This window comes from Nocardia violaceofusca NBRC 14427 (assembly GCF_963869435.1).
Classification (GTDB): Bacteria; Actinomycetota; Actinomycetes; order Mycobacteriales; family Mycobacteriaceae; genus Nocardia; species Nocardia aobensis.
Genome location: NZ_CAWMPM010000005.1, coordinates 115344 through 346029 on the forward strand (window position 1 = coordinate 115344; position 230686 = coordinate 346029).

General features: G+C 67.5%; 192 protein-coding genes and 4 tRNA genes (2 of these 196 only partly in view). 97 read left to right on the forward strand and 99 right to left on the reverse strand.

Going from position 1 to position 230686, the window contains the following annotated elements; translation table 11 throughout:
• Nucleotides 1–632: the 3' portion of a DUF8020 domain-containing protein gene (locus AC5592_RS05235; RefSeq protein WP_036497045.1), read on the forward strand. It extends 79 nt beyond the left edge of the window; the window shows 632 of its 711 coding nt (coding positions 80–711); its start codon lies off the left edge, out of view; the stop codon is at nt 630–632.
• A gap of 101 nt (nt 633–733) precedes the next feature.
• Here AC5592_RS05235 and AC5592_RS05240 read toward each other — a convergent pair whose 3' ends face one another.
• Nucleotides 734–1765: an alpha/beta hydrolase gene (locus AC5592_RS05240; RefSeq protein ID WP_083870509.1), complete on the reverse strand. Its 1032-nt coding sequence runs from the start codon at nt 1763–1765 to the stop codon at nt 734–736.
• Between the two features lie 229 nt (nt 1766–1994).
• Here AC5592_RS05240 and rfbA point away from each other — a divergent pair, with 229 nt between their 5' ends.
• Together rfbA and AC5592_RS05250 are read left to right on the forward strand one after the other, a co-directional pair.
• Nucleotides 1995–2885 carry a glucose-1-phosphate thymidylyltransferase RfbA gene (gene rfbA, locus AC5592_RS05245; protein ID WP_036497044.1) on the forward strand — a complete coding sequence of 297 codons (891 nt, stop codon included), beginning with the start codon at nt 1995–1997 and terminating at the stop codon, nt 2883–2885.
• Nucleotide 2886: 1 nt separating this feature from the next.
• The gene (locus AC5592_RS05250; protein WP_036497043.1) at nt 2887–3444 is read left to right on the forward strand and encodes a dTDP-4-dehydrorhamnose 3,5-epimerase family protein; all 558 of its coding nucleotides are present in this window, start codon (nt 2887–2889) and stop codon (nt 3442–3444) included.
• A gap of 63 nt (nt 3445–3507) precedes the next feature.
• Here AC5592_RS05250 and AC5592_RS05255 read toward each other — a convergent pair whose 3' ends face one another.
• Nucleotides 3508–4974, reverse strand: coding sequence for an MFS transporter (locus AC5592_RS05255; protein WP_036497042.1), 1467 nt, complete (start codon nt 4972–4974; stop codon nt 3508–3510).
• Nucleotides 4975–5177: 203 nt separating this feature from the next.
• Between AC5592_RS05255 and AC5592_RS05260 the strand changes: the two genes are divergently transcribed.
• The gene (locus AC5592_RS05260) at nt 5178–5564 is read left to right on the forward strand and encodes a MarR family winged helix-turn-helix transcriptional regulator (protein ID WP_036497041.1); all 387 of its coding nucleotides are present in this window, start codon (nt 5178–5180) and stop codon (nt 5562–5564) included.
• Between the two features lie 88 nt (nt 5565–5652).
• On the opposite strand, the gene AC5592_RS05265 is transcribed toward AC5592_RS05260, so the two are convergent.
• Nucleotides 5653–6525: a helix-turn-helix domain-containing protein gene (locus AC5592_RS05265; protein WP_036497040.1), complete on the reverse strand. Its 873-nt coding sequence runs from the start codon at nt 6523–6525 to the stop codon at nt 5653–5655.
• Nucleotides 6526–6647: 122 nt separating this feature from the next.
• A complete protein-coding gene (locus AC5592_RS05270) occupies nt 6648–7319 on the reverse strand; it encodes a DUF4282 domain-containing protein (protein ID WP_036497038.1) in 672 nt (223 codons plus the stop codon).
• A gap of 367 nt (nt 7320–7686) precedes the next feature.
• Here AC5592_RS05270 and AC5592_RS05275 point away from each other — a divergent pair, with 367 nt between their 5' ends.
• The 3 genes from AC5592_RS05275 (at nt 7687) to AC5592_RS05285 (ending at nt 11275) form a co-directional block, all read left to right on the forward strand.
• Nucleotides 7687–8169: a hypothetical protein gene (locus tag AC5592_RS05275; protein ID WP_036497109.1), complete on the forward strand. Its 483-nt coding sequence runs from the start codon at nt 7687–7689 to the stop codon at nt 8167–8169.
• Nucleotides 8170–8279: 110 nt separating this feature from the next.
• Nucleotides 8280–10493: a molybdopterin-dependent oxidoreductase gene (locus AC5592_RS05280; protein ID WP_063063594.1), complete on the forward strand. Its 2214-nt coding sequence runs from the start codon at nt 8280–8282 to the stop codon at nt 10491–10493.
• A 164-nt stretch (nt 10494–10657) separates the two neighbouring features.
• Nucleotides 10658–11275 carry a pyridoxamine 5'-phosphate oxidase family protein gene (locus AC5592_RS05285; protein WP_063063595.1) on the forward strand — a complete coding sequence of 206 codons (618 nt, stop codon included), beginning with the start codon at nt 10658–10660 and terminating at the stop codon, nt 11273–11275.
• Here the strand turns inward: AC5592_RS05285 and AC5592_RS05290 are convergent.
• On the reverse strand, nt 11262–11744 hold the full coding sequence (locus AC5592_RS05290; RefSeq protein ID WP_083870507.1) for a GtrA family protein: 483 nt from the start codon (nt 11742–11744) through the stop codon (nt 11262–11264). The two genes, AC5592_RS05285 and AC5592_RS05290, sit on opposite strands and share 14 nt — an antisense overlap.
• A gap of 215 nt (nt 11745–11959) precedes the next feature.
• Between AC5592_RS05290 and dprE1 the strand changes: the two genes are divergently transcribed.
• From dprE1 to AC5592_RS05320, 6 genes are all read left to right on the forward strand, one after another.
• Entirely contained in the window at nt 11960–13450 is a 1491-nt protein-coding gene (gene dprE1, locus AC5592_RS05295; RefSeq protein ID WP_167331943.1) for a decaprenylphosphoryl-beta-D-ribose oxidase, read from the forward strand.
• Nucleotides 13447–14208, forward strand: a complete 762-nt coding sequence (gene dprE2, locus AC5592_RS05300) for a decaprenylphospho-beta-D-erythro-pentofuranosid-2-ulose 2-reductase (protein WP_036497032.1) — start codon at nt 13447–13449, stop codon at nt 14206–14208. The genes dprE1 and dprE2 overlap by 4 nt, the downstream gene beginning before the upstream one ends.
• 270 nt (nt 14209–14478) lie before the next feature.
• Entirely contained in the window at nt 14479–16347 is a 1869-nt protein-coding gene (locus AC5592_RS05305) for a galactan 5-O-arabinofuranosyltransferase (protein WP_442789557.1), read from the forward strand.
• A gap of 49 nt (nt 16348–16396) precedes the next feature.
• Nucleotides 16397–18364: a DUF6541 family protein gene (locus AC5592_RS05310; RefSeq protein ID WP_371507103.1), complete on the forward strand. Its 1968-nt coding sequence runs from the start codon at nt 16397–16399 to the stop codon at nt 18362–18364.
• An 85-nt stretch (nt 18365–18449) separates the two neighbouring features.
• Complete coding sequence (locus AC5592_RS05315; RefSeq protein WP_063063597.1) at nt 18450–21701, forward strand: arabinosyltransferase domain-containing protein; 3252 nt, start codon at nt 18450–18452, stop codon at nt 21699–21701.
• Nucleotides 21702–21756: 55 nt separating this feature from the next.
• Nucleotides 21757–25128, forward strand: a complete 3372-nt coding sequence (locus AC5592_RS05320) for an arabinosyltransferase domain-containing protein (RefSeq protein WP_084506354.1) — start codon at nt 21757–21759, stop codon at nt 25126–25128.
• Between the two features lie 89 nt (nt 25129–25217).
• Here the strand turns inward: AC5592_RS05320 and AC5592_RS05325 are convergent, their stop codons facing one another.
• The 19 genes from AC5592_RS05325 to AC5592_RS05415 all read right to left on the reverse strand — a co-directional run bounded on the left by AC5592_RS05325 (nt 25218) and on the right by AC5592_RS05415 (nt 53202).
• A complete protein-coding gene (locus tag AC5592_RS05325; RefSeq protein WP_036497026.1) occupies nt 25218–25418 on the reverse strand; it encodes a DUF5988 family protein in 201 nt (66 codons plus the stop codon).
• Nucleotides 25419–25591: 173 nt separating this feature from the next.
• Complete coding sequence (locus AC5592_RS05330) at nt 25592–27136, reverse strand: acyl-CoA carboxylase subunit beta (RefSeq protein ID WP_036497025.1); 1545 nt, start codon at nt 27134–27136, stop codon at nt 25592–25594.
• On the reverse strand, nt 27133–32454 hold the full coding sequence (gene pks13 / locus AC5592_RS05335) for a polyketide synthase Pks13 (protein WP_084506356.1): 5322 nt from the start codon (nt 32452–32454) through the stop codon (nt 27133–27135). Before pks13 ends, AC5592_RS05330 begins: the two co-directional genes overlap by 4 nt.
• Before the next feature lie 244 nt (nt 32455–32698).
• Nucleotides 32699–34621, reverse strand: coding sequence for a long-chain-fatty-acid--AMP ligase FadD32 (gene fadD32, locus AC5592_RS05340; protein WP_036497023.1), 1923 nt, complete (start codon nt 34619–34621; stop codon nt 32699–32701).
• A 242-nt stretch (nt 34622–34863) separates the two neighbouring features.
• On the reverse strand, nt 34864–35898 hold the full coding sequence (locus AC5592_RS05345; RefSeq protein WP_036497022.1) for an LLM class F420-dependent oxidoreductase: 1035 nt from the start codon (nt 35896–35898) through the stop codon (nt 34864–34866).
• Nucleotides 35899–36036: 138 nt separating this feature from the next.
• Complete coding sequence (locus AC5592_RS05350) at nt 36037–37029, reverse strand: cutinase family protein (protein ID WP_051024089.1); 993 nt, start codon at nt 37027–37029, stop codon at nt 36037–36039.
• Entirely contained in the window at nt 37026–37574 is a 549-nt protein-coding gene (locus AC5592_RS05355; protein WP_051024088.1) for a DUF732 domain-containing protein, read from the reverse strand. The genes AC5592_RS05350 and AC5592_RS05355 overlap by 4 nt, the downstream gene beginning before the upstream one ends.
• 143 nt (nt 37575–37717) lie before the next feature.
• Nucleotides 37718–39526 (reverse strand): alpha/beta hydrolase-fold protein, encoded by a 1809-nt coding sequence (locus AC5592_RS05360; RefSeq protein ID WP_063063599.1) that lies wholly within the window; start codon nt 39524–39526, stop codon nt 37718–37720.
• 233 nt (nt 39527–39759) lie between these two features.
• Nucleotides 39760–40689, reverse strand: a complete 930-nt coding sequence (locus tag AC5592_RS05365) for an alpha/beta hydrolase (protein ID WP_036497019.1) — start codon at nt 40687–40689, stop codon at nt 39760–39762.
• Nucleotides 40690–41180: 491 nt separating this feature from the next.
• The gene (locus AC5592_RS05370; RefSeq protein WP_036497018.1) at nt 41181–42191 is read right to left on the reverse strand and encodes an alpha/beta hydrolase; all 1011 of its coding nucleotides are present in this window, start codon (nt 42189–42191) and stop codon (nt 41181–41183) included.
• A 362-nt stretch (nt 42192–42553) separates the two neighbouring features.
• Complete coding sequence (locus AC5592_RS05375) at nt 42554–43564, reverse strand: alpha/beta hydrolase (protein WP_036497017.1); 1011 nt, start codon at nt 43562–43564, stop codon at nt 42554–42556.
• 282 nt (nt 43565–43846) lie between these two features.
• Nucleotides 43847–45805 (reverse strand): arabinofuranosyltransferase AftB family protein, encoded by a 1959-nt coding sequence (locus AC5592_RS05380; protein WP_063063600.1) that lies wholly within the window; start codon nt 45803–45805, stop codon nt 43847–43849.
• A 4-nt stretch (nt 45806–45809) separates the two neighbouring features.
• On the reverse strand, nt 45810–46757 hold the full coding sequence (locus AC5592_RS05385; RefSeq protein ID WP_036497014.1) for a decaprenyl-phosphate phosphoribosyltransferase: 948 nt from the start codon (nt 46755–46757) through the stop codon (nt 45810–45812).
• Nucleotide 46758: 1 nt separating this feature from the next.
• A complete protein-coding gene (locus tag AC5592_RS05390; RefSeq protein WP_036497096.1) occupies nt 46759–47292 on the reverse strand; it encodes a phosphatase PAP2 family protein in 534 nt (177 codons plus the stop codon).
• 62 nt (nt 47293–47354) lie between these two features.
• Nucleotides 47355–49310: a glycosyltransferase gene (locus tag AC5592_RS05395; RefSeq protein ID WP_036497013.1), complete on the reverse strand. Its 1956-nt coding sequence runs from the start codon at nt 49308–49310 to the stop codon at nt 47355–47357.
• 37 nt (nt 49311–49347) lie between these two features.
• Nucleotides 49348–50550, reverse strand: a complete 1203-nt coding sequence (glf, locus tag AC5592_RS05400) for a UDP-galactopyranose mutase (protein ID WP_036497012.1) — start codon at nt 50548–50550, stop codon at nt 49348–49350.
• Between the two features lie 258 nt (nt 50551–50808).
• Nucleotides 50809–51411, reverse strand: a complete 603-nt coding sequence (locus tag AC5592_RS05405) for a hypothetical protein (protein WP_051024086.1) — start codon at nt 51409–51411, stop codon at nt 50809–50811.
• Between the two features lie 177 nt (nt 51412–51588).
• Nucleotides 51589–52224 carry an NAD(P)-dependent oxidoreductase gene (locus tag AC5592_RS05410; protein WP_063063601.1) on the reverse strand — a complete coding sequence of 212 codons (636 nt, stop codon included), beginning with the start codon at nt 52222–52224 and terminating at the stop codon, nt 51589–51591.
• Nucleotides 52225–52230: 6 nt separating this feature from the next.
• Nucleotides 52231–53202, reverse strand: a complete 972-nt coding sequence (locus AC5592_RS05415; RefSeq protein ID WP_051024085.1) for an EamA family transporter — start codon at nt 53200–53202, stop codon at nt 52231–52233.
• Between the two features lie 108 nt (nt 53203–53310).
• On the opposite strand from AC5592_RS05415, the gene AC5592_RS05420 reads away from it, so the two are divergent.
• Complete coding sequence (locus AC5592_RS05420; RefSeq protein WP_063063602.1) at nt 53311–53811, forward strand: MarR family winged helix-turn-helix transcriptional regulator; 501 nt, start codon at nt 53311–53313, stop codon at nt 53809–53811.
• A 94-nt stretch (nt 53812–53905) separates the two neighbouring features.
• Here AC5592_RS05420 and AC5592_RS05425 read toward each other — a convergent pair whose 3' ends face one another.
• Complete coding sequence (locus AC5592_RS05425) at nt 53906–55450, reverse strand: SpoIID/LytB domain-containing protein (protein WP_063063603.1); 1545 nt, start codon at nt 55448–55450, stop codon at nt 53906–53908.
• Nucleotides 55451–55759: 309 nt separating this feature from the next.
• Between AC5592_RS05425 and AC5592_RS05430 the strand changes: the two genes are divergently transcribed.
• Nucleotides 55760–57988, forward strand: coding sequence for an N-acetylmuramoyl-L-alanine amidase (locus AC5592_RS05430; protein WP_063063604.1), 2229 nt, complete (start codon nt 55760–55762; stop codon nt 57986–57988).
• 128 nt (nt 57989–58116) lie between these two features.
• On the opposite strand, the gene AC5592_RS05435 is transcribed toward AC5592_RS05430, so the two are convergent.
• Nucleotides 58117–58920: a Cof-type HAD-IIB family hydrolase gene (locus AC5592_RS05435; protein WP_086007165.1), complete on the reverse strand. Its 804-nt coding sequence runs from the start codon at nt 58918–58920 to the stop codon at nt 58117–58119.
• Nucleotides 58921–59092: 172 nt separating this feature from the next.
• On the opposite strand from AC5592_RS05435, the gene AC5592_RS05440 reads away from it, so the two are divergent.
• The 6 genes from AC5592_RS05440 to AC5592_RS05465 are packed head-to-tail and all read left to right on the forward strand — an operon-like array spanning nt 59093 to nt 67013.
• Nucleotides 59093–60070, forward strand: a complete 978-nt coding sequence (locus AC5592_RS05440; protein WP_036497008.1) for an ABC transporter permease — start codon at nt 59093–59095, stop codon at nt 60068–60070.
• 13 nt (nt 60071–60083) lie between these two features.
• Nucleotides 60084–61088 carry an ABC transporter permease gene (locus tag AC5592_RS05445; RefSeq protein WP_051024094.1) on the forward strand — a complete coding sequence of 335 codons (1005 nt, stop codon included), beginning with the start codon at nt 60084–60086 and terminating at the stop codon, nt 61086–61088.
• Entirely contained in the window at nt 61085–62971 is a 1887-nt protein-coding gene (locus AC5592_RS05450; protein WP_051024082.1) for an ABC transporter ATP-binding protein, read from the forward strand. Before AC5592_RS05445 ends, AC5592_RS05450 begins: the two co-directional genes overlap by 4 nt.
• 9 nt (nt 62972–62980) lie before the next feature.
• Nucleotides 62981–64657, forward strand: coding sequence for an ABC transporter family substrate-binding protein (locus AC5592_RS05455; RefSeq protein WP_063063605.1), 1677 nt, complete (start codon nt 62981–62983; stop codon nt 64655–64657).
• 32 nt (nt 64658–64689) lie between these two features.
• Complete coding sequence (locus AC5592_RS05460; RefSeq protein WP_063063606.1) at nt 64690–66360, forward strand: ABC transporter family substrate-binding protein; 1671 nt, start codon at nt 64690–64692, stop codon at nt 66358–66360.
• On the forward strand, nt 66357–67013 hold the full coding sequence (locus tag AC5592_RS05465) for a hypothetical protein (protein ID WP_157163310.1): 657 nt from the start codon (nt 66357–66359) through the stop codon (nt 67011–67013). The genes AC5592_RS05460 and AC5592_RS05465 overlap by 4 nt, the downstream gene beginning before the upstream one ends.
• A 70-nt stretch (nt 67014–67083) precedes the next feature.
• On the opposite strand, the gene AC5592_RS05470 is transcribed toward AC5592_RS05465, so the two are convergent.
• Together AC5592_RS05470 and AC5592_RS05475 are read right to left on the reverse strand one after the other, a co-directional pair.
• Entirely contained in the window at nt 67084–67839 is a 756-nt protein-coding gene (locus AC5592_RS05470; protein ID WP_063063607.1) for a lysophospholipid acyltransferase family protein, read from the reverse strand.
• 37 nt (nt 67840–67876) lie between these two features.
• On the reverse strand, nt 67877–68665 hold the full coding sequence (locus AC5592_RS05475; protein ID WP_063063608.1) for a lysophospholipid acyltransferase family protein: 789 nt from the start codon (nt 68663–68665) through the stop codon (nt 67877–67879).
• Between the two features lie 123 nt (nt 68666–68788).
• Between AC5592_RS05475 and AC5592_RS05480 the strand changes: the two genes are divergently transcribed.
• Nucleotides 68789–69706, forward strand: a complete 918-nt coding sequence (locus AC5592_RS05480) for a hypothetical protein (RefSeq protein WP_063063609.1) — start codon at nt 68789–68791, stop codon at nt 69704–69706.
• 83 nt (nt 69707–69789) lie between these two features.
• Here AC5592_RS05480 and AC5592_RS05485 read toward each other — a convergent pair whose 3' ends face one another.
• Entirely contained in the window at nt 69790–70416 is a 627-nt protein-coding gene (locus AC5592_RS05485; protein WP_084506359.1) for a hypothetical protein, read from the reverse strand.
• 194 nt (nt 70417–70610) lie between these two features.
• Here AC5592_RS05485 and AC5592_RS05490 point away from each other — a divergent pair, with 194 nt between their 5' ends.
• Nucleotides 70611–72167, forward strand: coding sequence for a Rieske 2Fe-2S domain-containing protein (locus AC5592_RS05490; RefSeq protein WP_063063611.1), 1557 nt, complete (start codon nt 70611–70613; stop codon nt 72165–72167).
• A gap of 86 nt (nt 72168–72253) precedes the next feature.
• On the opposite strand, the gene AC5592_RS05495 is transcribed toward AC5592_RS05490, so the two are convergent.
• Entirely contained in the window at nt 72254–73075 is an 822-nt protein-coding gene (locus AC5592_RS05495; RefSeq protein ID WP_063063691.1) for an SDR family NAD(P)-dependent oxidoreductase, read from the reverse strand.
• 116 nt (nt 73076–73191) lie between these two features.
• Here AC5592_RS05495 and AC5592_RS05500 point away from each other — a divergent pair, with 116 nt between their 5' ends.
• Complete coding sequence (locus tag AC5592_RS05500) at nt 73192–73794, forward strand: TetR/AcrR family transcriptional regulator (protein ID WP_232329204.1); 603 nt, start codon at nt 73192–73194, stop codon at nt 73792–73794.
• A gap of 46 nt (nt 73795–73840) precedes the next feature.
• On the opposite strand, the gene AC5592_RS05505 is transcribed toward AC5592_RS05500, so the two are convergent.
• The 3 genes from AC5592_RS05505 to serS all read right to left on the reverse strand — a co-directional run bounded on the left by AC5592_RS05505 (nt 73841) and on the right by serS (nt 78110).
• Nucleotides 73841–74815, reverse strand: a complete 975-nt coding sequence (locus AC5592_RS05505; protein ID WP_036496993.1) for a DMT family transporter — start codon at nt 74813–74815, stop codon at nt 73841–73843.
• Nucleotides 74816–74866: 51 nt separating this feature from the next.
• The gene (locus tag AC5592_RS05510; protein WP_232329205.1) at nt 74867–76738 is read right to left on the reverse strand and encodes a putative bifunctional diguanylate cyclase/phosphodiesterase; all 1872 of its coding nucleotides are present in this window, start codon (nt 76736–76738) and stop codon (nt 74867–74869) included.
• A 109-nt stretch (nt 76739–76847) separates the two neighbouring features.
• Nucleotides 76848–78110 (reverse strand): serine--tRNA ligase, encoded by a 1263-nt coding sequence (gene serS / locus AC5592_RS05515; RefSeq protein ID WP_063063614.1) that lies wholly within the window; start codon nt 78108–78110, stop codon nt 76848–76850.
• 105 nt (nt 78111–78215) lie between these two features.
• Between serS and AC5592_RS05520 the strand changes: the two genes are divergently transcribed.
• The 5 genes from AC5592_RS05520 (at nt 78216) to AC5592_RS05540 (ending at nt 82294) form a co-directional block, all read left to right on the forward strand.
• Nucleotides 78216–79373: a septum formation family protein gene (locus AC5592_RS05520; RefSeq protein ID WP_371507109.1), complete on the forward strand. Its 1158-nt coding sequence runs from the start codon at nt 78216–78218 to the stop codon at nt 79371–79373.
• A gap of 4 nt (nt 79374–79377) precedes the next feature.
• Entirely contained in the window at nt 79378–79731 is a 354-nt protein-coding gene (locus AC5592_RS05525; protein ID WP_063063615.1) for a metallopeptidase family protein, read from the forward strand.
• A 198-nt stretch (nt 79732–79929) separates the two neighbouring features.
• Nucleotides 79930–80241 (forward strand): PE family protein, encoded by a 312-nt coding sequence (locus tag AC5592_RS05530; RefSeq protein WP_036496990.1) that lies wholly within the window; start codon nt 79930–79932, stop codon nt 80239–80241.
• A 43-nt stretch (nt 80242–80284) separates the two neighbouring features.
• Nucleotides 80285–81460, forward strand: coding sequence for a PPE domain-containing protein (locus AC5592_RS05535; protein WP_036496989.1), 1176 nt, complete (start codon nt 80285–80287; stop codon nt 81458–81460).
• A complete protein-coding gene (locus AC5592_RS05540) occupies nt 81461–82294 on the forward strand; it encodes an ESX secretion-associated protein EspG (RefSeq protein WP_051024078.1) in 834 nt (277 codons plus the stop codon).
• Here the strand turns inward: AC5592_RS05540 and AC5592_RS05545 are convergent.
• The 3 genes from AC5592_RS05545 to AC5592_RS05555 all read right to left on the reverse strand — a co-directional run bounded on the left by AC5592_RS05545 (nt 82291) and on the right by AC5592_RS05555 (nt 84413).
• On the reverse strand, nt 82291–82992 hold the full coding sequence (locus AC5592_RS05545) for a histidine phosphatase family protein (RefSeq protein ID WP_051024077.1): 702 nt from the start codon (nt 82990–82992) through the stop codon (nt 82291–82293). The two genes, AC5592_RS05540 and AC5592_RS05545, sit on opposite strands and share 4 nt — an antisense overlap.
• On the reverse strand, nt 82989–83909 hold the full coding sequence (gene pheA, locus AC5592_RS05550; RefSeq protein ID WP_036496988.1) for a prephenate dehydratase: 921 nt from the start codon (nt 83907–83909) through the stop codon (nt 82989–82991). Before pheA ends, AC5592_RS05545 begins: the two co-directional genes overlap by 4 nt.
• A gap of 84 nt (nt 83910–83993) precedes the next feature.
• Nucleotides 83994–84413 (reverse strand): hypothetical protein, encoded by a 420-nt coding sequence (locus tag AC5592_RS05555; protein WP_063063616.1) that lies wholly within the window; start codon nt 84411–84413, stop codon nt 83994–83996.
• A 97-nt stretch (nt 84414–84510) separates the two neighbouring features.
• Here AC5592_RS05555 and AC5592_RS05560 point away from each other — a divergent pair, with 97 nt between their 5' ends.
• From AC5592_RS05560 to AC5592_RS05580, 5 genes are all read left to right on the forward strand, one after another.
• The gene (locus tag AC5592_RS05560; RefSeq protein WP_063063617.1) at nt 84511–85284 is read left to right on the forward strand and encodes a DUF2470 domain-containing protein; all 774 of its coding nucleotides are present in this window, start codon (nt 84511–84513) and stop codon (nt 85282–85284) included.
• A 58-nt stretch (nt 85285–85342) separates the two neighbouring features.
• The gene (locus AC5592_RS05565; RefSeq protein WP_036496985.1) at nt 85343–86137 is read left to right on the forward strand and encodes a CPBP family intramembrane glutamic endopeptidase; all 795 of its coding nucleotides are present in this window, start codon (nt 85343–85345) and stop codon (nt 86135–86137) included.
• 91 nt (nt 86138–86228) lie between these two features.
• A complete protein-coding gene (locus tag AC5592_RS05570) occupies nt 86229–87653 on the forward strand; it encodes an LCP family protein (RefSeq protein WP_232329206.1) in 1425 nt (474 codons plus the stop codon).
• 9 nt (nt 87654–87662) lie between these two features.
• On the forward strand, nt 87663–88202 hold the full coding sequence (locus tag AC5592_RS05575; protein WP_036496968.1) for a ferritin: 540 nt from the start codon (nt 87663–87665) through the stop codon (nt 88200–88202).
• A 152-nt stretch (nt 88203–88354) separates the two neighbouring features.
• On the forward strand, nt 88355–88903 hold the full coding sequence (locus AC5592_RS05580; RefSeq protein WP_036496967.1) for a ferritin: 549 nt from the start codon (nt 88355–88357) through the stop codon (nt 88901–88903).
• A gap of 93 nt (nt 88904–88996) precedes the next feature.
• Here AC5592_RS05580 and AC5592_RS05585 read toward each other — a convergent pair whose 3' ends face one another.
• The 4 genes from AC5592_RS05585 to AC5592_RS05600 form a co-directional block, all read right to left on the reverse strand.
• Nucleotides 88997–89923 carry a DUF5926 family protein gene (locus tag AC5592_RS05585; protein ID WP_063063618.1) on the reverse strand — a complete coding sequence of 309 codons (927 nt, stop codon included), beginning with the start codon at nt 89921–89923 and terminating at the stop codon, nt 88997–88999.
• A gap of 124 nt (nt 89924–90047) precedes the next feature.
• A complete protein-coding gene (locus AC5592_RS05590; RefSeq protein ID WP_036496965.1) occupies nt 90048–90815 on the reverse strand; it encodes a glycerophosphodiester phosphodiesterase in 768 nt (255 codons plus the stop codon).
• Entirely contained in the window at nt 90812–91909 is a 1098-nt protein-coding gene (locus tag AC5592_RS05595) for a DUF4328 domain-containing protein (RefSeq protein WP_232329207.1), read from the reverse strand. The genes AC5592_RS05590 and AC5592_RS05595 overlap by 4 nt, the downstream gene beginning before the upstream one ends.
• Nucleotides 91910–91981: 72 nt before the next feature.
• Nucleotides 91982–92365, reverse strand: a complete 384-nt coding sequence (locus AC5592_RS05600; RefSeq protein ID WP_232329208.1) for a rhodanese-like domain-containing protein — start codon at nt 92363–92365, stop codon at nt 91982–91984.
• Nucleotides 92366–92815: 450 nt separating this feature from the next.
• On the opposite strand from AC5592_RS05600, the gene AC5592_RS05605 reads away from it, so the two are divergent.
• From AC5592_RS05605 to AC5592_RS05620, 4 genes are all read left to right on the forward strand, one after another.
• Nucleotides 92816–93424 (forward strand): hypothetical protein, encoded by a 609-nt coding sequence (locus AC5592_RS05605; RefSeq protein ID WP_036496964.1) that lies wholly within the window; start codon nt 92816–92818, stop codon nt 93422–93424.
• Nucleotides 93425–93682: 258 nt separating this feature from the next.
• The gene (locus AC5592_RS05610) at nt 93683–94306 is read left to right on the forward strand and encodes a superoxide dismutase (protein ID WP_036496963.1); all 624 of its coding nucleotides are present in this window, start codon (nt 93683–93685) and stop codon (nt 94304–94306) included.
• 203 nt (nt 94307–94509) lie between these two features.
• Nucleotides 94510–95037 carry a hypothetical protein gene (locus AC5592_RS05615; protein WP_036496962.1) on the forward strand — a complete coding sequence of 176 codons (528 nt, stop codon included), beginning with the start codon at nt 94510–94512 and terminating at the stop codon, nt 95035–95037.
• Between the two features lie 356 nt (nt 95038–95393).
• The gene (locus tag AC5592_RS05620) at nt 95394–96113 is read left to right on the forward strand and encodes a TMEM165/GDT1 family protein (RefSeq protein ID WP_232329209.1); all 720 of its coding nucleotides are present in this window, start codon (nt 95394–95396) and stop codon (nt 96111–96113) included.
• 23 nt (nt 96114–96136) lie between these two features.
• Here the strand turns inward: AC5592_RS05620 and AC5592_RS05625 are convergent, their stop codons facing one another.
• Complete coding sequence (locus tag AC5592_RS05625) at nt 96137–97126, reverse strand: helix-turn-helix transcriptional regulator (protein WP_036496961.1); 990 nt, start codon at nt 97124–97126, stop codon at nt 96137–96139.
• A 61-nt stretch (nt 97127–97187) separates the two neighbouring features.
• Here AC5592_RS05625 and AC5592_RS05630 point away from each other — a divergent pair, with 61 nt between their 5' ends.
• Together AC5592_RS05630 and AC5592_RS05635 are read left to right on the forward strand one after the other, a co-directional pair.
• Entirely contained in the window at nt 97188–97757 is a 570-nt protein-coding gene (locus AC5592_RS05630; RefSeq protein ID WP_063063619.1) for a DinB family protein, read from the forward strand.
• Nucleotides 97757–98194: a VOC family protein gene (locus tag AC5592_RS05635; RefSeq protein ID WP_036496959.1), complete on the forward strand. Its 438-nt coding sequence runs from the start codon at nt 97757–97759 to the stop codon at nt 98192–98194. Before AC5592_RS05630 ends, AC5592_RS05635 begins: the two co-directional genes overlap by 1 nt.
• An 18-nt stretch (nt 98195–98212) precedes the next feature.
• Here the strand turns inward: AC5592_RS05635 and AC5592_RS05640 are convergent, their stop codons facing one another.
• Nucleotides 98213–98905 carry a TetR/AcrR family transcriptional regulator gene (locus tag AC5592_RS05640; protein ID WP_051024072.1) on the reverse strand — a complete coding sequence of 231 codons (693 nt, stop codon included), beginning with the start codon at nt 98903–98905 and terminating at the stop codon, nt 98213–98215.
• A gap of 186 nt (nt 98906–99091) precedes the next feature.
• Here AC5592_RS05640 and AC5592_RS05645 point away from each other — a divergent pair, with 186 nt between their 5' ends.
• Nucleotides 99092–99859, forward strand: a complete 768-nt coding sequence (locus AC5592_RS05645; RefSeq protein WP_036496958.1) for an SDR family NAD(P)-dependent oxidoreductase — start codon at nt 99092–99094, stop codon at nt 99857–99859.
• Nucleotides 99860–100122: 263 nt separating this feature from the next.
• A complete protein-coding gene (locus AC5592_RS05650) occupies nt 100123–101400 on the forward strand; it encodes a lipase family protein (protein ID WP_083870496.1) in 1278 nt (425 codons plus the stop codon).
• A gap of 98 nt (nt 101401–101498) precedes the next feature.
• Here AC5592_RS05650 and htpG read toward each other — a convergent pair whose 3' ends face one another.
• Together htpG and AC5592_RS05660 are read right to left on the reverse strand one after the other, a co-directional pair.
• Nucleotides 101499–103481, reverse strand: coding sequence for a molecular chaperone HtpG (gene htpG / locus AC5592_RS05655; RefSeq protein ID WP_036496957.1), 1983 nt, complete (start codon nt 103479–103481; stop codon nt 101499–101501).
• The gene (locus tag AC5592_RS05660; protein ID WP_084506410.1) at nt 103478–105196 is read right to left on the reverse strand and encodes a TM0106 family RecB-like putative nuclease; all 1719 of its coding nucleotides are present in this window, start codon (nt 105194–105196) and stop codon (nt 103478–103480) included. Before AC5592_RS05660 ends, htpG begins: the two co-directional genes overlap by 4 nt.
• Before the next feature lie 393 nt (nt 105197–105589).
• Here AC5592_RS05660 and AC5592_RS05665 point away from each other — a divergent pair, with 393 nt between their 5' ends.
• From AC5592_RS05665 to rraA, 7 genes are all read left to right on the forward strand, one after another.
• Nucleotides 105590–106231, forward strand: a complete 642-nt coding sequence (locus tag AC5592_RS05665; protein ID WP_063063620.1) for a DUF6474 family protein — start codon at nt 105590–105592, stop codon at nt 106229–106231.
• Nucleotides 106232–106244: 13 nt separating this feature from the next.
• Nucleotides 106245–106850 (forward strand): hypothetical protein, encoded by a 606-nt coding sequence (locus AC5592_RS05670; protein ID WP_051024071.1) that lies wholly within the window; start codon nt 106245–106247, stop codon nt 106848–106850.
• A 75-nt stretch (nt 106851–106925) separates the two neighbouring features.
• On the forward strand, nt 106926–107582 hold the full coding sequence (locus tag AC5592_RS05675; RefSeq protein WP_062994898.1) for a YcnI family copper-binding membrane protein: 657 nt from the start codon (nt 106926–106928) through the stop codon (nt 107580–107582).
• Nucleotides 107579–108133, forward strand: coding sequence for a copper resistance CopC family protein (locus AC5592_RS05680; protein WP_083870495.1), 555 nt, complete (start codon nt 107579–107581; stop codon nt 108131–108133). Before AC5592_RS05675 ends, AC5592_RS05680 begins: the two co-directional genes overlap by 4 nt.
• Nucleotides 108130–109071, forward strand: a complete 942-nt coding sequence (locus tag AC5592_RS05685; RefSeq protein WP_036496953.1) for a CopD family protein — start codon at nt 108130–108132, stop codon at nt 109069–109071. Before AC5592_RS05680 ends, AC5592_RS05685 begins: the two co-directional genes overlap by 4 nt.
• Before the next feature lie 90 nt (nt 109072–109161).
• Nucleotides 109162–109620 (forward strand): SRPBCC family protein, encoded by a 459-nt coding sequence (locus tag AC5592_RS05690; protein ID WP_036496952.1) that lies wholly within the window; start codon nt 109162–109164, stop codon nt 109618–109620.
• Nucleotides 109621–109692: 72 nt separating this feature from the next.
• Nucleotides 109693–110178, forward strand: coding sequence for a ribonuclease E activity regulator RraA (gene rraA / locus AC5592_RS05695; RefSeq protein WP_036496951.1), 486 nt, complete (start codon nt 109693–109695; stop codon nt 110176–110178).
• Between the two features lie 34 nt (nt 110179–110212).
• Here the strand turns inward: rraA and AC5592_RS05700 are convergent, their stop codons facing one another.
• Nucleotides 110213–110434: an RNA-binding S4 domain-containing protein gene (locus tag AC5592_RS05700; RefSeq protein ID WP_030516732.1), complete on the reverse strand. Its 222-nt coding sequence runs from the start codon at nt 110432–110434 to the stop codon at nt 110213–110215.
• Nucleotides 110435–110590: 156 nt separating this feature from the next.
• Between AC5592_RS05700 and lysX the strand changes: the two genes are divergently transcribed.
• From lysX to AC5592_RS05720, 4 genes are all read left to right on the forward strand, one after another.
• Nucleotides 110591–113926 (forward strand): bifunctional lysylphosphatidylglycerol synthetase/lysine--tRNA ligase LysX, encoded by a 3336-nt coding sequence (gene lysX / locus AC5592_RS05705; protein ID WP_036496975.1) that lies wholly within the window; start codon nt 110591–110593, stop codon nt 113924–113926.
• 69 nt (nt 113927–113995) lie between these two features.
• Entirely contained in the window at nt 113996–114625 is a 630-nt protein-coding gene (locus AC5592_RS05710; protein WP_036496950.1) for a histidine phosphatase family protein, read from the forward strand.
• Nucleotides 114626–114748: 123 nt separating this feature from the next.
• The gene (locus AC5592_RS05715; protein WP_232329210.1) at nt 114749–115027 is read left to right on the forward strand and encodes a hypothetical protein; all 279 of its coding nucleotides are present in this window, start codon (nt 114749–114751) and stop codon (nt 115025–115027) included.
• A gap of 241 nt (nt 115028–115268) precedes the next feature.
• Nucleotides 115269–115571, forward strand: a complete 303-nt coding sequence (locus AC5592_RS05720; RefSeq protein ID WP_063063622.1) for a hypothetical protein — start codon at nt 115269–115271, stop codon at nt 115569–115571.
• A 63-nt stretch (nt 115572–115634) separates the two neighbouring features.
• On the opposite strand, the gene AC5592_RS05725 is transcribed toward AC5592_RS05720, so the two are convergent.
• The 4 genes from AC5592_RS05725 to aroQ form a co-directional block, all read right to left on the reverse strand.
• Nucleotides 115635–116558, reverse strand: coding sequence for a cutinase family protein (locus AC5592_RS05725; protein ID WP_083870494.1), 924 nt, complete (start codon nt 116556–116558; stop codon nt 115635–115637).
• A 348-nt stretch (nt 116559–116906) separates the two neighbouring features.
• Complete coding sequence (locus AC5592_RS05730) at nt 116907–118376, reverse strand: glutamate synthase subunit beta (protein ID WP_036496947.1); 1470 nt, start codon at nt 118374–118376, stop codon at nt 116907–116909.
• 59 nt (nt 118377–118435) lie between these two features.
• On the reverse strand, nt 118436–123124 hold the full coding sequence (gltB, locus tag AC5592_RS05735) for a glutamate synthase large subunit (RefSeq protein ID WP_063063623.1): 4689 nt from the start codon (nt 123122–123124) through the stop codon (nt 118436–118438).
• Between the two features lie 719 nt (nt 123125–123843).
• Nucleotides 123844–124602 (reverse strand): gamma subclass chorismate mutase AroQ, encoded by a 759-nt coding sequence (aroQ, locus tag AC5592_RS05740; protein WP_198163772.1) that lies wholly within the window; start codon nt 124600–124602, stop codon nt 123844–123846.
• A 282-nt stretch (nt 124603–124884) separates the two neighbouring features.
• Between aroQ and AC5592_RS05745 the strand changes: the two genes are divergently transcribed.
• The 5 genes from AC5592_RS05745 to AC5592_RS05765 all read left to right on the forward strand — a co-directional run bounded on the left by AC5592_RS05745 (nt 124885) and on the right by AC5592_RS05765 (nt 131262).
• Nucleotides 124885–126873 (forward strand): DUF4407 domain-containing protein, encoded by a 1989-nt coding sequence (locus AC5592_RS05745; RefSeq protein WP_157121604.1) that lies wholly within the window; start codon nt 124885–124887, stop codon nt 126871–126873.
• A gap of 155 nt (nt 126874–127028) precedes the next feature.
• Entirely contained in the window at nt 127029–127937 is a 909-nt protein-coding gene (locus AC5592_RS05750) for a hypothetical protein (protein ID WP_232329211.1), read from the forward strand.
• Entirely contained in the window at nt 127934–128971 is a 1038-nt protein-coding gene (locus AC5592_RS05755; protein WP_063063626.1) for a DUF4129 domain-containing protein, read from the forward strand. Before AC5592_RS05750 ends, AC5592_RS05755 begins: the two co-directional genes overlap by 4 nt.
• A 10-nt stretch (nt 128972–128981) precedes the next feature.
• Entirely contained in the window at nt 128982–129965 is a 984-nt protein-coding gene (locus AC5592_RS05760) for an AAA family ATPase (protein WP_063063627.1), read from the forward strand.
• 4 nt (nt 129966–129969) lie between these two features.
• A complete protein-coding gene (locus tag AC5592_RS05765) occupies nt 129970–131262 on the forward strand; it encodes a DUF58 domain-containing protein (RefSeq protein WP_063063628.1) in 1293 nt (430 codons plus the stop codon).
• A 4-nt stretch (nt 131263–131266) separates the two neighbouring features.
• Here AC5592_RS05765 and AC5592_RS05770 read toward each other — a convergent pair whose 3' ends face one another.
• Nucleotides 131267–132097, reverse strand: coding sequence for an RDD family protein (locus tag AC5592_RS05770; protein WP_063920248.1), 831 nt, complete (start codon nt 132095–132097; stop codon nt 131267–131269).
• Nucleotides 132098–132175: 78 nt separating this feature from the next.
• Here AC5592_RS05770 and AC5592_RS05775 point away from each other — a divergent pair, with 78 nt between their 5' ends.
• Nucleotides 132176–133168 (forward strand): stage II sporulation protein M, encoded by a 993-nt coding sequence (locus AC5592_RS05775; RefSeq protein ID WP_063063629.1) that lies wholly within the window; start codon nt 132176–132178, stop codon nt 133166–133168.
• 711 nt (nt 133169–133879) lie between these two features.
• A complete protein-coding gene (locus AC5592_RS05780; protein ID WP_036496941.1) occupies nt 133880–134218 on the forward strand; it encodes a GNAT family N-acetyltransferase in 339 nt (112 codons plus the stop codon).
• 28 nt (nt 134219–134246) lie between these two features.
• Here AC5592_RS05780 and AC5592_RS05785 read toward each other — a convergent pair whose 3' ends face one another.
• On the reverse strand, nt 134247–134870 hold the full coding sequence (locus tag AC5592_RS05785; RefSeq protein WP_051024067.1) for a TetR/AcrR family transcriptional regulator: 624 nt from the start codon (nt 134868–134870) through the stop codon (nt 134247–134249).
• A 78-nt stretch (nt 134871–134948) separates the two neighbouring features.
• Here AC5592_RS05785 and AC5592_RS05790 point away from each other — a divergent pair, with 78 nt between their 5' ends.
• Complete coding sequence (locus AC5592_RS05790; RefSeq protein ID WP_036496940.1) at nt 134949–135956, forward strand: GlxA family transcriptional regulator; 1008 nt, start codon at nt 134949–134951, stop codon at nt 135954–135956.
• Between the two features lie 109 nt (nt 135957–136065).
• The gene (locus AC5592_RS05795; RefSeq protein WP_036496939.1) at nt 136066–137031 is read left to right on the forward strand and encodes an alpha/beta hydrolase; all 966 of its coding nucleotides are present in this window, start codon (nt 136066–136068) and stop codon (nt 137029–137031) included.
• Nucleotides 137032–137085: 54 nt separating this feature from the next.
• On the opposite strand, the gene AC5592_RS05800 is transcribed toward AC5592_RS05795, so the two are convergent.
• A tRNA-Leu gene (locus tag AC5592_RS05800) sits at nt 137086–137168 on the reverse strand.
• A gap of 279 nt (nt 137169–137447) precedes the next feature.
• Between AC5592_RS05800 and AC5592_RS05805 the strand changes: the two genes are divergently transcribed.
• The 7 genes from AC5592_RS05805 (at nt 137448) to pknB (ending at nt 147461) form a co-directional block, all read left to right on the forward strand.
• Nucleotides 137448–138899 carry an FHA domain-containing protein gene (locus AC5592_RS05805; protein ID WP_063063630.1) on the forward strand — a complete coding sequence of 484 codons (1452 nt, stop codon included), beginning with the start codon at nt 137448–137450 and terminating at the stop codon, nt 138897–138899.
• A gap of 186 nt (nt 138900–139085) precedes the next feature.
• Entirely contained in the window at nt 139086–139553 is a 468-nt protein-coding gene (locus tag AC5592_RS05810; protein WP_030516711.1) for an FHA domain-containing protein FhaB/FipA, read from the forward strand.
• Nucleotides 139550–141034 carry a PP2C family protein-serine/threonine phosphatase gene (locus tag AC5592_RS05815; RefSeq protein WP_063063631.1) on the forward strand — a complete coding sequence of 495 codons (1485 nt, stop codon included), beginning with the start codon at nt 139550–139552 and terminating at the stop codon, nt 141032–141034. Before AC5592_RS05810 ends, AC5592_RS05815 begins: the two co-directional genes overlap by 4 nt.
• On the forward strand, nt 141034–142518 hold the full coding sequence (locus AC5592_RS05820) for an FtsW/RodA/SpoVE family cell cycle protein (protein WP_036496933.1): 1485 nt from the start codon (nt 141034–141036) through the stop codon (nt 142516–142518). The genes AC5592_RS05815 and AC5592_RS05820 overlap by 1 nt, the downstream gene beginning before the upstream one ends.
• Nucleotides 142515–143981, forward strand: a complete 1467-nt coding sequence (locus AC5592_RS05825; RefSeq protein WP_036496932.1) for a peptidoglycan D,D-transpeptidase FtsI family protein — start codon at nt 142515–142517, stop codon at nt 143979–143981. Before AC5592_RS05820 ends, AC5592_RS05825 begins: the two co-directional genes overlap by 4 nt.
• Nucleotides 143982–144063: 82 nt before the next feature.
• Entirely contained in the window at nt 144064–145563 is a 1500-nt protein-coding gene (locus tag AC5592_RS05830) for a protein kinase domain-containing protein (protein WP_036496931.1), read from the forward strand.
• Nucleotides 145560–147461, forward strand: coding sequence for a Stk1 family PASTA domain-containing Ser/Thr kinase (pknB, locus tag AC5592_RS05835; RefSeq protein ID WP_036496930.1), 1902 nt, complete (start codon nt 145560–145562; stop codon nt 147459–147461). The genes AC5592_RS05830 and pknB overlap by 4 nt, the downstream gene beginning before the upstream one ends.
• Before the next feature lie 13 nt (nt 147462–147474).
• Here the strand turns inward: pknB and AC5592_RS05840 are convergent, their stop codons facing one another.
• From AC5592_RS05840 to AC5592_RS05850, 3 genes are all read right to left on the reverse strand, one after another.
• Entirely contained in the window at nt 147475–147981 is a 507-nt protein-coding gene (locus AC5592_RS05840) for a deaminase (RefSeq protein ID WP_232329212.1), read from the reverse strand.
• Nucleotides 147978–148691 (reverse strand): RibD family protein, encoded by a 714-nt coding sequence (locus AC5592_RS05845; RefSeq protein WP_036496929.1) that lies wholly within the window; start codon nt 148689–148691, stop codon nt 147978–147980. Before AC5592_RS05845 ends, AC5592_RS05840 begins: the two co-directional genes overlap by 4 nt.
• 95 nt (nt 148692–148786) lie before the next feature.
• Nucleotides 148787–149425, reverse strand: coding sequence for an aminodeoxychorismate/anthranilate synthase component II (locus AC5592_RS05850; protein ID WP_036496928.1), 639 nt, complete (start codon nt 149423–149425; stop codon nt 148787–148789).
• Between the two features lie 82 nt (nt 149426–149507).
• On the opposite strand from AC5592_RS05850, the gene crgA reads away from it, so the two are divergent.
• Complete coding sequence (gene crgA, locus AC5592_RS05855) at nt 149508–149771, forward strand: cell division protein CrgA (protein WP_030516702.1); 264 nt, start codon at nt 149508–149510, stop codon at nt 149769–149771.
• A gap of 166 nt (nt 149772–149937) precedes the next feature.
• Complete coding sequence (locus tag AC5592_RS05860) at nt 149938–150456, forward strand: PH domain-containing protein (protein ID WP_084506370.1); 519 nt, start codon at nt 149938–149940, stop codon at nt 150454–150456.
• A gap of 21 nt (nt 150457–150477) precedes the next feature.
• Here the strand turns inward: AC5592_RS05860 and AC5592_RS05865 are convergent, their stop codons facing one another.
• The 7 genes from AC5592_RS05865 to AC5592_RS05895 all read right to left on the reverse strand — a co-directional run bounded on the left by AC5592_RS05865 (nt 150478) and on the right by AC5592_RS05895 (nt 156222).
• Complete coding sequence (locus AC5592_RS05865; RefSeq protein WP_084506372.1) at nt 150478–151347, reverse strand: rhomboid family intramembrane serine protease; 870 nt, start codon at nt 151345–151347, stop codon at nt 150478–150480.
• 14 nt (nt 151348–151361) lie between these two features.
• The gene (locus tag AC5592_RS05870; RefSeq protein WP_036496926.1) at nt 151362–151889 is read right to left on the reverse strand and encodes a peptidylprolyl isomerase; all 528 of its coding nucleotides are present in this window, start codon (nt 151887–151889) and stop codon (nt 151362–151364) included.
• Between the two features lie 45 nt (nt 151890–151934).
• Nucleotides 151935–152153 carry a hypothetical protein gene (locus AC5592_RS05875; protein ID WP_063063633.1) on the reverse strand — a complete coding sequence of 73 codons (219 nt, stop codon included), beginning with the start codon at nt 152151–152153 and terminating at the stop codon, nt 151935–151937.
• Nucleotides 152154–152206: 53 nt separating this feature from the next.
• Complete coding sequence (locus tag AC5592_RS05880) at nt 152207–153049, reverse strand: ABC transporter permease (RefSeq protein WP_051024065.1); 843 nt, start codon at nt 153047–153049, stop codon at nt 152207–152209.
• Nucleotides 153046–154050, reverse strand: a complete 1005-nt coding sequence (locus AC5592_RS05885; protein WP_036496923.1) for a daunorubicin resistance protein DrrA family ABC transporter ATP-binding protein — start codon at nt 154048–154050, stop codon at nt 153046–153048. Before AC5592_RS05885 ends, AC5592_RS05880 begins: the two co-directional genes overlap by 4 nt.
• A 676-nt stretch (nt 154051–154726) precedes the next feature.
• Complete coding sequence (locus AC5592_RS05890) at nt 154727–155734, reverse strand: adenylate/guanylate cyclase domain-containing protein (RefSeq protein ID WP_036496922.1); 1008 nt, start codon at nt 155732–155734, stop codon at nt 154727–154729.
• Between the two features lie 74 nt (nt 155735–155808).
• Nucleotides 155809–156222: a DUF7144 family membrane protein gene (locus AC5592_RS05895; RefSeq protein WP_036496921.1), complete on the reverse strand. Its 414-nt coding sequence runs from the start codon at nt 156220–156222 to the stop codon at nt 155809–155811.
• A 206-nt stretch (nt 156223–156428) separates the two neighbouring features.
• Between AC5592_RS05895 and AC5592_RS05900 the strand changes: the two genes are divergently transcribed.
• Nucleotides 156429–156659 carry a DUF8691 family protein gene (locus AC5592_RS05900; RefSeq protein ID WP_036496920.1) on the forward strand — a complete coding sequence of 77 codons (231 nt, stop codon included), beginning with the start codon at nt 156429–156431 and terminating at the stop codon, nt 156657–156659.
• Nucleotides 156660–156671: 12 nt separating this feature from the next.
• On the opposite strand, the gene AC5592_RS05905 is transcribed toward AC5592_RS05900, so the two are convergent.
• The gene (locus AC5592_RS05905) at nt 156672–157784 is read right to left on the reverse strand and encodes an AI-2E family transporter (protein ID WP_036496919.1); all 1113 of its coding nucleotides are present in this window, start codon (nt 157782–157784) and stop codon (nt 156672–156674) included.
• Between the two features lie 316 nt (nt 157785–158100).
• On the opposite strand from AC5592_RS05905, the gene AC5592_RS05910 reads away from it, so the two are divergent.
• The gene (locus tag AC5592_RS05910) at nt 158101–160662 is read left to right on the forward strand and encodes a winged helix-turn-helix domain-containing protein (protein WP_063063634.1); all 2562 of its coding nucleotides are present in this window, start codon (nt 158101–158103) and stop codon (nt 160660–160662) included.
• Here AC5592_RS05910 and AC5592_RS05915 read toward each other — a convergent pair.
• The 5 genes from AC5592_RS05915 to AC5592_RS05935 all read right to left on the reverse strand — a co-directional run bounded on the left by AC5592_RS05915 (nt 160596) and on the right by AC5592_RS05935 (nt 167634).
• Complete coding sequence (locus AC5592_RS05915) at nt 160596–161729, reverse strand: alpha/beta fold hydrolase (RefSeq protein ID WP_063920260.1); 1134 nt, start codon at nt 161727–161729, stop codon at nt 160596–160598. The genes AC5592_RS05910 and AC5592_RS05915 overlap by 67 nt on opposite strands.
• A gap of 158 nt (nt 161730–161887) precedes the next feature.
• Entirely contained in the window at nt 161888–163450 is a 1563-nt protein-coding gene (locus tag AC5592_RS05920) for an FAD-dependent monooxygenase (protein ID WP_157121606.1), read from the reverse strand.
• 66 nt (nt 163451–163516) lie between these two features.
• Nucleotides 163517–164581 (reverse strand): lipocalin-like domain-containing protein, encoded by a 1065-nt coding sequence (locus AC5592_RS05925; RefSeq protein ID WP_063063635.1) that lies wholly within the window; start codon nt 164579–164581, stop codon nt 163517–163519.
• Entirely contained in the window at nt 164578–165834 is a 1257-nt protein-coding gene (locus tag AC5592_RS05930) for an oxygenase MpaB family protein (RefSeq protein WP_063063698.1), read from the reverse strand. Before AC5592_RS05930 ends, AC5592_RS05925 begins: the two co-directional genes overlap by 4 nt.
• 6 nt (nt 165835–165840) lie before the next feature.
• Nucleotides 165841–167634 (reverse strand): multicopper oxidase family protein, encoded by a 1794-nt coding sequence (locus AC5592_RS05935; RefSeq protein ID WP_036507666.1) that lies wholly within the window; start codon nt 167632–167634, stop codon nt 165841–165843.
• Between the two features lie 178 nt (nt 167635–167812).
• Here AC5592_RS05935 and AC5592_RS05940 point away from each other — a divergent pair, with 178 nt between their 5' ends.
• Nucleotides 167813–168466, forward strand: a complete 654-nt coding sequence (locus AC5592_RS05940; protein ID WP_063920249.1) for a TetR/AcrR family transcriptional regulator — start codon at nt 167813–167815, stop codon at nt 168464–168466.
• Between the two features lie 67 nt (nt 168467–168533).
• Here the strand turns inward: AC5592_RS05940 and AC5592_RS05945 are convergent.
• From AC5592_RS05945 to dnaA, 11 genes are all read right to left on the reverse strand, one after another.
• A tRNA-Ala gene (locus AC5592_RS05945) sits at nt 168534–168606 on the reverse strand.
• A gap of 16 nt (nt 168607–168622) precedes the next feature.
• Nucleotides 168623–168730 carry a DLW-39 family protein gene (locus AC5592_RS05950; protein WP_210743954.1) on the reverse strand — a complete coding sequence of 36 codons (108 nt, stop codon included), beginning with the start codon at nt 168728–168730 and terminating at the stop codon, nt 168623–168625.
• Nucleotides 168731–168803: 73 nt separating this feature from the next.
• Nucleotides 168804–168876 (reverse strand) — tRNA-Ala (locus AC5592_RS05955).
• 33 nt (nt 168877–168909) lie between these two features.
• Nucleotides 168910–168983 (reverse strand) — tRNA-Ile (locus AC5592_RS05960).
• Nucleotides 168984–169129: 146 nt separating this feature from the next.
• Nucleotides 169130–170101: a DUF3566 domain-containing protein gene (locus tag AC5592_RS05965; protein ID WP_036496915.1), complete on the reverse strand. Its 972-nt coding sequence runs from the start codon at nt 170099–170101 to the stop codon at nt 169130–169132.
• Between the two features lie 79 nt (nt 170102–170180).
• Nucleotides 170181–172679: a DNA gyrase subunit A gene (gene gyrA / locus AC5592_RS05970; protein WP_063008844.1), complete on the reverse strand. Its 2499-nt coding sequence runs from the start codon at nt 172677–172679 to the stop codon at nt 170181–170183.
• A 61-nt stretch (nt 172680–172740) separates the two neighbouring features.
• Nucleotides 172741–174789 carry a DNA topoisomerase (ATP-hydrolyzing) subunit B gene (gene gyrB / locus AC5592_RS05975; RefSeq protein ID WP_036496910.1) on the reverse strand — a complete coding sequence of 683 codons (2049 nt, stop codon included), beginning with the start codon at nt 174787–174789 and terminating at the stop codon, nt 172741–172743.
• A 392-nt stretch (nt 174790–175181) separates the two neighbouring features.
• Entirely contained in the window at nt 175182–175754 is a 573-nt protein-coding gene (locus AC5592_RS05980) for a DUF721 family protein (RefSeq protein WP_051025307.1), read from the reverse strand.
• A 111-nt stretch (nt 175755–175865) separates the two neighbouring features.
• The gene (recF, locus tag AC5592_RS05985) at nt 175866–177101 is read right to left on the reverse strand and encodes a DNA replication/repair protein RecF (protein ID WP_063063636.1); all 1236 of its coding nucleotides are present in this window, start codon (nt 177099–177101) and stop codon (nt 175866–175868) included.
• Between the two features lie 166 nt (nt 177102–177267).
• Entirely contained in the window at nt 177268–178437 is a 1170-nt protein-coding gene (gene dnaN / locus AC5592_RS05990) for a DNA polymerase III subunit beta (protein WP_036507438.1), read from the reverse strand.
• An 828-nt stretch (nt 178438–179265) separates the two neighbouring features.
• The gene (gene dnaA, locus AC5592_RS05995) at nt 179266–181314 is read right to left on the reverse strand and encodes a chromosomal replication initiator protein DnaA (protein ID WP_036507436.1); all 2049 of its coding nucleotides are present in this window, start codon (nt 181312–181314) and stop codon (nt 179266–179268) included.
• Nucleotides 181315–181884: 570 nt separating this feature from the next.
• On the opposite strand from dnaA, the gene rpmH reads away from it, so the two are divergent.
• The 9 genes from rpmH to AC5592_RS06040 all read left to right on the forward strand — a co-directional run bounded on the left by rpmH (nt 181885) and on the right by AC5592_RS06040 (nt 188776).
• Nucleotides 181885–182028 (forward strand): 50S ribosomal protein L34, encoded by a 144-nt coding sequence (gene rpmH / locus AC5592_RS06000; protein ID WP_006550910.1) that lies wholly within the window; start codon nt 181885–181887, stop codon nt 182026–182028.
• A gap of 85 nt (nt 182029–182113) precedes the next feature.
• Nucleotides 182114–182554 (forward strand): ribonuclease P protein component, encoded by a 441-nt coding sequence (rnpA, locus tag AC5592_RS06005; protein ID WP_083871367.1) that lies wholly within the window; start codon nt 182114–182116, stop codon nt 182552–182554.
• Nucleotides 182551–182916 (forward strand): membrane protein insertion efficiency factor YidD, encoded by a 366-nt coding sequence (gene yidD, locus AC5592_RS06010; protein ID WP_036507433.1) that lies wholly within the window; start codon nt 182551–182553, stop codon nt 182914–182916. The genes rnpA and yidD overlap by 4 nt, the downstream gene beginning before the upstream one ends.
• A 4-nt stretch (nt 182917–182920) precedes the next feature.
• On the forward strand, nt 182921–184075 hold the full coding sequence (gene yidC / locus AC5592_RS06015) for a membrane protein insertase YidC (protein WP_036507432.1): 1155 nt from the start codon (nt 182921–182923) through the stop codon (nt 184073–184075).
• A 43-nt stretch (nt 184076–184118) separates the two neighbouring features.
• A complete protein-coding gene (locus AC5592_RS06020; RefSeq protein ID WP_063063637.1) occupies nt 184119–184691 on the forward strand; it encodes a Jag family protein in 573 nt (190 codons plus the stop codon).
• Nucleotides 184692–184778: 87 nt separating this feature from the next.
• On the forward strand, nt 184779–185525 hold the full coding sequence (rsmG, locus tag AC5592_RS06025; protein ID WP_084506377.1) for a 16S rRNA (guanine(527)-N(7))-methyltransferase RsmG: 747 nt from the start codon (nt 184779–184781) through the stop codon (nt 185523–185525).
• A gap of 307 nt (nt 185526–185832) precedes the next feature.
• Complete coding sequence (locus AC5592_RS06030) at nt 185833–186834, forward strand: ParA family protein (RefSeq protein ID WP_232329231.1); 1002 nt, start codon at nt 185833–185835, stop codon at nt 186832–186834.
• Between the two features lie 4 nt (nt 186835–186838).
• Complete coding sequence (locus tag AC5592_RS06035; RefSeq protein ID WP_036507430.1) at nt 186839–187843, forward strand: ParB/RepB/Spo0J family partition protein; 1005 nt, start codon at nt 186839–186841, stop codon at nt 187841–187843.
• Nucleotides 187844–188035: 192 nt separating this feature from the next.
• The gene (locus tag AC5592_RS06040; RefSeq protein WP_036507428.1) at nt 188036–188776 is read left to right on the forward strand and encodes a hypothetical protein; all 741 of its coding nucleotides are present in this window, start codon (nt 188036–188038) and stop codon (nt 188774–188776) included.
• An 83-nt stretch (nt 188777–188859) separates the two neighbouring features.
• Here the strand turns inward: AC5592_RS06040 and AC5592_RS06045 are convergent, their stop codons facing one another.
• The 8 genes from AC5592_RS06045 to AC5592_RS06080 all read right to left on the reverse strand — a co-directional run bounded on the left by AC5592_RS06045 (nt 188860) and on the right by AC5592_RS06080 (nt 201700).
• A complete protein-coding gene (locus AC5592_RS06045) occupies nt 188860–190056 on the reverse strand; it encodes an N-acetylmuramoyl-L-alanine amidase (protein ID WP_036507426.1) in 1197 nt (398 codons plus the stop codon).
• A 238-nt stretch (nt 190057–190294) separates the two neighbouring features.
• Nucleotides 190295–190624: a thioredoxin gene (gene trxA / locus AC5592_RS06050; RefSeq protein ID WP_030514055.1), complete on the reverse strand. Its 330-nt coding sequence runs from the start codon at nt 190622–190624 to the stop codon at nt 190295–190297.
• A gap of 55 nt (nt 190625–190679) precedes the next feature.
• A complete protein-coding gene (trxB, locus tag AC5592_RS06055) occupies nt 190680–191666 on the reverse strand; it encodes a thioredoxin-disulfide reductase (protein WP_036507424.1) in 987 nt (328 codons plus the stop codon).
• Between the two features lie 141 nt (nt 191667–191807).
• A complete protein-coding gene (locus tag AC5592_RS06060) occupies nt 191808–192707 on the reverse strand; it encodes an RsmA family anti-sigma factor (RefSeq protein ID WP_157121608.1) in 900 nt (299 codons plus the stop codon).
• Nucleotides 192708–192888: 181 nt separating this feature from the next.
• A complete protein-coding gene (gene sigM, locus AC5592_RS06065) occupies nt 192889–193452 on the reverse strand; it encodes an RNA polymerase sigma factor SigM (RefSeq protein ID WP_063063701.1) in 564 nt (187 codons plus the stop codon).
• A 272-nt stretch (nt 193453–193724) separates the two neighbouring features.
• Nucleotides 193725–197651: a murein biosynthesis integral membrane protein MurJ gene (gene murJ, locus AC5592_RS06070; protein WP_232329213.1), complete on the reverse strand. Its 3927-nt coding sequence runs from the start codon at nt 197649–197651 to the stop codon at nt 193725–193727.
• Between the two features lie 954 nt (nt 197652–198605).
• The gene (locus tag AC5592_RS06075; RefSeq protein WP_063063640.1) at nt 198606–201167 is read right to left on the reverse strand and encodes a DUF6049 family protein; all 2562 of its coding nucleotides are present in this window, start codon (nt 201165–201167) and stop codon (nt 198606–198608) included.
• Nucleotides 201164–201700, reverse strand: coding sequence for an NUDIX hydrolase (locus AC5592_RS06080; protein ID WP_064923396.1), 537 nt, complete (start codon nt 201698–201700; stop codon nt 201164–201166). The genes AC5592_RS06075 and AC5592_RS06080 overlap by 4 nt, the downstream gene beginning before the upstream one ends.
• Nucleotides 201701–201883: 183 nt before the next feature.
• On the opposite strand from AC5592_RS06080, the gene AC5592_RS06085 reads away from it, so the two are divergent.
• Entirely contained in the window at nt 201884–203332 is a 1449-nt protein-coding gene (locus tag AC5592_RS06085) for a CCA tRNA nucleotidyltransferase (RefSeq protein ID WP_036507449.1), read from the forward strand.
• 33 nt (nt 203333–203365) lie between these two features.
• Here AC5592_RS06085 and AC5592_RS06090 read toward each other — a convergent pair whose 3' ends face one another.
• The 3 genes from AC5592_RS06090 to AC5592_RS06100 form a co-directional block, all read right to left on the reverse strand.
• The gene (locus tag AC5592_RS06090; protein WP_063063641.1) at nt 203366–204181 is read right to left on the reverse strand and encodes a hypothetical protein; all 816 of its coding nucleotides are present in this window, start codon (nt 204179–204181) and stop codon (nt 203366–203368) included.
• Nucleotides 204182–204263: 82 nt separating this feature from the next.
• Nucleotides 204264–205865, reverse strand: a complete 1602-nt coding sequence (locus tag AC5592_RS06095) for a DUF4185 domain-containing protein (RefSeq protein ID WP_232329232.1) — start codon at nt 205863–205865, stop codon at nt 204264–204266.
• A gap of 217 nt (nt 205866–206082) precedes the next feature.
• On the reverse strand, nt 206083–207450 hold the full coding sequence (locus AC5592_RS06100; protein ID WP_051025306.1) for an MFS transporter: 1368 nt from the start codon (nt 207448–207450) through the stop codon (nt 206083–206085).
• A 95-nt stretch (nt 207451–207545) separates the two neighbouring features.
• On the opposite strand from AC5592_RS06100, the gene AC5592_RS06105 reads away from it, so the two are divergent.
• Together AC5592_RS06105 and AC5592_RS06110 are read left to right on the forward strand one after the other, a co-directional pair.
• Entirely contained in the window at nt 207546–208346 is an 801-nt protein-coding gene (locus tag AC5592_RS06105; protein WP_036507411.1) for a pirin family protein, read from the forward strand.
• Nucleotides 208347–208397: 51 nt separating this feature from the next.
• Entirely contained in the window at nt 208398–209003 is a 606-nt protein-coding gene (locus AC5592_RS06110) for a DUF4190 domain-containing protein (RefSeq protein ID WP_036507407.1), read from the forward strand.
• Between the two features lie 10 nt (nt 209004–209013).
• On the opposite strand, the gene AC5592_RS06115 is transcribed toward AC5592_RS06110, so the two are convergent.
• Nucleotides 209014–209529 carry a hypothetical protein gene (locus tag AC5592_RS06115; RefSeq protein ID WP_036507404.1) on the reverse strand — a complete coding sequence of 172 codons (516 nt, stop codon included), beginning with the start codon at nt 209527–209529 and terminating at the stop codon, nt 209014–209016.
• A 117-nt stretch (nt 209530–209646) separates the two neighbouring features.
• Here AC5592_RS06115 and AC5592_RS06120 point away from each other — a divergent pair, with 117 nt between their 5' ends.
• Genes AC5592_RS06120 through AC5592_RS06130 form a run of 3 tightly spaced genes read left to right on the forward strand, consistent with a single transcriptional unit; the run spans nt 209647 to nt 212926 of the window.
• Nucleotides 209647–210495 (forward strand): DUF5753 domain-containing protein, encoded by an 849-nt coding sequence (locus tag AC5592_RS06120; RefSeq protein WP_036507401.1) that lies wholly within the window; start codon nt 209647–209649, stop codon nt 210493–210495.
• Between the two features lie 10 nt (nt 210496–210505).
• A complete protein-coding gene (locus AC5592_RS06125; RefSeq protein WP_036507398.1) occupies nt 210506–210895 on the forward strand; it encodes a DUF397 domain-containing protein in 390 nt (129 codons plus the stop codon).
• Complete coding sequence (locus AC5592_RS06130; RefSeq protein ID WP_167332013.1) at nt 210896–212926, forward strand: M13 family metallopeptidase; 2031 nt, start codon at nt 210896–210898, stop codon at nt 212924–212926. It abuts the gene before it with no gap.
• Here the strand turns inward: AC5592_RS06130 and AC5592_RS06135 are convergent, their stop codons facing one another.
• The 8 genes from AC5592_RS06135 to AC5592_RS06170 form a co-directional block, all read right to left on the reverse strand.
• Nucleotides 212927–214246 (reverse strand): ABC transporter substrate-binding protein, encoded by a 1320-nt coding sequence (locus AC5592_RS06135; protein WP_232329214.1) that lies wholly within the window; start codon nt 214244–214246, stop codon nt 212927–212929.
• 19 nt (nt 214247–214265) lie between these two features.
• Complete coding sequence (locus tag AC5592_RS06140) at nt 214266–215138, reverse strand: carbohydrate ABC transporter permease (RefSeq protein ID WP_063063642.1); 873 nt, start codon at nt 215136–215138, stop codon at nt 214266–214268.
• Complete coding sequence (locus tag AC5592_RS06145; protein ID WP_371507118.1) at nt 215135–216100, reverse strand: carbohydrate ABC transporter permease; 966 nt, start codon at nt 216098–216100, stop codon at nt 215135–215137. The genes AC5592_RS06140 and AC5592_RS06145 overlap by 4 nt, the downstream gene beginning before the upstream one ends.
• 199 nt (nt 216101–216299) lie before the next feature.
• Complete coding sequence (locus AC5592_RS06150; protein ID WP_036507388.1) at nt 216300–217199, reverse strand: L,D-transpeptidase; 900 nt, start codon at nt 217197–217199, stop codon at nt 216300–216302.
• A 352-nt stretch (nt 217200–217551) separates the two neighbouring features.
• Nucleotides 217552–218955, reverse strand: a complete 1404-nt coding sequence (locus AC5592_RS06155) for a cytochrome P450 (RefSeq protein ID WP_083871361.1) — start codon at nt 218953–218955, stop codon at nt 217552–217554.
• A gap of 53 nt (nt 218956–219008) precedes the next feature.
• Nucleotides 219009–220175: a serine hydrolase domain-containing protein gene (locus AC5592_RS06160; protein WP_086007321.1), complete on the reverse strand. Its 1167-nt coding sequence runs from the start codon at nt 220173–220175 to the stop codon at nt 219009–219011.
• A 163-nt stretch (nt 220176–220338) separates the two neighbouring features.
• Entirely contained in the window at nt 220339–220860 is a 522-nt protein-coding gene (locus tag AC5592_RS06165; RefSeq protein ID WP_036507382.1) for a DUF6764 family protein, read from the reverse strand.
• Between the two features lie 163 nt (nt 220861–221023).
• A complete protein-coding gene (locus tag AC5592_RS06170) occupies nt 221024–221695 on the reverse strand; it encodes a chymotrypsin family serine protease (protein ID WP_036507365.1) in 672 nt (223 codons plus the stop codon).
• Between the two features lie 541 nt (nt 221696–222236).
• On the opposite strand from AC5592_RS06170, the gene AC5592_RS06175 reads away from it, so the two are divergent.
• The 8 genes in view from AC5592_RS06175 to AC5592_RS06210 are tightly spaced (at most 10 nt apart) and all read left to right on the forward strand, a layout consistent with a single transcriptional unit that may run on beyond the window.
• Nucleotides 222237–223055: an MlaE family ABC transporter permease gene (locus tag AC5592_RS06175; protein WP_030514080.1), complete on the forward strand. Its 819-nt coding sequence runs from the start codon at nt 222237–222239 to the stop codon at nt 223053–223055.
• A 4-nt stretch (nt 223056–223059) separates the two neighbouring features.
• The gene (locus AC5592_RS06180; RefSeq protein WP_030514081.1) at nt 223060–223923 is read left to right on the forward strand and encodes an ABC transporter permease; all 864 of its coding nucleotides are present in this window, start codon (nt 223060–223062) and stop codon (nt 223921–223923) included.
• A 10-nt stretch (nt 223924–223933) separates the two neighbouring features.
• The gene (locus AC5592_RS06185; protein WP_063063643.1) at nt 223934–225436 is read left to right on the forward strand and encodes an MlaD family protein; all 1503 of its coding nucleotides are present in this window, start codon (nt 223934–223936) and stop codon (nt 225434–225436) included.
• Nucleotides 225436–226467: an MCE family protein gene (locus tag AC5592_RS06190; RefSeq protein WP_036507359.1), complete on the forward strand. Its 1032-nt coding sequence runs from the start codon at nt 225436–225438 to the stop codon at nt 226465–226467. Before AC5592_RS06185 ends, AC5592_RS06190 begins: the two co-directional genes overlap by 1 nt.
• Nucleotides 226464–227471: an MCE family protein gene (locus tag AC5592_RS06195; protein WP_036507355.1), complete on the forward strand. Its 1008-nt coding sequence runs from the start codon at nt 226464–226466 to the stop codon at nt 227469–227471. Before AC5592_RS06190 ends, AC5592_RS06195 begins: the two co-directional genes overlap by 4 nt.
• A complete protein-coding gene (locus tag AC5592_RS06200; RefSeq protein ID WP_063063644.1) occupies nt 227468–228556 on the forward strand; it encodes an MCE family protein in 1089 nt (362 codons plus the stop codon). Before AC5592_RS06195 ends, AC5592_RS06200 begins: the two co-directional genes overlap by 4 nt.
• Nucleotides 228553–229647 (forward strand): MCE family protein, encoded by a 1095-nt coding sequence (locus tag AC5592_RS06205; protein ID WP_036507349.1) that lies wholly within the window; start codon nt 228553–228555, stop codon nt 229645–229647. The genes AC5592_RS06200 and AC5592_RS06205 overlap by 4 nt, the downstream gene beginning before the upstream one ends.
• Nucleotides 229644–230686, forward strand: partial view of an MlaD family protein gene (locus AC5592_RS06210; RefSeq protein WP_036507346.1) — the 5' portion only. It continues 127 nt past the right edge of the window; the window shows 1043 of its 1170 coding nt (coding positions 1–1043); its start codon is at nt 229644–229646; the stop codon falls past the right edge of the window. The genes AC5592_RS06205 and AC5592_RS06210 overlap by 4 nt, the downstream gene beginning before the upstream one ends.

The window sequence follows — 230686 nt, forward strand, 5'->3', positions numbered from 1 at the left end:
ACCCCGCCGCCCCCGCGGCGCCCGAAAGCGTCTACTACAAGGCCGAAGTCGTCGACAACGACAAAGCCGTCATCAAGACCGACGGTGGCTCGATCGTCAACGAAGACGGCATGCTGAAGATCAAGGCCGCCAACGGCACCGTGCTCGCCGGCACCCCGCTGAACTTCCGGGTCGACGACTTCGAGTTCCCGATCGCCGCCGACATCTCCGGCAACACCGCCACCCTGACCCCTCAGTTCGACGAGCAGCACGCGGTCTACAAGCCGGTCGCGCTGCCGTTCGAGGAGTCGGCTCCGTGGAAGACCCCCTACGACCGTGAGGTCGCGGCCTTCACTCGCCTGAAGGACACCATCTCCACCGGCGCCACCATCGGCACCCTGGTCGGTGGTATCGGCGGCGCGGCCATCGGCTGCATCGCGGGCGCTGCCCTCGGTGTCGTCGCCACCGGTGCGCTGGCCACCCTGTTCGGCCTCGGCCCGCTCGGCGGCTGCATCGCCGGTGCCGCCGCTGTCGGCTTCCTGGGTGTACTCGCCGGCCAGATCTTCGTGACCGCTCCGGTCGCGATCGGCGCCGCGATCCAGTACTGGGCCACCACGACCGCGCCGTTCAACCCGCCGGCGCCGGCCAAGTAATTCCGCAGGCTGCCCGTACCCCTGAGCGGGCGGATCCCTCGGATCAGAGACAGTGCCCCGCCCACCGTTCGGTGGGCGGGGCACTGTCGTTTCGCCTCTTGTCAGGCGGTCTGCGCGGTCTCTTCCGGCTCGACCCGCGCCCGCACGAATCGCGCCACCCGGGCCAGGGCGGCGCGGCTCTCCGGCATATTCGGCAGGATGCTCATGAAGGCGTGGACCTGCCCGCGCCACAGCTCCAGCGAATTCGGCACGCCTGCCGCGGTGAGCCGGCGGGCCATCAATTCGCTGTCGCAGCGCAGCAATTCGTCCTCACCGACGATCAGCAGCGCCGGCGGCAGGCCGGTGAGCGATCCGTTCACAGGCGACAAGGCCGGGTCGAGCGGCCGCTCCGCCTCGGCCCCGTAACGCACCATCTGCCGCACCGCCGCCATCGGGATGTAGGCGTCGCGACCGACGTTCATGTACTCGCCCTTGAGCCGGTAATCGAGATCCAGCAGCGGCGACAGGCCGACCAGGCCGGCCGGGCCGGGCAGCCCGGCCTGCGCCGCCCGCAACGCGGTGGCGAAGGTGAGGAAACCGCCCGCCGAATCTCCGGCGAACACGATGCGTGCCGGATCGGCGCCGTGCCGCAGGAGCCAGCGATAGGCCGTGAGGCAGTCCTCGACCGATCCGGCGATATTCGTCCCGGGCAGCTGCCGATAGTCCACGTTCACCACCGGCAGCCCCGTACGGCGGGCCAGGCTGGCCGCCACCGGCCGATGCGAGTCCAGTCCGCACAGGAAGAAGCCGCCGCCGTGCATGTACATCACGGCGCCGTCGCGCAGGGATCGCCGGGCGCCGGCCGGGCGGATGATCTCCATCCGGAAGCCGCTCATCCGCACCTGTTCGCGTTCCACGCCCCGCACCTGCGGCCGTAGCGCCGCCAGCCGGTCGATCAGGACTCGCGCGACGGGCATGGTCATCGGAGTGATCGGATAGCGCCGGATGACGGGGCCGACCACGCCCCGGCAGGTCAGCAGCACCGCCTGCGAATGCAGACTCGCACGGTCCGGGTTCACCACCACCGGCTCCACGACAACACCGGGTTCGAGCCCCGGCCGGAATTCGGCCTCGCCGATGGGAATCGCCGTCATCGCGCACCTACCTGCCACTCGGCGCCGAGTGACCGGCCACCGGCAGATTCGGTAGCGGAGGTGTCGGCGCTGACATCTCACACACTGGTGTTTCAGAACACCACGGATATGTGACCTACGCAATACTTGATCGCCCGACCAGGGTCCGGCGAAACCATCGTGACCATTTCGCGGTCTACTCGGAACCTCATCGAGCCCGAGCGGGCGGAAGCTGGCAGACTTGCGTCACATGCGCGGAATCATTCTGGCCGGGGGCACCGGGTCCCGGCTGCACCCGATCACGCGCGGGGTCAGCAAGCAACTGGTCCCGGTGTACGACAAGCCGATGGTCTACTACCCGCTCTCCACGCTGATGCTGGCGGGCATTCGCGACATCCTGGTGATCACCACCCCCGAAGACGCCGGGGCCTTCCGCCGGCTGCTCGGCGACGGCACCCAGTTCGGTCTGGCGATCGACTACGTGGTGCAACCCGAACCCGACGGCCTGGCCCGGGCCTTCGTGCTCGGCGCCGACCACATCGGCGGCGAATGCGCGGCGCTGGTGCTCGGCGACAACATATTTCACGGTCCCGGTCTCGGCACACGGTTGCGGCGCTTCGACGGCCTCGACGGCGGCGCGGTCTTCGCCTATCGGGTGTCCGATCCCTCCGCCTACGGTGTGATCGAATTCGACCGGGGTAGAGCCGTTTCCATCGAGGAGAAGCCGAAGCTCCCGCGGTCCAACTACGCCATTCCCGGCCTGTACTTCTACGACAACGACGTCGTCGAGATCGCCCGGGGCCTGCGGCCGTCCGCGCGCGGCGAATACGAGATCACCGATATCAACCGCACCTATCTGGAACAGGGGCGGTTGCAGGTCGAAACCCTCGCGCGCGGCACCGCCTGGCTCGATACCGGAACCTTCGACTCGCTGCTGGACGCCGCCAACTACGTGCGCACCATCGAAGAACGACAGGGCCTCAAGATCGGCGTGCCCGAGGAGGTGGCCTGGCGGATGGGCTTCATCGACGACGAACAGCTGTGTCGGCTGGCCGAGCCGCTGGTGCGCTCCGGGTACGGGACCTACCTGCTGGACCTGCTGAATCGCGGGCGCGACGATCGCTACGGACAGGACGGTTGACATGCGGATTCGAGAACTGGCGGTCCCCGGTGCGTGGGAGTTCACGCCGGAGTTGCGCGGCGACGAGCGCGGCGTCTTCGCCGAGACGTTCAAGGCCTCGGAATTCGAGAAGGCGACCGGACGGCCCTTGGATCTGCTGCAGATGAACACCTCCACCTCGGCGGCCGGCGTTCTGCGCGGCATCCACTACACCGAGAATCCGCCCGGCCAGGCCAAATACGTCACCTGCATGCGCGGCGCCTTCCTGGATGTCGTGGTGGATCTGCGCCGTGACTCCCCCACCTTCGGCCGCTGGGACAGCGTGGTGATCGACGACGTCACGCGCCGCTCGGTCTTCGTCTCCGAGGGGCTCGGTCATGCGCTGCTGTCGCTGGCCGACGATTCCACCGTCACCTATCTCTGCTCGCTCGAATACTCCCCCGAATTCGACCGGGACCTCGACGCCTTCGATCCGGATCTCGGAATCGACTGGCCCACCGCCGGTTCCGACGGCAGTCCGCTGACCTTCATCCGCTCGCCGAAGGATGCGGCCGCGCCGCGCCTGCGTGAACTTCGCTGAGGACCGCGCGGACGCCACGCCCGGCTCGAACGGATGAGCCGGGCGTGGCGTTCGGGACGGATCTCAGGCCGCCGCGAGTTCCGGTGCCTGTTCGGTGTCCTCGACCTCCTGCGGCTTCTTGCGGGTGGGCAGGAAGTGGGTGAAGGCGATGAGGGCGCCGATGATCGCCGCGATACCCGCGAAGATCAGGCCGGGACGGTAGCTGTCGAGTACCGCCTGCGGTGAATTACCGTGCGGGCCCGAGGAAATCAGCGCGGTGGTGATGGCTAGGACGATCGCCGCGCCGACCTGCATCGAGGTCTGCAGCACACCGGCCGCCAGGCCCTGTTCCTCGTCCTCGATGCCGTTGGTGGCCTGAATGTTGATGGCCGGGAAGCCGATCCATCCGATACCGATCAGCAGCACCGCGGGCAGGATCACCGCGACGTAGGACGGAGCGGTATCGATCCGCAGGAACAGCAGGTAGCCGATCGCCATGACGGTGGTGGTGACCGCGATGATCGGGCCGGTGCCGAAGCGGTCCACCAACTTGTCGGAGAACACCGACGACAGCGCCACCAGTACACCCACCGGCAGCAGCGCCATCGCCAGGGTCAGCGGCGACCAGCCCAGGCTGTCCTGCAGGTACAGAGTGACGATGAACTGCCAGCTGAAGTAGGAACCCGCCACCGCGACGATCACCAGACTGGCCCGCACCAGCGTGGCCTTGCGGAGGATGCCCAGGCGGATCAGCGGATGCCGCACCCGCTTCTCCACCGCGACGAACGCGGCGAACAGGACGAGGACGGCCGCGAACGAGCCCACGGTGCGCGCCGAACCCCAGCCGGCCTGCGGTGCGGACACCACGGTGTAGACGAGCAGCAGCATGGCGGAGGTGGAGAACAGCGCACCCAGCAGATCGTGTCCGCCCTCGGCGGTGTCACCCTTGTCCTTCGGCACCAGGATCGCCGCGGAGATCAGGGCCGCCAGCGCGATCGGCACCGGCAGCAGGAAGGTCCAGCGCCAGCCGAAACCGGTCATCAGGCCACCGAAGACCAGGCCCATGGAGTAGCCGCCGGCACCGAAGACGGTGTAGATGGACAGCGCCTTGTTGCGCGCCGGCCCCTCGGCGAAGTTCGTGGTGATGATCGACAGCCCGGTCGGCGCGGTGAAGGCGGCCGCCAGACCCTTGACGAAGCGGGTCGCGATCAGCAGCGGCCCGGAGCTGACCAGCCCGCCCGCCAGCGAGGCGACCGCGAAGACCGCCAGTGCGATGAGGAAGACCTTGCGCCGTCCCAGCAGATCGGCAGTGCGGCCGCCGAGCAGCAGCAGGCCGCCGTAACCGAGGACGTATCCACTGACCAGCCACTGCAGGGTCGAGGTTTCGAGATGGAGTTCGGTACCGATGGACGGCAGCGCGACGCCGACCATCGAGACGTCGAGGCCGTCCAGGAACAGCACGATGCACAGCGTGATGAGCATGCCCCAGAGCCGGATCGGCCACCGAGTGTCGGCCGCCGAGGCGGCCGGAAGTGTTGCTGTGGAAGTCATGACGCGGAACATTACATGCGTGCGCATCTAATGCACAAGCATTTAATGTGGTTGCATGAAACGGACGCAGACACTAGGATGGCGACATGACAAAGGCGTCGACAGCGTTTCCGGCGCATTCGACGGACGCGGTAGCACCGGACACGGCGCTATCCGCAGGTCTGCCGTCCGTAGCGCCGAGTGATACCGACACCGGCTGCCCTGTGCCGGCCGTCCGGAACGACGGGCCGGGCGGCCTGGTCGGCGAGTGGCGCGATCTACTCGCCCGCCATGCCGCTGTGTCCTGTGCGCTGGAGAAGGATCTGCAGCGTGAACACCACATCGGCCTCAGCGAGTTCGAGACGCTGGATCGCCTGGTCGACGCCTCGTGTGACAGCTACCGGATGAGCGATCTGGCGCACGACATCCACCTGAGCCAGAGCGCGCTGTCCCGTACGGTGGCACGACTGGAGCGCGACGGACTGGTCGATCGCACCCTGTGCACCGAGGACCGCCGCGCGATCTACGTCTGCCTCACCGACAAGGGCCGCGCGGTCCACACCGCCGCCGTCCCGACACACCGCGACGTCCTGGAACGCACTCTGCACTGAACCCGGCCGCACTGAATCCGGCCGCACCGAATCGGGCCGCACCGAACCCGGCCGCACCGAATCCGGCCGCACCGAATCCGGCCGAGCGTCACGCAGCGGCGATGGCCTCGTCCAGGGCCGCTCGCCCGTCCACCGAAGCGGCGCGAATATTCGCGAATGCGCCCCGATAACGGTCGATATCGGAATTTTTGTCGAAAAAGGTGGAACCGGCGAAAGTTTCGACATACACCACCGGCGGCTCGGTGGTTTCCGCACCGGCTTCGCCGAATTCCAGCAGGACGAATCGCCCGGAATCCAGACCCTCGTGGTAACCGGAATCGTTGGGCACCAGGCGAATATCGATGTTCGGACACTCGCACATCCGGCGCAGATGATCCAGTTGCCCCGCGATCACGGCCGGATCACCGATCCGCCGCCACAGCAGCGATTCGGCGATGATCGCCACCAACCGCACCGGATCCGGCGTGCGGGTGAGCAGACGCTGCCGCTGCCTGCGGACCTCGATCCGGCGCTCGACCTCGCCCGGGCTCAGATTCGGCCGGGCCGCGGTCAGCAGTGCGCGGGTGTAGTCCTCGGTCTGCAGCAGGCCCGGCACGAATTCGTTCTCGAAGGTGGAGATCTGAGTCGCGGCCTCTTCCAGGCCGATGTACACGTCGAAACCCTCCGCGATCACATCACCGTAGGGAGCCCACCACCCCCGGGCCTTGGTTTCGCGGGCGAGCGCGGTGAGAGGTTCCAGCTCGGCCTCGGGCGCGCCGTAGATCTTGCACATGGCTTCCACGTCGAGGCTGCGCAGGGAGGTCTGACCGGTCTCGATCCGCCAGATCTTGGCCTCCGACCATTCCAGCCGGCGGGCGGCCACCCGGGTCGTCATCCGCGCGCGATTACGCAGGTCACGCAGCCGGCGGCCCAATTGCCGCCGCGGCATGGTCGAACCGGTGATCCCCTGCGGTGAAGCCATTTTCCCCCCTCGGCAGAAACCTTCGCGGGCATCGGCACTCGCTCGGACACCCCCGAACGGATTGTCGCACAACAGAACAGCCCCCGACAGCCGCGCCGATCGACCGGGGCGCGCAGATCCTTCTACCTGCGCGGCGGACGTTTGCGGAACCGCCAGAATTGCACGGCGCGAACATCTTCCGAGAGCTGGTTCACCGGCTCGGCGACGTCGGACAGCGCGCGGAAGAGATCGTCGGCGAGGGTGTTGATGTGCTCCACCCGGGTCGCCAGCCGCGAGGCGTTGACCAGGAATTCCAGCACCAACCGCACCGACGCCGCGATGGTCAGGCCGAGGGGTATCGCCACCACGACCGCGAAGATCACCCCCAGCAGTGCGGACACCTGCCACAGCACCACGACCAGGACCAGCGGGATGCCGATCGCGAAGGCCAGCCCCAGGAGATAGGCCAGCGGCAGCAGCGTGCGCGTGGCCGATGTGCGGAACTGCACATCCAGCAAGGCGCGGGCGGCCGCACCACACCAGGCACGGAAGGCGCCGGGACTCCGGAACGGTTCGGGCCGCTCGTCCTCCGCGGTCTCCTCCGGTGACCAGCGGCGTCGGGCGGAGTCCTTCCACGCGAGCCAGCGGGACTCCACGGCGTAGTCGGCCTCGCCGTCTTCGCCGGAGCGGTCGTCGACTTCGTCGCGTCCGGTCGATTCGGGCGTCTCGTCCCTATCCCGCGGGCCCCCAGCGGAATCGCGCGCGGCCCCGGTCTCGGAATCCCGGTTCCTGGGTCGCTGCGGGTCTTCGCTCATGATTCGAATCCTCTCCCGGCACAGCGGAAGCGAGCAATCTCCGGGCGGGCTCGAATCCCATCGGTCACATGCGACTCATGTCACACTTTCTCCCCATTTCTTCCCAGCGAGCTGCCAGGGAATCAACAGCGGCAACGCATTCGATTCACAGCGACGCGCACAAAGGTGGTAGTCGTAGCAGTTCACAACGGCGGGGTACGGCGCTCCGAAAGGTTCATAGCCACCGGCGATCACCGCCCGCCCGTGTGACGTATCCGACCATCACGAAGAAATTTCCACCAAGTTGTAACACCGCCGGTAGCGCGGCCCGATACGTCCCATGAACACCGACGCAGGACCCAGATCTACCCGGGGAATGGAGAACACAGTGCGTACAGCGTTTCCGACTTCCGTCCACGCGGCGACGTTGGCCGCTACCGCGCAGGACTACATCCAGCGCGGGTGGACGGTCGCTGAAACGGCCAACGGCATCTGCCTGATCACCGATGCGAATGTTTCGGGTATCGAGGTCGCCGGCGAACTGGCCGCGAACGTGCGCCGATTCCTGCGGGCCAACAACCTGTCCGGACCGGTGATCGAGATCCCGGGCGCCGAGCGCCGCGAGATCCACCTGGTGACCGGACTCGCCAAGGCCGCGATGGCGCTCGAGGCGCTGCGCGCGGCCGGCGCGATCGTCTACACCGACGGTGCGGGCATCCCGCTGCCGCCCACCCAGCTCTCGGCCGGCGAGGCCTGCTGGGGTGTAGCGCCGACCGAGGCCCGCTGGCTGCCGCCGGTCGTCGCGATCGCCGCGGCCGTGCGTTCGGCGAACTCCGGCCGCAAGCCGCAGGTCGCTCGCATCGCCAGCTGAATCGACCATCCGCGAAGCCGCGAGAACGACAGTGTTCTCGCGGTTTCGCGGTTTTCGTGCATTTCGGATGAATCGCGGCGCGACGACCGACCGCCGACGATGATGGATCCATGACGCGCGTCACCGCAGAAGCCCGGACCACCTACCGCACCTGCCCGCTGTGCGAGGCCGTCTGCGGACTCGAGATCACCCTGGACGCCCACGACCGGGTGACGCGTGTGCGCGGCGATCGCGAGGACCCGTTCAGCCGGGGCTTCATCTGCCCCAAGGGTGCGAGCCTCGGGGCGCTGGACGCCGACCCCGATAGGCTGGCCGAACCGATCATCCGTGATCGCGCCACCGACACCTGGCGGCAGGCCACCTGGGCCGAGGCCTTCGATCTCATCGCCGAGCGAGCGCCGGCCGTCCTCGACGAATACGGCCGCCAGGCCGCCGCGCTGTATCTGGGCAATCCGAATGCCCACACGATCGCCGGCGCGCTGTACGTGCCGGCACTCATCCGGGCGTTGAGCACGCGCAACCTGTACTCGGCCAGCACCGCCGATCAGATGCCGAAACAGGTGTCGAGCGGGCTCATGTTCGGCGATCCGCTCACGGTCGCCGTGCCCGATCTGGACCGCACCGACTATCTGCTGATGCTCGGCGCCAACCCGCTGGAATCCAACGGCTCGCTGTGTACCGCCCCGGACTATCCGGGCCGGTTGAAGGCGCTGCGCAAGCGCGGCGGGCGGTTGGTCGTGGTCGATCCGCGGCGCACCCGCACCGCGGACCTCGCCGACGAACATCTGTTCATCCGGCCCGGCAGCGACGCGTATCTGCTGTTCGGCATCGTGCACACACTCTTCGCCGAGGATCTGACCGATATCCGCGTCGAGGTGGCGGGTCTCGAGCAGATCCGTTCGGCCGCACTCCCGTTCACTCCCGAGGCGGTGCAGGCACGCACCGGCATCCCGGCCGAGACCGTCGGGCGGCTGGCGCGGGAGCTGGCGGCGGCGCCGACGGCCGCGGTCTATGCGCGCATCGGCACCTGCACCGCCGAATTCGGCACCGTCACGCAGTGGCTGGTGGACGTGATCAACGTGCTCACCGGCAATCTGGACCGGCCGGGCGGCGCGATGTTCGCCACCGCCGCGGCCCTGGGCATCGTGCGGACGCGGCCGTTCCGGCTCGGGCGCTGGGCCAGCCGGGTGCGCGAATTGCCCGAAGCCATGGGCGAATTCCCCGTCGCGACGCTGGCCGACGAAATTCTCACCCCCGGTGAGGGACAGGTCCGGATGCTGGTGACGGTGGCCGGCAATCCGGTGCTCTCGGCTCCCGCGGGCGCGCGGCTCGGCGAAGCGCTGGCCGGACTGGACTTCATGGTCAGTGTGGATCGCTACCTCAACGAGACCACCCGCCATGCCGATGTGATCCTGCCGCCGCCGCGCACACTGCAGGCGCCGCACTACGATTTCGCGCTGCTGCAGTTCGCGGTGCACAACTACGCCCGCTATTCCCCGCCGGTGGTCGGGCTGCCCGGCGACCGGCCCTCGGAGCCGGAAATACTTGCCCGCCTGGCACTTTCTCTGGCGGGGCAGCGGCCGGAGCCGGGAACCGATTCCGTCGCGGCGGTGGACGAGCTGATCATCGCCGCCACCCTGCACAAGGCCGGACTCGGCGCGCGGCGCGGCGAGCTGATCGGCGCGAACAGCACCGAACAGCGCATCGACATGATGCTGCGCCTGGGTCCGTACGGCGAATGGAATCCCGATCGCCGGTCCGTCGACATCGCGCCCGGGGGGCTGAACCTGCAGGTCCTGCTGGACAATCCGCACGGCGTCGATCTGGGCGCACTGCAACCGCGGCTGCCCGGCGTGCTGCGCACGGCCTCGCAAAAGGTGGAGCTGGCGCCGCAGCAGCTGCTCGACGACACGACCCGGCTGCTGGCCGAAATGTCTGCTGCCCGACCGGATGTGGTGTTGATCGGCCGGCGGCAACTGCGGTCGAACAATAGTTGGATGCACAATGTCGCGGCCCTGGTCGGTGGCTCGAATACCTGCACCCTGCATGTTCATCCCGACGACGTGGCGCGCCTCGGCCTCGGCGAGCTGGCCGCGATCGAGTCGGCGACCGGAAAGCTGACCGTGCCGGTGGAACCGAACGATCGGATCATGCCCGGTGTGGTGAGCCTGCCGCACGGCTGGGGACATTCGGGCAGCACCCAGACGGTCGCGCGCGAGCACGCCGGCGTGAATGCCAATGCCCTGACCGATGATTCGCGGATCGACGCCGTATCCGGAAATGCGGTGTTCAACGGAGTTCCGGTGACCATCACGCCGGTGTGATTCTCCGATACGTCCGAATCGGTCGGCATCCCCGGGGCAAACGACCTTTCGGCATTGCGGGATTCGCCATCCGAAATACGTTCGTTCCTATAGTATTTCGGCATATTTCGGGTTCGGCGCCGAACCATCCACGTGCGGATCTCAGCTACCCGGAGGGGTGTGGCATGTCCGGTTTCACAGGCGGCAGTGACGGCGAGCGGGAACTGCAACAGCGATTCGGTACCGAGGAGCGTGCGGGGCGTTTCTACGACGAACAGGTGCTCGACAAACTCAACACCCGTATGCGCGACTTCGTCGGCCGGATGGATATGGCCTTCATCGCCACCGCCGACCGGCACGGGGAATGCGATACCAGCTTCCGGGCCGGCAAACCCGGATTCGTGCACGTCATCGACGACCGTACGGTCGCGTATCCGGAATACCGGGGCAACGGGGTGATGGCTTCGCTCGGCAACATCCTGGAGAACCCGCACGTCGGCATCCTGATGATCGACTTCGTGCACGACCTGGTCGGACTGCACATCAACGGATCGGCACGCATCGTCGACGATCAGGCCTTACGGGACCGCGTGCCCGGCCTGCCCGCGGCCGAACGCGGGCGGATCGCCGAGCGGTGGGTGGTCGTGGATGTCGAGGAGGCCTATATCCACTGTCGCAAGCACATCCCGCATCTCGTGCCGGCCGCCCGCGAGGAGCGGGAATGGGGTACCGACAGTCCGCGGGCCAAGGGTGGGGACTACTTCGGCGCCAAGGCGCAGGCGCGGGCCCTCAGCGGATCTTGAAGATCACCGCACGCTGCACGACGAAGTTGATCACGGTGGCCACGCCCTGCGCGATGACGAAGGCGATCAGAACCGCCCCCTTCACCGAACGGCCGGCGATATCCACCGACATCGGCGGCAGGGTGTCGTTGAGCAGGGCGTTGATACCCACCTGCGCCGCGAAGGTCACCGCATAGAGAATCACCACCGCCACGAAGCGGCTGCGACTCGGCGGCGCCTTGAACGTCCAGCGCCGGTTGATCAGATACGCCGTGGTGGTGCCGACGATGAAACTGCAGGCCTTGGCGAAATCGCGCGGGACTCCGAACAGGGCCATGAGCAGCACGTACAGCCCGAAGTCGACCACCGCCGACAATCCACCGGTGAGGACGAACCGGACAATCTGAGTCTTCAGATCGACATCCGTACCGCCCGGCTCGTCTACCAGGGGTAACTCGGCCGGAAGAGGGAGATGGGGTTCCGCACTCACGGCACGAGAGTAGCGGGTCGCGCCGGCGCCGCCGCGACAGCGGCACTCCACACGGCCGCGACAGCGGCACTCCACACGGCGGCGACAGCGGCACTCCCACACGGCCGCGACAGTGGTACTCCCGCCCCGGTCGCCGCTGTGAAATCCGCCTCGAGCGGGCCGCGGAGCCGCGACACCCGACCCCTATCCCGGTCATACCTGTAGCCTCTATGCCGATGTCCACGAAAGCTCAGACCTCCACCGCCGCGGGTCCTGCGAACTCCGCGGGCGACGGCGAGGCGTCACAGGCAAGCAGCAACGGCTCCGCCGACAGCTTTTCGCTGCCGACGCGCACCCGCCGACTGACCGGTTGGGGTCGTACCGCGCCCTCCACCTCCGAAGTGCTCTCGACCGGCGATCCGGAACTGATCGCCAAGGCCGTGGCCATGGTCGCGGAGGACAACGAGTCCAAGCCGGCGTACCTGCGGCGCGGTGTGATCGCGCGCGGGCTCGGCCGGTCCTACGGCGACCACGCGCAGAACGCCGGCGGCCTCGTCATCGACATGTCCGCGCTGAACAACATCCACCGGATCGACCGCGACAGCCACCTCGTCGATGTGGATGCCGGCGTCAGCCTCGATCAGCTGATGAGGGCCGCGCTCCCCTTCGGCCTGTGGGTTCCGGTCCTGCCGGGCACCCGTCAGGTGACCGTCGGTGGCGCCATCGCCTCCGATATCCACGGCAAGAACCACCACAGCGCGGGCAGCTTCGGCAACCACGTGCGGTCGATCGATCTGCTGACCGCCGACGGCAAGATTCAGCACATCGGTCCCAAGAAGAACGCCAAGCTGTTCTGGGCGACCGTCGGCGGCAACGGCCTGACCGGCATCATCCTGCGTGCCACGATCGAGATGACGCCGACCGAGACGGCCTACTTCATCGCCGACGGCATCAAGACGACCACGCTGGACGAGACCATCGCCGTGCACAAGGACGGTTCCGAGGAGAACTACACGTACTCCTCGACCTGGTTCGACGTGATCAGCGCACCGCCGAAACTGGGGCGCGCCAACGTCTCTCGCGGTCGTCTGGCCAAGCTGGACGAACTGCCGAAGAAACTGCGTGCCAACCCGCTGAAGTTCGACGCTCCGAATCTTCTGACGGTGCCGAACGTCTTCCCGAGTTTCGCGGCGAACAAGCTCACGCTCGGCATGGTCGGCGAGGCGTACTACGCGCTCGGCGGCAACTACACCGGCAAGATCATGAACTTGACGCAGTTCTATCACATGCTGGACGTCGTCTCGGAGTGGAATCGTGCCTACGGATCGGCCGGTTTCATCCAGTACCAGTTCGTGTTGCCGCCCGAGGCGCTGGACGAATTCACCAAGATCATCGTCGACATCCAGCGTTCCGGTCACTACTCGGCGCTCAATGTGCTGAAGTTCTTCGGCCCGGGCAACCAGGCGCCGCTGAGCTTCCCCATGGAGGGCTGGAACATCTGCGTCGACTTCCCCGTGCGGCCCGGCCTCAACGAGCTGGTCACCGAACTGGACCGTCGCGTACTGGAATTCGGCGGTCGTCTCTACACCGCGAAGGACTCCCGGACCACCGCGGAGACCTTCCACAAGATGTATCCCAAGATCGACGAGTGGATCAAGGTCCGCCGAAGTGTCGATCCCACAGGCGTTTTCATGTCCGATATGGCGAGAAGGCTGGAGCTGCAGTGATCAACGCGGTAGGTAACCCGCAGAACATTCTGCTTTTGGGCGGTACCTCGGAGATCGGCCTCGCGATCGTCGAGGAGTACCTGAAGAAGGGGCCGGCGCGGGTGGTGCTCGCGGCGCTGCCGAACGATCCGCTGCGGGCCCAGTCCGTGGCTCAGCTGGAGGGCGCGGGCGCGTCGAAGGTCGAGATCGTCGACTTCGACGCGCTGGACACCGGCAGCCACCCCAAGGTGATCGAACAGGCCTGGGCCGACGGCGATATCGATGTCGCGATCGTCGCCTTCGCGCTCGACGGTGATGCCGAGGAGCTGTGGCAGAACCAGCTCGCGGCCGTGCGCGTCGCCGAGGTCAACTACACCGCGGGTGTGTCGGTCGGCGTGCTGGTCGGCGAGAAGATGAAGGCCCAGGGTTTCGGGCGGATCATCGTCATGTCCTCGGTGGCCGGTGAGCGCGTCAAACGCGCCAACTTCGTCTACGGCTCCACCAAGGCCGGTCTGGACGGTTTCTACCTCGGACTGGGTGAGGCGCTGCGCCCGCACGGTCCGCGCGTCACCGTCGTGCGGCCGGGCCAGGTGCGCACGCAGTTCTCCGCGCACGTCGCCGAGGCGCCGCTCACGGTGAACAAGGAAGACGTTGCGGCGCTGGCGGTTTCGGCGTCCGAGAAGGGTAAGGAACTGGTCTGGGCGCCCGGCACGTTCCGCTGGGTCATGATGATCCTGCGCCACGTTCCGCGCCCGATCTTCCGCAAACTTCCCATCTAGTTCGGCTCGATTTCGAGCCGCGAAGGAGAGTCGCCGCTACCGAGCGCCGGCTCTCCTTCGCATTTTCCGAGGACGGCCGCCGGCGCAGCGTGAGCTTCGCACCGACGCGAACCGGTTCCACCCGGCTTGTAGGCTCGCGGGCAGATCGGCGGCGAGAGAGGATCCGGAGGCACTGTGCGCGTACTAGTCCGGCAGGTCGGGGGCGGGCTCGGGGAGGCTGTCGTCGGGGCGGTGGTCGCCGCGCTGGTGGCGGCGATCGGGCTGACGGCGATGTCGGTGGTGCAGTGGCCGGCGTTCAACTCCTCCAATGTGACTCGTGCGATGACCACCGTCGGGCAGGCGGGGGCGGCGGTGCTACTGGTGCTCGCCATCGTGCTGATCCGGTTGCACCGGTGGCCCTGGGTGGCGAAAGTGCTGTCCTGGGCGGGTATTTCCGCCTTCATCACGGTGACGCTGGGGATGCCGCTCGCGGCGACCAAGCTGTATCTGTTCGGCATTTCGGTGGATCAGGAATTCCGCACCGAATATCTGACGCGACTCACCGATACCGTCGCGCTGCACGATATGACCTATGCCGACATTCCGGCGTACTACCCGGCCGGGTGGTTCTGGATCGGCGGACGCGTCGCGAATCTGCTCGGCCTGGCCGGGTGGGAGACGTTCAAACCGTATGCGATCGTGTCGCTGGCGGTGGCGTCGGTGCTGGCACTGGTGTTGTGGTCCAAGCTGATTCGGTGGGATTGGGCGGTCGCGGTGGCGGCGACGACCACCGCGGTGATGGTGGCGTTCGCCTCCCCTGAGGCCTACAGCGCCGTGCTGGTGATCCTGTTCGCACCGGCGATGGTGCTCGCCTGGGGTGCGCTGTACCGGCCCGCCGAGTTCGGGGCGGCGGCGAGATCGGCCGGCGAACCGCGCACCGCGGGCGGCTGGGGTGCGGCGATCGGAGCGGGCGCGTTCCTCGGACTCTCGGCGATGTTCTACACGCTGTTCTTCGTGGTCGCGGTCTTCACCGTGGTCCTGATGGGCCTGGTCGCGTGGGCGACCCTGTGGTGGCAGCAGCGCGAGATCGCGGTGCATCAGCCGCGTGCTCCGCGGCTCGGCGTCTTCCGCCTGCTGTGGCCGATTCTGCTGCGCCTGGTCGTCATAGGCGGGATCGCCGCGATCCTGGCCCTGATCGTCTGGGGCCCGTACCTGGCGAAGGTGCTGACCGGACATCTGCCGGAATCCAATACCGCCCTGCACTACCTGCCGGAGTCCGGTTCACGGCTGGCGTTCCCGATGTTCGACTTCTCCGAACCGCTGCTCGGTGCGCTCTGCCTGCTCGGCACGCTCTGGCTGGTGGTGCGGGCGGCGAGTTCGCGACGAGCGCAGGCGCTGGGCATCTCGGTGGTCGCGATCTATCTGTGGTCGCTGGCCTCCATGCTGGTCACGGCGGCCGGTACGACCGGGCTGGCCTTCCGGCTGGAACCCATCCTGCAGGTGCTGCTCGCCGCGGCGGGCGCGTTCGGATTCGTCGAGGGGGCACGGGCGATCTACCAGGCCGTCGACGAACCGCGGCGGTTCCGGGCGGCGACCGGGGTGGTCGCGGTCCTGGGTGCGCTGGCCTTCACCCAGAGCATCCCCGGCATCCTGAACGCCGAGATCACCACCGCCTACACCGACACCGACGGCAACGGTGTGCGCGCGGACAAGCGCAGCCCCTCGGCGGTGTCGTACTACGGGCGCATCGATGCGACCCTCACCGAGCAGACCGGGCGGCCGCGCGACCAGACGGTGGTCCTCACCGCCGACACCAGCTTCCTGTCCTACTATCCGTATTTCGGTTTCCAGGCGCTGACGTCGCACTACGCCAATCCGCTCGCCGATTTCCCGGCCCGGGCCGCCGAGATCAAGCGCTGGAGCCAACTGAAATCACCGGCCGAGTTGATCGAAGCGCTGAACCACTCCCCCTGGCGCGCGCCGGACGCCTTCCTGTTCCGCCGCAGCGGCGAGAACTACACCCTGCGCCTGGCCGAGGACGTCTATCCGAACGATCCCAACGTGCGCCGCTACACCGTCGAGTTTCCGGGGACCCTCTTCGCCGATCCACAGTTCCGGATCACCGATATCGGGCCGTTCACCCTGGTCGTACGCCACTGACTCCCCTGTGGATAAGGCTGTGGAATTCCCCCACTCCTGTGGATAACCAATGTTCACTCGGCGCCGCTTCGCTCCGGATGGGTACGGTGGGTGGCTGATTGTCGGCCGAAGGAGTGTTTTTCCAGTGGTGCAGGGCGGGCCAGCGGTTCCGAACGAGCAGCGTCCGGGGGTGAGCGCGGCCGTCCTGTCCGAGGGGCAGGAGCTGCGCACCCCGGAGCCGAGACTCGCGGACAGACCCTCCCGGGGCGCGCGCCTTCGCGACCGTCTCCTCGCCTCCCGAGCGGATCTCGTGGTCGCGGCCGTCTACCTGGCCACCGCCGTCTATGTGCTGTCCGGGCAGTGGCGCGACACCACGCACGGATATCTGATCGCGAGCGGCCAGGACCAGTCGATGTGGGAGTGGTTCTTCGCCGAAACCGCGCATGCGGTGATCCATCTGCACAATCCGCTGGGCACGAATCTGCAGAACTATCCCGACGGCGTGAACATGATGGCCAACACCGCCATGTTCGGCGTCGGTATTCCGCTGACTCCGGTGACGGTCCTGTTCGGCCCGACCGTGACCTTCGCCCTGGTGCTGACCCTGGGCCTGGCCGGAACCGGTTTCGCCTGGTACTGGCTGTTCTCCCGGGAGTTGGTGTCGTCCCGTTTCGCCGCCGCGCTGGGCGGCGCGTTCTGCGGTTTCGCACCCGCGATGATCTCGCACGCCAACGCCCATCCCAATTTCGTCGGTCTGGCGATTCTGCCGGTGCTCGCGGTCCTGGTGATCCGGATGGCGCGCCGGGCCGTGCGCGGCGAACCGGTGACGTGGGCGGGGCGGGTGCGGGAGGCCGTGGTGCTCGCGGTCCTGGTCGCACTCCAGATCGCGCTCGGCGAGGAGCCGCTGCTGATCTTCGCCCTCGGCTTCGGCCTGTTCGCCCTCGTCTACTACCTGCACCGGCCCCGGACCGGGCTGCGGGTGGTGCGTGCCGTGACGCCGACCCTGGCGCTGGCCGCGGTGATCACGGTGGCCGCTACGGCGATTCCGCTGTGGTGGCAGTTCTTCGGACCGCAGAGCTACCGTTCCATCGATCACGGGCCGATGGGCAACGACCTCACGGCGCTGGTCGAATTTCCCTCCCGATCGCTCGGCGGCGTCTTCGCCCCGGGTAAGACCCCCGCGATCAATCCGACCGAGGAGAACGCCTTCTTCGGCTGGCCGCTGCTGGCGTTGACCGCGGTGACCGCGGTCTGGCTGTGGCGCTCGCGCAACCGCGAATACCGGGTGATCCGCGGGGCCACGACGGTGATCGTGTTCTACAGCATCCTGTCGCTGGGGATTTCGCTGCGGATCGGCCGGTCCGATACCGGAATCACGCTGCCGTGGCACTGGCTCGACCAGGTGCCGCTGCTGAACACCGTGCTGGAGACCCGCTTCACCATGGCCGCGATTCCGGCGCTCGCGGCGATCCTGGCGCTGGGTACGCAGCGCATCCTCGACTACGCGCGCAGCACGAACGATCTGCGGCCGGTGCTCTGGTTCTCCGCCGTCGCGCTGGCACTGGTCCCGCTGGTACCGACCGTCCTGCCGGTGACCCATCGCGATCCGACGCCGCGATTCTTCACCGACGGCACGGTCGACCACTATGTCGGCGACGGGTCGGTCGTGATCGCGCCGCCGCCTACCCGGCTCGACGCCCAGCCACTGAACTGGCAGGTCGATTCCCATTTCGGCTTCCCGCTCGCGGGCGGCTACTTCGTCGGGCCGACGGCCGACAAGAAGGGCCGCTACGGACCCGACGACCGGCCGACCGCGACCCTGTTGATGCGGGCGCAGCAGACGGATCGCATTCAGCCGGTCGATGTCCGGGCACGGGCTCGAGCGCTGGCCGATCTCGCCTACTGGCGCGCCGATGTGGTGGTGCTGCCGCCGACCGAACACGGCGGCGCGATCCGCGCGACCCTCGACCAGTTGCTCGGCATCCCGGGGCAGGTGGTCGACGGTGTCGTCGTCTGGGATGTGCGCGGACTGGTCTGATTCCACGGCGACCTCCGCCGGGCCCTCCGCGGTTACGCGCGCTGCCACCTCCGGGCCCGCCGCCGCGGTCGCTTAGCATCGCTGGGTGCGCGCAGACTCTCCAGCGTTTCCCCGCATCCGTGTGATCGCCCTCCTGTCGGGTCTGATCGCCGTCGCCCTCGCGGTGCTCACACCGCTGCTGCCGGTGCGGGAGGACCGGGCGAGCCTGGATTGGCCGCAGCCGCAATCGGTCCCGGTGAACGCGCCGCTGGTGTCGTATGTGCCGCTCACCGTCGACGCGTCGCTGCCGTGCAGCGCGTTGCGCGAACTCCCCAGTGGCACGGTCTTGTCCACGGTGCCCGCCGACGCGCCCAATGCCTCCGCGAAGGGCCTGGTCGCCAAGATCGCCGACGAGCCGGGTGGGCGCACGCTCTCGGTGCGGCTGCGCGATATTCCGCTGCTGTCGGCGCCGCTGGCCGAGGTCGGTGGCTGCGCACGCTTCGTCGTCACCTCCACCGCGCAGGCCACCACGGCCGAATTCACCGGTGTCACCCGGCAGGACGGCACACCGTTCACCAATACCGTCGGCGGCGATGTGCGGCCCCAGATCGTCGGCGTCTTCACCGATCTGACTCGCGAGCAGCTCGGTGACGCCCATCTGCACGCCGCCATCGACTCGCGCTTCTCCTCGACGCCGAGCCCGCTGAAGCTGGCCGCGATCATCGGCGCGGTCGTCTTCACCGTCATCGCGCTGATCTGCCTGCATCTGATCGATACCGCCGACGGGCGACGGCCACGCCGCTTCCTGCCGGCGCACTGGTGGCGGGTCACCGTCGCGGATGTGGTGGTGCTGGGCACGCTGGTGGTCTGGCATGTGATCGGCGCCAATACCTCCGACGACGGCTACATCCTGAATATGGCCCGGGCGTCGAAACATTCGGGCTATATGGCCAACTACTACCGCTGGTTCGGAGTCGCCGAGGCGCCCTTCGGCTGGCCGTACGAGGTGCTGGCCTGGATGACCCGGGTCAGCGACGCCGGCTGGTGGATGCGGCTGCCGGCGCTGCTGGCCGGTGTGCTGTGCTGGCTGGTGATCAGCCGGGAAGTGCTGCCGCGCTTGGGTTCTCGCGTCCGCCGCGACACCGTCGCGCTGTGGACGGCGGGGCTGGTGTTCCTGGTCGCCTGGCTGCCCTACGACAACGGCCTGCGCCCGGAACCGCTGATCGCCCTTGGCGCGCTGGTGACCTGGTGCTCGATCGAACGCTCGATCGCGACCCGACGACTGCTGCCCGCCGCGGTCGCGGTATTGATCGCCGCGTTCTCGCTCGCCGCCGGGCCGACCGGCCTGATCTGCATCGCCGCCCTGGTCGCCGGCTCGCGACCGGTCCTGCAGCACATCATTTCCCGCGCCCGCGGCGGCGATTCGGCGGGCGCGTCGATACTGCGGTACGGCGCCCTGCTCGCGCCGGGCGCGGCCGCCGGAGCGCTGGTCCTGGTGGTGGTCTTCGCCGACCAGACCCTGGCCTCGGTGATGGAGGCGACCCGGGTCCGCAAGATCATCGGACCGAATGTGGCCTGGTTCGATGAGCGGACCCGCTGGGATTCGCTGCTGATGCTGGCGCCGGACGGCTCGTTGGCGCGCCGGTTCGGCATTCTCGGCATGCTGCTGTGCCTGCTGGTGTGCGTCCTGGTCATGTTGCGCAAGAACGGCCGGATTCCGGGCACGTCGAAGGGCCCCTCGGCACGCATCCTCGGCATCGTGTTCATGTCGCTGCTGCTGATGATGTTCACTCCGACCAAGTGGACCCACCACTTCGGCGTCTATGCCGGATTGGCCGGTTCGCTCGCGGCGCTGACCGCGGTCGCGGTGGGTATCAACGGAATCCGGGCCCGCTACAACCGCTCGCTGTTCGCGGCCGCGGTGTTCTTCCTGCTGGCGATCACGTTCACCGGCTCCAACGGCTGGTGGTACGTGTCCAGTTACGGTGTGCCGTGGTACGACAAGGCGCCGCTGATCGCGGGTAAGGGACTCTCGACGCTGTTCCTCGGATTCGCGGTGCTGAGCCTGCTGCTGGCGGCCTATCAGTACTACCGCGAGCCGTTTCGAAAAGCGGACGGCCGCAGGCGGTTCGACACCTGGGCCGTCCAACCGCTGACCATCACGGCCGCGGCCATGGTGCTGTTCGAGGTCGCCTCCCTCGGCAAGGGCGCCGTCACGCAATATCCGTCCTATTCCATCGCGAAGTCGAATATCCGTGCGCTGGGCGGACATCCGTGCTCCCTGGCCGATGCGGTCCTCACCGAAACCGACACCGCCGACTCCCTGCTGCAGCCCTACTCCGGTTCCGCGGCGGACGCGCTCGGCGCCGACAGTACGGGCTTCGACCCGAACGGCGTGGCCAAGGATCTGACCGCCGACGCCGAGGAGACGACCACCGGCGGCGCGAATTCGGTCAACACCGATTCCGCGAACAAGACGACCCACACCACCACCGCGGGCACCGGCGGCGGTACCACCCAGCAGGGGGGCGTCAACGGCAGCACCGTCGCGCTGCCGTTCGGGTTGGACCCGGCGCGCACCCCGGTGCTGGGCAGTTACACCACCGGCACCAAACAGCAGGCGCACCTGACCTCGGGCTGGTACCGGATGGATCTGCCCGGCGCCCGCCAAGACTCGGCTCGCAAAGTTCTGGTGGTCACCGCGGCCGGGCGGATCAAATCGGTGAACGCCGACGGCGTGGTCACCTACGGCCAGGATCTGCGCGTCGAATTCGGCGACCGCGCCGCCGACGGCACCGTGCGGCCGCTGGGCTCGTTCATACCGCTGGATATCGGCGGCGCGCCGTCGTGGCGGAATATGCGGGTACCGCTGGACCGCATTCCGGACGGCACCAACGCCGTGCGGATCGTGGCGGTCGCCAACGATCTGACGCCGCGGCAGTGGCTGGCGGTCACGCCGCCCCGGCTGCCGAAGCTCGCCACCCTCGATTCGGTGGTCGGACACACCGATCCGGTCCTCGAGGATTGGCACGTCGGCCTGGCCTTCCCCTGCCAGCGCCCGTTCGACCACAAGGACGGCGTGGCCGAGGTGCCGAAGTGGCGCATCCTGCCGGACCGGGTCGGTTCCGACGCCTCCAACGCCTGGCAGGACGATATCGGCGGCGGTCCACTGGGCTGGACAGGATTGTTGCTGTCGGCCCAGACCATCCCCGCCTATCTGAACGACGACTGGGGCCGGGACTGGGGTTCGCTGGAACGATTCACCCCCTACGTGCCGCAGGCGCGCCAGGCCGACGTCGGTGTGACGGTGCAGACGCGCTGGGGCTGGGTCAAGGATGCGCCCATCAAGGTGAAGTGAAATAGCGGGGCGTGAACAACGTCACTCTCAGCGTGGGCAGATAACATCACCATCCGTGCCCGACGCCGCAACAGCTGTCTTGACCAAACCGACGGTCGCCGAACAACCGGTGACGTCGCGCGATTTCCGCACCGCCCGGCTGATCGCCGTGATCGCCGGCCTGCTCGGCGCGATCTTCGCGCTCGCCACCCCGTTCCTGCCGGTCCAGCAGACCACCGCCGAGGTGAACTGGCCGCAGGGCGGGACCATCGGCAATGTCGAGGCGCCGCTGATGTCGCAGGTCCCGGTGGATCTGCGGGCCTCCATCCCGTGTTCGACGGTGGCACAGCTGCCCCAGGGCGGCATGCTGCTCAACACCGCGCCGCCGCAGGGCGACCGGGCCGCGCTCGAGGGCATGTTCGTGCGTGTCACCAGCGATTCGGTCGACGTGGTGGACCGCAATGCGATCGTCGCCTCGGCGAAGCGCGGTGAGCTCGACGGCTGCACCGCGATCACCATCACCTCCGATATCGACCGCACCTACGCCCACTTCGAGGGCCTGACCAAACAGGTCGAGCGGCCCGCCGCCGACGGTGGCACCGAAACGGTGACCGTGCCGGTGGACGGCGCCCTGCAGGGTGATCTGCGGCCGCAGGTGGTCGGCGTGTTCTCGGATCTGAAGGGTGCGGCGCCGGCCGGGCTGTCGTTCCACATGACCGTCGATTCCCGCTTCTCGTCGTCGCCGACGGTGATCAAACTGGTCGCGATGCTCGCCGCGGTGCTGTGCACCCTCATCGCGCTGGCCGCGCTCGGCCGCCTCGACACCAGCGACGGCCGCGGTCACCGCCGCTTCTTCCCCGCGCACTGGCTGAAGCCGACCTGGGCCGACGGCGCGGTGCTGAGCATCCTGCTGGCGTGGCATTTCATCGGCGCCAACACCTCCGACGACGGCTACATCCTGACGATGGTGCGCGTGGCGCCGCACGCGGGTTATCTGGCCAACTACTTCCGCTGGTACGGCGTGCCGGAGGCGCCGTTCGGCTGGTACTACGACGTCATCCAGGTCTTCGCGCAGATCTCCACGGCCAGCCCGTGGGTGCGTATCCCCGCGCTGCTGTGCGGAATTCTGTGCTGGATGGTGATCAGCCGCGAGGTGGTGCCGCGGCTGGGCCGCAGTGTGCGGACCTCGAAGGTCGCGCTGTGGACCGGCGGACTGGTATTCCTCGCCTTCTGGCTGCCCTACGACAACGGCCTGCGCTCGGAGCCGATCGTCGCGCTGGGCGCGCTGCTGACCTGGGTCTCGATCGAACGCGCGATCGCCACCGGACGCCTGTTGCCCGCCGCCGGCGCGGTACTGGTCGCGGCGTTCACGCTCGCGGCGGCGCCGACCGGCCTGATGTGTGTGGCCGCGCTGCTCGCCGGTATCCGCCCGCTGGTGCGAATCGTGGTGCGTCGCAAACGCGATCTCCAGGCACGTGCCGTAAGTGGCTGGCGCGCTTCGGGATTCGTCTCCTCCCTACCGTTGCTGGCGCCGATCGCGGCGGCGGGTTTCCTGGTGCTCACCGTCGTCTACAGCGATCAGACCTTCGCCGGAATCCAGGAGGCCAACCGGGTGCGGCGCCTCACCGGCCCGAACCTGGCCTGGTACGAGGACTACCTGCGCTACTACTACCTGTTCGTCCAGACCGTCGACGGTTCGGTCTCGCGCCGGTTCGCGTTCATCGTGATGATCCTGTGCCTGATCACCACCGCCCTGGTGTTGTTGCGGCGCAAGCAGATTCCCGGCATCTCCAGCGGTCCGACCTGGCGGCTGATCGGGGTGGTCTGCGGAACCATCTTCTTCATGATGTTCAACCCGACCAAGTGGACCCACCACTTCGGCGCCTATGCGGGCATCGCGGGTGCGCTCGCGGCGGTGACCGCGGTGGCGGTGTCGGCGACGGCGCTGCGGTCGCGCAAGAACCGCTCGATCTTCCTGGCCGCCTTGCTCTTCGCGCTGGCGCTGTCGTTCTCCGGCACCAACGGCTACTGGTACGTCTCGAGCTACGGCGTGCCGTGGTTCGACAAGACGGTGTCGCTGCACGGACTCCAGTCCAACACGATCATGCTGGTGCTGTTCGGGCTCGCACTCGCGGTGGTGGCCTGGCAGGCGCTGCGCGAGGGCTACGCCAAACCGCCGGAGAGTTCGAAATCCTCGCGCGGCAAGCGTATTCGCCGGTTCGCGGCCATTCCGCTGACGCTGGTCGCCGCGGCGATGGTGTTGTTCGAGGTGCTGTCGCTGGCCAAGGGCGCGGTGACCCAGTACCCGGCCTACTCGCTGGCCCGCGGCAACGTCGACGCGGTCGGCGGCAACCGCTGCGGAATCGCCGACGACGTTCTGGTCGAGTCGAATTCGAACCAGGGCCGCTTGAATCCGATCATCGATCCCGCGCATCCGCCCAAGGACAACGATCCGCTGGCCGGTGCCGACCCGACCGGCTTCGATCCCAACGGTGTGCCGACCGATCTGAAAGCCGATGCGGTGGAGGTGAAGCCGGGCACCGGCAACACCTCCAACCAGTCGGTGGGCGCGAACTTCGCCGAGGGCCAGAACGCCGGCACCGGCGGCGGCACCACCAAGGAAGCCGGTGTCAACGGCTCGACCGTCGCACTGCCCTTCGGCCTCGACCCGAAGACGACGCCGGTGATGGGCAGCTATCAGCAGGGCCTGCAGCAGCCCGCGCATCTGACCTCGAGCTGGTACGAACTGCCCGCTCGGTCGGCGGATTCGCCGCTGGTGGTCATCTCGGCGGCCGGCCGCATCCTGTCCTTCGATCAGACCGGTGCGTTGCAGTACGGCCAGGACCTGAAGCTGGAGTACGGCAAACGCCAGCCCGACGGTTCGGTGAAATTCGAGGGCAGCTACGTCCCGCGCGATATCGGCCCGGCGCCGTCGTGGCGCAACCTGCGCGTTCCGCTGTCGGAGATCGCCGCCGACGCCGACGCGGTGCGGATCTCGGCCAATCGCAATGTGCTGATCGGTGACCAGTGGCTGGCGTTCACACCGCCGCGGGTGCCGAAGATGGTCACGCTGAACACCTTCCTCGGCTCCGAACAGCCGGTGCTCGAGGACTGGGCGGTGGGCCTGCAGTTCCCCTGCCAGAACCCGTTCCCGCACCGGTACGGCGTGGCGACCATGCCGAACTATCGCATCCTGCCCGACCGCCCGCTCGCGGTGAGCTCGACCGATACCTGGCAGGCCGAGGAATTCGGCGGCCCGCTCGGCTTCACCCAGATGCTGGCGGGTTCCACCACGATCCCGACCTATCTGAAGGACAATTGGGCTCGTGACTGGGGCACCCTGGAGCGCTACAACCGGTACTACACCGACGCCACCCCGGCGAAGATCGACACGGGCACCGCGACGCGCTCCGGATTCTGGAGTCCGGGACAACTGCGCGTGTTCTGATCGGTAGCCCCGGCGAACGACGGCGGGCGGCGCACATATCGTGCGCCGCCCGCCGTCGTCGTATGCGGCGATGTGGGGTTGCCTGCCCCCTACACGTCGACGTGTTCGATCCATTCGTAGACGGGGAGATTGCCTTCAGGGGTGTCCTGGCGGCGTGGTGTGGATTTGAAACGTTCGTAGCCACCGGCGTTCTGCACGCGTAATTCGATGCCGGGTGGGGTGATGGGAACGATGCGGTGCGGCAGGTCGGCCGGCCCGCCCTCGAGTACAGCCTTCGGTGAGCTACCCATAGCTGAAGGCTCTCATATGGCGGCCCGCCGACCGGGCGATTCCACGAAAGACACGCGCTACCCAGCGTTCAACCGGGCGTAACCGCAGGTGCCGCTCGTTGCCACCGACGAACACGACAACGCCACCCGTCCGGATCTCCGGTACGGGTGGCGACGTGTGCTCGTGTGCCGGTCTACAGCGGCAGCAGGTGATGTTTGCGCGGATTGCGCTGCAGGCGCTTGTCGCGCAGCAGCGTCAGGGCCTTGCGGATCTCCAGGCGGGTCGCCGAGGGCTCGATGACCGCATCGATGTAGCCGCGCTCGGCCGCGGGCCACGGGGTGGCGGCGGTCGCGTTGTAGAAGTCGATCATCTGTTTGCGGATGGCCTCGCGCTGATCCTCCGGCGCCGCCTCGAGCTGGCGCCGGCCGACCAGGCCGACCGCCTGCTCCGCACCCATCACGGCGATCCGGGCCGTCGGCCAGGCGAAGTACACATCCGCGCCCAGGGCCTTGGACCCCATGACCGCCCAACCGCCGCCGTAGGCCTTGCGCACGACGACGGTGACCTTGGGCACCGACGCCTCCACGAAGGAGAACAGGAAGCGACCACCACGCTTGATGACGCCGGCCTTCTCCTGCTCCAAACCGGGCATGAAGCCGGGCGTATCCACGACCAGCACCAGCGGAATCTCGAACGCGTCGCACATTCGGACGAAATGCGAGGCCTTGTCCGACGCTTTGGCGTCGAGCGCACCCGCCAGATACATCGGCTGGTTGGCGACGACGCCGACCGACCGGCCGTCCACCCGGGCGAATCCGGTGATGATGTTGCGGGCCATATCCGACCCGACCTCGTGGAATCCGCCGTCGTCGAAGATCCGCAGCAACACCTCGTGCATGTCGTAGCTGGCGTTGTCGGAGTCCGGAACGAAGCTGTTCAGTTCCAGATCGGTTTCGGTGATCTCGGGCTCGAGGCCCGGATTGACGATCGGCGGTTCCTCCTGGCAGCTCGACGGCAGGAAGCTCAGATATTCGCGCGCCCACTCGAACGCCGCCTTCTCGTCCTTGGCGACGTGGTGGATATTGCCCCAGTCGGCCTGCCGGTAGGCGCCGCCCAGTTCGTCGGCGGTCACGTCCTCACCGGTGGCCTCGCGCGTGATCTGCGGGCCGGTGACGAACATGTGCGCGGATTCGGTCGCGATGACGACATCGGTGCAGATCGGCTGATACACCGCACCCGCGGCACAGTTGCCGAGGATCAGCGACACCATCGGCACCGCACCCGAGAGGGCTTCCATGGCGATCGCCATCTCGCCGTACCAGCGCAGCGAGGTCACCGCCTCCTGCACACGCGCGCCACCGGAGTCGTTGATGCCGACCAGCGGGCAGCCCATCTTGGCGGCGAAGCGCATGAGCGAGGCGACCTTCTGGCCGAACATCTCGCCGACCGTGCCGCCGTACACGGTCTGATCGTGGGAGAACACCGCCACCGGGCGGCCCTCCACCAACCCGTGGCCGGTGACCACGCCGTCGCTGTAGAGGGAGTTCTTGTCCGCCGGATTGCGTACCAGCGCACCGATTTCCACGAAGGTCCCCGGGTCCAGCAGCATGTTGATCCGCTCACGCGGCGAGGGGATACCCTTCTTGGCCCGCTTGGCCACCCCCGCTTCGCCGGCCGGCTCCTGCGCGAGTTCCAGCTTCTTCCGCAGGTCGGCAAGCCTCTCGGCGGTCGTACTCACTGCTCTCCCTTCCCGGGTGCATCGTCGGAGATCGCGGCCAGTTTCCGGGTGAGGTCGGCACCGATCTGCGCGACGCGCGGTTCATCGATGATCTGGAGGTGGTCACCCGGGATGTGGATGACTTCCAGGTTGGGGATGTAACCATCCCATCCGCCGTTCGGTTGCCGATCGGCGAAACGAGGCTCGAGCTCGATGATGCCGTCGTGATAGCGGTCGGCGAGATAGAGCGTCACATCGCCCTCGTAGTGCGACGGCTGCGCCTTCTGCAGATCGCGACTGTCGAGCCAGGACGTGCGCTGATGTTCCATCACGCCGCCAGGGATCTTCACGTCGGCGAATTTCAGCAGGCCCATGATGATTTCGAGTTGCTGCTCGTCGGAGGCGTCCGCGAGTTCCTGCAACATCTCGTCGTCGAGCTCTCCCTCGATGCCGTAGGTCTTCTGCGCGAACGCCTGGAATCGCTCGATCCGCGCGCGACGGCCTTCCGGCGACGGGTCCTCGTCCTCGACCGGCAGCGCCAGGTCGATCAGACCGACGAGCCGGACGTCGTCGCCCTCGGCACGCATGATCTGGGCGACCTGCAGTGCGAACACCGCACCCAGCGACCAGCCGTAGAGAACGTACGGGCCGGAGGGGAAGATCTTGCGGATTTCGGTGGCGTATTCGCGGGCCCGCTCGGGAATCGATCCCTCGATCCGCTCGAAGCCGTACATCGGCGTGCCCTCCGGCAGCCGCTTGAGCAACGGCTCGTACACCAGCGTGTTACCGCCCGAGGGGTGGAAGACGAAGATCGGGATCGCGGTCGAGCCTTCGGGCCGCGGCCGCAGCGGGCGGATGAAGCCCTCGACCTCGGTGGCCGAATCCTGGTGCCGGCGAACGATATCCGACAGCTGTTCGATCGTCTCGCAGTCGAGCACGTCGTCGACGTCGACGGTGCTGCCGACCCGGTCCGACAGGCGCGCGGCCAGCTTCTCCGCGGTGTCCTCGTCGAGGATCGGCAGGGTGTTGAAGATGCCACCGGCCGACTTGCCGGTCACCATCGCCCACGCGGCGAAGGTCAACCGCTCGGCCGCATCACGCGGGGGCACATCGGCTTCCGGTTCCTTGGTGCCCGTGCCCTGGCCGCCGCCGAACACGGCCGCCGCGGCGCTTGCCTTCCGATCCGCATCGGCCACGTCCGCCACCGCACCGGCGGTTCCGGCGGGAGCAGCCGCGGCCGGCTCGGCCGGTTTCGGCTCGGCGGCCGCCACCTGCTGCTGCACCGCCGCGGCCGGATCCTCCCCGGCCTCCATCGCGGCTCGCGCGGCGGCGACGAAATTGTCGTCCACGGTGAGCGAACCACCATCGGCGGCTTGCTTTTCCGCCATCGCGGCGACCTCGTCGCGGTGTTCGATGGCGTAGCGCAGCACCTTGCCCACCTCGTTGAGGCTGGCATCGCGCACCGCGGAGACCTGCAGCGAGGGGATGTCGAATTCGTATTCGACGCGGTTCTTGATCCGCATCGCCATCAGCGAGTCGAGCCCCAGCTCCATCAGCGGGATCTCCATCGGCAGATCCTCCACGGCATAACCCATGGATTCCGCGGCGATGGTCGCCAGTCGTTCCTCGACGGTCTGCGTACCGTTGGGATCCCAGCGGTCGCCGAAACTCTCGGCGACGACGAGATCTGCTGTGCCGCTGTCGGTTTCGGCCGGAGCGGGAGCGGGCTGGATGGCGGCTGCCGGGGTTCCGTTGGTGGACGGCGCGCTCGCGGTCACCACCGCATCGAACAGCAGCCGGAACGCAGTGCCCTCGCGGACGTGCACCTGGACCGAGGCTCCCCCCGGATGCGGGGTGAGCGTCGTGGTCAGGGTGCCCGACGCCGGCAGCGGGGAGTGCGCGACGGTCGCACCCAGCGCCACCTCCGACAACACCTGCGCCGCAGCCGCGTTCACCAGACCGGCCAGATCGGTGACGGCCGCGGCCGACACCTCCCAGGCGTGGCGGCCGTCGGGCAGCGCCACGTGCGCACCGGGCACGCGGCCACTGCCCGAACCCGTCGCAATGCTGACCTTGGGCCAGTATTCCTTGCGCAGGAAAGCCGTTCGCGGCACGTCGGCGTAGTCACCGGCGGGCAGCAGCGACACCAGATCGACGTGGTGGCCCTGCACGTACAGCTGGGCCAGGGCGGAGATGACCCCCGCGGCCTCGTCCTCCTTGCGCTTGAGCGTGGGGATCAGAGCCGCGTTGTGCACACCGGCGGCGAAGGTCGTACCCATCACCTGCATGAGCGCGACGGAATTCGGCGCCAGTTCCAGGTAGGTGGTGATGCCCGCGTCGACCGCGCGACGGATCGCGTTGGTGAAATACACCGAGCCGCGCATATTGGTCACCCAGTAGTCGACATCGTGTACCGGATCCGAACCGGCCTTGTACACGGTCGCCTTGTGCACGGTCGAGTAGAGATCCGTGGTCACCCTGGTCGGCTCGATGCCGGCCAGCTCCGCGGCCAGCTCACCCAGCAGCGGATCCATCTGCGAGGTGTGGCCGGCGCCGCGGGTCTGCAGCACCCGCGCGAATTTGCCCTCGGATTCGGCGCGCGCCACGATCGCGTGCACCTGATCCGGCGGGCCGCCGATCACGGTGTTGGTCGGCGCGGCGTACACCGCGACCTCGAGATCCGGGTACTCCGGCAGCACCTTCTCGATATCTTCGGCGCTGTATTCGACCAGGGCCATATTGCGCACCTGGTCGTCGGTGATCATCTGTTCGCCCTCGCCCATCAGCCGCGACCGCGCGCAGATCACGCGCACCGCGTCCTCGAGCGGCAGACCGCCGGAGATGTACGCACCGGCCGCCTCACCCTGCGAATGCCCCACCACGCCATGCGGTTCGGCGCCGTGCGCGCGCAGCAGCGCGGCGAGACCGAGCTGGATCGTGAATACGCCGACCTGCGAGGTGCCCACATCCCAGTCCTGGGCGTCGTCGAGGATCATCTCCTTGACCGAATATCCGGCCTCGTCGACAACCAGCTCGTCGACCTCGTCCACGGTCCGGGCGAAGATCGAATTCTCCAGGTAGAGCTGCTTACCCATCTTCCGGTGGTGCGAGCCGAATCCGGCCAGCACCCACATCGGTCCCTGGGCGGCCGGGGAGTCGGCGGTGAACACGCCCGGCCCCGGCTTACCGGCGGCGATGGCCCGCAATCCGGCCACGGCCTCCTCGTGGGTCTTCGCCAGCACCACGCCGCGCGAACGGCCGTGGTTGCGCTTGGCCAGCGACCGCGCCACATCCTCGAGCGGAGTCGCCTGTCCCGCTTCGGATTCCAGCCAGTCGGCGAGGTCGCTCGCGGCCCGGCGGCGACGCGACGGCAGATAGGCCGACACCGGCAGGATCACCGGCAGCGGCTCGGTGCGTTCCTGCGTCCACTCGGCCACCTCGGCGACGGGCTCGGGTGCGGCCAGCGGATCGCTGCCCTCGACGATCGCCTCGGCACCGGCGAGCACATCGGTTGCCTCGTTGTCGAGTTCGGCGTCGAGTGTCTCGGCGTCGGCCGAAGCGCCCTGCGCGGCATCATCTTTCGGCGCGGCGGCAGCGGCCGGGACGTATTCCTGGATGACCACGTGCGCGTTGGTGCCACCGAATCCGAATCCGGAGACGCCGATGGTGGCGGTACCGCTGTAGCGCGGAAATTCGGTGGGCTCGTCGACGACCTTCAGGTGCGCCTGATCGAACGGGATGAAGGGACTCGGCCCCGCGTAGCCGATATTCGGCGGAATGACGTTGTGCTGCAACGCCAGAATCACCTTGGCGAGGGCGGCGGCGCCGGCACCGGATTCGAGATGTCCGAAGTTGGTCTTCGCCGAACCCAGCAGCGCCGGCTTGTCGTCTTCGCGCCCACGGCCGATCACCCGGCCGAGCGCGTCGGCCTCGATCGGATCGCCGATCGGGGTACCGGTGCCGTGTGCCTCGATGTAGTCGACGGTCGAGGGCGCGATACCCGCATCCCGGTACGCGCGGCGCAGCACATCGACCTGCGCCTCGGGATTCGGCGCCGGCAATCCGTTGGAACGACCATCGGAATTAACGGCAGTGCCCTTCACGACCGCGAGAATGCGGTCCCCGTCGCGCTCGGCGTCGGCCAGGCGCTTGAGCACCACCATGCCGGCGCCCTCACTGCGGACCATGCCGTCCGCATCGGACGAGAACGCTTTGATGTGGCCGTCTTTCGCGACCGCACCGATGGAATCGAATCCGAGGGTGATCGCGGGGGCCAGCAGCATGTTCACACCACCGGCCAGCGCCACGTCGGCGTCGCCGTTGCGCAGTGCGCGCACCGCGTCGTGCACCGCCACCAGGGTCGACGAGCATGCGGTGTCCACGGCCACCGAGGGACCGCGGAAGTCGTAAAAGTACGACACCCGGTTGGCCACGATCGCGGTGGAGCCGCCGGTGAGGGCGTAGGCGTCGGCCGAGGCCGGCGCGTCGGCGTCCGACTTGCCCAGTCCCAACGCGGCGAGCAACGAGAAATCGTTGGTCGAGGTACCGATGAACACGCCGACGGATTCGCCCTTGAGGGTATTCGCCGGAATTCGCGCGTGCTCCAACGCTTCCCAGGTCAGCTCCATCATGAGCCGCTGCTGCGGATCGACGCGCTCGACCTCGACGGGCGACATCGCGAAGAATTCCGCGTCGAAGCCCTTGATCACGTCCTGGTCGAGGTAGCCGCCGAGGGTATTGCCCTTCTCGACGGCCGCCGCGATATCCGGATCGGCCAGGAATTCCGACCACCGGCCCTCGGGCAGGTCCCGGATGCCGTCACCCCGGTTGATCAGGAAGTCCCAGGTCGTCTCCGGCGTATCGCCGGCGCCGGGCAGGCGCGTGGAGAGACCGACGATGGCGATATCGTGCGCCGCCCCCGGCTGATATCCGGCGGTGTAGAAGGCATCGTCCGCCGCCTCCTCCGGCGTCTCCGGCTCACCGTTGATGATCCGCTCGGCGAGCGCCGCGATCGTCGGATGCTGATACACGATCGTCGCGTTCAGCAGTACGCCGGTGAGCTCTTCGATATCACCGCCCAGGGCGATGGCGTCACGCGAGGCCAGGCCGAATTCCTCCATCGGCCGGTCGACCGTGATCTGCTCCACCGGCTGGCCGGTGGCGTCGGCGACCCAGCGCTGCAGCCACTCGCGCAGCTCGGCCACCGACATATCGGTGCCGCCGGATTTCGCCGCACCGCCCGGCTCGGTCACACTCTGTTCGGTCGCAGTTGTCTGCTCCACCTCGGCGTTCGCGTCGCCGGTGGTTGCCGTCGTCTGGGTGCCCTCGTTGTCAGCCATCAATTCCTCAAGCTACCTGTGTGCGAATGTTGCGCGGGCGGGGATTGACAGCCGATTCGCCGTCATGTGGATAAGTGGCGGGTTGTGGACAACTCGCCACGCAGCGCACGTCCCCCGGCGAGTTCCGCACCGCCGCCGGCTGCCGGTCGGCCCGTCGAACGGGCACGTCACAGCGACCAACGGACCGGCCGGGGCGACGAGAAACCCCGATCTCGGCACGGTGGGAAATCACCGGGAGCACGACTTACTCTTCGTCCGGTGCGTCGGGGAAGGCCTGCTGCTGATAGCCACCGCGCAGAGTGCCCTCCAGATACGCGGCCCGGCACGCCCGGCGCGCCAGCTTGCCGCTCGAGGTCCGCGGAATCGAACCCGCGGGCACCAGCAGCACATCGCGCACGGTCACGCCGTGCCGCTGCGACAGCGCACCGCGCACCGCGTCGGCGATCGGCTGCGGATCGGCCTTGTGCGCGCCCGGCCCCCGCTCGGCCACGATCACCAACTGCTCGGAGGCATCGTCGGCGTCGTACTTCAGACCGGCGTGGCTGTCGGCGGCGAAGACCTCGGCCGGCAGCTGATTGGCCGGCACCGAGAACGCCGCGATGAAGCCCGGGCGCAGCATCTTGCTGGCCTCCTGCGCGGAGAACTCGAGGTCCTGCGGGTAGTGATTGCGGCCGTCGACGATCACCAGGTCCTTGACGCGGCCGGTGATGTACAACTCGCCATCGACGTAGACGCCGTAATCACCGGTGCGCAGCCAGATCGCGTCGTCGGGGGTGCCCGCGGCGTGCGAGCCCTCGGCTTGGCGGTTGGTCAGCAGGTTCTTGAAGGTCTTGCGAGTTTCCTCCTCGCGACCCCAGTAGCCGATGCCGATGTTGTTGCCGTGCAACCAGATTTCGCCGACGCGGCCCTCGGGCAGCTCCTGCGCGCCCTCGGGGTCGTCGATCGATTCCGGGTCGACGATCGCGGCCCACTGCGACAGCGCGATATAGCCACAGCTCACCTGCGCGATGGCGTTCGGCGCGCCCTGGTCGACCTTCACCACACGTCCGGCGTTGAGCTCGTTGCGGTCGACGTAGATGACCTTGGCCTCGTCCTCGGCCCGCGTCGCGGAGACGAACAGCGTCGCCTCGGCCATGCCGTAGCAGGGCTTGATCGCGGTCTTCGGCAGCCCGTAGGGGGCGAAGGCCTCGTTGAACTTCTTCATCGACGAGGTGGTCACCGGCTCACTGCCGTTGATCAGGCCGATCACGTTCGACAGATCCAGCGTTTCGCCGTTCTTCGGCAGACCGCGCGCCGCGGCGTGCTCGAAGGCGAAGTTCGGCGCGGCGGCGAAGGTGCCGGCGCCGTCGGACACCGCGGCGAGCTCGGAGATCCAGCGGCCCGGACGCCGGACGAAGGCGCTCGGCGACATGATGGTGATGTACTTGCCGCCGATGGCCGGCAGGATCACGCACAGCAGGCCCATGTCGTGGTACAGCGGCAGCCAGGTGACACCGCGCGAATTCCAGTCCAGGTTGATGGCGTTGACCATCTGCAGCAGGTTGGTGCCGACCGCGCGGTGGGTGATCTCCACACCGGCCGGGGTCCGGGTCGAACCCGAGGTGTACTGCAGGTAGGCGATGTCGTCGACGGCCAGATCCGGCCGCACCCAGGACTCGCCGAGGGTGTCGGGCACCGCGTCGACGGCGATGATGCGCGGACGCTGCGCGGCCGGCAGCGGCCGGAAGAACTGGCGCACGCCGGCGGCCGAGGAGCTGGCCGTCAGAATCGCCGACGGCTTGCAGTCGCCCAGTACGGCGTGCAGCCGGTCGGTGTGGCCCGGCTCGTCCGGATCGAACAGCGGCACGGCGATGGTGCCGGCGTAGATGGCGGCGAAGAAGGAGATCACATAGTCCAGGCCCTGCGGCGCCAGAATCGCCACCCGGTCGCCCGGCTTGGTCACCTGTTGCAGGCGAGCGGCCACCGCGCGCAGCCGGACGCCGAATTCCTTCCAGGTCAGGTCCTGGTACTCCCCGTCGCGCTCGCGGGAGTAGTCGATATAGCGATACGCAAGATCGTTCGCATCGTTGCGGGTGTGCTTCTCGACGTAATCGACCAGGGTGCGGCCCTCGGGAATTCTGATGTTCCCGGTTTCGTCCAGGTAATCGTCGAAAGTCTCGTCCGTCATTCCTTCTCCTCCGAGGCACACGCAGCACGGCGACATGGCCGCTGTTACCTGTGAGGCCCCGACTCTCTTTCACCCGCGGCCGCTCTGTGGTGCGAGAGCTTGCCTGCAGCTTTTTCCGGTGGTCTGCGCGGTGACCACCTATCGGCTAGATGTACTCGAGCCAGGGACATGTTACAGAGCAGGCCCCGAAGCGGTCTCCGGAGCGAGCCGAACGATTCCCCGGCTTGCACGGTGGCGGCTCGCTACGGCTCCTCTCGCAGCAAGGGGATCACCGGTGCGAAAGCATCCATCTGGGTCGGAAACACTCCGACATAGGACATCGATGTCAATCGCCGCACGTTACGGATCTGCTCGGCGATCTCCTCGAATGTGCCGATGGCCACATAGGGCGAATTCAGGATGTCTTCCACCGACAGCTGGACGTCGACCTCGAGATCCGGGTGCAAACCCTTGTCGAGGGCGGCCAACGCCATCTCGGCCGTGCGCTCGCGATCGTCGGTGATCACGACGGCGGTGACGGTCCAGTTGAGTTCGATCTCGGGGAACCGGTCCCCGGCGGCCTCCTTGATGAGATTCACCTTCTCGATGGTCTTCTCGAGGGTGATTCCCGACAGCAGGCCCTTACCGGTCTTGGTCGTGCGCGGCACCACCGAGATGATGTCGGCGTGCTTGGCGGCCAGCCGCAACATCTTGGGGCCGCCACCACCGGTCACCAGCGGCGGGCGGGGACCCTGCCGCGGCCGCGGCGTGCCTTTGATGCCACGCACCTGATAGTGCTTGCCCTCGAAATGGCATTCCTGCCCGCGCAGGAGCACATCCAGAATGGTCAGCGCCTCGTCCAGCTTCTCCAACCGCACGCCCGGCGATTCGTAGGGCAGACCGGCGGCGTCGAATTCGCTCTTGATCCAGCCCGCGCCGACACCGAGTTCGAGCCGTCCGCGCGAGAGCACGTCGATCGTCGCGGCATCCTTGGCCAGCACCACCGGATGCCGGAAACCGTTGGCCAGCACCGAGGTTCCGATCCGGATACGGTCGGTGGCCACGGCGAGCGCGCCGAGTGCGGCGATCGGCCCGACCTGGGGTCCGAGGTGGTCCGGAATCGCGAAGGAGTCGTATCCGTATTCCTCGGCCTGCTGGGCGAGCTTGACGAATTTCCGCGCACCGCCCTCCTGCTGATTTCCCTCACCTGCAGCAGCGAATCGGAACGCGCGCGCCGGAACACCCAGCGCTGTCATCTCGACACCGCTGGTCGCGCCGGCGGCGGCGGCTTCTGTCATGAACTCTCTGCTCCTGGCTGTGCGGATGTGCGCTGTGGCGCGATCATCGCTGCACTTTACAGCCTTCACCAAAATCTGAGTGACCCTCGGGTTTACTTTTTTTCCGGGACCTCCGGCGACCCCGGTCACCGCTGGTCGTCAGCTGTGCGGCGGGTGGGGGGCGTCCTTGATCAGACCCTCGGCCCAGGCGGTCGCCCACTGGGTGGCGGTGGTGCCCTGATCGTCCACCTGGAAGGTGTTGTAGAGACTGTGCACCGGATTGCCGACGGCATGCACCAGGGTCATCAGGCTGGGCACGATATTCAGCGGATTCAGCGCCTGCGGCGGGGCATCGCAGATCAGATCCCCGGGAGCGCAGATGGTGTTCGTGCGCCCGGCCAGCGCACCGAACCCGCCGCGCGGACCGGTCATCGTGATGCCCGGAACCGACAGGCCCTTCAACGCGACCTCCGCGCCCACGCCGGGCGGGGAAACCCCGATCTCACCGGGCTGCCCGGGACCGTTCACGCGACGGCCGTCGGCGATCAGCGTGACGCCGAGCACCCGGTCGGCGGCGACCGGACCCTGCCCGGCGCCGATCTGAGCCGCGATATCACCGGCGATCACTGCGCCCTGGGAGAATCCGGCGATCACATAGTTGGTGAGCGGGCAGTTCTTCGACATATCGGTCAGCTCCGCCAGCGCACGCTGGGTGCCCTCGGACCGGCTGTTGTTGTAGGACGACTGGCCGTCCGGCGGAATCGCGATCGGATTCGAGAATTGCGCGACGTAGGGAACGGTGTAGACGTCGAGCCGGGACTCCGGGAACTGCTGCCGCACGGGGTTGGTCACATGCAGCATCAACGACGCCGGATTGGCCGACGGATCGTGCGGATCGTCGTTGCTGTTCGACTCCCAGGTGCCGGGAATCGCCAGTAACTGCACATCCGGGCAGGACGCCGGCTGGCTGCTGGGTGCACCCGGTTTGGGCGGTCCCGGCTTCGGGACGTGCAACCGGCCCGCGAGCACGAACCACAGCACCAGCGCCACGATCGCCACCAGGACCGCGATCAGCACGAACAGCAGACAACCCGGCCGCCGGTTGCGGCCGCGACCGCCCCCGGCATATCCGGAACGACGTCGCGCGTTCACTTGTTGCAGTAGGACTGGGTCGCGACGTCGATGTAGATCTGGCCCGCCTGTTCAACCGACATCTTCTGCGGATCGAAGGACGGGTCGGTGCCCGCCATCGCGTTCACGAACGTCTTGACCTCCTGATCGGAGGCGCCGCTCGCCTTGCTCTGGCAGACGTAGTTGGCCGCGGTGATCGCGATGTCCGGGCTGGACGGATTCACCCCGCGCTTCTTCAACTCGTCCAGATAGGCCTGATCCTTCGCCGACAACTGCGTGGTGTCGCCCGAGTTCGGCTGCGCCGGCTCCGGACGCTCGTTCGCGGTGCTGGTGACCGGGGCCTGTTCCTGAGTGGGCTCGGGCGCCGCCTGCGCGCTGCTCGGCGCACTCTGCGCGGGCGCGACCGTGGCGGTCGTATGGGACGGCTTCAAGGTGGGCGTGCTCGACGCCGTGGAATCGTTACCGCCGCAGGCGGCCAGTAATCCGGTGGCCGCCAGCGCGACCACGATGCCGGCGACCTTGCCACCAGCGATGTACCGTTCTCCGACCGGGCGGGTCCGAAGCATGAATCGTGTCCTCGATCTAGTTCGCTAAAGGCTAGAGCTTGTTCCAAGGCCTAGCAGGTCGCGCTCCAGGTTAACGGCAACCGGCGCGGACAGGGATCCCATGGCCGGAACCCTCATCAACCACTTAAAGGTGATTTATCGCCCTAGGCCCCGTGCACCTCGGGGGGTTTGCCGTCGCGCACGACGACGAATCCGGTCTGGAAATTCTGCTGGACGCCGCCGGGCACCGGGAACTCGTCACTGATCGGATAGCCGAGCTTGCCGTTCTCGAAGCCCTGCTGGCCCCACGCGTCCATCATCGGGCCGTTGCGCACGGCCCACGCCCCGGAGAGCGGACTCCAGTAGATGTTGCCGCCCTCGAATTTGCTGTAGCGGCCCAGATCCTTGGTCGGCTGCTCCTCGGCCGCCGGGAAACCGAGCCAGCTGTTCTCGAAGCCCATCTGCGCGTACTTGCCGAGAATCAAGCCCTGCACCCGGTGCGCCCCGGTCTTGTCGCTGAAGTACATCGGCCCGCCCTGGAAGCCCTGCACCACGCCGTCCTTGTTCGGCGTCCTAACCTCCGGCCCGGTCGGATAGCCGGCGGGGCCGCGTTCGAAGCCCTGCCGCTCCCATTCGGCCAGAATCGCCCCGCGGATCACCTGGGCGCCGGTCTGCGGCGTCCAATAGACCGAACCGCCCTGGAAGGTCTGGAAGCGGCCCTGACCGTCCGGCAGCGGCTGTTCGGCGGAGGTGGGCAGGCCCAGTGGGCCACCCGGGCCGGCCGTCGCCTGATAGGTCCCGCCGATCGCTCCCGCCACGGCATGGGCGCCGGTGGCCTGCGACCAGAACATCCGGCCACCCTTGAAGTCCTGCGCGCTGCCGTTGGTCACCTGGTATTCGCCGGTGACGCAATCACCCAGCCACTTGTCGATCTGCACGGCCGCGGCGACCGCGCCGTTCACCGCGCACGCCGGTTTGTCGGCCTCCACGCCGAGCGCGGCCGCGGCCTGTGGCCACGACTGCCGCATTTCGAAATCCCAGTACGGCCACGAATGTGTGCCGGAGGGGCGGTAATTGGCCTGTACCGGAATCGACAGCTTGTTCAGCTTGTCGACGAAGTTCTGACTGGTCAACCGGGACAGCATCTCCAGGCCCATCCCCGCGTAATTGGTGCTGATGCCCGGGATGTCGGAAGGCTTGTCGTAGGCGCCCGTGGTGCCGCTGCCGGCGGAGACGTACATGCTGACGCCCTTGAGCTTGGGCGCCAGCTGATACGGATCGTGCTCGGACCACTCGGCATTCGTCGGCGGCCCCCACATGGCGTTGGCGTCGAATCCGCCGGCGTCGCGCATCGCGAACATGATCGCCTGGGGCATACCGACACTCGTGGTGGTCAGGAAACCCGAATAGGAGGCCGCGTACTTCACCCAGCCGGGGTTGCGCCCGGCCAGGAACATCGCGGCCGTACCGCCCATCGAAAGCCCCTCCACCCCATGCGCATCGGTGGCGCGCCACTGGTTCTCCAGCAGGGGCGGCAGTTCCTTGGTCAGGAAGGTTTCCCACTTGTAGTTCTTGCCGTTGTCCTGCTGCACCCAGTCGGAATAGAAGCTCGACTGACCGCCGATCGGCAGCACCACGGTGACGTTCTTGTCCGCGTAGAAGTCGACGGCGCCGGCATCCTTGGTCCAGCCGCTCTCGTCGTCCTCGGCACGCAGGCCGTCGAGCATGAACAGCAGCGGGAATCGCGCGTCCGGACGGGAATTCCAGTCCCGGGCCAGCAGCAGTTGCACCTGGACCGGCGCACCCATGGACGGCGAGTTCACCCACAACGCGACGCGACGCTCGGTCAGCCAGACGACCTTCTCGACGGTCGCCCCGGCCGGGGCCGGCACCGCGGCGGGTTCGGCGAATGCCGGGAGCGGTGCGACGGCGATCCCGGAGGCGATCGGCACGACGACGGCGGCGGCCAGCATCGCGAGCCGTCGCCTGCCCCAACGGCCGCGACGCAGCGTCCCCCGGCTACCGGAAACCACACCTGCCACAGGAGTGTTGTACCGCGCCGAGGCCGCTCGAGGCGGTAGGACGCGCGGACAGCAAACCTGAGAAATGGCAGCGCACAAGGCAACCTGGGACCGCCCGCAACACATCGGCGCCGCGCAGATCGGATCTGCGCGGCGCCGAGTTCAGTTGCTGTTGCGGCCCTTGATCAGGCGTTCAGTGCGGCCAGGATGCCCGTACGAGCCTTGGCCAGCTCGTCCTGCCAGTAGAGCCAGGCGTGGGTGCCGGTGGGCGGGAAGTCGTAGGCGGCCGGGATGCCCAGCGAGTCCAGTCGCGCCTTGAACGAGTGGGTGCTGACCATCGAGATCAACTCGATGCCCATGGCGTTACCGGTATTGAACGCACCGACGAGGCCGTTCGGGTGGTCGTACTGACCCGGCAGACCACTGGCGGCCGAGATGTACATCGGCAGACCACGCAGCTGCGGCGCGAACACCATCGGGTCCGAACGCAGCCACTGCGGGCTCCACGGCGCGGCCATCGAGTCGACGTTGAAACGGCCGGCATCGAGCATCATCACGCGAATCGCCTCGCGCATACCCGGGGCGTTCCAGTTCAGCGGGCCCGAGAAGGAGGCCGCGTACTTGAACTGGTCGCGGTGGAATGCCGCCAGGCGCAACGCCGCCGGACCACTCATCGACAGACCGGCGACCGCGTAGTTGGTCCGCTCCACGCCGTAATTGCTGAGGAAGTCCGGAAGTTCCTTGGTAAGGAAGGTTTCCCACTTGTAGGTGAACTTCTGGCCGTTGGTGTTGCTCGGGCCCTGCCAGTCGGCGTACCAGCTGGACTGGCCACCCACCGGCATCACCAGGGTGACGTTGTCGTTGCCGAACATCTGCTGCGCGTTGGTCTCGAACGACCACGCGTTGCGGTCGTCGCGAGCACGCAGGCCGTCCAGCAGCAGCAGGGCGGCGTTACCGCCGTTGCGCGCCCACTGCACCTGCACCTTGATGGGGCCCATGCTCGACGGAACCATCAGTTCGTCGTAGCCGCCCGCGGGTGTCTGATGCACGGGTGCGTGAACGGGAGCGGCGATGGCGGCCGGAGCCATGATGCCCGCCGCGATCGGGAGTGCCATCGCGGCACCCGCAGCGAGAAGACGTGTGCGCCAACCACGCTGAGCGCCTCGCCGCCCTCTGGGGGCTGACTCCGGCGCGAGCGCCGAATGCGAAACCGGCGCGGCCGACCTGCCGAAACGCATGGATACTGCTCTCTTTCTGCTGCTGTCTGCTGTTGTCGCCGCGCCACGACCACTTCCGTCAGCGACGGCATGATCTGCGCTCACGTCGAACCCGACCTTTCGACATGAGCGACGCCGCGGCTACGAACGGTCACACTTGCGCTCGCTGGACGATATTCGACCGCCCAATCGTTAGCAACACGGACCCCGCCGGGTGGCTGAAATCCGCCCGTGCGCCATTCGTAATCGTGCAGTGACCCTATCGCGTCCGCACGGAAATGACAGTGTGAAATGACGAATCAACTAGTGCGCCGGTGAATTTCACCAGGAAACGCCCAACATGCCACGGGCCCCGGCGGTTTCGGCCGGGGCCCGTGGGTGGAGGATGTTCAGCCGATATTCGCCGAAAGGTCCGGAATCATCCGGTATACCTCTGCCTGCCAGTTGAACCAGTCGTGCACACCGACATTCGGGAACGAATACACCACGTTGGTCGCGCCCAGCGTCATCATCCGTACCTGGAAGGCACGGGTATTCGCCAAGGCCAGCACCTCCAGCGGCGCACCGCGCATGATGTGGTCGGCCGCCGCCGGTAGGGGCAGGCCCAAGTCCTCCTGAGACGGCACACCGCTGCCGGCGGCGATCCAGAGCCGGGTGTTGTCGGCGATCAAGCGGGGAGCGAAGACGAAGGGGTCCATCCGCAGCCACTGCGGGCCCCACGGCGGAGCCATCGAATCGACGTTGTAACCACCGGCGTCGATCATCGCCATCCGAATCGCCTCGCGCATACCGGGGGCGGAATTGTTCAGATAACCCGAGAACGATCCGGCGAAGCTGAACTGGTCCGGGTGATACGCCGCCAGCGTCAACGCGGCGCTACCGCCCATCGACAATCCGAAGGCGCCGTTGCGACTACCCCGGAAGCCGAGCCGATCCCGCAGGGCACTGCGCAACTGAACGGTCAGGAACGTCTCCCAGTCGTAGCGATAGTCCTTCCCCGGCCCGCCCAGGAATGTCTCGGTCGCACCGGATCCGGTGTTGACCGAACCGAAATTGCCCGGCGGGACGCCGAAGAACGAGCTGGGCGCATTCCAGTCCGCGTAGAAACTGGATTGGCCGCCGACCGGCATCACGACGTTGATATTCCAATCGGTCAGGACCTGGGCGACATTGGTCTCGATCTCCCAGCCGTTGAGCGTCTGCGGCGCCCGCAAACCGTCGAGCGCGTAGACCACACGATCGGTGTTGCCGTCCTTCGCCCGGAAAACCCGGGACTTGACCGCACCCATGACCGGCGAATCCACCCAGAAGTCGAACCCCGACGGGTCGAATGCCGCCGACGCGCTCGCGCCGTTGCCGAGAACCGAAACTCCCAGCGGCAGCAACAGGGCCAATGCCATGCCCAACGCCGAGCGCCTGAGCCACGAACCGGACCTACCTCCGAGTGACGGCTTCCTGTGCGCAAATCGCATCGACACGACCTTTCACCTGAAGCGGCGGTCGCACCCGATCCCACACCGCACGAGCCACCGCTCATTCCGGACAACACAGACACAAGCGTTCCGGCGAAGGCACTCGCCGCTGTACTGAGGGTTCTTCGATACCAATCGAGTATCGGTGATCCGGTAGCGCGACCAAATGATTCAACACGGAAATAGTCCGAAAGGTGATCTGCGGCACAGGTCGGATACGACGCAGCCCCGCAGCGGAAGTCCGCTGCGGGGCTGCGAGTCGTGCTGAGGGGCTGCGAGTCGTGCTGAGATCAGCCGATATTGGCCGACATATCCGGGAGCATCCGGTAGACCTCGTCCTCCCAGTTGTGCCAGTTGTGCACACCCACATTCGGGAAGTCGTAGGTGACGTTGCCGGCGCCCAGGGTCATCATGCGAACCTGGAAGGCGCGGGTGTTGGCCAGCGCCAAGGCCTCCAGCGGCGATCCCTGGATGATGTCGAGCGGGGCGACCGCGTCCTGCGCCGACGGAATGCCGCTGCCGGCCGCGACCCACAGTCGAGTGTTGTTGGCCTTCAACCGCGGTGCGAACACGAACGGATCCATCCGCAACCACTGCGGGCCCCACGGCGGTGCCATCGCGTCGATGTTGTACCCACCGGCGCTCAGCATCGCCACGCGCATGGCCTCACGCATACCCGGCGCCGAGATGTTCAGGTAGCCCGAGAACGAGCCGGCGTAGCTGAACTGGTCCGGGTGGTACGCGGCCAGTGTCAGGGCGGCGCTACCACCCATCGACAGGCCGAAGACGCCGTTGCGGTGCGAGCTGAAGCCCATCCGCGCGCCCAGGGCGTTGGGCAGATCCTGGGTCAGGAAGCTTTCCCACTTGTAGGTGTTGACCTTGCCCAGCGTCTCGTTGTAGTTCGAGGAACCGGTCATCGCGGAGCCGGTCGAGGCCGAGCCGGACGAGCCGACCGAGCCGGTATCGATGCCGAAGAAGTTGCTCGGCGCGTTCCAGTCGGCGTAGAAGCTCGACGGACCGCCGACCGGCATCACCACGTTGATGTTGGCGTTGACCAACGCCGGGATGATGTTGGTTTCCTTCTCCCAGCCGCTGATGTCGCCTTGGGCGCGCATACCGTCGAGGGCGTACACCACCCGTCCGGTGTTGCCGTCGGCCGCACGGAAGATGCGCGACTTGATCGGGCCCATCGACGAATCGACCCAGAAGTCGATACCCGTCGGATTGAACGCCGCGGCGGCATGTCCGGCCTCTGCCACCGACACCCCGAACGGCAGCAACGTCGCCAAGGCAACGCCCACCGCGGACCGCTTGAGCCATCCGGTTCGATGAGGCGCCGACGGCTGCTGCGACCGTCTCCGACGTCTCTGCTGCACCCATCGCACAGTCACGCCTCGCATACCCTGTCCGGCCTTTCCCGTAGCGCGGCCCGTCCGACCGCTGTTCTTCTCTGCGAATGATCACCCGTGCGCATGCGGAGATGCGCCCCCGACGGACGTCCGTCACCGAGCGTATCGTGAAATCGATACGTCGGCGTTATCAAACCGAGACTAATACACGACTTCTTCGTTGCCGTCGGCGGTCTAGTTCGGCACCGGAGGCGGTGTCGTCGGGTCCACCAAGTGGCAACGCTGGATCTCGTATTTGGGCACCCGGTCGATGCGGTACTTCGCGAAATGCAGCGACTGGATGACGTTGTGCTTGAACCGATCCCAGGTCAGCGGCGCTCGATAGGAGGCCAGCAGGTCCTGGGTGGCCGGGCACGACAGCGCGGTCCGCGCCTGGCGTACCCACTTCTCGTCGAGGAACCACGGCATCCACGGATGCTGGTCGACCATACCGGTATCGACGACCACCCAGTCGGGATACAGGTTCTTGTCGTGCCCGATACGTCCGTCGGCCAGCCGGTCGGTGTGGGCGGCCAGCGGATAGGCCAAGCCCTCCTGGTCGATGACGCGCACGCTCAACGGGACGTTCATGCTGGTCATGCCCAGGTTGAGGAAGTAGACGGTGTGCCCGTACCCGCCTGGCGGAATCGGCAGCGGCGGCGGCGCGACGTACCACATCATGAACGACGGCGAGTTGATCAACAGTCCGCCGTCCGGCGTGGCGGCGATGTCCTGCAGCATCGCCCGCATGCGCGGGTAGTCCAGATAGTCCTCGGCCAGTACCGGATGGTCGTGCCCACTGTTGAGGACGTAGTAGATCCGCTCGTCCACGATGCCCGAGGCGCTGATCTGCCCGCCCGAGGTGTCCGCGGTCGTGTTGGCCGCGAACAGCGCCCAGCCGACCGTCCCCACCCAGGCGATCAGCGGCAGGGCGAACGACCACCGCAGCCAGGCCGAACGTTCGCCGACCGGCAACCGGACCGGCAGCACCGACACCGGCAACAGCAGGCAGAACAGCTGCGGCAGCAGCATGCGGCCGTGCATGAAGTCGCCGCCGACCCGCATGTTGAACAGCACGAGCAGCAGGCCGCCGCCGACCATCAGGGTCACCACCGCGGCCGGGGAGCGCAGCCACCGCCGCAGCCGGACCCATCGCCCGGCATCGGCGGCAACGGTGGCGCCCGTCGTCCGGTGGCGCCTGCCGCGCAGCAGCACCGCGGCCACCACGACGAGGATCAGCAGCGGAATCCACAGGTAGTAGGGGCCGATCAGATCCCACAGATATTTCAGGCCCTGACCCCATTTCGCACCGCCGGCCTCCTTGGCCACCGCGGTGTTCGGATAGGGCAGGCCGTAATAGCCCATGCGCCAGATCTGATAACCGACCGGCACCGCGCCGGCGACCGCCACCAGCAGCGCGCGAATCAGCAGCGGGCGCAACCGGGTACGCGGCACCGGCGCGAAGAACAGCATGAGCAGGGCCAGACCGCCGATGACGGTCATCTCCGGCCGGACCACCCAGCACAGACCGGCCCAGAAGCCGGCCACGAGAAGTTGTGCCAGGCCGGGCTTCTCGTCCTGACTCCAGCGCAGCAGCAACCACCACAGCACGCCGAGCCAGAAGATGACCAGGCAGTTCTCCAGGCCCGAGGTGGCGTAGTCGCGAGCCGGCGGCACGGCGATGTAGACCAGCGCACCGGCGGGCAGCAGCAGCGTCGGCGCGGTGGCGGTGAACGGGCGCCACAACCGCGCCGAACCCACCATGGCGAAGACGACGGCCAGCAGCGAAAGGGTCAGCGCGACAGCCAGACCGACGTATTCGAGCCGGGCGTCGCTGATCCAGCTGAAGAACCAGATCACATAGGTCCAGGCCGCGCTGGTGTTGGTCTCCACCCGCTCGCCGGCATTGAAGACCGGGCCGTTTCCGGCCAGCAGATTGCGCACGGTGCGCAGGACGATCAGGCCGTCGTCGGCGATCCAGCGCCGTTGCCAGGCGCCGATACCGAACAACGCGACGGTGACGAGCACCCCACCGACGAATACCGTGCGGGAGAGCACCGAAAAGCGGCGCGCGGCATCGCCGTCGCGCTGTAGTGCGCGATCGGACGACTCCGCGTCTGCCCCCTCCCCGTGTTCGTCTCCCGCTACCAGCATCTCGTCAGGTGAGATAGACAGCGACACCTACCGCTCCGATCCAGGCGATGGCCAGGAGCTGCAATATGCGATCCCCCAGCGCGATCTCTTCGGGTTCCCCGGCCTCGCCGCCATCGACGTCGACCGCGTAGCGCAGGACTGCGATGGTAAACGGAATCATCGAGATCGCGAACCACTGGGTGTGCTTGTGATCGGTTTCGAAGGCCCACAGCCCGTAGAAGACCACCACCGCGGTGGCCGACAGGGTCCAGATGAAGCGCAGGTAGGTGGGTGTGTAGTACTGCAGCGACTTGCGGATCTTGGCGCCGGTGTCGAGCGCGATCTTCAACTCCGCGTAGCGCTTACCCGCCGCCATGAACAGCGAGCCGAAGGCCATGATCAGCAGGAACCACTGCGAGAGCCGGATGTCGGCGGCCGCGCCACCGGCGACCGCGCGCAGCAGGAAGCCCGAGGACACGATGCAGATGTCGAGCACCGCTTGATGTTTCAGGCCGAAGCAGTACGCCAGCTGAATGCCGATGTAGACCGCCATCACGACGGCCAGATGCCAGGACGCCAGGAACGAGCCCGCGATCGAGCCGACCAGCAGCACCGCCGAGAGCGAGTACGCCAGGTTCACCGGCACGATGCCGGCCGCGATGGGCCGGAACCGCTTGGTGGGGTGGGCGCGGTCGGCCTCGACGTCGAGCGCGTCGTTGACCAGGTAGATACCCGAGGCCGCCATGCAGAACACGATGAACGCGATCGCGATATGGGCGACCACGGTCGCATCCGCCAGCACGTACGCGCCGGAGGCCGCGTCCTTACCGGCGGCCAGCGGCGCCGCCAGCACGAGGACGTTCTTCACCCACTGCCGTGGCCGCACGGCCTTGACGATTCCGCCGGCCAGCGTCTTCGGCGGACCCTTCAGGACGGCTTCGTCGAGGTCGGTGCCGGTCGGCTCTTCACTCATATCAGCGAGGGTTCTTTCCTGTGCGGTCACTGGCGAATCTCTTTTCGGCGGCTAGCACGGCTGCGGCGGATGCCGCACCCAGAGCGGATCCGGCGAGCACGTCGGAGGGATAGTGCACTCCCAGAACGACCCGGGAGAGCAGCATCGGCGGCACGAGCACCGCAGGCAAGGGTAGCCCGGTCAACTTCCCGAGCAACACGGCCGCCGCCGTCGTGGAGGTGGCGTGCGAGGACGGGAAGCTAAGTTTGCTCGGCGTCGATACGTTGACCTGGACCGATGGGTCGTGCGGGCGCGGGCGCCGGACGATGCGCTTGATGACGACCGAGGCGGCGTGCGCCCCGAAGGCGCCGACCGCGACTCCGGCCCACTGGCGCCGGCGGGACTTGTCGACCAGTGCACCCGCGGCGCCGATGGCCATCCAGCCGAGCGCATGCTCACCGAAATGCGACATCCCGCGCGCGGCCTTGATCACCGGCGGCGTGCCGATGGCGCCCTGCACCGCGTTGAGGATCTTGACCTCCGCGGGCTTGGACACCTCGGGGTCCGCCACCACCTGCAGATGCGGGGCGCCTGCCGGATCGGAGGAGGCTGGGGCGGTCATTTGTCCTCACTAGTGTTGATTCCGAACGCGTTCTCCCACGCCGCGGTGCTGGTCAAGCGGGCGTGTGCGGCACGGTACCGCTCCCGCAGCTCCGGGAATCGGGCGGCCAGTTCCCGGCGCAACCGCATCGCCTCGGCGAACAGCTCCCGGGCCTGACGCGGATCACGCTTGCGGTACACCACACCACGCCCGTCGGCTGTGGTCACGGTAACCCCGTCGACCTGCGAGAGCAGGAACCAACGCGCGTCCAGGGTCGGGACGTTCAACTGGGGGCGGTCGTGATGTTCGGTCTTGGCCTTGCGCAGGTTGTGCACCACGCCCTTGCCGAGCCGGACGACCTTCGCCAGCGGATTCGACGGTTCACCGACCGCACCCACATCGGCGCCGCTGGGCAGCGGCAGGTCTGTCGAGGAGCCGACGATCACCGCGTCGGGGAATTCCTTCCGCATCGTGGCGACCTGCCCCAGGGCGGTGGGCAGCAGTTCGAACAGCTTGTCCGGCCCGGCGAGGAAATCGCGGATCGCCTGGTTCTGAATGGCGACCGTCGAATATTCCAGGCACAGCAGATGTTTCAGCGTCGCCTTGACCGTGTTCACGATCATCGGGCGGCCGTCGTTGCCGAGGTGCAGGGCCGCGACCACCAGGCGATTGCGCAGGTGGAAATAGGCCTGCCAGTCGATGGCGTCGTCCTTGTCGCTCCACGCCATGTGCCAGACCGCCGCACCCGGCAGCGTGACCGTCGGATATCCGGCCGCGCGGGCGCGCAGCCCGTATTCCACGTCGTCCCACTTCAGGAACAGCGGCAGCGGCTGCCCGATCTGCTCGGCCACCACGCGCGGAATCACGCAGGTCCACCAGCCGTTGAAATCGACATCGATGCGCCGGTGCAGCAGTTTGGAATTGTCGCGGTCGCGCAGCGGATATTTCGAGAAGTCGTGGTCGTATTCGACATTCGGCGCCGCGGTCCACATCCAGATACCGCGGTCGACCACCTCGCCCATGGTGTGCAGATGCGAGCGCTCCTGCAGATTCAGCATCTGCCCGCCGACCAGCGTGGGGGTGCGGGAGAAACGGGCGAAGGCCAGAGCGCGCAGAATGCAGTCCGGCTCGATCTCGATATCGTCGTCCATGTAGACGATGTATTGCGCGTCCGTGGTTTTCAGCGCCTCGTACATGACGCGGCTGTAACCGCCGGAACCGCCCAGATTCGGCTGATCGTGAATCGCGAGCCGATCGCCGAGAACCGCGGCCGCCTCGGCGAATCCGGGTTCGTCGACGGCCTTGCGATTGCCCTGATCGGGAATGATCACGGCCGTGATCTTCTCCAGCACCAGCGGATCGGAGCCGAGGGCCGCGAGGGTGTTCACACAGTCGGTGGGCCGGTTGAAGGTCGGCATGCCCACCGCGATGCTGCCCTCACCGGGCGCCTCGATCGGCGCGTACCAACCACCGCTGCGCAATTCGACCGCGGAGTCGGTGGTGATGTCGAACCAGATCCAGCCGCCGTCCTCGAACGGCGCCAGCTCGACCTCGAATTCGACCGTGGTCACATCGGCCGGTGCGGTGAGCGATTCACGGCCCGCCGTGGTCGTCGCGAATTCGTTACCGCGCACATGGATTCGGGACCCGTCGGCCTTGGAGCGGTAGACGTCCACCCGGCCGTGCCCGGACAGGTCCAGGCGCAGCACCACCGATTCCAGAATGGTCCAGCGCCGCCAGTAACTGGCCGGCACCGCATTGAAATAGGTGCAGAACGACACTTCGGATTCGGCGCCGATGGAGAGCGAGGTGCGCGTGGGGGCGTGAGCGCGGCGAGCGTTCGTCGCCGATTCCTCCAGATACAGCGTCCGCACATCCAGGGGCTCGCCGGGGCGAGGCAGGATGATGCGCTGCAGCAGGGATTTCGCGCGGGTCTCGGTGCTCATATCCTCGAGGGTCACTTGTGCGGTCATTTCACTTCCTGCATCCGCGGTACGGGCCGGTGGCACATTACTCGGAATCGCCGGCCGTGAGCGGTGCGCCGGATTCCAGATGCGGGCGCAGCACGTTGTCGAAGGTGCTCAGCGCGCTGCCGATGGCCATATGCATGTCGAGATACTGGTATGTGCCCAGACGGCCGCCGAAGACCACCTTGGCCGTGGCGGTTTCGTTCTTCGCCCGCTCGCGGTAGGCCAGGAGTTTGGCGCGGTCCTCCGGGGTGTTGATCGGGTAGTACGGCTCGTCGCCGGTCTGCGCGAAGCGAGAGAATTCGCGCATGATCACGGTTTTGTCCTCCGGATAGCTGTCACGCTCCGGGTGGAAATGGCGCGGCTCGATGATGCGGGTGAACGGCACATCGGCGTCGTTGTAGTTCATCACCGAGGTGCCCTGGAAGTCGCCGGTCTCGAGCACTTCGGTCTCGAAATCGATGGTGCGCCAGCCCAGTTCGCCCTCGCTGTAGTCGAAGTAACGGTCCAGCGGGCCGGTGTAGACGACGGGCGCGTCCGGATTCTGCGCGCGGATTTCGTCGCGAACCTCGAACCAATCGGTATTCAGGCGCACCTCGATCAGATCCGATTCGGCCATCTTCTCCAGCCAGGCGGTGTAACCGCCTGCCGGCAGACCCTCGTAGGTGTCGTTGAAATAGCGATTGTCGAAGGTGTATCGCACGGGCAGCCGGGTGATATTGCCGGCGGGCAGTTCCTTGGGGTCGGTCTGCCACTGCTTGGCGGTGTAATCGCGGACGAACGCCTCGTAGAGCGGGCGGCCGATCAGCGAGATCGCCTTTTCTTCGAGATTCGCGGCATCTTTGGTCTCGATCTCGGCGGACTGCTCCGCGATGAGCGCGCGCGCCTCCTCGGGACCGAAATAACGTCCGAAGAACTGCGAGATCAGCCCCAGACCCATCGGGAACTGGTAGGCCTGTCCCTTGTGCATCGCGAAGACCCGATGCTGGTAACCGGTGAACTCGGTGAACTGATTGACGTAATCCCACACTCGCTTGTTGGAGGTGTGGAACAGGTGGGCACCGTACTTGTGGATTTCGATTCCGGTTTCGGGGTCCGCCTCCGAATACGCATTACCGCCCAAGTGGTAGCGGCGCTCGATCACGAGCACCCGCTTACCCAGCAGGTTGGCGGTGCGTTCGGCAACGGTCAGCCCGAAGAATCCGGAGCCGACGACGATCAGATCGAAGGGAGCTGCGACGGTCACGGGAGCCCAGCGTAGCCGTAGCGGGTCACCACGTCTGCACGCCGTAGGTCTCGCCGGCGGGGATGGTGGTCACGGCCGTGCGCGGACCGGGACGGGTAGCGGAATATCGCCGCGAGGGGCCGGGAGGTGTTCACCGAGGCGTCACCGGGGGTTGACGTAGACACCGCTCGGTTTCGGCCGCGCCGGCGCGTAGCCGGGCTGTATATACGGAGAAGCCCGCCGCGCGCGCTGCTCGCAAAGCCATATCCGCCGCCCCTGTCAGTACGGGTAGGGCGGCTGACCGTAGTAGGCCACGGGCGGATAGGCGGGCATGCCCGCGCCGCACCACCGCTTCGCCGAACCGGACAGCGTCAGGCTCAACATCAGCACCGCGAACAGCAGTCCGATGATTCCGCCGATCGATGCCGCGGGCACGCCGTTGGCCAGCGCCATCACGATTCCCGCGAGACCGCCGAGCAGTCCGAGCGAGGACAGCACGACCAGCATCACCCGCCCGGCATTCTTGTGGTTCATCAGCATGATTCCGCCGACGGCCCACAGCAGCGCGATCAGGCCGTCGACCGCGGCCATGATGTAGAAGATGTCGGCCGAACCGCTGCTGTGCGAACGGTAGGAGCCGTAGGAGTGGCTCACACTGTTCGCCGCACTGAGCAGACCGATGATCCCGAACGCGGCCAGCAGCGCCAGCAGGAGTGCGAAGACTCCCGCGGTGATCGCCGCACCCCCGCTCGGACGCGGCTCCTGATAACCGTAGGGCGCATAGCCCGGCGCCGGATATCCCGCGGGCGGATACCCGGGCGGCGGGTAGCCCGCCGGCGGATAACCGTTCCCCCCGTAGCCTGGCCCGTACGGATAGCTCATCGGCCTCCCCCTTCTCTCGGGCAGGCACTCTACCGCCTGCCGACGACGTCGGTACGAGGTGAACCCGCATCACGGGGAAGCCGGCTCACCGGATGAGATCTATCGTCGCCGGAGCGGTTGGCCCATCCTTACGACCGGGATAAAGCGGTGCCCGAGAACGTGGTTCGGAGCGGTAGTTCAGTAGGCGACGGTGAAGCGGGTCCGGGTGTGGCGCTGCTCCTCGGCCTCGTCGAGGAGGGCGACGGCGAGGTCTTCCATCGAGATGTGCGAGGCGCCCGTGCTGTCGGTGACCAGTTCGTCGGCGCCGACCCGGTAGGTTCCGCGGCGTTCGCCGGGCTCGAGCAGTGCGGGTGGGCTGAGATAGGTCCAGTCGACATCGGTTGTCGCGCTGCGGAACACCTCTCGTTGCGCGTGGCAGGCCAGGGCGATCGGACGCCAGTCCGGCGGGAAATCCGGCCGTTGCATGACGGTCGTGCCGGTGCCGGGCACGATCAGATCGCCCGCGCCGCCGACGACCAGCAGGCGGATTCTGGTGCCGCGCAATCCGTCCAGCAGTGCCGCGGCCACGTCCGCCAATTCGTATTCGCGCCCGGGGCGCGGCCGCGTCGCGCTGATGACCACATCGCTACCGGCGGTGACATCCTTCACCTGGGCCGGGTCGGTGGCGTCGGCGGTGCGGAAGCTCGCCGCGGCGGGCAGATCGTCCGAACGCTCGCCGCGGCCGACCGCGGTGACCGCGTGGCCGCGCGACAGCGCCTCGCGCACGATGCGGCTGCCCGCGATGCCCGCCGCGCCGAAAACGGTGATACGCATGGTTTTTCACTCCTCGATCGATGAAAGTTGCCGTGGGTCGGCGAGTTCGGGTGCGTCGGTGACCGACGGCGAGAGCGGCTCCGAGTGCTCGGACGGCGGCTTCGCGTGATCGCCCACCTGTCCCAGCACCGTGCCGCCCAAGGCGATCACCATGCCCAGCACCTGCAGCGGAGTCAGCGACTGCCCGAGCGCGAGCCAGCCGATCACCGCCGCCGACAGCGGACTCAACAGGCCCAGGAAGGCGACCGATGTGGCCGGTACCCGAGCCAGACCGCGGAACCAGAGGGCATAGGCGGCCGCGGTACCGAGTACGCCGAGATAGAGGTATCCGCCGATCGCCGGGGCGTCCAGCACGGGCGGCGCCCCCTCGGTGATCAGCGCCAACGGCAGCAGTACCACCCCGCCCGCGGTCAGTTGCCAGCTCGTGAACGCCAGCGGGCCGACACCTTCGGGCCGTCCCCAATGCCCGGTCAGCACGGTTCCCGCGGCCATCGATGCCGCACCCGCCAGCCCGGCCAGCACGCCGATCGTGTCCAGGGCGGCATTCGCCCGCAGCACCACCAGCGCCACCCCGAGCATGCCGATCGCTCCGGCCAGCAGCTTGCGACCGCTCGGCCGCACCCGCAACAGCACCGCCGCGAAGCCGAGCGCGAACAGCGGTGCGGCCGAACCCAATACGGCCGCCACGCCGCCGGGCAGCCGGTACGCGGCGAGGAACAGCAGCGGGAAGAAGGCGCCGATGTTGAGCACGCCGAGCAGGGCGGCACGGCCGATCCAGCGGCCGCGCGGCAGCACCCGAGTCGCGCCCAGCAGCACCAATCCGGCCGGGAGGGCTCGCATCAGCGCGGTGAACATCGGCCGCTCCGGCGGCAGGAATTCGGTGGTGACGGCGTACGTCGTCCCCCACACCAGCGGCGCCAGACCGGTGATCGCGAGGATCGCGGCAGTCGAGCCGCGGGCGGCGACGGTACCTGTCATGACGGTATCTCCTCATTGATAATCTCAACGTTGAGATAATCGGACACCAGAGAGTGTCTTGATGTCAAGTATCTGAACGTTGAGATATTCGCCCGGGAGGAGAGCGCTGTGAGCGACGCCGTGGACCGGATCGTCGCGGACTGGGGTCGCGCCCGCCCCGACCTCGATGTCTGGCCGACCCACGTCATCGGCCGGTTGAAGCGCATGGGCCGCCGGCTCGAGCGTGAGATGAAGGAGTTCTTCGCCCGCTACGGACTCGAATACTGGGAGTTCGACGTGCTGTCCACGCTGCGCCGCTCCGGTGGGTCCGACGGCCTCACGGCCGGTGACTTGATCAAAGCCACCATGGTGACCTCGGGTGCGATCACCAATCGCATCGACCGCATGGCCGCCAAGGATCTGGTCCGCCGGGTTCCCGATGCGAGAGACCGGCGAACCATTCGCGTCCAGCTGACCGACCACGGCCTCGACGTGATCGACGAGGTCATGCCGCTGCACGTCGACAACGAGATCCGCCTGCTGTCCGGGATGAGCCGAACCGAACTGGACCAACTCGCCGACCTGCTCCGCCGGCTCTCCGAATCACTGGACGACACCTCGCTGGGTTGAGCGAGGTGGGCACACGTTGTGCCCCGCTGCGGCCGGGGCGACGGCATACCCGGCCGTGTCACATCCGGCGAGCGACGCGCCAGCGGTCCGCCCCTTATTCGGGTCGGGAAGCCGCTGCGGCCGGGGCGCTCGCGGTGTGGTCCGGCGGCGCGATCCCCGCGGCGGGCGGGCCGACGGGTGATCCGGTCGCGGAGGCCGGAGTACCGGCCGCGTCCGCCGGGTCGGGGTGGGTCTGCGCATCCTCCCCGCTAGGAGCCGGTGGCGGGGTGGGAGCCGCGGCCTGCGCTCCGGCGTCCTCCCCCGCGCTCTGGCTCACCTGCGGCGCGATCTGCAGCAGACGCGCGTAATCGACGATCTGGGCGCCGAGGGTCGGGGTGGCGATGATGACACCGCCCTGGTACAGGCGGAAGGTTCCGACCTTGCCGGGCAGCAACGACTCCGGCCCCATCGGATCGCCCAAAGGCCCTGCCGCGCCGCCGCTTTCGGCGTACTTCACATCGATGGTGGAATTGCCGCGGACCGCTTGCTCGGGGACCGCCGGCGCGGGTGCGGCCGGAGCTTCGGGCACGGCCGGCGCGGCTTCCAGCTCGGCGGGCGTCGGCCCGACCTCGAGGGTGGTGATGTCGATCGGCTGCCCGCCGCCCGGCGCCGCCGAATACTCCGTGCGCAGGATATGGCCGTCGCGCATGAGGACCTGGCCCGCGGTGGCGTGGACCGCGTCGGCCGCGCGCGGATCCTCCTTGTCGGTGCCGGGATACATCTGACAGTCGGTGGTGTCGCAGGTCTGGGCATACGGGTAGCGGTGTTCGGCCAGGGCGTACGAGCGGGCCGCGATCGCCTGCGCCCGCAGCGCTTCCGCACCACCCTTGTCGGCCCATTCGGCCTCCATCTCGGCCGGGACCACACCGAGCAGATAGTCCTCGACGTCGAGCTGGTTCACCGTCGCGGGCTGCCCGTTGTCCTGCGTAACGCCCAGTGCCCCACGGAAACTCGAGCCGTCGCACACCTTCAGATGTTCGGCCTCGGGCCGGTCGGGACCCGGGTCGGCGGGGTAGGCCCAGGGGTCGTCGGTGGAACCCTGCCACAGCACATCACCGTCACAACCGATGGTCACCACGACGTTCGCGCCGCCGTCGGGCGTCGGAGTCAGGTGCGCGGCCTGTCCCGCCACCACCCGACGGCCGGCGACGGTCAGCCCGGAATCGGAGTACACGTCCAGGGTTTCGTTGTCGTAGACCGTGAGCCGCACCCGCACCGTGGTAGGCCCGATCGTCGCGAGCTGGGCGCCCGGGTAGTAGTGCGCCAGGATGCCGTCGGCCGTCGCGCCCGCGGTGGCCTGGTCGAACGCGCCGACCTGGCTCATCCCGCGCCCGTGCCCGGGGCCCGCGGCCGCCTGATAGGCGGCGTTGCGAGTACCGGAACCGAATATCGGCACCGCGAAGGCGACGACGATTCCGCCGGTCACCGGCACCACGACCAAGCCGATCAGCGCACCGCGCCGCATTCGCCGCCGACGCAGCAGTCCACCGTGCCGGCGCCGGAGTCGGCTCGTGAATCCGCCCGCCACCCCGTCCGCGGGTGTGGCGTTCGGGCGATCCGGCGGCGCGGCGCCGGTCCGAGCGGCTTCGGTCCGGGTCATCGAACCCTCCTGTGGTGTGCGGACAGCGCCGATCGGCCGTCCCGGCGCGCACTCGGGCGGGGGTGAGCCATCGTGCCTCCCAACGGGTTCGGCGAGCCGGGTGGTTGATCGAACGCACCGCTCGCTCGGCATGTCCTGACCTTGCGTGGCTACTGGAAAGTTACATTCGAGCTATCCTAGCTCTAATCCTCAACCAAAGGTTTAGATCTGCGGCATTTGGGACTAGTGTGACCATCGATCCGTCAGGAATCAACCCCGCGCGCCACCCCTGTTCCCCGCTGACGGTCACCGGTTCTACCTGAATGGGAGATGCTCGTGCCGTACCGCCGCCCGAAACGTTCCGTCGTCCTGCCCGTGGTCGCGACTCTCGCGGTTGCCGCCCCACTCGCGACGCTGACACTGCGCGATGCTCCCGGCTATCGCCCAGCGGGTGACAGCGACCTCGCCGCGATACCCGCGCAACTCGCCGAGGTGGCCTTGGCGTCCGCCCCCGACATCGTGTTGCCGCTGCGCGAACTCACCGGATTGAACCTGCCGGATCTGCGGCTGTCCGACCTGCGGAAGCTCCCGCTGCCGAAGTCGATTCCCGTCCCGCCCGGCCTACCCGCCCCGCCGGGCGTGCGACTACCCAGCGAGATTCCACTACCCCAGTTCGGTGATCGAACGACCACCACACCGACCCCGGCGCCGTACGCCGGACCGGTCACCCCGCAGGCTCCCGCCCCCGCCGCGTCCCCCGCGCACGCCGGCCCCGGCTTCATCGCCGCCCCGCTCGACCCCGCACAGGTTCCGGGCATCGACCCGGCCGCCCCCGCCCTGTCCCCCGGTGCCGTACCACCGGATATGGCCGATCAGGTCGGCGCGGAAGTCAAGGAACTGACCCGGGATACGCCCTTCAGCATGGTCGCGCTGACCGCGAAGGAACTGGCGGACACCACCGCCCTGATTCGCGCCCAGCAGGCCGACGGCAGCTGGGGGCCGTGGTTCCCGGCCGACCGGGTCGACACCGGTCGCAGCGATCACGCGAGCGTCCCGGCCCGGACCGGTACCGAACCGATCTACGTCGGCGAGACCAAGGCTGTTCAGATACTCACCACCCACAAGGCGATCGCTCCGGCCGCCGGCCGCTCCGACGATCCGGCGCAGCAGGCCGCGTCGCAACTGTCGGCGGTGCTGATCGATCCCGGGCGCGGCGCGATCGACGACGACCTGACTTCGGTCGCCGCGCCGCTGCCGGGCGGCGGGCCGAAGGTGATCAATCGCGCGCAGTGGGGCGCCGACGAATCGCTGCGCTGCGAGGAGCCCACCTACGACGACGGGCTGGGTGGAATCACCGTCCACCACACCGCCGGTCGCAACGACTACAGCAAGGCCGAATCCGCCGGCATCGTGCGCGCGATCTACGCGTACCACGCCAAAACTCTGGGCTGGTGCGATATCGGCTACAACGCGCTGGTCGACAAGTACGGCCAGATCTTCGAGGGCCGCTACGGCGGCCTGGACCGCCCGGTCGAGGGCGCGCACGCCGGTGGTTTCAACGAGAACACCGCGGGCGTGGCGATGATGGGCGATTTCGAGACCGCCGCACCCAGCGACGCCCAGCTCCAGGCCACCGGGCAGTTCGTCGGGTGGCGGGCCAAGATCGCGGGACTGGATCCCGAGGGCCATACCACCATGTATTCCGAGGGCACCGACTACACCCCGTACGCCGAGGGTGAGGCGGTGGACCTGCCGATCGTGTTCGCACATCGCGACGTCGGCAACACCACCTGCCCCGGCGATGCCGCCTATGCGCGCATGGACCGGATCCGCGAGATCGCCGCGGGGGTTGCCGCCGGCAACGCGCCCGCGGCTCCGAAAGACCAACGAGCGCACGCGGATCTGGCAGCGCTGGCGAATCTGACCACGCGGCTGCTGAGCATGGTCGACAAGAACGCCATCGCCACCTACTGGGCGGGACAGGGCGGCCCGGACGGACGTCTCGGTGCCGCCTCCTCCGAACCGACCCCGACCGGGGACGGCGGCCAGTACGCCAAGTTCGTCAACGGATACGTCTATGCGGCGCCCGACGGTTCGATCGTCGAACTGGCCGGCCAGATTCTCGACCGCTTCGTTCAGCTCGGCGCCGAATCCGGACTGCTCGGAACGCCGCTGCGCAATCCATACCCGGTTCCCGGCGGCCGGCGTGCCGATTTCCGCCTCGGCTCGTTGATCCTGAACACCGCCACCGGTGTGGTCACCACCCTGCTGAAACACGGTGGCGCACAACCGGACCCGGCGGGGGAGCCGATTCCGCAGGCCTTGCCCGCGGACGCGCCGGCCCCGCAGGCGGCTCCGGACGCGGGGTCTTCCGATCCGCAAGCGCCCCCGGCGGCACCCGATGCGCAAGCAGCACCGGAGGCGCCGCCCGCGCCCGCTCCCGAAGCACCGAACCCGGCCGCTCCCCCACCAGAGGGGGCGGTGCGAGAAGCACCGCCCGCACCCGAGTCCGCTGTGGCGGCGCCGTCCCAGCCCATTCCTCCCGCCCCCGCGGGCTGAGGGCTGGGGCCGAGAGTTCGCGTCACCCTGAATTTTTCGTGCAAACCTCCACCCGAATGCGCGAAACCCGCTCGAAGCGGCGAGGTTTGCACGATCAGTTCAGGGCAAAGCCACCCTGGCGGACGGCCCTAACTCTCCCACCAGCGCTCGAGCACCCGCGCCACGCCGTCCTCCGAATTGGAGGCGGTGATCTCGTCGGCGGCCGCAAGGGCTTCGGGGTGGGCGTTGCCCATCGCGACGCCGTGGCCGGCCATGCGGAGCATCGGCACATCGTTGGGCATATCGCCGAAGGCCAGGATCGCCGCCGCGTCCACCCCGAGCCGCTCGGCGACCACACTCAGGCCGGCGGCCTTGGTGATACCCGGCGCGGACAGTTCGATGAGTCCGTTGTTGGTGGAGTAGGTGATGTCGGCGCGCCCGGCCAGGTGCGGTTCCAGGGCCGACTGCATCTGGGCGCTCGGCGTTCCGCGCAGCCGGATCAGCATCTTGATCGCCGAGGCCGAGATGACCTCCTGCCGTGAGACCTGCGTGTCGTCCGGATTCAGCCAGGCGTGCTCGTACTCGGGCGAGCTGACGAATTGCGGCGTCGCCGCATCGTGCGCGCTGCGGCCGACGCGCTCGGCGGCCAGCCCACAGCCCGGCAGAACGCGCTCGGCGAGGTCGGCGATCCACGCCAGACTCTCCACATCCAGCGTGCTGGTGTGCAGGATGCGGTCGGCGGCACTGTCGTAGATCACCGCGCCGTTGCCGCAGACGCACAGCGGAGGAAAGCCCAGCCCCTCGATCACCGGATCGATCCAGCGCGGCGGACGGCCCGTGGCCAGCACGAACGGCACACCGTCGGCGATCAGCGCGGCCACCGCGGTACGGGTGCGCGGCGTCACCCGTTCCCATTCGTCGAGCAGCGTGCCATCGACATCGGTGGCCACCATCTTCGGCTTCGGCAGACGCGTCACCTATTCCATCCTGCCCGAAATCGCGGCGCGGCTGTAATCGTTTGCCCGCGCCCCGCCTGCGAGCGGGCCGGAAGTGGTGCACGATGTCACCGGTGGACTCGAGACCATTCCCTATGATCAGGGGCTAGTAACCGACCCGAGGGGACCGATGACCGGCTTTCTGCTACGACGTGCGCTCAACTATGTCGTGCTGCTGGCGCTGGCGTCGTTCCTGGCCTTCAGTCTGGCGTCGCTGACATTTCGCCCGCTGGACAGCCTCGAACAGCGCAATCCGCGACCGCCGCAGTCGGTGATCGACGCCAAGGCCCACGAACTGCATCTCGACCAGCCCATCCCGCAGCGCTACCTCACCTGGGTCGGCGGCGTGGTGCACGGCGACTTCGGCACCACGCTGACGGGGCAGCCGGTCAGTCAGGAACTGCCGCGCCGGATCGGGGTCAGCCTGCGGTTGCTGATCGTGGGCTCGGTGGTCGGAACCGTCCTCGGTGTGCTGATCGGCGCGGCCGGTGCGATCCGGCAATATCGCTTCACCGATTACTTCACGACGATTATTTCCCTGCTGGTGCTCAGCACGCCCGTATTCCTCTTGGCGACGCTACTGAAATACGGTGCACTGGAAATCAATTCGGCCACCGGTCAGCAGATATTCCTGTACACCGGGGAAACGTCGGCCAATGCCGTACACGGGGTGTGGAATCAGTTCGTCGACCGGTTACAACACATGATCGTCCCGACCCTCGGCCTCGCCCTGGGCGCGATGGCCGGTTACAGCCGCTATCAGCGCAACGCCATGCTGGATGTGCTGCAGAGCGATTTCATCCGTACCGCGCGGGCGAAGGGGCTCACCCGCCGCCGCGCACTCTACAAACACGGTCTGCGTACCGCGCTGATTCCGATGGCGACGCTGTTCGCCTACAGTCTCGGCGCGCTGATCACCGGCGCCACCTTCACCGAGAAGATCTTCGGATGGCACGGCGTCGGTGAATGGCTGGTCGATGCGATCAATGCGCAGGACATCTACATCGTGGTGACCGTCACGGTGTTCGCGGGATTCGTGGTGCTGGTTTCGGGCCTGCTGTCCGACATCGTGTATGCGATTCTGGATCCGCGAGTGCGGGTCGGATGATCGGGGCGAGACAGTGACCGAAACCGAGATCATCGCGCAGGGCGCGCCGGAACCCGCTGCCGCCGGTCGCCGAAAGCTGGTGTGGCGCAGGTTCCTGCGCAACAAACCCGCCATCGTCGGCGCGACCGTGCTGATCATCATGCTGATCGGCGCCTTCGCGATTCCGCCGTTCCTGTCCTATGACTATCAGCAGCGCGACCCGTACGCACTGCTGCAACCGCCCTCGCCGCAGCATCTGTTCGGCACCAACGAGATCGGCCAGGACATGCTGGCCCAGACCCTGCACGGTTTGCAGAAATCGCTGATCATCGGCATCTGCGTGGCGGTGCTGACCTCACTGATCGCGGTCACCGCGGGGTCGATCGCCGGTCTGCTCGGTGGGTGGACCGACCGGGCGATCATGTGGCTGGTCGATCTGCTGCTGGTGGTGCCCAGTTTCATCATCATCGCGATCTTCGCGCCGCGCACCAAGGGCAGCAGTTCGATTCTGCTGCTGATCGTGCTGCTGGCCGGATTCAGCTGGATGATCAGTGCCCGGATCGTGCGCGGATTGACGATGAGCCTGCGGGAACGCGAATTCGTCCGCGCGGCACGGTACATGGGCGCGTCGACGCGTTCGGTGATCGTCACTCACATCGTGCCGAATATCGCGTCGATCCTGATCATCGATACCACCCTCGCGGTCGGCGCGGCGATCATGTCCGAAACCGGTTTGAGCTTCCTCGGATTCGGCGTGCAGCCGCCGGACGTGTCACTGGGCTCGCTGATCGCCTTCGGCACCAAATCGGCGCTGACCTTCCCGTGGTTGTTCCTGTTCCCGGGTGGTTTCCTGATCGCGATCGTGCTGTGCGCCAACCTCGTCGGCGACGGCCTTCGCGACGCCTTCGACCCGAGTTCCAAGGGGGCGCGGGCGGGCCGCAAGGCCGGTAAGCGGGACAAGGCGCTGCGCGGAAAGTCGGCGCGGACCTCCGGCGCCGGTCCGGATGAGCAGTCGGACAAGAGGATTGAAGCGGCATGACCGATCGCACCACCGAATCCGCCGACCGCGCGGACTCGCGCCGCGCTACGACCGCACCCCTGCTGGAGGTCTCGGACCTGCATGTGTCCTTCCCCGGCGAGGAGGGCCGCATCGACGCCGTGCGCGGCGTGAACTACACCGTCGCCGACGGTGAGGTGCTGGCCATCGTCGGCGAGTCGGGTTCCGGTAAATCGGTGTCCTCGCTGGCCGTGATGGGGTTGCTGCCCGATCAGGCCCGCATCCGCGGCTCGATTCGCCTGCGCGGCAGGGAATTGCTCGGCATGGGCGACAGACAGCTCTCGGCGCTGCGGGGGACTCGGGTCAGCATGGTCTTCCAGGATCCGCTCTCGGCGCTCACCCCGGTCTACCGGGTCGGCGATCAGATCGCCGAAGCGCTGGTCGCCCACAAGAAGATGAGCAAATCGCAGGCCGCGGACCGGGCGGTGGAACTGCTCGACCTGGTCGGCATCCCCGAACCTGCGGTGCGCGCCAAGGCTTTTCCGCACGAATTCTCCGGCGGTATGCGCCAGCGCGTGGTGATCGCGATGGCGATCGCCAACGATCCGGAATTGATCATCTGCGACGAGCCGACCACCGCCTTGGATGTGACGGTGCAGGCACAGATCCTCGACCTGCTGCGCAAGGCCCGCGACATCACCGGCGCCGGAGTCATCATGATCACCCACGACATGGGGATCGCGGCCACCCTGGCCGACCGCGTGGCCGTGATGTACGCCGGTCGGATCGTCGAGAACGCCCCGGCCGTAGAGCTGTTCAACTCACCGCGGATGCCCTACACCGTCGGCCTGCTCGGTTCCATCCCGCGGATGGACGGTCCGGCCCGCGCGCCGCTCATCCCGATCGTCGGCGCTCCCCCGCCCATGCACGCCCTGCCGCCGGGCTGTCCCTTCGCGCCGCGCTGCCCGGTCTCCATCGACGACTGCCTGGCCGCGGAGCCGCCGCTGCGGGATACCGCGCCCGCGCACCGGGCCGCCTGCATCCGCACCGCCGAAGTGGGGACCGCGGAACTGTTCGCCGCCTACCGCCGCGACACCGACAGCGTGGCCGCGGCGGAAACCGCCGATTCGGATGTGGTGCTGCGGGTTTCGGGTCTGACCAAAACCTTTCCGGTCACCTCCGGTGTCGTCTTCAAACGCCGCACCGGTGAGGTGCGCGCGGTCGACGGCATCGACTTCGCGGTACGCAAGGGACGCACGCTCGCACTCGTCGGCGAATCCGGATCCGGGAAATCGACGACGCTGAGCCAGATCATGGACCTCGCCCAACCCGAGGCGGGCACGATCGAGGTCTTCGGCGAGGACGTCGCGACGCTGAGCAAGCAGCGCAAACGCGATATCCGCCGCAGATTGCAGATCGTCTTCCAGGATCCGTCCTCCTCGCTGGATCCGCGCCTGCCGATTTTCGACGCCCTGGCCGAACCGTTGCGGGTCGACGGCCGGTCCCGCGACGAAATCCGCAAGCGGGTACCGGAATTGCTGAAGCAGGTCGGACTGCGCGCCGAACACGCCGATCGCTATCCGGCCGATTTCTCCGGTGGACAGAAGCAGCGCATCAATATCGCGCGCGCGATGGCGCTGGATCCGGACATGCTGGTGCTCGACGAGCCGGTGTCCTCGCTCGACGTATCCATTCAGGCCGGGGTGCTGAACCTCCTGCGGGATCTGCAGGCCGAACGCGGACTGTCGTATCTGTTCGTCTCCCACGACCTTTCGGTGGTCCGCAATCTCGCGCACGATATCGCGGTCATGTATCGCGGCAAGATCGTCGAATCCGGGCCGGCCGAGCAAATTTTCGCGGCGCCGCAGCACGAGTACACCCGCGCGCTGATCGACGCGGTGCCCCTTCCGGTCGTCGCACGCTAGGAGTTCGTCGTGAGGATACGTTCGCGCGCACTACGTTCGGCCGCTGTTGTGGTGGCGGCCGGCGTGGGCATCGCGCTGGCCGGTTGTTCCGGGGTGAATACCACCAGCGGCCCGGCCGCCTTGGGCACATCCAACGACATCAATCCGCAGGCGCGCGAGTCGGTGCGCGAGGGCGGCAATTTGCGCTTGGCGATCAGCGCGTTCCCCGCCAACTGGAATACGTTGTCCACCGACGGCAACGAGCTCGAGATCGGCGAGGTCGTCTGGCCGCTCATGCCGCGCTCGTACAACATCGACGCCACGGGCAAATTGTCGGTCAACACAGACTATTTCACCGATATCCAGCTCACCGGCTCCGATCCACAGCAGGTCACCTACACCATCAATCCCAAGGCGGTGTGGAGCGACGGATCGCCGATCACCTGGGAGGACATCGCCTCGCAAGCGCATGCGCTGTCCAGCACCGACAAGCGCTATCTGATCGCGATCAACAACGGTTTCGACCGGGTCGAGAAGGTGGAGCGCGGGGTCGACGACCGGCAAGCGGTCATCACCTTCAAACAACACTATTCCGACTGGCGCGGGCAGTTCGCCGGTAATGCGATGCTCTACCCGAAATCGGTGACCGCCGATCCGGAGACGTTCAACCATGCTCTGGCCGGCCACATCACACTGACCTCCGGCCCGTTCGCCGTCCAGTCCACCGACCGGACGCAGGGCCGAATCGTGCTGGCGCGCAATCCGAAATGGTGGGGCGACAAACCCAAACTCGACACCATCACCTACAGCGTACTGGACCGCTCCGCCTACGCCGCCGCCCTGCAGAACAACGAGTTGGATGCCGCGCGGCTGACCTCCATCGAGGATCTGGCGACCGTGCGCAGCAGTCCCGAATTGGTCGTCCGGCACGCTCCCGGAAATCTGTGGCGGCACATCACCTTCAACGGCGCGCCCGGTTCTATTCTCACCGATCCCGCATTGCGCGTGGCGATTTCGAAGGCGATCGACCGGCAGGGCATCGCGAACGCCGTCGAGAACGGTCTGGTGGCGAATCCGAAACCGCTCGGCAATCACATCTTCGTCCAGGGCCAGGAGGGATATCAGGACAACAGCCTGCCCTTCGATCCCGATGCCGCCGCCCGCGAACTCGACGCCCTGGGCTGGAAATTGCAGGGCGACGTGCGCGTGAAGGACGGCCGCAAACTCGAGATCCGCGATGTGATGTACAACGATCCGACCTGGGTGCGGGTCGCGCAGATCGTGCAGGGCGATCTGGCGAAGGTCGGCGCGAAACTCACCATCGATACCCGGCCGGGTCAGGGATTCTTCACCGATGTGATGATCCCCGGCGATTTCGACGCCGCGCAGTTCCTCTTCTCCGGTGACGCCTTCCCGCTGAGCAGCATTCCGCAGATCTACGCGTACCACCCCGACGACGAGCAGAGCAATTTCGGCCGCATCGGCTCCCCCGAGTTGAATGCGCTGATCGAGCAGACCCTCAACGAGCTGGATCCGAAAAAGGCTATCGACCTGGCGAATCAGGTGGATCGCAAGGTTTTCGAAGAGGGTTTCTCGCTGCCGCTCACCCAGGATCCCGGTAACTACGGTGTGCGCACCACCGTCGCCAACTACGGCGCTCCGGGCCTGGCCTCCTACGACTACACCAAGATCGGCTTCGTAAGTTAGCCGCCCGTCCCCGACGAAAGGAGAACGAGACCATGCGGATTCGTTCGACAATAACCCGGCTCGCGATCCCCGCGGTCGCGTGCGGACTGCTGCTGTCGGGGTGTTCGGGCTCCACGACCGGGTCCGGGAGTTCCGCTCTCGGCACGACCAACGACATCAATCCGCACGACGTCGCCGACCTTCGCGACGGCGGCAGCCTGCGGTTGGCGATCTCGGAGTTCCCGCCGAACTGGAACACTCTCCAGATCGACGGCAACAACTACGACATCACGGCGGTGGAAAGGCCGATGCTGCCGCAGGCATTCAGCATCGATGCCGCCGGTGGCACCCATCTCAACACCGACTACTTCACCAATGTCGAGTTGACCGGCACCGATCCGCAGACCGTCACCTACACCATCAACCCGAAGGCGGTGTGGACGGACGGAACGCCGATCACCTGGGAGGACATCGCCTCTCAAGCCGAGGCGCTGGGTGGTCGCAACCCGGAGTACCTGATCGCCAACAACATGGGTTTCGATCGGGTCGCGAAGGTCGAGCGCGGCGTCGACGATCGCCAGGCGGTGCTGACATTCAACAAGCACTTCGGTGAATGGCAGGGCCAATTCTCCGGCAACAGCATGCTGTACCCGAAGTCGGTGACCTCGAATCCGGAGGCGTTCAACAAGAGCCTCGTCGACGGCATCAAGGTGACGGCCGGACCGTTCGCCGTCCAATCCACCGACCGGACTCAGGGCCGGATCACGCTGGGGCGCAATCCGAAATGGTGGGGTGCCGCGCCGAAACTCGACACCGTCAATTTCAGCGTGCTCGATTCGGCCGCACTGGTGCCCGCACTGCAGAACGACGAACTCGACGCGATCGGAATCGGCAGCCGTGGCGATCTGGTGACGGCTCAGGGGGTTCCCAATGTGTCCATCCGCCGCGCGCCGGCGTTGCAGTGGTCGCATCTGACCTTCAACGGCGCACCGGGTTCGATTCTGGAGGATCCCAAGGTTCGCGTGGCCGTTTCGAAGGCCATCGATCGGCAGGGCATCGCGAACGCGATTCAGAACGGTCTGGTCGCCGAACCCAAACCGTTGAACAATCACATCTACCTGGAGGGGCAGAAGGGGTACCAGGACAACGCCCTGCCCTACGACCCCGACGCCGCCGCCCGTGAACTCGACGCCCTGGGCTGGAAACTGCAGGGCGACGCTCGCGTGAAGGACGGCCGCAGACTCGAGATCCGCGATGTGATGTACAACGATCCGTCCTGGGTGCAGATGGCGCAGATCATGCAGCAGAACCTCGCCAAGATCGGGGTGAAACTCACCATCGACACTCGGCCGGGACAGGGCCTGTTCACCAATGTGTTCCAGAAGGGCGATTTCGATCTGGCACAGTTCTCCTGGGTGGGTGACCCGTTCCCCTTGGGCAGCATCAGCCAGATCTGGGGATACGACCCGAACAACTGGCAGGGCAATTACGGCCATATCGGTTCCCCGGAACTCAACGATCTGATCGAGAAGACCGTCTCCGAACTGGATCCGGCCAAGGCCATCGATCTGGCCAATCAGGTCGACCGCCAGATCTTCGCCGAGGGTCATTCCCTCCCGCTGCTGCAGTCGCCCGGCATCGTCGCGACCCGGTCCAACCTCGCCAACTATGGTGCGCGCGGCCTGGCCACCCTGGACTGGACGAAAGTCGGCTACCTGAAGTGATTTCCGGAACCGGCCATCCGCTGGCCTATCCGGTTCTCACCACGATCGGCGCCCTGGTGATCTGCATCGCCTGGGCGCCGTTCGTTGATCCGGAACAGTTGGCCATGCTGGCGGCGGTGGGGCTGGTTGTGTTGCTGTACAGCGGGTTTCGTCTCGCGGTGGCGTTCGGGGTGGTGCCGTGGCGCACGATTCCGGCCGGGACGTTCCGGGTGAAGCGGGTACGCCAGCAGAACCGGTTGGTCAGCCGATCGTGGCTGGAACTGAGCTCCGGCGGCCGAACCCGTTGGCTGCCGGTCTATTTCGATCCTTCACTGGTCGGCCTCACGGAATCCGACGCCGACTGTGACGCCGCCGTGCTCGTGCACGGCCACCGCCTGTTCGCCTCCGGAGCGGTCCGTGACTCCGAACCGCAAGGCCGCCTGATCGACAACCCGACCCGCCCCGACCCCGACGGCCAGGCCCGCGCCGCCGCAGCCACCCGCCTCGGCCGCCGCCTCCTCCTCGACGCCCAATTCGCCGTCGTCGCCCCCTTCGCCGGCCTGTTCTGGATCTACGTCGCCGGCGGCGGCCTCCCCGCCTTCGCCGGCGCCACCGTGGTAGCGGCCGCCACCGCGACCTGGTTCGCCGCCATCCGCGGTTCGGATCCGAGTTGAGGTGTTCGGGGCCGAGAAACAGCGGTGGCGGCTCGGCATCGAGGCCAGACCACGATCGCTGCGACAGCGCTCACCCTTGTGCGCGTTTGGCTTTCGCGGCTGCGCGGCGCTCCATCTCCTCGCGTTCCAGGGCCTTCGCCTGCTCCAATGTCGGTGCGGTGCCGCCCAAACGGGCCGGGACCCAGCGGGCGCCCGGGGGCATGTCGTAGTCCCGTTGCGCGGCGTCGAGCAGTTTCTCCATGTTGGAGCGCAGGGTGGCGGTGAGGTCGTCGGCGTGGTCGACGGGGGCTATGGGGTCGCCTACCTGGATGTGGATCGGGAAGTTGTGGCGGCCCAGTTGTTTCGGGATGTCTTTGGTCCAGACGCGTTGGGCGCCCCAGATCGTCATGGGGACGATGGGGACGGCGGCTTCGATCGCCATGCGGGCGGCGCCGGATTTGAATTCCTTCAGTTCGAAGCTGCGGCTGATGGTGGCTTCGGGGTAGACGACGACGATTTCGCCGTCGCGCAGGGCGGTGACGGCGCGGGCGTAGGACTCGGCGCCGGCGGTGCGGTCGACGCCGATCGCCTTGCACTGCTTCATGAGCCAGCCGACGATGCCGTGTTCGAGTTCGGCCTTCATCATGTAGCGGACGTTGCGGCCCGATTCGCGGCCGACCAGTCCGACCTGCATGAAGTCCAGATAAGCCGTGTGATTCACGGCCAGGACCGCACCGCCGGTGCGCGGGATGTGCTCGCCGCCGACGATATCGATCTTCAGGCCCTGTGCCCAGAAGATGGTGCGGACCAATCCGGTGAGGACGTCGAAAACGGGTTCTCGCGTCATCGGTGACACTCCTGGTACTGCCGGGCCGACCCTGCCGTCAGGAGTCGGCATCTCCCGTTTCGGCGGCGCGACGTGCCGCGCGCGCCTCCGCTTTCGCCTTGGCCTCGGCCGCGTCCATCGCGTCGGCTTCCTCCAGTGTCGGTGCGCCGCCGCCCAGGCGGGCCGGAACCCAGTATGCGCCGGGCTCGTGTGTGTAGTCCTTCTGCAGGCCGAGCAGCATGTCCCGCATGGTCGCGCGCACGGTCTCGGTGAGTTCGGCGGCCGCCTTCTCGTCCGCCTCCGCGGGCGGGAAGATGGGTTTGCCGACGGCGATCGAAATGGGGGTGTTGGTGCGGCCCAGGCGTTTCGGATGCCCCTTGGTCCAGACCCGCTGCGCACCCCAGATCGTCATCGGGATGATCGGGACCCCGGCCTCGACGGCCATCCGCGCGGCACCCGATTTGAATTCCTTGATCTCGAAGCTGCGGCTGATGGTCGCCTCGGGATACACCCCGACCAGTTCGCCGCGGCGCAGATAGTCGACGGCCGCCTTGTAGGAGTCCGCGCCGGCCCCACGGTCGACCGGGATGTGCCGCAGCACGCGCATGATCGGCCCGGAGATCGCGTTGTCGAAGACTTCCTTCTTCGCCATGAACCGGATGTAGCGCTTCGGCGTCCGCGCGGGCAGGCCCGCGTAGGTGAAGTCCATATAGCCGGTGTGGTTGATCGCGATGACCGCGCCGCCCCGCGCGGGGATGTTCTCCGCCCCCGTGACGTCGAATTTCAGTCCCTGTACGAAGAAGACGGTCCGGGCCAGGCCGATGATCGTCCGGTATACGGGTTCCACAATTCCGCTAGCGTAGTCGCTGTCACATTTTCGCTACCGACCGCCGCACAGAAAACGAGGTTCAGCGCAGTGGAAAGCCCCAATCCAGCATCGCGTGCAGGCGGCCGGAAACCACGAGGGGGTATGGGCGCAGCGCTGCATGCCGCACGGGCGGCACGACGCGGCAGACGGCTCTCGGCGGTGCGGGCGGGCGGTCTGGCGATCGTGGTCGCGGGCATCCTCGCCGGCTGTGATTCGCAGGTCGGCATCGATGGCACCGACTATCACGAGTCCGAGAATTCCTCCGCGGCAACGCAATCCGCCGCTCCGTCGTCCTCGCGGATCGCCGCTCCCGCTCCGGCAGCGCCCGAATCCGCGGTAGCGGTGGCCCTCGTGACGGCCGATCCGCAGGCCACCGCGGCCATGACCCGCTGGGTGACCGATCTGCGGCAACTCACTCCGGCGGACATGGAAGCCAAGTGCTGGACGATGGCTCCCCGCAACGTCGAGACGATGTACTCCGACAAATCGGCCATCGAGTCGGCGCTGGCCCAGCCCGGCAGTGACGACGGGACCGCTCTGGTGTGGAAGTCGGCGAGCGGAGCCGCCGACGCGGTGACCGTTGTCGCCGAGCGAACCGATATCGCCACCGGATATGCCTGCCCACGGGTCTACCCCGCCGGCACCGAGATCGGTTTCGGCACCGGCAACGAGGCCCAGACCGCCGACGCGCGCCACATCGTCCGGCGCTATCTGTCCCGCCAGACCGGACATCCGATCGATGCGGCCGACCAGGAAAACACCCATCCGCTGTTGTGCACCGCCGCCACCGCGTGGGATCCGAACGGCACCGGGCGCACATCGCGCCCGCCGCTGGCCACCAATGCGGCCAAGCTCACCACGCCGACCGCCTTCGCCGATCAGTCGCTCAGTTCCACCGCTCTGAACAGCACCTACCTGTCCATATCCGCGACGGTCACGGCCGGCGGCAGCCAGCAGGAACGGACATACACCGTGAAAGCGACCGACAACGGATACTGCATCGGCGACGTTTCGGCCTGATGTGCGGGAGCGGGCCCGCCTCGTTGCGATAGCCCGCGGGTAACCGCGAGATGACAGTGGGCGCGATGACGATACGCCTGGCGCTAGACCAGTTCGGGGACGCGCAGATGCGCGAGGGCGACCTCGAAATCGCCGACTTCGAGCACGTCGACACCGGCTCGGCGGGTTCCCTCGCGGCGCAGGGTGGCGAGTTGTTCGCGATTGCGTTCGACCGCGTCGGCGCTCTCGAAGGTCTCGCACGCGACACCGCGCCCGTCCGCCCGATCGACCAGCAGACTCGTGCTGCAGAACCCCGGCAGCTGTTCCAGTTGCGACGCCACCATGGACTTGTAGGTCTCGATCGCGTGGTCGAACCGGCTCGGATCGTCGGACTTGGCCCACGTGAGCTGGGCACACGCGCCTTCGGGCAGGCGATGGTCGCGGTGCATGGCCGCGACCTCCCACTGCTCGACCCGCGCCGAATCGGCACCGAGCAGCTGGACGGCGCGATCACGCAGCGAACGCACCCGATCGGCGCTCTCGCGCATCATCTCCTCCGATTCCCAGGACGTCGTCGCGATGCAACGACCGGACTTCCGGTCGACCAGCAACGACATCCCGACACAGCCGGGCATGTTCTGCAGGGCCGGCATCACCTCGTCGCGCATATGCGCGATTCCGGTATCGATCGCGGAGGTCTTCGCTTGGATAGTCGTAGAACGTGCGTACACGGTCCACTTCCTCTGTACTCGGGGCAGCGCCCCGGTGGCGCCACCGTGCACCTCTACACTGCGCCGCTCCGACGGCCAAAGCAATAGCTCGGAAATAACCGGCATCGGGGCCGTCAAAAGCGCCCCTCAGGCTGCGGAAGCCCGTTCAACCGCTACCCTGGGTGGCTGGTAGCCGGTTCAGGAGGGACTTCTTCGTGCAGATCACCAGCGTCGGACATGCCGGATTCCACATCCGCACCGCGGCCGGGACGATCCTCTGTGATCCGTGGGTGAATCCGGCCTATTTCGCGTCGTGGGTCCCGTTCCCGGACAACACCGGGCTGGACTGGGACGAGCTGGGCAACTGCGATTTCCTCTACGTCTCGCACCTGCATCGCGACCACTTCGACGCGAAGAATCTGCTCGACCACGTGAACAAGGACGCCACCGTCCTGCTGCCGGACTATCCGGTGCCGGATCTGCAGCGCGAGCTGGAGAAGCTGGGCTTCCACACATTCTTCGAAACCCAGGACTCGGTCAAGCACACGATCACCGGCCGGGACGGGCACGAACTGGACATCATGATCATCGCGCTGCGCGCGCCGGCCGACGGGCCGATCGGTGATTCGGGCCTGGTCGTCTCCGATCGCGAGACCGTGTGTTTCAACATGAACGACGCCCGGCCGGTGGATATGGACGTCCTGCACGAGCAGTTCGGACATATCGACATCCACCTGCTGCAGTATTCGGGCGCCATCTGGTACCCGATGGTCTACGACATCCCGAGCAAGACCAAAGACAACTTCGGCAAGCAGAAGCGCCGGCGCGGAATGGACCGCGCACGCAGCTATATCGAGCAGGTCGGCGCCACCTGGGTGGTGCCCTCGGCCGGACCGCCGGTGTTCCTCGACGACGAACTGCGCCACCTCAACGACGACGGCGAGAACCGCTACTCCGCCGACAACGGCAATATCTTCCCGGACCAGATGGTGTTCCTCGAGCAGATGCGCATCCACGGCAATCCCGGTGGGGTGCTGATGATTCCGGGTTCGGTCGCGGATGTGCGCGGTAAGGAACTGGATCTGACCCATCCGTTCGATCCGGCCGAGATCTACGACGACAAGGCCGGCTACATCGAGCGGATGGCGCAGCGCATGGCGCCGGTGCTGGAACGCGAGAAGGCTTCCTGGGCAACCGAAGACGGCACGCCGCTGCTTCCCCAGCTCAAGGAGCTGTTCGAACCGATCATGGCGCAGAGCGATCTGATCTGCGACGGGATCGGCTATCCGGTCGGGCTGGTCATGGGCGACGAAACCGTGGTGCTCGACTTCCCGAAGCGGCTGGTGCGCGGGCCGATCGAGGGAGAAGGCAAGTACCGCTACGGGTTCCGCATCGCCCCGCAACTGGTACGCACCGTGCTGCGCGACAACGAACCCGACTGGGTGAACACCATCTTCCTGTCCACCCGCTTCCAGGCGTGGCGGATCGGCGGCTACAACGAATTCCTCTACACCTTCTTCAAATGCCTCACCGACGAGCGCATCGCCTATGCCGACGGCTGGTTCGCTGAGGCGCACGACGATTCCGCCTCGACCGAGCTCGCCGGCTGGGAAGTGCAGCGCCGCTGCCCGCACCTGAAGGCCGATCTGTCGAAATTCGGTGTGGTGGAGGGCAGTACGCTCACCTGCAATCTGCACGGCTGGCAGTGGGATCTGGAGACCGGGCGCTGCAAGACGTCCAAGGGGCACGAACTTCGTTCGCGCAAGGTGTGAACGGGGGCGAACTATTCGTGCAAACTCGGGCCGAATGAGCGGATTCCCGCGCAGAAAGTCAGGTTTGCACGAATAGTTCACCGCCCTCAGCCGGGCGCCAACCGGCTGAGCGACTCCCAGGCTCCATACCCTTCGGAGCGCGCCGCATAGAGTTCGGCGACCTGATCGAAGGAATTGCCGCCCACGATCAGACGTCGCGGCGGATTCTCGAGTTCGACCAGTTTCATGATCACCGGCGCGGCCGAACTCGGCGCCGGCCCGGATTCGTCGCCCCACATGCGTGCCAGTTCTTCGCGCAGTGGCTCGTACTGCGGCAGGGCCTCGGTCGCGGTCGTTCCCGCGGTGAACAGGCCGGTGTCGTAGCCGCCCATCTCCAGATTGGTGACCTTGATACCGAACGGTTCGGCCTCCATCGCCAGCGCTTCGGACAGCGACGCCAGTGCCGCCTTCCCGGCTCCGTAGTAGCCGACGGCGGCCATACCGCCGGCGGTTCCCATCGAGGTGACCTGCAGGATGCGGCCGTGCCCCTGTGCGCGCAGCTGCGGCAGTACGGCCTGGACGACCCACACCGCGCCGAAGAAGTTCACATCCAGATGCGCGCGAATCTGGTCCTCGGTCGCCTCCTCGACCATGCCGTAGAGCATGCCGCCCGCGTTGTTCACCACGACGTCGAGCTCCCCGACGAGCGCGACGGCCCGCTCGACGACCTCGAATACGGCCCGGCGATCCGACACGTCCAGGCCGAGCGGAATCAGCCGATCCGGATATGTGGCGGCCAGATCCCGTAGCGGTTCGACATCGCGGGCCGTCGCGACCACTCGATCACCGGCGTGCAAGGCGGCTTCGGTGAACGCACGCCCCAGCCCACGGGAAGCGCCGGTGATGAACCAGGTCTTACCGGTGGTCATATCCCACATCCTCTCTTCATGAGACGGTCCGTCTCGTCTCGACACAGTGTGCTGATCGCGCCGCGAATTGTCAAGACGACCCGTCTCGTCTCGCTGAAGATGCTATGGTCGACCGCGTGTCCGATACCGCGAAATCCGAACCGGCCGGCTCCCGGCGCAGCGAGAAGTCGCGGCAGGCGATTCTGACGGCCACACGGGACCTGCTCTCCGAGGTCGGATATCGGAAGGTCTCGATCGAGGCGATCGCCTCGCGCGCGGGCGTCGGTAAGCAGACGATCTATCGCTGGTGGCCGTCCAAGGGGGCGGTGATCTTCGAATCGTTCCTGGACCTGAGTGACAACGACGGGGAGGGCATCTCGCTGCCGGACACCGGGGATATCGAGGCGGATCTGAAGCTGGTGATGCGGGCGACGGTCGCGGAATTCGCGGATGCGGAATTCGAGAAACCGGTGCGGGCGCTCAACACCGAGATCATCAACGACCCGGAGCTGGCCACGCAGTACGACCGGCAGTTGCGACGTCCCGTCGACGACGCCAAGAAGGCCCGGTTACGCAGCGCGCAGGCGGCCGGGCAGGTGCGCGCGGATGCCGACCTCGACCTGATGCTCGAAATGCTGTACGCGCCGGTGTATCAGCGATGGCTGCTGCGATACGGGCCGCTCGACGACGCGTATGCCGATGCGCTGGTGGAGCACACGCTGCGCGCCTTCCGGCCCTGAACCACGAAAGCCGTTCGCGCGAACGCTGTTTCGCGGGCAGTCGTCGTCAGGCCTGCTCGGTGGTGCGGCCCTGCGCGAGGACGCCGATGGCGGCGGCGAGCAGCGTCAATACGCAGCCGGCGATGGTCAGCGCCGACAGGCGGGTGCCCGTCGGCGCGACGACATCCAGTACCACCGAACCGATGAGCTGGCCGGACACCGAGGTCAGGCCGAACAGGAGCACCCCGATCCAGCGCACGATCAGCGCCGCCACGGCGATGAAGAAGACCCCGATCGCACCGCCGAGGTAGAGCCACGGTTCGGTGGGAAAGGCGGTGGGCCGGCCGATCCGCGCGAGCTGCGCCGCCTCGACCACCAGCAGGCCCGCGGTCCCGGTCGCGAAATTGATCGTGGTGGCCGGCACCGGTCCGCCGACGGTCGCCAGCCGTCCGTTGACCGCCTGCTGCCACGCCAAACCGAGTCCCGCCAGGGCGGGCAGCGCGATCAGTAGATAGGCCGCGCCCCCGCCGGAACCGGATTCGCCGCCGGAGCGCCCCAGGGCGGCCACACCGACCGCAGCGACCGCGAGGGCCGCCGCACCGAGCCGCACCGGCGTCACCGGCGTGATTCCGGCCGGGCTCACACCCAGACGGTCCACGACGAGACCGCTGGTCAGCTGGCCGGCGACCACCGCGATCGTGAAGGCGGTGACGCCGATCGTGGCCACGGACAACCCTTGACAGGCTACGAAGAACGCGCCGCACAACCCACCCAGCAGATGCCACCATCGCAGCCGGCCGGCGCGCACAGAATGGCGTATCGCGGCCAGACCGGTGCGCATCCGCCCGCTGAAACCGCTGACGATGAGCAGCAGGATCAGACCGGAGCCGAAACTGATGACCGCCGCGGCGATTCCGTCGTTGAGCCGATCGCCGAGATCACCGTTGATTCGCGCCTGGACCGCCACACCGGCGCCGCAGCACAGGCCCAGCAGCACACCGATCCAGCGCCGCACGTCGGTCCGTTCACGCGCTGCGGTCATATCCGCCACGGTAGTGGTTCCGACCGGGCCGATGCCGCACCCCTGATCGGGTCAGCTCCGGCGGATCGAGCCCTCGGGATCGAATCCGTTGTTGTCCAACGGAACCCAGCCCTTGGCGGCGAGCTCCCGATCGGTCGTGCCGGCGCCGACCAGCCCGCGGGTGGAGTTCATATCGCTGATCAGCTCGGAGACCGGATGCGAATCGCTGTAGTGGTAGCCCTGCGCGAGCGCGAAGCCCAGTTCGGTCAGCACGGCCGCCTGATATTCGGTTTCCACACCCTCGGCGATCACCTGGAGATCCAGCGACTTGCTCAGCGCCGCAATCACTCCCAGTAGCGGCGGGGCGGGCGAATCGGACCGGATCGCGGCGACGAACGACTGGTCGACCTTGAGAATGTCGCTGGGGATGGTGGCCAATCGGCTCAGCGAGGAGTAGCCGGTGCCGAAATCGTCGATGGCGATCCGAACGCCGCTGTCGCGCAATTGGTGCAGATTCGCGATGGCGGTCTGGGATTCGGCGGCCAATTCGCTCTCGGTGACCTCCAGGACGAGCTGGTCGGCCGGCCAGCCGGTATCGGCGAGGATGCCGGAGACCCGGTCGGCATAGTTGCTCTCGGCCAATTCGAGGCCGCTGACGTTCACGTTCAGGGTCAGATCGAGCTGAGCGAAGGTCTGTTGCAGCCGGGCCGCATCGGCACACGCGCGCCGCAGAACCAGCTCGTCGAGGTCGGAGATCAGGTCGTATTCCTCGGCGACCCGGATCAGCCCCTCGGTGGTCACGTCGGGCTGGGCGTTGGACGACCAGCGCAGCAGCGCCTCCACGCCGACCGCTTGGGCGCCGTCCTCACCGAGGCTCACGATGGGCTGGTAGTGCACGTCCAGCGCACCGGTGTCGATGGCCTCGCGCAGTTCGACCGCCAGCGGCAGCTGCCGCGACGACTCCAGCACCGTGCGGTTACGCCCGGCCTGCTTGGCTCGGTACAGACCCACGTCGGCGCGACTGACCAGCAGCGATCCGGATTCGCCGGGCTGCCAGGAGGTGACGCCGGCCGAACATCCCGTGGTGACCGCGGCACGCAGCTGTTCGGTCAGCAGGATCGCGGCCTGTTCGGTGGTGTTGGGCAACAACAGCGCGAACGCGTCGCCGCCGTATCGGGCCAGCACCTGATCCGGGCCCAGCAGTTTCGACCAGGCGTCGCCGACGCGCTGCAACACGGCATCGCCGGCGCGGTGACCGAGATGATCGTTGATCTTCTGGAACCGGTCCAGGTCGACCAGGACCAGCGCCACGCCCTGCCCGGTCCGCCCGGCGTGTCCGATGGCGCTGTTGAGCGCGCGATCGAAACCGCGGCGGTTCAGCAAGCCGGTGAGTGTGTCGATATCGGCGTCCGAGGCCATCCGGGTGAGGATGCCGACCACGATGCCGACGCCGACCGTGATACCGGCCGGGATGATGCCCGACCACCAGGGCAGACCCCGGGACGGCACCACCCACAGACAGAGCACGACCGCGAAGCCCACGTGCGCCCCGGCCAGCCGCCAGGCGAAGAAGATCGCGGCATCGGCGGCGACGAAGACGTAGAAGGCGGCGAGCGTGATCGCGCCGACGGTGTTCGGGAACCAGTGCACGGCGATGGTGACCAGCACGGTCGCCACCGCGACATATCCGTGGTGCACCCAGTGCGGCTGGCGCGGGCCCCAGATCAGCAGGCTCACGCCGAGCAACAGCGCGACCGCGGCAGCTGAGCCGACCAGCGGGCGGTTGCCCTCGTCTCCCGGTGCGATGGCAGTGATCAGCAGGCCCAGGACCCCACCCATGACGTAGAACGCCCCGGTGGTCCGAGCCATGACCATTGCCGTCGCCAGCGCCGATGCCGCCCGAACCTGCGTGCGGGTATCGCCGCGAGACCCGAGTCCTCGCACGCCGTCCAGCCTAGACAACGCGGTGCATAGCAGTAGTGACAACCGCCGGATTCGAGGCCGAAGTCACCGCGCCCCGGCCGCGATCATCACCGCGACAGGGCCGCAACCGTCAGCGCGGCGGCTCGAGCACCTCGCGGCCCACGAACGGAACCAGCGCGGCGGGCACCCGGACCGAGCCGTCGGCCTGCTGGTGATTTTCCAGCAACGCGACGATCCACCGAGTGGTCGCGAGGGTGCCGTTGAGGGTCGCGGCGATCTGCGGCTTGCCGTTCTCGTCCCGATAGCGCACCGACAGGCGGCGGGCCTGGAAGGTGGTGCAGTTCGAGGTCGAGGTGAGTTCGCGATAGGTCTGCTGGGTCGGCACCCAGGCCTCGCAGTCGAATTTGCGGGCGGCCGAGCTGCCGAGATCGCCACCGGCCACATCGATGACCCGGTACGGGACCTCGATCGCGGCGAGCATCTCCTTCTCCCAGTCCAGCAGGCGGCGGTGTTCGGCGTCGGCGTCCTCGGGACGGCAGTAGACGAACATCTCGACCTTGTCGAACTGGTGCACGCGGATGATGCCGCGGGTGTCCTTGCCGTAGCTGCCGGCCTCGCGACGGAAGCACGACGACCAGCCGGCATAGCGCTTCGGACCGTCGCTCAGATCGAGGATCTCGCCCGAGTGGTAGCCGGCCAGCGGGACCTCCGAGGTGCCGACCAGGTACAGATCGTCGTCGTCGAGGTGGTAGACCTCGGCCGAGTGCTGCCCCAAAAAGCCCGTTCCGGCCATGATCTCCGGACGCACGAGTACCGGCGGGATCATCATGGTGAAGCCGTTGGCGACCGCCCGCTGGGCGGCCAGCTGCAGCAGACCGAGTTGCAGCAGGGCGCCGTAGCCGGTCAGGAAATAGAACCGGGCGCCCGAGACCTTGGCGCCGCGTTCCATATCGATCAGTCCGAGCGCCTCGCCCAGGTCGAGATGATCGCGCGGGGAAAAGTCGAATTCGGTGGGAGCGCCCACGGTTTCGAGCAGAACGAAATCGTCCTCGCCGCCCGCGGGTGCGCCCTCCTGCACGACGTTCGAGATCGCGCGGTGGGCGCTGTCGAGTTCGGCGTCGGCGGCGTTCTCGGCGGCCTCGGCCTCCTTCACCTTCGCCGACAACTCCTGCGCGTGGGCCAGCAGCGTCGCGCGCTCGTCCGGGGACGCCTTACCGACCTTCTTACCCAGCGCCTTCTGCTCGGCGCGCAGGTTGTCCGCCGTCGCGACCGCGGCGCGGCGGGCCGCATCCGCCTCGAGCAGGGCATCCACCAGCGCCGGGTCCTCACCGCGGGCACGCTGCGAGGCACGGACCGCTTCGGGATTCTCGCGCAGGAATCGGAGGTCGATCATGGGCAATCAGCCTAGTGGGAGGTGTCCACCGCATTTTCTGTGGATCCGGTGAAATCCGAACCGATCGTGGCAGGCCCCGCACGGCGCCTGCCATGATGGACGGCGATGTCCTCCGACGATGGGGCGCCAGCGGCGCCGGAACCGGGAAACGAAGAATCCGACATGCCTCGCCGCAGGCGTGCCGGGGCGAACCGTCGCCGCCCGTTGCCGGGCGCCGGGAAACGCTTCGGTCAGGACGGCAAGGCGCTGCATCCGCATCGGCTGCGGTGGGGATTGCTCGCGGTCGCCGTCGGTGCCGTGGTGGCGGCGCTGGTGACGCTGTCCATCTCGGGGTTTCGCAGTTCACACGGGCTGGAGGTGCACGATCCCGGTTCGGGCAAGGCGCCCGCCGGCCGCGCCGACGCCGCCTTCGGCTCCGCCAAATCGGGTGACTGCCTCACCTGGACCAGCGCCAAAACCCTGGATCTGACCAAGGTCAACTGCGCCGACAAACATCTGTTCGAGGTGACCGCCGATATCGACCTGAGCAAATATCCGGGCCGCGAATTCGGGCCGGGCTCGGCCTTCCCCGATTCGCTGCGCTTCGGCGAACTGCGCGACGAACACTGCGCCTCGGCCGCGGCCGCCTACCTCGGTGGCCGGCTCGACCCGCGGGGGCGGTTCGTGGTCGGCATGGTCAACCCGGGAGAACCGGGCTGGCGCAACGGCGACCGGACCATCCGGTGCGGATTGCAGTTGGTGAGCGCCACGGGTAGCGCGACGCAGCAGACCGTGGGCCGGGTGCGCGACAGCGACCAGTCCCGCGTCTTCGATCCGGGCACCTGCATCGGCATCAATCAGAATCTGCCGACCAACGAACCGGTCCCCTGCGGTCAGCCGCACGCCTACGAGGTGATGTCGACGGTGGATCTCGGCACCCACTTCAACAGCGGCCCGCCGGCGAACGCCGATCAGGACAAGTTCATGCAGGACGAATGCGCCCGTGCCGCAGGCGATTACCTCGGCGGTCAGGACGCGCTGATCAACAAGACGCTGACCATCTTCTGGGACAACCTCGACGCCCGCAGCTGGCTGGTCGGCAGTCACAAGCTGAATTGCCTGGTGGGCAAGGGGTCTCAGGACGGGTTCGCGACGATCACCGGATCCGCGAAGGGCGATGTGCTGATCGACGGCCAGGCCCCGGTGCCGCCGCCGAGTTCCGGACGTTCCACCCCGGCGCCGCTGCCGGGCGCGGCGCCCGCGCCGATTCCACCGCAGCGCTGACACCATGCCGGTGTCGATGTCGGAGAGCCGGTTCGAGGAACTGGTCGGCGATGCGCTGGATACGATTCCGCCCGCACTCGCCGGGGCGATCGAGAACGTGGTGGTGCTGATCGAGGCGCGCAATCTCGAGGATCCGCATCTGCTCGGGCTGTATCACGGCATCGCGCTGACCGACCGGGTGGACAGTCAGTACGGCGGCGCGCTACCGGACACCATCACCATCTACCGCGACACGATTCTGGAAATGTGCGACGACGAACGGCAGGTCGTCGAGGAAGTGGCCATCACGGTGATCCATGAGATAGCTCACTATTTCGGGATCGACGAAGAACGGCTGCATCAGCTCGGTTGGGGCTAGTCTTTACGCGCGTAGCGGGTAAAGTCGAATCGATTCGTGACTCGAGGGAACCGAACCGGGGGCCGTCGCGTCCAATCATCTCGTAGGGGGAATTCTCGTGGTTCCACCGACGGGTCTGCCGGATCCTCTGTGCCGGAACAGCACTGGGCTCGGGCAGCCTCGACACTTGCACAGCCGCCACAAGAAGGAGTTCGAGTCATGGTTGGTTTGCTCGGTGTACAGCCCGAAGTCGTGCTCGCGGCCTCGGCGGAACTCGATCTGCTCGCCGAACGTCTCACTGCTGCCGCCGCTTTGAGCGGTCCGGCCACCCACGTCGTCCCCGCCGGCGCCGAAGAGGTGTCCGTCGCCGCGGCAACCCATCTGAACGAGGGCGCGCTCAGCCACGACCGCGCGGCCGCGCAGGCCATTCTCGAACTGCACCACGCGGCCGCGATCCTGCGTCAGCAGCTGGCCTCGTACATCGCCGAGGACGCGATCAACGCGGCCGGCACCGCCGCGATTCAGTTCTGACCGGCGCGATCCTTCACCACACCATTCGTTCAGGGGAGAGACAATGACTGCAGGGATCACCGGAATCTATTGGCTGCCCCGGCTCGCCGAGGGCAATTCGAGTCTGCTGACCGCGGGTCCGCACGCCGTTCCGGCCGCTGCCGCGGCCACGGCATGGGGTGGTCTCACGGCGGCGTGGGTCGACGCGACCGCCACCGTCACCCGGGTCATGGCCGAACTGGGTGTCGGCATGGTCGGTCTCAACGGTGCCGTCGCACTGACCAAACTCGCCGGCTTCACCGGCTGGGCCGAACAGCAGGGCATGCAGGCGGCCGCGATGGCGGCCAAGGCCTCCGCCCACGCCACCGCCAATACCGTTGCCACCCTTGCCATGCCGAGCCTGCCGGAGATCGCCGCGGTGGACGCCGCGCGCGTCGCGGCACATGCGCACGGCGGCGATCTGGACGGCAGTGCCGAGGTGGCGGAAGCCGCCAAGGCCGCCCTGGATGTACAGGCCGCACTGGTCATGGACACCTACGAATCCACCGTCGAGGCCATGACGGCGACTCCGGCCGAGTTCCTGACGCCGCCACCGATCGCGGCGGGCGCCGGGGTGGCCGACAGCGGCGCCGAGGCGGCTTCGCAGAACACCAGCGGCGACCCGGTGCAGACGGCCATCGGTGTGGCGCAGGCGCTCGCGACCGATCCGGGCGTGATCAGCGCCGCCACCCAGGCGGCCAATGTCGCCGGATCGGTGGCGACGACGGGTGTGTCCACGGTGGGCAACGTGGCCGGTACCGCGATCGCCGCGGCGACCAGCCATGCCGCGCCCGCCGCGAGCATGTCGCCGATGATGATGGGCGGCATGGGGGGTGTCGCCGCCGCCGGTGGCGCCGCGGCAGCCACGCGTGCCGTGTCCTTCGGGGGAAGCTCCGTCGGCATCGGCAACGGCGCCGGCACGCTGCAACTCCCCGAGGGCTGGGGTGCCGGCAACGTGATCGGCGCTCCGGCCGCGACCGCTCCGGTGGCGGAGACGGCACCCGTCGCGCAGATGGGCGCACCGGCTCCGGCCCGCGCGAACAACGCCGCCGGTAACCCGCTGCTGGGCCGCCAGGTCGACAGCGACGACGACGAGGGCGAGCACCAGGGCAACGACTACCTGCGGGGCGAGCACTTCGCCGACGGCCGGGTCATCGCACCCGGGGTCATCGGAGCAGACCCGGCCGCGGGAGCGCGCTAGGTGACCGTGCTCGGCGCCGGCCGCGGGCCGTCGATGCTCGAGTCCGTCGTGTTGTCGCTCGACGAGATGCAGTTTCTGCTCGAGAAACTGGAGATCGACGAGGTGCCTGTCGTACTGGATGCGAGGGGCCGCTACGACAATGTCGTCGACCACGACCGGGCGATGACCGCGGCCGCCGAATCGCTCACCGCGCGTGAGCTGCTCGTCGACGGAGTCGTGCAGCACGACCTCGAAGACCGGCTGCGCGGGCTGTACCGCCCGCACTGGGTGATCTCGATGCGCTGGTACGTCGGCGACCGAGTGAACCGATTCTGCCTCGCCAAGGGCGACGACCTCGATGTCGTCGCCCTGCGCGGGCCGAATTCCTACAGCATCGACGAGGCGGGACACGACCTACCGGGCACGATCATGGCGGCGCTGGGACCGGCGGAGGCGCTCGAGCTCAGCGGAATGAATGTTCTCACCGAGGAACTCAAGCCGATTCTCGGTGATGCCGGGGATGCCGCGACCACCGCGCGGCGCCTGGAGCGAGTGGGGCGGCCGCCCCGCGACGCGCAGGCGCTGGCCTCGGCGCTGGTCGAAATCCATTCGCACGCTTCGATCGTCGGCGTCGTGTACAACGACGCCAGTCGCGACATCTCCGACGGGATGATCGCGGTGTACAACACCCGCAACGGGCGATTCATCGGCGTCACCACCCGCTCCGACGACGAGGTCATGTGGACCTCGCTGGCCAGCGGGACACCGGGCCGATTGCGCACCGCGATCAAGGACCTCGTCGACAAGCTTCCGCTACGTGAGGATTTCAAGCCGGCGACCCCCGGAATCGGCTAACCCATCGGGTCGTCGGCCTTCGGTTCGACCTTGTATCCGAACGGCGGGGTGTAGCGGCCCCAGCGGACACAGGTCCAACCGCCGTCGGCGGTCGGCGCCAGCTCGATGGTCTCGGTGTTGTCCAGATGGTTGTTGGTCGTGAACGGCGGTGCGACGCCGGTGAGTTCGCGGGCCGCCAGTCGCATCGCGGCGCCGTGGCTGACCAGCAGCACATCGCGCGTTTCCGAGCCTGGAAGCAGGTAGTCGTCCCGAAGGTGTTCCAGCACAGGCAGATACCGCTCGAGGACCTCCTCGCCGGATTCGCCGCCGGGCAGTCGCGTATGCAGTTCACCCAGATGCCAGGAACGGTAGACCCGCTGGAATTCCCGATGCGCCGCGTCGGAATTCTGCCCCTCCAGTTCGCCGACCTGCACCTCGTACACACCGTCGGCCACCTCGGCCGCCACACCGGTCACCGACTCGATATGGCTCGCGGTCTGCTGGGCACGCAGCGCTACCGAGGAGTACAACCGCACCGGCGGCACCGCTAGCCGCGCGGCGAACGATTTCGCTTGCGCCACACCACGTTCGGTCAGCGGTAGACCCGGTACCCGGGTATCCAGAAGTTTCGCGACATTACCCTCGGTCTCGCCGTGACGGACCAGCACCAACCTGCCGGAACCGCGGACGGGATCGCGGTTCGCACCGGTTTCACTCATGAGGCGTCCACCCCCTTTTTCACATCGTCCAACCAGGCCGCCGCCGGCTCGTCGGCGGGCGGCGGCGATCCACTCGGTGAACTGGCCGGCCAGGAGCCCAGATAGCGGATCCGCCCGGCGGTCCGGTGCAGCGCCTTGAGGGCCTCGGCGACGGCGGTGTCGTCGATATGGCCGACACAGTCCAGATAGAAGCGATAGGTACCCATCCCGGTGCGCGTCGGCCGGGATTCGATGCGGGTCAGATCCACACCGCGCGTGGCGAATTCGGCGAACACCCGCATCAGCGAACCGGGTTCGTTCGCCAGTTCGAGTACCACCAGCGAGGTGCGGTCGGCGCCGGTGCGGGCGGGCGCCTCACGTGGCGGGGTGACCAGCACGAAACGGGTGATGGCCTGGTCGTGGTCGGCGACGCCGGTGGCCAGTTCGACGAGTTTCAGCCGCTGACCGGCCAGGGTGGTCGAGACCGCGGCGTCGGCGTGGCCGGCCACCACATCCTCGGCCGCGGCCGCGTTGGAGGCCGAGGTGTACAGCGTTGCCTGCGGCATCCGATCCGCCAGCCACAACCGCACCTGCGCGGCCGCGACGGGATAGGCCGCGACGGTGCGCACCCGCGACAGCTCCATTCCAGGTTTCGCCACGATCGTGAACGCCACGTCGAGTTCGGTTTCGGCGATGATCTGCAGCCGCGGGCCCACCGCGAGCGCGTCCAGGGTCGCCGAGATGGAACCTTCGACCGAGCTCTCGATCGGCACCACCGCGCCGTCGGCCGCACCGGACCGGATCATCTCGAGCGCCGCGCCCTGACTGGGTGCGGCGATCCGCTCGACCGGCTCGTCGAAGGCCCCGTCCGATTCGAGTCGGGCCAGGGCCATCTCGGTGAAAGTTCCCGACGGTCCGAAATAGGCGATACGCGGCACGGATACGACATTACTGGCAGTTGGCTGCGCGCTCGCCGTTTGTGCGTACCCAGCGGTAACAGCCCAGGTCGGGGCCGGGCCCGATCAGGAGGTCAGCACCCGCAGCGCCGCCGTCACCGACTCCATCTGTTCGGTCTCGACGGCCAGCAGTACCTCGCGCAGTGCCTGGACGGCCGGAGCGGACAGGCCACGCAGGAAATCGATATCGGGGCTGGTCAGTGCGGTCCGGATATTCTCGCCGCACAGCGCGGCCACGGTGGCCGCGACGATCGCCACCGCCCGCTCGCCCGAGGCGGTCGCGGCGACGAATCCGGTATCGGAATGTGCCACGCCGACCAGGAATTCGGCGATGCGCTCATCGGACAGGGTCAGGTCGAGCACCGGCGCCTGGGGATTCGCCGACGGCGGCCGGACCAGTCCGTCCACCAGATCGGACGGGCCCGTGCTGGGCACGCTCAACGACAGCAGAACGGGTTCGGAGGCGGGCGTCGAATCGTGCGGCACATTTCCACCGTAGCGAGCGCAATGCTTGCGTAACCACGGGCCGTGACTTAGCTTAGGTTTACCTAATTATAGTCCGGGTTCGTCACTGGAGGTCTGTATGCGCCGCACGATCACGTCCGCCGCTCCATCCGCCGCGGAGCGGATCCGCAGTGCGTGCGCCCACGCCGAGAGTTCCGTCCTGGCCCTGCCCGGCACCGATCCGATTCCCACGACCGTGCACCACCTGCGGGCGTGCGGCGACGTGGTCGTCGCCGTCGCGCGCAATTCCGCGGCGGTCGCGGCCGCGGCGGCCGAGGTCGGTTCACCGGGTGTGCTGGAGCTGACCGACCACGCACCCTTGGCGTTGCGCGAACCCGTACGTGCGCTGGTCTGGTTGCGCGGACGCGTGCGCGCGGTACCCGGACATGCCCAGCGCGCCTTGGCCGCTCAGGTCGCGAGCGAATATCCGCATCCCGGCCTGCTCGATGTCGGCCATACCAGCACCCTGTTGCGAGTGGTGCTGGAATCGGCCGTCGTCGCCGATTCCGCCGGCGCCGAATCGGTCTGCCCGCACGATCTGCGCAGCGCCGACGCCGATCCGTTCTGGGAACTGGAGGCGGCCTGGTTGCAACATATGGACTCCGATCACGCGGATGTGATCGCCCGGCTGGCCCGCCATCTGCCGGTCCGGCTGCGCGGCGGCTCGGTGCGGCCGCTGGCCATCGACCGCTACGGCGTCACGCTGCGGGTCGAGGGCCCCGATACCGATCACGATGTGCGACTGCCCTTCCACGCGCCCGTGGACGACGTGCAGCAGTTGAGCCGCGCGGTGCGCATCCTCGCCGGCTGCCCGTTCTTCGATCGCATGCACGGCTCCGATCGCTCCGCCTGAGAGCACATCCGATACGGCCGGAACGCGGCATGCGGCGGACCACCCCTAGATTGTTCCTATGGTTCCGGCCGATCGTTTCGCAGCTGCCTGGCCCGATCCCGCTGCGGAGCGCGACCGGTTCGCGATCCGGGTGGAGATCGCGATCGTCCTGGTCGTCACCTTCGGGACGAGCGGGGCCGGTGCGGCACTGTCGCTGCTGGAAAGCGCGCTGGCACCGGGCGGAATCGGTGGTCAGCAGGTCGCGCTGAATCCCTCCCGGGCCGCGCAGTCGACGATCGATCTGCTGTTCCAGCTGTTGAGCGTCGCCCGCCTGATCGGATGGGGCGCGCTGGGACTGTATCTGTTGTGGCGCAGCGGAATCGGGCCGCGACTGGTCGGGCTGGCGCGGATCCGGTGGCGTGGTGATGTGGTCCCCGGTGTCGTCCTCGCCGCGGTGATCGGACTGCCCGGACTGGGTCTGTACCTGGCCGCCCACGCGCTGGGCATGAGCGTGACGATCGTGCCCAGTTCACTGCACGACCATTGGTGGCGGTTGCCGGTGCTGGTGCTCTCGGCCGTGGCGAATGCCGTGGCCGAGGAGATCATCGTCGTCGGCTATCTGATCAGCCGGCTGCGCACGCTCGGCTGGTCGGAGAACCGATCACTGGCCGCGTCGGCGCTGCTGCGTGGCAGTTATCACCTCTATCAGGGGCTGGGCGGAGGCCTCGGCAACCTGGTGATGGGGGTGATCTTCGGCCGGTACTGGCAGCGGACCGGACGGCTGTGGCCGCTGATCCTGGCACACGCGACGATCGATTCGGTGGCCTACATCGGCTACACCGCCCTGCACGGCCACGTCTCCTGGCTGCCGTGAGATCGCGCCGACCTGCGGAAATCGGCCACGTTCAGCCCTCCGGACGCATTGTGCCGACCGGCACAACGCCCCGGTCAGTACCATCTCGGTGGTGAACGGCGACGACCCCCAGCAGTATCCGCGGACCCGCCGGGTGCCGCCGCCGGCGGGCCCGGACGGTCGACGCATGCCGCCGCCGGACCGGCACGGACACGATCCGCGCGTCCCGCCCGGTTCCGGGCGGCCGATGCCACCCGGCTCGGGCCGCCCGCCGCATTCGGGCCGTCCTCCCGGTTCGGGACGGCCGCAACCGGGATCGGGCCATCCGCCCCGACGTCCACCGATCGAACCGACCCAGGTCATTCGCCGCGACGGCAACAATCCGCCGCTGGCCTGGTCACAGGCGCCGAGCAGCCCCGCGCGGCCGCGCGGCAACCCGCCGCCCTACGAATACGGCGGCGAACCACCCACCCACGCTCCGACCCAGCGCCCGGTGCCGTACCGGGAAGCACCGCCGCCACCGCCCCCGGCACGACCCCGCCGCACCGAGCGCCCGCCGCGCGAACCCCGTGCGCCGCGGGCCCGCCGGAAACGGCATTGGGGCAGGTGGTTGCTGATTCTGCTGCTCATCGTCATCCTGCTGCCGGTCGCCGGGCTGATCTATCTGGATCGCTCACTTCACCGCGTCGACGCGCTGGCCGCCTATCCGGACCGCGTCGCGCAGACGGCCGGTACCAATTGGCTGCTCACCGGATCCGATACCCGCGTCGGTCTGACGCCGGAACAGGAGAAGGAACTGTCGACCGGCGACAGCGCCGACGCGGGTGGTGAGCGCAGCGACACCATCATGCTCGTGCACATCCCGAAATCGGGTGCGCCCACCGTGGTGAGCCTGCCGCGCGATTCGTATGTGAGCATTCCGGGTGTCGGCAAGGACAAACTCAACGCGGCGTTTTCCGCCGGTGGCCCGAAATTGCTGGTGCAGACGGTCGAGAACGCGACCGGCCTGCGCATCGACCATTTCGCCGAAATCGGCTTCGGCGGTTTCGCCGGCATGGTCGATTCACTCGGCGGTATCGATATGTGCCTGCCCGATGCGATCGACGATCCGAAGGCCGGTATCGACCTTCCGGCCGGATGTCAGCATCTGTCCGGCTCTCAGGCGCTCGGGTTCGTGCGGACCCGCGCCACCCCGCGAGCGGACCTGGACCGCATGAACAATCAGCGGCTGTTCCTGTCCGCGCTGCTGGAGAAGGCGACCAGCGCGGGTACGCTCGCCAACCCGTTGAAGGTGTGGCCGCTGGCCCGCGATGTGGCCTCCTCGATGCAGGTCGACAACGGCGATCACATCTGGGATCTCGGCCGGTTGGGCTGGGCGCTACACGGTAAGACGATCGCCACCACCGTGCCGATCGGCGGCTTCGTCGACGAATCGGGTTCCGGCAACGTGCTGCTGTGGGACAAGGATCGGGCGAGCCGCTTCTTCGACGCACTGGCACACGACCAGGCGGTCCCGGACGATCTGCTCACCCGGTAGCGTCGGGGTATGTCCGGCACCGGCCCCTTCCCCGACCTGTTGCGCGCGCAGATTCGACGCGAATTCACCGCCTCACAGCAATATCTCGCCGCGGCCGTCCATTTCGACGCGCAGCGGCTGCCGCAGCTGGCACGTATCTGCTATCTGGGCGCGGAGGACAAACGCGCCCATGCCCTGCGGATGGTGCGATATCTGCTCGACCGGGATGTCGCCGTCGCGGTCACCGGTACCGACGAGGTGCGCTCGGATTTCGAATCACCCTCGGCCACCGTGGAATTCCTGCTGACTCGCGAACGGGAACTGACCGATCACATCACCACGCTGACCCGCACCGCCCGCGACGCGGGAGATTATCTCGGCGAGCAGTTCGTTCGCTGGTTCCTCGAGGATCAACTCGCGGAGGTCGCGCGGCTCACCACCCTGGCGGCGGTGTGCGAGCGAGCGGCGGGCAATCTGTTCGACATCGAGGAGTTCGTGGCGCGCGAGATCCCGGCCACACGCACGCCCGACGCCTCCGCTCCGAAACCGGCGGGAATCGCGCGGCGATGAAAATGCGAGGGCGCCCGAAATCGCAGGCAGCCGGCGAATTCCGAATTGCGGCCGCGCCGCTCGGGTGAGGCGCCGGTAACTAAGGCAATACTTGCCTCATTAAGGGTGTACTTGGATGACAGCCGAACTTGACCAGCACTAATGTCGGATTCATGTCCAGCCACGCCGATTCCTCGCACAGCAAATTTCACGCCCTGCTCCACGATCAGATCCGGCATGAATTCAATGCCGAGCACCAGTACATCGCGATCGCGGTGTGGTTCGACAATGCCGATCTGCCGGTTCTGGCGAAGCACTTCTATGCCCAGGCCATCGAGGAACGCAATCACGCGATGATGATCGTGCGGTATTTCCTCGATCGGGACATGAGCGTCGAACTCTCCGGGGTCGACGCCGCGCGGTCGCAATTCGAGAATGCGCGCGAGCCGATCCAATTGGCGCTCCAGCAGGAGAAGACCGTCACCGAGCAGATCGTCCAATTGGCCAGCACCGCCCGCGAGGAGGGCGATTACCTGGGCGAGCAGTTCATGCAGTGGTTCCTGAAGGAGCAGGTCGAGGAGGTGGCGCGGATGACCACGCTGCTCACCGTCGCCGACCGGGCCGGATCGAACCTGTTCGATCTAGAGTATTTCGTCTCGCGCGAGATGAGCGGTCCGAGCGATACTTCCGGGGCGCCGGCGGCGGCCGGCGGAAATATCTGACGCGAGAGACATCGACGAACTCGGCCTGCCGTCCGGCGGGCCGAGTTCGTCGTATGGTGCCGGTGTGGAACGCTTGTCCCGCAGTGGGTTTCGCTAGCGCAGCGTGACCTGGCGCGAGCGCAGTCCGTCGCGGGAGCGCCGCTCCTCCGAGCTCAGCGGCGCGTCGGAGGCCAGCGCCTCGGCCAGACGGGCACCGAATTCGTGTGCGGGAGTGACCCATTCGTTCGGGTGCCGTTCGCGATCCAGATCGAAGACCGGCACCAGCAGGCCGTGCGTGCGGAATGAACCCGCGAATCGGGAGCCGTCGCCCAGGTGCAGTCCACCCGCGGCGTGGACGCGTGCGAGGGCCAGCATCAGGGCATCTTCGTCCTCGGGCCGGACCCAGCGCAGATGCGCCTTCTCGCCGGCGTCGACCCACCAGGCCGCGCCCACGGATTCGGCGCCGAGGGCCAGCCGATCCGACGGCATGATCGCCTGATCGGCCTGGTCGATGGTCGCGGCGACCTGCGGATCCGGCGTGACGCCCTCCGGCACCCACCACTGGAAGTTCTGGTGGACGGTCAGATCCAGATTCGCCTTGGGATCGATGACCTCGGACAGCGAGGGCACCGCGTCCTGGGCGGCTTCGCTTGCCGCGGTGAGCGATTCGCCGGGTTCGGCGGCCTGCGTCCACAGAATCGCGGCGGCCAGATCGGCGGCCGGATCGTCCGACTGGACCTGCACCTGCGCACCGACGAATCCGGTCGGCTCGTCACCCGCGCGAACCAGGGCGGCGACCGCGCCGGGCAGCACGGTGGCCAGCGTCACCGGGCGCTCGGCGGAGACGCCCGCGGCCAGTTCCAGGGTCGCGGTCGCCGACGGGACGAACTCGCGGAGTGCGACCAGATCGCATTCGGCGGCCAGCCCGGCGAAGGGGCGCGTCACGGCCGAAGCGGCCTGCTGTTGCGCCGCACGACGTTCGGCGAGGCGCTGGGCCCGGTTGCTGTCGGGCTTGGGACTGTTGCGCTTGCTCTTACCCACGAACGCAGAACCTACAGGTTCCCGCGGCCGCCGCCGCGCAGGGGCGCACCGAATTGCCGCGCAGGCGTGGACAGAATTCGCCGCGGAGGGCGAACCGATTCCCCCGCCGGACTGTCCCGTTCGATCAGATACCGTCCAGCACGTTCTTGGTCCGGCCGGGATGGTTGGTCGCGACCCAGCTGACGCCCAGCTCCGCGCACAGTTCGACGTCCTGGGGATCATCGACGGTCCAGCAGTAGGTGGCGCGTCCGGCGGCAGCGGCCTTGTCGACCAGTTCGGGATGTTCGCGCAGGGTTTTCACCGACGGGCCGACGGCGGTGGCACCGACCGTCGTCGCGGCGCTGCCGCCCAGATACCGCGAGGATTCGCCGAGCAGCACGGTCGGCAACAGCGGCGCGGCCCGGCGGATGCGCCACACCGCGGTGGCGGCGAACGACATCACGACCGCGCGGGAATGGTCCGCCGAGGCCGGTGTGGCGATGCCGAAGCGCTGCAGTTCGGCCAGCACCTTGTTCTCCACCAGCGCGCCGTAGCGGACCGGATGCTTGGTCTCGATGAACAGTTTGGTCGGCCGGCTGCGCCAGTCCAGTACCAGCGTGATCAGCTCACTCAGCGTCAGCACCGGTGCGGGGCTGCCGTTGCCGCCGAAGTCGAGATCCCGCAGCTCGTCGAGGGTCATCTCGCTGACCAGGCCGGTGCCGGACGAGGTGCGATCCACCGTGCGGTCGTGCACACAGACCAGGTGACCGTCACGAGTCAGCCGGACATCGCATTCGACACCGTCCGCGCCCTCCTCCAATGCCAGCTCGTAGGCGGCGAGGGTGTGTTCGGGACGGGTACCCGACGCACCCCGGTGCGCGACCACGAACGGTGCGCGATTGCCCTGGCTCACTTGGCCATGACCTCCTCCTGTTCGACGCGCTCCGCCTCGGTGTTCTCGGCGCCGGTGTTCCCGGCTTCGGTGTGCTGTGTTTCGGCGTTCCCGGCGGCCGCCCGGTCCGCGGTTTCCACCCCGGTGACCGGATGGACGGGCTCGATCACCGGTACCGCCGGACCGGCCGCGGGCAACCAGCGCTTGGCCGTCCGGATCCGGCCGCGCAGATCACGACCCTCGCACATCCGCAGCACCCACAGCGACAGCACCGCCGCCGCGACCGCGACCAGATCGGTGTAGACCGTGAAGATCACACCGTCGGCTTGGCCCTGCAGCGTATCGGCCGTACGCCAGAACAGCGACGCAATGACCATCACACCGTTGAGAACCCAGACACCCCACCAGATCCGCACCGCGCGCAGCGTGCGTGGGTCACCGCCGAGCTGGCAAGCCAGTTCGGTGAGGAAAACACCCGGCCAGACCAGATTGACCACCGGGATGAGCCCGCCGCACAGCAGCGCCCGCAGGGAGCGGGGATCGCGGCGGCCGTTTCCGGCGTAGGCGCTGCGACGAGCACGGACCAGCCAGCCGAGCAGGCCGATCGCGGTGATCAACGCGCAGATCAGGGCGGCGACCGAGGTCGCGTAGACGGTGAGGTCGGAGAAGAACAGCAGCAGCGGCTGGATCAGCCGGGTGCGGTTGCGCAGCAGAATCAGATAGCGGCCGAATTCGGCGACCGCCGACAGTCCGAACAGGATGACGGTGGCCGGCAGCAGACCGGCGACCCGTTCGGTCAGCCAGTGCAGGACGGCCTGGATCCGGTTCTGCGGCGCGGCGGCGAGGTGCGGCGGCCGGTCCTGCAGTCCCCAGCGCGGAATTTCGGTGTAGCGCGGGGTGGCCGGATCGATCGCGGGCGCCGGACGCGGGCGTTCGACCCGCGGGCCGCGGCCCGGCGGGCGGGCCACCCAGCGGTAGTTGCGCCGTTCCGGCGGGGCATCGACGGGCGCCGGTGACAGCAGCACACCGCGGCAGCGCGGGCACCAGTGCATCGGGGTGCCGTGCACCGCCCAGCGGGCGCCGCACCGGGCGCAGGGTTGCACGACCGTACTCACCGGGCTGCTCCCCCTTCCATCCTGTCGACCTTCATCATTGGGTGTGCGGTTGCGCTCGTATTCGACGGCTCGTCAGTAGATTTTCGCCTCGATGTCGCCCGCGCCGATCAGCGGGCGTCCGGCCTGCTGCCAGGCGACCATGCCGCCGACGACCTGGTAGACCTCGAATCCCACGTACGCGAGATATTTGGCGACCTCGATCGAGCGTCCGCCCTGGCGGCAGACGACGTAGATGTCGGCGTCGTAGTCCAGCTCGTCCAGACGTGCGGGCACGTCGATCATCGGGATGTGCAGCGCGGCCGGCGCGTGGCCGAGCTGCCATTCGTCGTCCTCGCGGACATCGAGCAGGATCGCGGACGGGGCGCCGGCTCCGGATCCGGCACCCGCCGACGGTGCGGCGTCGAATTCGGCAGGCAGATCCTGGACCGGCACCGAGGGGATTTCGGAGCTCGTCACAATGGACGATCCTGCCACGTCCCCCGGATCGGCGGGGAGACCCGGCAGTCGATCGCCCGGGTGAACTCCAGGTTTGTTCCGGCCGTCCATACCGTGCCGCACACCCCGGGCACACCGACCTGTGTATATCTCAACCCCAGTTATCCACATAATCCACAACCTCATCCACAGGTTGCGACTTGCGAGACCGGTCGGTTCGCATCAACCGATTCGGGAAAACGGAACGGGGGCCGCTCCGGGACTCCCCTCCTCGGTCCCGGAGCGGCCCCCGCCGCCGCCTGCGGGTCTCCTGCGCTGGTCAACGGCGGATCACCGGCCGCTACGAGAGCCCGACACATACTTGGACGGGGCGGCTGACCGATCGGTTCCCTCTCTTCGGCAAAAAAACGACAACACTAGCGAGAAACCCAAATACCGGGCTCTACGGCGGGGAATCGGTAGCCTGACGCTATGGACGCGAGCAGGGCGTTACTCGACGGATTGGATACGACCGGGCTCAACACCGCACTCGCCGAGGCGACCTGTCTCGGACTCGTGGTCGACGCCGCGGACGGACGACTTCGAATCGAACTGGAGGTACTCACCCTCCCCGGTGACGGGCAGCCCGCCGACGGCCGGGTGTCGCTCACACTGTCCGGGGTCAGCCGGGTCGCGGCATCCCTGCGCCGGCAGCGCTGGGACGATCTGGCACCGCGCATCTTCCCGCTCACCCTCGACACCCTCGGGGACGCCATCGCCGGATTCGGCGGCGGCGCCCTGCACGGCTGGGATTTCATCGACGTCGACGACAGTGGCTGGGCGCTGTGGCGCGAGCTGCTGAGTTTCGACACCACGATCAGCGCTCGGACCCCGGCCCACGTCCTCGAGTTCTCCCAGCAGGAGGGCACCGATCCGCGCGAGCTGGATGTGCGGGTCTGGTTCGAGGACGTCACCATCGAGACCGCCGACGGAACTCTGGTCGGCCTCGACGAATTCGCGGCCGGCGCGCGGCGCTGGTGGAAGGCACACGACTCGTGCGATCCGCGCACGATGCTGCCCGACGTCGCACCGCCGATGTAGCCGCCGGCCCACCGCCGGCGTGGCGGAACTCCGTACCGCGATCCGGGCGAAATCGCGCCGACATGCGTTCAGCGTGAATAAATCTCCGAGCCGGGGCATACCACGGGCGTGCGCCCTCGATCCTGGCCGAGCCGTCGATTTCGGGCCGTGGGAATCTAGGGTGGACCGGACCCGGTTGCATCGAGCGGGTGTACGAATGAAGGTTGGTGTGCTCGACATGACCGGGTACACGCGCCGACATCATGAGGAAGGGACATCGTGGCTGAGTACACGCTGCCAGATCTGGATTACGACTACGGCGCCTTGGAGCCTCACATCTCCGGGCAGATCAACGAGATTCACCACTCGAAGCATCACGCCGCATACGTCGCCGGCGTCAACACCGCGCTCGAGAAGCTGGAAGCCGCGCGCGAGGCCGACGACCACGGTGCGATCTTCCTGCACGAGAAGAACCTGGCCTTCCACCTCGGTGGTCACGTGAACCACTCCATCTGGTGGAAGAACCTGTCCCCCAACGGCGGCGACAAGCCGGTCGGGGACCTGGCCGCCGCGATCGACGACCAGTTCGGATCGTTCGACAAGTTCCGCGCGCAGTTCACCGCTGCCGCCAACGGCCTGCAGGGCTCGGGCTGGGCGGTGCTGGGTTACGACACCCTCGGTCAGAAGCTGCTGACCTTCCAGCTGTACGACCAGCAGGCCAACGTGCCGCTCGGCATCATCCCGCTGCTGCAGGTCGACATGTGGGAGCACGCCTTCTACCTGCAGTACAAGAACGTCAAGGCCGATTACGTGAAGGCGTTCTGGAATGTCGTCAACTGGGCCGACGTGCAGGAGCGCTTCGCCAAGGCCGTCGCTCAGGGCAAGGGCCTGATCTTCGGCTGATATGCCTCTCCGCGACTTCAGGCCATACCCGCCGGGTATGGCCTGAGTTGCGTTTCGGCCGTGTTACCTGCGATTTAGCACTCTCTGGTACTTGTGTGCCAGACATTGTTCGAGTCATTCTCGGGTACTCCTATCGCACGATAGGTCGAGGACGGGCTCGCTCATCGCGGAGCCGCCCCCGTTGACAGTTCGGGAGGCATCCGATGCGTACGAACAATCCGGTCGGGATCACGCCGTTCCAGGCGCGCGGCATACTGCGTGGCTTCGTGATCTCCGGGCGCTGGCCCGATACGACCAAGGAATGGGCGCAACTGCTGGCGCTCGCGGTGCGGGTGGCGAGTCTGCCCGGCCTGCTGACCACCACGACGGTCTTCGGAGCGCGCGAAGAACTGCCCGACGATCCGCATCCGGACACCGTCGGACTGGTGGTGGCCGAGGGGCCGGTATTGGGCGAGGAAGCGATCGAACCGGGACGCTTCGCCGATCATGTGCCACCCGCGTTGATGATGTTGCATCCCCCCTCGGAGACCAATCCGTCGCTGCCCGAATGTGTCGGTGCCGCGTCGGGATGTGTTCTGCTGCCGGGCATTCCGCATCTGGGGCTCGCGCACCGGGCGGCGTGGGTGGAGGCCGAACTCGACGGCACGGTCACCTCGATGGTCAGCCGCGTGGGCGTGGACCCGATCTCGGATCCGGATACCGCGGTGCTGGCCATGCTGCTCGCCGCCTGAGGCCGACGGGCACCCCACCACCCGCGGCACGGACGTCCGAACCCGGTGCGGAGCCCCGGCGAAACACCTTCGACGGGTACCCGAAACTTTTCGGCCGCATCGCCAAACTTATTGTGCGCATTGCGATTTCGGCAACAGGGACTTGGCGGCAGCGCGCAGGTAAGGGTAGGCTGAAAGGCAGCGAAGGGGAGTAGCCCGCAATCGCATGGTCGACATACTGATCCGCTGGACGGATCCGGCCATCCGAACCGGATTTCCGGTGGGCGAGACCTTCGGCCGACGACAGACCGTTCATACGGGCGTGGTCGGCTGAGGGCGCCCCGTCTTCGGCCGATACGCCGGAGACCTGGGAGCCGATGATGATCGCCGCGATACTACTGAGCTTCGGCGTGCTCTTCGTCGCCGAACTCGGCGACAAATCGCAGCTGATGGCCCTGACCTTCGCGTTGCGTTACCGCTGGTGGATCGTGCTGGGCGGTATCACCGTCGCGAGCGTGCTGGTGAATGTGATCGCCGTCGGCGTCGGACATTTTCTCGGAGCGGCCCTGCCCACCGACTTCATCGCACTCTGCACCGGCCTCATCCTGCTGGCGGTCGGCGTGTGGACGCTGTGGGCGGCCCGGCACGAGGAACCCGATCCCGACGAACCCGAGACCGCCGGTCCCGCCTCCCCCGGCCGTGCCTTCCTCATCGTGATCTCGTCGTTCCTGCTCGCCGAACTCGGCGACCGCACCATGTTCGCGACCATCGCCCTGGCCTCGAATCACAGCTGGGTGGCCGTCTGGGTGGGTTCGGTCGCGGGCATGGTCGCCGCCGGCGGTCTCGCCATCGCCATCGGCATCACCGTCGGCAAGCACATTCCGGAGCGGGCGGTCGCCGTCGCGTCCGGCCTGCTGTTCCTGTACATCGGTGCCGCCACCCTGCTCGGCGCGATAGCGCCGGACCTGGGCAAACTCGGCGAGTATTCGATCGCGGCGGTGGTACCGCTGGTCGGCGGCGCGCTGTGGGGACTGCTCGGGCGGTCGAATCGGACCGACGAGGAGCCGGCGGAACCGCATTCACTGCACGGACGCTGAGGAACCCGCCCACGGCGGTCGGCTCAGCTCGGTTCGGCTGGGCCCGGTTCGGCTGGTCCCGGTTCGGCCAGTGCCGACAGATCGCGCGCCAGGTGAGCGGCGGCTTCGCGGAGTTCCGGAGGCTCCAGCACGTCGACCTCGAAGCCGAGGCGGACGACGCGAACCGCGAGCCAGTCGAGGTCGTCGCCGGCCACCACCAGTACCGACCAGCCGTCGCGATCGTCTTCGACGCGGCCGACCTGGGGCGGAATCAGATCACGTACCCGGGCGGAATCGGCGTGGACGCGGATCCGGGCGAGATGGCGGTAGGGCGCCTCGGCCACCGATCGCTGGACGTAGCCGACCGGATCCGGATGGTCCCGCGGCCGGAAACGCCAGGTCGTGGCGCGCACCTCCCGCATGCGGTCGAGGCGGAAGGTGCGCCAGTCGTCGCGATCGATATCGCGTGCCATCAGATACCAGCGCCGGCCGGTGGTGACCATGCGGACCGGTTCGACGGTCCGTTCACCGGCAGTCCCGTTACGGCCCGAGTACTGGAAGCGGACCCGGACGGCGTCGCGGCAGGCCCGGGCGAGGGTCATCAGCAGTTCCGCATCGATCTCGATACCCGGACCGACCATGGTCTCCGTGGCGTCGTGTACCGCGCGCACCTCGGCACGCAATCGGGGCGGCATCACCTGATCGAGCTTCGTCAGCGCCCGCAGCGCCGCCTCGCCCGCGCCGGCGACGGTTCCTCCGGTGGCCAGGCGCAGCGACACCGCCGTGGCGATGGCCTCCTCGTCGTCGAGCAACAGCGGCGGCAGCCGCGTCCCCGCACCGAGCCGGTATCCACCGCCGACGCCGGCCGTGGCCTGTACCGGATAACCGATCGCGCGCAGTCGTTCCACGTCGCGGCGCACCGAACGGTCGGTGACGCCCAGCTCGTCGGCCAGTTCCGTAGCGGTCCACGACGGCCGGCGTTGCAGCAGGGCCAGCAGCCGCAACACCCGTTCGGTGGTCGCCTCGACGGTCATTCGCTCATCGTGGCACAGATCGCGGAAGGTAGCTGTCCGCTATTGGCGCGAAGCTGTGCCCATGACCGACTGGAACACTCTGCTGCGCGAGCAGATCGACTGGCACTGGACTCAGCAGCTCCGCCCCCGGCTCGACGGACTTACCGACGACGAGTACTTCTGGGAGCCCGTGCCCGGCTGCTGGAATCTGCACCCGCGCGGCACCGGCAGCGCACCGATCCAGGGTGGTTCGGGCGCGATGACCATCGACTTCGCCTTCCCGCCGCCGGAGCCGGCGCCGTTCACGACGATCGCCTGGCGGCTGGGCCATGTGATCGTCGGCGTCCTCGCCGTGCGTAACGCGGCGCATTTCGGGCGCGCGGCCACCGATTACCATTCGTTCGAATACGCCGAGACCGCGAAAGACGCACTGGCCCAGCTCGATTCGGAATATGCCACCTGGCTGGAGGGCATCGGATCGCTGGACGAGGACGGCCTGAACCGTGCGTGCGGTGCTGCCGAAGGACCCTATGCCGAATTCCCGTTCTCGGCGCTGGTTTTGCACATCAACCGCGAACTGATCCACCATCTGGCGGAGGTGTGCCTGCTGCGCGACCTCTACCTGCACCACGACCGACAGGAGGCGAGCTGATGGCTCGCGATGTCCAGATCACCTTCGACTGCGGCGATCCCGCGGAATTGGCCGCGTTCTGGGCCGAGGCCCTCGGCTACCGGCTGCAGGATCCACCGCCCGGATTCCGGACCTGGGACGAGGCGCTGGCGGCCATGAACGTGCCGCCGGAACGGCGCAACGACGCCTCGGCGCTGATCGATCCGGAGGGCGCCGGCCCGCGGCTGTTCTTTCAGCGGGTGCCCGAAGGCAAGCAGGCCAAGAATCGAGTCCATCTGGATGTGCGGGCGGCCCCGGGCCTGACCGGCGACGACCGGATGGCCGCATTGGAGGCCGAGGCCGAGCGGCTGGTCTCCCGCGGTGCGACCAGGCTGCAGCGCCACGAACCCGCTCCCCCGCTCGGCAACGGTCACATCGTGATGGCCGATCCGGAGGGCAACGAGTTCTGCCTCGACTGAGCCGGCGTCCGGCGGTGGTCACCAGGGATCGAAATGCTCCCGCGGATCGGCGCGGCCGAGGGCGCCGGGGTCGGCGGGCGCGCCGCCGAACAAGTCGCCGCTGCGGTGAACCAGCTCGAGCATGGGCTCGCGCAATTCCCGCAGCCCGTCCAGATCATCGGCGGCGACGTGGGTGGTCACCATGGCGCTGAGGGCGGCGACCATGGTGCGGCACGCGAAGCGCTGCTGATCGGTGCGGGCGTCGAGAATGTCCGCGACGAGCGCGACGAACGATTCCTGCAGTTCCGCGCGCCGCGCGATCGCGGTGGGACCGGCTGCGTAGACCTCGACGAGGAACAGGCGCGCGTAGGCCGGTTCGGCGGCCAAGCCGTCGAGATAGGCGTCGAGGAGGGCGCCGATCGGCGGTTCGGCGGGGGCGTCGGGCCGCGGCCGCAGCGTGTCCTGGATGCGCGCGATCAGCTGTTCCACCGCCCGCTCGTAGGCCGCCTCGAAACAGTCCTCCTTGGAGCGGAACTGCTCGTAGAACGTCTCCCGCGACACTCCCGCACGCTTGATCACCGCCGCGACCGACGTGCCCACATATCCGTGGGCGGCCATCGCATCCGCCATCGCCGCGAGAATCCGGTCGCGCTGGTCTTGGACGACCGTTTCCCGCGGGATACCGTGGCGGCCCCGAGGTAGCCGGCGGTCCGCGGGGGCCGAGGCGGTCATGTGGCAACTCCATCGTTCGATCGCGTACCGGTTCACAAACGAAACTAGCTGGTTGTCTTCCATTCTGCGCGGCGCCGGCTTCCCACGCGGCGCACCCCCGGCTGTGACGGCACCCACGCCCGATATGGTGCTGTTGACGGAAGGCCAGTACCCATAGGGCCGTCACTAACGAGAGGACCAAACACCGTGGAGATTTCGGGCTCCGCCGCGATCATCACCGGAGCTGCGTCCGGTCTGGGCGCCGCGACCGCACAACGCTTCGCCGACCAGGGTGCGACCGTATTCGGTCTCGATCTGACTCAGTCGATCGAACGGGCCGGCGACAGCGTCCCCGCCGGTGTCACCCTGATTCCGACCGATGTGACCAGCAACGACGAGGTCGCCGCCGCGGTGGCGAAGGTCGTCGAATCCGGTGTGCCGCCGCGCATCGTGGTCAACTGCGCCGGTGTGGGCTGGGCGGGACGCATCCTGTCCAAGAACGGCCCGCACGATCTGGAGCTGTTCCGGACCGTGATCACCGTGAATCTGCTGGGCACCTTCAACGTGATGCGCCTGGCCGCCGACGCCATCTCCAAGACCGAGCCGGTCGACGAGTACGGCCAGCGCGGCGTCGTGATCAACACCGCGTCGGTGGCGGCGTTCGAGGGCCAGATCGGCCAGATCGCCTACTCCGCCTCCAAGGGCGGCGTGGCCGGTATGACCGTTCCGGCCGCGCGCGACCTGGCCCAGTTCGGCATCCGCGTCAACACGATCGCCCCCGGCATCATCGACACCCCGATGCTGGCCGGCGTCACCGAGGAGTACCGCAAGGGCCTCGAGGCCGGCGTGCCGTTCCCCTCGCGCCTGGGCCGCCCGGACGAGTACGCGCAGCTCGCGCAGTACATCACCGAGCACGACTACCTGAACGGCGAAACCTTCCGCATGGACGGTGCGCTGCGCATGGCGCCGCGCTGACGTCGAGCCGAGGCCGACACGGATTCCCGTGTCGGCCTTTTGCGTCGATCGCCCGCTTGTTGTGAACCATCACAATCTCGGCGGCGTAACTTCGGTGCGAGTGACCAGGTATTTCTCCCCAGGGGGAATTAAGGCTATGTTAAAGCCGATTCTACTGGGTAGTAAGTTCAAAAGGCCAGGTCGTGACGATGCAACTGGGTGACAGAGCACCACACTCGCGGGCGAGTGGATCGCCGAGACGGCGTGAGGGCGGTTTCCGCCGGATGGTCGCGCTCGGGGCTGCGGCATGTGTGGGCGCGGCGCTCGGTTGCGCGGCCGCCGGCACCTCCACCGCCACGCCGGTGAGCGAGTTCTACATTCCCCCGGCACAATTCGCGGCCACGCCGGGAGCGGTGATCAAGACCGAGGCGATGCCGGTTTTCGTGGCGCCGCCGGGATTCGGGCCGTGGCCCGCGAACGCGCAGAAGGTGATGTACACCTCGCAGACCCAGGACGGCGCTCCCACCGCGGTCAGCGGCACCTACCTCGACGCCACCGCCGCCTGGCAGGGCACCGGACCGCGGCCGACCGTCGTGATCGCGCCCGGTACCTCCGGACAGGGCGATCAGTGCGCGCCGTCGGAGGCCTTCGCCACCGGTCTCTACGCCCGGATCACCCCGCCGAGCATCTCCGCCAATCAGGAGGCGGTATCGGCGATGGTGTGGCATGCGCTGGGCGCCCGGGTTTTCGTCACCGACTACATCGGACTGGGCACACCCGGTGTCCACACCTACGTCAACCGGGTGGAAGAGGCGCACGCCGTTCTCGACGCGGCGCGCGCCGCGAATGCGCTCTCGGGTACCGGAGCGCAGACGCCGCTCGCCTTCTGGGGTTACTCCCAGGGCGGCGGTGCGACCGCGTCCGCGGCGGAGTTGCAGCCGAGCTACGCACCGGAGCTGAACCTGAAAGGAGTGTGGGCCGGCGCGCCGACCGCCGATCTGAGCGCGGTTCTGCAGAAGATCGACGGAAACCTCATCGGTGGTGTGGTCGCCTACGCCCTCAACGGATTTTTGGAACGCTATCCGGATTTGAAACCCGAGCTGGACAAGCACGTGACGCCGCAGGGTGAGAGCCTGCTCGCGGAACTGCGGGACAGCTGTGTGGGCGATGTAATCCTGAAGCATCCGCTCCTGCGCGGCAGTGACTTCACCCGGGACCATCGGCCGTTTATGGACAACCTGCGCGAAGTACCGGCGGCCATGGACATCCTGAACCGGCAGCGCATCGGCACCCTCAGCCCCACCGCACCGGTTCTGATCACCAGCGGGGTCAACGACGACACCGTGCCCTATCCGCAGGCGCGGCAGCTCGCCGACGACTGGTGCGGCAAGGGTGCCACCGTCACCTTCCGCAGTAACGGTCTCCCGCCGATCCTGCCCGGTATGGCGCTGCCGAACCACTTCGGTCCGGAGATCATCGACGGTTTCAGCCCGAGCGGTGTCATTCCCTATCTGATGGACCGGTTGAACGACAAGCCGGTCGCCGGTTGCACCGTCGACTGACGCGCCGCTGACGGCGGCCCGTTCCCAATCCGAGGCCCGCAAGGAAATTCCTTGCGGGCCTCGGTGTTTCGGTTGTCGTGGTCGGACGGTCGTGGTTGTCAGACGGACTTGGTGAGGCGGTCGGCCAGGAGCCGGGCGAAGTGGGCCGGGTCCTTCAGTTCGCCGCCTTCGGCCAGAACCGCTGTGCCGTAGAGCAATTCGGCCGTCGCGCCCAGATCCTCGGACTCCTTGTCCTTGGCGTACGCATCGCGCAGGCCGGTGACCAGCGGATGCTCCGGGTTGAGTTCCAGAATCCGCTTGGATTCCGGGAGCGCCTGGCCGGACGCGCGGTACATGCGCTCCAGCTGCGGGGTGAAGTCGAAGACATCACCGACGACACAGGCCGGAGAGGTGGTCAGGCGGGAGGACAGGCGGACCTCCTTGACGCTGTCGCTCAGCGTCTCCTGCAGCCACTTCAGCACCTCGCCGAAATCCTTCTCCTGCTGTTCGCGCAGCTGTTCGGAGGCCTTCTTCTCCTCCTCGGTCTCCAGATCGACCTCACCCTTGGCGATCGACTGGAACGGCTTGCCGTCGAAGTCCGGCACCGAGCCGACCCACATCTCGTCGACCGGGTCGGTGAGGATCAGCACCTCGAGGCCCTTGGCCTTGAAGGCCTCCATATGCGGGGAATTCTCGATCTGCTGCCGGGATTCACCGGTCATGTAGTAGATCTGGTCCTGGCCCTCGGCCATGCGCTCCACGTACTGCGCGAGCGTGGTCGGCTCGGAATCCGAGTGCGTCGAGGCGAAAGACGAGACCTGCAGAATGGTTTCGCGGTTGTCGAAGTCGGAGAGCAAACCCTCCTTGAGAACTCGGCCGAATTCGTTCCAGAAGGTCCGGTACTTCGACTCTGTCGCGGTGGCGTCGTCGGAGCCGGATTCGGCCGATTCGGCGCTCTGCAGATCCTTGATCGTCGACAGCACCTTGCGGACCAGGCGCTTGCGGATCATCTGAATCTGCCGGTCCTGCTGCAGAATCTCGCGCGAGACGTTCAGCGACAGATCCTGCGCGTCCACCACACCCTTGACGAAGCGCAGATACTCCGGCATCAGCTCTTCGCAGTTGTCCATGATGAACACCCGGCGCACGTAGAGCTGCACGCCGCGCTTGTGCTCGCGCATGAACAGATCGAACGGCGCGTGCGACGGGATGAACAGCAGCGCCTGATATTCGAACGTGCCCTCGGCCTTGAGCGGGATGATCTCCAGCGGATCGTCCCAGGCGTGCGAGACGTGCTTGTAGAACTCCTTGTACTCCTCGTCGGAGACGTCGCTGCGCGGGCGCGTCCACAGCGCCTTCTGCGAATTGAGCGTCTGCTCCTCGAGGATGGTCTTTTCCTGCTTCTCCTCGCCCTCACCCTCGGTGACGGTGCGCTCCACCTGCATCCGAATCGGCCAGGAGATGAAGTCCGAGTACTTCTTGACGATCTCGCGGAGCTTCCACTCCTGCGTGTAATCGAAGAGGTGATCGTCCTCGTCCGCGGACTTCAGATGCAGCGACACCGCGGTGCCCTGGGGCGCGTCGTCGAGGGTTTCGATGGTGTAGGTCGAGCTGCCGGCCGCGGACTCCCAGCGGGTGCCCTCGGACTCACCCGCACGGCGGGTGGTCAGCGTGACCTTGTCGGCCACCATGAAGGTCGAATAGAAGCCGATACCGAACTGGCCGATGAGGTCTTCGGAGCTCACCGCGCCCTCGCCGCTCTTCGATTCCAGCAGCTGGCGGCGCAGTTCCGCGGTGCCGGACTTGGCCAGGGTGCCGATGAGGTCGACCACCTCGGCGCGCGACATGCCGATGCCGTTGTCACGGACGGTCAGCACCCGGGCGTCCTTGTCGACCTCGAGTTCGATATGCAGATCCGAGGTGTCGACCTCGAGATCCTTGTCCCGGAACGACTCGAGCCGCAGCTTGTCCAGCGCGTCCGAGGCGTTCGAGATCAATTCCCGCAGGAAGGTGTCCTTGTTCGAGTAGACCGAGTGGATCATCAGTTCCAGAAGCTGATGGGTCTCGGCCTGAAACTCCAGTTGTTCGACGTGATCGGTCACGTGCAGATATTACGACGGACCGCGGGTGGCTCGCGAAAGTCGGTCATCGCGGGAACCTCCGCGTCGGCACTGTGCGCCCGCGGTTGTGCCGGCGCCATCCATTCGCGCAGCACCTGGGTGGCGCGGACGTCGTCCTCGTTGTATTCCAGCAGGCGGGTGCGCTGCGACAGATCGGGCGCGCCGTCGTATCCGACCGCCAGGCGATACCAGCTCATCGACGCCTCGCCGCCGGCCTCGGGATCGCGCCAGCCGAATCCGGCGACCGGGGCGATCTTCTTGAGCCCCTTGCCGTTCGGGCAGATGAACTGCTCCGACACCGCCTGGAACATATCCACCCACTGCGGACTGTCGACGAAGGCGCGGACCTCGTCCGCGGTCGGGACGCCGGGCCGTCCGGCGAATCGGCGCGCCGATTCGTAGAGCCACTTGTCCTCGGCCGTGCGCGAATAGCAGTAGGCGGCGAACGTCTTGCCCGCCGCGGCCGCGTCGGCGCGCACCGCCATCAGCCAGGTCCAGAATTCGGCGAACGAGCGGGCCTCGTCGGCGGTCGGCAGCGGGTCCCAGGTGAAGAAGGGGCGATACACCCCGTCGAGCAGGGTCCCCCACAGGTAGGCGCCGTACTCCTGATAGCTCTCCAGATCGACGTCGACCTCGACGTCGGCCCGGGTGACCCGCACCCGGTCCACGCGGCGGACCAGAGGCGCGCCCGAGATCCAGGCACGCGCGGTCACGACCGTCTCGGCGAACGGCTCGTACTGCCAGTCCTCGGGCTCCTCGGCGGTCCACTCGGCCAGGTCGTCGATGGTCTGCACACCGTGGCGGCGCAGCAGTTCGGCGCGTGAGCCGGGTGCGACGAGGCTGACGTCGCGGTGGGCCGCCAGCCAGCCCTCACAGCTCACGGCGGGCGGTTCGGTGATATCCGGACGCTCACCGCCGGTCACACTGGGCGCCCGCGTCCACCACGGGCATTGCCGGCATTCCGGCACCTTGGACGGAACCGTCGGCAGCTCACCGCGCACCACCGCGATGCGGTCGGCATAACGCCGGTCGTACTCGTCGAGCACCGGGGCCAGATCGTGCACCAGGATCCGGTCGAAGTGATAGCCGATGGCGCCGCCGACCAGCGCCGGACTGGCCAGCCCGTGCCGCTGCAACATGCGGTAGAGATGGGCCAGCCGCTGCTGGTCGCGCGGCTGGGTGCGGACCCGGACGTGCCGGTCGGGGCGCGGATCCCAGCGGTACAGATCGGAGGTGGTGGGATGGAAATCGGCCGGATCCGGCTGGCGCGGGTCGGTCACCTTGTGGTTGACCACGATGATCGGGATGTAGCCGCCGCGATCGGTATCGCGCAGCAGGATCTCGCAGCCGCCGCGACGGCCGGTATCGGCCTCCTGCGGCAGCAATGCGCCCCAAATGCGCTGCGCCCCTTCCGCACACGCGCGCAGCGTGTCCTCGGCGCGGCCGCTCGCGTGCTGATCCGGGTCGATGATCACCCATGCCCGCGGATCGGCGGCGACGAGTGTGTCGCGGACCTTCGAGCGATGCGCGGTGGCGGCGTCGCGGCGCTGTTTGACACCAGCGTCCTCCGGCACCCCCAGCAGCCGTTCCGGATGAGTCGCGTCCAGATGCAGCCGGTGCCGGCAGCCGACCAGCGCGCGGGCGTCGACATAGGCGATGCGCGGCGGGTGCTCGCCGGACCCGGCGGGCGCCGACAGGTTCGCCGGCCCGGCCGGAGCACTCGCCGGGCCGGCCGAAACCTGCTGCGCCCGTTCCACTTCGGCGGGCACCACGACGGTTCGTCGAGCAGCAGCCCGCCGCTCGTCGCCTCCGCCGTCCTCCTCGCGACCGTCTTGGTCGCCGCTGCCCGAATACACGCTAAGCAGTATGGTCCCTACCTCCGACACTCCCGCGAACCGCCTGCGTGCCGGGCGTACGCGGAGCCGCTACCTCGGCACTCACGCGGCGGGCGAGCCCGGATCGGCACGCGCCCCGACCGCGCATCGGCCGCCGCGACGGCGCCCCCGGGTGCGCATCCCGCTACAGTTGGCGCAAACCGTGTGGCATGTGGGTATATCAGCATGACGGAACTTCGTGACGGAGGGCTTTCGATGGGGTTGTTCACCAAGCGCAAGCGGCGTGCGGACCGCAAAGCCGAGGCGAAAGCCCTCAAGCACAAGGCCGCGATGGAGGCCAAACTCGGCGCCCGCAACGAACGCAAACGCCAGCGCGCCGAACTCCGCACCCAGCGCGATGTGGCGAAGGCACAGATCGCGGCATTGAAGGCCGAGGAGAAGGCCGCCCTCAAGACCGCCGAACGCGCCGACCGCGAACTGCTCACGGCGAGCCAGGTGAAGAAGTATCTGGGCGTGGCGCGGGTGCTGGTGCCGGTGCTGGCGCCGCTGGCCTACCGGGCCGCCACCTTCGTCCGCGGCCAGATCGACACCCGCCGCGCCCACCGGCTGGGTATCGGCCTCGGCGAGTTGGGCAACTTCACCGGTCACGGCGCCCGCCTGCAGGCCCGCATCACCGGCATCGAATCGACTCTGGCCGGTATCGAGAACTCCGGTGACAAGAGCGGCGAAACGCAGAAGTTCGTGGCCGCCACCCGCGACCGGCTCGCCAGCCTGTCCGCCGCCGTGCGGACCGCCGAGCAGATGCCCGCGCCGCGCCGCCGGGCGGTGCACAACTCCATCTCGCACGAACTCTCCGGCGTCGAAGCCGATATCCTCGCGCGCCTCGGCGTGCACTGACCGCCGTTCCGCCATGCTGCCTCGTGCCCGGCCCGCGACCGGATCCCCGCCGTCCCGGCGAGCGGTCCGGCGGCCGGGCATCGATGGGCTGCGCGGCGGCCTGGTCGGTATGGCGGTGGTGGTCCTCGCGACCGCCGCGCACGGCTGGGCCGACGGCGGCTATCCCGGCTCGGCGACGCTGGCGCTGCTCCTGCTGAGCGCGACGGTCGCCGGAACCTCAGCCTCGATGCTGCCGCCCGCCGGCGGTGCGTGGGGCCGGACCGGCGTCCTGGCGGCACTCGGTGGCGGACAGGCGGTTTCCCATATCGCGCTGAGTCTGCTGCCCGCCCACCGACCGGGTGAGACATCGTGCGGGAGCGGCTTTTCCGGGCTGACGTCGATCTTCCCGAGCGGCTGGATGACGCTGGCGCACACGCTCGCGACCGTGGCCTGTGCCGCGCTCATCGTGGCCGTCGAACGTCTGTATGCCGCTGTCTCCCACTCGGTCCGGGCCGTCACGACCCGGCCGCTGCCGCCGGTGGATATCGCCACACCCCGGTGGCGGAGTTCCGTGCGGCCACCGTGGCAGCAATGGCGCGCCGGCGCCCTCGGCTCCCGCGCACCACCGGTACTCGCCTGAACCGCTCCCCGACCACAGGCAATTCCCCCGGCACATCGCCGAGTACCGAGAAAGTCACCCATCGTGCGCTCAACTATGTCCACCTCACTGTCGCGCGCCCTCGTCGCGACCGGCGCCGCCGCAGGTCTCGCCCTGCTCGCCTCCGGCACCGCGGCCGCGCACGTCACCGCCGACGCGCCCGGCGCGGCCCAGGGCGGTTACGCCGTCATCACCTTCCGCGTGCCGACCGAATCGGCGACGGCGTCCACCACCAAGCTGACCGTCGCGCTGCCGCAGTTGTCCGCGGCCCGCACCGAACCCGTCGCGGGCTGGACCGCCAAGACCGAGAAGAACGACAAGAACCAGTTCACCTCCGTGACCTGGACCGCCAACCCGGGTAATCCCGGCATCACCCCCGAACAGTTCCAGCGCTTCGCCCTCGCGGTCGGTCCGCTGCCGAAGCAGGACAAGATCAGCTTCCCCGCCACCCAGACCTACAGCGACGGCAAGGTCGTCAACTGGAACGAACCCATGCCGGCCGGCGGCGACGAACCCGAGCACCCCGCACCGAGTGTCACGCTGGCGGCCGCCGGATCCGATCACGACCACGCGGCCGGCATGTCGAGCGAGGCCGACAGCGACGAGTCCGATTCCGACAACACCGCGCGCTGGCTGGGCGGTATCGGACTGGTGCTCGGCGCCCTCGGCGCCGCGCTCGGACTCGGCAGCCTGATCCGGAGCCGGCGCGCATGATGCGCCGCATACTGTTCGCCCTGGTCGGTGCGCTGGCGCTGGGCGGCCTGACGATCGCGGTCGCCGGTCCGGCTGCCGCGCATTCGACGGTGGTATCCACCGACCCCGCCGACGGCGCGAAACTCGCGTCCGGCCCGGCGCGGGTCAGCATCACCTTCAACGAGAATCTGCAGCCGAGCTTTCCGTCGCTGACCGTCGTCGGCCCGGACGGGAATCTGTGGTCGAAGGGAAAACCGGTGGTGGACGGGCCGACCGTCAGCGTCGAGGTCGGTGACCTCGGGCCGGCTGGCACCTACACGATCGCGTACCGCGTCACCTCCGCCGACGGCCATCCGGTCAGCGGCACCCGCACCTTCGAGCTGACCACGCCGGGGCACGGGACACCGGGGGCCAAGGCCGATGCCAAGAGCAGCTCCGGTGGTGACGGCGATTCCGGTGGCGTTCCGCTGTGGGTGTTCATCGTGGCCGCGGTCGTCCTGTTCGGCGGTGGGCTGGCGTTCGCGCTGTTCGGCGGTCGCTCCCGACGGCCGGGCAGCGGCGGCAAACCGTGAGGCCGGGGACGGCCGGCAGCAGATCGACCGCACTGCGTTACGCACTGCTGCTGGTCGTCCCGGCCGCCCTCGTCGGTGTCGCCGCCGGATGGGCGCTCGCCGCACCCGATCCGGTACAGGCCGAGGCGCCGGTACGCACCCTGGCCGACGGGCTGGGCGCCACGGTTCTCGGCCTCGCGGCTCTGCCGCGCCTGCACGACCGGCTGCGGCCCGCGTGGCGGCTGCTGGCCGTGTTCGGCGGGCTCTGGACGCTCGCGGAATTCGTGCTGCTGTCCACGGAGGCCGCCGAGGTGGTCGGGGTCCCGCTGAGCCGGTTGCGCGCCGGCGATTTCGGCGACTACGTCGCACATGTCAGCGGCGGCCAGATCGGCATCGCCGTGCTGATCGGCACCGCGGCGGTCGCCTGCTACAGCACGCTGGCCTTCCGGCGACCGGAGCGCGCGAGCGCCGACCTGGTGCTGGTCTTCGCCGCGGTGACGCTGGTGCTGCGGCCGATCACCGGCCATATGTCGCAGCAGACGCTGGGCTCGGTTCTGGCCGCGGTGCACGCTCTCGCGGCGGCCGCCTGGTTCGGTCTGCTGCTGGCGCTTGCGCTGGTGGTGCGCACCCGCGGTGAATGGGCGGTGATCCTGCCGCGCTATTCCGGCTGGGCGCTGCCCGCGGTGGCGGCGGTGACGGTGACCGGCGTGGTCAACGGGCTGGTCCGCGTCGGCGATCCGGTCGCGCTGGCCGACACCGGGTACGGCCGCATCCTGCTCGCGAAGACGATCATGGCCCTCGCGCTGCTCGGGCTCGGCTGGTGGTGGCGGCGCAGCTGGGTTCCGGTGGCCACCGACCATCGGATGAGTGCGGACGACTCGCTGCGCCGGGCCCTGATCGAGGTGGTGGTGATGGCGGCGGTGTTCGGCTTGGCGGCGACACTGTCGGTGACGGCCTGAGTCCGAGCCCGGGCCGGATAGGCCCTGCGAACTGGAGTGATAGCAATTACATCCGGTCCGGGCCGGACTGGAACACGTTACGGTTACGGCATGACCGCAGTGAAGATCGTGGCCGATTGCGCCGCGCCGGCCGAGACCGCGTTCGACTACGTCAACGACTATCGCCATCTGCCGGAATTCGTCACCGAGGTCCATTCCTTCCGCCCAATCACCGATCAGGTGGCCGGGCTGGGCGCGACGTTCGACACCGAGATCAAACTGGGTCCCGCCTCGCTGACCTCGCGGCTGCAGATCGTGCGCTGGGAGAAGAACGTCGCGATCGCGGTGAAGGCCGTGACCGGCTTCGAGATCGAATCGACCTTCCTGTTCCATCCTCGCGGCGACCGCGACTGCACGGTGGACGCCATCGTCGAGTACCGGGTACCGGGCGGGCTCGCGGGCAAGGTGCTGGGCAAGACCATCGAGCCGTTCGTCAAGCTGTCGGTCAAACACACCACCCACAATCTGACGACCAAGATCGCGGAGTATCAGCGCACCCTCGACAGCTGAACCGGCCGCGCCCGCGGCGGGCGGCGGGAAGGTCTCAGGATTCGATCGCCGCCCGCATGGCAAGCTTATTTGGTGACCGATTCAGCAAACCTAGTGGCAACCGCCGACCTCGCCGACGAGATCGGCCCCGAGATTCGTAGCTGCGATACGCAATTCACGCAGTTCGGCGGCAATCCGGTGTTCAGCGGGCGCATCGTCACCATTCGCTGCTTCCAGGACAATCTGTTGGTCAAGCAGACTCTCAGCGAACCCGGTGAAGGACGTGTGCTGGTCGTCGACGGCGGCGCGAGCGTCCACACCGCCCTCGTCGGTGACGTGATCGCCGGACGCGGCGTCGACAACGGCTGGTCCGGCGTCGTCGTCAACGGCGGCGTGCGTGACTCGGCGATTCTGCGCACCCTGCCCATCGGCATCAAGGCACTGGGCACCAATCCGCGCAAGAGCACGCAGACCGGATCCGGCGAACGCGATGTGCCGGTCGAATTCGGCGGCGTCACCTTCGTTCCGGGCGAGATGCTCTACAGCGATCACGACGGGGTCGTCGTCCGCGCGGAATGAGTCGCCGATCGCCGCCGGCCCCGCGCCCGCCGAACTATCCGCCTGCCACCCGCACGCGGTGGCCGGCGAGCGCGACCACGTCTCCGGCATGGAGCTGGCGGCCCCGCCGTAGTTCCACCTCGTCGTTGACGCGCACGAGCCCGGCGGCGATCACGGTCTTGGCCTCCGACCCGCTGTCGATGAGATTGGCCAGCTTCAGGAATTGCCCGAGTCGAATGACTTCGTCTTCGATCGGCACATCGACTGGATCCGACATGGGTTACATCTTTACCGCCGCGCCCGACGGGCCGCACGCCGCCCCCGTCGCGATGGGTACCGGGGTCCGGCGAAAGGATCGAATATGACCGTGCACGAGCAGGACTCGCCCGGTGGCCTTCTCCCCTCGGGCGGTCCCAGCCCGCACACTGGTGCGGTGACTTCCACGCAAGACCAGCTTCACTCGCGCGACGGCAGATCCCCTTCCTCACCGGTTCCACATCGCGCCCACGGTCGGCTGAGCGAAGTCCCCCACCTGGTCGGCCTGGTGCTCGGCGTGTTCTCGATTCTGTGTGCGCTGTGGAGTATTTCGCCCGGCCTGCGCTACATCACCTCGGTCCCGCGGCACTACCTCGACGCCTACTATTTCGACGCGCCCGACACGAACCTGATGTGGGCGGTGATCGTCGGTCTGCTCGCCGGCGCGACGGCGTCCCGGAAACGCATCGCCTGGTGGCTGCTGGTCGGGTACATGGCGCTGTTCGCGCTCGCCAACGGACTGGATTTCGCCGAGGAGCAGGATCCGCACGCCCTGGCCGCGCTGTTCGTCCACCTGGCCGTGGTCGGCCTGATGATCGCGGCGTGGCCGGAGTTCTACACCCGGGTGCGGCGGGGCGCGGTGTGGAAGGCACTCGGTGTCCTGGTCAGCGGGCTGATCATCGGCAGTCTGCTCGGGTGGGGGCTGGTGGAACTGTTCCCCGGCAGCCTGCCCCGCGGTGCGCAACGCCCGCTGTGGGCGGTCTCGCGGGTCACCGCGACAATTCTGGTGGCGGACAACAACTTCGACGGGCATCCCCCGCATGTGGTGAATCTGCTGCTCGGCCTGTTCGGCGCGATCGCGCTGCTGGCGGCGGCGCTGGTGCTGTTCCGCTCCCAGCGCGCCTCCAACGCCATGACCGGACTGGACGAATCCGCGGTGCGCGGCCTGCTCGCCCGTTCCGATGTCGAGGATTCGCTGGGCTACTTCGCGACTCGCCGCGACAAGGCCGTGGTGTTCGCGCCCAGCGGTAAAGCGGCGATCACCTATCGCGTCGAACTCGGCGTCTGCCTGGCCTCCGGCGATCCGATCGGTGTGCGGGAGGCGTGGCCGCAGGCCATCGATGCCTGGTTGCGACTGGCCGACGAATACGGTTGGGCCCCGGCCGTGATGGGTGCGGGTGAACTCGGCGCCACCGCCTACCGCCGGGCGGGCCTGTCCGCGCTGCGACTGGGCGACGAGGCGATTCTCGACACCCGTTCCTTCTCGCTGGCCGGGCCCGAGATGAAGCAGGTCCGCCAGGCCGCCAACCGTTTACACAAACAGGGCTTCACCGTCCGGGTCCGCCGGCACAGCGAACTGTCGCCGGACGAGATGGCACAGATGATCGTCCGCGCCGATTCCTGGCGCGACACCGAAACCGAACGCGGCTTCTCGATGGCACTGGGCCGGCTCGGCGACCGGCTCGACGGAGACAGCCTGCTGGTGGAGGCGCTCGACCGCGACGGCCGCGTATGGGGCATGCTCTCGCTGGTACCGTGGGGCCGCAGCGGTGTCTCGCTCGATGTGATGCGACGAGATCCCAAGGGCCCCAACGGAATCATGGAATTCATGATCTCCCAGCTGGCGCTGACCTCGGAACAGTACGGGATCACCCGGGTCTCGCTGAACTTCGCGGTGTTCCGCTCGGTCTTCGAGGAGGGCGGCCGGATCGGCGCCGGCCCGGTGCTGCGGCTGTGGCGCAGTGTGCTGATGTTCTTCAGCCGCTGGTGGCAGCTCGAGGCGCTGTACCGGTCGAATGTGAAATATCAGCCGCAGTGGGTGCCGCGGTTCCTCATCTTCGAGGAACGCCGCCAGCTGCCGCGAGTGGCGTTCGCCGGCGCGCTGGCCGAGGGCTTCCTGCCGCGGTTCGGCACGCAGCCGGACGCCTCGGCGCACACCGGTCTTCATTCCGCGGTACCGCCCACCCTCACGGGCCTGCACGCCGACGGCAGCCCGCCCGAGGCGCCGCCCTCGGAACTCGAGCAGGCCGCCGCTCGCCGTCCCGAGCAGGTGCGGGTGCGGATGGACAAGGTGCGCCGGCTCGAATCGGCCGATATCGACGCCTACCCGGTGGCCTACGCCCCGACCCATTCGATCGCCGATGCCCGCCGCTCCCCCAAGGGCACCACGGTGCGCGTGTGCGGGCGGCTGTTGCGGATCCGCGATCACGGCGGCGTCACCTTCGCCGCGCTGCGCGACTGGTCCGGCGACATCCAGATCCTCATCGACCGGGACCGGGTCGGCGCGCGCCGCTCGAGTTCGTTCGGCGAGTACTTCGACCTGGGTGATCTGATCGAGGTGAGCGGCCAGATCGGCAGCAGCCGCCGCGGCGAACTGTCGCTGCTCGCCCAGGACTGGCGGATGATCGGCAAATGCCTGCACCCGCTGCCGGACAAGTGGCGCGGACTCGCCGACCCCGAGGCGCGGGTGCGGCAGCGCTTCGTCGATATGACGATCAACGTCGAGGCGCGCGAGGTGCTGGCCAAACGCAGCGCGGTGGTGCGGTCGCTGCGGGACACGCTGAACGGCTGGGGTTTCCTCGAGGTCGAGACACCGGTACTGCAGCAGGTGCACGGCGGCGCCAACGCCGCGCCCTTCCGCACCCACATCAATGCCTACGACCTGGATCTGTATCTGCGCATCGCACCGGAGCTGTATCTCAAACGGCTGTGCGTGGGCGGGATGGAGAAGGTCTTCGAACTGGGCCGGGTGTTCCGCAACGAGGGTGTGGACTACAGCCACAATCCGGAATTCACGATTCTGGAAGCCTATGAGGCGCACAGCGACTACGAGCGGATGATGCACGCGTGCCGCCAGCTGATCCAGAATGCGGCGATCGCGGCCAACGGCGCCTGCGTCGCCCTGCGACCGGACGCGGACGGAACGCTGACCGAGGTCGACATCTCCGGCGACTGGCCGGTGCGCACCGTGCACGGCGCCATCTCCGAAGCCGTCGGCGAGACCGTCACCCCCGACACCCCGGTGGATCGGCTGCGACTGCTGTGCGACAAGGTCGAGGTGCCGTATCAGCCGGGCTGGGACGCCGGGCAGATCGTGCTCGAGATGTACGAACACCTCGTCGAGGACCGGACCCAGGAACCGACCTTCTACATCGACTTCCCGACCTCCGTCTCACCGCTGACACGCGCACATCGGCGCATCGACGGTGTCGCCGAACGCTGGGATCTGGTGGCATGGGGTGTCGAACTCGGCACCGCCTACAGCGAATTGACCAATCCGATCGAACAACGCCGCCGCCTGACCGAACAGTCGCTGCTGGCCGCGGGCGGCGACCCGGAGGCCATGGAGCTGGACGAGGATTTCCTCGAGGCGCTGGAATTCGCGATGCCGCCGACCGGCGGCCTGGGTGTGGGCGTGGACCGCGTGGTCATGCTGATCACCGGCCGCAGCATCCGCGAAACCCTGCCGTTCCCGCTGGTCAAACCGCGCACCGGCCAGGGCGACGGACGCTGACCGCACCTGCGGCGTCCGAGGCGCGCACCCGTTCGCGAACCCGGAACCGGCGTCCGGCACAGTAGATCCGTGCAGCTTGTTCTCGTGCGTCACGCTCAGCCCGGACGGGTGCTGACCACCTCCGGTCCCGCCGATCCCGAACTCACCGAACTGGGTGTCGAACAGGCCCGGCGGGTACCCGCGGTGATCGCCCGCTTCGCGGGAAGCGAGCATCGCATCGCACGGGTGGTGAGCAGTCCGCAGCGGCGGGCCCGCGATACCGCCGCGCCGACGGCCGAGAAGCTGGGACTGCCGGTCGAGGTGCTCGACGGGCTGGCCGAATACGACCGCGACCTACCCGCCTACATCCCGATCGAGGATGCCAAGCGGGACTTCCGCGCCACCTACGACCGGATCAAGGCCGGACATCTGCCCGAACAGATCGACGGTCCCGCATTCGTGGCGCGGGTACTGGGCACGATCGCCGAAATCGTCGCGGCCGCCGAACCGGCCGATACGGTCGTCGCCTTCGCCCACGGCGGGGTGATCAACGTACTGCTGCAGGACGTACTCGGCCTGCAACGGCCGCTGACCTTTCCGATCGACTACTGCTCGATCACCCGAGTGCTCTTCTCGCGCAGCGGGACCCGGACCGCGGCGACGGTGAACGAGAACAGCCACGTCTGGGAGTTGTTGCCGCGCAATCTGCCGGTGGACTGAACAGCCGCCACAATTCACAGCCGATTACCAGCGCGATCGCTCTTCCATCCCAGGGTCGAGTCGTTCGATGAGTGACCATGGGCCCCCGCACGACGGCCCGTGTTCCGAGTGAAAGGTAATCCGTTGCTCTCCAAGAGTTCTTCGCGCCGCAGGCTGATCGCCCGCATCGCCGTCGCCGGCGCCGTCGCCGCCGCCCCCGTGGCAGCCGTCGCCGTTCCCGCTTTCGCCGACACCCCGTCCGCCGCGCCCGTCGACTGGCACGATCACGATCACGACCACGACGGGTGGCGTCATCACCACGATCACGACCACGGGCCCTGGCAGCCGGGCCCGGGCGGTTTCCTGCCCGGCGGGCCCGACGGCTTCCTTCCCGGACCGCCTCCCACCGGCTCGTTCGGCTGATCGACCGCCACAGCATACGAGGGCCGCTCCTTTTCAGGAGCGGCCCTCGTTGCCATGTGGGCGGCGGAATCAGTGGCCGTGACCGGGATCCGCGGCACCGTGACCGGCTTCAAAGTTCATTCACAGTTCGCGGACATCACCGACCCAGCCGGGGGCGTTTCGATGTACTCGTGAGCCGCCGGGCCGACCGGCCCGAAACCGAGAGTGCGGCTCCATATTTCGCAGACGAAAGGCCGAAACCTTGCAGAACACCGCGAAGCCGAAGAACCACACCCGCCGCCTCGTGACCCGCGTCGCCGTCGCCGGCGCGCTCGTCGTCGTTCCCCTGTCCGCGCTCGCCGTGCCGGCCTTCGCCGACACCCCCGCCAATGCCCCCAGCGCGGTCGCCATCGACCGGGACAACCACCCCGGCGACCGCGATCACGACGGCGACCACCGCGGGCCCGACGGCGACCACCGCGGCGACCGGGACCGCGGACCGGAGAACCAGCCGGCTCCCGCGCCGCAGCTGCCCCAGCTCCCGCCGACCGGTTCCGCCGGCTGATCCCGGAAACGGTGCAGGCCACCCCGCTCGATGCGGGGTGGCCTGCACGGGTGGATCACCGGCTCATGCCATTCCGGCGATCCAGTTGTGCATCCAGGTGATCGCGGTCTGACCGCCACCCACCGAGTAGCTCCCGTAGGAGGTGTGGGTGCCGGACTGGTAGAAGTGCTCGAGCTGTTCCACCCGCTGCTGGTTGGCGTCGTCGGTGAGCTGCGACTGCAGAGCCGCGACACCACCGTGCGCCATCAGATCGCCGATGATCGAACCCGCCTCGAGCTGGTAACGCCACAGGTTGGCCGCGCTCGCACCGGAGGCCTGCGCCAGGAAGCCGGCGAAGCGGGTGACGTAGTCGGTGTCCTCGGTGGAGCAGTACAGATCACCGGCCGCGCAGATGGTGCGCACCCGGTCGCTGAGGAAGCCGAATCCACCCACGCGCGGACCACCGGCGCCGGCGCCGCCGACGACCGGGCCGACCTGGACGTCGGTGGGAGAACGGCGCGGATCGGAGATCAGGCCGACACCCGAAACGCGGTCCGGCGGAACCACGCCCAAGCCGGTGCCGATCTCGGCCGCCAGATCGCCTGCGGCATCCGCACCCTGGCTGTAGCCGACGATCGCGTAATGCGTACCGGCGCAGCGGGCCGCCATCCCCTGGATGAGACCGCGCGCGTTGTCGGTCGCTTCCTTCTTGGAGGCGCCGTAGACATCGCCCTCCCACGGGAAGGCGGTCGCGGCGTAGCTGACGTAGTCGACGTCCGTCGAACTCGGCAGGCCGCGGGTCACACCGGACAGCATGCCGGGGCCGACCATGTGATCGGGTTTGTGATCACCGGTTTCCCAGGTACCCGGAATGGCGACGACATACAGGCTCGGGCATCCGGGATCCGCACTCGCGGAACCGCTTCCGATCGCGGTACCCGACACTGCCATACCAGCCAGTACCGCGACTGCCGCCCCGGCGGCCGCGACAACCTTCTTCAACCGCATGCTGCTCCAGTTCAAGCCAGCCCTCGCCGGGGCTCCTCATATGTATTCGCCGCTGATGATGCCGCCGCCACATTGCCGCGCGGTAAATTCCCGGCGAAGCAAAAACCGCCCACCTCCGTGACGCGCGGCAGCGAGACGACCTCGCGACAACGAGTCCGGACATGGACCAAGAGCATTTACGACATACCGGTGCTCAGGATAACGGCGGCATCGAGGAACTGCCATCCGAGCTCGAAATCCCGTCCGATTTCCGATGTTTGAGACTCGGGTACACGTTTCCGCACTACAGAGCGAAAAAGGAGGCGCCCACGGGCTCGAAAGCCCGTGGACGCCTCTGATTTTCGGTTGTCAGCGCTGGGCGACCGCCGTCGGAGCGATCGGCGCCGGCAGCGCGGTCTCGCCCTCGAGGTGCTTGTCCACCGCCGACGCGGCGGCCCGGCCCTCGGCGATGGCCCACACGATCAGCGACTGCCCACGACCCATATCGCCGGCGACGAAGACGCCGGGAACGGTGGTCTGGAAGTCCTTACCGCGCTTGACGTTGCCGCGCTGGTCGTAGCCCACGCCGAGATCCTCGAGCAGACCCGGCTTCTGCGGGCCGACGAAGCCCATCGCCAGCAGGACCAGATCGGCCTCCAGCGTGAAGTCGGTGCCCTCGACCTTCTCGAAGCGGCCGTTGACGTTGCGAACCTCGTGCGCCTGCAGTCCGGTCACCTTGCCGTCCTCGCCGATGAACCGCTCGGTGTTCACCGAGAAGACGCGCTCGCCGCCCTCTTCGTGCGCCGAGGAGACCCGGAACATCAGCGGGTAGGTCGGCCACGGGGTCGACTCCGCCCGCTCGGCCGGCGGCTTCGGCATGATCTCGAACTGGTGGATGCTGGCCGCACCCTGCCGGTGCGAGGTGCCCAGGCAGTCGGCGCCGGTGTCACCGCCACCGATGATGACGACCTTCTTGCCCTTGGCGTGAATCCGCGGCAGGCCCTCTTCGTCGGCGACCGGATCGCCCAGCTGAACGCGGTTGGCCAGCGGCAGGAATTCCATCGCCTGGTGGATGCCGTCCAGATCGCGCCCCGGAATCGGCAGATCCCGCGCGATGGTGGAACCACCGGCGAGCACCACCGCGTCGAACTGCTCGCGCAGCTGTTCGGCGGTGATGTCGACACCCACGTTCACGCCCGCCTTGAAGATGGTGCCCTCGGCCTCCATCTGCGCCAGGCGGCGGTCGATGAAGCGCTTCTCCATCTTGAATTCCGGAATGCCGTAGCGCAGCAGACCGCCGATGCGGTCGTCGCGCTCGAACACCGTGACGGTGTGGCCGGCGCGGGTCAGCTGCTGGGCCGCGGCCAGACCGGCCGGACCCGAACCCACGACCGCGATCTTCTTACCGGTCAGGCGAGTCGGATAGACCGGCTGCACCCAACCCTCGTCGAAGGCGTTCTCGATGAGCTCGACCTCGACCTGCTTGATGGTGACCGGATCCTGGTTGATGCCGAGCACACACGACGCCTCACACGGCGCCGGGCACAACCGCCCGGTGAACTCCGGGAAGTTGTTGGTCGCGTGCAGACGGTCGATACCCTCGCGCCAGCGGTCCCGGTACACCAGGTCGTTCCACTCGGGAATCAGATTCCCCAGCGGGCAGCCGTTGTGGCAGAACGGGATACCGCAGTCCATGCATCGGCTGGCCTGGGTCTGCAGGGTCTGGTGGGAGTAGCTCTCCTCGTAGACCTCTTTCCAGTCCATCAGTCGCAGCGGAACCGGACGGCGGGTGGGCAGCTCCCGCTTGGTGTGCTTCAGAAATCCCTGTGGATCACCCACGTGCGGCCTCCGTAATTTCGCCTCTCACGGCCGTCCGTGCGTCTTGCACGCGTCTCACGTTATCCACGTGCGGCCTCCATGATCGCCTCGTCGACATCCCGCCCGGCCTTCTCAGCCTCGGAGATAGCGAGCAATACCTTCTTGTAGTCGCGAGGCATAACCTTCACGAAGTGGTTCACCTGCTGCGACCAATCGCTCAGGATGCGTTCGGCCACCGCCGAACCCGTCGCATCGCGATGGCTCGCGACCACGTCGCGCAGCCAGGTGAAGTCCTCGCCCTCGAGCTGTTCGATATCGACCAACTCGGTGTTGAGGTTGGCTTCGAACGTGCCGTTCGGGTTGTAGATGTAGGCGATACCGCCCGACATACCGGCACCGAAGTTCCGGCCGGTCTCGCCGAGGATCACCACTCGGCCACCGGTCATGTACTCGCAGCCGTGGTCACCCACGCCCTCGACCACCGCGGTGGCGCCCGAGTTGCGCACACAGAACCGCTCGCCGACCACGCCGCGGATGAACGCCTCACCGCTGGTGGCGCCGAACAGGATCACGTTGCCCGCGATGATGTTCTCTTCGGCGACGAAGGACTCCGGCGCGTTCAGCGACGGCCGCACCACCAGGTGCCCGCCCGAGAGGCCCTTGCCCACATAGTCGTTGGCATCACCGAACACCCGCAGGGTGATACCGGCCGGGACGAACGCGCCGAAGCTGTTGCCCGCCGAACCGGTGAAGGTGATGTCGATGGTGTCGTCGGGCAGGCCGGCGCCACCGTAGAGCTTGGTCACCTCGTGGCCGAGCATGGTGCCGACCGTGCGGTTCACGTTCGTGATCTTGGTCTCGAACTTGACCGGCTTGCCGCGCTCGAGCGCATCCGCAGCCTGGGCGATGAGCTGGTTGTCCAGCGCCTTGTCCAGGCCGTGGTCCTGAGTCTTGGTGTTGCGGCGGTCCTGGTACATGAACGCCGTCTCGACATCGTCGAGGATCGGCGACAGATCCAGCTTGCTCGCCTTCCAGTGCTCCTTGGCCTTGGTGGTGTCGAGCAGGTCGACCCGGCCGATGGCCTCGTCGAGCGTGCGCAGACCCAGCGAGGCCAGCAGCTCCCGCACCTCTTCGGCGATGAACAGGAAGAAGTTCTCGACGAATTCGGGCTTACCGGTGAAGCGCTGACGCAGTACCGGGTTCTGGGTCGCGACGCCGACCGGGCAGGTGTCGAGATGGCAGACGCGCATCATGACGCAGCCGGAGACCACCAGCGGAGCGGTCGCGAAACCGTACTCCTCGGCACCGAGCAGCGCGCCGATCAGCACGTCGCGGCCGGTCTTCATCTGGCCGTCGACCTGCACCACGATGCGGTCGCGCAGACCGTTGAGCAGCAGCGTCTGCTGGGTCTCGGCCAGACCGAGCTCCCACGGGCCGCCCGCGTGCTTCAACGAGGTCAGCGGCGAGGCGCCGGTGCCACCGTCGTGGCCGGAGATCAGCACGACGTCGGCGTGCGCCTTGGAGACGCCGGCCGCGACCGTTCCCACACCCGGCTCCGCGACAAGTTTCACGTGAATCCGAGCCTGCGGATTCGCGTTCTTCAGGTCGTGGATCAGCTGGGCCAGATCCTCGATCGAGTAGATGTCGTGGTGCGGCGGCGGCGAGATCAGGCCGACACCCGGCGTCGAGTGCCGCACCTCGGCGACCCACGGGTACACCTTGTGCGCGGGCAGCTGACCGCCCTCACCGGGCTTGGCGCCCTGGGCCATCTTGATCTGGATATCGGTGCAGTTGGTCAGGTAGTGCGCGGTCACACCGAAGCGGCCCGAGGCCACCTGCTTGATCGCACTGCGCCGCCAATCGCCGCTGTCCTCCGGCTCGAAGCGGGCCGGCGACTCGCCGCCCTCACCCGAGTTGGAGCGGCCGCCGAGACGGTTCATCGCGATGGCGAGGGTCTCGTGCGCCTCCGCCGAGATCGAGCCGTAGCTCATCGCGCCGGTGGAGAAGCGCTTCACGATCTCGCTCGCCGGCTCGACTTCCTCGACCGGAATCGCGTGCCGGCCCTCGGTCTTGAACTTGAACAGGCCGCGCAGCGAGGCCAGGCGCTCGGACTGGTCGTCGACCAGCTTGGTGTACTCCTTGAAGATCGAGTACTGACCCGAGCGGGTCGCGTGCTGCAGCTTGAACACCGTGTCCGGGTTGAACAGGTGGAACTCACCCTCGCGCCGCCACTGGTATTCACCGCCGATCTCGAGTTCGCGGTGCGCGCGCTCGGTGCGGTTCTCCAGGAAGGCGACCCGGTGGCGGGCGGCGACCTCGGCGGCGATGTCGTCGAGACCGATGCCGTCCAGCGGCGAGGTCAGGCCGGTGAAGTACTGGTCGCACAGTTCCTGCGACAGGCCCACGACCTGGAACAGCTGCGCGCCGCGGTAGGAGGCGATGGTGGAGATGCCCATCTTGGACATCACCTTCAGCACGCCCTTGCCGGCCGCCTTGTTGTAGTTCTTGACGGCCGCGGCGTAGTCGGCCGCCTTGTCACCGGTGCTGCCCGGCATCTCCAGCGCGCCGCGCTCGAGCATGTCCTCGATCGACTCGAAGGCCATGTAGGGGTTGATCGCGGCCGCGCCGAAGCCGACCAGCATGGCCATGTGGTGCACCTCGCGGGCGTCACCGGCCTCGACGACCAGGCCGACCTTGGTGCGGGTGCGCTCGCGCACCAGGTGGTGGTGCACCGAGGCGGTGAGCAGCAGCGACGGAATCGGCGCCAGCTTCTCGTTGGATTCGCGGTCGGACAGCACGATGATCCGCGCGCCGCCGTCGATGGCGGCCGACACCTGGGCGTTGATCGCCTCGAGCGCCTTGCGCAGACCCTTGCCGCCCTTCTTCACCGAGTAGAGGCCGCGCACGACCACCGAACGCAGCTCGGGCCGCGAACCGTCGTCGTTGATGTGGACGAGCTTGGCCAGCTCGTCGTTGTCGAGAATCGGCTGGGTCAGCGTGATGTGACGACAGGACTCCGGTCCCGGATGCAGCAGGTCGGCCTCCGGGCCGATGGTGCTGCGCAGGCTGGTGACGACCTCCTCGCGGATGGCGTCCAGCGGCGGGTTGGTGACCTGGGCGAACAGCTGCGCGAAGTAGTCGAACAGCAGGCGGGGACGCGAGGACAGCACCGCGATCGGCGTATCGGTGCCCATCGAACCCAGCGCCTCACCGCCGGTCTTGGCCATCGGCGTGATCAGCAGGCTCAGTTCCTCGGTGGAGTATCCGAAGATCTGCTGGCGGATGAGCACGCGGTCGTGCGACATGTGCTCGTGCGGACGGTCGGGCAGCTCGGCCAGCTTGATGATGCCCTCGTCGAGCCACTCCTGGTACGGCTGCTCGGCGGCCAGCTGCGACTTGATCTCGTCGTCGCTGATGATGCGGCCCTGCGAGGTGTCGACCAGGAACATGCGGCCGGGCTGCAGACGGGCCTTGCGGACCACCTTCGACGGCTCGATGTCGAGCACGCCGACCTCGGAGGCCATGACGACCAAGCCGTCCTCGGTGACCCAGATGCGCGACGGGCGCAGACCGTTGCGGTCCAGCACCGCGCCGACGACGGTGCCGTCGGTGAAGCACACCGAGGCCGGGCCGTCCCACGGCTCCATCAGCATGGAGTGGTAGCGGTAGAAGGCGCGCTGCGCCGGGTCCATCGACTCGTGCCGCTCCCAGGCCTCCGGGATCATCATCAGCACGGCGTGCGGCAGGCTGCGGCCACCGAGGTGCAGCAGTTCCAGCACCTCGTCGAAGCGCGCGGTGTCGGAGGCGCCCGGGGTGCAGACCGGGAAGATCTTCTCCAGCCGGTTGTTGCCCTCGCTGTCGGTGCCGAAGATCTCGGAGTTCAGCAGCGCCTCGCGGGCGCGCATCCAGTTCTCGTTACCGGTGACGGTGTTGATCTCACCGTTGTGCGCGACGCGGCGGAAGGGGTGGGCCAGCGGCCAGGACGGGAAGGTGTTGGTCGAGAACCGCGAGTGCACGATGCCCAGCGCCGATTCGACCCGGTCGTCCTGCAGATCCAGGTAGAACGCCCGCAGCTGCGGGGTGGTGAACATGCCCTTGTAGACGAAGGTCTGACCGGACAGGCTCGGGAAGTAGACGGTCTCGCGGCCGACCGCGCCCTCACCGGCGCCCTGCTTGCCGAGTTCGTGCTCGACCCGCTTGCGCACGACGTAGGCACGCCGCTCCAGATCCATGCCGCTGAGCTGCTCGGCGGCGTCCGGGGGCGAGGCGATGAACAGCTGCCGGAACGTCGGCATGGCGTCGCGCGACAGCGCACCCAGGGAGGACTCGTCGATCGGAACCTCGCGCCAGCCCAGAACGGCCAGGCCCTCTTCCTTGACGATCTTCTCGACCCGGTAGCAGGCGCGGGCGGCCTCGCGGCGGGCCTGCGGCAGGAATGCGATACCGGTGGCGTAGGAACCTTCCGGCGGCAACTCGAACGCGGCACCGCTCTCGGCCAGCGTGGCCCGGAAGAACGCATCCGGGAGCTGGATCAGGATGCCCGCACCGTCACCGGAGTTGGGTTCCGCACCCGCAGCACCACGGTGCTCCAGGTTCAGCAGTGCCGTAATAGCCTTGTCGACGATGTCGCGGCTACGACGGCCATGCATGTCGACGACGAACGCGACACCGCAGGAGTCGTGCTCGTTCGCCGGGTCGTACAGACCAATTCGACCCGGTGACCGGTGTCCAATTCGCGGCTCGCCGCGGTGGCCAGGAAGTTGCGTCATGCCTCTGCCTTCAAGAAATAGGCGCCTTCAACGAAGAGGCCTTCGATTTCGATGCCTTCTTTCCGATGGCCCTCGTCGAAACGCCTCCGCCTAGACTGCGTCCGGACGTTGCGGCGACCAGCGGCGCTGATGGTCATCCCGTGCAGTCAAACTCTCCAGTTGTCCACCCGCTTCGGTTTCGTAGTCGGGTGCTCGGTGGTAGCGGAACTCTGAGGAGTTCCTTACCCACCGCGCCGTGCTCGCCCGCTAGGCTGATGCTTGCGGCTCGTGGCCGAGTGCGGGCGACGAGTCGGACATTTCACGTCCGACACTTAGAGCAAACGATAAGTCAGGACCGGAGCCCAACCAACTTAGGTTGTGCTAAATACTCCGTCTACCTGGGCATCTTCATCGGTCCTCCACTACCTGCGCGTTCTCCAGTGTAAAGCAGCCAGCGCGGATCGCTGAGTCGCGTTCGCCACTGCCGTCGATAGCGCCTGGGCATCGCCCACGAGCTGGGAGCCCAGTCCTGTGCAACGCTCTCACCTGCGTCGAATCAGATTTCCCCGGACGCGGCGGCGGCAAACCGGGGTGTAAGGCGGCTAACTCTCCGGACACCCGGAGGAGACATTCCGGATACCGGAGCGACAAGCCACGCCAATGTGCGGACCGTACGGCATCGTTTGCGAATGTGGAGTTCAGCACATTCCCGGCAAACCAAGATCGAGAATGACTGTGGTTTATTTCACATCCGTTGCGGGACAAAGCGTTACGGTCGCGCGGACCAGCGCCGCGCCGTGCAGTGCGTCCACCCGGCCCGAGGTCAGAACGGGGAACACCGCGGCCGCGAGCTGCTGCGCACAATCCGGCGCGCCGAGCACGGTGCGATGCGCCGCCAGCTGACTCAGGATTTCGCCGTTCACCTGGTCGATCACGGGCCGCACGGCTGCCAGATCCGACGCATCCGATACGGGCGCGGCAGCCGGATCGAACCGCCACCGGGTGAGTAGTCCGTACTGCACGGTCTTGTTGGCTTCGATCTGGCCGGTGAACACCTGCCGCACCCAGTCCTGCGGCAGCCCCGATCGGGTGCCGGCGGCGGCCATCGCGTCGTAGACCTGCGCCTCGCGCACCGGATCGTCCACCACGGGAGCCTGTCCGGTCGCCTGCGACGTGGTCCATTTCGCGGCGGCGACGGCGTCGGCGGTGTTCAGGCGGCGCAGCACCAGCTCCACCAGGGGACTCAATACTGACCGGCCTTCCGCCGCGGGAGCCGCCTGCGCCTGCGGAAGTACTTGTTCCGCGGTCACCGGCGCCACGACCGCGAATGCCGAGGTGAGAAGCACGGCGACCGCGACGAGGCGAGCGCTGCGGCGCGGGCGGTGACCATCGCATCGCGACCGTGCGGCGTGGGCGTCGACCGCCACCGCGGAGTCGCCGGTCTCACCCGCATATGCTCCCCCGCTCCCATGAGCGCCGACTTCCGGAGTCGCTCGCACGTTCCGCCCTCCTGTCACGGCCGCACCCTCGTTTCGATCGGCGCCGCCTACCCGAGAGTAGGGTTTCGCTCCCCGGCCGTCTGTGAGGCTTACCACATCGATGCCACCGCACTCGGTGGTTCCCCGGTCGGCCTGTCACTCTGAACCTGATTGCGCGCGGCCGGGGCGCTCGGCGGATTACCCGCTCCGCCCGCGCGCGGGGGCACACCACCGCCCGGACCACGATGCAACGACCGTTTCGCCCGTGGCGACAACGACTGGGACCCAGAGGATGTGAATCCGTTGACCGATCCCCGCGTCTTCGATCAATCCGCCACCGGACGTCCGGCGTCCGAAGCCTCGGCCTCCGAAAGCCCGGCCTCCGAAACCCCGGCCTCCGAAACCCCGGCCTCCGAAACCCCGGCGCCCGAAACCCCGGCGGCCGGCTCCCGCACGACCGCACCGCGACCGACATCCCGGCGGTCGCCGATCGGCGCGCTGACCTGGCTCGGCGGCGCCGAAGCCGGCCGCGGCGAACGGCACGAGGCGTCGGCCTACGCCGTCACCGGTGGGGTGGTGCTGTTGTTCGCGGTGCTGTCCGGAATCGTCGTCGCGGCAGCGGGTGCGGCGGCACACTGGCCCGCCGCGGTCGTGGCGATCGTCGCGCTGCTCGCGACACTGCTGGTCGGCGCGATATCGCGAGCGCTGGCCACCGCGCCACTGTCGGACCGGGCCGGCCGCGGCCGAGCCGAGCGGTTCGGGCGGATCGTGGTCGCGGTGATCACCGGTGTGCTGGTGGCCGAGCTGGCGAGCACGGTGATTCTCGCCGGATCCGTCGACCGCACACTCGACGATCGGTCCCGCCGCGACGCCGAATCCGCCGCGACCGTGGTCACCGCGCGCACCGAACTCGACCGGGCGACGGCCGAACGCGCCGCACTCACGCAGACCATCGCCCAGGCACAGGCCGATATGGATCAGGCCCTGGTCGTCGCCCGCTGCGAATACAACCCCACGCCGCAGTGCCCGCAGACCAAGATCACCGGGGTGCCCGGCCGGGGCCCCGAAGCACAGACCGCCAACGCGATGCTCGACGACGCCCGCGGGCGGTTCAACACCGCCCAGGCCCGCATCCAGCCCTCGGACGCGGAAATCGCCACCCGGCAGCGCGCCCTGGAGCAGGCCCGTACCGCTGCCTTCCACACCGGGGACCGTGGTCTGGGCGCGCGCTGGCTGGCCATGAACGACTACACCATCGGGCATATCGGCGCGCTGCTGTTGCGCCTGCTCACGATCGTGATCGCGGTGGTACTGGCGCTGCTGCCGCTGATACTGCGGTCCTGGCGTGGCGAATCGTCGTTCGACCGCGCCGTGGCCGCGCGGGCCGAAGCCGACCGCGCCGCGCGGGCCGCCGACACCGCGGTCGCGGTCCAGCACGCCGAACACCGGGTGGCCGCCGCGCAACTGGCATTGCACGCCGATACCGCGATCGATCGCGAACGCCAGCGCAAACGGGTGATAGCCGCGATCGGCAACCTGGAAATCGGCATCACCGAACCGCAGCGCCGGGCGGTGGCCGAATTCGAAGCGCTGGCCGCCCTTCCCCCGGGGGCGCAGACCGCCCCGAACGCATTGCCCGCCGCCGAATCCACGGCCCGAACCGACCCCCTACAGGAGGCGACCGTGACCGCACGGAATCTGCCCGCACAGCTGCCCTCGACCGGCCTGGCACCGAATTCGCCCGCTGCGGTGCCCGCCCCGCGCGAGGATGCGAAAAAGGGTGGTGGACTGGAACTTCCGGTGATCGGCACGGTGCCGTTCACCGATACCGCGGCGCGCTGGATCCGGCCGCTGGTACCCGGATTCGTCACCTCCGCACTCGACCGGACCATCGACACCGCGACGGCACCGCTGCGCACCGTCCGTCAGGTCTTCGAAGAGGCGGAGGAGATCACCTTCACTCTCAAACGCACCCGCAAGGTGACGGTGAACTCCGAGGATTCGCACGATCCGGCGGTGGGCTACGGGCATCCGGGCCAGGCGCTGCCGAATGCGCCGTACGGCCAGGTCACCGCGTCGTACCCGTACGACGCGTACCAGCACGACCCGCGTTACGCCGCCTACCGGCACGACCCGCGCTATGCCCGCTACGCGGCGCTCCCGTACCGGGATCCCGCGGCCCACCCCGGCCTGCCGGAATCCGGCCCGTACGGCGAATTGCCCGCCGCCGACGCGACCGAACTCGGCTACCGCGCCCCGCGCGAACTGCCGCCCGGCTCCGGCCGCGACTGACCGAGGGCTGCGACCGGACGCGCCCGGGACCACGGCCGGGGGCGGCACGGTGCGTCGGTGTGGCCGAACCGGGTCGCGTCAGCTCGTGGGCGGACCCGGCCGGGTGGCCGCTCGGATAACCGTCACGCGTCCGGGTCCGTGGATAGACTCGGCCCGTGTTTCCAGCCGTGACCGGTCGAGAGGGGCGATCGTCCGCCCACCGCGTGGTGCCGCCGCGCGGTGCCGGCGACCGCGACTCCGTCGGCGGAGACGACGCCGAACGAATTCCGGTGCGACCACTGTCGTGGCGCGAGCTGGCCGATCTGCCCTTCGCGGTGTTGCAGCATCGGATTCGGCTGATCGCCGGGCTGGCGGGTGCGGGATCGGCCGCTGCCCTGGGGATCGTGGCCGGGATCACCGCCCTGGTGTCGTTCGCGACCGGGGGCTCGAGCGCCGGAACCGCCTGGGCGGCAATTCTTTCCACAGCCTGCTGTGCATGGGTGCTGCGGCTGTGGACAGTCGGTGTCACCGTGCCGATCGGGCTCGCCGTCGTCGACGACCAGCCGATCACCGCGCGCACCGCCGCCGGGCGCCTGGTCCCGGTCTCGGGCCGGCTGCTGCTGAATCAGGTGATTTCCACATCGATCGGCTTCGGCATCCTGTTGCTCGGCACGCCGCTGATCGTCACCCTGATTCCGGCGGTGATCTGGCTGGCCCGGGTACGCGGGACGAGGTGGCCGATCGCGCCCGTCCTGTTCACCGAATCGATTCCGTACCAGGCGGCGGTCCGACGAGCGAAACTGCTCGCCACCGGCCGCGTGATGCCGTTGGCCGGTCTGTGGCTCTATCTGCGCACAGTGCTGTTGGCGCTGGCGGCGCCGGTCGCGGGACTCCTGGGCTTCCTCTCCGATATCTCCGGCACCCATCGCTGGGCGGTCGTCATCCTGCTGTCCGGTGCGGTGCTGCTGATTTCGGCGTTCGCCGCGGCGGTGGACGCCGCGACCGCGGTGGTGGTCCATATCGACCGGCGCTGCGGCCGCGAAGGTTTCGACATCCGGATACCGAGCGGGCAGGCGGCACGGTGACCGACGACGACGCCCGGCCCGATCGCCCCTCGGCGCCTCCGCCACCGACACTCGGCCCGGCCGCCCAGCACCGCGCCGCGGCCGAGTCCGCCGCCGGGCACCACGACTTCGATACCGCACTGCGCGAACGCTTCCGCGCCGTCGTGCGCGGTCTCGAACAGGGTGGGGTGCTCGAGGTCCGGCGTTCGCGCACCGCGCGCGAAACCGCATCGGCCGCAGCGCATGCCCTTCCCGGTGCCGCCGCCGAATTCGACGGCGCGGCACACAGTTTCGACGAGATCGTCTACGGCGGGCGCACCGCCACCCCGGACGAATATCAGCGCCTCACCTCGGCCGACCGGTATTCGCTGGCGCCGCCGCCACCGCCGGACCCGATCGAACAGCAGCGCTCGGCACGCACGCGCCGTGGCCGTCGTCAGCTGCCGCCCCTGCCACAATTGTTGCGCGACAAGCGTTTCTGGGTGGTCGTCGTGGGCGCGCTCGTCGTCGCGCTGGTCGTGTACCTGCTGTTCCGGCTGGCCGCCGCGCCGACGGCCCCACCACAGCCGACGCAGCCGCACCCACCGCCGCCGCCCGATCACCCGGATGTCCGCCCACCCGATGTGGGCGAGGGCGACGATTCGATCTTCCAGCGCCTGCCGCCCTGGCTGGCCTACGGCGGACTGCAGGCGCTGATCTTCGCCGCGGTCGTGGTCTGGTGGCGCGCCCGCCGCCGCGGTGCCGTGGTGGGCGAACCCCGACCGGTGCGGGTGGCGGCCGGTGAGCTGCTCGCCGGTCAGGCCGCGCTCTACCGCAGAACCAAGGATCGCGACCATGTCGCGGCGAAGTTGCGCGCGGCCACCCTGCGGCGCATCCGCGCCCGCGTGGACCTGCGCGCCGATGCCGCGCCGGAACGAGTGAGCGCGGTGATCGGAGCCCGGATCGGCGTCGATCCCGGCCGCGTCGCCGCGGCCTTCTACGGGCCCGTCGCCGACGATGCGGCACTGGAATACGTGGCGGCACAACTGGACTGGATCGAATCGGAAATAGGATGACGGAGACCGGATGACAACGGCGCAGACCAACCACACCCCCACCGCCGACCAGGCGCTCCGGGCGCTCGGCGAGGTGCGTGCCGAGATCGGCAAGGCCGTCGTGGGCAACGACCACGCGGTGCTGTTCCTGGTACTCGCGCTGCTGTGCCGGGGCCATGTGCTGTTGGAAGGTGTTCCGGGCGTGGCGAAGACGCTGCTGGTGCGTTCGCTGGCCGCGGCGCTGGAACTCGAGCACACCCGGGTGCAGTTCACTCCGGACCTGATGCCGGGCGATGTCACCGGCTCCCAGATATACGATCCGCATTCGGCCGAATTCACCTTCCGCCGCGGCCCGGTTTTCACCAACCTGCTGCTCGCCGACGAGATCAACCGCACACCGCCGAAAACCCAATCGGCACTGCTGGAGTCGATGGAGGAGCGGCAGGTGTCGGTGGCCGGCGTGCCGCAGCCGCTGCCCGATCCGTTCGTGGTGATCGCGACCCAGAATCCGATCGAACAGGAGGGCACCTACCCGCTGCCGGAAGCGCAACTGGACCGGTTCCTGTTCAAGGTGGACATCCAATTGCCCGGCCGGGACGACGAATTCCGCATTCTGCAGCGCCACGCCGCCGGCTTCGATCCGCGCGATCTGGACGCGGCGGGTGTGCGGCCGGTCGCGGGGGCGGCGCATATCGCGGCGGCGCGGGCCGCCGTCGCGCAGGTGACGGTCAACCCTGAGGTGCTGGCCTACATCGTCGATCTGTGCCGCGCGACCCGCACCTCTCCCGCGGTTCAGCACGGCGCGTCACCGCGCGGGGCGACCGCGGTGCTGGCCTCGGCTCGGGCCGTGGCCTGGCTGAACGGGCGCGCCTTCGTCACTCCGGACGACGTCAAAACCGTTGCGGTGACCGTCCTGCGGCATCGTCTGCAGCTGCGTCCCGAAGCCGAACTGGACGGCGTGACGGGTGACGGCGTGATGTCCTCGCTGCTGGCCACGGTCCCGGTTCCGGTGTAGCGCGATGATCGTCACGGGTCGGCTCGCCGTCTGCGCGGCCGTGGCGGCGGTGGTCGTCGGAGTCGCACTGCCGTCCTGGGCCGGAGTCGTGGTGCTGACGGGTGTGCTGGCTCTGCTGGTCGCCGTCGACGTGATCGCCTGTCGCACCGGCGCTCTCGAACTGTCCCGGGTGCCGCTCACCACCGTCCGCGTCGGCCGCACCGCCACGGTCGAGCTCACCGTCCTGAATCGCGGCCCGGGCGTGGTGCGGGCGCTACTGTGGGACGACTGGCCGCCCAGTGCGCAGGCACCGGCCGAGACCCACCGATTGCGGCTGCCGCCGAACACCACCACCCGGCTGGCCACCACCGTCCGCCCGGCTCGCCGCGGCGATCGGATCGCGGGGCCGGTCACGGTTCGGCTGGTCGGACCGCTCGGCCTGGCGGGCCGGCAGTTCCGCCGCACCGTTCCCGCCACGGTTCGTGCACTGCCGCCGTTCCGGACCGAACGGATCCTCGCTGCCAAGGTGAAACGGCTGCAGCATCTGGACGGCCGATCGGTCGCCAACCTGCGTGGCCCGGGCTCGGAATTCGATTCCTTCCGCGAATACGTAGCCGGTGACGATGTGCGTTCCATCGACTGGCGAGCCACGGCCCGCGCGACCGATGTGCTGGTCCGCACCTGGCGGCCCGAACGCAATCGCCACGTGCTGATGTTGATGGACACCGGCCGGATCAGCGCCGCCCGGCTCGGCGAGCAGACCCGGTTGGACACCGCCATCGAGGCCGCGCTGCTGCTGGGCGGATTGGCGGCCGCGGCCGGGGACACCGTCGATCTGCTGGCCTTCGATCGCGAGATCCGCGCCGAGGTGCGCGGCGCTCGCGGAAAAGCCGTGCAGCCCAAGCTGATGCACGCCCTCTCGGGCGTCGTGCCCGCACTGCTGGATGCCGACACCCCGGCGATGGTCCGCACCGCGGTTCGCCATACCCGGCGGCGCAGCCTGGTGGTCTGGTTCACCAGCCTCGACGGGGCGATGGTCGAAGAGAATCTGCTGCCGGTGCTCCCGGTGCTGAGCAGTCGGCACCGGGTGCTGCTGGTGTCGGTCACCGATCCGGAGATCGCCGCGACCGCGACCCGTCGCGATTCCGCCGCCGAGGTCTATGCCGCCGCGGCCGCCGAACATCTGCTCACCGAACGCGCGATCGTGCGAGAAACCCTGCAGCGCCAGGGAATCGACGTGGTGGCCGCGGCGCCGGATCGCGTGCCGGAGGCGCTGGCCGACGAGTACCTGGAACTGAAACGGTCGGGAGCGCTCTGAGCGTTCATGCCCCCGGCCGGGCCACCGGGGCATACGGCTGCGCGGGTGCCGCCCACTGCTGGGGCATCGGCCAGAAGGGCAGGCGCGGTGGCGGCAGTATCCGTCGTTGCCGCTCCCCGATCACCGCGCCGAGAATTTGCAGCGGCGGATATCCGGCCGGTGGCGCCACCCGCAGTTGCTCGCAGACCGCGATCACCAGCGCCGCACCGAGTTCCGCCTGTACCTGCGGGGTGAGGTGCGGGAAGCGGGTCAGATACCGGCGCACCGGCAGGGCGAGATCCTCGGTGAGCCCGGACAGATCCAGCCGTCCCACCCAGTCGACCAGCCAGGGCGGCGCGACGGCCAAGGCGGGCATGGGAATTCGCGCCCGATCCGACACCACGACGGTGCCGGCCAGGATGTCACCGACGCGCCGCGCCCGCGGCGAACACAGCGAGGTGACCACCGCGACCAGACCGAACCCGCCGAGATTCCAGAAATCGACGAGGGCGCCGGCGAGGCCGCGGGTCAGCGCGTGCCGGAAATCGACGGGGCCGCCGTCGCCGCGCACCACACGCAGGCCCAGTGCCATTTTTCCGACGGTCCGCCCCCGCATCAGGGTTTCGCTGACGACCGGATATCCGACGAGGACGGTCACCATGGTCATCAGCACGGCCACATCGACCCACGCGCCGTCGGGTTCGAATCGGAACAGCACGCCGACGACGGCCGACAACAAGAGGAGGGCGAGGACGAGCTGCAGCACCAGATCGATCGCGAAGGCCGCGGCGCGGGTGGGGATGCGCGCGATCGGCAACTGCAGGGAGACGGCCTCCCCCGTGGTGAAATCGGCCATGATCGCTCCAGTATCCCGAATCGGGCGCGTGCGAACTAGCCTTCGGGGGGCAGGTCGGCACGAACACAGGAGGAGCCGATGGACGTCGATGCCTATTCGTTCGCGCAGCGGCGGCATTGGGATCGGCTCGACCGGCTGACCGCGCAGCGGCGCCTCAGCGGCGCCGAGGTCGACGAATTCGTGGCCCTGTATCGCCGCACCTCCCAGCAGCTGGCGCGACTGCAATCGCATTCACCGGATCCGGAGTTGATCAACGGTCTGAGCGCGGTCCTGGCGCGAGCGCGGGGGCGGCTGCTGGGCGCGCGGACCGACACCTGGTCGCAGCTCGGCTATTTCTTCACCCACCGGTTTCCCGCCGCGGTGTATCGAGCGTGGTCGTGGTGGGCCGGGGTGGCGGCCGCGTTCCTGGCCGTCTCGGCCGGAATCGGCATCTGGGTGTCCGGTTCCGCCTCGGCGCGAAGGACTTTGGGGCTGCCGTCGGACGCGGCATCGCTGACCGCCCCCGGCGGTCGCTTCGAGTCCTATTACTCCGAACATCCGCACGACGCCTTCGCCGCACAGGTGTGGACCAACAACGCCTGGGTGTCGGCGATCGCGTTGTTCACCGGCATCCTGATTCTCCCGGCCGCCTATCTGCTGTTCATGAACGCACTGAACGTGGGGGTGTCCGCCGGGCTGATGGCGGATGCCGGGCGGCTCGACTCGTTCTTCGGTTTCCTGCTGCCACACGGCATGCTCGAACTCACGGCCGTTTTCGTCGCCGGCGGTGCGGGGCTGAAGCTGGGGTGGACGCTGATCGATCCGGGGCGGTCGTCGCGGGCCGAGGCGCTGGCCCGGCAGGGCCGGGCGACGGCCACGATCGCACTCGGTCTGGTGGCGGTCCTGCTGGTATCGGGCCTGATCGAGGGGTTCGTCACACCCGCCGGCTGGCCCGCGCCGGTGCGCATCGGTATCGGGCTGGTTGCCGAGCTCGGATTTCTGACCTACGTCTTCGGCCCAGGACGCCGTGCGGCGCAGGAAAGTGTGGCGTTGCGGTCCGCGGCGGACGCGGACGAGCGCATATCGAGCTAACGCCGACCGGGTTCTGCTGAGGCTGAGAAAATCCCTTGCGAGAGGGCGGGGATTCGAAGGATCATCGGAGTGCCGATTTGAGATCCACTGGCCGCAGCGAGTCCGGCTCAGCTGCGGCCAGCGTTACCGTCGACTCTACACAATCGTTACCCCTACGCAACCTCCTGCGCACTCCGTCTGCCCGGTCGTAACCGAGCCGAAACCCGCAGCCAGACAGCACTTCCGGAGACTGGGCGCAAATACCTGGCGGGCGGTCGGAAATAGCGGTGCACCCCAGACCGCAACGCTCGAGTAGCCGGGATTTTTCTGCCAATTCGGCCGTTGGTTCCGCTGCCGGATAGGCGGTCCGCAGTCATTCCGCCGGCGCGTCGCCTGTTGCTTACCTGTTCGTCATCACCGCAGTTCAGCGCATCAAACGAAGGCACTGTGGCACTATCCAGAAGAGCGACACGAGCGAGAAACAAACTTTGAGTTTGTTACCGACGGAGATTCCAAGCCTGCCGTCAGGTAATTCTCAGATAGTTACGGATGCGCTTCCATTGAATTGTGCAGTTATTTCGACAGCGAACTCGAACAACAATTCTTCGCCAGTAATACCGGAAACGAATAACGACCGGTCAGCCGCCGAGAATGCGGCGAAGATCACACTGCCGCGCGCGTCCTCACCCGAACCTGCCCGAATCCGGCCGGCCGGGCCGCGATACTGAGACCATGACCGCCGAACAGCAACCCTCCCCGGTCGTCACGCAGGCCGCGGAGCGGTTCGAAATCAGCGTGGACGATCGGCTCGCCGGCTTCACCGAATACCTCGACCACGACGGGCAGCGGATCTTCTACCACACCGAAATCGACTCCGACTTCGCCGGACGCGGCCTGGCCGGCGCCCTGGTCTCGCAGGCACTGGACCGTACCCGCGAGGCCGGTCTGCGCATCGTGCCGATCTGCCCGTTCGTGGCGGGCTACATCCAGAAGCACGAGGAATTCGCCGACATCACCGACGCTGTCACGCAGGACGCCGTCGACTACGTGCGCACCCAGCGAGGCCGCTGACGAACGGCGGCCCCGGAGGACGACACCGTCAGAGAACTCCGCCCGCGACCGGAGCGTCCCACGCTCCGGGCAGATTGCGACTCGACACCTCGGCGATTTCGCGCAGACGCGAGAGCGGAGTTCCCAAGCGACTCAATTGAATGAGACCCTGCGCCGTCATCACCACCGCGGCGCTGTAGGCGGCCAGGGTCGCCGCATCGAGTTCGGCACCGGATTCCTCGGCGGCGCGGCGTAACCGCTCGGCGACACTCTGTTCCATCGCGGCCGTGGTCCGATTCCCGATGCCGATCACCTCGGGCAGGCGCGAGCCGAGCTGGGCGATGCTGTTGAGCATCAGGCAGCCGCGCCGATCGGGCTGTGCGACGCAGTCGTCGATGATCGCCTCGAACAACGCGCGCACGGCCGCGCGCGCCGAACCGGGAGCCGAGGTCACCACCTCGCGCACCAGGCGGGCGCGGCCCTCGCAGTAGCGTTCGAAGGCCGCGAGGAACAGTCCGCGTTTGCTGCGGTAGGCGGCGTAGATGCTGCCGTTGCCGATGCCGCTCGCGCGCGAGACGTCCTCGACCGACGTCTGTTCGAAACCCTGCGACCAGAACAGTTCGGTGGCGGCGTCGAGCAACGCCGATTCGTCGAACTGCCGTGGCCTCCCCATGGCGCCCACCGTATCAATCGCACTGCGACCCCGGCCACAAAGCTTGTTCTGGAGGCGTTACTCCAGAATGATGGCGGGATGGCCCTCGAACTCGACCGACTACCGCGCCGGCGGGTAGGAATTCTGGTCTTCGACGGCGTCAAGATGCTCGACTTCACCGGCCCCGCGGAAGTTTTCGTCGAGGCCAACCAGGCCTGCCCCGGATACGAGGTCGTGCTGGTGTCGGCGGACGGCGGCAGCGTGCAGACCTCGATCGGCGCCCGGATCGAATGCGCGGTCGCGGCGGCCGACGCGGGCGTCTTCGACACCGTCGTGATACCGGGCAGTGAGCTGCCGCCCTCTCGATTCGTCACACCCGAACTGCTCACGGCGGCGCGGCAGCTGTCCTGGAACACGCGGCGCCTGGCATCGGTGTGCAGCGGCGCGTTCGTCCTCGCCGAACTGGGCCTGTTCGACGGGCGCCGGGCCACCACGCACTGGAAGTTCGCCGCACATCTGGCGCGGCGCTATCCCGCGATCGACGTGGCCGCCGACGACATCTACGTGCGCGACGGAAACCTGTACAGCTCGGCCGGGGTGACCGCCGGGGTCGACCTGGCACTGGCGATGGTCGAGGAGGATTTCGGCCCCGACATCGCACGCCGGATCGCCCAGTTGATGGTGGTGTACATGCACCGCGCGGGCGGGCAGTCGCAGTTCTCGGCCTCGCTGTCCGGGCCGGCGCCGCGCAGCCCGCTGGTGCGCAAGGCGGTCGATCTCATCTGCGCGGAGCCCGCCTTCCCCCATACCGTCCGGACGCTGGCCGCCCATGCCAACGTCAGCCCGCGGCATCTGACCAGACTCTTCCGCGCCGAATTGGAGCGCTCCCCCGCCGAATACGTCGCCTTCATCCGCTTCGGGGTCGCCCGGGACATGCTGCATGCCGGCTGCGGGGTGACCGAGGCGGCGATGGCGGCGGGCTACGGCAGCACCGAGGCGATGCGTCGCGCGTTCACAGCCCGGCTCGGGATATCGCCCAGTAAATATCAGCGCCGGTTCCGGTCCACCGGTTCCGGTGAGACGCCGCTGGTGGCCGCCGTGTCTTGATCCGGTGTTTTCCCGTCCCGTAGCGAGGGGCGCGTTGCCATCCCACCAGCGGAAACTGATCGGGCGCCGCGTTGTCCGCAGCCGCACACCCCGCCGAAAGGAATCACCGATGACCGGAAATCCGCTGGGCGTCTCCCTGGAGCAGGCCGCTCAGGAGTTCGTCGACGCGACCTCACAGCCGCCGTTCCTCTACCAGCTGCCGCCCGAGGAGGGCCGCAAAGCCGTTGACTCGGTGCAGGATTCGCCGATCGAGAAGCCGGCGATCGACGAGGAGTGGATCACGGTCGAGGGCGGCCCGACCGGATCGGTGCGGGCCCGCATCGTCAAACCACAAGGGGTGACCGAAACGCTGCCCGTCATCGTGTACACCCACGGCGCCGGCTGGGTGTTCGGCGATGCGCACACCCACGACCGGCTGGTGCGCGATCTCGCCGTGGGCGTGCACGCGGCCGTCGTCTTCCCCGAATACGACCGCTCCCCCGAGGTGCGCTACCCGGTGGCCAACGAGCAGTCCTATCGGGTCGCGCAGTGGGTGCGCTCGAACGGCGCGGAGAAGGGCCTCGACACCGCCCGGATCGCGATCGCGGGCGATTCGGTGGGCGGCAATATGGCCATCGCGCTGACGCTGATGGCGAAGGAGCGCGGCGATGTCTCGTTCGTCCAGCAGGTGCTGTTCTATCCCGTCACCGACGCCAACTTCGACACCCCGTCCTACGAGCAGTTCGCCGAGGGCTACTTCCTGACCCGGGAAGGTATGCGGTGGTTCTGGGACCAGTACACGACCAGTGAAGCGGACCGCGCCCAGATCACGGCCTCCCCGCTGCGCGCCACCACCGAACAGCTGGCCGGACTGCCCCCGGCGCTGGTGATCACCGGTGAGGCCGATGTCCTGCGCGACGAGGGCGAGGCCTTCGCCGCCAAACTCCGCGACGCCGGCGTCCCCGTCGTCCAGACCCGGTACGGCGGCATCATCCACGATTTCGTGATGGTCAACTCCATGCACGACACCAACGCGGCGAAAGCGGCGGTCGCCCAAGCGGTCTCGGTGCTGCGTGCGGCACTGCACACCGCCTGACGGATACGAAAAAGAAGAGCCGCAGATCGGATTCGATCTGCGGCTCTTCCTCTGTGGGCGAAGGGGGACTTGAACCCCCACGTCCCGAAGGACACTGGCACCTGAAGCCAGCGCGTCTGCCATTCCGCCACTCGCCCGAGCGACTGGAAGACAGTATCACGCGCCCGCTTCACACACGAAATCGCCTGCTCACAACGGTTGCGGAGGAGAATTTTCGGGTAATGGGAACCGTGGGTGGCCGGTCGTGAGTTACAGCGGTGGAGGATCGTGGATATCATGCAGTGACCGTGTCCGTTCGACGACACGCCCTATCGGCATGTCGTGTCGCGGGATCGTGACGCCCGGACGACACAGACGATCAGCTGACGTGGACAGACAGCGCAGGCAACGAGGGCGGGCATCGAAGGGAGGCCGGTATGGGCATCGTCTCGCGTTTCGAGCGACGTCTGCAGGGCGCCGTCGGTGACGCCTTCGCCAGGGTCTTCGGCGGCAGCGTCGTTCCCCAGGAGGTGGAAGCGGCGCTGCAGCGCGAGGCCTCGGATCGCCTGAGCGAACTCGAGGGCGGGCATCTGCTCGCCCCGAACGTCTATGTCATCACGGTCAACCCCACGGACCTGCAGGAACTCGATGCAGACCACGAGTTGACCACCCGCGCGTTCGCCAAGCATTTACAGGACTACATCCGCGATCAGGGGTGGCAGACCTACGGTGAAGTGCACGTCGAATTCGAGGCATCCCCTACGCTGCACACCGGACAGTTCAGGACGCACGGACGGGTCGACCCGGATGCGGGCCGCCGGAACCCCCCGGCACCGCGCCGGCCGCCCGATCGACCTGGACGACCCCCACAACGACCCGCACACCCGCAACCAGGAGCTGGCCCCATGACGCAGAACTCAGGCTACGACCCCAGCCGAGAGCCCGCGGAGTCCGATCCACGCAGCCGCGGGTACGCACCCCCGCCGGGGGGCCGCCCCGCGCCGCAATATCAGGACGACTACGGCCGGGGTGGTCAGTACCCCGGTGCCGGTGAATACGCCGCTCCGGAATCGCAGCCCGCCTACGGCGACTATCAGCAGGGCGGCGACTACCAGAACGGCTACGACTACCAGCAGGGCGGCGCGGGCTACCAGCAGGGTGGCGCGGCCTACGGGCAGCCGGGCTACGAGCAGGGCGGCTACGACCAGAGCAGCTACGACCAGGGCTACGGCCAGCAGGCCTACGCCGACCAGGGGTACGGCCAGCAGCAGGCGTACGAGCAGGGCGGCTACGAGCAGAGCGGCTACGACCAGGGCTACGGCCAGCAGGGCTACGCCGACCAGGGGTACGGGCAACAGCAGGGTTATCCGGAGCAGAACTACGGTCAGCAGCCGGGCTACGGCCAGACTCCCGGATACGACCAGGGCTACCAGGCTCAGGCCGGCTACGGCCAGCAGGGTTACGCCGACCCCGGCTATGCCGATCAGGGGTACGCCGACCAGGGCGGTTACGGCGCCGAGGATCAGGCGTACGGACAGCAGCCGGCCTACGGACAGCAGGGCGGCTACGCCGCGGCCCCGCAGCCGGCGCGTGGCGGGTCCGGCTACGCGGCCACCCTGCACCTCGACGACGGCAGCGGTCGCACGTACCAGCTACGCGAGGGCAGCAACATCATCGGGCGCGGCCAGGACGCCCATTTCCGGCTTCCCGACACCGGGGTGTCCCGTCGCCACATCGAGGTGCGCTGGGACGGTCAGGTCGCCATGCTCTCGGATCTCGGTTCCACCAACGGGACGCTGGTCAACGGCTCGCCCGTCCAGGATTGGCAGCTCGCCGACGGAGATGTGATCCGGGCCGGGCATTCCGAGATCCTGATCCGAATCGTCTGATCCCGTAAGCTCGCCGGTGCAGGTCACGATGGGGCGCGAAAACCGCTCGCCCGTATCGTGATCGCAACCGGTCATCGGCCCTATTATGCTGCCAACATTCGCTCGGCAGCCGGGCCGTGCTGACCAGCACGCCGGTTGGGGGACGAAACGCCACTACGGGACCGGTCGAACAGGAGGTGGAGCGCCGTGCAGGGACTGATCCTGCAGTTGACCCGTGCGGGGTTCCTCTTGTTGTTGTGGCTGTTCGTGTGGGCGGTGCTTCGCACCTTGCGCAGCGACATCTACGCGGCATCAGGCATTCGGATCCAGCCCCGACCCACCCGAGGTTCGGTGGTGCTGCCATCCTTCAGCCGTGGCCAGAAGGGCGCCAAGTATCTAGTGGTGACTCAGGGTTCACTCGCCGGCACTCGGATCACGCTCGGCACCCAACCGGTGCTCATCGGGCGTGCAGACGACTCCACGCTGGTACTGACCGACGACTACGCCTCGACCCGGCATGCACGGTTATCGCCGCGCGGCGAGGACTGGTACGTCGAAGACTTAGGATCGACCAACGGGACCTACCTCGATCGAGCGAAGGTCACCACTCCCGTCCGAGTTCCACTCGGCACCCCTGTCCGTGTCGGTAAGACTGTGATCGAGCTGCGATCGTGACTCAAGTTCTCCGCTACGCAGCGCGTAGCGACCGTGGTCTCGTCCGGGCAAACAACGAGGACTCCGTCTACGCCGGTGCACGCCTGCTGGCGCTCGCCGACGGCATGGGCGGGCACGCCGCCGGTGAGGTGGCCTCGCAGTTGATGATCGCCGCGCTGGCTCATCTCGACGACGACGAGCCCGGCGACGATCTGCTCGGCAAACTCGACCGGGCGATTCGCGAAGGCAACGCCGCGATCGCCGACCAGGTCGAAGAGGAACCCGAACTCGACGGTATGGGCACCACGCTCACCACCATCCTGTTCGCGGGCAAGAAACTCGGCCTCGCCCATATCGGCGACTCCCGGGCCTACATGCTCCGCAACGGCGAGCTCGCCCAGATCACCCGCGACGACACCTTCGTCCAGTCGCTGGTCGACGAGGGCCGGATCACCCCGGAGCAGGCCCACACCCATCCGCAGCGGTCACTGATCATGCGGGCACTCACCGGAAACGAGATCGAGCCGACGCTCATCGTCCGGGAAGCCCGCGCCGGTGACCGCTATCTGCTGTGCTCGGACGGCCTGTCCGATGTGGTGAGCGACGAGACGATCGCCAACACCCTGCGCGAGGGCAGCACCGACGAGGCGGCCGACCGGCTCATCGAACTGGCTCTGCGCAGCGGCGGCCCCGACAACGTCACCGTCGTCGTCGCCGATGTGATCGATCTCGACTACGGGCAGAGCCACCCCATCGTCGCGGGCGCCGCCTCCGGTGAGGACGAGGACACCCCGCCGCCCAATACCGCCGCCGGGCGCGCCGCCGCCATGCGTCCGCCGCGGGCGGCACCCCGCCGGGCCGCGGTCGCGGCGGAACCGCCCGAGCCGCGCAAGAGCCACAAGGGCCGCTGGATCGCACTGGCCGTCGCGCTCGTCGTGGCCGTCGTGGTCGGACTCGTGGTGGGCTACAAGATGATTCGCAGCAACTACTACGTGGGCGCCGACAACGGCAACGTGGTGATCATGCGCGGTCTGCCCGGCTCGGTTCTCGGCTATTCGATTCAGGATGTGGACCAGCTGGTCTGCGTCGACTCGCGCAACAAGGTCACCCTCATGCGACCGGGCGCCGGATTCCCGAGCGGGTGTAAGCAGCTGGCGGTGGCCGATCTGCAGCAGACCGGCCGCGACAAGGTCAACAACGGCTTGCTGCCGCCGGGTGGATTCGATTCCACGCGTGGGCAACTGGAGAAGCTGGCCGCCACCGACCTGCTGCCCGTCTGCGCGAAGCCGGCGCCGCCGGTCGCTCCGCCGCCCGCCGAGGGCAGCACCGTGGCCCCGGGCAGCCCGGCTCCCGCCACACCCGCACCCTCCCCCGCGCCCAACACCCCGGGTACGTCCGCGCCGAACCCGACCAATGCCCCCGCCCATTCCGAGCAGCCGGCACCCACCACCGCGGCGCCGGCCCCTCAGACTCCGGGGGAGAACTGCAGGAAGGCGGACTGATGTCCGCACCGGCACCGCCGTCCGCTGGAGCGTTCCCCAGTCCACCGGGCGGGTTCGCTCCCGCGCCGCCACCCTCGACCCGCCGCAACGTCGAACTGTTGTTGCTGGGTTTCGCGGTGGTCATCACCACGGTTGCGCTGGTGCTGGTGGAGGCCAGTCAGGATCAGGAAATCACCTGGGATCTGGCCAAGTTGGGTTTCGCCTATCTGGCGCTGTTCGGTGTCGCCCATCTCGCGGTGCGGCGCTTCGCCCCGTTCGCCGATCCGCTGCTGTTACCGATCGCCGCGCTGCTCAACGGACTCGGGCTGGTGCTGATCCATCGCCTGGATCTCGCCGACGAGCAGACCGCGATCCACAACTCGTGGTCGATCCCCTCCCCCGACGCCAATCAACAGGTGCTGTGGACAGCGCTGGGGATCACCCTGTTCATCGCGGTGCTGGTGCTGCTGCGCGACTACCGCACCCTGGCCCGCTACGGCTATACCCTCGGGCTGCTCGGCCTGGTGGCGTTGATGATCCCCGCGCTGCTGCCGGGGAGGTTCTCCGAAACCAACGGCGCCAAGATCTGGATCCGGTTGCCCGGTTTCAGTGTGCAGCCGGGCGAATTCGCGAAGATCCTGCTGATCATCTTCTTCGCCTCGGTACTGGTCGCCAAGCGGGACCTGTTCACCGCGGCCGGGCGCCATGTCCTGGGGATGGAGTTGCCGCGACCGCGCGACCTCGGCCCGATTCTGCTGGTGTGGGCGGCCTGCCTGGTCGTGTTGTTCTTCGAGAAGGACCTCGGCACCTCGCTGCTGATCTTCGCCACCGTGCTGGCGATGCTCTACATCGCGACCGAGCGGGTGGGCTGGCTGATCGTCGGCGCCGGACTGCTGGCGCTCGGATTCTTCCTCGCCTACAACGCCTTCGGCCACGTGCGGGTGCGGGTGTCGACGTGGTTGCACCCGTTCGACGACTACAACAGCACCGGCTACCAGATCTCGCAATCGCTGTTCGGGCTCGCGACCGGCGGCCTGGCCGGGACCGGACTCGGCAGCGGCCGGCCTTCCCAGGTGCCGTTCGCCAAGACCGACTTCATCATCGCCACCATCGGTGAGGAGCTGGGCCTGATCGGGCTCACCGTGGTGCTGATGCTGTTCGCCGTCTTCGTGGTGCGCGGATTGCGCACGGCCCTGGCGGTCCGCGACAGTTTCGGCAAGCTGCTCGCCGCCGGATTGGCGTTCACCATCGCCATTCAGGTATTCGTGGTGGTGGGTGGCGTCACCAAACTGATTCCCCTGACCGGACTCACCACCCCCTTCGTGTCCTACGGCGGCTCCTCGCTGCTCGCGAACTACGCCCTGCTGGCGTTGCTGGTGAAGATCTCCGACGCCGCTCGGGCGCCGGCGCCGGCTCGCCGCCGGGAAGCCGCACCGATCGCCGAAGCACAGACCGAGATGATCCGCGCCGAGACGCCCCGACCCGAGAAGGGAGAGCCGGCATGAACACCCCGCTCCGCCGGGTCGCGATGGCGGTCATGGTGATGATCGTCGCGCTGCTGGTGAACGCGACCTACGTCCAGGTCATCAAGGCCGACAGCCTGCGCAACGATCCCCGCAACTCCCGGGTGCTGCTCGACGAGTACAGCCGCCAGCGCGGTCAGATCTCGGCCGGCGGCACGGTGCTCGCCAGTTCGGTGGCCACCGACGACCGCTACAAATACCTGCGCACCTATCCCACCGATCCCTCCGCCTACGCCCCGGTGACCGGCTTCTACTCGATGCAGTACGGCAGCACCGGGCTGGAGCGTTCCGAGGATTCGGTGCTCAACGGTTCCGACAGCGCGCTGTTCGGGCGCCGCCTGATCGACATGATCTCCGGCCGCGATCCGCGCGGCGGCAACGTGGTGACCACCATCAATCCGATGATGCAGAAGGTCGCCTACGACCAGCTCACCAGCAAGGGTTACACCGGTTCGGTCGTCGCGATCGAACCGAGTACCGGCCGCATCCTGACCATGGTGTCGACACCGAGCTACGACCCCAACCAGCTCTCCACGCACGACGGCGCGCGCGCCACCCAGGCCTGGGAATCGCTGAGCGCGGACCCGAGTCAGCCGATGTTGAATCGTGCGGTGTCGCAGACGTATCCGCCCGGTTCGACCTTCAAGGTCGTCGTCGCGGCGGCCGCACTGTCGATGGGGATCAAGCCGGAGGACGCGTTCACCGCGGCGCCGAACATCACCCTGCCCGGGACGAACACCACGCTGGAGAACTACAACGGCACCCCGTGCGGCGGGGGCGCGACCGCGACCATGCACGACGCGTTCCGGCTCTCGTGCAACACCGCCTTCGCCGAGATCGGCATGAAGGTGGGCGCGGCCAAACTCAAGGACGAGGCCACGGCCTTCGGCATCGGCCCGCATTCGGGCATCCCGATCCCGGTGGCCGACAGCACGGTCGGCCCGATTCCGGACAACGCGGCGCTGGCCCAGACCAGCATCGGACAGCGAGACGTAGCTCTCACCCCACTCGACGATGCGGTGATCGCGGCTACCGTAGCCAATGGCGGTGTGCGGATGGAGCCGCATCTGGTCGACCGGACCCAGGGTCCCGACCTGCGCGATCTGTCCACCACCAAACCGGTGTCGGTCGGGCAGGCGATCAGCGCCCCGGTGGCCAGCCAGCTGACCGGGCTGATGATCGATTCGGAGAAGGCGACGGCCGGGGGCACCCAGCCGCGGCCGTACCAGATCGCTTCCAAGACCGGCACCGCCGAACACGGCAGCGACCCGCGCAACACCCCGCCGCACGCCTGGTACATCGCGTTCGCGCCGGCGCAGAACCCGAAGATCGCGATCGCGGTCATCGTGGAGAACGGCGGCGACCGCGCGCTGGCCGCGACCGGTGGATCGGTGGCGGCGCCGGTGGCGCGGGCGGTGCTGGATGCCGGATTGCAGGGGGGCTGAGGACGATGAGTAAGCGAGGACCAGGACCCCAGGTGGATATGCAACAACGTCGTGATCGGCGAACCTACCGTCGGGGGCGGCCATGCTGAACAACGGTGCCCTGATCGCCGATCGGTATCGGCTGCAACGTCTGATCGCCACGGGCGGTATGGGCCAGGTGTGGGAGGCGTTGGACACCCGCCTGGACCGCCGGGTCGCGGTGAAGGTCCTCAAGGCCGAATTCTCCGCGGATCCGACGTTCCGGCATCGGTTCAAGACCGAGGCCAAGACCACCGCGCAGCTCAACCACCCCGGCATCGCGGGGGTCTACGACTACGGCGAGACCTACGACCCGCAGGGCGGCGAAACCGCCTATCTGGTGATGGAGCTCGTCCAGGGCGAACCGCTCAACGCGGTGCTGAACCGGCTCGGCCGGCTCTCGGTCGGCCAGGGTCTGGACATGCTGGAGCAGACCAGCCGCGCCCTCGAGGTCGCCCATGCCGCGGGCGTGGTCCACCGCGACGTGAAGCCCGGCAATATCCTGGTCACCCCCACCGGCCAGGTGAAGATCACCGACTTCGGCATCGCGAAGGCGGTCGACGCCTCACCGGTGACCAAGACCGGCATGGTGATGGGCACCGCCCAGTACATCGCTCCCGAGCAGGCCACCGGCGAGGATGCCACCTCGGCCAGTGACGTGTACTCGCTCGGCGTCGTCGGCTACGAGGCGCTGTCGGGCCATCGGCCGTTCACCGGTGACGGTGCCCTGACGGTGGCGATGAAGCATGTGCGCGAGGCGCCGCCGCCGATGCCGGCCGATCTGCCGCCGAACGTGCGCGAGCTGATCGACATCACGATGACCAAGGATCCGACGCGGCGCTATCACAGCGGCGGCGAATTCGCCGATGCCGTGGCCGCGGTCCGGGCCGGTCGCCGTCCACCGCCGCCGCGCGGAGGTGCGGTCCCGCAGACCGGCGCCACTCGCGTCCTCCCGCCCGGCCCGACCGCGATCATCCCGCGCGGTGACTACGACGGCGCGACCGCCCGTTATTCGACCGCCGAACCGGCCCGGGTGGGCGCGGCGGCCGGCTCGACGGCCATGATGCCGGGCCCCGGCCCGGCCGGCGACACCGAGAAGCCGGGATTCACCACCGGTCAGAAGGTGATGGCCGGACTCGGCGCGGGCGCGGTTCTGCTCGGCGGCCTGGCCGCCTGGGTGCTGCTCAGCGGTAAGGCCCCGGATTCGACGGTGTCGCCGGTGAAGTCGACCACCTCCGTGGTCGCGCCCCCGCCGCCGACCACGGTGTGGACCACGAACGAAGAGCCCACGACCACCATCCAACCGGCCCCGCCGCCGGTGGTGACGACCACTCCCGAGCCGACGACGACCACCACACCCCCGCCGACCACGACCACCACGGCACCGCCGACGACCACCACCCGGGAGCGGCCGACCCGCACCACGCGTCCCACAACACGCCCGTCCGTCCCCTCGCTCGACCTACCATTGCCGGGGGCCGGCGATTCGCTACCGGGGGCCGGCGGTACGCACGAAGCCGACAGCAGTAGACACCCTGACACCTCCTCACAAGGACTGCCATGACGACCCCGAAGAATCTGTCTTCTCGCTACGAACTGGGCGAGATCATCGGATTCGGTGGTATGTCGGAGGTGCACAAGGCTCGCGACCTGCGGCTGGGGCGCGACGTGGCGATCAAGGTGCTGCGCGCGGATCTCGCCCGCGACCCCACGTTCTATCTGCGCTTCAAGCGCGAGGCGCAGAACGCGGCGGCGCTGAACCATCCGGCGATCGTCGCGGTGTACGACACCGGCGAGGCCGAGATCGACGGCGGCCCGCTGCCCTACATCGTGATGGAGTACGTCGACGGCGAGACGCTGCGCGATATCGTGCGCGGCAAGGGTCCGCTGCCGCCGCGCCGGGCGATGGAGATCATCGCCGATGTCTGTGCCGCACTGGATTTCAGCCACAAGAACGGCATCGTGCATCGCGATATGAAGCCGGCCAACATCATGATCAACCGCCAGGGTGCGGTGAAGGTGATGGACTTCGGTATCGCGCGTGCCATCGCGGACAGCTCGAATCCGATGACCCAGACCGCCGCGGTGATCGGCACCGCGCAGTATCTGTCACCGGAACAGGCGCGCGGCGAACAGGTCGACGCCCGATCCGACGTGTACTCCGTCGGCTGTGTGCTGTACGAAATCCTCACGGGACAGCCGCCTTTCACCGGTGATTCGCCGGTCGCGGTCGCCTACCAGCATGTCCGCGAGGATCCGAAGCTGCCCTCGCTGGTTCATCCGGGCGTACCGCGCGAACTCGATTCGGTCATCCTCAAGGCGATGAGCAAGAATCCGGCCAACCGGTATCAGTCCGCGGCCGAGATGCGCGCCGATCTGATCCGGGTGCTGGGCGGCCAGAAGCCGCAGGCGCCGATGGTGATGACCGAGGAGGACCGCACCACCTTCCTCGGCAGCATGGATCCCGAACCGCGCAGCTACCGCACGGTCGAACGCAACGACGGCGACGACGAGCCGGAACCGGAATCCGACGGTTCGAGGCGCAAGGTGTGGATCGGTATCGGTGCCGCCGCGGTGGTCGCGGTGCTGGTGGCGCTGTTCTGGGTGTTGCTCGGCCCGGGCAGCAGACCCGATCAGGTCGCGATCCCCGATCTGTCCAACCAGCCGGCGGAGCAGGCGCGCAACGATCTTCAGAAGCTGGGTTTCAATGTCGCCGTCCAGCCGAAACCGGACGGCAAGGTAGCCAGCGGCAACGTGGTCGCGACCCAGCCCCTGGGCGGTGCGCGCGTCGACAAGGGGTCCACGGTGACCCTGCAGATTTCGACCGGTCCGCAGCAGGTGCCGGTGCCACAGCTGACGAAACTGACCCAGCAGCAGGCCGAGCAGAATTTGAACGCGGCCGGGCTGCTCCTGGATCCGCAGATCCAGCGCGGCGCCTCCAGTCCGGAGGACAAGGACAAGGTGATCGCCGAATCCCCGGCCGCCGGAACCAAGATCGATGCCGGTTCGAAGGTGACGATCACCCTCGGCAAGGGGCCGGACCAGGTTCGCGTGCCCGATGTGGTGGGCCAGTCGATCGATGTGGCGGAACCGAATCTGGCCGACAGCGCGGGGTTCAAGGTCGTGATCCAGAAGGTCAGCTCGTCGCGGCCCGCCGGTGAGGTGCTGTCCACCGATCCGGCCGGCGGTTCGATGGCCGACAAGGGGTCGACCATCACCGTGCAGGTGTCCAGCGATCAGATCACCATGCCGTCGCTGACCGGGCTCACCCCGTCGCAGGCCGTGGACAAACTGCGCTCGGTGGGCTGGACCGGCGGTGTGGGCCAGATCAGCCAGAGCACCCAGGGCACGTTCGACGCGAGCAATGTCGGCCGGGTGATCGATCAGCAGCCGCGGCCCGGTTCGTCGGTGGCACGCAACGCGACCATCACGATCGTCACGGGAGTGCTCGGCCCGCCCTGACGCGGGCCGGTGATCACAGCGCGAGGTGGCGATTCATCGACATGGCCTCCTCGGCCAGGTCGGGAAGTTCGACCACCTCGACGCCGTGGTCGCGCAGATTCTCCACGCCGACACAGTTCTCCACGAAGGTGCGCGGTTCACGCCACGCGATGACGACGCGCGGAATTCCCGCGGCCAGGATGCGATCGGCACACGGGACGCGGCCGACCGAGGCCCGGGTGGAACACGGTTCGAGCGTGCTGTAGATGGTGGCCTGCGCGAGCCGGGGATCGGCGCCGAGTTTGTTCAGTGCCGATTCCTCGGCGTGCACCTTCGCCTCGGTTTCGCGGGAGTAGCCGTGGGCGAGTTCGACGCCGTCCGGGCCGACGATCACCGCGCCGACCGAGAAGGCGGTGGCACTGGGCGGGCACAGCCGGGCCAGGCCGATCGCGTGATGCATCCAGAACCGGTGCGCCCCGGGCCGGCCGGGGATACGGCTGCCCGACTCGACCGACTCCCACGCATCGGATTCGGTTGTCACTGTGCGTCTTTCATCGTCGCCGAACTCCCATCGGAGGGTGCCGGCCGCGGCAGATACCGCAGGACTGCGATATCTCCGAGGCGAGTGATATCCACCAAAGCCATTCTGCGCCGAGAACCGCCGGGAAAGTCGGCCGGATGCAAAAATTTCGGGGCCGCGCTGTCACCGACCAGCACCGGGGCGACCGCCATCAGCAGTTCGTCGGCCAGATCCGCCGCCAGGAAGGCGGTGTGGATGCGGCCACCGCCCTCGACCATCAGGCGGGCGATCCCGCGCTCGCCCAGATCGTCGAGGAGCGCGCCGAAGTCGACGGAGCTACCGAGGGCGACGACCTCGGCTCGGCCGGTGAGCCGATCGCCCAGCCGCTCCCGCCCGGCCGTGGTCGTATAGACCAGCCGCCGGCCACCCTGGTTCCACAACCGCTGCCCGGGGTCGAGTTCACCGCTCGCGGTGACGACGACACGTACCGGGAATTCGGGTTTTCCCGCCGCGATCCGCGCCTCGCGTCGCCGCTCACTGTTCAGCGACAACCGAGGATCGTCGCGTCGCAGGGTCTCGGCTCCGATCAGAATCGCGTCGGATTCGGCACGCACCTGGTCGACGCGATCGAAATCCTGGGCGTTGGACAGCAGCAATCGTTGCGGACCGGCGTCATCGATATATCCGTCGATGCTGGTGGCCACCGAGAGCACGACGTAGGGCCGGGCCATCAGCGCCGCCGGGGCACGATGACCGCGCCGAGCTCATGCATGCGCAAACTCCTTGTCACGGTGAGGCTTCCGCGTGCCCCGGCGCGGCGGCCCGGTCACACCAGCGCGGCGACCTCGGATTCGAGCGTCTGGACCAGGCCCTCGGCCGGACGCTCGCCGCACACCTCGAGCCAGTTCGCCAGCATCCGGTGCCCACCCTGGGTGAGCACCGATTCGGGGTGGAACTGCACGCCGTGGATGGGCAGGTCACGGTGCCGCACGGCCATCACGATGCCGCTCTCGGTGCGTCCGATCACCTCGATATCACCGGGCAAGGTGTCCTCGAGCACGGTCAGCGAGTGATAGCGGGTGGCGGTGAACGGGTCGGGCAGCCCCGCCAGCACTCCGGCGCCGATGTGGAAGACCGAACTCGTCTTACCGTGCAGCAGCTCGGGGGCGCGGGTCACGGTCGCGCCGAACGCCTCTCCGATCGCCTGATGTCCCAGGCACACGCCGAGCAGCGGAGTCCGGGTCCTGGCGCAGGCGCGGACCAGTTCGATACTCGCGCCGGCACGGTCCGGGGTGCCCGGGCCCGGGCTGATCAACAGGCCGTCGAAATCGGCGGCCACGGCGTCGGTGTCCTGCAGCCGGGAGTCGTCGTTGCGCCAGACGGTCGCCTCGGCACCCAGCTGGCCCAGATATTGGACCAGGTTGAATACGAAGCTGTCGTAATTGTCGACGACCAGAACACGCATGGTTCGAGAGTACGTGGCACCACCATCGATACGCAGCTGAGATAGCCTTTAGGCAGACCTGCACGCCGAATACGAGGACGTCATGCCCAAGTCGAAGGTCCGCAAGAAGACCGACTACACGATCAACCCGACCAGCCGCACCCCGGTGAAGGTGAAGGGCGGTCCGTCGCCGGTCTGGTATGTGGCGATCATGCTCGGCTTCATGCTGGCCGGTCTGGCGTGGTTGCTGGTCTACTACCTGGGCGCCGACCACATCCAGTGGATGAGCGATCTCAACGCCTGGAACTTCCTGATCGGCTTCGGACTGATGGTGATCGGCCTGATCATGACGATGCGGTGGCGTTGATCGTGCTGTCGCACGGGTGGCGCTGATCGTGCTGTCGCACGGGTGACGCTGATCGTGCTGTCGCACGGGTGACGCTGATCGCGCGGCGTTTGCGCTTATTACACGCGTGTGATTCATGCACACCTGTGGATGATTTTGTGGACAACTCGAGGAGCAATTGGGGACCGTGAGCACACCGCCCGAACACCCCGAGTCCGATCGTCCGGAGTCCGCTGGGAAATTCGGTAGTTCGGAGCCGGCGCCCCGGCTCGAGTGGTCCACGCCGGCGCCCGCCCTGGCCGCGGTCACCCTCGGCGGAGTGGCGCTGGCAGTGGCCGCCGCGTTCGCCTCCGACGCACCGAGCCGGCTGTTGATCGGCTTGGCCGCGGCGCTGCTGCTGTGCCTGGCCGGATTGGGCTTCCGGCAGCGCCCGCGCCTGACCGTCGTTCCCGGAAAACCGGCCCAGCTGGTGATTCGGGGCCTGCGCGGGCCGGTCGGCTACGGTCCCGACCAGATTCTGCGGGCCCGAGTCGTCGGGTTCCGGCGCCTGGGCCGCAGCATCCCCAATCTGGAACTCGACGTCGACCACAAGGGCGAGGAGCGGCTGGTCATCTTCGGCCGCTGGGACCTCGGTACCCACCCCCAGGACGTCCTGGATGTGATGAGCGTGCACGGTCTCGTTCCCGCCGAACCCCGCGACAACTGACGGGATCCGCCGCGGACCGAATCAGGCGAGAACCGCCGCACCCGCGCCGATCAGCGCGATCGTCAGCGCCGCGAGGCTTGCCACCGAACCCCATCCGATCCATCGGATCGAATCCCGGGTCCGCGCCCGCAGCCATTCCGGCAGGAACAGGATTCCGGCGGCGGCGAGCGTGCCCGCCACCAGTCCACCGAGATGGCCCCACAGCGAGATACCCGGCAGCGACACGCTGATGAGCAGGTTGATCGCGATCAACACCAGCATCTGCACGGGGCTCTGCCGCAGCCGCAGCAGAATGACGGTCATCGCGCCGAACAGGCCGTAGATGGCGCCGGACGCACCGGCCGTGGCGGAATCGGTCGCCAGCCACATGACGGCCGCCGATCCGCCGAGCAGCGAAACCAGATAGATCGCGAGGAATCGCGCACGTCCCAGCACGAGTTCGGTATCGCGGCCGAGAATGTAGAGGGCGAACATGTTGACCACCAGGTGCAACGGCCCGTAGTGCAGGAATCCGGAACCGAGGACGCGAATCCACTGCCCCTGTGCGACCCACTTCGGTGCGAGCACCCAGTCGTAGAACAGCTGCGACAGATGATTGTCGGTGACACTGTGGGCTTGGCTCGCGGTGACCGCGAAGACCGCGACATTGATCGCGATCAACGCGTAGGTGACATACGGCGTGCGACCTGCGGTGGCGGACGGACCGCTGACGGCCGGCCGGCCGGGACGAATATCGCTGCGCCCCTGCGCGACACACTCCGCACAGTGCTGTCCGACGGCGGCCGGTTGCAGACATTGGGGGCACGCCGGCCGCCCGCACCGCGTGCATGCCAGTCCGGTGGTGCGATCGGGATGGCGGTAGCAGGTCGGTGCGGGCGGTTGCGGATTCACGAAACTCCGATGGGTCAGCTCAGGGTGATGCTCGAGATGACGACCGGCTCCTTCGGCCGGTCGTTGCGGTCGGTCGCGGTGGTCGCGATGGCGTCGACGACCTTGCGCGAATCGGCGTCCACCACTTCGCCGAAGATGGTGTGGCGGCGATTCAGGTGCGGCTGCGCACCGACGGTGATGAAGAACTGCGAACCGTTGGTGCCGGGCCCGGCGTTGGCCATGGCCAGCAGGTAGCCGCGGTCGAAGCGCAGCTCGGGGTGGAATTCGTCGGCGAATTCGTAGCCCGGCCCACCACGGCCGGTACCGGTCGGGTCACCGCCCTGAATCATGAAACCGTCGATCACGCGGTGGAATACGCTGCCGTCGTAGAACGGTCCGGAGGTACCGCCGCCGGCGTTCTTCGTCGTGTAGGCCGCGCTGCCGTCGGCGAGGCCGACGAAGTTGCGCACCGTCTTCGGGGCGTGGTTACCGAAGAGCGAGATCTTGATATCGCCGAGGTTGGTGTGCAGGACGGCCACGGCGGTCTGATTCGGTGAGGTCACGCCGAATATCGTGCCATGTCGGCTGTCCGTACTCGCAGGGCGCGCCTAGCCGGTGTGCGCCGCGTCGTCGGCCGGCTGCACCGACGTCCCGGGTGCGGTCGCTCCGCCCGCGTATCCCAGCCGCGGTGGTTCCGCGGCCGGCTCCGGCAGCTGCGGGCGACGCGAGGCGGCCGCCCATGCGGCGCCGCCCGCGGCCGCGGCAACGCCCGCCGCGATGAGCCGATTACGCAACCGACCGGATTTCCGGGAACTGCCCAACTGCATGCCCCCATGCTGTCACAGCCCCGGGCCGCCCGCAGTAGCGCCAGGTGAGAGCCTCATCGGCTGACGGACCGCTTGAACTGACGCAGTGCCAGTGGCACGAAGATCACCAGAATCGCCACCACCCAGATCAATGTCGTCGCCACCGGATGCTGCAGCGACCACACATCAGGCGTGGGATTCGCCGGACTCGTGTTGCCGAACAGATCGCGCGTCGCCTGCGTCACCGCCGAGACCGGATTCCATTCCGCGACCACGCGCAGCGGCGTGGGCAGCACGTCGCTGGGCACGAAAGTGTTGGCGATGAAGGTCAGCGGGAAGATCACCATGAAACTGGCGTTGTTGAACACTTCCGGCGCCCGCACCAGCAGACCGACCACGGCCATGATCCAGGAAATCGCGTAGGCGAACAGCAGCAGCAGGACATAGGCCAGCACGGCCTCGAGGAAGGAGCCGTGGATGCGCCAGCCGACGAGCAGTCCGGTCACCGACATCACCACCAGGCTCACCACATTGATGGCGACGTCGGCCACGGTGCGTCCGACCAGGACCGCCGAGGGCGCCATCGGCAGCGAGCGGAACCGGTCGATGATTCCACGCTGCATATCCTCGGCCAGGCTGGTGCCGGTGAACGTGGCGCCGAAGACCGAGGTCTGGGCGAAGATGCCGGCGATCAGGAATTCGCGATACGAGGTGCCCTGCACGCTGATCGCCGATCCGAAGATGTAGGCGAACAGCAGGACGAACATGATCGGCGACAGCGTCGAGAAGATCAGCACGTCGGGCACTCGTTTGATCTTGATGACGTTGCGCTTGGCGATGGTCAGGCTGTCACCGGCCACGATGGCCGCGCGTTCGGCCAGCGTCGGTCTGCGGGTATCGATCGCCGCGGTGATCATCTGCTGTGTCCTTCCGTGGCTTGTTCGAGGGTCTGCGCGGCATCGGCCGGGTCGATGGAGTCGGCGGCCTCGTGCCCGGTCAGGGTGAGGAAGACGTCGTCGAGCGAGGGCCGCCGCAGGCCCACGTCCTGGATGCGCACCCGGTGCGCGGACAGCCGCTCGATGGTGTCGACCAGCGCCTGTGAGCCGTCGTCGACGGGGATGGTGAGCCGCCGCAATCCCGGTTCGACGTGGATATCGCCGACGGCGAGCCCGGCCAAGGCCTGCTGCGCGACGGCGAGGACGTCGGCGTGCTCGACGGTGAGCTCGATCCGGTCGCCGCCGACCAGGGCCTTGAGCTCGTCGGCGGTGCCGCGCGCGATGACCGTGCCGTGGTCGATCACCGCGATCGCATCGGCCAGCCGGTCCGCTTCCTCCATGTACTGCGTGGTCAGCAGCAGGGTGGTACCGCCGGCGACCAGTTCCTCGATCACATCCCACAGATCCAGCCGGGCCCGCGGGTCGAGGCCGGTGGTGGGCTCGTCGAGGAACAACACCGGCGGATTCGCCACCAGGGCGCCGGCCAGGTCCAGGCGGCGGCGCATCCCGCCGGAGTATCCCTTCACCGGCCGGTCGGCCGCATCGCTGAGCCGGAAGCGTTCGAGCAGTTCCCGGGCACGCTGTTTACTGCGTTGGATGCCCAGGTGGTAGAGCCGCCCCACCATCTCCAGATTCTCGAAGCCGGTGAGGTATTCGTCCACGGCCGCGTACTGGCCGGAGGCGCCGATGTGCGCGCGTAACCGCTGCGGTTCGCGCAGGACATCGATACCGGCGACGGTGGCGCGGCCGGCATCGGGTGTGAGCAGCGTGGTCAGCACCCGGACGGTCGTGGTCTTCCCGGCGCCGTTGGGGCCGAGCAGTGCGGTCACCGTTCCCTCGGGAACCGCGAGATCGAGCCCGTCGAGGGCGACGAGCCGACCGTATTTCTTGACCAAACCCTCGGCGATGATGGCGTCGGGCATGCTTTTCCCCTGCCGTTCGATGTGGATGTGAGGTTTGCTACTGCCGTGCAGTATTGCCCACACCACCGACAAGTTCATCCGAATAAGCCCCCATCGGGCACCGACTCGACCGGCCGGGAAACGGAGGTGGTCGCATCCCGGGATCCGGCGGTGCTCGGGGGTGCCGGCGGGATGCGACCGATTCGATACTCCCGCGCCCGCCCTCGAAGGTCGCGAGTAGTGCGCTACTCGAGTACGTCCCGCGCGGCTACCTACCGTCGCTCGCGTAAAGCCCCAAAGGTGTGAAAACGCCCACGACCGGGCGGCGCCACACCCGCACAGCTACCGAATTCGACGCCGGCGACGAGGCCCGGCCACCGCCGATCGTTTCACGTGGAACAAGTTTATTCCGCTGCGTCGCAACATATTTCGCGATCGCCACCGTGACGGCTGTCCGGCTCTCGGCAAACCGGACGAGCCGCCCCGCAACACGCCAGAGAAAAAAATTTCGAAACTAGCGCCCCTCATGCAGACACAAACGAGAATCGTCGCGTAGGATCAGTCACGTCGGCCCCTCCCCCCCGGGCCGACCCTACGCGGGCCTCGGCTAACTCCCCCCCTTCGCCGAGGCCCGCTTCCAATTCCCGGACTTTCCGAGCGGCACACGGAACGCTTCCCCCGTTGCGCGACAGCGCATTCAGCCCGGGTTCCGCCGCAGCACATGCGAACCCAGACGGTTGATTCCACGCACTCGCACACTGCGCAGATTCCGCAGCGAGAACTCGGGTTCGTCCGCCAATTGTGTTGCCGCACCGTCGTCCACCAGGACGGTGCCCGGCCGCGCGACACCGGTCAGCCGTGCCGCGGTATTCACCACCGAACCGTAGAGATCACCGAACCGTTGCAACACTTGCCCATAGGCCAGCCCGACCCGCAGTTCAGGGGTGGTTCCGGCACTCGTCGTGGCTTCCTGGATCGCCAATGCGATCCGGCCGGCGGCCACCGCGGATTCGGCCGCGAACATGACCTCGTCGCCGACGTTCTTGATGGTCCAGCCACCGTTCGCGGTGATCGCATCCGTGGTGACGGATTCGAACGACTCGAGCAGATCGTCCAGTTCATCGGCTTCCAGATGCCGGGTCAGCCGGGTGTAGCCGACCATATCCGCGAATCCGACGGCCAACTCCCGCAACGTTTCTCCGGTGCCGTCGCCGGCCAGGGACCGGGTCAGCGCCGCCGCGAGATGCCGCCGCCACGCATATGCCTGCAGTTGCTGCAGCGCCGACACCACCTCGGCGGTCGCCTCCCGGGCCACCTTGTCCTGGTCCACCCCGGGATCGCCCGCCGTGATCGACCGGATCCGGTCGGCGATCTCCTCCGCGACCAGATCGACCTGCCATTCCGCCAATCGCGCCATCGACTGCCCGAGGGTGCGCGCGGCCGCCTGCTGCCGGCGCACATCGGCGCCGGCCAGCGCGTCGAGACTGCGGAAGTTCCGGACCGCGTTCACATCGCCGTCGGTGAATTCCACCGCGGCGTCGTCGTCATGAGCCGGAAAGCCGAGCGAAACCCACAGCCGCCGGGACAGCTCGGCCGGCACACCCGACAGTTCCGCGACCTCGACCCGGTTGTAGCGGCGAGGTCCCTCCAGTAGATAGGGCTCGACGACCGACTGGACCAGCTTCGACAGCTCCGGGGAGGCCATAATTCCGACGATACGGATCCCGCCGGAGCCGGGTCGCCCGCCGATGACTTGTCACAGCCGAGCGACCCGGTCGGTCACACGCGGTCCGGGCCGGGCTGCCAGGTGGCGACCGCCCAGATCACTACGACATTCAACGCGATCACCAGGATCGACCACGCCGGGTAGTACGGCAGCCACAAAAAGTTCGCGAGAATCGACAACGCCGCCAACGTGATTGCCACGATCCGGCCCCACGTGGTGCCGGCCATCAGACCGAGGGCGGCGATGACCAGCAGGATCCCCAGCACGATGTGGATCCATCCCCAGGTCGTGGTGTCGAACTGGTAGACGTAGTCGATCCCCACGACGAACAGGTTGTCGTTGGCGACCGCCGAAATTCCTTCCAGAATCGAGAGCACACCGACGGTGACCAGCAGGATCGCCGCGCCGATCGAGGTTCCGGCGGCGATGCCCTGACGTACCGGATGCTCCTGCGGGGTTGTGGTCATGGCAGAACTCCTTCCCAGCCGAGGGGCTTTCCCCTGAATGTGCCCATCGCGACGCGCCGTGACTTCACCCGTGGCGGGTGAGTATCGGGCGCGGTCGTTCCGCCGGACCGGTTCGCGGCCGGATCTCGAGCTCATCCCGGGCGGATGAGGCGACCACCAGCGGTTGTGCACGAGCCTGGAGGCGAGCAGGCAACCCGGCCGAGGAGGTGAGTTGGTCGTTGTCGATCCGCTATCAGTTCGTCATCGATGGTGAATTGTCCGAGCGGGCCCTGGCGGCATTTCCGGAGTTGAGCCGTAGCGAGCATTCCTCGGCGGGCACGACCACGCTGTTCGGCGCACTCTCCGACGCCACCGCCATGCGGGGTGTGCTCGCGCGGATCGATTCGCTCGGACTGACACTGCTGGGAATGGCACAACTGCCCGACTCCGCCGGCTGAGGTCGCCGCCGGCTACGGTGCCTCGTCCGGATCGGGCGCCCGGTCCTGGATCAGCACGCCGACCCACCGGGTGGTCGGATCGATATCGAGCAGCAGCGCCTTCATCAACAGGGTCAGCGGAATCGCCAGCAGCGCACCGAGCGCCCCCAGGACCCACGACCAGAAGACCAGCGACAGGAACGTCACGGTCACGCTGAGGCCGACCGCATCCCCGACGAATTTGGGCTGGATGATCGACTGGATGACGAAATTGATCACCGAGTAGACGACGATCACCCACACCATCAGCATCGGCCCGCTGTCGAGCAGCGCCAGCAGCGCCGGCGGAATCAAGCCGATGACGAAACCGATATTCGGAATGTAGTTGGTGATGAACGACAGCAGCGCCCACAAAAGCGGAAGCGGCACGCCCATCAGCCACAGCGCACCGCCGTCGAAGATGGCGACGATCAAGCCGAACACCGTGGAAACCACCAGGTACTTCCGGGTGCCGCTGGCGAATACGCCCAGCGCATACGCGATTTCGGGTCGAGCCTTGGCGACCACCGCCAGTTTCCGATCGATCATCATGCCGTCGATCGCCATGAACAGCAGCAATGCCAGCACGAAGAACAGATTGGAGAAGATTCCGAGCGCATTGCTCAGCGCGACGGACAGGACATCGACGACCTTGCCCACATCCAGACCGTTGAGCGCGTTGTGGATCTGCTCGGTGTCCACCCCCAGATCGGCGAGCGTATCCCGCACGCCGTTGAGCATGTCATCGAGTTTGTCGGAGTATTTCGGCAGTTCGGATGCCAATTGCGCGATCGAGAGCACCAGCGCGCCGAGCAGGACGAGCAGGATCAGTACGACCAGGATCAGCGCCGCCACCATCCCGATCCACGGGCGCCAGCCGCGCCGCTGTACCCAGGTCTGCACCGGCTGAACGGCCATGGTCAGCATCAGCGCCAGGAAGGTGGGACCGAGCACACCGGCGAACGCCCTCATTCCCAGGACTGCCACCACCGCGCCGGCGACGGACAGCATCACGATCAGTCCGCGCGGAAGCGGCCATGTTCCCCCGGAAGCGGGTGGCGGAGCCGCTCGCTCGGCCCGCGCGGGCCGATCTCGTCGCAATTGCATCGGAATTACCTCGCCGCCACTGACCGGACTGTCGATTCTCCGACCGACACTACGGCTCCGACCGGCCCGGTAGGTCCTGCGCCACGGCCGAATTCGACGGCCCGAGTCCAATTCGAAATCATGATGGAACACACATTTTGCCCGATTTCAGCAAATGATTAGTGTACGTTTCAGTTTGGAGAAAGCAGGCTTCACCGACATTGCCTTCGGCGAAGGCACAGCTCCGGGAGGCGCTTTGAACGCTTCGCCCAGAACAACGCGATCGCTATCCGATAGCTCAACCATTGCCACCATCCGCAGTGGCCTCCAACTCGGCGTGCCGGAACTCTCCTTCGTACCGCTGTCGCTTCCCGCCGCTCACGCCCGCATCGACGAGGCGGCGACGACCGGCGCCGGACAGGCCGTATTGATCTGCGCCCCCGCGGGAACCGGCAAGACCGTCCTGGCCGCCGACTGGGTGACGCGACTGGCGACCCGGCATTCCGACTGCCGGGTGGGCTGGCTGACCTTCACCGGCCGCCGCGGCGAATCGGCCGATCTGTGGCGTGCGATCGCCGGAGTGCTCGACCTCCCCGTCGGATCACCGGACCGGGACCCCACCGGTCCGCTCGCCGAACCGGCGACACTGGTGGACCGGCTGACCGAGCGAGCCGAACCGACGGTGCTCGTCCTCGACGACGCCCACCTGCTCACCGACCCCTTGGCCCTGGCGGGGCTGGAGTATGTCGTCGAAAACGCACCGCCGACCCTCACGACGATCGTCACCGGCCGGTTCGATCCGCCGCTGCGATGGCACGGGCTCGAGCTGAGTGGCCGGCTCACCCGTCTGACCGCGCGCGAACTCGCGCTCGACGACGAACGCACCGCGGCCCTGCTCGGCCAGCACAACCTCCACCTGAGCGCTGCCGATATCGCCGGGATCCAACGGCTGACCTGCGGCTGGGCCGCACTCGTACGGATCGCCGCGATCTACCTGGCCGCGAATCCGCAGGACCGGCCGACCGCGTTGGCGGCATTGGCCCGCGCGCCCCACGCCATCAGCGACTTCCTCGTCGGCGAGCTACTGGGCGCGCTGCCCGACGACGCGCTGCACTTCCTGCTCGCCACCGCGGTACCCGAGGAGTTCAGTGTCGCGCTGGCCACCGAGCTGGTCGGCGAATCCGCCCCGGCCACACTGGAATATCTGCTGCGCAACAACCTGCCGATCACGTGCGTGGCACGTTACGGCGAACTGTGGCACAGCTATCACCCGATGCTGCGGGCCTACCTGCTCGCCGAGGCCGCGCGCACGCTTGCGAACCGGCTGCCACGCCTTCACCGCAGCTGTTCGGCATGGTTCATCGATGCCCGGATGCCCTCCGCGGCACTGCATCATGTGCTCGCCGTACCGGGGCACCCGCAGCTGTCGCGGTTCATCCGCGAACACGGCCCGAGGTTGGTGTTCGGCGGGGAAGGGCCGTCCTTCTTCGCCCGGCTCGACGACGTCGGCGAACTCGCCGACGATCAATTCGTCCAGCTGCTGCGCATCGCCGAGGCCGTGAGCCGCGGGGACGTGGCGGCGTGCACGGCATATCTGGATCGACTCGAAGCAGAACCCTGTTCGGCCTCCGCCCTGGTACCCGCGTCCTGGCTGATCGCCCTGCGCACCGCGGTGGTCGCGGATGTCGCGGTGTTGACGGGCGCCGAACCCGCTGCGCCCGAGCCGGCGACGCCCACGCCGACCGGTCAGGCCGAACTGGACTGCTACATCGTCGCGCAGGTGGCCAACGCGCATCTGCATCGCGGCGATGTGGCGCGCGCCGAATCGGGACTGTGGCAGGCGCTCGCGCTGGCCGAACACGCCGGACTGGGCCGCTTCGTCGTGCCGGCGGCGACGCGGTTGGCACTGTGCGGCGGTATCGGCGGCCATCTCACGGTGATGTGCAAGCGGGCCGAACACGCCGTGGAACTCGCCGAGAAGTACGGACTGCGAACACATTCCGCGATGACGCATGCCCAAGCGATGATCGCCTACGCGCATTACCTGCAGGGCGATCCGATCGAGGCCCACGGGCAGCTCCCGCCCGCCACGACGAGCGGCCTCTCTCCCGCGCCGACCGCCGACCGGCAGGCGCTGGCGTTGCTCCGGCTGATCGAATTCGATTCCGCCACAGATCGTTTCCTGGCCGCCGATACGCTGCGGATGCAACTGCTCGACATGCTCGCCGAGCCGACACCGCCGCGCTCCGCGGGCAATCTGGTCCTGCACACGGTGTCGGCACTGCTGCGGATCCAATCCCGCGTCGGCGCACAGACTCTGGTCGAGCGAGCGATCGCGGTGCTGGGCCACACACCCGATGTCGTGCTGGCGCAGGCCTGCCTGTCGGAGTACGCGCAGACCTCGTCGACGACACTCGAACTGCTGCAGCCATTGCTGCGCCGGACCGAGGGACTGCCCGCGCTCACCGCCGTCACCGGCTGGCTCTTGTACGCCTCCGCATCCGACCATCTCGACCGTCCGGTCAAGGCCTACGAGGCGCTGGCGCAGGCGCTGAATCACGCCGCCGACGACCGGATCGTGCGACCGTTCCTGGAGGTGCCGGGAATCGTTGCGTTACTGGACGGTTCGGTCGGCCGTTTCGGTCACCACGACCGGCTGGTCGATCTGATCCGGTCCCATCCGTCGGCTCGCGGCGCGGCGCACAACCCTGGACTGACCGAAACCGAGATGTCGGTGTTGCGCCAGCTGCCGTCCGGGATGACGACGCTGAATATCGCCGAGGGCATGGGTGTTTCGATCAATACCGTCAAAACCCACTTACGCGGCATCTATCACAAACTGGGTAGCGGATCCCGGGCCGAGGCCATCGCACGGGCGCGCGAACTCGGTTTGATCTGATCGGAATCGGCCGAGCCGGCCGAAGGGTCGCCGAGAAAATCGCCGATCGCGGGCCAGGTCGAGCCGGCCGCGTCGGGACCCACCATCAGGCCCAGATGTCCGCCGGACACCTCCACGAACCGCACCTCGGCGGCGCCGGTGAGCAGTTCCACACCGCGGCGGGTGGAACCGGCGGGCACCAGCATGTCGGTGCGGCTGCCGATCAGCAGCACCCGGCAGGTCAGTTTCGACAGATCCACGACGAGATCCGAGCGCAGTCGAATCACACCGTCCGCCAATTCGTTTCGCAACACCAGACTGCGATAGATCTGCCACAGCGAACGTCCGGGATAGCCGGGCATGGTCGCCATGAAGCGGTCGACCGCTTCCATGCGGGCCAGCGCCTCGGTGTCGGCGGCATGCCGGGCGATGAACAGCGGACGGGTCAGCTCGCGATCGAAGGCCTGTAACCGGAAGCCGAGCCGGACCAGCTCGCGCGGCGCCCCGCCGAGCAATTTCGTCGCCAGGGCGACGCCGCGTCCACCGGTCAGCTTCCCCGCCATCCGGACCGGCACCAGGAACGGGGTGCGGCGCTGGTCGAACGGTGTGGCCAGGCCGGTGACCGACGCGATCGGCAGATCCGCATGGGCCGCCGCGGCGATCATCGCGAGCGCACCACCCAGCGACCAGCCGATCACGTCCACGGGTCGTCCGTGTTCGGCGGCGACGCGGCGCACCGCGTCCGGCACGATGCCGTGGGTCCAGTGCTCGAGGCCGAGATCCCGGTCGCCGTAATCGAAATCGCCGTAGTCGACCACATACGGCTGCTTGCCGATGGCGAGCAGATAGCGCACGAGGCTCTGGCCGTCCCGCAGGTCGAAGCAGGCCGGCGTGACCGCGAGTGGTGGTACCAGCAGCACCGGATTCCCGGTACCGGGTTCGTCACGGTCGTAGCGCAGCAGTCGATTGTGCGGCTGCTCGCTGATCGGTGTGGACGGCGCCGGCCGGTAGGGCTCGATTCCGTCGCCGAACGACACCGCCCAGATATTGCGCGCCGCGCGCGGCAGATCCGCAACGATCGCGACCACGGGCTGTTCCCTTCCACTCCCGGCCGCGATTCCCGCAGCACGCCGGTCCACACCGGCACCTCGACGAACGATAGCCATTCGATGGTAGGCAGGCAGCGCATCTGCCCGCTACGCGAAGTTACATATAACACGTTCGGTAAGGTCGGCGGGAATCGCGCTCACCGACCGAACCAGCGAGTCAGCGCCGTCGTCACACCCTCGACACCCTCGGTGGCTGCCCACGCGACATATCCGTCCGGACGGACGAGCACCCCGGCCGCCTCGCCGGCACCGGTCCCGTCCGAGGCGTTCAGCGGCTTCGCCGTGACGATCCGTACCCGGTCCTGCCACGGCGCCGCCGCGGCGCGCAGCTCCGCGGAGTCGGCGAAGTCGAACAGCACGCCCTGGCCGAAGGTGAAGTGTTCGGCCACGCGAGTCCCGTCGGAGAGGTCGCGATCGGGAACGATGGTGCCGACCAGTTCGTGGTCGCCGCCCAGGTGGTAACGGTGCAGGACGCCGGAGATCCGTTTGAACACGGTGGTCGCGCCGTCGCCGGTGGACAGCAGTTCGGACATCACCGCCCGCAGTGCCTTACTGCGCCGATCCAGCCGCATGAGCGCGACCTGCGCGCGAGTCCATTCCAGCACCCAGGCGCCGATCGGATACCGCTCGGCGGTGTAGGTGTCCAGGAGCCGCTCGTCCATCCGGCCGTCGACGACCGCGGCCAGCTTCCAGCCGAGACAGACCGCATCGCCGATTCCCAGATTCAGGCCCTGTCCGCCGAACGGCGAATGCACGTGCGCCGCATCGCCGGCGAGCAGCACGCGGCCCTTGCGATAGTCCGGCACCTGACGGGTGTTGTCGGTGAACCGGGTCGCCGAATGCACCGCCGAGACCCGCACGGGTACCCCGGCGACCCGGCGCAGGCTCGCCTCCAGCTCGGCGGCCGTGATCGGCGCGTCACGATCGACGGGCGGTCCGTCGAGTTCGACGGTCAGAAAACGGCCGGTAGTCGGTCCGTAGACATAGATGCCATGGTCGGTGTCGTGCCAACCCGGCCGCAGCCCTTCGGTTTCCGACATCTCCACCACCGCCTGCCGCCCGGTGATCTCCGGCCCGATACCCGGGAAGTCGAAGCCGGCGAGTCTGCGGACGGTGCTGCGTCCGCCGTCGCAACCCACCAGCCACGAAGCACGGATCTCGTCGAAACGGCCGCTCTCTTCGCCACCGTTGCCCTCGCCGGAACGGCAGCGCACCGTCACCGCATCGCCGTGGTCGGTCAGATCGGTCAGATGCACACCCCGGCGCACCACCACGCCGAGTTCCGCCGCGCGCGCACCGAGAATCTCCTCGATGCCCTGCTGGCTCACCAGCACGGCCCGCCCTGCCGGCCCCACGCCGGCGAAGGCCGGATCTTCCGCGTCGATCAGGTCGAACGACAACATGATTCCCGCGAAATGGCCCGCGATCGGCGGCCGGTTCGCGGCGCCCGCCGTCCCACCGGTGAACGCCTTCATCCGCTCGACCGCCGCCTGCTGATGCGACAGCAACTCGGGCAACAGTCCGCGCCGATCGAAGGCCTGTGCCGTCGGCACATTGATCGCTCCGGCCTTGATGGTCCGATCGATCTCCGTCAGGCGCTCCACGACCAGCACGTCGACGCCGGCCAGCCGCAGTTCACATGCCAGCATCAGCCCGACCGGGCCCGCACCGGCGACCACCACATCGAATGTCTCGCTCATGACATCGACCCTGCCGCCGGTCGCTTGCAGCTCCCTTGCACCGCGAATGCGCGGCTCGCGCAAGGCTCAGGTGAGCGCCACCAGTTCGTGCAAGGCGGTGCCGGTGCGCCGGACCGGTTCGGTCCCGCCGAGCACGGTGAGTTCGAAGGTGGATTCGAATCGGAAATAGCCCGGATGACCGATCAACCTGTGCGCCAGCGGTTTCAGCAATCGGGTGCCGACCACCGGAATATCGTCGAGGAGATCGTGGGCGTGAATCACCCGATCGACGGTCAGCCGCAACTCGACCTGATCGGGTACGCGCAGTTCGATCCACTCCGGATAGCCGCGCCCGGCGGTGGCGTCGAACCGCGCCGGCCCCTCCCGCAAGGTCGTCTCGCCGGTCGAGAGGACGATGCGGTCCCGATGAGCCAGCATGAGCGGCGCGATCTCGTGCGCTCCGCGGCGCTGCTGGGTCAGCACGTCGGCGAACAGCAGCGAATAGTCCTCGACATACAGCCGGCCCCAGTGCCAGCGCTCGATGATCTTGCGCATATCGCCGACGCCCCAGTTGTGGTCGGCGTAACCGCGACCGGTCACGGACCGCTCGACGCCGTCGATGGTCACGGTGCCGCTCACCCGGGCTCGCGGCGCGCCGACCACCCAGCCGAAGGAATCACCGCCGCCGAAATGCGTTTCGCCCTGTCCCGGCATCCAGCTGGGCAGTTCGTTGTCGAAGCGCAGGTCGAATTCCAGACCGTCCTCGGCCAGTCGCAGATGGTGTGTCGGCAACCCGCCGGGCCGGAATTCGGTGTAGGCGCGGTTGTTTCCGATCCGCACATCACAGGATCGCGCATCGAACGACGCCTGATTGCGGGGATACTTCCGCGAGACCTGCCGGCGGGTGCCGTCCGGTTCGTAGACCATCAACTCGACCCAGGGACGCGCGTGCGGGAAATCCTCGGGGCGGCGTTTGGTGAGAAATCCGACGACGGTGTGCCCGCTGTCGAGATGCGCGTCGAAATACCAGTGCTCGAAGGCGAGCGAACTCGCCGCGGGGTGGAGTGCGTTGTGCCGCGGCTCGACCGTGGTGAGTTCGCCGTCCCGGCGGCCAGGACCGTTCCATGCCTCGACAATGGCTGTGTCGTTCATCGCCGCAACGCTCCGCTCGCATCGAATTCCGCTTCCCGGCCCTGCATTTGGGCGCGGTACCAGTTCTCCCGGTGCCGGACCATCACCTTCTCGTGCAGCCTCCCGACCGGCGGTATCCGGCGCACGAATTCCATGGCGGTGATCAACGGGAGCCGCAGCACCGGAATCAGCAGCCAGGGAAAGGCCGGGGGCATACGGTATTTGCGCCGTGTGCCGGGCGCCATGTACATCGCCGAATACACCGAGTTGATGCGGTAGTTGTAGGCCGCCCGCAACCGGCTCGCGCCGCGGTGTTCGGGGCGCGGGGCGAAGGCGGCGGGATAGGACTCGATCAGTTCCGCGCCGTGCACACCGGCGTCGTAGGAACGCGAGGCGATCGTCATCGCCAGCACCCGCAGCGAGTCGATCACCGTTTCGGGATGCCACTGCAAACGCACGCCCAGCAGATAACCCATGTACCTCTGAAAGTGCAGCAGCGCACGGATTTCCGACGGCGTGGTCTGATAGCCCAGTGCCCACAGCCCGAGCCCGGGTGTCACACTGCCCGCGATCAGGGTCAGCAATTGATAGGTCTGGCTGATCGGCAGTCCCCACTTGTCGATAGCCCATTCGGGATGGCCGGCCACCCGCGCACGCACCGACACGTGCATCACTCGGACCTTCAGTGCGGTGGCGCGCCCGGTCGACCCCGGCGTCAGCAGCGCATTCGGCTGCGAGACGTCCATCCAGAATCGGCAGGTCTCCAGATACCTACGCAGCGCACTGTTTCCGGCGTACCCGCCCGCCAGCGACAGCGGCGTGGCGACCGCGGATTCGGTGTACATCTCCAGCGTTTCCGCACCCGCGAAGCTGAACAACATGGTGCCCCAGCGCCGCCAGATGGCCGCGCCCTGTTCGACCAGTTCCGGACGCACCCATTCGGGCACGGTGTCGAATTCGGCGAACAGTTCGCGCATCGAATCCGGTGCCTCGGCAACGGCATCGATCCCCTCGGCCAACGCCCGGTCCAGCAGAGCCCGGCCGGCCGCCGAACCGCCGGGACCGTGCATCACCTCGGCGACGAATCGTTCGGCGACCGGATCACCGGCGAACAGGTCCTCGGTGAGGGCGCGCGCCTGGTCGTCGGTCGGAAAGAGTTCGGCGCCGGTCACCTTCCGCACGATCGCTTCCAGCCGCTGGACGGCGGGCTGCCGCTTGGCCTCCCAGTACCGGAAGGCGCTGGGGCATTTCAGGGTTCGTAGCTGGGTCGTCATTCGCATTCACCGCACCGTTCGGAATCGCAGCATCATGTCGTGGTCCTCGTGATCGAGCAGATGGCAGTGCCAGACGAAACCGCGCAGATCCGAATCCTGATGCGCGGCATGCTCCGCCGAATGCGCCGCACCCGGCATCGGCGGGCCGATCCTGGGGAACGACGCGTCGGGATCGAAGCCGAGTTCGTCGGAGGTGGGAAATCGCACCACGATGCGGGTGACGGTGCCGCCGTCGACTCGCACCACATCCTTGCGGCCGCTCTCCCACGGCGCCGGCGGCAGCGCCGGGCCCGCGAGGAAACCCTGCGGGTCGGGAGTCCAGCGGGTGCCGATCGGCGGTTGGGGATGAGCGAGTTGATAATCCACAGTCCGCAGCGGCGTCCTGCTCAGGATGCGGAAATCCACCAGGTGGATGTGGATGGGATGGGGATCGGGTGTGATGTTGACGATGTTCCACACCTCGGTCGTGCCCTGCCGCGGCATGTCGATATCCGGATCCGAATAGCGCAGGTTGTTCAGCGACATGATCGCGGGCGGCATCCGCAGTTCATAGGGCTGGCTGATCGTGAGGGTGCGCGACAGCGCCGGCACCGGCACCGGCGGCAGCACCGCGGGCTGTCGCGGCCCGCCGCGCAGCGTCTGCGGCACCGGTCCACGCAATCCCGCGCGATCCTCGGCGCGGAAGCGGCAGAACACCGGCATCGCGACCTCCCCGAGGATCGCCGCCTGGAACACCGGTTGTTCGTCGTTGCACAGGTCGACCGTCTCCCCCGGCGCGAGATCGGCGAAATCCACCAGCAGATCGATCCGTTCGGCCGGAGCGAGCCGCAGATTACGCACCGGCACCGGCGCATCGAGCAGTCCGTGGTCGTTTCCGATCACCCAGAACCGCATCCGATTGCCGAAGAACAGATTCCACGTACTGAACGAGGCGGCATTGATCGCACGGAATCGATACAGCCCGCGCGCGACCGGCAGCTGCGGCCACACCACCCCGTTCACCACCCCGACGTCGCCGACCGCACCGCCCTCCCACGAACCCGGCGGGACCACCGCGGTCGAACGCAGACTCTGGCGGCCGTCGGGCGTGAACAATTTCTCCTGCAGCACCAGGGGTATTTCGAACTCCCCCGCCGGCAGCCCGAGCGGATTGTCCGTAGCTCCCGTGTCGAATTCGTCGCGCAGCAGCATCATGCCCGTCAATCCGGCGTAGACGTTCGCGCGGGTGATCCCCATCGCGTGATCGTGGTACCAGAGGTGACCGGCCGACTGGCGCAGCGGGAAGTCGTGGTCGAGGTGCTGTCCCGGCATGACCAGGCGTTCGGGATGTCCGTCACTGGCGGGCGGCGTCACTCCGCCGTGCAGATGCAGCGAGGCCGGGACCGTGGTCCGGTAACTCTCCGGCACCCCGTGCAGCGTGGGGTCGATATCGGCCGCGAACGGATGGTCGCCGAGCCGGTTGTGGAATCGGACGGTGAGCGGGCGGCCGGCCTCGTGTTCGACGGTCGGGCCCAGATACGTCCGGTCGTTGTATCCGAATGCGGGCACCGCGGGCATATCGCGGTGAAAGCGATGGCTGGTGGTGGTCGCGACGAGGTCCAGGTGACTCCCGGTGACGACGGGTAGCCGCGGAAGTTCGTCGGCGAAGGGCCGCATCGGTGGCGAATGGAATATCAGCGGACTCTCGAACCCGCCCGGTGCGGGATCGGCGGTGGCCGTCACCGCACGCCCGGCCATCGCGGCCGTCAGACCCGCGCCGAAACCGCGCAGCATCGCGCGGCGGCCGATCGGTCGATACATCCCTCGCACCTTCCGAGGTGACACCGATCGTCACCCGTCGCAGCGACCATACCATTGAGTACAGTGGACGGTACTCGTTTGAATGGTCCGAGGAGGTGCGCCGGATGCGCGTCGAATCCCCAGCCGACCGGCTCCCCTACGATCGGGTCATGGACCTGGGCGACTCGGCGGTAAATGGATGACGACACCGAAGAAGGCCCCGGTCCCGGCCGAGAAGGCGGTGTCCGAGAAGGCAGTGCCGAAGAAGGCGGTGTCCAAAAAGGCCGAGGCACAACATCGCAACCGCCCACGGACGGCGCGGCTGTCGTACGACGACTGGGTGAACGGCGCTTTGGACCTGCTCGGGCGCGAGGGTGTGACCGCGATCCGGATTCCCCGGCTGTGCGAGGAACTGGGCGTCACCAAGGGCAGTTTCTACTGGCATTTCGACGATCTCGAACAACTGATGGCCGCGATGGCCGACCGGTGGGGCGACATGCAGAGCGAAGCCGTGCGCGCCCTCGCCGCCTTGGATTCGATTCCGGTCGAGTCCCGCATCGAACAGATGGCGGCCATGCTGGTGGATCCCAAGCACTGGATGGTCGAGGCATCGGTGCGGGAGTGGTCACGCACCGACGACACCGTGGCGGCGGCGGTCCGGGCGCTGGATCAGCGCATCTTCCGCACCGTGCAGACAGCGATGCTCGATCTGGGTTTCGAGCCGGTTCAGGCGCGGCTGCGCGCCGGCGCGATGGTGTATCTGGGAATCGGGCTGATCCACGGCCGCGACAATCTGCCGACCCCGACACCGGAGGAAGTACAGGCGGTCATCGACCTGCTGGCCCGGCCGTGAGTGGAGACGGGATTTTGTGAGCTGTGAACGTTGTGGAGCTGTGAACGTTGTGGAGCTGTGAACGTTGTGGAGCCTAGGGGAATCGAACCCCTAACCCCTGCCTTGCAAAGGCAGTGCTCTGCCAATTGAGCTAAGGCCCCGGTCGAGCGTGACGGCTCAGCGCGCGGTCACCTCGTGCCACAGATCCGCCTCGCTGCGCTTGCGAACCTTGGTGACAGCGAAGACAACTGCGGCAATGACACCGATCGTCAGAAGGAGTTTCATGCCGTCCACCCTACTGTGCCGCGACGGCCCCGGCAGACAGTGATCGGATCCGCCCGATCGTGAGAAGAAGAAGTGGAGCCTAGGGGAATCGAACCCCTAACCCCTGCCTTGCAAAGGCAGTGCTCTGCCAATTGAGCTAAGGCCCCCTCAGCCGTCGATGACGACCAGGTGTGTGAATGTGGGCCTAGGAGGACTTGAACCTCCGACCTCTTCGTTATCAGCGAAGCGCTCTAACCGCCTGAGCTATAGGCCCGTGGTGTTCGTCTCGACATGTTGTCGTGACTGACTCGGTAGAGACTACACAACCCTCCGATTGCTCTCCAAAACGCCTGGTCAGAGCGCCCGTAAAGCACGAACGGCCGGTCCGGTGAGAACCGGCCGGCCGTGCGTCGCGAGTCGTCAGTCCGGATCGGCCAGCGTCACCTGCACGCCGCCCACCAGATCGGTGCACTGGTTGTAGATGAATACACCCACCGTCGAGAGCGCGGTGAACAGCACCACGTTGATCAGGCCGATGACGGCCGCGTATCCGAAGACGCTGCCGGCGTCGATGATCGTCGTCGCCGAGGAGTTGTTGTCGTTCACCATGTCGGTGAAGGTGCTGTTCAGGCGGTCCCACACACCCATGCCGGACAGCACGATGTAGAGGAATCCGACGGCCAGCATCCACACGAAGAACATGGCGACGCTGATCACCAGCGACACCTTCAACGTCGACCACGGGTCGATATGGCGCACCTGCACGGTCGCCCGCAACGGCTCACCACTGGTGACCGCCTGGGCGACCGCCGCCTGCGCGGCCGGGGAGACGGTCGGCGCCGCGGTCTTCACCGCCATCGGAACCGACTGTGCCGCACCGGGGTCGGCCTGCGGCATCGGATGACGCAGATCCGACAGATCGGGCAGATCCTTGATCAGTTCCGGGCGGGCGATGCTGCGGGTGGGTCCGTCGATGCCGACGGACTTCACCATCGCCGCTTCCTTGCGCGCCGCCTTGGCCGCGAGGTCGGTGGTGGTGCGGGCGTTCTTCACCCCGCCACCGAGTCCGGTCTGCGAATTCGCCCGGCCCTGCACCGGGGCCTGGCCGGGGCGATTCAGATTCGACTGCGGCTCCCGCTGCGGCAGCTGCGACCACCCCTCCTCGAAGCGAGAACCACGACCGTCACCGGCCTCGCCGGCCTCCGGCGCCGAACCGCCGGGCTTCGCGGAATCGCCTTGCGACTCGGGGTTTGCGGGCGAACTACCCGAGCCGTTGTCGGCCGACGACCCCGACCGCGGCGCCGGCCGCGGCGGAATCGGTGACGGTGCGATCCGCTCGGTCACACCGTTGGCGTGGTTTCGCTCGTCGTTCGGCTGATTCGGAGTGGTCAATGCAGAATCCTTCGATCCGTCGTGGCGCCGCTGCTTGTGGAGAAATTACCGCTTCCAGAACCTAACGCTAATCCGAGCCTCAGGCCTCTTCTTCACCGGAAACCTGGTCGGGCTCATCAGCGTTACGAGCGATCGCCAGCAAGGTATCGCCCTCGCCGAGGTTCATCAAACGCACGCCCTTGGTCTGCCGGCCCGCCTTGCGTACCTGATTCGCCGCCGTCCGGATGACACCGCCGCCGGACGTGATGGCATAGAGCTCGTCATCGTCGTCGACGATGAGCGCTCCTACCAGACTGCCACGCTTCGGGTCGTACTGAATCGTCAACACACCTTTACCGCCGCGGCCCTGTGCGGTGTACTCCTCGATCGCGGTGCGCTTGGAGTATCCGCCCGCGGTCGCGACCAGCAGATAGGTGCCGTCGCGAACGACGTTGAGCGACAACAGCTCATCGTCGGCGTTGAACCGCATCCCCTGCACGCCCGAGGTCGCGCGGCCCATGGGACGCAGCACCTCGTCGTTGGCGGTGAACCGGATCGACTGTCCGTGCGCGGACACCAGCAGCAGATCCTCCTCGGCCGAACACAGTGCGGCGCCGACCAATTCGTCACCATCGCGCAGATTCACCGCGACGATGCCGCCGGTGCGGTTGGAGTCGAAGTCGGTCAGTTTCGACTTCTTCACCAGGCCGTTGCGGGTGGCCAGCACCAGATACGGGGCGTCCTCGTAGGTCTTGATCCGGATGACCTGGGCGATCTTCTCCTCCGGCTGGAACGCCAGCAGGTTGGCCACGTGCTGGCCACGCGCGGTGCGGTTGGCCTCGGGCAACTCGTAGGCCTTGGCCCGGTAGACCCGGCCCAGGTTGGTGAAGAACAGCAGCCAGTCGTGGGTCGAGGTCACGAAGAAGTGCTTGACCAGATCGTCCTGCTTGAGGCCCGCGCCCTGCACGCCCTTACCGCCGCGCTTCTGGCTGCGGTACAGATCGGTCTTGGTGCGCTTGGCGTAGCCGGTCGCGGTGATGGTGACCACGACGTCCTCGCGAGCGATCAGATCCTCGTCGGCGACGTCACCGTCGGCCGCGACGATCTTGGTGCGGCGGTCGTCGCCGTACTTCTCGACGATCTCGGCCAGTTCGTCGCGCACGATGGCACGCTGACGTTCCGGCTTCTCCAGGATGTCCTTCAAATCGGCGATCTCGGCCTCGATGCGGGCCAATTCGTCGATGATCTTCTGCCGCTCCAGGGCCGACAGGCGCCGCAGCTGCATATCGAGGATGGCGGTCGCCTGGATCTCGTCGATCTCGAGCAGTTCCATCAGGCCGGTGCGCGCGGTGTCGGTATTGGCCGAACGCCGGATCAGGGCGATGACCTCGTCCAGCATGTCCAGCGCCTTGACCAGGCCGCGCAGGATGTGCGCCCGCTCCTCGGCCTTGCGCAACAGGTAGCGGGTGCGCCGGACGATGACGTCCAACTGGTGATCGACGTAGAGCCGGATCATCTGGTCCAGCCGCAGCGTGCGCGGCACACCGTCGACGATCGACAGCATGTTGGCGCCGAAGCTGGTCTGCAGCTGGGTGTGCTTGTAGAGGTTGTTCAGCACCACCTTGGCCACGGCATCGCGCTTGACCGTGACCACGATCCGCATACCCGCGCGGTCGGAGGATTCGTCGTGGATATCGGAGATACCCGCGATCTTGCCGTCCTTGACCTGCTCGGCGATCGAGTTGATGAAGTTGTCGGTGTTGACCTGGTACGGCAGCTCGGTGATGACGATCGTGGTGCGACCGCGATTGTCCTCCTCGATCTCCACCACACCGCGCATCCGGATGGAACCGCGTCCGGTGGTGTAGGCGTCGTGGATGCCCTGGCTGCCGACGATCAGGCCGTAGGTCGGGAAGTCCGGCCCCTTGACGCGCTCCATACACGCGGCGAGGGTGGACTCCTCGTCGGCGTCGTAGTTGTCCAGCGCCCAGTAGATGGCGTCGGCCAACTCGTTCAGGTTGTGCGGCGGGATATTGGTCGCCATACCGACGGCGATGCCGTTGGACCCGTTCATCAACAGGTTCGGCACCCGGCTGGGGAGAACCACGGGCTCCTGGGAGCGGCCGTCGTAGTTCGGCGTGAAATCGACCGTCTCGTGGTCGATTTCACGGAGCAGCTCCATCGCCAGCGGGGTGAGCCGGCACTCGGTGTACCGCATGGCGGCCGCGCCGTCGTTACCGCGGGAGCCGAAGTTGCCCTGCCCGTCGACCAGCGGATACCGCAGCGACCACGGCTGCGCCATGCGCACCAGGGTGTCGTAGATCGAGGCGTCGCCGTGCGGGTGGTAGTTACCCATGGTCTCGGCGACCGGACGCGCGGATTTCACGTAACCGCGGTCGGGCCGGTAGCCGTTGTCGTACATCGCGTAGAGCACGCGCCGGTGCACCGGCTTGAGGCCGTCGCGCACATCGGGCAGCGCACGGCCCACGATCACGCTCATCGCGTAATCGATGTAGCTGCTCTGCATTTCGTTCTGGATGTCGACCGGCTCGATCCGGTCGCCCGCACCACCTTCGGGCGGCAGGGTGGTCTCAGTCATGAATTCTCCTTAACAGGCCTGGGCGGTGTGACGGGCGCGCGGGCGGACCGCGCAGCACCGGTTACACATCGAGGAAGCGGACGTCCTTGGCGTTGCGGGTGATGAAGCTGCGACGCGCCTCGACGTCTTCACCCATCAGCACGGAGAACAACTCGTCGGCCGCGGCCGCGTCGTCCAACGTCACCTGACGAAGCACCCGCACCGAAGGATCCATGGTGGTTTCCCACAGCTCCTTGGCGTTCATCTCGCCGAGACCCTTGTAGCGCTGGACGCCGTCGTCCTTGTTGATCTTCTTACCAGCGGCCAGGCCGGCCTCCAGCAGACCGTCGCGCTCGCGGTCCGAGTAGGCGAATTCCGGATCCGAGCGCTGCCACTTCAGCTTGTACAGCGGCGGCTGGGCGAGGTACACGTGCCCGTGTTCGACCAGCGGGCGCATGAAGCGGAACAGCAGGGTGAGCAGCAGGGTCGAGATGTGCTGGCCGTCGACGTCGGCGTCGGCCATCAGCACGATCTTGTGATACCGCAGCTTCGAGATGTCGAACTCGTCGTGGATACCGGTGCCGAAGGCGGTGATGATCGACTGGACCTCGTTGTTCTTGAGGACCCGGTCGATACGCGCCTTCTCGACGTTGATGATCTTTCCGCGCAGCGGCAGGATCGCCTGGTACATCGAGTCGCGACCGGATTTCGCCGAGCCACCGGCGGAGTCGCCCTCGACGATGTAGATCTCGGACTTGCTCGGATCCTTGGACCGGCAGTCGGCCAGCTTGCCCGGCAGCCCGCCCAGATCGGTGGCGCTCTTGCGCCGCACCAGCTCACGAGCCTTGCGGGCGGCGACGCGGGCCTGCGCGGAGGACACCGCCTTCTGCACGATCGTCTTGGCATCGGCCGGATTGGCCTCGAACCAGTGCGCGAGATGTTCGTTGCAGGTGCGCTGGACGAACGACTTCACCTCGGTGTTGCCGAGCTTCGTCTTGGTCTGGCCCTCGAACTGCGGCTCGCTGACCTTGACGCTCACGATGGCGGCCAGACCCTCGCGGATGTCGTCGCCGGTGAGGTTGCCGTCCTTCTCCTTGAGGAGCTTCTTGTCCTTGGCGTACTTGTTGACCACGGTGGTCAGCGCCGCGCGGAAGCCCTCTTCGTGGGTACCACCCTCGTGGGTGTTGATGGTGTTGGCGAAGGTGTGGACGGATTCGGAGTACCCCGAATTCCACTGCATCGCGACCTCGAGCTCGTGGCCGGTGCCCTTGCTGGTGAACGAGACGACGGTGTTGTGGATCGCCTGCTTGGTGCGGTTGATGTGCTTGACGAAATCCTCGAGCCCGCCCGGGTAGTGGTAGGTGCGAGTCTTGACCTTCGGCTCCGGCGGCGCGGCGCTGCCCTCGTCGTGCTTGGGCGCCTCGGCGGTCTCGCTGACCACCTCGTCGGTGACCTCGGCCTCGCTGACCCGCTGGTCGGTGAGGGTGATGGTCAGGCCCTTGTTCAGGAACGCCATCTCCTGCAACCGGCGCGAGATCGTCTCGAAGTTGTAGGTCGTGGTCTCGAAGACGTCCGGATCCGCCCAGAAGCGCTGCGTGGTGCCGGTCCGGTCGGTGGGCTCGCCCTTGACGAGCTTGCCGGGCTTGGCGTCCTTGTACTCCTGGCTCCAATGGAAGCCATCGCGGTCGATCTCGGTGACCATCCGGCTGGACAGCGCGTTCACCACGGAGATACCGACACCGTGCAGACCACCGGACACGGCGTAGGCGTCCGAGTCGAACTTGCCGCCGGCGTGCAGCTGGGTCATGACGACCTCGATCGTGGGCACACCGGTGGCGTGCATCGCCACCGGGATACCGCGGCCGTCGTCGACGACCTCGACGCCGCCGTCGGCCAGCAGCGTCACGTCGACCCGGCTGGCGTAGCCGGCCATCGCCTCGTCGACGGAGTTGTCCACAACCTCCCAGATCAGGTGGTGCAGACCGCGCTCACCGGTGGAACCGATGTACATACCGGGGCGTTTGCGGACCGCCTCGAGTCCTTCGAGAACGGTGATGTTGGAGGCACCGTAGTCCTTGTTGCCCGCTTTCGCCTTGGACGAGCCGCTTGCGTTGGAGTCGTTGGCAGCCACTGCTCGGTAGCTCTCCTTACTTGCTGATCCCTCGATGCGACGTCGGACAACACACACAGACCGAGCCCCGTATGGCCTCTGCTCGAGATGTTCGAACTGCTCGAGAATTACGGGTCCTCGCGCGTGCTGCACGGAACGCGCCGAAGGTATCGCCGCTAGTTACTCTTCCATCCTACTGGTACCCCCGGCACAGGATGCACCTATGACACCCCTGAGAGCGTCGTGAGTGCGTGAAATCGGTCGCCACCGGGTCCGGTTATAGGCGAACCCGCTCCCGTGAGCCTCAGCGGACAGCGACGGGCACTCGGATCCCGCGCCGGAAAGTTACGCCGATGTGGTTCCGCACGAGACGATGCTGCGCACCGGTTCCACGTGAAACTCACGGACCCGGATCAGCCGTAGGTGTCGCGCGGACCGCGCCCCTTGATATGCCGCTCGCCCTTGCGCCAGCTGGGTGCGGCGGGACCGCTGATCTTCAGCGAGGTGACCACGCCCTGACCGACCGCGGCGTTGATCTTCGCCAATATCTGCGCCTGCAGCATCCGCAACTGGGTGGCCCAAGCGGTGGATTCGGCCTGGATACTCAGCACGCCGTCGGTGAGCGATACCGGGTCGGCATGCGCCGCGATATCGTCGCCGACCACGGCCGACCACCGGCCGAAAACCATTCCCTCGGCGACCTTTCCCGACCATCCGCGACTCTTGGCCAGCGATCCGGCCAGTGCGGAGAGCAGTTGCGGATCGCGCTCGTCGGGCCGCGCACCGGACCAGCCGGAGCGGCGGCGCAAGGCTCGTACCCCGCCCTTACGCGGTGAGGCTCGCCCCTGGCCGACCGCCTTACCGCTGGCACGGGCCGCGGCGCGCGCCTCCTCCAGGGCACGGCGTGCCAGGTCCACACCGCGCAGTTCCGGTTCGGGAACGGCGGACGGCGGGGAGCCGTCTTCGCGCCCGGGTTCTGCGGCCACCTTCGACTCCTTTCCCGTCCGATCACTGCATTGCGGCAAGGCTAGCCGCTGGGTCCGACAACTCGCGCCCCTTGCACCCAGGGCGATTCGGCACAGATGCGCCGATCACCGTCACCCGATGTGCCGGCCTTCGGTGGGCTCGTCCGAGAGGGGCTCATCCGCGCGCGACGGTGGCTCGACGATGCGCGAGGTCCGCCCGTCCGCGACGCCGTCGGTCTCGACCCGGACCGGATTCGCCTCGAGTTCCGGCGGCACGTCCTCGGGCACCGCTGCGGTGATCAGCACCTGTTCGGCGCCGGCGGCCACCGCCGCCAACGCGGTGCGACGGCGGCGATCCAATTCCGCGAAGACGTCGTCGAGCAGCAGGACCGGATCCGTCCCCGCGCTGCGCAGCAGTTCGAAGGCGCCCAGTCGCAGGGCCAAGGCGAACGACCACGATTCCCCGTGGCTGGCAAAACCTTTCGCGGGCGCCGAACCGAGCATCAGATCCAGATCGTCGCGATGCGGGCCGACCAGGCAGACACCGCGCTCGAGTTCCTTGCCGCGCGCGGAAGCCAACTCGCCCAACATATTCGCCTCCAGCGCCTCGACATCCCCGGGCTGTGGAGAACGCTGTGGATCCAGGAATTCCTCGGGCAGCGCGGAACTGCGGTAGCGGATGGCCGCGGTCCGCGATTCCGGTGCGATGGACCGATATGCCTGCTCGAGATAGGGGTGCAGTTCGTGGACCAGCCGCAGGCGCTGGGCCAGTAGTTCAGCACCGTGTGCGGCCAGATGTCCGTCCCAGACGTCGAGGGTGCTCAGTTCGGCCGGCGCACCGGCGCGCGAACGAGCCTGCCGCCCAGCCGTTTTCAACAGCGCCGAGCGCTGCCGCAGCACGCGGTCGTAGTCCGAGCGGACCGCGGCCAGGCGCGGCAGCCGGGCGGTGGCCAGTTCGTCCAGGAAACGGCGGCGCTCGGAGGGATCGCCGCGGACCAGCGCCAGATCCTCCGGCGCGAACAACACGGTCTGCAGGATGCCGAGAATCTCGCGCGTGCGGCGCACCGGCGACCGGTTGATCTGCGCGCGATTGGCGGCGCCCTGGTTCAACTCCACATCGATGCGCAGTTCGCGGCCACCGTTGACGACGGTCGCGCCGATCCGAGATCGCTGCTGCCCCAACCTGATCAGCGGGGCATCACCGGCAACCCGGTGGGAACCGAGTGTGGACAGATATCCGACTGCCTCGACGAGATTGGTCTTACCGTTGCCGTTCGCCCCCAGGAAAACGGTTCTGCCTGTGGGTAATTCGAGGTCGGCGTGCTCCCAGGAGCGGAAATCACGCAGTGTGAGCGTCCGGATGTGCATAGCTGAAACCGCCGTCACCAGGCACTTTGTGACGGACGGGTCGAAATGCACACGCGCCCGGGGTTTTTCACAGGTTTATCAACATCTCCACAGGTCGGGGTGAACGAATGCCGCCTCGCCGGTCGTATCGCGGCCGGCGAGGCGGGAACCATGGGGATCGGATCGATCAGCCGGGCAAACGAACCGGCATCAACAGGTAGATGTAGTCGCTCGACAGCGCCGCGAACGCGCCGGAGTCCGACAGTTCCGGTTCGTCGTCGGTGGTCGGGCACATCACCGCCGGGCGGCTGGGAGTGGTGAAACCGAAGGTCACCCGGTCCGAATGCAGCGCCGACAGACCGTCGTTGAGGTAGCCGGGGTTGAAAGCGATGGTCAGCGGTTCACCGCGGAACTCGGCCTCCAGCCATTCCTCGGCGCGACCGGCGTCGTCGCCACCGGCGGAGAGCTGCAGACCCTGATCGGAGAACTCGAGCCGCACCTGGGCGCCACGCTCGGCCACCAGGGCTACGCGCTTGATGGCTTCGATCAGCGCGCTCACCTGGAGGGTCGCAATCGAGGTGTGCTCCTTGGGGAGCAATTGGCGGAACTTGGGGAATTCCGCGTCGAGCAACCGGGTGGTGGTCCGGCGGCCACCGTTGACGATCCCCAGCAGTCCGTCGGTTCCGGTGCCGAAGGCCAGCTGGACGGGCGCATCGGAGGCGCCGAGCGTCTTCGCCGATTCCGACAGGGTGCGCGCCGGGACCAGGACCGCGGTCTCCACATCCGGGCGACCGGGCTGCCACTCCAGATGCCGCACCGCGAGGCGGAAGCGGTCGGTGGCCGCCAGAACCACCTGGGAGCCGTCGATTTCGACGCGGATACCGGTGAGCATCGGCAGCGTGTCGTCGCGACCGGCGGCGACCGCAACCTGGCCCACGGCCTCGGAGAACAGATCCACACCCAGTTCGCCGGTCTGCGGGGGCAGTTCGGGCAACTGGGGATAGTCCTCGACCGGCATGGTCGGCAGCGAGAACTTGGCGCTGCCACAGGCGATCAGCACGCGGGTGCCGTCGACCGAGACGTCGACCGGCTTGTTGGACAGTGCCTTGGTGATGTCGGCCAGCAGGCGACCGGAGACCAGCACCTGTCCCGGGCCGGCCACCTCGGCGGCGACGCGCATCTGCGCGGAGACCTCGTAGTCGAATCCGGAGACCGTGAGGCCGTCCTCGTCGGCCACCAGCAGCACACCGCCCAGGACGGGCACGGGCGGGCGAGACGGCAGGCTACGGGCCACCCAGGCGACGGATTCCGCGAAATCCTCGCGAGCGACCCGAAACTTCATACTTGCAAGCTCCATCGCTCGGTATGTCCTCTCCCAGTCTCGATCGGTCGTGATCTGTTCGACGCCGTGGTCAGCGTGGTTCATACAACAGCGTGGTTCGCGCGGCAATGCGGTCGGAACGGCTCGCCCGTACGCACCGCAGTGTGGCACAGGCGACCGACATCAAACCGTACCCGCGCAAGCGGGCGATGACTACGTCACCCCCTCACCCGGTGCGTCGTCGCCGGAGGGCCGGATCCGTTCTGCTCCCTGCTTCGTTCGGATGTGGACCGCCGCGAATCGATCCGTCGGTCCCCGAGCCGAGTTTCCACACACCCTGTTTTCAAGAAGAAATCTAAAGAAGAAGAACTGAAGTAGTAGTAGGCACTGTGGATTCTGTGGACGCGGGCCGTTCGCCCAGTTCAGGAGGCGTGGCGGCGTGGGGATGTCCGGCGGGTGACTCGAGGATGAACAGTGGGCCGCTGTGGAGGCCGGAAAACTGTTCAACCTCCATCCTCGAGCCATCCTCGAGTTCTTCCATGACTCGAGACCTGTTGTACACACGTGTGTGCCGATCGGTGCACTACCGGGGGATTCCTCGAGGACCTGACAGGGAGTCCTCGAGGAATCCACATGCCGATTCGGCCGTCTTCGCAGTTCGGACCCCGTGGACGAATTCGGCTGTGGGAACTGTGGACCGAGGGCTGTGAGCGAATGCGTGCACAGGCTCACGCGTCGACTGTGCGCAACCTCGAGGACAAACGTGGGATTCCTCGAGGACTCCACAAGGACTCCTCGAGGAATCCACAACACGAAAAAGCCGATCCACCCAGGTCAACCGGGTGGATCGGCTTGTGCAGAAATTCAGCGCGAGCGCTGTTTGATTCGGGCTGTGAGTTCTTGAACCTGGTCGTAGACCCGGCGGCGCTCGGTCATCTCCTTGCGCACTTTCTTCTCCGCGTACATGACCGTCGTGTGGTCGCGACCGAAGGCCTGGCCGATCTTCGGCAGGGAAAGATCGGTCAATTCCCGGCACAGGTACATCGCGATCTGACGAGCCTGAGCCAGCGGCCGGGCCTTACCGGGACCGGTCAGTTCCTCCAGCGTGGTGTTGAAGTACTCCGCAGTCACGGCCATGATCGTCGACGCCGTGATCTCGATGGTCGTGGTGTCCGGCATCAGATCGCGCAGCACGACCTCGGCCAGCGACAGATCCAGCGGCTGGCCGTTGAGGGAGGCGAAGGCCGTCACCCGGATCAGCGCACCCTCGAGTTCACGGATATTGCGCTCGACCCGGCTGGCGATCAGTTCCAGCACGTCGTGCGGCACATCGAGGCGATCCATCCGCGCCTTCTTGCGCAGGATCGCGATCCGGGTCTCCAGCTCCGGCGGCTGCACATCGGTGATCAGACCCCATTCGAACCGGGTGCGCAGGCGTTCCTCCAGCGTCGCCAGCTGTTTCGGCGGGCGGTCGGAGGAGACCACGATCTGCTTGTTCGCGTTGTGCAGGGTGTTGAAGGTGTGGAAGAACTCCTCCTGGATACCTTCCTTACCCTCGATGAACTGGATGTCGTCCACCAGCAGGATGTCGGTCTCGCGGTAGCGGCGTTTGAACGCCACCTTCCGGTCGTCGCGCAGGCTGTTGATGAAGTCGTTGGTGAATTCCTCGGTCGAGACGTATTTGACGCGCATCCCGGGAAACAGCCGCTGGGCATAGTGCCCGGCCGCGTGCAGCAGATGTGTCTTCCCCAGACCGGATGCCCCCCAGACGAACAGCGGGTTGTACGCGCGGGCAGGCGCCTCGGCGATCGCCACCGCCGCCGCGTGCGCGAACCGGTTCGAGGCTCCGATGACGAAGGTCTCGAAGGTGTACTTAGCGTTCAAACTGGCCGAGGACGACGCGGGGGCCGGCGCCGGTGGTTCCGGCGACTTCGCGAAATACGTCGGCCAGGAATTGCGTGCGCTCACCACCGGTTCGTCGGAGTCCTCGGCCACGCCCGGGCGCTGTCCGACCTCCGGTTCCGGCGCGAACAGCGACTCCTGTCCGGGATGTCCGCCCGTCCGGGGCAGCTCCTGGTCGTGCCGCAGTGGCTCGGGCTCCCGGCGCAGCGCCTCCTGTGGATGGTGCAGTTCGTGGTCGCGGCGCAGTGAGTCCGTCTCACGCCGCAGCGAATCCGGACCGTGCAGTCCGTCCCGGCCGGACAGCGTGTCGGCGTCCCGGCGCAGGGCGTCGGGATCGCGCCGGAGTGCGTCCGGATCGTGGCGGAAGGCGTCGGGGTCCCGGCGCAGATCGTCGGGATCGCGCCGCAGACTGTCCGGATGCCGGACCAGCGCTTCGTCGTGCAGATGCGCTTCCGGGTCCCGGCGCAGCGGCGAGGATGGTCCGAGGCTGTCCGGCAATTCCCCGGCCATCGGCGCGGACGGATACTCACCCTGGGGATAGGCGGTCCGGGCCTGGTAGTCGGCTGGGGAAAGATAGCGTGGGGTGGGGAAATCGTCGGTGTCGGGATACTGCGGCGGCGCCGGGAACCCGACCGGTTCGCGGGGCTTGTCGCGCATCCGCTCGGGGCGTGAGGTGAGGCGAGCATGGCGGGCGCCGGCACCGGGACGATCCGGCGGCGGGTTGGCCGGCGCGGCGATCCGGACGCCGAGACCCTCCACCTGCGGGCCCAGCCGACGGGCCAGCGAGCGCAGGATCGGTTCGCGCAGATCGCGTTCGATGGCCTCCTGGGCCAGGGAAGAAGGCACCGAGAGCAGGGCAAAGCCTTGTGCGACCGTGAGCGGCTTGACCAGGCCGAGCCACGCCTTCTGGGCGTTGGTCACCGGCGGGATGGCTCCGTCGGTGGAGCCGGCGGTGAGCTCGGCGACCACTTCGGGCCAGACCGCGGTCAACACGTTCTGCTCGTCGTCCACGTATTATTTCCTCCCCGGAGCAACTCGACAGGAGCTCCAACGGTCGGCGACCACTGACATGCCTGGCCGTCAGCCATACGAATATGCCACTCCAGGGGTCTTTCCACACAATTATCCACAGATGTGGAGAACTGGGATGATACGTGGTTCGCTGCAACAACCCCCCGGTCAGCGCCTGGACCTGCGCTTCTGCAGCTATCTTCTAGCTATGAATCGTAGTGGGTCTCCCGTGGCTGTGACAAGGGTGGTTCACGAGTGCGCCGTCCCAACGGCGCGTCGCGGCAGCACGGTGAGTCGCCCGGGGTGAACGGCTGTCGCGGGCCGGATTCAGTGGCGGGCGTCTCATGAGGGACCCCGAGTTTGACCCTCTCCTGGCTGATCAGTACCCTCGTACAGTCACCCGTTGACGCGGTGTTGGCTGCCTGCTGCCTGGTCGAATCGTCGATCCAGCGGGACCACCACGCAATGGGCGTTGTGCCGATGAAGACCAGTTTTCATCGCGACCACATACGTTTCACCGAACAAGCTTCGGGCGCCGCCTGGCGCCCACCAACTCGAGGAGTGTTGACCGTGGCCAAGGGCAAGCGGACGTTCCAGCCGAACAACCGTCGTCGTGCGCGGGTCCACGGCTTCCGCCTCCGGATGCGCACCCGTGCCGGGCGCGCGATCGTGTCGGCGCGCCGTCGCAAGGGCCGCGCTTCTCTGACGGCCTGATCGCACGGCATCGGCATCGCCGCCATGCCTGACTCGTCGATCGTCTCGCTGCTTCCGTTCACCCGTTACGTGCTCGGACACTCGGGTGTTGCCTGAGCCGTACCGGCTGCATCATCGTGCCGACTTCTCCCGGACGGTGCGACGTGGCCGACGAGTCGGGAGACGGGACATCGTCGTGCATGTGGTGGTGCCGTCGGCATCGGCGGACATGAGATCCGACGATGCCGCGAGGTCCGACGATGCGGCGGCCCGATCGCTCGCACGCTTCGGTGGTCCTCGTTTCGGATTGATCGTCAGCAAGGCGGTGGGCACCGCGGTGGTACGACACCGCGTCGCCCGCCGCCTGCGTCATATCTGCGCCGGGGTCGTCGCCGACCTTCCGGCGGAGGCCGATGTCGTGATCCGCGCCCTCCCCGGTGCCGCGACCGCGACTTCGGCGGAGCTGGATCAGCAATTGCGTTCCGCGCTGCGGAAAATGTCTTTCGATCTCTCCGCCGCGCGCGTGGCTTCGAGTGATGCGTCATGAACCGCCTGCGCGTGTTGACGCGGCTTCCGGCGAATCTCGTGATCTTTCTGATCGAGCTGTACCGGACCTACGTCTCCCCCACCCGCATGCCGGTGTGCCGATTCACCCCGACCTGTAGTGAGTACGCGGTGACGGCTCTGCGTACTCGCGGGCTGTTCGTCGGTCTCGGATTGACGGCCGTGCGTCTGGCCAAATGTGCGCCCTGGCACCCTGGTGGGTGGGACCCGGTTCCGGAACGGAAACGGGCTGCTGCCGAAGCGGCTCACGAGACGAGCCGGGCCCATGACGAGGCGGCCGAACACAAGTCTTGTAAAGGGTCGCCGCGCGCGGTGACCGGCGACACGACCGACGGGAGTACATAGAGCCGTGCTCGACTTCATCTATTACCCGGTGTCCTGGATCCTTTGGTTCTGGCACCGGATCTTCGGGTTCGTCTTCGGACTCGGAGATTTCGACAAGGGCGCCAGCAATGGGTTCGCCTGGGCGCTGGCAGTGGTGTTCCTGGTGTTCACCCTGCGCTTGGTGCTGTACAAGCCCTTCGTCAAACAGGTGCGCACCACGCGGCAGATGCAGGAACTGCAGCCGCAGATCAAGGAACTGCAGCGCAAGTACAAGAACGACCGCCAGAAGATGGCCGTCGAGATGCAGAAGCTGCAGAAGGAACACGGCTTCAACCCGCTGATGGGCTGTCTGCCCGTGCTGGCTCAGGTGCCGGTGTTCATCGGTCTGTACCACGTGCTGCGGTCGTTCAACCGCACCGGTAGCGGTATCGGCCAGCTGCACATGACGCCCGAGCAGAACGCGATGACGCCGAACTACGTGTTCAGCGCGCACGATGTGCAGTCGTTCCTGAGCGCCCGTATCTTCGGTGCGCCGATCTCCGCCGCGATCACCTCCCCCAAGGCGACCCTGGACGCCTACGCGGATTTCGGCGGCATCCCGCACGTGTGGAACATGGTCGTCGTGGCGGTTCCGCTGATGATCGTCGCCGGCCTCGCGACCCACTTCAACGCCCGCGCCTCGGTGGCACGTCAGAGCGCGGAGGCGGCGGCGAATCCGCAAGCCGCCCTGATGAACAAGTTGGCGCTGTGGGTCTTCCCGCTCGGTGTCGTCGTCGGTGGCCCCTTCCTCCCCATCGCGATCCTGCTCTACTGGGTGTCCAACAACATCTGGACCTACGGGCAGCAGCATCTGGTCTTCGGGCGCATCGACAAGGAAGAGCAGCAGAAGAAGGAAGAGGCGATCGAGCGGAAGGCGCAGAACGCGCCGAAGCCCGGCGCCAAGCCGACCGCCAAGAAGAAATCCGGTGCCGCCGAAACGCCGGCCGTCGAGGCGGACAAGCCCGCGGCCGTAACCAACGGCACCGCCGCCTCCACGACTTCGGACTCCACGAGTTCGAGTTCTTCGGCCAAGGCCGGTTCGACCTCCGGCAAGTCGGGCTCGTCGGGTAAGTCACCCGGGCCGGGTAATCGCAAGCGATCCGGCAACAGAGGTCGAGCGAATCAGAAGCGACGTCGCTAGCGGATCCGATACGACGGATGATTCAGATTGAAGGAAACGACATATGACTGTTGAGACCGATGGAGGGGACGCCACTGTGGCCCTCGGTGTGCAGGATGATGCGGCGGCGGTGGACGACCGCGACGAGGTGACCGAACCGGATCCGACCGATGCCGAAGAGGCGTTGATCGAAGAGGGTGAGATCGCGGGCGACTATCTGGAGCAGCTGCTGGACGTTCTCGACTTCGACGGCGATATCGATCTGGATGTCGAGGGCGACCGCGCGGTCGTGAGCATCGACGGCGGGCGGGATCTGTCGAAGCTCGTCGGTCGGCGCGGTGAGGTTCTGGACGCGCTGCAGGAGTTGACCCGACTGGCCGTGCAGCAGGCGACCGGTGTGCGCAGCCGCCTGATGCTCGACGTGGCCGGGTGGCGGGCCAAGCGTCGCGAGGAGCTGAGCGCGCTCGGCACCGATGCGGCGCGGCGCGTGGCGGAGTCGGGTAAGCCCGAATCGCTGACTGCGATGACTCCGTTCGAACGCAAGATCGTTCACGATGCCGTGGCGGCCGTGGACGGTGTCGCGAGTGAGAGTGAAGGTGTCGAGCCCAACCGGCACGTGGTCGTGATCCCGGCCTGAGAATGTCGCATGGGTAAGGTAGGGCCCCCGGTTCATCGGACCGGGGGCCCTACTCTTTGTGTTGATGGATTTCGACGGTCCGGAAGGATGTTTCACGTGGAACGAGGCGCGGGTGCCACACCTCAGCACTCCCCCGGCAGTGACTCTGTCGATCTGACGCCGCCCGCGGTGGCGGCCGAGGTATTCGGCGATCGCCTCCCGCTGGCCGAGCAGTACTGCGCCGCGCTGGCGACCGCGGGCGTCGAACGCGGTCTGATCGGACCGCGAGAGGTGCCGCGACTCTGGGATCGACACATCCTCAACTGTGCGGTGTTGGGTGAGTTGATTCCCCTCGGCGCCTCTGTTGTCGATATAGGCAGCGGCGCCGGGCTTCCCGGAATTCCTCTCGGCATCGCGCGTCCGGATCTGCGCATCACACTCGTCGAGCCGTTGCTACGGCGCACCAAGTTCCTGGCGGAGTTCGTCGAATCGGCGGGACTCGAGATCACCGTGGTCCGCGGTCGTGCCGAACAGCCGGACGTCCGGAAGGAAGCGGGCGGCGCGGATTACGTGACTTCTCGTGCGGTCGCTCCCCTCGGGAAACTGGCGAAGTGGTCCCTGCCGCTGATCCACGAGCACGGCCATATGTTGGCGCTCAAGGGGTCCAGCGTCGCCGAGGAGCTCGAGCGCGATCGGATGGAATTGGCGCGGGCCGGCGCCGGCCACGCGGCGATCCTCGAATGCGGCGTCGGCATCGTGACGCCGCCGACCGTGGTGCTCAGCGTGGAGCGTGTTCCGCGCGCGGAGAAGCGGGCGAACAAGGAAGCGAATCGACGCGCCCGACGCGCACAGTAACTTTCGTTGTTTCATGTGAAACAACGCCCAGCGAAGCCGCATTCGGCGCTCGCGACGAGTCATTCCGCGCGTGTCGCATAGTGATTGCCGCGGTTCAACTTCCGTATTCTGGCCGGTGCTGGCAAGCTAGTTGTCGTCGAGCGTGAGCGCGCGGTTTCGCGGTTCCCGGCAGCTCCGCGTTCTGCTTGTTCGAGCCATGCGGCGCCGGTGCTGCCTGGGCACGTGTCTGAAGTTCTCGGGGTTAGGAGCCTGTATGTCGAACCGTCCGGCGAATGTTTCACGGGAAACAACATCCCGGGTGCCCGGAATGCTGGACAGCGGCGGCCTCGAGGGAGATGAATTCGCCAAGACAGCATTCGGAAATATCTCCGCCGCCGAAACCCCTATCGCGGCCGAGGCGCATCGCGCCAGCCAGGTCCTGCACCCCGGCTCGCTCAGCATCCCCAAGCCGCGGGAACAACGCATCATCACCATCGCCAATCAGAAGGGCGGCGTCGGCAAGACGACGACGGCCGTGAATCTCGCTGCCGCACTGGCGCTGCAGGGAATGACAGTGCTCGTCATCGATCTCGACCCCCAGGGCAATGCCAGCACGGCGCTCGGCGTCGAGCACCACTCCGGTGTGCCGTCGAGCTACGAACTGCTGATCGGTGAGATCTCGGTGCAGGACGCGATTCAGCGCAGCCCGCACAACGAACGCCTGCTGTGCATTCCCGCGACGATCGATCTCGCAGGCGCCGAAATCGAATTGGTCTCCATGGTCGCCCGTGAGGGCCGATTGAAAGCCGCCATCCAAGAGGCCAACCTGGCGGGCTACGACATCGACTACGTCATGATCGACTGCCCGCCTTCTCTCGGTCTGCTGACCGTCAACGCGATGGTGGCGGCCAAGGAAGTGATGATCCCGATCCAGTGTGAGTACTACGCGCTGGAGGGCGTCGGCCAGCTGCTGCGCAATATCGGTCTGGTGCAGGCACATCTGAATCCGGAGCTGCACGTCTCGACCGTCGTCCTCACCATGTACGACGGCCGGACCAAACTCGCCGACCAGGTTGCCGAAGAGGTTCGCGGCCACTTCGGTGACGCGGTGCTGCGCTCGGTTATTCCGCGCAGCGTCAAGGTTTCCGAGGCGCCGGGCTACGGCATGACCGTGCTCGATTACGATCCTGGTTCCCGCGGCGCGATGAGTTATCTCGACGCGGGGCGGGAGATCGCGGCCCGCTCGGCCGTCATCCAGAGCCGAGCGACGCCGGGCCAAGAAGGCGCTGCGGTCGGTACGGCTGGTGCAGCACAGGAAAGGGGTCGGTAGGCCGATGAGTCAGGCGAAGAAGGGTGGCTTGGGGCGCGGACTGGCCGCGTTGATTCCGACCGGTCCTGCCGATGTGCAGGGACTCGGAAGTGCGGCAGCCAATGCGGTGATCGGACTCGATCCGATCGGCCCGCATCCCGCGTCGGCCTATCTGCATCGGGTTCCCGATGCGGCCGAGGAATCGGGTGCCGGTGCGGTATATCGGGAGATTCCGCCGGATCAGATCGAGCGCAATCCGAAGCAGCCGCGGCAGGTCTTCGAAGAGGATGCGCTCGCCGAACTCGTCCATTCGGTGCGGGAATTCGGCCTGATGCAGCCGATCGTGGTGCGGGTGCTGGAGTCCTCCTCCCCCACTCCGCGCTATCAGCTGGTGATGGGTGAACGGCGATGGCGAGCCTGCCAGGAAGCCGGCCTGGAGACCATCCCGGCGATCGTGCGCGAGACCACCGACGACGCCATGCTGCGCGATGCGTTGCTGGAGAACATCCACCGGGTGCAGCTGAATCCGCTCGAAGAGGCGGCGGCCTATCAGCAGCTGTTGGAGGAATTCGGCGTCACCCACGAGGAACTGGCGAACCGAATCGGCCGATCCCGACCGGTCGTCACGAATATGATTCGCCTGTTGAAGTTGCCGATTCCGGTGCAGCGACGGGTCGCGGCCGGCGTGCTCTCCGCCGGACATGCTCGTGCCCTGCTCGGATTGGAAGCGGGTGCCGAGGCGCAGGAGCGATTGGCCGAACGCATCGTCGCCGAGGGGTTGTCGGTTCGTGCGACCGAGGAGGCCGTCACTCTCGCGAACCGCTACCCCGAAGACGAAGTGAAGCCGACGCCCAAGCGGAGGCAGATTTACGCACCGGGGTTGGACAAGGTCGCCGAGCGACTGGCCAATTCGTTCGACACCAGGGTGACGGTGAGTATGGGCAAGAAGAAGGGCAAGATCGTCGTCGAGTTCGGTTCGGTCGACGATCTGGAGCGCATTGTCGGGCTGATGGAGCAACAACAGCTCTGACGAGACAGACCCCTGGGGTTCGGCGAGAAACGTCACTGTGACACCGCTGTTTTTCGCGCCGATCCGAATGTGCCGCGATCGATAAGGGATGGGAAATGAGGCGTTCGCTTTGATCGCATATTCTTGCTGGCGAGAAGATGTTGATGCGGCGTGAGCATAGATGAATCGGAAAGCTGGAGGCTGAGCAGAGCGGTGTCGACCAGCGTGACCGCACTAACCCTCGGCGGACTGGACAAACTTCCGGCACACGCGCGTCGATGCGTGTTCTGGGAGATCGACCCGGCCGTGGCGGCAGATTCCCGTGAATTCAGCGACCCCGTCTTCGAAAAAGAGGCGTGGTTGTCGACGGTGATGCTCGAATGGGGATCCTGCGGACAGATCGCTGTGGTCGACGGTCAGCCGGCCGGATGTGCGCTGTATTCGCCGCCGAGTGTGGTGCCGCGCGCGGCATTGTTCCCCACCTCCCCCGTGAGCCCGGATGCGGTCCTGCTGACCACGCTGCGGGCCGAACCGCCGCACAATGACGGAGATATCGCCCATCGGTTGATTCAGGCCGTCGTCGGCGATCTGATGCGCCGAGGTGTGCGAGCGATCGAGGCCTTCGGAATTCGCACCGATCCGGCCGCGACCGCGCTGCCGGCCCGCGGAGTGCGGTCCATGTTCTTCATGGAGCGCATCGACTCGCCGGGGCACGGGATCGCCTCCGCCCCGCGACAGAAGGCCAACAGCGCCTGTTCGCCCGAAAGCTGCATGATCGACGCGGACTTCCTCGAGGACGTCGGATTCTCGGTGGTGGCACAACACCATCGATTTCCGCGCCTGCGGCTGGAACTCGACAGCGATCATCTGTGGAAGGAAGACGTCGAGCGCGCTCTGGACCAGCTGCTGGCCGCCGCCGCCATGCAGGCCCAGCCGGGCGTTCCCTGCCACTGACACGAAAAAGGGCCACCGACACGAAAAAGGAAGGCGCCCCCGGGATCGAATTCCAGGGGGCGCCTTCCTCTGGTATCCGGGACCTACATTCGATCGGCCGCGGCCAATTCCTCGGCCAACAGCTCGGCGAAGGTATAAGTGCCGGTGGGCTGATCGTCCTGGCCGAGCAGATACAGCCGCTTGACCGAGATCAGAATGGCCTCCGCGATCACATCGCGCATCCGGGGATTGGTCAATACCGAGGCGTCGTAATCGTTTGTCAGGTATCCGATATCGACCTGGACGGTCGGCATCTTCGTCAGTCGCAGCAGGTCCCAGGTGCGGGCGTGGGTGCGGCAGTCCTGCAACGAGGTTCGCGCCACGATCTCACGCTGGATGAATCCCGCCAGCACCTGGCCGATCATCGACACCGAACCGTGCGAATTCCCGAAGTGGAAACTGGCCACACCGCCCGCGGACGAACTGAGATTTGCCGCACAGCGCAGCGAGATCATCAGATCCGCGTCGAAGGTGTTCGAGGTCTCGGCGCGTTCGGCGTCGGTCGGGTTGGCGCCCCACGGGCGGGACAGGAACGTCTCCATGCCGGTGGCGGCCATCCGGCCCTCCAGGCGGCTCGCCAGATCCCAGAGGATCTCCGATTCGTACACGTCGCCGAATTCCGTCGGCACGGCCAAACCCTTGTCCTCGCCGCCCATTCCGGGGTCGATGACGATGCGCTTCCCGGTCAGCTGCGGGCCGGCCCGGTGGACGACCTCCTCCTCGGCGATGCGATGCGGATTGCCACCGGTGACCCGCGCGCCGAGCAGTTCCAGCGAACGCAGTGTGTCCGGACCGCAGATGCCGTCGGCGGACAGGCCGATCTCACGCTGGAAGGCGGTGAGCGCATCGTGGGTGTGCGGGCCGAAATAGCCGTCGATGCGATGAACGTAGAAGCCCAGATCCTGCAGGCGGCGTTGCAGAGTGGCGACGTCGTCGCCGTACAGCGGCGCCGAGAGCTGATAGATCAGGGTGCGAGCGCCGAGGCGATAGGAGGCCTCCTTCAGCGCGCGATAGGTGGCGGGCCCGACGACCCCGTCGACCAACAGGCCGCGCTGCTGCTGGAAAGCGCGTACGGCCGAATCGAGTTCACGATCGAAGACGGCGTCGGAGTCCTTCCAGTACTCCCCCTGCCCACCGGACCGGTCGGTCCCGTGCGGGTGTGGATGGAATCCGAGACTTGCCAGGGTGCTCCGGACCTCAGCGACGGCTGGACCAGTATCGCCGTGACGAAGTCGGTGCATGCGTGAGAGCCCTTTCCTTCCGCCAACCCGGGTACCCACTTATGCGATGGCACACACCCTCGCACGACCGGAGCGTCGGTCGATTGTCTCAGACCCGAGCCGTATTTCGGCAATTCTCCGGGTGCCGAAATAGTACACAGCCATCGGGTCCCGGAGTGCCTCCTGGTGAAACCGCATCGGGGCCCCGGACCGGGCACGCTCGCGACGTACCCTGACCCGGGGCCTCGACCGGGAGAACTCAGATGATGCCTTCGAGTTCGCGCAACAGCGCGGCCTTACCCTTGGCACCCACGATGCGCTTGGCCTCCTTACCGCCGGAGAACAGGATCATCGTCGGCAATGCCATCACACCGTAGTCGCGGGAGCTGGTGGGGTTGGCGTCGGCGTCGACCTTCGCCACGGTGAGCTTGTCGCCGTGCGCCGCGGCGATCTCCTCCAGCACCGGTGCGACCATCTTGCACGGGCCACACCAGGAGGCCCAGAAGTCGACGAGCACCGGCTTGTCGCTGCCGAGCACATCCTGTTCGAAGGTGGCGTCGGTGACGGTCTTGGTGGCTGTTTCGGACATGGCGGAACTCCTAGCGGTGTGCGGTGACGCGATATTCGAGAGGCTTCGGGGCGGATCAGCCGGCGGTCACTTCCACCGGATTGCCGGCGTGATCGAGTGTGTTGCTGGTGATGTCGCCCTTCTCGGCGAGCCAGCGTTCGGCGTCGATCGCCGAACGGCAACCGGTACCGGCGGCGGTAATGGCCTGGCGGTAGGTGTGATCGACCAGATCGCCGGCCGCGAAGACGCCGTCCACCGAGGTCGCGGTACCGGGCTCGCGAACCTTCACGTAGCCCTCGGCATCGAGATCGACCTGACCACGGACCAATTCGCTGCGCGGGTCGTGGCCGATCGCCACGAACAGGCCGGTGGCCGCCAGTTCGGAGGTTTCACCGGTCTTGGTGTCGCGCAGGGTGAGACTCGTCACGGCCGTGTCGCCGTGCACCTGGACCACCTCGGAGTTCAGGCGGAAGCGAATCTTCTCGTTCGCCTTCGCCCGCTCGAGCATGATGCGGGAGGCGCGGAATTCCTCGCGGCGATGCACGATGGTCACGCTGGAGGCGAATTTGGTGAGGAAGGTCGCCTCCTCCATCGCGGAATCGCCACCGCCGACCACGACGATGTCCTGGCCCTTGAAGAAGAAGCCGTCACAGGTCGCGCATGCGCTGACACCGCGGCCGAGCAGCTCCTGCTCACCCGGTACACCCAGGTAGCGGGCCGCCGAGCCCATGGCCAGGATGATCGCGTAGGCCTGGTAGACCTCGCCACCGACCGTGACCGACTTGATCGGGCCGGAAAGATCGATCGCCTCGACATCCTCGGTACGGATATCCGCGCCGAAGCGCTTGGCCTGCTCACGCATCTCTTCCATGAGATCGGGGCCCATGATGCCGTCGCGGAAGCCGGGGAAGTTCTCCACCTCGGTCGTCGTCATCAGCGCGCCACCGAACTGGGTGCCCTCGAACAGCAGCGGTTCGAGCTCGGCCCGGGCAGCGTAGACCGCGGCGGTGTAGCCGGCGGGGCCGGAGCCGACAATGATCAGATCGCGTACAGGCGTGCTCATGATGCCCTTCCGAAGTGTGTTCAACAGGCGTGTCGGTCAACAACAGGGTAAACGTAGATGTTCCCGCCGCCGACCGGCCGTACTCGAGACCGCGCCCGGAAACATCGCCGTCGACGAGGCGTTCGCGCACCTCGAGCACCGTCAGCCGATGTCGCGCATCTCGAGGATCTGCGGATCCGCTGCGCTGCAGCCGGTCCGGACGACCAATGCGGTGATCTTGGGCGGACGCGGGCCGGTGAGCAGGATCAGCACGGCCGATTCACCGCGATATGTGACATTCGTAGAGCCGAGCACCGTGCGGTCCGGAACCGCGGCTTTCACGCAACCGGCCATGGCCCCCGGCCCCGAGAGCGCGCCGGTGACGTCGTTGCGGCCCATGGCACTCAGCACGGCCGCGGAGGACAGCTCGTCATCGAGGGCGACGGTGGCGCTGTGCTGGGCCGGCAGGGCTTTCGGGCGCACCGGGCGATCGGTCACCGCGTCCACAGCGACCAGGGTTCCGGCGATGACGGCCACTGCCGCCGCGGCCGCGGTGAACCAGCGCCATCGCTTCGCGCGGTGACCGTCCAGCGAAATCGGTTCGCCCGGGCCCGCCGCGCCGGGAACAACGGCGTCCTGCTCGAGCGGTTCCCCGGGCAGCGGTTCCTCGGGCATCGGTTCCCCGGGCAGCGCATCCCGCGGTACCGCGTCCAGAGCCGGCATCGGACGGGTCGAGGGCGGCTCGCCGCCCGATCCGTCGCCGTAGAGATGGTGGACAGTGGCGACCGGCTGCGGCTGCTCGCCGCGCGACAACTCGTCCAGCAGCGCGTCCAACCGGGCCGCTACCCGGGTCGGGATCGGATGCAGAATGTGGTCGTCCAGGCTCAGCGCGCGTAACTCGGCGCTCACGCCGTCGAGCGAGTGCAGAAAACGAACGGCGTCGGGGTCCCGGCGAACTTGCGGCCACAGCAGCTCGGCCTGTTCGGGAGGGACGTTGTCGGCGTGCAGATCGGCCAGCAGATCGGTGGAGAACGGAGGGCGCGGCACCGGACGGGCTGCCATCACACCTCCTGTGTCCGCTTCGTCGCCCCACACCCCGGAACGGCGTCGCCGCGCGGCGAATTCGCCCTTGTCGTCCATCGCCTCTCCGGGTCCGGCCTCATGATGTAGCGCCTGTCATCGCAGCGATGCGGCGGCAGGCACAACGAATAATTGTCCGTCTATTAGTAATGACGCTTCTCGGCTACGTCCGGTTCCCCGGATTTCGCAGGAATTCCAATTCCTGTTCCAGCCGTTTACGGCCACGGGCGCAGCGACTTTTGATCGTCCCCTCGGCGACGCCCAGCAACTGCGCCGCTTCCGCTACGGTATACCCTTCCATGTCGATCGCAACCAGCGCTGCTCGCTGATCGGGCGGCAGCGTGAACAGTGCCGCGGCGACCACCATCCTCACCTCGCGCTGCGCGATGTCGTCGCGTTCCACCGCCGGTTCGGCCACGGACTCGTCCGACAGCGACGTCGCGGGCCGGGACTTGTTGCGCCGCATACGATCCAGGCACGCGTTGACCACGATGCGATGCAACCAGCTGCGTACCTCCGCATCCCCGCGGAAGGTGGCGGCATTGCGGTGCGCGGACAGCAGCGCGTCCTGCAGCGAATCGGCGGCATCCTCCGGAGTGCGGCAGGTGCGCAGCGCCAATTGCCAGAGCCGGTGGTAATGGCGGCGGAACAGAATGCCGAAAGCATCGCGGTCGCCGGCGACATGGGCGGAAAGTAATTCGAAATCGGTGGTTTCGTCCGGATCGATCGAGCGACGACGGACAGCAGACGACTCCGGTGTCCCCCCACTGGCGATCGCTTCGAACGACACACAAACCCCTTGGACAGCGCTCACGGCGGCACGAAGTCCTACACCGGACAGGCCGCTAATTCCGCATCATCCAGGACCGAGACACCAGATCCCAGGAAGCTCCCCTGCTGAGAGCGCGCTGTGAATCATAACGTTCATTACGAATCGGTAGCAACCAGAGCGAGGCGATATCACGGGACCGGGACGGTCGCCGGCCGCGACGGCACGAATCAGGAGGCGGCCTCGAAGCGAATGTCGCCGAGCGATGTCTGGAACTGGCCGCCGGTGTTGGCCAGTTGGGTGATCCAGATCAGGACGTAGCGAGCCTGTTGATCGGACTGCACGGGGATCGTGGTGGTGCCGTCGGCCAGGGTGGCCTGGCCGACGAGCTGAGTCTGATCCAGGGTGGGGACCGCGGTGGGCGAGGTCCGCACCTCGACCACCGTGCCCGGTGACGCGGAATCGATGACGACCTTGCTCACCTTGCTGGGACCGGGCAGCGTCGCGAGCACGCCGATCCCCTTCTTCAGAGCCGGAAACTGCTGGAAGTACTGATCGGTGTGCCAGGTGGTTGTCGGATTTCCGTCGAGCAGCGCCGACACGTTGCCGGGACTGTCCGGGGTGCCCTCCGGGGAGTACACCGAGACGCCCGTGGCCTGCAGCGGAAGTCCGGCAGCCGTGGTCGGCGCGGGTCCCGCGGACTGCGCCGCCGGGGCGGTCGGTGCGACGCTGGCCGTGGTCAGGCCCAGTTTGCGCTGCTGTTCGTTGAGCGGTTCGTCGGCCGAGCCCGGCGCGAAGATGCTCAGCAGCCACCAGATGATCACGCCGACCACCAGCGCCGCGAGCACACCCAGACCGACCAGGATCCACAGCATTCGCTGCGACCGCTCCCGCTCGGCGGCGAGCAGTTCCGGATCGGCGAGGGTCTCGTCCGGATTCGCCACCGCACGCTGGCCCAGACGCAGGACCGGGATGAAGTCGGTCTTCTGGTCGACGACCGAGGCCTGCTCGAGCACGTGCTGCACGGTCGCCGCCGTCCGCACGCCCTTGTCGGCCTCGAGCGAGCGGACCGCCACCGCGGAAATCTCGAACGGCACCTCGGGACGAATCTGACGCGGTTCCACCGGAGAGCCGTCGCTGCCGAAATCGGCCAGCTTCAGCCCGCCGACGGTCGCCGCGGCACCGGTGACGCCGCCGGTGCGGATCGGCCAGCGCGCGGTGATCAGCGCGTACAGCATCGCGCCGAGGCCACGCACATCCGATTGCGCGTCGGAATCGGCCAAGGTGCCCGGGAAGGCCAGCACCGCATCGCCGGAGGCGCTGATGCGCACCCGGTCCGGATGATCGATCGACAGCGAACCGCCGCCGCGATGGGCCAGTTCGGCAGCCGCGGCGAGGGCCCGGATGGCCCGTGCCGCACCGATCGGCGAGGGCTGGGTCTCGGCCATCTCCCGCAGCGAGCGGCCGGGAGTCCACTCCGCGACCACGATGCCGCCCGAACTACCGCGCACCACATCGAGCACGCGGGCCAGGCCGGACGAGTTGATCCGGCCCAGGCGCAGCGTGCGCGAGAGGATGGCCTGCGGGCCGTCGTGGCCGGGATTGTCTGCGGCCTTCTGATCGGCATCGACGAAGGTGAGCGCGACCTCGCGGTCCAATTTCACATCCAAGGCCTGCCAGAACCGCAGTCCGCGTGCGCCACCGTGGTCGGCGAGCAGCCGATAGCGGCCACCCGCCACGGAGGCGCCCGGAATCAGTTTCGGACCGCGCGGTACCCGCCGGGACGGCGGTTCCACCCGCATCGGGGGCATCTCCGGCGAACCGACCGGCAGCATGCCGGTGTCGTAGGCCGGATCCCGCGGCGGCACCGCTCCGGGCGGCACCGCTTCCGCACCGTTGCCGCCGACCGCGTCCGCGGTGTTCGGCGCGTCGGGGACATTCCCGTCCACACCGGCTTCGGCGTCGGGCGCCGCACCGGCGTTCGACGCTTTCGTATGGTCGGATGCGGAGTCCCGAGTGCGGTCGGCCGGCGGAACACTCCCGGGCGGGACGTCGTCGGTGCGCACTGCGCCTGCCGCGTCGGCAGCCTCGGCGGAAGGCTGACCCTCCGCCGCGTCGTCGCTCACCCTCGCTCCTCCTTCGCCCTGAACTGTCGAAGTCCGTTGCGCCGGTGCAGCACCGGCATTTGCGTTTCTCTGCCGAACAGGGTACGGGAACTCGCCCTGGCCGGTGCGGTCAACCGCACCAGGACGGATTACCGGCAACACCATGGTCTGGGCGTCGGTGTACGGGTCGTAGCTGTAGTAATACGGAGCGGCCAGTTCCGGACGCGGCAGCACCATCGTGTCGTGCATATCGACCGCGGTGTCGTCCAGGCCGAGGTCGGGCGCCGGCGGGGTGAAGCCGAGGCGCCGCGACACCGCGACCGTGAGCGCGACGATCTCCGGAACACCCGCCAGGCGCATCAGGCCGAAGGCGACGCCGAACATGACGATCGCGTCCAGGCCGACCCGCAGTACCGACGCGAGGCCGCCGTCGAGCCGGGACAGGCCCAGCACCTGATCGATGATCAGTGTCACCGCCGCGCCGGCCACCGAGGCCAGCACCACGCGGGTGACGGTCCGGCCGACATTGGCCATCCGCAGATCGCCGAGACTGCGATGCAGCAGCCAGCCGCCGATCACCGCGCCGGTCACGAAGCCCAGACCGTTGGCCACACCCAAGGCGATGACGACGTGATCGTCACTGAAGAAGACCGGCGTGAGCAGCGACAACACGATCTTGACGCCGGTGATGCCGAGGATGATCCAGGTCGGTGTCCAGGCCTGCTCCCGCGCGTAGAACACCCGCAGGTGAATCAGCACCAGCGCATAGGGAATCAGCGTGAACGCCGACCAGGAGACCGCCTCGCCCAAGCGGCCGGCATCCGAACTGCCGAAATGGCCGTACCCGTACAGCGCCTGGCCGATCTGCGGACCCGCGATGGTGAGGAAGGTGACCACCGGGACCAGCGAAATCATGGTCAGACGGGTGGCGACGCCGAGGTCGTCGACCACCGCCGGATTGTCGTCGGCGGCGGCATTGCGGCTCAGGCGCGGCATGATCGCGGTCAGCAGCGTCACGCCGAGCACGCCGTAGGGCAGCTGCAGCAGCAGCCAGGCGTTCTGATAGATGGTCGGGCCCGCGACGTCGGCATGCGAGGAGACCCGGGTGGCGATGGTCCAGCCGATCTGGCTGATGAACACGTACAGGATGATGGCCGCGCCCATCCCGGCGAACTGCTTGAGCCGGGCGTCCACCCCCCACAGCGGGCGCAGATCGATGCCGAGCCGCCGGATGGCCGGCAGCAGGCTCACCATCTGAACGATGACACCGACGGTCACACCGACGCCGAGGACCAGCAGCTTCGGATCGCTCATCCGGACCGGATCGAGGCTGATCTCTCCCGGCGTGACCGCGTACAGGGTCAGAATCGCCAGTACGACCACGTTGTTCAGTACCGGCGCCCAGGCACCCGGTTTGAACACCTGATGGGTGTTCAGGATCGCCATGAGCAGGCCCGACATCCCGTAGAAGAGGATGGCCGGCAGCAGCAGGAAGGCGAGCGCCGTGGTCAGCGCGGTATTCACCTTGCCGTCGTGGGACAGGAAGATATGGGTGGTCATCACCGGGGCGGCGGCGACGGCCAGGACGGTGCCGATGGCCAACACCGTGAACGCCGCGGTGACCAGGCGGCGGACGAATGCCGCGCCGCGGTCGGGGTCCTCCTTCTCCGCGCGGACCAGGGTCGGCACCACGATGGCGGTGAGCACCGCGCCGAGCAGCAGCTCGGAGATCATGGTCGGGATCGTGCTGGAGACCGTGAACGCACTGGCGATGGCCGGGCCGAGCACGGTGACGAGCAACAGCTGCTTGACGAAGCCGGTGATGCGGCTGACCAACGTGGCGACCGCGATGGAGCCGGAGTCGCGGACCAATCGCGAAGTCGACGAGTCTTCCGGTTCCTGCTCGAGGACGGCCTGCTGGGCGGTGCGCGGACCTGCCGAATCGCTGCGCGCACGTGTCGGCCGTGCCGAATCCGGGCGCGCAGCAGCCGGACGCTCCCCTGCCGGCCGGCGGCGCGGCTCCGCCTCGGACGGCGGGATGTGGCGCGGCATCGCCCGCTCCGCGCGGGGTGCGCGAGGTACCTGGTCGACCGGACCGCTCGGCGGGCCCGGCGGATAGGACCGCCGCGGATCCGGACGCTGCGCATCCCGGCGCGGGAGTTCCCGGTTCTGGGCCTCGCGGTACTGGGGGTCCCAGTACCGAGGATCCTGATTCGGGGGCTCGACCGGCGGGCGCGGGCCGCGCTGCGGCGGACGGGGCCGTCCCGGCGGCGCGCCGTCCTGCGGCGGGCGAGCACCCCGATGATCCGTCGGGGGGACTTGACGGAACGGCTCGCTCGGTGGCGCATTCGGCGGTAGTGGCTGGCGTGGCGCGTTCGGCGGCGTCTGGCGCAGCGGCGCGCTCGGCGGGCTCTGCCGGCGCGGCGGATTCTGCGGTCCCGGATTCCGGGGCCCGTCGGGTGAATTCGGCGGGCCCGGACGGGGCGATGCCCCCGGTGGAATCTGGCGCGGGCCGGCACCCGGGGTCTGACGGATGGGTGCGCTGGGCGGTGTTTGCCGGCGCGGCGGCGGAGTGGGTCGTGCCCCGTTCGGGCCGGGTTTCCGGCCCACGGGGGGTACCTGCGGAATCGGGCCACTCAGCGGCCGCCGCGGATCGGCCGGATCGGGCCGGGCGTCGTTCGGCTGTAAGCGGTGCGGCGGCGTCCCGTTGGGTACGACACCGTTGGCGCCCGAGGGCGGCATCGAGGGATCGGGACTCAGCCGACGCGGTCCACGCTCCCACGGCGCGGCGGGCGCGCGTCGCGGAAACTGCTCGTCGTCGGCCTGATCGGGCACGACGGGGCCGTCGTACTCGGTCACCGGACCTCCGGTCTGCTCGGCATTCGGGCCGGCCCGTGAATCACCCGGTCGGAACGGCGAGCCGCTGCGCGATTGTCGCTCACTGTGCCTCGTGACCTGCGGGACACCCGCACCCGGTCGGCACATAAGCCGCTGCGCGATTGTCGCTCACTGTGCCTCCTCTTCCTGCAGTACTCGTTTGCGGGCGCGCAGGTATCGGTTGAGCCTGCGTCGTTTTCCCGGGTCCAAACCCTTGTCGGCCGGATCGGGCTGTCCCCGGAAGCGGCGCCACAGGCGGCGACCGGCGAGCAGGAAGAGCAGTGCACCGGCACATGCGGTAATTATCGCCAACGCTTGACCGTAAGCGTTCGAACGTACCGAAACCGAGGTGGCATTGCCGAGAGGCACTCCGGCCGGTGTGGTAAGGGATATCGGAATCACCAGGTTACGGCTGTCGCTCACCTTGGTCGGAATCTGGAACGACCGGGTACCCTCCGCCGGAAGCTGCTGCTCACCGATATCGGTGATATTCGTCTCGGCGGGCGCCCCGATCTTGAACCGGATCCGGATCGCGACCGGCAGATCGTTGCGCGCGACCAGCAGCAGCGGACTCTGCTCCGAGGCCAGCGTGTACACGCCGCCCGGCGGCAGCACGCTCACCGAGGAGAACAGCCCGTCCATGGTCCGGGTGGTCTGTTCGAGTCGTCGTTGCGCGGCGGTGTCGGCCTGCGCATCGGTACCGGTGCGGTCCGAGAGCGTCAGCACCCGGATGAGATCGTCGCGCAACGGGGTGAGGAACGTCCGTGGTGTCGGCTCCTGCTGGGGGATCTCCACCAGGGCGCTCATCAGATCGTCGATCCGATGTTCCTGCTGTCCGACCGGCGCGACGAACTGGTCGGGCACCGCCTGTGCCGCTGCGTCACCGGAGTAGTCCAGGTCGTACGGGCGCGGATCGACCGGCTGCGCGAGCAGGTCGGTGAAGGAACGCGGTGTCGCCAGACCGCTGCGGAACATGAGCTCCAGGTGCGAGAGCAGCGCTCCGGCCTCGTCGCGGTCGGCGCCCCACTGTTGCGGCGGCATGAGGAGGGTGGCGCGGGGACGGGTCTCGGTCGTATTCAGCACCGGCCAGCTCAGCGCGCCCAGTGCGTCCTGCAGTCGGGCGGTGCGGGAGTCGTTGGTGACCGCGTACCGGACGCGGTCGGGCGTGAACGCCGGAGTCGGCGGATTCGACCCGACCGCGGCCAGCGCGGTCGCCGACCACATGTCGAAGGTCGCGACCTTCAATCCGGAATCGGGCGCCGGCGGCGCGGCGTCGGGTTTGACAGGGGCGGCGGCCGGCAGGCGCACCATCTCCGGTACCACCGGCGCGATGTCCGCGGCGACGGAGGCGGTACTGCGCACCGTCGCCTCGCCGCGCCCGGAACCCGTTGCGGTGCTGAGGGAACCGCCCTCGGCGACCACATTCCCGGAGAGGACGGCGGTGGTGAAACCGCGCTCGGTCAGCATGGTCGCGGCATCGGCTCCGATGGCTCCGGAAGCGGGCAGACTCACCCCGCGCACGGATTTGACCGACAGCAGCGAATCGACGATATCCGCGGGCGCGGTGATAGCGCGGGCGACCAGATCGGCATCATGCACGCCGGCCAGCGCGGTCGGGTCGACCTGCGCGAACGGCAGCGCCACCGTGCACATCGTCGGCGCCAGCGCACGCAGCCGGTCGAGCCACGCGCGCGCGGCCTGCGGACCGGTGCCGTCGCGTGTGGGCCCGTCCGGATCCGACGGAGAGGCCAGCACTCGATATCCCTCGGTCATCTTCGACACGGTGAGCAGCAGATCCGGGTCCACGGCCAGGCACAGCGATCCGGCCAGTCCGGGACCCGCGCGGCCGGAATCGTGCGAGGGGTCGGGTCGCAGCGTCGACTCCAGGGCCGAGACCAGCTGATCCAAGCGGCCGCCCGCGGCCAGTTCCCCGGCCAGTTCGTCGTCGGTGAGCAGCGCCTTGCCGTCCACCGAGCCGGGGATGCCGGCGACCATGCGGGGCCGGTCGGCCAGCGGCCACAACATGGTGGTCGCCACCGGCGGCTGCGGTGCGGCCGGAACGGGTTGTGACCCCTCCGCCGCGGCATCGGCGCCGTTCGGCAGGGCGGGCAGGCCGAGGACCGGCAGCAGGAACCGCGCATCGTCGAGGTGCGCCTGAGTGCCGTAGGCCGGTTCGCCGTTCACATTCAGCAGCAGCGGATACACGCCCGGTTCGGTGATGCCGAGCGAGTCCGTGACCGGCGGATTGGCGGCCGCGTTGGACATGCCCTCGCGCACCCCGATCCGCAGGGTGAACTGTTTGCGCTGTCCGGGCCCCAACTGGTCGGCGACGTCCTGGAACTGCGCGCTGACCGGGAAGTCCGATTGATCCTGGCGCAGCGTGGAGCGCAGTTCGCCGGGTTCGGCGATGGCCGCCCCGCGCTGTACTCGCACACTGACGTCGTCCACCACGCGATCGCCGATATTGGTCACCGTGCCGGTCAGCGCGAGGACGGAATCGCTGGTGGTGGTGATCGTGCTCGGCGACACCGAATCGAGTGTGAGTTTGAGGAATTTCGGCGCTGCGGTCGAACCTCCCGACCCGGACGGCTGCGCATGGCTCGACCCGGCCGACGGCACGCTCAATACGGCGAGCGCCAGCGAGACGAGCAGGAGCACCCAGCGGTGCCCACTGCGACTCGCACGCGTCATTGTCTGCCGCTCTCCATCCGATCTATCAGCCGATTCGCGACCTCGGCCAGACGCCGCTCGTCGGCGTAGGCGAGCCGGGAATCGAGTTCGCTCAACGGCACCCAGGCCACCTTGGTGACCTCGACGTCGGCATCGGAGAGCTCACCCCCCAACGACCGCATCAAGTAATGGTGCACGGTCTTGTGTACCCGACGGCCTTCGGTGACGAACCAGTAGTCGATGCTTCCCAGTTCCGCGACCACCCGGCCGTTGATGCCGGTCTCCTCGGCGACCTCCCGGACGGCGGTCTGCTCGGCCGTCTCCCCCTCTTCGATATGCCCCTTCGGCAGCGACCACAGCAATCGGCCGCGGCGGTCGGTGCGGCCGATGAGCGCGGCGCAGCGCTGTTCGGCGGGCCCGTCGAGGCCGTCGACGACCAGGCCGCCCGCCGAGGTTTCCCGGACGGTGCGCATACGAGGTTTCGCCGCATTACCGGCCGAACCGCGGCGCCGGGGCTGGCGGCGTCGACTGTTCGCGCGATCGGCCGGAGACACCGGGTCAGTCTAGCCGCGCCGGATCGATGCACTGAACGTGTTCGATGCCGAGTTCATGCCGCAGCGCGGCGGGGCATCCGTCCGGTCCGGGCGGGTGCGCACCAACTAAGCTGCGTTTCCGTGGTTTCGCCGAAGTCCGTTGACGCAGAAGTGGAGGACGGCACACAAGTGAAAGGAAGGGCCGTGTCCGACCCCGACGATGATCGCCGGACGCGATTGCTTGCCGCGGCGGCGATCACCCTGGGCCGGCTCTCGGATGTCCTGACTCCGCTGGGCGGCCTGTTCGCCGCGCGCGGCCACGAGCTGTACCTGGTCGGCGGCAGCGTGCGCGACGCCGTGCTGGGCCGGCTCGGCACCGATCTGGACTTCACCACCGACGCCCGGCCCGAGGTCGTACTGGAGATCGTGCGCGGTTGGGCCGACCATCTCTGGGACACCGGCGGTTTGGCGTTCGGCACGGTGAGCGCGTCGAAATCGGGCCGGCAGCTGGAGATCACCACCTTCCGCAGCGACAGCTACGACCGCGTCTCGCGTAACCCCGAGGTCACCTTCGGTGACAGCCTCGAGGGTGATCTGGTCCGCCGCGACTTCACGGTCAACGCGATGGCCGTACGTATCGGCCCGGCCGGTGATCTGGAATTCGTGGATCCGCTCGACGGCATGGCGGCCCTGCTCGCCGGTGTGCTGGATACTCCTGCGGCGCCGGAGGATTCGTTCAACGACGATCCGCTGCGCATGCTGCGCGCGGCCCGCTTCGTCTCCCAGCTCGGCTTCGAGGTGGCGCCACGGGTGCGGGTGGCGATCGCTCTGATGGCCGACGAGATCCGCCGCATCACCGCCGAAAGGGTGCGTACCGAACTGGACAAGCTGATCGGCGGTGAATATCCCACCGACGGTATAGACATCATGTGCGAGACCGGGCTGGCCGAACGGGTACTGCCCGAGGTTCCGGCGATGAAGCTGGAGATCGACGAACACCATCAGCACAAGGACGTCTATCAGCATTCGCTGACGGTGCTGCGCCAGGCCATCGATCAGGAGTCGGGCGATCCGGATCTGGTGCTGCGCTGGGCCGCGTTGCTGCACGACATCGGCAAACCGCCGACCAAGCGCAACGAACCCGGCGGCGGTGTCAGCTTCCACCACCACGAGGTCGTCGGCGCGAAAATGGTGCGAAAGCGCATGCGCGCCTTGAAATATCCGAAGCAGTTCACCGAGGACGTGGCGCGGCTGGTGTATCTGCACCTGCGTTTCCACGGCTACGGCAAGGGCCAGTGGACCGATTCGGCGGTGCGCCGCTACGTCACCGATGCCGACGACCTGCTGCCGCGGCTGCACAAACTGGTGCGCGCGGACTGCACCACCCGCAACAAGCGCCGCGCCGCACTGCTGCGCTCGACCTACGACGATCTGGAAGCCCGGATCGAACGCCTGCAGCAGGAGGAGGATCTGCAGCGGGTACGTCCGGACCTGGACGGCAACGCGATCATGGAACTCCTCGGCCTGGAGCCGGGACCGCAGGTCGGCCGCGCCTGGCGCTACCTGAAGGAACTGCGGCTGGATCGCGGTCCGCTGACTCGCGACGAGGCCGAGGCCGCCCTGCTGGAATGGTGGAACGCAGGCGGACAGTAGCGCCGCGGAACCGGACTCGGCGGTCCGGAGGTCTCAGAACACGATCAGCGTGGTTCCGGCGACGATCGCCGCCCGCATCTGCCCGAGGTCGAACGAGCCGGTGACCTGCGGCAGTTCGAGCCGGAAATGCACCCTGTCGCCCTGCCGGTCGGCACGCACGATGCGCACGTCGTTGGGCAGGTCCGCCAGCGTGACCGGCGCCACCGACACCCAGCGCCGCGGCACCCGGACGCCGGACCAGGCAGCCTGGTGGACCGCGATCGTAACGAGGTTGTCGCTGATGGCGGCGTCGACCAGCGCCTGGAATTTACGGGTGCGATGGCGCGCGCTGATCAATCCGCTCGGATGCACCTCGAACCGCCAGTTCAGCCGCTTCTCGTTGAGCCATTCGACCAGCGCCGCGGTGGTCACGGTGCCGGTGACGTCGAGTCCGGCGGTGCGCACCTTCGTCGGGACACCCGGAATCAGCCGCACTCCGTGCGCGATCACCGTCATCTCCTCGATCGGATGTCCGTTCCAGCGCAGCTCGGTCAGCACCGTCTTGGTCTGGAAGTGGGCGCCGCGGCGGCGCACCTTGAGGGTCTGCAGAATCGCGGTCAGATCGTGGCCGAGCAGGGTGGCGGTGACCTCCCGGCCGCCGAAGCGGCTCAAAATCCCCTCGCTGAGCAGCGTCATCAGCACATCCGGCATGAGTGCGGTGACAGTTCCCGCCCCGAGATCCGCCACCGGGTCGAGCCATGCGGTGGTGAAAGCCGTCCACTGATCCAGCAACTCCGGGTCGAACAGCCGCCGGCCCAGGTCCACTGCTCGCAACGGCGACCAGGATTTGGGATCGAAATAGGTGGCCATGATTGCTTCGAGAGTACTGGCCGCCGGTGAATACGCGAGGTGGTGTCGATGACATTTCCTCGCGCGGCCTACTCGCGCGGGCCTACGGATCGGCGGGTTCCGGTGCGGTCGGATCGTTCAGCGTCGCGTGCATCAGGTAGACGTTGTAGCTGTCCCAGGCCGACATCGTGAAGTAGAGGTCCTTACCGGTCGACCAGGGGTGGATGAAACCGCCGTAGGCCTTCGGGTAGTCGTTCGTATCGGCCAGCACGGTGCCGTCGGTCCAGGCTCCCTGCGGTTCGGTCGCGGTGCGCAGCACGATCGCGTGCCGAGCCGGGTCCAGGTACACCATCTGCCATTGCTTGCTCGACTCGTCGTAGCGCACCGACAACTCGCCCGCGATGCCGGGAAGCAGCGGCGTGGCGCGATTCTCCTGCGCGGGGGCCCAGGTGCCGTCGACCCAGTACTGATACGCGGACTTGTTCAGCACGTCCTTCTTCGGCACCCGCGCCAGGCCGATCATGCCGATGCGGCCGTTGGGCGTGCCGAACATGTAGACGTAGTCGCCGTGCGGCACCATCGTCGCGACCTGGAAGCGATCGATGCCGAACATGTTGTCCCACTTGGCGTACTGATCCTTGACCCAGGTACTGCCGCCGTCGTCGGAGTAGGCCAGACCACCGTTGTTGGTCCACCACATCCCCGGGACCCTGCTCCAGTGATTGACCGACATGTAGCTCATGTACTGCCGGTCGCCGAGGGCGAATCCGGAGGTGGGGATCACCGTGGTCTCGAAGTTCTTGATCTTGCGGCTGTTCAGCAGTTCGGCGGCGTGGCAGCGGCTGTCCTGCACCATGTCGTCGATGATCAGGCCCTTGGACAGGTCCCGTTCGGAGCTGAACCCGAGCACATTCGATCGCCAGTCCGGTCCGCCGGCCTGGCCGTACTCCCAGCCCTTGCCGAACGTGTCGCCGAATACCACCGCGACCTTGCCCGGTCCGGTCTCCCACATGATGCCGAGATCGGTCCCGTCGACCTGCCAGCGCATATCGGTGCGGTTGACCGAGCCGTGGCCGGTCACCTGATTGACCAGCTTCACGTTCTCGACCGTGCGCGGCGCGGGTGCCACCGCGACCGCGCCCGGGTCGGTCGACGGCCGCACCGGCGTCGGCGGGGTCTCCGGCGCCGGCGGTTCGCCGCCGGGGATGGGGATCGGAATCGGTTCGGGTTCGGGATTGATATTGATGTTCGGCAGATTGAACGGGCCGGAATTCGATCCCGAGCCGGTGCCGGACCCGGACCCGGAACCTGTGCCCGAGCCACTGTTCGAGCCGGGTGCCGAACCGGAGCCGGATGCCGATCCGGAGTCGGGGGCGGATTCGCCCGGCGCGGAAGGATCTTCGGTCGGCGGTGGTTTCGGCGTATCGCGAATGTCCGGGCACGGGTTGTGGCACGGGTCCGCCGGCAGTGGTTGCGGGACGATCCGGGTGTTGTCCGGCCGCGGGCCGGGCACGGGTACGGGCACGATCTCCGGCACCGGCACCGGGATGTCGATCCTGGGCGGAAGAATCGGCGGCGCAGGCGCATTCGGATCGGGCTGACGCGCGAGCGGATCGAATCCCGTTTCGCCGCAGGCATTCTTCGGTGGTGGCGCCCACGGGGCGAGTTCGGCCGACGCGGGGACGGGTGCGAGCGTGCCGAACACCAGCAATCCGGTGACCGCGGGCGTGAAAATCGCCGAGGCACAGCGCTTTCCGATGTGGGTGGAGCCGCGCGCCGCCGCCGCTCCGCCGGCAGCAGCTCTCCCCGTCGCGTTGTTCCCGAACACCGCACTCCTCGACTACCACTCGCACCGCTGGTGACATGCACTGTCAGTCACCGCATCAGCTGGGACCGAGCACAGCGGCTAACAATCTAACCGATCAGCCGGGATGCGTCTGCGAACGTCCGGAGGAATCGCGTGGCGTGCGCCGGCGGCTGTTGACCGCGATCGCCGCGATCCCCAGCGCGTACAGTCCGGCGCCGGCCGCCACCACACCGAGCGAACGGCCGTCGGCGGGAATGACCAGGGCGGTCACGGCGACGGCGACGACGAACGTGATGTTGAAAATCGTGTCCTGCAGGGCGAATACCTGTCCGCGCCGAGCGTCGTCGACATCGATCTGCAGGGTCGCGTCGCCGGTCAGTTTCACCATCTGCCCGGCCATGCCGAGCAGGAACGCGCCGGCCAGCAGCAGTTGGTGGGCCCGATGTTCGGCCGCGCCGGTGGCGACGGTGATCGGCGGGACCAGTGTCGCCTGCACCAGCAGCGCCGCCGACAGTCCGGCGACCACCGTGCGCGGGCGCCCGAGCCGCGGAATCAGCAGCGGCGTCAGCACCGCGGCGGCGAGCATGCCCGCGGCGACCGCGGTGATCGCGACGCCGAAGCCGACCAGTCCCGAACTCGCCGACATGCCGGATTCGTTGGGGCGACGCAGGACCAGCACCATGAGCAGGGTGTTGGCGCCGAAAACGATGCGGTGGGTGCCGACGCCGATCATCGCGGTGGTGCAATCCCGCGATTCGGCGACCGCACGGGCGCCGGTGCGCAGACCGGTCAACACGGCGCGCACGGACTCGGCGGTCGCGCCGCGCCCGGACGCACCGATTCGATGTTCGGGTCCGAGCTGATGGCGCGTGAAGCCGATCGCGGCCACCGCCGAGATCGCCGACCCGCAGGCACTGGCCGCCACCGCCACCGCACCCGCGACGTCCCCCGCGCCCACCGCCCCGATGATCGCCACCGCGACCGCGGCACCCGCCCCGGCGCATCCCGATGCCACCGTGGCCAGGACCGAATTCATCGGCACCAGCCAGCGCTGTTCCAGCACCCGAGGCAGCGACGCCGAGATCCCGGCCAGGACGAATCGGCTGATCCCGACCACCGCGAGCGCCAGCAGCAACAGCGGCGTATCGCGGATTCCGGCCCACAGCCCGACCGCGGTCACCACTATCAACACCGCCCGCAGCACATTGGCGATCAGCAGCACCATCCGCCGGTCCCAGCGGTCCAGCATCGCTCCGGCATACGGTCCGATCACCGAATACGGCAGCAGCAGTACCGCGAACCCGCCCGCGATGGCCAGCGGATCGGTGGCACGTTCGGGATTGAACAGAATCGCACCCGACAGCGCTGCTTGAAACATTCCGTCGCCGAACTGTCCGGAGAACCGGATCAGCGCCAGCCGCGGCATTCCGGGCCGGCGGACGGCGGCGGCCACCGCGGCCCGCCGCGCGGCGTCGGGTCGCATTTCGGTTCACCTCCGGATCAATGTGCGGGGCCGGTGCGCAGCCACGGTAGAATCTACCCGGCGGCCTCGACAGCAGCTCGAGAGGAGGACCCCCGTTGTCCACACTCACGACACCACACATCGATGTTCATCGCGCCGGCGATCGCATGAAAACCCGTGTGGCATGGCTGGATTCGAAGCATTCGTTCTCGTTCGGCGAGCATTACGATCCGGAGAACACCCATCACGGGCTGCTGCTGGTGAACAACGAGGACATCGTGTTGCCGGGCGAGGGATTCGACACTCATCCGCATCGCGATATGGAAATTGTCACCTGGGTTCTGAACGGATCTCTGGTGCATCAGGATTCGCTCGGACATGCTGGTGTCATCTATCCCGGATTGGCGCAGCGAATGAGCGCGGGAACCGGAATTCTGCATTCGGAAAAGAATGATTCGTGGCGGCTTCCGCCCGAACAGGGCGGCACGTCGCCGCATTCCGAAGCGGTTCATTTCGTGCAGATGTGGGTAGTACCGGACGAGCCGGGAATTACTCCCGGATATCAGCAACTGGAAATCGACGACGAACTGGACCGCGGCGGCCTGATCACGGTCGCCACGGGTATGCCGCGCTATCGCGATCGCACCGCGATCGCGATCAGCAGCAGCCATTCCGCCCTGCACGTCGGGCGTATGCCCGGTGCGGCGGGAGCGGCTGCGGGGCAGGCGATCACCCTGCCCGAGGCGCCCTACCTGCATGTCTTCGTCGCCCGCGGCGAGGTCGAGATGGAGGGCGTCGGAACCCTCTACGAGGGCGACGCGGTGCGGATGACCCGAAGCGGTGGGCAGCGCATCGTCGCCGAGGTTCCGGCGGAAGTCCTGGTGTGGGAAATGCACGCACGTCTCGGCGGTCAATAGAGTCGGCAGACGCGGCCGTCGAGGGCCCGTGCGTCAGAGGAGAGGACAGCGATGACCGAGAATCCACCGCCCGGGAACTACCCCCCGCCGGAACCGTATCCGCAGTCGGGTGGCGAACCCGGACGTCCGGGCGAATATCCCCAGCAACCGGGCCAGTACGCACAACAACCCGGCCAGTACGGCCAGCAGCCCGGACAGTATCCGGGTGGATACCCCCCGCCGCCTCCGGGCGGCTATCCCGGTCCGCCGGGACAGGGCACCTGGGAGCAGCCCAGGGGCAAGGGGCTGGCCATCACGGCGCTGGTCCTCGGCATCATCGCCGTGCTGACCTGCTGGACGGTGGTGGGCGGCATCCTGTTCGGCCTGGTCGCCCTGATCTTCGGCATCATCGCGACGGTCAAGGCGCGGCGCGGCACCGCGGCCGGGGGCGGGATGGCGATGGCCGGTCTGGTCCTGGGCCTGCTCGGCCTGATCGCCGGGATCGTGATCGCCGCCATCGGGGTCAACTTCTTCGTCAACAACGGCGGCAAGGATTTCCTCGACTGTGTGAACAAGGCCAACGGCGATCAGTCGAAGATCGACCAGTGCCAGCGTGATTGGAATCAGACGCTGGAGAACAAGTACAGCGTGACCCTGAGTCCGCGGCCGACCTCCTGATCGCCGCGGGTCAGTACGGGTCCGGCCGGCACTGGCGGGTTGCGGTGAGCACCTCGGCCAGTTCCGGCCGGTAATCGCTGTGCGGCGAATCGATCCACACCCGGTATCCGGTGCGCTCGTCGGCCGGTGAGGGCAGCACGATGGTGGTACCCGGTGCGACCAGGGCGGCGCAGCGATGGAACATATCGGACGCGATCGCGGCGTCGGTGGCCGATTCGTCGACATGTCCGGTCAAGAAGGTCCAGCGCGCCGAGCGCGGATGTCCGATGATCGGCCCGCGATGTCCGCGCACGGTGAGATATTCGCGAATCGGTGCTCCGAGGGCGGCCGGCACGGTGATCGCGCCGACCGGGCCTATTTCCAACAGGATGCGACCTCGGACCGGTTCGACGATGCCGTAGAGCCCGTTCTCTTTCCGGTAGCGACGGCAGCGGACCAGCGCTTCCTGGGTGACTGCGCGCGGCGCGGTGGTGATGGTGGTGATATTCGGTTCGATCGCGCCGGCCATCGGGTCGCGCGTGCTCATGGCGAACCTCGTCTCGTCGTCGAGTGCAGTGCCACCGATACGCAGACCGTATCCCCGTACAGTTGAAATGACAATAGTCAGAGGCGTGTCGCGGTGGCCGGCGTAGCATCTGCCCGCATGGCCCCTACCTCGCCAGTGGTCGCCCGGTGGGAATTGGTCCGTCGCCTGCGCGAACTCCGCGAACAACGCGGCTTCGACTCGGCCGGCTTCGCCCGCGCGGTGGGGTTCACCCCCGCCAATTGGTCGCATGTCGAGAAGGGCCGCCGGGTGCTGACCGCCAACACCATCGGTCCGGTGCTGGACCTGCTCGCGGTCGGCGAACAGGAACGCGCGGAACTGCTCGCCCTGCTGGCGGCCGGGAGAGAGCGCGGCTGGTGGACGCGATCGGCCCTGATCGGCCCGGAACTGCAGCGCTACTACGGGATGGAATACGGCGCGGACAGTATTCGCAGCTACGACAGCCTCGTGATCCCCGGCATGCTGCAGACGGAGGCCTATGCGCGGGCGCTGATCGCCGCCGATGTGATGATCCGGCCGGCGCAGGTCGAACAGCTGGTCGCGGTGCGGATGCGCCGCCGCAAGCGGTTGCACGGGCACGATCCCGTCGCCCTCACCGCCGTGGTCGGCGAGGCGACCCTGTTGCAGCAGGTGGGCGGCCAGGCAGTGCTGTGTGCGCAGCTGGAGTATCTGGCCGGGCTGTTGCGCACAAGGCCGAACGTGGACATCCGGGTCATCCCGTTCGCGGCACCCGACGGCGCAATCCTCGGCGGGGCGAGTTTTCATCTGCTGGACTTCGCCTCCGAGTATCTGCCGACCTTCGGCTGGGCCGAGAGCGCGGTCTTCGGCGGGCCGGTCGACAATCCCGACCAGGTGCACGATCTGGCGTTCGCATTCGTGCGAGCTCTCGATCAATCCCTCACGCGCACAGAATCATTGGCGCTGATCGAGAAATACGCAGCCGTGTAAACTCCCGCCCATGCCCACCCCCGCGAGGTATCGGCCGGAGGTCACGCCCTGGTTCACCTCCACGCGCACCAACAACGGCAACCAGTGCGTCGAGGTCCGTTTCGACGGTGACGCGGTGCAGATCCGCGACAGCAAATACCGCCGCGATCCCGCGAACAGACCGGAGCTCGAGCCGGTGATCACCGTCGGGGCGCTCGCCTGGATGGCGTTCCTCCGCATGCTCCTGCACGGTGGCATCGAGGGTGACCTGCACATACGCCCGGCCCCGGACGGCGGCACGGTACTTGTCCACGACACCACCGAGCTGTCGTTCACCCCCGGCGAGTGGCAGGCGTTCTCGGCCGGCGCCCATGACGGTGAATTCGACCGCATCCCGGTGGCGACCGCCGCACCGGGCTGAATGCGGCGGCGGCGCGACGCCGTCGTCGGCATACTGGAGGTCGTGACTTTCGACGTGACGACTCCCTCGGGCATCGATCTGACCTATCGCGACGACGCTGTGCGGGTACAGGACGACCTGTTCGCGCACGTCAACGGCAAATGGCTGGACACCTACGACATTCCCGCCGATCGCGCGGTCGACGGAGCGTTCCGCACCCTCTACGACCAGGCCGAACTGGACGTCAAGAAGATCATCCAGGACTTGGCGGCCGGAACCGTGGCCGCGGTGCCGGACGAGGAGGAGGCGCGCAAGATCGCCGACCTCTACAACAGCTTCATGGACGAGGAGGCGGTGGAGGCCGCCGCGCTCACCCCGATCGCCGCGGAACTGGCGGCGGTGCGTGAGGTGAACGACCGCGGCGAACTCGCTGCACTGCTGGGCCGGCTGCAGCGCACCGGTGTGGGCGGGGCGGTCGGCGCCTACGTCGATACCGACGACAAGAATTCGCAGCGTTATCTGGTCAACCTGACCCAGTCCGGGCTCGGCCTGCCGGACGAATCGTATTACCGCAACGACGATTACGCCGAGATCCGCACCAAATACGTCGAGCACATCCGGCGCATGTTCCAGCTGGCCGCGCTCGAGTACGACCCGCAGCGCGTCTTCGAGCTGGAACGCAAACTGGCCGCGGGGCATTGGGATGTGGTGCGCCGCCGCGACGCCGAATTGAGTTACAACCTCACCACTTTCGCCGACCTGGCCGCCGCGAATCCGGAATTCGACTGGACCGCGTGGACCGAGGAACTGGCGGCGGGGGTTTCGGCCTCCGGAACCGAGTTGTTCGCCGAAGTCATCGTGCGCCAGCCCGATTACGCGCGTACCTTCGCGCAGCTGTGGGCCGCGGAGCCGCTCGAGGACTGGCAGGCGTGGGCGAGCTGGCGGGTGCTGCGGGCACGCGCCCCGTATCTGACCGCCGCGATCGTCGAGGAGAGCTTCGACTTCTACGGCCGCACCCTCACCGGCGCCCAGGAGAATCGCGAGCGCTGGAAGCGCGGTGTCTCGCTGGTGCAGGATCTTCTCGGCGAAGCGGTCGCGAAAATCTATGTCGCCGAACACTTCCCGCCCGAGGCCAAACAGCGGATGCAGGAGCTGGTGGCGAATCTGATCGAGGCCTACCGCCGCAACATCAGCGAACTGGAGTGGATGAGCCCGGAGACTCGTGAGGCCGCGCTCGCCAAGCTGGAGCGGTTCACCCCCAAGATCGGCTACCCCGACACCTGGCGCGACTATTCCGCGGTCCGCGTCGATCCCGCCGATCCGGTCGGCAACTACCGCAGTGGCTACGCCGCCGACCACGACCGCGATATGAACAAGCTCGGCGGCCCGGTCGATCGCGGCGAGTGGTTCATGACGCCGCAGACGGTGAACGCCTACTACAACCCGGGCATGAACGAGATCGTGTTCCCGGCGGCGATTCTGCAACCGCCGTTCTTCGACATGAACGCCGACGACGCCGCCAACTACGGCGGCATCGGCGCGGTGATCGGGCACGAGATCGGCCACGGCTTCGACGATCAGGGCAGCAAATACGACGGCGACGGCAATATGGTCGACTGGTGGACCGAAACCGATCGTTCCGAATTCGGTAAGCGCACCAAGGCGCTGATCGACCAGTACAACCAGTTCGAACCGAAGGCGCTGCCCGGCCACACCGTCAACGGCGAATTCACCATCGGCGAGAACATCGGCGACCTGGGTGGGCTCTCGATCGCGTTGGAGGCCTACAAGATCTCACTCGGCGGCGCGGAGCCGCCGGTGATCGACGGACTGACCGGGCTGCAGCGCGTGTTCTTCGGCTGGGCGCAGGTGTGGCGGACGAAGGCCCGCGACGAGGAGGCGATCCGCCGGCTGGCCGTCGACCCGCATTCTCCGCCGGAGTTCCGGTGCAACGGTGTGGTTCGCAATCTGGACGGATTCCACGAGGCGTTCGGTGTCGAACCGGGTGACGCGTTGTACCTGGAACCCACCGAGCGTGTGCGGATCTGGTAGCTACCGCGGTAGTTTCGGTTCGATCTGCCGCTCGTAGATGGTCTGCAGCCGATCGGTGATATCGGCGAAGGCCGACGTCACGTCCCGGTTCTGCAATCCGATCTGTTCCAGCCCGGTGCCGATGATCTGATCGGCACCGGGCAGGAACACCCGGGCATAGTCCTGCGAACGGGTCAGCGGCAGCTGGTCGACAGCGGTCGCGAAATTGCGGTTGGCGGCGAGGAATTGCTGTTCCGACGGATCGTGGACCGCCGACTTGCGCACCGGGATGTAGCCCGTCGCCTGCGAAAAATAGGCCGTGTTCACCGGATTGGTGATGAACTCGATGAAGCGCAGTGCGTTGGTCTTGCGCTGATCGGAGATGCGCGACGGAATCGCCAGTCCCGCACCGCCGGTGGTACATCCCGGCCCGTTCGGATGCGGCAGGAATGCGGTGGCGAAGTCGAGTTTGCCCGCCGCGTTGGCGACGATGCCCTTGATGTCGCCGGTGGAGGTGATGGCCGAGCCCACCACGCCGGTGCCGAAATCCACGGCCAGCTGTGGGCGGATGGCGGCGTAGTGTTTGCGATTGATCATGTCGCGCAGGAAGTTTCCCGCCTCGACCGTGCGGGGATCGGAGAACTTCAGTGTCCACCGATCCGAGTAGGCGCCGCCGAAAGTCCAGTTCGGTCCCTGAAATGTCCAGGCCAGATAGTTCTTGGCATCACCCCAGCCGTGCGCCCACTTCCCCGCGCCGATGGCACGTTGCAGTTCGGGGCCCCATTCGTCGAATTCCTGCCAGCTCTGCGGGCCACGGTCGGGCAGACCGGCGCGGGCCCACAGGCCGCGGTTGTAACAGAAGATCTGAGTCGAGCGCGCATACGGCAGCGCCCACAGCTTTGCCGCGAACCGGTAGTCGTCGACGAAGCTGTCGACGTAGTCCGCCAGTGGCACTGCGGCGGCCGCGATGTGCTCGTCGAGCGGTTCGATGGCCTTGTTCAACGCGTAGTTGAACCACCAGACGTCCGAGAGCACAACGACATCCGGCAGGGCGCCGCCCGTCAGCGCGGCATTGAACTTCTGCGCCACCTCTTCGTAGTTGCGCCCGGCGTCCACCAGCTTCACCGTCAGATCGGGATGCTGCGCGTGGAACCGGTTGATCAGCTCGGTTTCCTGATTCTTCGAGGTGCCCGGATGATTCGACCAGAAGATGATCGTGTTCGGATCGCCGCCGACACCGGTGCTGCCACCCATCCCCGCACACGCCGACAGGGCCAGCCCGGCGGCCGCCGAGGTGGCGGTGAGAAATCCGCGACGGGTCAGTGTGCGCGGTCGGGTCACGGCACTCTCCTCGAGCGAATCATCCTTTGACGGCACCGGTGGTGAGGCCCTTGATCATGTGCCGCTGCAGCAGCACGAACACCACCAGAATCGGCAGCATGGTCAGCAGGGTTCCGGCCATCACCGGCCCCCAGTTGGTGACGCTGGGATTTTCGGTGTTCTGCAGCAGCGTCAATCCGACGGGCAGGGTCGCGACGCCGGAGTCGTCGGCCATCAGGAACGGCCACAGATATTCGTTCCATTCGTTGACGAGCGTGACCACCGCGAACGCCACCATCGTCGGGCCGGACATCGGCAGTACCACTCGCACCAGCAGTTGCCACCAGTTCGCACCGTCGATGCGCGCCGCCTCGATCACCGAAACCGGCAGGGACAGAAAGTGGTTACGCATCAGGAAGGTGCCGAACGCCACTCCGCACAGCGGCACGATGATGCCCGGCAGCGTATTGCGCCAACCCACCTGGGCGATCAGCGCGTAGTTGGAGATCACGGTGATCTGGTTGGGCACCATCAGCGCGGCGATGATCGCCAGAAAGATCAGCGTCTTCCCAGGAAAGCGCAGGAAGACGAGACCGTAGGCGCTGAAGACGCCGAGCGCGAATTTGACCGCGGAGACGACGGCGGTGACGATCAGCGAATTGCGGAGGAAGGTCCAGAACGGCAGCGTGGTCGTGGCCTCGCGATAGTTCTCCGGATGCCGGCTGCGTGGCCACCACACGGCCGGCTGGGTGTAGATATCGGGCCGCGCCTTGAACGAGGTGATCAGGATCCAGAACAGCGGCACCCCGACGACGATCAGCACACACACCATCGCCGCGTAGCCGAAAACGTTGGCCAGCAGGCGTTTCCGCTGCCGGCTACGGGCGGCCGGCGCTACCGTCGTGCTCGTCATTCGTCTCGATCCATCACTCGCACCTGGACCAGCGTGATGATCAGCAGCACCACGAACATGATCGTCGCGACCGTGGCACCGTATCCGGCGCGGAAGTTGCGGAAGCTTTCCTGGTAGACCTGATAGACCATGGTCGTCGTACCGGTGCCCAGCGGCCCGCCGCGGGTCATCACGTTGATGATGTCGAATACCTGCAGCGAATTCAGCATGACCGTGATCGACAGGAAGAACGTGGTGGGCCGCAACTGCGGCAGCAGGACGCGGGTGAAGGTGGTCCATCGCCCGGCGCCGTCGATCGCGGCCGCTTCCAACAGGTCGCGCTGCACACCCTGCAGCGCGGCCAGGTAGATGACGAAGGTGTAGCCCAGGTTCTTCCAGATGTAGGTCACCGTCACCATGAACAGCGCCCAGTGCGGTTCCTGATAGAAATCCGGCACATTCGTGATGCCGATGCGGTGCAGCAGATCCTGCACCAGGCCGAAGCCCGGATCGAAGATGAACTGGAACGCCACCCCGATGGCCGCGCCGGAGATCACGAACGGGGCGAAGATCACCGAGCGAACCACGTTGCGGCCGAACAATTTCCGATCGAGCAGCAGGGCCAGCGCGAGACCGAGCACCATACTGCCGCCGACCGCGAAGACGGTGAAGATCACGGTATTGCCGACGATCTGCCAGGTGTCCGCCCGCGTCCACCACTCGCGGTAGTTGCGCACTCCGACGAAGTGCGCGAAGGGTTCGGCGAGATTCCAGTCGGTGAACGAGAGCCGGATGTTGTCGATCAGCGGCCGGTAGACGAACAGCCCGAGCAGCACCAGATTCGGCACCACCAGCACGAAGAACAGCCCGTAATCCCCCCACGGCCGCCGCCGCCCCCGGTTCTGCGGCAATACTCGCTCCGGCCGGCTCCGCACCACCGCAGTCTGTCTGCCCCCAGCGAACGCCCGGAGAACCCCAGGCACCGAACCCCTGAACTCTCGACCGGGCGTCGGATGATCATTCTCGGACACCCCGGGCATGAGCAGATCCTAGAAGTCCGACACCGCGACGGCCGCCATTTCCGCCAAACCCCGAGCTCGCCGTCACCACCCGGACACGGCAATGCCCGGCAAGGCACTCACGGCCCGCGAAACACGCGGAGAGGCGGAGAGGCGGAGGAGTCTAGCTCCAGTCGCCCATACCGTCACCGGCGCTGAGGTTTCCGGTGGAGTTCGTCACCACTACGGGATCGCCCTTCTGCGCGTTCTCGAAGAACCACTGGGCGTCCTCGGTGCTGACGTTCAGGCAGCCGTGGCTGGAGTCGGACACACCCTGCTGGGCGAGCGACCACGGGGCGGCGTGGACGAAGATGCCGCTGTTGGACAGCCGGGTCGCGTACTCGACCTCGAGCTTGTAGCCCTGCGGATCGGTGATCGGGACCCCGTAGGTCGAGGAGTCCATGATCATCTTCCGGTTCTTCTCCCCGACGTAGTAGGTGCCGTTGGGGGTTTCATGATCCTTCTTGCCCATCGAGGTCGGCATGGTCTTGATGACCTCGCCGTTGCGGGTGACGGTGATCGTGTGGGTCGCGTCGTCGGCGGTGGCGACGACCGCGTCGCCCACCTTGTAGGCGACCTTGGTGCCGCCGGCCTCGACGGTGATGTCGGAGTTGGCGGGCCAGAACTCCTCCGGCCGCCACCGCACCTGCTTGTCACCGCGCCAGTAGAAGTGGCCGTGGGTGGCATTGCTGGAGGTGATCCGGATGGCCTTCTCGGCCGCGGCGTGGTCGCCGACCGGATCCTTGAAGTTGATGATGATGGGCTGGGCGACGCCGACCACGTCGCCATCGCCGGGGCTGATGCTCGGCGCGGCGAAGTTCGCCTGCGGCAGCGGCGGCGGGTTCTTCACCGGCGCGGCACCGGGTTCGGGCTGCGGCGCCTGCACGACGGCCGGAGCGCCGGGAACATCGGGCCCACCGGGCCACAGCGGCGCTGCCGAGGCGGGCGCCATGGCGATGGCACCGGCGGCGGTCACCGCCAGGGAGGTTGCCGCGAGGGCTAACAGGCCGGTCCGTTTGGACAGGCTGGTCTCGTCCCGAACGGGCTTCCGACAGGTTGTGGTGCGCACAGCCGTTACGTCCTCTCCCACCTAGATCGCGCGCCACGGCGCACAGGAATATTCGCGCGCCTGTGCGCGAACGGTCTATCAGGCCCCGGCCCGGCATCCATTACTACATCTCTCGCGGGCATCGGCCAATTGCGTTCCGCCAGTTATGAAGTCCGCACCACACCTGTGTGATCAGTCACCATGGGCGAGTGGCGCAGTGGTGACAGGGTGAAAGTCCCGTTCGCATCGGCGAGTCGGGTTCGAGGTCCGGGCGGGGGGATGAGAGCCGAGTCGATACCCAGCAAACCTCATTGTGAGGCAAATCACTTCAGTGGTGGCGGATTCCCTCCACCGTGAAGCGGATCCCGCGATGCGGACCGGTCGCGATGTTGTGCGGCACCGAGCGCGGAATTCGGCCATGACGATAGCGCGGGAGCAGTGACAACTCGACGCGACTCACGATGGTGGCGAGCGCGATTCGCAACTCGTAGTCGGCCAGGGTGGCGCCGAGACAGCGGCGATGGCCGCCGCCGTAGGGCAGGTATTCGAACGGTCCGTAGCGGCGGTCCAGGAACCGCTCCGGCCGGAACCGCTCGGGCTCGTCCCAGGTGCCGGGATCGGAGTGCACGAGCGGGATCGCGACACCCATCGTGTCCCCCTCGGCCAACTCCACCCCGCATACCGTGTGTGGTCCGGTGAGCCGCCGCAGCACGATCGGCACCGGCGGATGCAGTCGCAAAGTCTCCTGGCACACCGCATTCAGATACGGCAGACCGGCCAGCTCCTCGGGATCGGCGTCGGGTCCCGCGGCACTCACTTCGGCGCGCAACCGAGCCAGCGCGCCGGGGTCGCGGTGCAACCGGAACAGCGCCCACACCAGACTCGTGGCCGTGGTCTCGTGACCGGCCACCAACAGCGTGCGCAGTTGTTCGCGCAGATCGGCATCGCTCACCCCGCCGCCGTCCTCGTAGCGAGCGGTCGACAGCACGCCGAGCGCACCGTCACCGGGCGTGCCTGTCTCCCGCCGCGCGGCGATATCGGCGTCCAGCAATGCGTCCAGCCGGGTGCGCGCCCGCGCGAACCGGTCCCACGGCGACAAGCCGAATGCGCTGTGCCGCAACGCGGGAACCAGCATCAGCGGTCCGGTGAAGGCGGTGAGGAAGTCGCCGACCGCGGCGGTGTAGATGTCGCGGCGGCGCGGATCGTCGGCGCCGAAGATCAGCGTGAGGATCACCCGCAACGTCAGCGCCCGCGCCGCCACCCGCGCATCGATCACCGTTCCCGGCAGCCATGCGGGACCGGCGCCGGCGCCGGCGATTTCGTCGCGGGTGCTGTCCCGAATTACCGTGCCGTACTGCGCAATTCGGGCGCGATGAAATGCGGGCGTCAGTACCGTGCGATCACTGCGATGACGCTGATCACGAGCGAGTATCAATGAGGCCGAACCGATAAGCGGTTCAATGGGATTCGGTTGCGGCGGATGCAGAATTCCGATCGGCGAGCGGAGAAATTCCTTCGTGCCACCCGGTGTCCCCGTGAACAATACCGCGCCGAATCCCGGGAAGCGGACCAGAAACGGATCGCCGTCGCGCGCGCGGCGCAGCCGGAAGTACCGATCGAAATCGATTCCGGCCGCCAGCGCGTGCGCCGCGACCCACCGCGGTTGCCGGGGTACGGCCCGTTCGCCGGAAATCTGCGGAGTGCGATGCCGGCCTGCTGTTGCTGCGCGCATACCCAGCACACGAAGCAGCCACGGCCCGGGTTCGATGCCGTCCGCGCCCCCCGTCAGCCGAGTGCCGCGCGGGCCTCTGCGGCCAATCGAGCCAGCCGCCCGTCGCCGATCGTGTTCAGCGAATTACCCAGGCGATTGGTGACGAAGGCGACCGACATGCCCGATTCCGGATCGGCGAACGCACCGGAACCCCCCACGCCGTAGTGGCCGAACGCCCGGCGCAGCGGGCGCCGCGAGGCGATCGGCGGCCGGTGATATCCCAGTGTGAACGGCACGGGTACGCCGATGACGTAGTCGCGATGTTCGCTGCGCTGCACATGATTGATGTTCTCGATGGTTTCCGGGCGCAGCAGCGGTTCGCTCCAGGTTCGGTCCGGCAGCAGCACCCGGCCCTCGTTCGCCAGGGCGCCGTACATCCGGGCCAGGGCACGAGCGGAGAACACCCCGTTGAAGCCGGGCATCACCGCGTCGTGCACGCGCGGATCGCCCACCAGTACATCGAAGCCGGCCGGCATCCCGGCCTCGGCGATCGCACCGACCGTGCGGCTGCGGGAGATCACCTTCGAGGCGGTATCCCAGCGCAGCCCGGGAATACGCAACCGCGGGAAGGTGCGGGCGATGCGGTACCGCTCGGACTCGGGGACCCGGTACCAGAACTCCTCGGTCTGCAGCGGTTCGGCGATTTCGCGTCGCAACACCTCGGTGAACGGCTCGCCGGTCGCCCGCTGCACGATTTCGGCGACCAGCCAGCCGAAGGTCACCGCGTGATATCCCGACCCCTGTAACCGCCGCGGATCCGGTTCGGCGGCCGCCAGCGCCGCGATCATCGCGTCGTAGTCGAGAATGCCGTCGGGATCGGTCGCCAGGCCGCGCACCTTGTGCAGTCCCGCGCGATGGGAGAGCACCTCGCGAACGGTGATGTCCTGTTTGCCGTTCGCGGCGAATTCCGGCCAGTATTCGGCCACCGGAGCGTCGTAATCGACCAGTCCGCGTTCGGCGATCCGATGCAGCACCGTGGTGACCACACCCTTACCGGTGGAGAAACTCAAGGCCACCGTGTCGGATTGCCAGCGCTGATCCGGCGCCGACCAGCCCGCCCACACATCGACGACGGGCCGCCCGTGCAGGAAGACCGCGAACGCGCCGCCGCCCCGGTTGGGCCGGGGGAACAGCCGGAAGAAATGGTGCACGACCGGCACGAATCGTGGGTCGATGACCATCTGCGGTGCGTCGTCGGTATCGGCGGCCCCCGCCACCTGCGCCGCTTCCACCTCGGCTGCCTGCCGCGAATGTGCCGAATCCACCTGTGCCGACCTCCTGCCGCCGCATCGTCGCGGCGTCGTTACGTCCACCTGCCAGGGTAGGTGAGCTCCTGAACCGTGCTCAGTGCGCGGCCGGGACCTGCCACAACCCGAACGGCGTCGCGAGACAGATCGCGCCGGTGCGCGAATCCCAGGCCAGCGCCGCCGAGCCGAGGCAGACCGCGCTGCGCTCACCTGAAACCACCTGCGCCTGTGAACCGTTCATCGCGAAGGAGAGCCCGATCCGGCCGGGAACGGGCTCCGGAGCGAGGGAGGTGAAGGCGAAGGCGTCGGGCCCCATCCCGACCGCGACCGGCAGTCCGGCCGCGCCCTCGCTGGCCCCGATTCCGCCGCCGGCGCCCAAGCCGAGGGCGATCGCACCCGTGGTTGCCTGGGCATAGCCGACACCGTCGATTCCCGCCGACCGGGCATGACCGGAATCGTCGCCCGTCGCACGGCATGCCGTGGTACCGGCGATGATCGTGATATCGCGGTTACGGTCGGCATCACAGTGCACGGTGGTTGCCGAGGCGGTGCCGGTGGCCCCGCACACTACGGCCCCGGCCGCGACGGCCCAACCTGTGATCGCGCTCGTCACCTTCACGGAGTGCTCCTTTCGGGCCGGCAAACCTCACCATAACCGGACCCCGCGGCGGCCGACCCGATCCGCGCCACGCGGCCGGCCCCGCCCCGGACACGGAAAACGGGCGGCGACTCGGATGTCATACCCGAATCGCCGCCCGTTACAAGGGTTGTCGTGCCGCCGATCAGATCGGCGCGTAGCCCGCCCCCACGCCACCGCGTCCATTCATGTCGTTGACGATCGCCGACATGTTGGTACCCACCTCGGGGCCGAAGCAGGCCACCGCCAGGTAGGCGTTCACCATGCCGACCAGGGTGGTGCCGATCACGACGGGGGCGCCGGAGTCGCCCTCGACGACACACATCTCGGCCCACGTCTCGTCGGTCTGGAAGACGTCGCCGAAGGCCAGGCCGCACGTGTTACCGGTGGTCCGGCCTTCCTTGCAGACGATGGCGGGGAACTGGGCCGGTGCCCCGACGTTGGTGATCGTCACGTTGCCGATCCGATTGACCGGAGTGACGTGGCCCGGATCGAATTGGATGACCGCATAGTCCAGGTCGTGATTGGAGTAGACGAAATGTCCGATCACGCCGGCGCCGCGGTCCTGCTCGGACCACACCTCCGAACCCGCCTCGCCGCAGTGACCGGCGGTCAGGCCGACCAGGCGGCCTCCGGCGTCGTGGCCGATGGTCGTGATGGTGCACTCGAACTGGTTGTCGATGATGATTCCGGAGCCGCCGCCGATAACCGGCGATCCGGGACCGGCTTGCGCGACCCCCGCGCCCGTCCCGAGCAGCGCCGCGCCCAGAGCAACGGCGAAGGCGGCATGAGCCGCCCTGACGAGTTTGTTGAACATTTCCCTCCAGACGTCGGAAGTCCGCACGATATCAGCCTTGTCGTACTACATCCTTGCAGTTCTCGGGCCCGAGTGCGCCCGGTATGGCCATGCAGTTTGCTGGATCGATGCCGTGGCCGCGCGACGACGCGTACGAGGCCGACGAGATGCGACACCTGCTCACGACGACCGCTGTTTCGCGGGCACTCGCTATAGGCTTTCGTCAGTATTCGGGGCAAATCTTAATAACGAGAATTTCAATCCGATAAAAGGGGTATCGGATCTCGAGTTGGACATTCGATCAGGAAACTAGAACCTGTTCTAGGAAATGGTCGTGTTCATTGTGATCGATACCAGTCCGGTGGGCCCGATCACAGGCCGGGAACCAACGTGATCTGGGTCTATGACCGCAGCCACACTTTGTGCTGTGTTTTTCCTAACTCCGTAGTAAGGTGCCTCAAGCGAAACAGTCGTCGGGGCGGGTAACCGGCGTCGAGAGGGGTAGCCAGTGCAAGTCACCAACGGTCCGGACGGGTCGGGGGCAATTAGTTCACCATCGAGAATGAGTGCCGCGGCGGACTGGACGAAGGCGTACTGGCAGGATCACCCCAAGCGGTCCCTCGAGACCTTCGGACGACAGATCACGATGGGCTTCTCCGCGGTCGCGGAACTGTTCGTCGCCATCTTCCGCCGGCGCTTCCCGTTCGGTGAATTCGTCCGGCAGTGCGCATTCATGGCCAGCGTGGCCGCCGCGCCCACCTTGCTGGTCGCAATTCCGATCGGCGTCATCGTCTCCATTCAGGTGGGTTCGGTCGCGCAGCAGGTCGGCGCCACCTCGTTCATCGGCGCGGCCAACGGGCTGGGCATCATTCAGCAGGGCGCGCCGCTGGTCACGTCCCTGATGATCGCCGGCGCCGTCGGCTCGGCGATCTGCGCGGACCTCGGTTCCCGCACCATCCGCGAGGAAATCGACGCCATGAAGGTCATGGGCGTCGACCCGATGCGCCGGCTCGTGGCTCCCCGGCTCGGCGCCGCCATGCTGGTATCGGTGCTGCTGTGCGGCTTCGTGATCTTCGTCGGCTTCCTGACCGGCTACATCTTCAACATCTTCGCCCAGAACGGCACCCCCGGCTCCTATATCGGCACGTTCGCGTCGTTCGCGGTGACCAGCGATTTGCTGGTGGCGTTGATCAAATCCCTGATCTTCGGCCTGCTGGCCGCGATCATCGCGTGTGATTCGGGCTTGAACACCCGCGGCGGCCCGGGTGGTGTCGCGAACTCGGTCAACACCGCCGTGGTGTTGTCCGCGCTGATGCTGTTCGGCACGAATCTGATCATCACGCAGATCTACAACGCCCTGTTCCCCCCACAGATGGTTTGAGCCGGTGTCGTCAACTTATGTTCCGCCGCTACTGCGGCCTCTGCAGCGGATCCGCAGCTCCGCCGGCGCTCCGCGAGACTGGCTCGCACGGGTCGGTCACCAGGTCTTCTTCTTCCTGCGCTCGATCGGCTCGATGCCGTTGGCGCTCAAGCACTATCCGAAGGAAGTCTGGCGGCTGCTCTCCGACGTCACCTGGGGTAACGGCAGTCTGATCGTCGGTGGTGGCACCATCGGCGTGGTCCTGATCCTCAGTGCCTTCGGCGGTATGACCGTCGCCATCCAGGGCTACACCTCGCTGAACCTGCTCGGCTTGAGCCCGCTGACCGGTGCGATCTCCGCCTTCGCGACCACCCGTGAGCTCGGGCCCATGCTCGCCACCCTCGCCTTCGCAGCACAGGCCGGCTGCCGCTTCACCGCCCAGCTGGGTTCGATGCGCATCGCCGAGGAGATCGACGCGCTGGAGTCGCAGGCGATCCGGCCGCTGCCCTATCTGGTCAGCACCCGGATGATCGCCGCGATGATCGCGATCGTGCCCCTGTACTGCCTGGCGCTGCCGGTCGCCTACCTGTCGTGTTCCATCACGGTCGGATTCATCGGCGGCACGGCTTCGGGCACCTTCCAGCACTACTTCTATCAATTCCTGGTACCGCACGACGTGCTGTGGTCGTTGCTGAAAGCCATTCTCTTCGTGGCGATCACGACCTTCATCCAGTGCTACTACGGCTTCTTCGCCTCGGGCGGTCCCGAGGGCGTCGGTGTGGCCGCGGGCCGGGCGATCAAGCTCTGCATCATCGCGGTCGTCTTCGCCGACCTGTTCATGACGCTGGCGATCTGGGGCGTGAACCCGGGCATCAGGATCTCGGGATAGGGGGCGAGAAATGATCATCGATCCGAGTGGCCGCGGACCGACGATGCGGCAGCTGCTCATCGCGGGCGTCTGCGGAATCGTCGTCATCGCCGCGGCGCTGACCCTGTTGATGGCCCGCTACAAGGGCTACATCCTGAACCCCAAGGTGGAGGTCACCGCCAACCTGACCACCACCGGTGACGGACTGCCCGCCCAGGCCGACGTGAAGTTCCGCGGCGTGCTGGTCGGCGCGGTCGAGGAAGTGTCGGTGGCCGCCAAGGGCGAGCTGCAGCAGGTGCACATCAATATGAAGCCGGACTACATCTCCGATATCCCGGCCAATGTCACCGCCCGCGTCGTCCCCAGCAACCTGTTCGCCGTCACCTCGGTCGAACTGGTCTACAACGGTCCCGACAACGCCTCGCTGAAGGCCGGTTCGCAGATCGCCGAGGACCACAGCCAGGGCACCATCGCGCTGCAGGACACGCTCACCACGGTCCGCACGATCCTGAACAAGATCGACCCCATGCAGCTGGGCCGGGTGCTGAGCACCCTGTCCTATGCGCTGGACGGCAGCGGCCGGGTCCCGGGTTCCACCGTGGAGCGCCTCGACAACTGGTTCACCCAGGTCCGAGCCGCGGTGCCGAATCCGGAGGGCACGCTGAACGATTTCTCCGCCTCGTTCCACGCGCTCAACCAGTCCGCGCCGGATCTGATGACGACGCTGTCGGAATCGGTCAAGACGGCGCAGACCATCGCCGACAAGCGCAGCGAACTGGCCGGCCTCATCACCGGCACCTCGGCGACCATCGACAAGGTCAACAACCTGTTCGCCCGCAACCCCGACGTCGGCAAGCAGCTGACCTCGGGCACCGGCGACATGTTCGGCGCGCTCACCGAGGACCCCGACGCGATCCCGCAGGCCATCGCGAACCTGAACACGTCGGTCCGCAAGCTGAGCACGACCTTCCACTGGGGTCCGCAGCAGCAGATGATCTGGAACGCGGGGCTGACCTTCACGCCGTACAAGCCGTACGACCGCTCCGACTGCCCGCGCTACGGCGATATGGCGGCGCCGAGCTGTGGCACCGCCCCGGTGGTCGCCGATATCGGCCCGCCGACGCCGGCCCTGAAGCCGCGCACGCTGGACGCGTCGCAGGGACTGCCGAAGCTGCCGCCGATGCCGGGCCTGCCCGCCATCCCGGGCGTCACCACCGGTGACACCGCGCAGACGGCCGCGCCGCAGCAGGCGCCCAAGCCGGGCAACCCGTTCGCCGGAACTCCGCTGGAAGGTCTGTTCCCGCAGCTGCCCGGCCTGCCGGGTGCGCCCGCGGCCCCCGCGCCGCAGCCGGCTCCGGCCGCTGCTCCGGCCGCGGACGGGCAGAAGCCCTCCGCGGGGCCGATCGCCTACTACACCGGACGTGACGCGATGAGCGCGCTGCTCGGCCGGGATCCGACGACTGCCGAATATCTGCTGCTGAGCTCGATCCTGAGGGGTGGAACCTTGCAAGTTTCCGAAAGCGGTGCCAGCTGATGAGAGGAATTCGCAAACCGCTGATCGGGTTCGGTATCTTCGCCATCGTCTCGGTCCTGGTGACCGTGGTCATCTGGAATACGCTGGCGCGCACCGTGAACGGCTCCACCCACAGCTACTCGGCGATCTTCACCGATGTGCTGGGCCTGCGTGAGGGCGACGACGTCCGGATGGCCGGCGTGCGCGTCGGCAAGGTCACCAAGATCGAGGTCGAGGGACAGCACCAGGCCAAGGTGTCGTTCATCGTGCAGACCGATCAGACCGTGTACGGCAACACCAAAGCCCTTGTCCGATACCAGAACCTGATCGGCCAGCGCTATGTGGCGCTGGCGCCGGGCAACAAGGGCGACAATTCGGCGCTGCGCAACAACGCGACCATCCCGGTCGACCGCACCGAGCCCTCGTTCGATATCTCCGGTCTGCTCAACGGTTTTCAGCCGCTGTTCGAAACCCTGCAGCCCCAGCAGGTCAACGACCTGACCAACACCTTCATCCAGGCGTTGCAGGGCGACGGTGTCTCGCTGAGCTCGTTCATCACCCAGGCCGCCGCAGTGGCCGGTGACTTCCAGCGACGTGACGTCATCCTGGCCGACGTGATCACCAAACTGTCGGGCGTGATGTCGGGACTGGCGAAACGAGGTGACGAATTGGAGACTCTGGTGACCCAGACCCGCGCGCTGATCGGCGGGCTCTACGAGCAGGGACAGTCCCTGCAGGCGTCGACCGTCCAGATCGCGAGTGCCACCAGCTCCCTGGTGAACATGGTCGACCAGGTCCAGCCGAAGATCACGGCCGCGCAGAACTCGTCCACCGACGCGCTGACCATGCTGATCAACAACGGCGCCAAACTGGATCAGGCCGCGATCGACCTGCCGGGCATTCTGGCCGATGTCGGTAAGTTCACCTCCGACGGCGCCTATGCCAACGCCTACCTGTGCACGCTGGACATCTCGCTGTACGGGGTGCTGTTGCCGCGCGGTCTGGTCAGCCAGATCGGTGGACCCAACCACTCGGCGGTGTGCCGCCCATGACGACATTCGGTACGCGAATCAAGAATCGCTTCCAGGGCAACCGCTTCTTCTGGCTCGGCGTCATCGGCGCCGTCCTCATCGTGGTGCTGCTGGTGGTCTCGAGCGGTTACAAGAAGCTGGGCGTCGGCACCAAGGACGTGCAGGCGGAGTTCGTGCAGACCGCCGGCGTCCAGACCGGTGACAAGGTGAACGTCGCCGGTGTGCCGGTGGGCACGGTCGCCGGGGCGAAGCTCGAGGGTGACCACGTGCTGATCACCCTGCACGTGAACAACGACGTGAAGCTCGGCCCCGATGCCCGCGCCTCCATCAAGATGGCCACGCTGCTGGGCGCGCGCTTTGTCGATCTCGACCCGGGCAACGGGAAAGGCTTGCCGGGCAACCGGATTCACAAGTCCAACACCAAGGTTCCCTACGACCTGGCCGATGTGGTGCAGATCGGCACCCCGAAGTTCGAGGCGCTCGACACCGAGAAGCTGGCCGAATCGCTGAAGGTGCTGGGCGACCAGATCGACGGTTCGCCGCAGCTGACCGCGCAGGCGCTCGACAGCGTCGGCGCGCTCGCCAAGACCATCAACGATCGGCGCGACCAGGTCGACGGTCTGCTGAAGGATCTGGACAAGGTCACCCGGATCCTCGGCGACAACCGCAACAGCGTGCTGCTGGTGATCACCCAGGGTGAGGCCATTGCCGGCCGGGTGATGGAACGCCAGGAGCTGCTCAAGCAACTGCTGAACAACACCGCGACCCTGACCAAGCAGCTGCAGCAGATCGGCGCGGAGAACAACAACCAGCTCGGCCCGACCATCGAGCAGCTGAACACGATGGCCCAGGGTCTGCAGAAGAACAAGGACAACCTGGACAAACTGTTGACGATCATGCCCGCGTCGCTGCGGCAGTTCAACAACGTGTTCGGCAACGGCCCCTACGGTGAGGTCGGTGTGCCGTGGCTGTTCCCGGACAACTGGTTGTGCTTCGCGCGAGTGATCGAGGGGTGCCAGGGATGATGCTGAACAAATGGCTGGCCCGCGCTACCAGAACGGTCGCGATCGGTGCCGTGGTGCTGGTGGCCGGCAGCTGTGGTTCGGTGCAGAACGCAGTCGGCGGTTCGACTCACATCACCGCCGACTTCCGCAATATCGCCGGCGTATTCGAGGGCAATCCGATCACCGTGCTGGGCCTCGAGGTCGGCAAGGTCGACAAGATCATCCCCAAGGGTGAGTACGTCGAGGTGCACATGACGGTGAACCACGATGTGGACGTCCCGAAGAATGTGACGGCGGCGATCGTGTCGCCCTCGATCGTGACCAACCGGCACATCGAACTCACCCCGCGCTACACCGGCGGGCCGAAGCTGGCGGACAACACGCACCTCACGGTGCAGCAGACCCGCACCCCGGTCGAACTGGACACGATGATCAAAACCATCGACCAGTTCACCGCCGCGTTGAAGCCGGCGCCCGGCCAGACCCAGGGCCCGCTGTCGGGCACGCTGCTCTACGACATGGTCAACGGCCAGGGTGAACGGATCCGCGACACGCTCAACGCGCTGTCGGGGGCGTTGAAGGTCGGCGTCGACAACAAGGACGCCATCTCGACCATCATCATCAAGCTCAACGAGCTGACCGCGATGCTGGCCGACAACGACCAGTCGGTGCGCGACTTCAGCAACAAGGTCACCCAGATGTCGTCGCTGCTGGCCGAGCAGGCGCCCGGTCTGCAGGCCACGCTGGACCAGCTCAACGACTTCCTGGCCAACACCAGCGGCGTCTTCAGCCAGTACCAGAGCCAGCTGTCGGAGAGCCTCACCGGGCTCACCAAGGTCACCGACCAGCTGCGGCAGAACGCGGCCGGTGTGATCGAGACCGTCGACGTGGCGCCGCTGCTGCTGCAGAACCTGGACCGTTCGATGGACCGCAACCGCGGCTTCGTCCGCCTGCACGCGGTGCTCGGCACCGCACTGTCCGGTGAGGTCGTCAGCCTGTTCTGTGAACGCATTCAGATGAAGGCCGACGGCTGCCGGACCGGCAAGATCGAGGATTTCGGACCCGACCTCGGGTTGTCCGCCGCACTGTTGGGACTGACGAAATGACGGCATCGACGCGCCTGCGGCGCACCTGGCTGGCCCTCGGCGTCTCGGCGGCCGTCGCGGCCTCCGGCTGCGGTCTGACCGTGGAGAGTCTGCCGCTGCCCAAACCGGGGCAGTCCGGTGAGACCTATACCCTGCACGCGATTTTCGCCAACGCGCTCAACCTGCCCGATCAGGCCAAGGTCAAGATCGGTGGGTCCGATGTCGGTGTGGTCACCCACATCTCGACCAAGAACTACCAGGCCATCGTCGACATGAACGTGCGCAAGGACATCACCCTGCCGCGCGAGTCCACCGCCGAACTGCGCCAGGCCACTCCGCTGGGCGATGTGTTCGTGGCGTTGTCGAAGCCGAAGTCCGACGAGACCACGCCGATGCTGAAGGACGGCGACACCATCGGCATCGACCACACCTCGGCCGGCGCCACCGTCGAGGAACTGCTGCTCTCGGTCTCGATGCTGTTCAACGGCGGCGGCGTGGCCGCGCTGACCAAGCTGACCTCGGAACTGGATTCGGTGGTCGGCGGCCGGCCCGAGCAGCTCGCGAGCCTGATCAAGCAGATGACGAGTGTGGTCACCACGCTGCACGCCAACAGCGATCGCATCGACAGCACGCTCAACGGCTTCGACGCGCTGACCAACACCATCGAGGCCAACCACGACCAGTTGGGTCAGGTGGCGGATTCGCTGCCGCAGATGATCGGCGCCATCGCGGAGAACAACAAGCAGATCGGCGATCTGCTCGGCAAGATCTCCACCACCAGCGCGGCGCTCGGCGACTACGCCGAGACCAGCCATGATCAGCTGGCGAGCCTGCTCGAGAATGTGCACAAGCTGATGGACGCGCTCTCGCGTGCCGGCAACGACCTCGGCCCGGCGCTGGACGCCCTGCACGAGATCCGGCCGAAGGTCGACGCCTCGTTCAAGGGCAACACCCTCGCCGTCGCCGCGACGCTGACCCAGCTCGACGTCGGCCTGCTCACCGACCCGCCGCACAGCAAGTTCTGGGATCTGCGCGATCTGCAGGACATGGCGGGCAGTTTGATCCAGGTGCTGCAGATCGTCTACGGCCGAGTGACAGGGGGCCACCGATGAGCTGGCTGCTGCGACACAAACTGCTGCTGTCCACGATCGGACTGGTGATCGCGTTCGTCGTGGGCGCGACGTACCTGGCGGTGGACGTCATGCGGATCAATCCGCTGCGCAGTACCTACACGGTGACGGTCGCACTCGACCGCTCCGGCGGTCTGCAACCGGGTAACGACGTGACCCTGCGCGGATTCCGCGTCGGGAAGGTGAACTCGATCAAGCTGGCGGATCGGGGCGCCTCGATCGCGGCCGAGGCCCAGATCGACACCCGGTACAAGATCCCGAAGGCCACCCAGGTCGTCGTGCACGCCCTTTCGGCCGCCGGTGAGCAGTACATCGACTTCCAGCCCGAAACCGACAAGGGTCCGTACCTCACCGACGGCTCGGTGATCCCGTTCGATCCGCAGAAGGTGCAGACCCCGACCCCGGTGTCGGCGGTGCTGGAGAACGCCAGCGGGTTCTTCGATCAGATCGACCCGGACCGGTTCAGCACGATCCTCACCGAATTCGACACCGCGCTCAGCGGCGGACCGGATCAGCTGCGCGACATGGTCGATGCGCTGAGCCTGGTGACGGCCGGTCTGGACAATCTGCTGCCGCAGACCACCAATCTGCTCACCAGCCTGCGCACCATCGCGGCTACCACGTCGAACGCGCAGCCGGATCTGAGCACCCTGACCCAGAACTCGTCGACGTTGTTCATCCAGTTCAACAACGCCAACGACGAACTCCGCAAGGTGCTGGACCAGGCCCCGGCGCAGATGAAGTCGCTGGGCGCGACGCTGGACGAGACCACCGATCCGATCACCAGCCTGGCGACCAACTTCGTGGCCGTCACCAAGGCGGCGCAGCTGCGGCTGCCGGCGCTGCGGGCGCTGTTCCCGTCGCTGGTCGTCGGTAGTTCGGCCATGGGGGTGCCGGCCCACGACGGAGAGTTCTATACGATCCTCGATATCTGGCCGCGCCCGTTCTGCCAGTACTCGCACGCGCCGGTCGCACCGAGTGTCGTGACCGACGGTTCGTTCCCGAAGTACAACTATTGCAC

What these genes read in the sequence shown, in the direction of transcription:
- AC5592_RS05240 (WP_083870509.1), bottom strand. Translation starts at nt 1,765, where the DNA reads ATGACGGCGATTCCCATCGGCGAGGCCGAATTCCGGCCGGGGCTCGAA.
- rfbA (WP_036497044.1), top strand. Translation starts at nt 1,995, where the DNA reads ATGCGCGGAATCATTCTGGCCGGGGGCACCGGGTCCCGGCTGCACCCG.
- AC5592_RS05250 (WP_036497043.1), top strand. Translation starts at nt 2,887, where the DNA reads ATGCGGATTCGAGAACTGGCGGTCCCCGGTGCGTGGGAGTTCACGCCG.
- AC5592_RS05255 (WP_036497042.1), bottom strand. Translation starts at nt 4,974, where the DNA reads ATGACTTCCACAGCAACACTTCCGGCCGCCTCGGCGGCCGACACTCGG.
- AC5592_RS05265 (WP_036497040.1), bottom strand. Translation starts at nt 6,525, where the DNA reads ATGGCTTCACCGCAGGGGATCACCGGTTCGACCATGCCGCGGCGGCAA.
- AC5592_RS05270 (WP_036497038.1), bottom strand. Translation starts at nt 7,319, where the DNA reads ATGAGCGAAGACCCGCAGCGACCCAGGAACCGGGATTCCGAGACCGGG.
- AC5592_RS05280 (WP_063063594.1), top strand. Translation starts at nt 8,280, where the DNA reads ATGACGCGCGTCACCGCAGAAGCCCGGACCACCTACCGCACCTGCCCG.
- AC5592_RS05285 (WP_063063595.1), top strand. Translation starts at nt 10,658, where the DNA reads ATGTCCGGTTTCACAGGCGGCAGTGACGGCGAGCGGGAACTGCAACAG.
- dprE1 (WP_167331943.1), top strand. Translation starts at nt 11,960, where the DNA reads ATGTCCACGAAAGCTCAGACCTCCACCGCCGCGGGTCCTGCGAACTCC.
- AC5592_RS05305 (WP_442789557.1), top strand. Translation starts at nt 14,479, where the DNA reads ATGTCGGTGGTGCAGTGGCCGGCGTTCAACTCCTCCAATGTGACTCGT.
- AC5592_RS05310 (WP_371507103.1), top strand. Translation starts at nt 16,397, where the DNA reads ATGTTCACTCGGCGCCGCTTCGCTCCGGATGGGTACGGTGGGTGGCTG.
- AC5592_RS05325 (WP_036497026.1), bottom strand. Translation starts at nt 25,418, where the DNA reads ATGGGTAGCTCACCGAAGGCTGTACTCGAGGGCGGGCCGGCCGACCTG.
- pks13 (WP_084506356.1), bottom strand. Translation starts at nt 32,454, where the DNA reads ATGGCTGACAACGAGGGCACCCAGACGACGGCAACCACCGGCGACGCG.
- fadD32 (WP_036497023.1), bottom strand. Translation starts at nt 34,621, where the DNA reads ATGACGGACGAGACTTTCGACGATTACCTGGACGAAACCGGGAACATC.
- AC5592_RS05345 (WP_036497022.1), bottom strand. Translation starts at nt 35,898, where the DNA reads ATGACAGAAGCCGCCGCCGCCGGCGCGACCAGCGGTGTCGAGATGACA.
- AC5592_RS05355 (WP_051024088.1), bottom strand. Translation starts at nt 37,574, where the DNA reads ATGCTTCGGACCCGCCCGGTCGGAGAACGGTACATCGCTGGTGGCAAG.
- AC5592_RS05360 (WP_063063599.1), bottom strand. Translation starts at nt 39,526, where the DNA reads ATGCTGGCCGCCGCCGTCGTCGTGCCGATCGCCTCCGGGATCGCCGTC.
- AC5592_RS05365 (WP_036497019.1), bottom strand. Translation starts at nt 40,689, where the DNA reads ATGGCACTCCCGATCGCGGCGGGCATCATGGCTCCGGCCGCCATCGCC.
- AC5592_RS05370 (WP_036497018.1), bottom strand. Translation starts at nt 42,191, where the DNA reads ATGGCATTGGCCCTGTTGCTGCCGCTGGGAGTTTCGGTTCTCGGCAAC.
- AC5592_RS05380 (WP_063063600.1), bottom strand. Translation starts at nt 45,805, where the DNA reads ATGCTGGTAGCGGGAGACGAACACGGGGAGGGGGCAGACGCGGAGTCG.
- AC5592_RS05385 (WP_036497014.1), bottom strand. Translation starts at nt 46,757, where the DNA reads ATGAGTGAAGAGCCGACCGGCACCGACCTCGACGAAGCCGTCCTGAAG.
- AC5592_RS05395 (WP_036497013.1), bottom strand. Translation starts at nt 49,310, where the DNA reads ATGACCGCACAAGTGACCCTCGAGGATATGAGCACCGAGACCCGCGCG.
- AC5592_RS05405 (WP_051024086.1), bottom strand. Translation starts at nt 51,411, where the DNA reads ATGAGCTATCCGTACGGGCCAGGCTACGGGGGGAACGGTTATCCGCCG.
- AC5592_RS05410 (WP_063063601.1), bottom strand. Translation starts at nt 52,224, where the DNA reads ATGCGTATCACCGTTTTCGGCGCGGCGGGCATCGCGGGCAGCCGCATC.
- AC5592_RS05415 (WP_051024085.1), bottom strand. Translation starts at nt 53,202, where the DNA reads ATGACAGGTACCGTCGCCGCCCGCGGCTCGACTGCCGCGATCCTCGCG.
- AC5592_RS05425 (WP_063063603.1), bottom strand. Translation starts at nt 55,450, where the DNA reads ATGACCCGGACCGAAGCCGCTCGGACCGGCGCCGCGCCGCCGGATCGC.
- AC5592_RS05430 (WP_063063604.1), top strand. Translation starts at nt 55,760, where the DNA reads ATGCTCGTGCCGTACCGCCGCCCGAAACGTTCCGTCGTCCTGCCCGTG.
- AC5592_RS05435 (WP_086007165.1), bottom strand. Translation starts at nt 58,920, where the DNA reads ATGGTGGCCACCGATGTCGATGGCACGCTGCTCGACGAATGGGAACGG.
- AC5592_RS05440 (WP_036497008.1), top strand. Translation starts at nt 59,093, where the DNA reads ATGACCGGCTTTCTGCTACGACGTGCGCTCAACTATGTCGTGCTGCTG.
- AC5592_RS05450 (WP_051024082.1), top strand. Translation starts at nt 61,085, where the DNA reads ATGACCGATCGCACCACCGAATCCGCCGACCGCGCGGACTCGCGCCGC.
- AC5592_RS05460 (WP_063063606.1), top strand. Translation starts at nt 64,690, where the DNA reads ATGCGGATTCGTTCGACAATAACCCGGCTCGCGATCCCCGCGGTCGCG.
- AC5592_RS05470 (WP_063063607.1), bottom strand. Translation starts at nt 67,839, where the DNA reads ATGACGCGAGAACCCGTTTTCGACGTCCTCACCGGATTGGTCCGCACC.
- AC5592_RS05480 (WP_063063609.1), top strand. Translation starts at nt 68,789, where the DNA reads ATGGGCGCAGCGCTGCATGCCGCACGGGCGGCACGACGCGGCAGACGG.
- AC5592_RS05495 (WP_063063691.1), bottom strand. Translation starts at nt 73,075, where the DNA reads ATGACCACCGGTAAGACCTGGTTCATCACCGGCGCTTCCCGTGGGCTG.
- AC5592_RS05505 (WP_036496993.1), bottom strand. Translation starts at nt 74,815, where the DNA reads ATGACCGCAGCGCGTGAACGGACCGACGTGCGGCGCTGGATCGGTGTG.
- serS (WP_063063614.1), bottom strand. Translation starts at nt 78,110, where the DNA reads ATGATCGACCTCCGATTCCTGCGCGAGAATCCCGAAGCGGTCCGTGCC.
- AC5592_RS05520 (WP_371507109.1), top strand. Translation starts at nt 78,216, where the DNA reads ATGTCCTCCGACGATGGGGCGCCAGCGGCGCCGGAACCGGGAAACGAA.
- AC5592_RS05525 (WP_063063615.1), top strand. Translation starts at nt 79,378, where the DNA reads ATGCCGGTGTCGATGTCGGAGAGCCGGTTCGAGGAACTGGTCGGCGAT.
- AC5592_RS05530 (WP_036496990.1), top strand. Translation starts at nt 79,930, where the DNA reads ATGGTTGGTTTGCTCGGTGTACAGCCCGAAGTCGTGCTCGCGGCCTCG.
- AC5592_RS05535 (WP_036496989.1), top strand. Translation starts at nt 80,285, where the DNA reads ATGACTGCAGGGATCACCGGAATCTATTGGCTGCCCCGGCTCGCCGAG.
- AC5592_RS05545 (WP_051024077.1), bottom strand. Translation starts at nt 82,992, where the DNA reads ATGAGTGAAACCGGTGCGAACCGCGATCCCGTCCGCGGTTCCGGCAGG.
- AC5592_RS05560 (WP_063063617.1), top strand. Translation starts at nt 84,511, where the DNA reads ATGCGCCGCACGATCACGTCCGCCGCTCCATCCGCCGCGGAGCGGATC.
- AC5592_RS05565 (WP_036496985.1), top strand. Translation starts at nt 85,343, where the DNA reads ATGGTTCCGGCCGATCGTTTCGCAGCTGCCTGGCCCGATCCCGCTGCG.
- AC5592_RS05575 (WP_036496968.1), top strand. Translation starts at nt 87,663, where the DNA reads ATGTCCGGCACCGGCCCCTTCCCCGACCTGTTGCGCGCGCAGATTCGA.
- AC5592_RS05580 (WP_036496967.1), top strand. Translation starts at nt 88,355, where the DNA reads ATGTCCAGCCACGCCGATTCCTCGCACAGCAAATTTCACGCCCTGCTC.
- AC5592_RS05605 (WP_036496964.1), top strand. Translation starts at nt 92,816, where the DNA reads ATGGACGCGAGCAGGGCGTTACTCGACGGATTGGATACGACCGGGCTC.
- AC5592_RS05615 (WP_036496962.1), top strand. Translation starts at nt 94,510, where the DNA reads ATGCGTACGAACAATCCGGTCGGGATCACGCCGTTCCAGGCGCGCGGC.
- AC5592_RS05620 (WP_232329209.1), top strand. Translation starts at nt 95,394, where the DNA reads ATGATGATCGCCGCGATACTACTGAGCTTCGGCGTGCTCTTCGTCGCC.
- AC5592_RS05625 (WP_036496961.1), bottom strand. Translation starts at nt 97,126, where the DNA reads ATGACCGTCGAGGCGACCACCGAACGGGTGTTGCGGCTGCTGGCCCTG.
- AC5592_RS05630 (WP_063063619.1), top strand. Translation starts at nt 97,188, where the DNA reads ATGACCGACTGGAACACTCTGCTGCGCGAGCAGATCGACTGGCACTGG.
- AC5592_RS05635 (WP_036496959.1), top strand. Translation starts at nt 97,757, where the DNA reads ATGGCTCGCGATGTCCAGATCACCTTCGACTGCGGCGATCCCGCGGAA.
- AC5592_RS05640 (WP_051024072.1), bottom strand. Translation starts at nt 98,905, where the DNA reads ATGACCGCCTCGGCCCCCGCGGACCGCCGGCTACCTCGGGGCCGCCAC.
- AC5592_RS05650 (WP_083870496.1), top strand. Translation starts at nt 100,123, where the DNA reads ATGGTCGCGCTCGGGGCTGCGGCATGTGTGGGCGCGGCGCTCGGTTGC.
- AC5592_RS05665 (WP_063063620.1), top strand. Translation starts at nt 105,590, where the DNA reads ATGGGGTTGTTCACCAAGCGCAAGCGGCGTGCGGACCGCAAAGCCGAG.
- AC5592_RS05670 (WP_051024071.1), top strand. Translation starts at nt 106,245, where the DNA reads ATGCTGCCTCGTGCCCGGCCCGCGACCGGATCCCCGCCGTCCCGGCGA.
- AC5592_RS05675 (WP_062994898.1), top strand. Translation starts at nt 106,926, where the DNA reads ATGTCCACCTCACTGTCGCGCGCCCTCGTCGCGACCGGCGCCGCCGCA.
- AC5592_RS05680 (WP_083870495.1), top strand. Translation starts at nt 107,579, where the DNA reads ATGATGCGCCGCATACTGTTCGCCCTGGTCGGTGCGCTGGCGCTGGGC.
- AC5592_RS05690 (WP_036496952.1), top strand. Translation starts at nt 109,162, where the DNA reads ATGACCGCAGTGAAGATCGTGGCCGATTGCGCCGCGCCGGCCGAGACC.
- AC5592_RS05700 (WP_030516732.1), bottom strand. Translation starts at nt 110,434, where the DNA reads ATGTCGGATCCAGTCGATGTGCCGATCGAAGACGAAGTCATTCGACTC.
- AC5592_RS05725 (WP_083870494.1), bottom strand. Translation starts at nt 116,558, where the DNA reads ATGCGGTTGAAGAAGGTTGTCGCGGCCGCCGGGGCGGCAGTCGCGGTA.
- gltB (WP_063063623.1), bottom strand. Translation starts at nt 123,124, where the DNA reads ATGACGCAACTTCCTGGCCACCGCGGCGAGCCGCGAATTGGACACCGG.
- AC5592_RS05760 (WP_063063627.1), top strand. Translation starts at nt 128,982, where the DNA reads ATGACAACGGCGCAGACCAACCACACCCCCACCGCCGACCAGGCGCTC.
- AC5592_RS05765 (WP_063063628.1), top strand. Translation starts at nt 129,970, where the DNA reads ATGATCGTCACGGGTCGGCTCGCCGTCTGCGCGGCCGTGGCGGCGGTG.
- AC5592_RS05770 (WP_063920248.1), bottom strand. Translation starts at nt 132,097, where the DNA reads ATGGCCGATTTCACCACGGGGGAGGCCGTCTCCCTGCAGTTGCCGATC.
- AC5592_RS05775 (WP_063063629.1), top strand. Translation starts at nt 132,176, where the DNA reads ATGGACGTCGATGCCTATTCGTTCGCGCAGCGGCGGCATTGGGATCGG.
- AC5592_RS05780 (WP_036496941.1), top strand. Translation starts at nt 133,880, where the DNA reads ATGACCGCCGAACAGCAACCCTCCCCGGTCGTCACGCAGGCCGCGGAG.
- AC5592_RS05785 (WP_051024067.1), bottom strand. Translation starts at nt 134,870, where the DNA reads ATGGGGAGGCCACGGCAGTTCGACGAATCGGCGTTGCTCGACGCCGCC.
- AC5592_RS05790 (WP_036496940.1), top strand. Translation starts at nt 134,949, where the DNA reads ATGGCCCTCGAACTCGACCGACTACCGCGCCGGCGGGTAGGAATTCTG.
- AC5592_RS05795 (WP_036496939.1), top strand. Translation starts at nt 136,066, where the DNA reads ATGACCGGAAATCCGCTGGGCGTCTCCCTGGAGCAGGCCGCTCAGGAG.
- AC5592_RS05805 (WP_063063630.1), top strand. Translation starts at nt 137,448, where the DNA reads ATGGGCATCGTCTCGCGTTTCGAGCGACGTCTGCAGGGCGCCGTCGGT.
- AC5592_RS05820 (WP_036496933.1), top strand. Translation starts at nt 141,034, where the DNA reads ATGTCCGCACCGGCACCGCCGTCCGCTGGAGCGTTCCCCAGTCCACCG.
- AC5592_RS05825 (WP_036496932.1), top strand. Translation starts at nt 142,515, where the DNA reads ATGAACACCCCGCTCCGCCGGGTCGCGATGGCGGTCATGGTGATGATC.
- AC5592_RS05830 (WP_036496931.1), top strand. Translation starts at nt 144,064, where the DNA reads ATGCTGAACAACGGTGCCCTGATCGCCGATCGGTATCGGCTGCAACGT.
- pknB (WP_036496930.1), top strand. Translation starts at nt 145,560, where the DNA reads ATGACGACCCCGAAGAATCTGTCTTCTCGCTACGAACTGGGCGAGATC.
- AC5592_RS05845 (WP_036496929.1), bottom strand. Translation starts at nt 148,691, where the DNA reads ATGGCCCGGCCCTACGTCGTGCTCTCGGTGGCCACCAGCATCGACGGA.
- AC5592_RS05850 (WP_036496928.1), bottom strand. Translation starts at nt 149,425, where the DNA reads ATGCGTGTTCTGGTCGTCGACAATTACGACAGCTTCGTATTCAACCTG.
- crgA (WP_030516702.1), top strand. Translation starts at nt 149,508, where the DNA reads ATGCCCAAGTCGAAGGTCCGCAAGAAGACCGACTACACGATCAACCCG.
- AC5592_RS05875 (WP_063063633.1), bottom strand. Translation starts at nt 152,153, where the DNA reads ATGCAGTTGGGCAGTTCCCGGAAATCCGGTCGGTTGCGTAATCGGCTC.
- AC5592_RS05880 (WP_051024065.1), bottom strand. Translation starts at nt 153,049, where the DNA reads ATGATCACCGCGGCGATCGATACCCGCAGACCGACGCTGGCCGAACGC.
- AC5592_RS05885 (WP_036496923.1), bottom strand. Translation starts at nt 154,050, where the DNA reads ATGCCCGACGCCATCATCGCCGAGGGTTTGGTCAAGAAATACGGTCGG.
- AC5592_RS05890 (WP_036496922.1), bottom strand. Translation starts at nt 155,734, where the DNA reads ATGGCCTCCCCGGAGCTGTCGAAGCTGGTCCAGTCGGTCGTCGAGCCC.
- AC5592_RS05895 (WP_036496921.1), bottom strand. Translation starts at nt 156,222, where the DNA reads ATGACCACAACCCCGCAGGAGCATCCGGTACGTCAGGGCATCGCCGCC.
- AC5592_RS05905 (WP_036496919.1), bottom strand. Translation starts at nt 157,784, where the DNA reads ATGCAATTGCGACGAGATCGGCCCGCGCGGGCCGAGCGAGCGGCTCCG.
- AC5592_RS05920 (WP_157121606.1), bottom strand. Translation starts at nt 163,450, where the DNA reads ATGAGCGAGACATTCGATGTGGTGGTCGCCGGTGCGGGCCCGGTCGGG.
- AC5592_RS05925 (WP_063063635.1), bottom strand. Translation starts at nt 164,581, where the DNA reads ATGAACGACACAGCCATTGTCGAGGCATGGAACGGTCCTGGCCGCCGG.
- AC5592_RS05930 (WP_063063698.1), bottom strand. Translation starts at nt 165,834, where the DNA reads ATGACGACCCAGCTACGAACCCTGAAATGCCCCAGCGCCTTCCGGTAC.
- AC5592_RS05935 (WP_036507666.1), bottom strand. Translation starts at nt 167,634, where the DNA reads ATGTATCGACCGATCGGCCGCCGCGCGATGCTGCGCGGTTTCGGCGCG.
- AC5592_RS05940 (WP_063920249.1), top strand. Translation starts at nt 167,813, where the DNA reads ATGACGACACCGAAGAAGGCCCCGGTCCCGGCCGAGAAGGCGGTGTCC.
- AC5592_RS05950 (WP_210743954.1), bottom strand. Translation starts at nt 168,730, where the DNA reads ATGAAACTCCTTCTGACGATCGGTGTCATTGCCGCAGTTGTCTTCGCT.
- gyrA (WP_063008844.1), bottom strand. Translation starts at nt 172,679, where the DNA reads ATGACTGAGACCACCCTGCCGCCCGAAGGTGGTGCGGGCGACCGGATC.
- recF (WP_063063636.1), bottom strand. Translation starts at nt 177,101, where the DNA reads ATGCACATCCGGACGCTCACACTGCGTGATTTCCGCTCCTGGGAGCAC.
- dnaN (WP_036507438.1), bottom strand. Translation starts at nt 178,437, where the DNA reads ATGGAGCTTGCAAGTATGAAGTTTCGGGTCGCTCGCGAGGATTTCGCG.
- yidD (WP_036507433.1), top strand. Translation starts at nt 182,551, where the DNA reads ATGAACCGCCTGCGCGTGTTGACGCGGCTTCCGGCGAATCTCGTGATC.
- AC5592_RS06020 (WP_063063637.1), top strand. Translation starts at nt 184,119, where the DNA reads ATGACTGTTGAGACCGATGGAGGGGACGCCACTGTGGCCCTCGGTGTG.
- rsmG (WP_084506377.1), top strand. Translation starts at nt 184,779, where the DNA reads ATGTTTCACGTGGAACGAGGCGCGGGTGCCACACCTCAGCACTCCCCC.
- AC5592_RS06030 (WP_232329231.1), top strand. Translation starts at nt 185,833, where the DNA reads ATGCTGGACAGCGGCGGCCTCGAGGGAGATGAATTCGCCAAGACAGCA.
- AC5592_RS06035 (WP_036507430.1), top strand. Translation starts at nt 186,839, where the DNA reads ATGAGTCAGGCGAAGAAGGGTGGCTTGGGGCGCGGACTGGCCGCGTTG.
- AC5592_RS06045 (WP_036507426.1), bottom strand. Translation starts at nt 190,056, where the DNA reads ATGCACCGACTTCGTCACGGCGATACTGGTCCAGCCGTCGCTGAGGTC.
- trxA (WP_030514055.1), bottom strand. Translation starts at nt 190,624, where the DNA reads ATGTCCGAAACAGCCACCAAGACCGTCACCGACGCCACCTTCGAACAG.
- trxB (WP_036507424.1), bottom strand. Translation starts at nt 191,666, where the DNA reads ATGAGCACGCCTGTACGCGATCTGATCATTGTCGGCTCCGGCCCCGCC.
- AC5592_RS06060 (WP_157121608.1), bottom strand. Translation starts at nt 192,707, where the DNA reads ATGGCAGCCCGTCCGGTGCCGCGCCCTCCGTTCTCCACCGATCTGCTG.
- murJ (WP_232329213.1), bottom strand. Translation starts at nt 197,651, where the DNA reads ATGCCGCGCCACATCCCGCCGTCCGAGGCGGAGCCGCGCCGCCGGCCG.
- AC5592_RS06075 (WP_063063640.1), bottom strand. Translation starts at nt 201,167, where the DNA reads ATGACGCGTGCGAGTCGCAGTGGGCACCGCTGGGTGCTCCTGCTCGTC.
- AC5592_RS06090 (WP_063063641.1), bottom strand. Translation starts at nt 204,181, where the DNA reads ATGGCCACCTATTTCGATCCCAAATCCTGGTCGCCGTTGCGAGCAGTG.
- AC5592_RS06100 (WP_051025306.1), bottom strand. Translation starts at nt 207,450, where the DNA reads ATGCGACCCGACGCCGCGCGGCGGGCCGCGGTGGCCGCCGCCGTCCGC.
- AC5592_RS06110 (WP_036507407.1), top strand. Translation starts at nt 208,398, where the DNA reads ATGACCGAGAATCCACCGCCCGGGAACTACCCCCCGCCGGAACCGTAT.
- AC5592_RS06115 (WP_036507404.1), bottom strand. Translation starts at nt 209,529, where the DNA reads ATGAGCACGCGCGACCCGATGGCCGGCGCGATCGAACCGAATATCACC.
- AC5592_RS06120 (WP_036507401.1), top strand. Translation starts at nt 209,647, where the DNA reads ATGGCCCCTACCTCGCCAGTGGTCGCCCGGTGGGAATTGGTCCGTCGC.
- AC5592_RS06125 (WP_036507398.1), top strand. Translation starts at nt 210,506, where the DNA reads ATGCCCACCCCCGCGAGGTATCGGCCGGAGGTCACGCCCTGGTTCACC.
- AC5592_RS06130 (WP_167332013.1), top strand. Translation starts at nt 210,896, where the DNA reads ATGCGGCGGCGGCGCGACGCCGTCGTCGGCATACTGGAGGTCGTGACT.
- AC5592_RS06140 (WP_063063642.1), bottom strand. Translation starts at nt 215,138, where the DNA reads ATGACGAGCACGACGGTAGCGCCGGCCGCCCGTAGCCGGCAGCGGAAA.
- AC5592_RS06155 (WP_083871361.1), bottom strand. Translation starts at nt 218,955, where the DNA reads ATGCGCGCAGCAACAGCAGGCCGGCATCGCACTCCGCAGATTTCCGGC.
- AC5592_RS06160 (WP_086007321.1), bottom strand. Translation starts at nt 220,175, where the DNA reads ATGGTCATCGACCCACGATTCGTGCCGGTCGTGCACCATTTCTTCCGG.
- AC5592_RS06170 (WP_036507365.1), bottom strand. Translation starts at nt 221,695, where the DNA reads ATGTTCAACAAACTCGTCAGGGCGGCTCATGCCGCCTTCGCCGTTGCT.
- AC5592_RS06175 (WP_030514080.1), top strand. Translation starts at nt 222,237, where the DNA reads ATGAGTGCCGCGGCGGACTGGACGAAGGCGTACTGGCAGGATCACCCC.
- AC5592_RS06185 (WP_063063643.1), top strand. Translation starts at nt 223,934, where the DNA reads ATGATCATCGATCCGAGTGGCCGCGGACCGACGATGCGGCAGCTGCTC.
- AC5592_RS06190 (WP_036507359.1), top strand. Translation starts at nt 225,436, where the DNA reads ATGAGAGGAATTCGCAAACCGCTGATCGGGTTCGGTATCTTCGCCATC.
- AC5592_RS06195 (WP_036507355.1), top strand. Translation starts at nt 226,464, where the DNA reads ATGACGACATTCGGTACGCGAATCAAGAATCGCTTCCAGGGCAACCGC.
- AC5592_RS06200 (WP_063063644.1), top strand. Translation starts at nt 227,468, where the DNA reads ATGATGCTGAACAAATGGCTGGCCCGCGCTACCAGAACGGTCGCGATC.
- AC5592_RS06205 (WP_036507349.1), top strand. Translation starts at nt 228,553, where the DNA reads ATGACGGCATCGACGCGCCTGCGGCGCACCTGGCTGGCCCTCGGCGTC.